The organism is Burkholderia pseudomultivorans, from assembly GCF_001718415.1.
In the GTDB taxonomy this organism is placed as follows: Bacteria; Pseudomonadota; Gammaproteobacteria; order Burkholderiales; family Burkholderiaceae; genus Burkholderia; species Burkholderia pseudomultivorans_A.
In genome coordinates this window covers 2,971,552-3,201,224 of record NZ_CP013378.1, presented here as the reverse complement: position 1 = coordinate 3,201,224, position 229,673 = coordinate 2,971,552, and the positions used below count along the sequence as shown (strand labels likewise).

Here is a 229,673-nt window from a genome sequence, read left to right as displayed (position 1 = left end):
TGTTCGAGGAAGTCGGCCGCTATCTCGGGATGCGGTTCCTGGCGCGCCGCTACGGGCCGTCGGCCGGCGACGGACGCGGAATCGGCTACGGGATCGGCCACGGCGGCGCCGAGGCGTGGTTCGTCGGCGTGCTGGTGTGGGGCCAATGGTCGTACCTCGCCTGGCTCGCGAGCCGCGGCCAGCTCGAGACGCAGTTGTCGGATTTGCCGGCCGACACCGTCGTGCGGCTGCACATGATGCTGGCGACGCTGTCGGTGCCGTCGATCGCCTTGCTGCTGCTCGAGCGCTGCGCGTCCTTCGTGCTGCAACTCGCGCTGTCGGTGCTGGTGTGGCGCGGCGTGCGCGCCGGTCGTGCGGGCGTGCTGCCGCTGGCGATCGTGCTGCATGCGCTCGCGGCCGCGCCGGCGTTGCTTTACCAGGTGCGCGTGCTGCCGGCCGCATGGGTCGAGGCCGTGTATTTCATGCTGGCTGCGCTGCTGATCGTCGCGCTGGTGAAGACGTGCCGGCCGTCGCGCACGGCCGTTTGATGCCGGGCGACCGCGAAGCAGGGGACGAAATGGACGATTATCTGATCGAATGCGACAGCACTGAATTCGACGCGCTCGCGCGCGTGATTTGCGATCTCTTTCCGGAGCAGACGCGCTTTGTCGAGAGCAGCGATGCGCGCGGGCGCTTTCTGTCCGTGCAGTGGCTCGCGATGCGTTTCGGTGCGACGCCGAAACGCATGACGCTCGACGTGCGGATTGCGCCGGCCGCGTTCGCGCGCTATCTGGCGCTGAAGCCGATGCAGCGCGCGCGCAGCCATGCGGTGCTGCATGCGTATGCGGAAGCGATGCTCGGCTCGCTCGAGGAGCGGCATGCGGCCGGCGAGGCCGTCGAGCGCGAAGCGGAACTCGAACTCGACGAAGACTTCGCGTGATGCGCGGCCCCGGCGTGTTGCCGGCGCGGCCGCTCACGCGTCGCGGTAGACCTGCGCGAAGCGCTGCGCCTGCACGACGCCGTAGTCGCCGGGCGCGTACTGCATCACCCAGTCGCCGGCGACGCCGCGCAGCGTGTCGCCGTTTTCCGAGCGGGCGATCGTGAACGGCTCGTCCATCCGGCGCGCCAGCACGACGGCCGGCCGGTTGCGGTAAGCGCCCGGTGCGCCGTGCGCGAGCGCCGGATCGGCGGGCAGGTACTTCGCGTCGAAGCGCGCACGCGACACGACCCAGCGGTCGCCGGTCGAGCCCGTGATCAAGGCGTCGCCCGCGACGTAGCGGTTCGGGCCTTCGAGGCTCATCAGTTCGCCGTCGGCGTCCGCGAAAGCGACCGTGACGGTTTCGTCCTTGACGACGCGACGCGCCTGCGGGTCGGTACGCAGATCGATGTGCTTGAGTTCGAGCATGGCGGGGAAGTGCGGGAAAAGCCGGGAGCTTATCCCGAAATCGGCGCGCCGTGTGACGCGCGCCGTTCGCCGGACAGGAAACGCGGCGCCGGCCGGCCCGGCTGGGCCTCGTGACGCCGCGTGTGGGGGCAGGGGATCAGGGTTGCGCGGGCGCGCTGGCGGCCGGCGCGGCGGCTGCCTTGCCTTCCTTGCCCTTCGCGTGGCCCTTGCCCTTGCCGCGATGCTCGCCGCCGTGGTGCAGCCAGTTGCGGAACGTCGTATCGGCGAGCGCCTTCTGGTCGGCCGGGAAGCTCGCGTACAGCGGCGCGAAGGCGTCAGCCAGCTTCTTCGCGCCGTCGGCGTTGGCCTGCGCGAGTTCCGCGTACTGCTTCATGTCGTCGACCGCGGACACGTCGTGGTTCGCCATCCGTTCGCGATAGAGGCGGCCCATCGTGTCGCCGTTCTCGCGCATCGTGTCGGCGAACGTCTTCCACTGCGGTTCCTGCGCCGACGTGATCTTCAGCTGATCGTGCAGGTACTTGATGCGCTCCTCGATGCGCGCTTCGTGACGCGCGGCACGCTGTTCGGCGCTCGGCGCCGATGCGGCGGCCGTGGTGGCCGGAGCGGACGCCGGGGTCTGCGCGAACGCGCTGGCTGCAACGACGAGCGTAGCGAGGGTGAGCGAGATTTTCTTCATGGTTGGCTCTCCGGGGTGGTGTCGTGCGAGCGGGCGCGGCGGCAACGGCCGCGAGCGCGCATCTCGCGTCGCCCGCTATTAGTAGCACGTTGCGTGGAAGGCGGCAGCGAATGCGACACTTGCTTACATCCGAAACGAATCGAAATTGAAAGGAATGCAGGGCGGCGATGCCGCGCCGGCCGTGCGTCGGCGACGAGTCGGACGGCCGTTGCGTCGCGCCGGCGCTGCGACGACACGACGCAACGCACGCATCTTTTGCGAACCGCGTGACGCCTTTGTGCGGCGGCGTGAAGGCGGTTGGGCGTACCGCCGTTCGGCGCTATCATCGCGTCACGTTCCACTCGCCGGCGCGCCGCTCGCGCCGACCCAGCCTCATGCGTCCACCCCGTCTCGACCAACTCGACGATCTCGACCGGCAACTCGTTGCGCTGCTGCAAGCCGATGCACGCGCAAGCGTCGCCGATCTCGCGCGCCAGCTCGACGTCGCGCGCACGACGGTCGTCGCGCGCATCGCGCGGCTCGAGCGCACCAACGTGATCGCGGGGTACAGCGTGCGACTCGGGCAGGACGTGCTCGACGCGAGCATCTACGCGTATGTCGGCATCATCCTCGCGCCGAAGTTCGGCAAGGACGTGTTGCGCAAGCTCGACCGCGTGCCCGAAGTGCAGCTGCTGTGCGCGGTGAGCGGCGAATACGACTACGTCGCGTGGCTGCGTGCCGATTCGCCGGAACGGCTCAACGATCTGCTCGACCAGATCGGCACGCTCGAAGGCGTCGAACGCACGACGACGTCGATCATCCTGTCGCGCAAGATCGATCGCGGAACCATCGGCGGGTGATGCGGCACGTGCGACGTTGCGGGTGAGGTCGTCGCGCGATTCTTGTTCGGCGTGTTCCGGTTTTTCTCCTTTTCTCGACTCGATTCGCCGGTCGCGGAGCGCGGCCGCACGTCCATTTCACGCATGGACGATGACACGATTTTTATACGATTTCGCCGTTTCGACGAAATGTATCGTCATTACGTCGAAAATATCGGTCGTTTCGCATCATTCTTCGTCTTGGAACTGATTTTGCGCGTCCCTAAACTGTGTTCATGGCTCGACGCCGTACACAACAGCAACCCATTATCAGGAGATAAGCGCATGAAAATCGCCATCGTCGGCGCAGGTCTGATCGGTCACACCATTGCTCACATGCTGCGTGAAACGGGCGACTACGAAGTCGTCGCGTTCGATCGCGACGCGGATGCGCTTGCGAAGCTGTCGCGCGAAGGCATCGCGACGCAGCGTGTCGATTCGGCCGACGCCACCGCGATCCGCGAAGCCGTGAAGGGCTTCGATGCGCTCGTCAACGCGCTGCCTTACTACCTCGCGGTCAACGTCGCCGCCGCCGCGAAGGCTGCCGGCGTGCACTACTTCGACTTGACCGAAGACGTGCGTGCGACCCACGCGATCCGTGAACTGGCCGAAGGCTCCGACCGCGCGTTCATGCCGCAGTGCGGCCTCGCACCGGGCTTCATCGGTCTCGCCGCGCACGAGCTCGTGAACGGCTTCAGCGAAGTGCGCGACGTGAAGATGCGCGTCGGCGCGCTGCCCGAGTATCCGACCAACGCGCTGAAGTACAACCTGACGTGGAGCGTCGACGGCCTGATCAACGAATACTGCCAGCCGTGCGAAGCGATCCGCGATGGCCGCAAGCAGTGGGTGCAGCCGCTCGAAGGCCTCGAGCACTTCTCGCTCGACGGCACCGAATACGAAGCGTTCAATACCTCGGGCGGCCTCGGCACGCTGTGCGAGACGCTGTCGGGCAAGGTCGAGACGCTCGACTACAAGTCGGTGCGTTATCCGGGCCACCGCGATCTCGTGCAGTTCCTGCTCGAGGACCTGCGCCTGTCGAGCGACCGCGACACGCTGAAGTCGATCATGCGCCGTGCGGTGCCGTCGACGAAGCAGGACGTCGTGCTCGTGTTCATCACGGTGACGGGCGTGAAGGACGGTCAGCTGGTGCAGGACGTGTTCACGCGCAAGATCTTCGCGAAGGACGTGTTCGGGATGCCGATGAGCGCGATCCAGATCACGACGGCCGGCGCGATGTGCGCGGTGCTCGACCTGTTCCGCGAGAAGAAGCTGCCGCAGAGCGGTTTCATCCCGCAGGAGAAGGTGTCGCTGAAGGCGTTCCTCGCGAACCGCTTCGGCAAGCTGTACGAAGGCGGCACGATGGAGCGCGTGCACGCAGTCGCCTGACGACGCATTCGGTCTGACGAGGGCCGTGCGACGCCGGAAGCGCAAGCAGCGCTTCCGGCGTTTTTCATGCGCGCGAGGAGGGTGATGGGAAGGGCGTTGCGCCGTTCAGGCCGGCAGCGGCGGGACGATCGTCGCGCGCGGGGCGGGCGGCACGATGCTGTACAGCAGCGCGTCGACGTCCGCATCGGACGGCGCGGTGTTGTCGAACATCACGATGCCGTCGCATTCATGGCCGGTCGGCACGAAGCGGCGTTGCCGGTATTCGTCCCAGTGCGAGAGCTTGTACGCATCGTTCGGGTTGCCGCGCGCGACGATGCGTGCGTGCGCGACGTCTTCCGACGTATGCACCCAGACGACCGTCAGCGTGACGTCGGGGCCGATGCCGAGCCATGCGCGGTCGAGGATGCGCCGGTCGCGCACTTCGCGCGACAGCGGGCCGACGACGATCGCGCTGATGCCGAGCGTGAGGTTTTCACGGGCCGTGTCGAGCAGGCCCTGGTATTCGGGATCGCGCAGATGCTGCAGATAGAGCGGGCTGTCGCGATCGTTCGGATCCGAGGTGAGTGCGCCCATCGCGGCCGAACTGTAGCGGCCGTACAGCGTATCCTTGTCGAGCAGGCAGAAGGCCTCGCCGGTCGCGCGCATCAGCGGCCCGATGAGCCGCTTTGCGAGCGTGGTCTTGCCGGTGCCGGCGTGACCGCAGAAAAACACCAGATGCGTCACGAATAGCGGCTCCCCGGCCCCTGACGTGGCGTGTCGACGCGCTTGCCGTCGCGAGAGAACACTTCGGCTTCGAGCCACATTGCGTTGATGATGCCGAAGCCGAGCGCCACGCCGATGCCGAGTATCCACGCGAAATACCACATAGGTCTGTCTCCTTGGCGGTTGGGCCGCGCGGCCGGGCCGCGGGCCTGCGAAGTGCGCGGTGCGCGTGCTGCGGCGCACGCAGTCCGATCATGACCAATATCGGCGCGGCGCGCAAGCCGGGCCGGCCGTTACCAACGGGAACAGATTGACGCGCGGCAAACCGGTAAACTGGCGCGAAAACGGCAACATCACGGACAACATGCTGATCAACTGTGCTGCATACCAGGACGGCCGCAAGCTGGCCGACATCGATATCGACGCCATCAGCGACTATGTGTCGAAGCCCGAGTGTTTCGTCTGGGTGGCGCTGAAGGACCCGACGCCCGAGGAAATCGAGCTGATGGGCGAGGAGTTCGGACTGCACGAACTCGCGCTCGAGGATGCCCGCAAGGGCCACCAGCGCCCGAAGATCGAGGAGTACGGCGATTCGCTGTTCGCGGTGCTGCATACGGTCGAGCTCGACGAGGACGACGAATTCAAGGTCGGCGAACTGAACATGTTCGTCGGTCCGAACTACGTCCTGTCGATCCGAAACCGCACCGAGCAGGACTTCCGCGAAGTGCGCAAGCGTTGCGAGCGCGAACCGCACCTGCTGCAGGAAGGCTCCGCGTTCGTGTTCTACGCGCTGATGGACCAGGTCGTCGATCGCTATTTCCCGATCCTCGAAACGCTCGGCAACGAACTCGAGGAACTCGAGGATCGCATCTTCGCGAAGGCGACGCCGGCGTCGTCGCGCGCGATCATCGAGGATCTCTATTCACTCAAGCGCCGGCTCGTGATGCTGTACCAGCACACCGCGCCGCTGATCGAGCCGCTCGCGAAGCTTACCGGCGGGCGTATCCCGCAGGTCTGCAGCGGCATGGAGAATTATTTCCGCGACGTGTACGACCATCTGCAGCGGATCGTGAGGACCATCGAAGGGCGGCGTGAAATGGTCGTGACGGCGATCCAGGTCAACCTCGGGATGATCTCGCTCGCCGAGAACGAGGTGACCAAGCGGCTCGGCTCGTTCGCCGCACTGTTCGCGATCCCGACGATGATTGCGGGCATCTACGGGATGAACTTCGCGAACATGCCCGAACTGCATCTGAAATACGGCTTCTACGGCTGCATCGCAGTGATGCTCGTCGCCGATCTCGCGTTGTGGTGGCGCTTCAAACGGGCAGGGTGGCTGTAGCCTGCGCGCGCGTGCCCCTAGTGCGGCGCGTGCTTGCCGACGACCACGCGCCACGGACGCACGCGCCACGATTTCACGAGGCCGTTCTGCACATAAGGATCGGCGCGCGCGAACGATTCGGCTGCTGCCGGCGAGTCGCCTTCGAACACCAGCACGGCCTGGTCGGCCGGATCGGCCAGCGCACCGGCAAGCACGAGTTCGCCGCGCTCGGTCGCGGCTTGCGCGAGCGCGAGGTGCTGCGCGCGGAACGGCTCGCGACGCGCCAGGTAATCGTCGACGAGTTCGTAGATCAACTGGTAATGCATGGTTTCTCCTGGTGTCCGTATGCCGGTGCGGCAGGCCGCGGGATGGCGTCGTGGCGAGCGTCGCGCTCAGTATAGGACACTGCGAACCGGTCGCAATGCGTGGTCGGATCGCACGTTTGCCGGTCTTCTTGCCGAATGCCTGCATTCCCGTAAATGCGACTAACGGTCTATTGCCAATTCGACCGCACATTTATTTTCCCGCTTATGGAAAAGTTGAGTGCGGGCTCTTTTTGTCTACAGGAAAGGCGGGGCGCCAAACGGCTTTTTTGCCGACGATTCACGGGGTTGCGTGGCCTCGCGAGCTGGCCTGAAACGGGATCGGAACCGTGGGACGTCGCCGCGTTTTCCATTGGCCCGAATGCGAGCTATGCTGGACGAATCCGGTGCGAACTTCGTTCGCCCGATTCATCCAGACGAGGTGTGCCATGGTGTCAGCCACCCTGCAGGATTGCCTGCGTCAGAAGTCATCGCGGTACGAAGTCGTGTACCACCCGTATAGCCATACGAGCATGGAGACGGCCGCAGCCGCGCACATTCCCGGCGATCGGCTCGCCAAAACCGTGCTGCTCGAGGACGACGAAGGCTATGTCGCCGCCGTCTTGCCGACGACGCACGCGGTGCGCTTGTCGGACCTCTGGGTGAAGACGGGACGTCATCTCGTGCTCGCCAGGGAAATCGAGCTGCGCGAGTTGTTCAAGGATTGCGACATGGGCGCGTTGCCGCCGGTCTGCATGGCGTACGGGATGAAGACGTTCCTCGAGGAGCGTCTCGCTCAGCAGCCGGAAGTCTATTTCGAGGCCGGCGACCATGAAGCGCTGATCCACATGATGCAGGACGAGTTCCTGGCGCTGATGGAAACGGCCGAGCGCGCGCATTTTTCGCACAAGATGCAAGGCATGTTGTCGTGAGCGTCGGCCAGGCGCGTGTGGGGTCGTGGGTCGTCGGTTGAACGCGGGCCAGCCGGCGACGGTTTGATTTCCGGGCAAAGCGGCTCGGGGTGACTGATTGTGCCGGCGGATGGGGGTTTTGGTGTTGGTGGGCCGTGGATGGATTGGGGGTGGCGGATGTTTTAGTAATTTTACATAATGCGGATTATCGTCGGATCGGGTGTTAGAGCTTTTTAGATGGAATGGTCGCCTCCCGCCTTAACGGGCCGTCCGGCGCCGCAATCTCGCGTCCAGAGCATGCGACATTGCTGGTTCGGCAGCCCAGCCGCCAAGGAGAACCAAATGGAACCCACGACCATTGCCATCGATCTGGCCAAGCGCGTTTTCCAGATTCATTATGTCGAGCCTGAAACCGGCGCGATTCACAGCAAGGTACTCAAACGTGCCCAGCTCGCGCCGTTCTTCGCCAACCGGCCGGCGAGCCGCGTCGTTATGGAGGCCTGTGGCAGCGCTCATCATTGGGCCCGGGTACTGGCACGGCTTGGCCACGACGTGCGGCTCATCGCAGCTCAGTTCGTGCGGCCGTTCGTGAAGTCTAACAAGAATGATGCGGCTGACGCCGCGGCGATCTGGGAAGCTGCCCAGCGTCCCGGCATGCGGTTCGTGGCCGTTAAGACCGAAGACCAGCAGGCCATGCTGGCGATGCACCGGATACGCCAGCAATTGGTCCGGATTCGCGTCATGCAGGTCAACCAACTTCGCGGATTGCTCTACGAGTTCGGCGTCGTGTTGCCTCAAGGCCGTCGTGCATCGATCGAAGCCGCCAAAGCCGCGCTGGCGTCACTGGCCGACGAGTTGCCGGCCATGCTGCTAGACAGCCTGCAGGATCAGCTTTCGCGACTCTGTGCGCTCGATGAGCAGATTGCTCGGATCGAGCAACGCATTCTCAGTTGGCGGCGCAACGATGATGCATGCCTGCGCATCTCGGAGATTCCGGGCGTGGGCGTACTCACGGCAACTGCCGCGGTTTCGGTCATTGGACAGGCAAGAACGTTTCGCTCGGGGCGGGAGTTTGCCGCCTATCTCGGTCTCGTGCCGCGGCAGAACGGTTCGGGAGGCAAGATCAAGCTCGGTGGGATCAGCAAACGCGGTGACGTTTATCTGCGGACGCTGCTGATCCACGGCGCGCGATCGGTCATCTCGAGCTCAAAGCACTTGCCGGAGCGTTTGCGCCAGATGCTGTCCCGACGACCAACGAACGTCGTTGCTGTTGCACTCGCAAACAAGATGGCGCGAACAATCTGGGCGCTGCTGGCGCATGGCCGAACGTATGAGGCAGCACCGTCGCAGTAGTCAAGCTTCAATCCCTTTATCCCATCCACGGTTGCACAGGTGATGCTGAAAGATGGCAAGACAGGTTGGACCGCGCAAGGGCAAGCCTGAGACATTTCTCGGACCTCGAGTCCGCTATTTAGATTAGGAACCTTGCGGCGAAATCCATCGGGGCCGGCAGGCACGTCCTGCGATCGAGTCCGGATATACTCGGCCGACGACGAGGCGTTCGCGCGCGACTGCGGAATCCGCGTGATCGCAATGGAGGAATTCGCCGCACTCGGCGTCGCGGCCACGCTCGCCGAAGCGCGCCGCGTGGTCGGCAGCGGGCCGACCTATGTCAGTTTCGACGTCGACGTGCTGGATCCGGCGTTCGCGCCCGGCACGGGCACGCCGGAAATCGGCGGGATGACGACGCTCGAAGCGCAGCATCTGGTGCGCGGGCTGCAGGGGCTGAACCTCGTCGGCGCCGACGTGGTCGAGGTGTCGCCGCCGTTCGATGCGGGCGGCGCCACCGCGCTGGTGGGCGCGACGATGATGTTCGAGCTGCTGTGCATCCTCGCCGATGCGATTTCCCGGCGGCCTTGAACGGCACGGCACGGGATCTCGCGCGACGGCGCCGGCCGGGCTATAAACGAGGTTCGCCCCACTGTCGCGGGAGCTCCCGATGCTTGGCAATCTTTCCGATGTCGACCTGCGCCTGCTGCGCACCTTCTGCGCGATCGTCGAGGCCGGCGGCTTCACCGCCGCGCAGGTGCGCCTGAACACGAGCCTGTCGCGCCTGAGCGTGCTGGTGCGCGACCTCGAGGTGCGTCTCGGCTACTCGCTGTGCCGGCGCGGCAGCAGCGGCTTCCAGCTCACCGACGAAGGGCAGGAGCTGTACGAAGCCGCGCAGGGCCTGTTCGGCGATATCGAGCGGTTTCGCGAACAGGTCAGCGGCCTCGGCGGCCGCGACCGCGAGACGCTGAACCTCGGCTGCGTCGACGGCGTGGTCGGCCAGCCCTGCGCACCGCTGCCGCTCGCGATCCGGCTGTTTCGCCGACGCGCGCCCGCGGTGCGCGTCAACCTTCATACGCAGCGCCCGGACGAACTCGAGAACGCGGTGCTCGAAGCGCGCCTGCAACTCGCGGTCGGCGCATTTCATCACCGGCTGTCGGGGCTGCGATACCGGTTCCTGTTTCGCGAGGAGCAGAACCTCTACTGCGCGCGCGAGCACCCGTTCTTCGAACGCGGCGCCGCCGAGCCCGAACTCGACGAGATCTGCGCGGCCGACTACGTCGGGCGCGGCTACATGGCCGAGAGCCGGCGGCCGCACGGGCTCGTGTTCGATCGCTGCACCAACGCCTATACGATGGAGGCGATCGCGACGCTCGTGTTCAGCGGCACCTTCATCGGCTACCTGCCGACCCACTATGCGGCCGCGTGGGTGGCCGAAGGCCGCCTGCGCGCGATTCGTCCGGCACAACTCGCATATTTCTCGTCGTTCCATTGCGTGACGCGCCAGGGTGCGGAACCGGGTGCGACGCTCGAAGGCTTTCTCGCCGCGCTGGACGACGCGCAGGCGCAGCTCGGCGGCGCATAGTCGCGCGCGGCCAGCGTGCGCCGCGCGCGTCGCGGGCGCAGGAGCGGGCCGCGGCGATCAGCGGCCGGCATCGGGACGTCGAGCGGAGGTCGAGCACGGCTGCGCTTGTGTAGCTGCGATATCGGCGGCCGGCGCTTGCCGGTCGTCGACTGCGCGCGTCGGGTTCAGCTCGCTCAGCACGCTCGCGCGGCCACCGTTGTCGTCCGGCAGTTGCGGTTGCCCGCGCGCGAAGGCCGGCGCGACCACCGCGGCGAGCAGCGCGGCGATCGCGAGTCGGGACAGGCGCTTCATCGTCCGGCTCCCGGCTCATTGGGAGCTGGCGGCCGGTACGGCCGCCGACGCGTTTGCGGTCGTGGTGCGCTGCTCGCCGTGCGCGAGCGCATAGAGCTCGCGATTGCGTGCGATCGTCTGCGCGCTCGGCGGATAGTCCCAGTTCGGCGCGGGCACGGTGCCGTCGCGTTGCGCCTGGATCAGGTCGGCGATCACGTCGGCGCGCGTCAGGCCGGACGTCGAAGTCTGTGCGAAGGCGGCGACCGGCATGCCGATTACCACGGTGAGCAGCGCAGCGGCTGCGATCAGTCTGCGATTCATGATGAAACTCCCGGAACGGTTCGATGAGGACGCATCGTCGATGCGCCGCCGGCGGAGTCGCGGATGCGATTGCCGCCCGACACATTCATTCTGGTGATCGCAACAGGCAAGGACGCTGACCGCCGGATGACAGTTTTGAAATCCGCCGGCCGGCATGCAGATAACGGCTTCGTAATCTTCGGGTCAGGGTCGGGTCAACGCCGCGCGGGCAGACTGCCTGCTCGTCGCATCGAGTGCGGCGCCCCTGCTCTGCTTCGAGGAACAACATCATGTGGATCGTCCGGCTGGCGTTGCGCAGGCCCTATACATTCGTCGTGCTCGCGCTGCTGATCTTCATCGCGGGCGCGCTCGCGATCCTGCGCACACCGACCGACATCTTTCCGAACATCGACATACCGGTGGTCAGCATCGTCTGGTCGTACAACGGCTTTTCCGCCGAGGACATGGCCAAGCGCATCACGACCAATTACGAACGCGCGCTCACGTCCGACGTCGACGACATCGAGCACATCGAATCGCAGTCGCTCAACGGCGTGTCGGTCGTGAAGATCTTCTTCCACCCCGGTGCGGACATCAATCGCGCGATCGCGGAAGCCGCGAGCAATTCCGCGTCGATCCTGCGCATCCTGCCGCCCGGCACGCTGCCGCCGAACATCATCACGTACAACGCGTCGACGGTGCCGATCCTGCAACTCGGCCTGTCGAGCAAGACGCTGCCGGAACAAAGCCTCTACGATCTCGGCAACAGCTTCATCCGCACGCAGCTCGCGACCGTCCAGGGCGCGGCCGTGCCGCTGCCGTTCGGCGGCAAGGTGCCCGAGATCGTCGTCAACCTGAACACGCGCGCGCTGCAGGCCAAGGGGCTCGCGCCGATCGACGTGGTCAACGCGATCAACGCGCAGAACCTGATCCTGCCGGGCGGCACCGCGAAGATCGGCACGCGCGAGTACGACGTGCAGATGAACGGCAGCACGCAGACGGTCGCCGCGCTGAACAACCTGCCGGTGAAGACGGTCGGCGGCAACGTCGTCTACGTGCGCGACGTTGCGCAGGTAGTCGACGGCTTCGCGCCGCAGACCAACATCGTGCGCAGCGACGGCAAGCGTGCGGCGCTGCTGACGGTCGAGAAAAGCGGCAGCGCATCGACGCTGACGATCATCGGCCAGGTGAAGGCCATGCTGCCGAAGATCGCGGCCGGCTTGCCGAAGGCGCTGCAGATCACGCCGCTCGGCGATCAGTCGGTGTTCGTGAAGTCGGCGATCCAGGGTGTCGCGCGCGAGGCGCTGATCGCCGCGTGCCTCACCGCGATGATGATCCTGCTGTTCCTCGGCAGCTGGCGCGCGACGCTGATCATCGCCGTGACGATCCCGCTGGCGGTATTGACGTCGCTGTGCGCGCTGTCCGCGCTCGGCGAGACGATCAACATCATGACGCTCGGCGGGCTCGCGCTGGCGGTCGGCATCCTGGTCGACGACGCGACCGTCGCGATCGAGAACATCACGCATCATCTCGAACGCGGTGCGCCGCTCGAGGAAGCGATCCTGACCGGCGCCGGCGAGATCGCGGTGCCGACCTTCGTGTCGACGCTGTCGATCTGCATCGTGTTCGCGCCGATGTTCCTGCTGACCGGCGTCGCGCGCTACCTGTTCGTGCCGATGGCCGAAGCGGTGATCTTCGCGATGCTGGCGTCGTATTTCTTTTCGCGCACGCTGATTCCGACGCTGGCGATGGTGCTGATGCGCGCAGGCCGCCACGGCCGACCGCCGCGCGGCATCCTGGCTCGTTTCGCGCGGTTCCAGGCCGGTTTCGAACACGGCTTCGAGTCGGTCCGCACCCGCTATCGCGCGCTGCTGTCGGCCGCGATCGCGCATCGCCGCCGTTTCGCGGCCGCGTTCCTGCTCGCGTGCGTGGCATCGACCGGCCTGTTCGCCGTCGCGGGGCAGGATTTCTTCCCGTCGGTCGATACCGGCGAGATCCGGCTGCACCTGCGCGCGCCGACCGGCACGCGGATCGAGCAGACCGCGCGCCTGACCGACGAGGTCGAGGCGCGGGTGCGCTCGGTGATCCCGGCGAATCAAATGGCCGGCATGCTCGACAACATCGGCGTGCCGGTCAGCGGGATCAACCTGACCTACGACTCGTCCGACCCGATCGGCGCGGGCGACGCCGACGTGATGATCACGCTGAAGCCGGATCACCGTCCGACCGCGACGTATGTGACGCAGCTGCGCAACGTGCTGAACCGGGACTTTCCGGGCGTGAGCTTCGCGTTCCTGCCGGCCGACATCGTCAGCCAGATCCTCAACTTCGGCCTGCCGGCGCCGATCGACATCCAGATCGTCGGCAACAAGCTCGACGCGAACCGGGCGGTCGCGAACCGGTTGCTAGCGCAGCTGCGCAGCGTGCGCGGCCTGGTGGACGCACGTATCCAGCAGCCCGGCGACGCGCCCGCGATCAACGTCGACGTCGATCGCACTAAGGCGATCCAGGCCGGACTCCAGCAGCGCGACGTGTCGCAGAACCTGCTGATCGCGCTGTCCGGCAGTTCGCAGACCTCGCCGAACTTCTGGCTGAACCCGAGCAACGGCGTCAGCTATCCGGTGCTGGTGCAGACCCCGCAATACGAAGTCGATTCGCTGCAGTCGCTCGCCAACATCCCGATGCCGGCCGCCGCGCCGTCGCCGCAGACGCCCGCAGGCGGGCCGGCGGCCGGCACGCCCGCGCAGAACCTGCTCGGCACGCTCGGCACCTTCTCGCGCGCGCAGGAGCAGGCAGTCGTGTCGCATTACAACGTGCAGCCGGTGCTCGATATCTTCGCGTCGGTGCAGGACCGCGATCTGGGCGGCGTGACCGCCGACGTGACGAAGCTCGTCGACGCGGCGCGCGCAGACTTGCCGCCCGGCTCGTCGATCGTGCTGCGCGGCCAGGTGCAGGCGATGCACCAGTCGTTCGCGGGGCTGCTGAGCGGCCTCGTGCTCGCGATCGCGCTCGTGTACCTGCTGATGGTCGTCAACTTCCAGTCGTGGACGGACCCGCTCGTGATCGTCAGCGGTCTGCCCGCTTCGCTCGCGGGCATCGCGTGGATGCTGTTCGTCACGAATACGACGCTGTCGGTGCCCGCGCTGACCGGGACGATCCTCTGCATCGGCATCGCGACCGCGAACAGCATTCTCGTGGTCAATACCGCGCGCGAACTGATCGCCGCCGGCGCGCCGCCGTGGCAGGCCGCACTCGACGCGGGCTTCAGCCGCTTTCGCCCGGTGCTGATGACTGCGCTGGCGATGCTGATCGGCATGCTGCCGATGGCGCTCGGGCTCGGCGACGGCGGCGAGCAGAACGCGCCGCTCGGCCGTGCGGTGATCGGCGGGCTCGCGTTCGGCACGCTGTCGACGCTGCTGTTCGTGCCCGTCGTGTTCGGCTTCGCCCATGCGTGGCTCGACCGGCGCCGCGACGCGGCCGCCGCGCGCCGCGCGCAGGACACGCCCGTGCTGCCGTGATCGCCGCCCCGTGCCGATTCCCTTCGACTCGCCCGACTCCGACCTCGAACCCATCATGAACGACTCGAACGAACCCCTCGCCCCGCCGCCGGTCGACGCGGCGGCTCCGTCCGCGCCTCCCACGCACGCCGCCGCGGCCGAGACCCCGTCGCCTGGCCGTCGCAGGCTGGCCGCACCGCTCGCGGCGATCGCGGTCGCGGTCGCGCTGCTGGCGCTCGCCATCGTGCCGCGCATCGACGCACGCGCCGCGCAACGCGCGCAGGTCGCCGCGCAGCAGGCGCTGCCGGTGTCGGTGATCCTGCCCGGTGCGGCGCCGACCGACCAGACGTTGACGCTGCCGGGCTCGGTGATGCCGTATGCGGAAGCGTCGATCTACGCGCGCACGAGCGGCTACATCGCACACTGGAGCGTCGACATCGGCACGCACGTGAAGGCCGGCGCAACGCTCGCGCAGATCGCGGCGCCCGATCTCGACGCGCAGCTGCGGCAGGCGCGCGCCGATGCGGCCACGGCGCAGGCGAACTACGACTACGCGAAGTCGACGGCGCAGCGCTGGCAGGACATGCTGAAGACGCAATCGGTATCGCAGCAGGACACCGACACCAAGGTCGCGGACATGAACGCGAAGCGCGCGATGCTCGCGTCCGCGCAGGCGAATGTCGCGCACCTGACCGAACTGGTGTCGTACGAGTCGATCACGGCGCCGTTCGACGGCGTGATCACCGCGCGCAATGTCGACGTCGGCACGCTCGTCACGGCGGGCGGCACGCCGGGCAGCCCTGGCCTGTCCGGCGAACTGTTCCATCTCGAACGGACCGGCACGCTGCGCGTGTTCGTCGATGTGCCGCAGGACAGCGCGGCAGGCGTGTCGGCGGGCACGCCGGTTTACCTGACCACGCAGCAGTATCCGGGGCGACGCTTCGCCGCGCGCGTCGCGCGCAGCGCCGGCGCGATCGATCCCGCCACGCGCACGATGCGGGTCGAGATCGACGTCGACAATCGCGACGGCACGCTGATGCCGCGCGCCTATGCGCAGGCGCATCTGCAGGTGGCAAGCACCACGCCCGCGTACGAACTGCCGGCCAGCGCGCTGCTGTTCCGGCCCGACGGCGTGACCGTCGCGGTCGTCGACGCGAACGGGCGCAGCGCACTGCGGACCGTGCAGATCGGCCGCGACTTCGGCACGCAAGTCGAGATCGTGTCGGGGCTGGCCGCGACCGATCGCGTGATCGACAACCCCGGCGATTCGATCACGGCCGGCGAGATCGTGAAGATCGTGTCGGTCGAGCACGACGCGACACCGGCTGCCGCCGCGGCGCCGGTTTCCGGCTCCGCTGCGGCTACGACGGCGACCGCGACGAAAGCCCGCGGCTGACCCATGAGAATCCACGAGATGCCCGCCATGCGCTTCCTTCGCCCGCTTCCATTCACCCGCCGCGTCGTCGTGCTCGGCGTCGCCGCCGCACTGGCCGCGTGCTCGACGCTGCCGCCCTATTCCCCGCCCGCGGTCGCGGTGCCTGCGCATTATGCGGGCATACCGGCGTCGGGCGTACCGGCTGCGGGCATGCCGGCTGCGGGTGCATCGGCCGCGCAATCCGGCTGGGACGTCGCCGCACCGGCCGATGCCGCACCGCGCGGCCCATGGTGGACCGCCTTCGGCGATCCCGATCTGAACGCGCTCGAAGCGCGCGTCGACGTGTCGAACCAGACCGTGAAGAAAGCCGTTGCCGATCTTCAGCAGGCGCGCGCGATGGTCGACTACCAGCACGCGGGTTTCCTGCCGACCGTCACGGCTGGCGTTGCGCAGACCCGCACGCGTGTATCGCAGAACAAGCTCGGCTCCTCGCTCGCGGGCCAGAGCACGTCCGATTACCAGACCGGCGTGGCCGCAAGCTGGGAGCCCGACCTGTTCGGCCGCGTGCGCGACGCGGTGAGCGGCGCGCAGGCGAACGCCGACGCGAGCGCGGCCGATCTGCAATCGGTGAAGCTGTCGGTCACGGCCGATCTCGCGACCGACTACTTCGCGCTGCGCTCGCTCGATACGCAGAAGCGGCTGCTCGACGACTCGGTCCGCGCGTATGCGGACGCGCTGCAACTGCTGCAGCGGCAGCGCGCGGCGGGCGCGATCGATGCGTCCGCGGTGGCGCAGGCCGCGACGCAGCTCGAAGCGACCCGGACCCAGGACACCGATATCGACGTGTCGCGCGCGCAGCTCCAGCATGCGATCGCGACGCTGGTCGGCGAGAATGCGTCGACGTTTGCGTTGCCGCCGCGCGTGCAGCCGCTGGTGCCGCCGACGATTCCGGCCGGCCTGCCGTCGCAGCTGCTCGAGCGGCGCCCCGACATCGCGGCGGCCGAGCGGCGCGTCGCGGCCGCGAATGCGCAGATCGGCGCGGCGCGCGCGGCGTTTTTCCCCGACCTGATCCTGTCGGCGAGCGCGGGGCTCGAGAGCGGCTTCTTCGCGCCCTGGCTGACCGCGCCGAGCCTGTTCTGGTCGCTCGGCCCGCAACTCGTCGGCACGCTGTTCGACGGCGGCCGTCGCAGCGCATCGCTGCGCGGCGCGCATGCGCAATACGACGGCGCGGTCGCCGACTACCGGCAGACCGTGCTGGTCGCGTTCCAGCAGGTGGAGGATCAGCTGTCCGCGCTCGACGCGCTCGCGTCGGAGGCGCTCAGCCAGCAGCGTGCGACCGATGCGGCCGACCTGTCGCTGCGACTGACGACGAACCGCTTCAACGCGGGCGCCGTGAGCTATCTCGATGTGGTGACCGCGCAGACGATCGCGCTGACGAACCAGCGCCAGGCCGATCAGATCGCCGCGCGCCGGATGGAGGCCGCGGTCGGGCTGCTGAAGGCGCTGGGCGGCGGCTGGCAGGCGGGCGCCGCGCCCCGCGCGCGGCAGCCAGGGCCGGTTCGCGCTAAGTCGGGTTCCTGACGAACGTGAGGATGAAGCGGGTGCCGGTCGCGTCGCTTTCGGCGCGTGCGGTGCCGCCGTGCAGCTCCATCACCGAGCGCACGATCGCGAGGCCGAGCCCGGCCGTGCCGCCCGGCGCGCCGCCGCTGCGCGCCGGATCGCCGCGCACGAAGCGGTCGAAGATGCGCGGCAGGAGCGCGGGGTCGATCGGCTCGCCCGGGTTCTCGACGGCGACGCGAACCGCGTCCGCCGTTTCGTCGACGCGCATCGTGATCACGCCGCCAGCGGGCGTGTAGCGCAACGCGTTCGCGAGCAGGTTGCTGACCGCGCGACGGAACAGTTCGAGATCGGCGGTCAGCTCGCCGCGGCCGACCACGCTCAGCGTCGAGCCCGCTTCGTCGGCCAGGCCCTCGAAGTAACCGGCGATGCGTTCCAGTTCCCGATGGACGTCGAATGCGCGCTGGCGCGTGACGAAACCGGGATGCTCGGCACGCGCGAGAAACAGCACGTTGTCGATCATGCGCGCGAGACGGTCGTATTCCTCCAGGTTCGACTCGAGCAGCAGCTGGTACTCGTCGGGCGAACGCGGCCGGGCAAGCGCGACCTCGGTCGCGCCGCGCATGTTGTTGAGCGGCGTGCGCAGGTCGTGCGCGAGGTCGGCGCTGAATTGCTTCAGGTGTCCGAACGCCTGCTGGAGGCGGCCGAGCATCGCGTTCTGCGCATCGACGAGCGCCCGCAGCTCGCGCGGCGCGCGCGAGGCGTCGAGCCGCAGGTCGAGCCGGTCGACGGTGATGCGGCCGGTGTTCGCGACGATCTCGCGCAGCGGCGCGAGCGTCGAACGGATCAGCCAGTAGCCGAGCAGCATCGCGAGCAGCGCGCCGAGCCCGCCCGCGAACTTCAGCTTGTCGCGATAGCCGTCGAGCAGCCGGACGCGATCGTCCATGTTGCGCGCGATCGCGATGCGGATCGGCGTGTGGTCGCGCAGCACGGCGTCGGTCACGACGCCGCGCACCGGCGTGCCGCGCTCGGCGGTCCATGCCGCGATCCGCTCGGCGGTGATCCGCTCGCTGGCGGGCACGGGCGTCACTTGCGGCGGGAATACGTCGGCATCGGCGTCGGCGTCGGCCAGCGCGGCAGACGCCGCGCCCGACTCAGCGGCGCCCGACGCATCGGCGCCCGACGCATCCTCCAGTTCCGTGCGCTCGACGTTATGGCGCACCAGCACATGACCTTGCGCATCGACGACGGTCAGCGACAGCGCCTGATTGCCGAGCACCTGGCTGGTGAGGCGATCCGCATGCGTGCGCACCGCGTCGAGCGAATCGAGTTCGCCCGCGAGCCGCCGCGTGTGTCGCGCCGCGAGCACGATGTCGAGATCGTCCTGCGCGCCGACCTGCCGTTCGAGCCCGGCGTACACATAAGCGCCGACGAGCGCGAACACCGCAAGCGTGGTCGCGCCGAACGCGAGCGTGAGCGTCGCGGTGAGCGAGCGGCCGCGCGTCATGCGCCGTCCTTCGGCTCGAGCACGTAGCCGACGCCGCGCACCGTATGGATCAGCTTGACGGGGAAAGCGTCGTCGACCTTCGCGCGCAATCGCCGGATCGCGACTTCGACGACGTTGGTGTCGCTGTCGAAATTCATGTCCCACACATACGATGCGATCTGCGTACGGCTCAGCACCTCGCCGTGCCGGCGCGCGAGCAGCTGCAGCAGCGAGAATTCGCGCGGCGTCAGGTCGATGCGCACCGTGCCGCGCTTCACGCGGCGGCGCACGACGTCGATCTCCAGATCGCCGACGACGAGGCGTTCGGTCTCGCGCGGCGGCCCGCGGCGCGCGAGCGTGCGGATCCGGGCGAGCAGTTCGACGAACGCGAACGGCTTCACGAGGTAGTCGTCGGCGCCGAGTTCGAGGCCGTGCACGCGGTCCTGCACGTCGTCGCGTGCGGTCAGGAACAGCACGGGCGTCGTGTGCGTATCGCGCAGCCGCTTGAGCACGCCCCAGCCGTCGAGCACGGGCAGCATCACGTCGAGCACGATCACGTCGTAGTTTTCTTCCTGCGCGAGCATCAGTCCTTCCGCGCCGTCCTTCGCGAGATCGACGCTGAAGCCGGATTCCTCGAGTCCCTTCTTCAGGTACGCGCCCGTCTTCGGTTCGTCTTCGACTATCAGGATGCGCATGATCGACTCCGTCGCATTCGGTTGGAACATGCGCCGATGTTACCGGGAAACGACGACGGCAAGCCGTATCGCGCAGGCGTCGGGGCCCTTGATTACCGAACTGTAATCGGCAGGTCAGCGGCGCGACGGACGCGGCGACCAGAATGACAGGCGTGGGCCCTTCCCCGCTCACGCGTTCGCTCATTCATCAAGGAGTCGCCATGAAAATCATTGCCGCTTTCGTCCTCGCCACGCTGAGTTTGCCGTTCGGCGCATCGGCGTTCGCCCAGTCCGCGCAGGCGCCGCTCACGCGCGCCGAAGTGCGTCAGCAGTTGATCGAAGCGCAGGCCGACGGCCTGCTGCCGTCGAACCGGAACGACTATCCGCCGTCGCCGGACGAGATCGCGCACAACCGCGCGCGCTACGCGGCCGAGCACGCCGGCGCGATGCCGACTGCGACCGCGTCGTCCGACGCGGCCCCCGACCGTACGACGTCGTCGCAATGACGCGGGCTACCGGGCGCGTCGACGCGCCGTCGTGCCCGGCAGCGACGTTCGACCGGGCCCGATGTTTCGGGCTGGACAGGGAATGCGGACCGGCCGCGCCGGCCACGCCCGACGACATGCACGAAGTCGCCACATCGCAAGACGCGGGCTCGGTCGGAACAAGCAGGAATGAAAACGGAGCGGCGGGTGTGCGCCGACGAGCGCAGGACCCGCGCAGGACGCGTCATCGGCGCGGCGCGCGATGCGGTTCTCGGAGGGGCGTCCGGGACCGGCGCTCGAGCGCGCCGGCGCCGGTCAGACAGGATCGGGATTCGTTCAGTACGCGGACATCTCGACGCAAGGATCGACCTTGGACGGCGAGCAGATGACCGAATACCTGGCGCTCTCGCGCATCAGCGCTTCGCCCTGTTGCAACGCGATCTTGATTTCGGGATGGCGTTCGTAGGCGAGGAACGCCGAGCACACGACCGCGGACATCACGATCAGCGAAAACACAAATTTTTCAAGGGTTTGGAAACGTTCAGGCATGGTTCGACCTTTCTTCTAGGCCGATATTGTATCTCAAAATAAGGGTTTTCCCTATACATCAGACGACATACCGAGGATCGGTTCGAATGATCGAGCGGCACCAGGGACTCAGCTTGAGTCGCGATGCTCCCGCCCTTTTTCCGCGTTAACTCGCGCTTAAGCGGCGGTCGCCGAAGATGGCTGTACCGGTGACGGCGGCTGTGCCGCACCGGACGTCCCGCATTTTTCGGAGAACCCGAGATGAAAACCGCCCTTTCCCTGCTCGTCCTCGCCGCCGCGGTCGCGGCGCCCGTCGTATCGTTCGCGCAGACGGCGAACGCGCCCGTTACGCGCGCCGAAGTCGTCGGCCAGCTGCGCCAGCTCGAACAGGCCGGCTACAAACCGCTGAAAGGCCAGTATCCGAACGACCTTCAGGCCGCCGAAGCGCGCATCGCGCAATCGTCGGGCATCGGCGCCGACGCCGGTGCGTCGATGGACGCCGGCCATCGGACCATGCCCGCGACCGCGCCGGCCGATCGCGGTCGCTGATCGCGGTCAGCGGCAGGATTCGCGCGTGTCGGCAAGGTCGTGCAGCGTGAAGCGATCAAAGAAAGCGCCGCACTGGAGGATCACTGTGCGGCCGACGCGCCGCTGGCCGCATTGCCGGGCCACGCCTTGCCGATCTTGTCGATCAGCGATTTCGCGGCGCCGGTCGCGATCGCCGCGTCGACGCCCGAGGTCTGCCACGAACCGTCGGCGGCCTGCACGAAGGTCAGGTTTGCACGCGACGGCGAGTAATCGGCATTGCGCCACGTGATCACGACGTCGCACGTATAGGTGCGCTCGCCCGCCTTCCGGCAGTCGCCGTCGGGCTTCGCCGACACGACGTCGGCCGACATCGGCAGCGGCTGGCCGAACAGCGCGTTGAGGCCGCCGTGGTTTTCCGCTTCGAGCGCGCGGCGCACCGCGGCATCGACGTCGCTCGCTCCGGGACCGTCGTGAAGCAGGTTGCAGGCGGCAAGCAGCGTCGAGGCACAGCCGAGCGTCAGTAGCGTTGGGAACTTCATGGATATCCGTGATCGGGTAAACGTCGGGCGGTGGGCGACGATGCCGCGCAGGCATCGTCGGACCGGTACGCCGCGTAGTCTGCAACGGCCGCGTGCCGTGCGCGGTATCCATTTGTAACCAATTGCACGCACCGGAGCGCGCCTATTGCCGCTCCTGCTTGACGCGGCTCACGAGCTGCGTCGGGCTCACGAACTGCAGCGCGATCACGACCCAGACGAGCGTGATCGCCATATAGATCATCGCCATCGCGTCGATCGACTGCGGCGCGCGCACGCCGGTCGAGAACACCGCGTAATACAGCGCGACGACGAGCGTCTGCGTGCTCGGGCCCGCGGTGAAGAAGGTCAGCTCGAACATCCCGATCGTGCGCACCAGTACCAGCAGCCCCGCCGCGAGCATGCCGGGCACCAGCAGCGGCAGCAGCACATAGCGGAAATAGCGCCACGTGTTCGCGCCGAAGATGCGCGCGGCGGCTTCGAGGTTCGGGTCGATCTGCTCGATGAACGGCGTCATCACGAGAATCACGAACGGCAGCGCCGGCACGAGGTTCGCGAGGATCACGCCGGACAGCGTGCCCGCCAGCCCGATCTTGTACATCACGGTCGCCATCGGGATCCCGTACGTGACGGGCGGCACCATCAGCGGCAGCAGGAACACCAGCAGCGCGAAGCGCTTGCCGCGAAACGATACGCGCGCGAGCGCATAGGCGGCCGGCACGCCGAGCGCGATCGACAGCAGCACGACCGCGCCGACGACCTCGACCGTCACCCACAGCACGCTCGCGAGCTGGAAGTCCTCCCACGCCTTCGCGTACCAGCGCAGCGTGAAGCCTTGCGGCAGCGGCGTGCCGAACCAGCGCGTCGCGACCGAATTCACCGCGACGGTCGCGATCAGCAGCATCACGTTCAGCAGGAAAAACGCCATCAGCCCCCAGACGAGCGCCTTCCACGCGCGCCCGGCGAGCGCGCCGCGGATCTTCTGCGGCTTCATCGCGTTGACGGGCCGCGCCTCGCCAGGCTCCTGTTTCGGCGGCCAGGCCGGCGCGGCATGATTGTCGGTCGCCATCAGCCCTTGCCTCCCGTCACCGGCCCCGAATAGAAGAAACGGCGCGCGCCGAGCATCGACGCGACCACCAGCAGCTGCACGAAGCCCATCACGATCGCGATCGCCGACGCCAGCGAATAGTCGTAGTTCTCGAACGCGGCTTCCGCGGCGGCGATCGAGATCACGCGCGTCGGGCCGGCCGGCGCGCCGAGCAGCACGGCCGACGGGAACACCGAGAACGCCTGCACGAACGACAGGCAGGCGGCCATCGTCAGCCCCGGCACGAGCAGCGGCAGGTAGATCCGCCGGAACTGCTGCCACGGATTCGCGCCGAGCGTCGCGGCCGCGCGCGCGAGCGTCGGGTCGATGCCGCTGATGTACGACAGCATCAGCAGGAACGCGAACGGAAAGCCCGACACGATCAGCGACAGCAGCACGCCCCAGTAGTTGTGCGTGAGGCGCACTTCGTCGGTGTACAGGTGCAGGCCGTGCAGCGCCTGCGGAAACCAGCCGTTCGGCCCGAAGTACGTGAGCATCCCGTCCGCGACCAGCACGGTGCCGAGCGTGACGGGGATCACCAGCAGCGTCGTCGCGAACTTCTGGTAAGGCGAGTGGCGGCGCAGCGCGAACGCGACCGGCACCGCCACGCCGACGTTGATCAGCGTGGCCGGCACCGCGAGCTTCAGCGTGACGAGCACGGTCGGCCACATCGCGGCGTCGGTAAAGAACTGCGTGTAGTTCGCGAGCGCGCCGCCGCCGTTCATCGGCTCGAACGACAGCAGCAGGCCGTACGCGAACGGATAGACGAACAGCGCGACGATGAACGCGAGCGCGGGCGTGACGAGCCACGCTTTCGCGTCACGAGGCGTGCCGCCGGATGCGAGCGTGCTCATGCGGCCTCCCGGCCGGCGGCCCGTGCGGTGCGCGGCGTGCGGACGAGCAAGCCGCACGCGCTCATTGCGCTTCTCCCGGATAGACGAGCGTGCGCGATGGCGGAACGCGCAGCCGCAGCTGCTCGCCTGCCGCGAATTCACCGGCCACGCGCGCCCAGATCGCGCCGAACGGCGCGATCGCGCGGATCAGCGAATCGCGGCCGCCGTATTCGACCGTTTCGACCGTCGCGTCGAACGTGTTGTCGCCCGCGTCGTCCGCGCGCTCGACGTCGTCCGGACGCAGCGCGACCGCGACCTGCGTGCCGTCGAAGCCGGCCATCGGCACGCCCGCGAGGCGCACGCCGGCGGCGGCGACCGTCACGTAGTCGCCGGCGGTGCCTTCGAGCGTGAACGGCAGCACGTTGCGATAGCCCATGAAGCGCGCGACGTGCAGGTTGTGCGGGCGCGAATAGACGGTCTTCGGCGTCGCGACCTGCTGCACGACGCCCTCCTTCATCACGACGATGCGGTCGGCCATCGACAGCGCCTCGTCCTGGTCGTGCGTCACGTAGATGGTCGCGCGCTCGAGCTGCGTGTGGATGCGGCGGATCTCCGCGCGCATCTCGATGCGCAGCTTCGTGTCGAGATTCGACAGCGGCTCGTCCATCAGCACGAGCGGCGGCTCGATCACGATCGCGCGCGCGATCGCGACGCGCTGCTGCTGGCCGCCCGACAGCTGGCCGGGCAGCTTGCCTTCATGGCCGACCAGCTGCACGAGTTCGAGCGCCTGCTGCGCGCGGCGGCGCGCTTCGTGCTTCGGCACGCCGCGCATCTTCAGGCCGAAGCCGACGTTGTCGAGCACCGTCATGTGCGGAAACAGCGCGTAGTTCTGGAACACCATGCCGAAGCCGCGCCGTTCGGGCGGCAGCACGTCGATGCGCGTGTCGTCGAGCCAGATGCCGCCGCGCGTGAGCGGCTGCAGCCCGGCGATGCAGTTCAGCGCGGTCGACTTGCCGCAGCCGGACGGGCCGAGCAGCGCGATGAATTCGCCGCGGCGGATGTCGAGGTCGAGCCCGTCGAGCGCCGCGACCTGCGCGCCTTCCGCGTTGGTGAAGCTGCGACAGACGCCGTCTAGCCGCAGCCGTTCGAAACTGTGCTTCATTGCACACTCCGCTGACGCAGGCGCCGTCGCGCCCGCGGGTTCGTCCGTCACTTCGACTTCTGCGCGCCGATTTCACGATCCCATTTCTGGAACGCGGCGACCATCGCCTGCGCGCTGAGCGGCTGCACGTGCGGACGATCGGCGAGCAGCTTCGCGTATTCGGGGCGGCCGAACTTGCGGATCACGTCCTGGCTGTGCGCGGGCGCCATCTCGAGCGTCACGCCCTTCACGGCCGGGCCTGGATAGAAATAGCCGTCGTCGTAGGTCATCGCCTGCTGCGCCGGCTCGAGCAGGAAATTCATCAGCTTGAACAGCACGTCGAGCTTTTCTTTCGGCACGCCCTTCGGGATCACCATGTAATGCGCGTCGTTGACCCACGTCATGTTGTCGAACGCCTGGATCCGGAACTCGGCCGGCACGATGCCGAGCGCGCGCGGGTTGATGTCCCAGCCGGTGACGGTCACCGTCATGTCGCGCGTGCCCTCGCCCAGCTCCTTCATCACGGCCGAGGTGCCGCCCGGGTAGTACGGCACGCAGTCGTTCAGCTGCTTCAGGAACGCCCAGGTCTTGTCCCAGCCGTTGATCGGGTCCTGCGGATTCTTGTCGCCGAGCACGTACGGCAGCCCCATCAGGAACGTGCGGCCCGGGCCGGAATTCGCAGGCCGCGCATAGATCAGCTTGTTCGGATGCGCCTTGCACCACGCGAGCAGCTGGTCGGGCGTCTTCGGCGGGTCGGCGACTTTCGCGGGGTTGTATTCGAGCAGCGGGCCCGCCGGCATGTAGGTGACTTCGAGGCCGAAGCCCTGCGCGAGATCCTGCATCTTGCGCGGGCCGGGCGCGTACTTGTCGAGCACGCCGGCGAGCGCGCTCGCGTGGTCCGGCAGCAGCTTGAGCCACAGGTTCTGCTCGATGCCGGCCGCGAGCGCGTCGGTGCCGGTCAGCACGAGATCGATGTCGGCACGACCGGCCGCCTGCATCGCCTTGATCTTGCCCGGCAGCTGCGGCGCGGGCGCGTTCGTGAACGTGACGGTCGACACGAGGTTCGGGTTCTTGTCCCGGAACGCTTCGATGGCCTTCTGCGTGAGCTGCAGGTTGCCTGCGACATCGACGACGTTCAGCGACACGGGCGCGGCGACGGCCGCCGCCGACAGCGTGAAGCCCAGCGCCAGCGCGATCCGGCGGACACGGCGCGCGATCGTGGTTGTGTTCATGTCTCCTCTCTGCGGTCGGTGGATGGGACCTTTCTTTCGAGAAATCATGACGTTGTTATACGATGTCGGTCAACAAAAAACCGTGACGCGCGGGGCGGGAATTTCCCTAACAAAAACCCTTCGGCGATATCGTGATTCGAAAGGCCCTGTGTGCGCCGGAGCACGCCGGCGAGCCGCACGCCGGTGTGTTAAGACATCGTATGTCAAGGCAATAACAGAATCGCTTCGGTGGGTCGGGAATGTCCGCCTTTCGACTGTCGCGGCATCTTGCTGCGCCCGCCCTTGCACTCACCTTCGCCGTCGCCTGCACCGATTTTGCGGATCGGCTACAGTGGGCGTTTTTCGGCGCGCCCGGCCGCGCCAGCCGGCGCGCCTGCTCCGCTGCCACGCGTGCGCAGCGGGTGCGATGCGCGGCGGCACGGCGGGGCGCGGATCATTCCTCTCGACGAGCGAACCTTCCATGTCCGATCTGTCCGCCTTCCCGATCACGCAAAAGTGGCCGGCCCAGCATCCCGACCGCCTCCAGCTCTACTCGCTGCCGACTCCGAACGGCGTCAAGGTGTCGATCATGCTCGAGGAAACCGGCCTGCCGTACGAGCCGCACCTCGTGCGTTTCGACACGAACGACCAGCTGTCGCCGGCGTTCCTGTCGCTGAACCCGAACAACAAGATTCCGGCGATCATCGATCCGAACGGCCCGGACGGCAAGCCGCTGCCGCTGTTCGAGTCGGGCGCGATCCTGATCTATCTCGCGGACAAGACCGGCCAGTTGATCCCGAAGGATCTCGCCGGCCGCTACGAAACGATCCAGTGGGTGATGTTCCAGATGGGCGGCATCGGCCCGATGTTCGGCCAGGTCGGCTTCTTCCACAAGTTCGCGGGCCGCGACTACGAGGACAAGCGTCCGCGCGACCGCTACGTCGCCGAATCGAAACGCCTGCTCGGCGTGCTCGATGCGCACCTCGCCGAACGCGAGTGGGTGATGGGCGATGCGTACACGATCGCCGATATCGCGATCTTCCCGTGGGTGCGCAACCTCGTCGGTTTCTATGAAGCGGGCGACCTCGTCGGCTTCCGCGAATTCCGTCACGTTGCGCGCGCGCTCGATGCGTTCGTCGCGCGGCCGGCCGTCGCGCGCGGCCTGAACATTCCGGCACGCGACTGAGTCGCGCCCGCACCCGGTGCGGGCCGCCTGCTTCGATCGACGCCCGCTGCCTCGCGCAGCGGGCGTCGTTTTTTGTGTCGACGCTTGCGCATCGCGCGGGCGGCGTCGCTAGCCGCCGTCGTTGCCGTCGGCCGTGCGCGCCAGCCCCGCCAGCACCTTGTCGAGCAGCCGCGCGAGCTGCGCCTGCTCCGCGGCCGACAGCGCGGCCAGCATCGCGCGCTGGTTGTCGACGTGCGCGACCACCGCTTCGTCGATCAGCGCGCGGCCCGTTTCGGTCAGCGCGACCAGCGTGCCGCGCCCGTCGGCCGGATTCGGCCGGCGCTCGACCCAGCCGGCCTTCTGCAGCCGGTCGATGCGCGCGGTCATGCCGCCCGACGACATCATCAACGCGTCGTACAGCGCCGTCGGCGTCAGCGCGAACGGCGCGCCGCTGCGGCGCAGCGTCGCCAGCACGTCGAATTCGCCCGGCTGCATCCCGTAGCGCGCGAACAGCGGATTGAGACGATCGCGCGCGATCACGAGCGCCGCTTCCTGCAGCCGCCCCATCACCAGCATCGACGACGCGTCGAGATCCGGACGCTCGGCGCGCCATTGCGCGACCGCCTGCGCGGCTCGATCCATTAACCCTCCTCGGCTCACCAGTTATCTTGACGTCGAGATAAATCGGCATTTATCTTGATGGCGAGATACTTTACATGAAAACGCGCGGCGGCCACCTGCATGTCGCGCACCGAATTCGAGGGCCTTGCGATGAATCGTTTCAACACGTCCGGATGGCGGCTGGCCGCCATCGTGCTCGTCGGGCTGAACCTGCGGCCGGCGCTCGCCGCGGTCGGCCCGCTGCTCGACATGATCCAGCGCGCGACCGGCATCGGCGACGGCGCGGCGAGCCTGCTGACGACGATCCCGATCCTGCTGATGGGGCTCGGCGCGCTGGGCGCGCGGCCGCTGCAGCGCGTCACGGGCATCGCCGGCGGCGTCTGGTTCGGCGTCGTGCTGATCGGGCTGGCATGCGCGTCGCGCGTCGGCGCGCAGCATCCGTGGCTGTTGCTGGCGAGCGCCTGTTGCGCGGGCATCGGCATTGCGATGGTGCAGGCGTTGCTGCCGGGCTTCGTGAAAGCGCATTTCGCGGCGCGCATCGGCGGCGCGATGGGCGTCTATTCGACGTCGATCATGGGCGGCGCGGTGCTCGCGAGCGTCGCGGCGCCGCTGGTCGCCGCCCGCTGGGGCTGGCTCGCGGCGCTCGCTGGCTGGGCGCTGCCGGCCGCGCTCGCCGCGCTGGCATGGCCGCTGGCGAGCCGCGGCGACCGGACGGTGTCGGTCAGGCCGGCCGCCGCGACGGCGGTCGATGCGCGCGCGTCGCGTTCGCCGCGCGCGTGGCGGCTCGCGCTGTTCTTCGGGATCGCGACGGGCGCGTACACGCTCGTGCTCGCGTGGCTGCCGCCGTACTACATGCGGCTCGGCTGGTCGCCGACCGCGGCCGGCAGCCTGCTCGGCGGCGTGACGCTCGCGGAAGTCGTCGCGGGGCTGGCGGTCTCGGCGACGATCGACCGCGTGCCCGATCGCCGGCCGGCGCTGCACGCGGCGATCGCGTCGCTGCTGCTCGGGCTGCTGCTGATGCTGGCCGCGCCGGAGAGGCTGGCGCTGCCGGCCGCGCTGCTGCTCGGCGCGGGCATCGGCGCGCTGTTTCCGCTGTCGCTGATCGTCACGGTCGACCACGCGGCGACGCCGGCCGACGCGGCATCGCTGACGGGGTTCGTGCAGGGCGTCGGCTACCTGATCGCGGGACTGTTTCCGTTCGCGGCGGGCATCGTGCGCCAGCATCTCGCGGATCTGACGCCCGCGTGGGTCGCGATGGCCTGTCTGTGCGTCGTGCTGTTCGTGCTCGCGGCCGGCTTTGCGCCGGGCATGACGCGACGCGTTGCGCGGGCGTAGGGGCCGCGATCAGGTGCCCCGCGCCTGATCACTCCGCACTCGCATACAAGGTCGAATCCGCAAACCCCTGCGCGTCGAGCACGCGACCGACCAGGATCAGCGCGGTGCGTTCGATCGACGTGTGCCGGACCTTGCCGACGATATCGGCAAGCGTGCCGACGACGCGTTCCTCGTCGGGCCAGCTCGCGCGATACACGACCGCGACCGGGCAGTCGGGCCCGTAATGCGGCAGCACTTCGTCGACGATTTTCGCGAGATGCCGCACGCCGAGATGGATTGCGAGCGTCGCCTGATGCGCGGCGAGCGAGCCGAGCGTTTCGCCTTCGGGCATCGTCGTCTTGCCCGCGAAGCGCGTGAGGATCACCGTCTGCGCGACGCCGGGCAGCGTCAGCTCGCAGCCGAGCGTCGCCGCGCACGCGGCCGCTGCCGTCACGCCCGGCACGATTTCATACGGAATCCCGAGCGCCTTCAGCCGGCGGATCTGTTCGCCGATCGCGCCGTACAGCGACGGGTCGCCCGAATGCACGCGCGCGACGTCCTGCCCTTTCGCATGCGCGGCCGCGAGCAGCGCGACGATCGCGTCGAGATCGAGCGCCGCGGTATTGACGACCTGCTCCGCGCGATGGCCGTCGAGCACGGCCGCCGGCACCAGCGAGCCCGCATACAGAATCACCGGGCAGGTGCGTACGAGGCGCTGGCCCTTCACCGTGATCAGCTCCGGGTCGCCGGGACCCGCGCCGATGAAATACACCGTCATCGAAAAAACTCCGTCAATGCGTTGGACGGCCGCGTCATGCGCGCGCGGCCGGATCGAGTGCGTCGAGCAGCGCGGCGGCCGAATCGAACGTGCGATCGGCGTCGGGCAGCAACGGCCGGCGCAGCATCACGACCGGCAGCCGGCGCTCGCGCGCGACCTCGAGCTTCGCCTCGGTCGCCGCACCGCCGCTGTTCTTGCTGACGACGACGTCGATGCCGGCGAGCGCGAACAGTGCACGTTCGCTGTCGAGCGTAAACGGCCCGCGCGCAGCGACGATCTGCGCGCGCGCGTTGCCGGGATGCGGATCGAGGCAGCGCACGAGCCAGAACTGGTGCGGCGGGATCGCGTCGAGATGCGCGAGCGGTTCGCGGCCGAGCGTCCACAGCGGCCGGCGGAACGGCGCGAGCGCGGCCTCGATGCCGGTCCAGTCGTCGACCATGCGCCAGTCGTCGCCGGGTTGCGGCGTCCACGGCGCGCGACGCAGCGCCCACAGCGGCACGCCGGCGTCGCGGGCCGCGGCCGCCGCGTTCGCGCTGATGCGCGCCGCGTACGGATGCGTCGCGTCGATCACGAGGCCGATGCCGGCGTCGCGCAGATACGCGGCGAGCCCCGCGGCGCCGCCGAAGCCGCCGACGCGCACCTCGCAGCGCAGGTCGTCGGGCACCTTGCCGAGGCCGGCGAGACTGTATACATGGCCGGGGCCGAGCGCGCGTGCGATCTTCAGCGCGTCGCCGGTGCCGCCGAGCAGCAGGATCCGTACGCTCATCGCGCCTCCCCGACGAAACGGCCGTGGCGGTCGATCGCGAACATCTCGACGGCGACCGACGCCGGCACGATGTCGCGCGCGACGCGCAGCGCATGCGTGCAGACGATGTCGCCGAGCGGCACGCCGTCGGCCCGGGCGAACTTCAGCGCTTCCTGGCTCGTGTTCGCGCAGCGCATCGCGGCCTGCAGCGCATCGCTCGCGCCGGCTTCGGCGGCCCATTGCGCGAGCAGCGGCAGGTCGATGCTCGAATGGCGGCTGTGCAGGTCGAGGTGGCCGGCCGCGAGCTTGCTGAGCTTGCCGAAGCCGCCGCACATCGACAACCGCGCGATCGGCGCGCGGCGCAGATGCTTCAGCACCGCGCCCGCGAAATCGCCCATCTCGATCAGCGCCATGTCGGGCAGCCCGTAGTGCGCGCGCATCGCATCCTCGCTCGCGTTGCCGGTGCAGGCGGCGACGTGCGTGATGCCGTTGGCGCGCGCGACGTCGATGCCCTGGTGGATCGACGCGATATACGCCGAGCACGAGAACGGCCGCACGATGCCGGTCGTGCCGAGGATCGACAGTCCGCCGACGATGCCCAGGCGCGGGTTCATCGTCTTCAGCGCGAGCGCCTCGCCGCCCTCGACGCCGATCGTTACGTCGAAGCCGCCCGCGTAGCCATGCTCGGCCGCGAGCGCGTCGAGGTGCGTCGCGATCATCTGGCGCGGCACCGGATTGATCGCCGGCTCGCCGACCGGCAGCGTGAGCCCCGCGCGCGTGACCGTGCCGACGCCCGGCCCCGCGCGGAAGCGCACGCCCGGCGCCGCCGCGCGCGCGACGCGCGCGAAGATCAGCGCGCCGTGCGTGACGTCGGGGTCGTCGCCGGCGTCCTTCAGTGTGCCGGCTTCCGCGCCGTCGGCCGTGGCGCGGCAGAATTCGAGGCGCATCATCACGCGCTGCCCTTTCGGCAGCACGATCTCGACCGCGTCGTCCGCGCGGCCCGCGAGCAGCAGGCGCGCGGCGGCGAGCGACGTCGCGGTCGCGCAGCTGCCGGTCGTGTAGCCGAAGCGCAGCGGCGCAGGCTGTTCGGGGGTTTCGTCGCGCATCATGTCGGAGCCGGCGCGTCCGGCTTGCGTACGTCGTACAGCGTGACGGGCAGCGCCTGCCGCCACGTGTCGAAGCGGCCCAGCGGTTCCGCGTGCGAAAGCGCCACGCGCGTGAGCGTGCCGCCCTGCGCGTCGCGCCACGCGGCGAGCGCGACTTCGCCCTGCAGCGTGACCGCGTTCGCGACGAGCCGGCCGCCGGGCTTCAGCGCCGCCCAGCACGCAGCGAGCACGCCGGGCGCCGTTGCGCCGCCGCCGACGAAGATCGCGTCGGGCGCCGCCAGCCCCGCGAGCGCATCGGGCGCGCGGCCGGCGACGAGCTGCAGGCCCGGCACGCCGAGCGCATCGCGGTTGTGTTCGATGAAGCGCTGCCGCTCCGCATGCGCCTCGATCGCGATCGCATGGCACGACGGATGCGCACGCATCCATTCGATGCCGATCGATCCGCTGCCGGCGCCGACGTCCCACAGCAGTTCGCCGGGCACCGGCGCGAGACGCGCGAGCGTCAGCGCGCGCATGTCGCGCTTGGTCAGCTGGCCGTCGTGGCGATAGGCGTCGTCGGGCAGGCCGGGCGTAAGCGCGCGGCGCGGCGCGTCGGGGCCGGCCATGCAGTCGAGCGCGACGAGGTTCAGCGCGGCCGTCTCGTCGACGGCCCAGTCCTGCGCGAGCCCGTCGAGACGCCGCTCGAGCGGGCCGCCGAGATGCTCGAACACGGTGATGCGCGTGGGCCCGAAGCCGCGTGCGGCGAGTTCCGCCGCGACCTCGGCCGGCGTGCGGCCGTCGGCGCTCAGCACGAACAGGCGCCGCCCCGGCAGCAGGTGGCGCGCCAGCGTCGCGAGCGGACGGCCGACCAGCGACACCGCGCCGACCTCCTGCAACGCCCAGCCGAGGCGCGCGGCCGCGAGCGACAGCGACGACGGCGCGGGCAGCACGCGCCATTCGTCGGCGCCAAGCTGGCGCGCCAGCGTCGCGCCGACGCCGAACAGCATCGGGTCGCCGCTTGCAAGCACGCAAACGGGCGTGCCGCGGCGCGCGAGCACGCCCGACAGCTCGAACGGCGACGGCCACGCTTCACGCGCGGCCGGGAGCCGCGACGGCAGCATGTCGAGATGCCGCTTCGCGCCGACGACGAGCGTCGCGTCGAGCAGCGCGCGGCGTGCGGCGCGGCCGAGCCCCGCGAAGCCGTCGTCGCCGATGCCCACCACCGTCAGCCATGCCGTCATGCACCCTTCCCCATCGTTCGTCCTGTTGCCGACCGCGTACCGGTCCGCATCGCGAAAAACGGGATAGTACCGTGTTCCACTCCGCGTTTCACTTGCCGGGCGGGCGTCGCCTGCGCATGCGGACGAGTCGGTGCGCGGCCGATTCGGCTGACGAAATATCGGCGACGCGCGCGCGGCCGGCATCGCCGTCCAACCGACGACGGCTTCGCCACGATGCCGCCGCCGTCCACGTCCGCCGCACGGTTTTCCGGTCGCGAGCCGCCCGCGAAATCGGGTATGCTACGCGCGTTCGTTCGCCGGTGCCCTTCGGGGCCGAAGAGGGAACACAGGGCGCATCGCGCTGCTGTGGCTGCCCCCGCAACTGTAGACAGCGAGCCGTTCCCCCCTCACGCCACTGGTTTCACCGGGAAGGCCGGGAGCCGGCGCCGACCTGTCAGCCAGGAGACCTGCCGGCCTGAAAGTGCGTGCGTGCCAGCCGGCATCGGGCGGGGTGTACCGATGCGTTGGCCGCGGCGCGACACTGTCCCGGTGCCTCTTGAGTTCCGCCCCCGTTTCCGTTTCCGCATCGTCCGTCGTGCGCCCGTCGGCCTGTCCGGGGCTCGTGCGCGTGGTCGCGGCCGCCGACGGCGGACTGTGCCGGATCAAGCTGCCCGGCGGCCGGCTTCACGCACGACAGGCGCGCGCGATCGCCGACGCCGCGCGCGCGTACGGCTCCGGCGCGATCGACGCGACCAATCGCGCGAATCTGCAGCTGCGCGGCATTCGCGACGGCGCGGCCGCCGCGCTGACGCGTGCGCTGCTCGACGCCGGGCTCGGCCCGCAGGTCGATGCCGACGATGCGGCCGCGCTCGCCGCCAGCGACGACGCGCGCAACCTGATGCTCAGCCCGCTCGCCGGACACGATCCGGCCGCATGGCTCGACAGCCGCGCACTCGCGGCACCGCTGTTGCGGATGCTCGCAAACGAGCCGCGTCGCGGCGAACTGTCGCCGAAGTTCTCGATCCAGCTCGACGGCGGCGAATCGGTCGCGGCGCTCGATCATCCTCACGATATCTGGCTCGCCGCGTGGCGTCGCGCGGACGGCGACGTGCGCATCGCGGCCGGGCTCGCCGGATGCCCGCCCGTCGCGCAGCGCGACGCGCCCGCGTCGATCGACGTGTCGCCCGGGCAGACCGTCGCGCTCGTGCGCGCGCTGCTGCTCGCCTTCCTCGATCTCGCGCCGGCCGACGTGACGCGCATGCGCGCGCTGCTGGCGACCAGCAACGAAGCCGCGCTGCTCGAACACGCGCGGCGCTACCTGCCGTTCCCGCTGGTCACCGATCCGGCGCTGGCCGGCTGGCGTCGCCCGCCCTCCGACGCCGCGCTGCGCTTCGGCGCGCGCGCGTCGCTCGACGCAGGCCGCTGCAGCGTCGGCGCGCAGTTCGCGCTCGGACGGCTCGACGCGGCGCAACTCGAACGGCTCGCCGCCTGCGCCGAAGCCGACGGCGACGGCACGCTGTCGATGACGCCATGGCAAGGCGTGTTCATCCACGGCGTCGCAGCGGCCCGTGCGCCGGCCGTGCTCGACGAATTCGCCGCGCTCGGCCTCGTGTGCGCGCCGTCCGATCCGCTGGCGACGCTGGTCGCCTGCACCGGCAGCACGGGCTGCGCGAAGGCGCGCGCCGATACCAAACGCGACGCGCTCGCGCTGGCCGCCCGCGTCGGCCGGCCGATCGATGCGCACCTGAGCGGCTGCGAGCGCCATTGCGCGCTGCCGCGTCCGGCGACGCACACGCTCGTCGCGGTTGCTCCGGCGCATTACGACTTGTACCGGCGCGATGCCACCGCGGGGCGCGGCGCCCCGCTGGCGCGCCATCTGACGATTGACCAGGCCGCGGCGGCGCTCTCGCGCGCGCGGCACAGCCAGGACACCACCGATGCTTGACTATATTCGCGACGGGCAGGAAATCTACCGCCAGTCGTTCGCGACGATCCGCGCCGAGGCCGACCTGTCGCGGATTCCGCCCGATCTCGAGAAACTCGCGGTGCGCGTGATTCACGCGTGCGGCATGGTCGACGTCGTCTACGACCTGCGCTTCTCGGCCGGCGCCGGCAAGGCGGGCCGCGACGCGCTCGCCGCCGGCGCGCCGATCCTCTGCGACGCGAAGATGGTCGCGGAAGGCATCACGCGCGCACGCCTGCCGGCCCGCAACCGCGTGCTCTGCACGCTCAACGAGCCCGAGGTGCCCGATTTCGCGCGCCGCCTCGGCAACACGCGGTCGGCCGCGGCGCTCGAACTGTGGCGCCCGCACCTCGCGGGCAGCGTCGTCGCGATCGGCAACGCGCCGACCGCGCTGTTCCATCTGCTCGACATGATCGATGCCGGCGCGCCGCGCCCCGCGCTGATCCTCGGTTTCCCGGTCGGCTTCATCGGCGCGGCCGAATCGAAGGCGCTGCTCGACGCAGACAGCCGCGGCGTGCCGTATGTCGCGCTGCTCGGCCGGCGCGGCGGCAGCGCGATGGCCGCCGCCGCGGTCAACGCGCTCGCGACGGAGGCCGAATGACGGCCGCGCGCGGACGCCTGTTCGGGATCGGCGTCGGCCCCGGCGACCCCGAGCTGATGACGCTGAAGGCGGTGCGCATGCTGCAGGCCGCGCCGGTGGTCGCGTATTTCGTCGCGAAGGGCAAGAAAGGCAATGCGTACGGCATCGTCGAGGCGCATCTGCACGACGCGCAGCTGCAACTGCCGCTCGTCTATCCGGTGACGACCGAGGCGCTGCCGCCGCCGCTCTGCTACGAGAACGTGATCGCCGATTTCTACGACACGGCGGCCGAGATCGTCGCGTCGCACCTCGACGCCGGGCGCGACGTCGCGGTGATCTGCGAAGGCGATCCGTTCTTCTACGGGTCGTACATGTATCTGCACGACCGCCTCGCGCCGCGCTACGACACCGAGGTCGTGCCGGGCGTGTGCGCGATGCTGGGCGGCACGGCCGTGCTCGGCCAGCCGCTCGTCTATCGCAACCAGAGCCTGTCGGTGCTGTCCGGCGTGCTGCCGGAGCACGAACTGCGCACGCGTCTCGCGCAGGCCGACGCGGCCGTCGTGATGAAGCTCGGCCGCAACTTCGACAAGGTGCGGCGCGTGCTCGACGAGCTGGGCCTCGCCGCCCGCGCGCGGTACGTCGAGCGCGCGACGATGGCGAACCAGCGCATCGTGCCGCTCGATCAAGTCGATCCGATGGCGTCGCCGTATTTCTCGCTGCTGGTCGTGCCGGGGGAAAAATGGCAAGGATGACCACGCCGCCCGCGATCGTGATCCTCGGCGCAGGCGCACTCGACACCGCGCGCCGCATCCAGGCCGGCTATCCGGGCGCGCAGGTGCACGGGCTCGCGTCGCGCGTGGCCGCCGACGTGTCGTTCGACGAGCTCGGCGCGCATCTGCGCGAACTCTATGCGCGCGGACTGCCGATCGTCGCGCTGTGCGCGGCCGGCATCGTGATTCGCTGCATCGCGCCCGCGCTGGCCGACAAGGGTGTCGAGCCGCCGGTGCTCGCGGTCGCCGAGGACGGCTCGGCCGTCGTGCCGCTGCTCGGCGGGTTGACGGGCGTCAACGCGATCGCGCGCGAGATCGCCGCGCAGCTCGGCATCGCACCGGCGATCACGACGAGCGGCGAACTGCGTTTCGGCGCCTGCGTGCTCAATCCGCCGGACGGCTATGCGCTCGCCGATCTCGCGCAGGGCAAGCGCTTCGTGTCCGACCTGCTGGCGGGCGCGTCGACGCGCATCGACGGCGCGGCGCCCTGGCTCGACGAGGTCGCGCTGCCGCGCGACGCGGCGGCCACGCACGCGATTCGCGTGAGCCCCGAAGCGTGGCGTGGCGCGCGCGATGAATTGGTGATTCATCCGCGCAGCGTGGTGGTCGGCGTCGATGGGCGGGCCGCGCAGGCTGCCGAGCCGCTGGCCGCGCGGATCGAAGCGCTGCTCGATGCGCACGGGCTCGCACGGCCCGCGCTTGCGGCGATCGTCGCGCCGGCGTGGGCGATCGGCGACGCGGCGCTCGAAGAGGCCGCGCAAGCGCTGCACGTTGCGCTGCGCTTCGTCGATCCCGGCACGCCGGACGAAGCCGATACAGCCGATACAGCCGATACAGCCGACATGCCGGCCGGCTCCGGCGCCGCCACCCTGCTCGCCCGCGCCCTTCGCTTGCCGCATGCGATGCGCGGTGCATCGAACGGCCTCGCCTGCGCGGTCGCGCCGCATCCGGTCGATCCCGCCACGCTCGGTCGTGCGCGCGGCCGCCTGACCGTGCTTGGCCTCGGCCCCGGCGGCAGCGCATGGCTGACGCCCGCCGCACGCGCGGCGCTCGCCGATGCGACCGACATCCTCGGCTACACGACCTACGTGGACATGGCCGGGCCGTTCCGCGCGGACCAGCGCGTGCACGGCACCGACAATCGCGAGGAAATGCAGCGGGCGCGCCATGCGTTCGAGCTCGCGGCCGAAGGTCGGCGGGTCGCGGTCGTGTCGTCGGGCGATCCGGGCGTGTTCGCGATGGCCGCGGCCGTGCTCGAAGCGCTCGACGACACGCGCGACCCGCAATGGGCGAAGGTCGACCTGCGCATCGAGCCCGGCATCTCGGCGTCGCTCGCAACCGCCGCGCAGGCCGGCGCGCCGCTCGGCCACGACTTCTGCGCGATCTCGCTGTCGGACAACCTGAAGCCGTGGGGGGTGATCGAGACGCGCCTGCGGCATGCCGCCGAAGCCGATCTCGTGATGGCGTTCTACAACCCGATCTCGCGTGCGCGGCCATGGCAGCTCGACCGCGCGCTCGAGATCGTGCGCGCGCATCGCGCGGCCGGCACGGTCGTCGTGCTCGGCCGCGACATCGGCCGGCCCGGCGCGACGCTCGCGACGACGACGCTCGGCGCGCTGCGCAGCGACCAGGTCGACATGCGCACGATGGTGATCGTCGGCTCGTCGACGACGCGGCGTTTCGCGATCGGCGACGGGCGCGAATGGGTCTACACGCCGCGCTGGTATCGCTGAGCGCGGCCTTCGCCGGCACCGGCCGCGCTACGCGCGCGCCTGTTCGGCCAGCAGCCGCGCCTTGGCGTCGACGAGCAGCGCCGCATGCGCATCGCGATGCTGGCGAATCCGCTCGGTCGGCCCGACGACCGACAGCCCGTACCAGTCGCCGTCGAGCGGCAGCGCGACTGCGATCGCCGACAGCTCGGGCGCGCTTTCGCCGAAATTCTCGGCCCAGCCCTGTGCGCGAAACGGCGCGGTCTGCGCGACGAGCGCCGGCAGGTCCGGCACGGTCGCGTCGGTGAAGCGCTCGAACGACAGTTGCGCGCCGAGCGTCTGCTGCGCGTCGGCCGGCAGCTCCGCGAAGATCGCCTTGCCGATCGAGTTCGCATGCAGCGGGCGCAGTTCGCCCGGCTGGCGCGTATAGCGGATCGCCTGCTCCGACTCGACGACGTCGAGATACGTGACCGAGGCGCCCTGGATCTTGCCGAGCACGGCCGTCTCGCGGCTCGCGTCGCGCAGCGCGACGAGATGCGGATGCACCATGTCGACGACCGGATCGGTCGCGTCGATCGCGGCGGCGATGGTCTGCAGGCGCCGCGTCGGATAGTAGCCGCCGCGCTTGCGCACTTCGTACAGATAGCCGCGGCTGACGAGCGTGCGCGCCATCGCGAGACAGCTCGACGCCGGCACGTTCAGCAGGCGCGCGAGTTCGGTGAGCGGCAGCGGCCGCCGTTCGGCGGCGAACAGCTCGAACAGGTCGAGCGTGCGGGCAACGAGTTTGACGTCCATGACGAGCGCTTGAAACGGAACGGGAAATCGCGCGCCGCAACGGCCGCCGCGTCGGTACGGTCAGTACGACTTCGGCAGCCCCAGCACCTTCTCCGCGATGTAGCAGAGGATCAGTTGCGGGCTGACGGGCGCGAGCCTCGGAATCATACACTCGCGCAGGTAGCGCTCGACGTGGTATTCCTTCGCGTAGCCCATCCCGCCGAGCGTCGCGACGGCCGTCTGGCAGGCCTGGAACGCGGCTTCCGCGCCGAGGTATTTCGCGGCGTTCGCCTCCGCGCCGCACGACTGCCCGGCGTCGTAGCGCGTCGCCGCCTTCATCACCATCAGCCACGCGGCCTCGAGCTGCATCCACGCCTGCGCGAGCGGATGCTGGATCGCCTGGTTCTGCCCGATCGGCCGGCCGAACACGACGCGCTCCTGCGCATACTGCGTCGCGCGGCGCAGCGCGGCCTGCCCGAGACCGATCGCTTCGGCCGCGATCAGGATCCGCTCGGGGTTGAGCCCGTGCAGCAGATAGCGGAAGCCCTCGCCTTCGTTGCCGATCAGGTCGTCGCGCGGCACGCGCAGGTTGTCGATGAACAGCATGTTCGAATCGACCGCCTTGCGGCCCATTTTCTCGATCTCGCGCACCTCGACGTGCGCGCGGTCGAGTTCGGTATAGAACAGGCTCAGCCCGTCGGTCGGCCGGGCGACCGCGTCGAGCGGCGTCGTGCGCGCAATGATCAGCATCCGGTTCGCGACCTGCGCGGTCGAGATCCAGATCTTGCGGCCGCTCAGCACGTAGTGGTCGCCGTCGCGGCGCGCCTGCGTGCTCAGGTGCGTGGTATCGAGGCCGGCGTCGGGCTCGGTCACCGCGAAGCATGCCTTGTCGCGCCCGGCGATCAGCGGCGGCAGGAAGCGCGCCTTCTGCGCGTCGCTGCCGAACACCTGCACGGGATTGAGCCCGAAGATGTTCATGTGCACGGCCGACGCGCCCGACAGGCCCGCGCCCGATGCGCTGATGGTGCGCATCATCAGCGCGGCCTCGGTCATCCCGAGCCCGGCGCCGCCGTACGCCGGGTCCATCGCGATGCCGAGCCAGCCGGCCTCGGCGAGCGCCGCGTGGAAGTCGTCGGGAAACCCGCCCGCGCGATCGCGCTCGAGCCAGTATTCATCGCCGAAGCGCGCGCAGATTTTGTCGATCGCGCCTTCGATCGCGCGCTGGTCGTCGGTCAGGTCGAACTGCATGGACTGCTCTCCCGGAAAACGCGAGCGGCCGCGCCGCTCATAACGGAAACACGCCCGTCGCGACCGCGGCGAACACCATCAGCACGGTGGCGGCGAACAGGAACGGAATCGTGAATTTCTGGTGCTCGGCAAGCTCGACGCCGGTCAGGCCGACGATCAGGAACGTCGCGGGCGTGAGCGGACTCACCGGAAAGCCGGTCGTCATCTGGCCGAGCAACGCGGCCTGCGCCATCTGGATCGGCGGCACGCCGAGCAGCTTCGCGCTCTCCGCGAGCACCGGCAGCACGCCGAAATAGAACGAATCGGGATCGAACAGCAGGCTGAGCGGCATCGACAGCAGGCCAAGCACGAACGGCATGTGGCGCGCATGCTCGACCGGCACATGCGCGACGACGACCTCGGCCATCGCCTTCAGCATCCCGGTGCCGGACATGATGCCGGTGAATGCGCCCGCCGCGAGCAGCACGCTGGCCATCATCAGCGCGGCCTTTGCATGCGCGTCGATGCGCTCGCGCTGCGCCTGCACGTCCGGATAATTGATCACGAGCGCCGCGACCGTGCCGAGCATGAACATCACCATCGGATCGACGATGCCCGACACCAGCGTGACGAGCACGACCAGCGTCAGCACGAGGTTGACCGCGAACCGATCGGGCCGGCGCAGCGCGCGTTCGGCGTCGCTCAGCTCGCGCGGCGCGATCGCCATCGAGGCCGCGCCCGCGCGATCGAGCCCGAGCCGCTTCGCCTCGCGCACGCCGAGCACCCATGCGGTGCCGAACACGAACGCGAGCCCGACCAGTTGCACCGGAATCATCGGCATGAAGATCGCGGAGCCCGGGATGTGCAGCGCCGCCGAGGCACGCAGCATCGGCCCGACCCACGGCAGGAAGTTGACGCCGGCCGCCATCGACGCGACGCACGCGAGGATGCGGCGATCCATGCCGAGCCGCGTATAAAGCGGCATCATCGCGGGCAGCGTGACGAGGAACGTCACCGCGCCCGAGCCGTCCAGGTGGATCAGCAGCGCGAGCAGCGCCGAGCCGACCACGATGCGCGGCGGATGGCAGCCGATCACGCGCAGTACGCCGGCGATGATCGGATCGAGCATCCCCGCATCGGTGAGGATCCCGAAAAATAGAATCGCAAAAACGAACATGCCGGCGATCGGCCCGATGTTCTGCACGCCGTGCACGATGAACTTGCCGGTCGTCAACCCGAAGCCGGCCGCGAGCGACGCGGCCACCGGCACGACGATCAGCGCGACGAGCGGCGACAGCCGCTTCGTGATGATCAGGCCGAACAGCGCGACGATGGCGATCGCGCCGATCCAAGCGAGCATGATGCGTCTCCTGTTGCGCCGGCCGCGCAGCGCGCGCGGGCCGGCAAGGTCCTGGTATGCGGCGCGGCATGCGCGCCGGTGCGGCGCCGCCGGGCGCCGGGATGCGCGATGGCGGTCAGTCCGGGCGCGTGTCGTGGTCGGCGAACACCTGCGCCGCGTGTTCGTTCAGCGCGGGCGGCGGCCGCCGGTACGTGGCCGGCGTGCGGCCGAGCTTGATCGGCGACGCGATGCCGCGGTGCGCGCCCAGCTCGACCTTCATCGCGCGATGCGCGACGTGCGGCTGGTCGAGTGCGGCGTCGAGCCCGAGCACCGGCGCGCACGGCACGCCGCTGCGCATCAGCCGCTCGGCGAGCGCCGCACCGTCGTGTCCGGCCAGCGCCGCTTCGAGCAGCGCGCGCAGCGCGGCGCGGTTCGCGCTGCGCGCGCGATTGTCGGCGAAGCGCGGATCGTCGAGCCAGTCGCGCGTGCCGAGCACGTCGCACAGCGCCGCGAACTGGCCGTTGTTGCCGACCGCCAGGAACACGTCGACGCTCGCCGTCGGAAAGCTGTCGTACGGCGTGATGTTCGGGTGCGCGTTGCCGGTGCGCACGGGCGTGCGGCCCGAGTGGAAGTAGTTCGGCGTATGCGGATGCAGGATCGACAGCGCGCAGTCGAACAGCGTCGCTTCGACGAACTGGCCGCGGCCGCTGCGGTCGCGTTCGCGCAGCGCCATCAGCACGCCGAGCGCCGCGTTCAGCCCCGTGACCAGATCGACGATCGGCACGCCGACCCGCAACGGCGCGCCGCCCGCCTCGCCGTTCACGCTCATCAGCCCGGCCAGCGCCTGCACGGCCGCATCGTAGCCGGGCAGCCCGCCGAGCGGGCCGTCGGCGCCGAAGCCCGACACGCGGCAATGGACGAGCCGCGGGAAGCGCGCGTGCAGCGTGTCGAAGCCGAGACCCCAGCGCTCCATCGTGCCGATCCGGAAGTTCTCGACGATCGCGTCGGCATGCTCGAGCAGCGCGAGCAGCCGCTCGCGGTCGGCGGGCTGCGTCAGGTCGAGCGCGATGCCGAGCTTGTTGCGGTTCACGCCGAGGAAGTATGACGCCGTATCGCCGTCGAACGGCGGCCCCCAGCCGCGCGTCTCGTCGCCGGACGGCGGCTCGACCTTGATCACTTCCGCGCCGTGATCGGCGAGGATCTGCGTCGCATACGGGCCGCCCAGCACCCGCGACAGGTCGATGATGCGCAGTCCCGCCAGCGCGCCCTGCTGCTCGTGTTCCATCATGCGTCTCGCTCCTGCTTCCGGTGGATCGAATCGCCGCGGATGCCGGGCGGCGGCGCTGCCGCATGCCGCTCCGGTCTCGACGAATAATTCGTGTGTGTGAATTTATATTCATGCACGGGAATTTTGTTGTCAAGTCCGGATGTGCCCGCCCCGGCATCGTGCGCGGACACCGGAATGCCGGTTGCTCCGTATCGGCGACGTGCCGGTTGCGGCGACGTCCCGCCGTTCGTTAAGCTGGCGAAAAAACGTTCCCCTCGAGACAAGCGGAGATTTCATGAAACGCATGCTGCTGGCTGCCGTCGTGCTGGCGTCGACACTGGGCGTCGGACACGCCCAGACCCAGACTTTCCACTTCGGCGAAGGACAGGCCGCGCCGCAGGCCGGCGCGACCACGGCTCGCCCTGCGCCGGCACGCCGGCATGTGGCGCCGCCTGCGCGCCAGCACCGGCACGCGGTTCACAAGCGCCGCCATGCGCGCCATGTGAAACCGACGCGTGGTGGGCTCTATACGCGTTCGTGACGACGCGCGCGGTACGCCGCCACGCACGGAATTGTCATGAACGATGGGTATGATCGGCGCGGCGGCCTGCATGCCGCGCCGGCGCTTATGCCGATCGGCTTTCGGTCATCGGGCCGGCGAGGTCCGGTCGATGCGCACTTTTTTCACGCTTGAGCACCTGTTTTACCGAACATGAGCACCGGGCCGGACACCTTCAAGGAAAGAGCCACGATCGTTTGCCGCCAGCGCAGCAGCGTGCTGTTGGTCGCGCGCACCGCGTCGCGCTGGGCGCTGCCGGGCGGCACGATCCGGCGCGGAGAAACCCCGCTGGAGGCCGCGCAGCGCGAACTGGCGGAGGAAACGCGGCTGGAAGGACTCGCGCTGAACTATGCGGTGCAGTTCGGCGGGCTGACGAAGCTGCACCATGTGTTCGTCGCCGACGTGCCGGCCTGGCTGACGCCGCGCGCAAGCAATGAAATCGTCCGCTGCAAGTGGTTTCCGATCGAACGGCTCGAGACGCTGCGCGCGAGCGTGCCGACGCGCAAGATCATCGAACTGCTGCATCTCGAACGTTTTTCGGCGCAGGCGGACGGCGCGATCCCCTGACGGCGCGGATGCGCCGGATCGCGGACGCGCGCAATGCCGTCCGCGTGGCGCGCGGCGCGAATCAGCGACGCTTTCTGCGCCGCAGTTCGTGGCTGCCGTAGACGGCGGCAAACGCGCCGATCATCGCGAGGCCGACCGCGACAGAATCGCCGGGCCCCGCGTCGGCGTGCAGGACGGCCGGATGCAGCCCCAGCCAGATGCCAGCCGCGATCATCGCGATACCCGCGACGACGCCGCCGACCGGGCCGGTTGGAAAGGATCGGATGGAAGCGCTCATGATTCGAAACCCCGCAGTCGTTGTCGTCAGGACCGACCGTCGCGCGTCGCAGCTGGGCGTACGCGTCGCGGCCGTCTCGTGATGCGACTCTAACCAGCCAAAAATCGGCCAGGGCCGCCGGCAGGGAAAATCCGGGCGGCTCACTGCTGCGGCAGCGTGCCGGGGCGAATGTACGCCATCATGTGGGGCACATAGTCGGCCTTGCCGAGTTCGACGCCGTGGTGACGCAGGATCATGTACGCGGCGATCGCGTGAAAGTGGAACTGCGGCAGCGCCCAGTCGCGCGCATACTGCTCGCCCGTCATGTCGAACACGATCCCGTTCGGCAGCGCGAGCGAGACCGGCAGCGCGGCGCCGCCGTCGAGTGCGTCCGGCGCCAGCCCGTCGAGCAAGGCCAGTGCGCCGGCGAGGTTCTGCTGCGCCTCGCGCAGCGTGCCCGGTCGTTCATCCGCATGCCATCCGGCCTCGCGCAACGCGAGCAGCGCGTCCGGCAGCGCCTCGCCGCGCAGGCGATGAACGGGCTCCAGCGCCTGGAAGCAGGTGAACCGCACCTGCGCGGCGAGCGGATACATGTCGGGCGCGAGCCGTAGCGTCAGCAGCGCATCGGGCTCGCCGCCCGCGGCCTGCCGATGCGCGGCCGCCTTGTCGAGCCACGCGGACTGGGCGCGCAGCAGTTGCGTGAAGGTGGGGACGAGAAGTCGGGTCGGCGACACGCGTGCACTCCGTGATAGTCGTTGTTGTACGCGCCACGATATCAGCGTCGGCGCCGGCCTGCATCGTCGTGCGGCGACGTTTGCCTGCGCGACGCGCGATCGCAACCGCAGCCAGGCCGGCAATCGACGCGATCGACGCACGCAGCCGAAGCGCCCGAACCGCCGGCCGGGCCCGGCGTCACCGCGCGCCGTGGCGCGCGAGGAAGCGGTCGAGCTGCGCGGCAAACGTCTTGCCGTCGCGCGCGCTGAACGGCGCCGGTCCGCCCGTCTCGACGCCCGCGCTGCGCAACTGGTCCATCATCGCGCGCATCGACAGGCGCTCCTCGATCGTGTCGCGGCTGAACCAGTTGCCGCGCGGATCGAGCGCATGCGCGTCCTTGTCCAGGACCGCAGCGGCCAGCGGAATATCGGCGGTGATCACGAGGTCGCCGGCCGTCGTCAGCTCGACGATGCGCGCGTCGGCCGCGTCGAAGCCCGCCGGCACCTGCAGCGCCTTGATGAACGGCGACGGCGGCGTGCGCAGATACTGGTTGGCGACCAGCGTCACGCAGACTTCGGCGCGACGCGCGGCGCGGAACAGCATGTCCTTGATGACGGCGGGACACGCGTCGGCATCGACCAGCACTTGCATGGCGGCATTTCCATCGGAGAGAAACGCCGATCATAGCGCAGCGTCGGCCGCCGCCTCGCGTCGGGTCACCGCGCGGCCGGTGCGGGAGGCGCTATCGGTGGCCGGCCTCGCGGCCGAGCATGCCGGCCGTCACCCATTGCGCGCCCCACGCGGCGGCCAGGCGCGCGCCCTGCCCGATCCGCACGGCCGCGTCGTCGAAGTCGACGAACACGACGTGATCGGCCGCCGCCGGCTGCGCCGGCGTGTCGCGCGTACGGCCGTCGGACAGCACCCACAGCCAGCGCTGCTTGTCCGGATCGCGCCGCGCGTCGCGCGCGAGCAATTGCGCGGCGGCCGCGAGGCCGTCCGCGAGCGGCGTGCCGCCACCGCCCGCCACCGGATCGAGCCAGCGCGCGTTCCACCAGCGCGGCACGGCCGGGCCGAAGCGCCGCGTTGCGCCATTGCCGCCGAAACAGATCAGCGCCGTCTCGGCCCGTGTGCGCGCGGCCTCGTCGAAGTAAGCGACGAGCAGTCCCTTCGCGAGCGCGAGCCGGTCGTGCGACAGCATCGACGCCGAACAGTCGAGCACGAAGCAATGCAGCGTGCGCGGCGCGCCGGCCCGTTTCCGGAAACGCAGATGTGCGGCCTGCAGCTGCCCGGCGCGCTTCACGGCGAGCGTCGCGGGCCACGCGACGGCCGTGCCCGCGCGCACGATGCCCGGCACACGCGCGGCGGCGCCTGCATGCCATCGAGGACCGCGAACCGGGTTCGCGGCGGCGCCGGCTCGATGGCTCAGCGTTTTTTTAGCGGCAGCGGGACCACGCCCTTCACGTCGCGCAGGCCGGCCGGCTGGGGCGGCAGATAGCCCCAGTCGGCCTCCGATTCCGTTGCGTCGCCTCGCGCCGGCCCCGACGTATGGGCCGCCGCTTCGTGCGCGTGCGCCGCTGCGCGTTCGTCGCGCTCGCCGTCGGGCTGCGATGTTCCGGACGCCGGCGGCTCGCCCGCATGGCGCCGATGCCGCAGCACGGCTTCGGCGACGCGCTCGACATGGCCGACCGTCACGGCGTCGGCCTGTTCGAGCGCGGCGAGCGCGCGCGCGGCGCGCAGCATCACGAGGTCGGCGCGCAGCCCGTCGACGGCCGCGTCGATGCACAGCGCACTGACGCGCGCATGCACGGCATCGTCGAAACCGAGCGCGGGCAGCCGTGCGCGCGCCGCGCGAATCTGCTCGCCGAGCGCGGCCTGCGCATCCGCGTGGCGCGCGCGAAACGCGTGCGGATCGAGATCGAACGCCAGCCGTGCCTTCACGATGCGCTCGCGCTGCGCGGCGTCGAAGCAGTTGTCGAGCTCGACCATCAGCCCGAAGCGGTCGAGCAGTTGCGGGCGCAGTTCGCCTTCTTCCGGATTCATCGTGCCGACCAGCACGAAGCGCGCATCGTGCGCATGCGACACGCCATCGCGCTCGACCACGTTCACGCCGCTCGCGGCGACGTCGAGCAGCGTATCGACGAGGCCGTCGGCAAGCAGGTTCACCTCGTCGACGTACAGCACGCCGCGATGCGCGCGCGCAAGCAGGCCCGGGCGGAAGCGCACGCCGTTCTCCGCGAGCGCATGCGCGAGATCGAGCGTGCCCGTCACCTGCTCGTCGGTGGCCGACAGCGGCAGCGTGACGAACGCGCCTTCCGGCAGCAGTTCGGCGAGCGCCCGCGCGGCGGTCGATTTCGCGGTGCCGCGCGGCCCGCTGACGAGCACGCCGCCGAGCGACGGATCGATCGCGGCGAGCAACAGCGCCTGCTGCAACGGCTGCTGCGCAACCAGCGCGGCAAACGGAAAGACCGCGGGCAGGCCCGCGCGGGCGTGTTGCATCGTCGGCTCGGTCATCGCCGCTCTCCTTCCTGAAGTTGTTCGCTCGCGAGCCACACCGCTTCGATGCGCGCGCGATAGTCGCCCGGCTGCTGCCACAGTCCGCGCTGCATCGCTTCGACGAAGCGTTCGCAGATGCCGTGCAGCGCCTTCGGGTTGTGCCGCTCGAGAAACGCGCGCGTGTCGTCGTCGAACAGGTACGCGTCGGCGACCAGCGCGTACTGGTGATCGGACAGCACGCGCGCGGTCGCGTCATAGCCGTACAGGTAGTCGACGGTCGCGGCCATTTCGGCCGCGCCCTTGTAGCCGTGGCGCTTCACGCCGTCGAGCCATTTCGGGTTGACGACGCGCGAGCGGATCACGCGCGCAATCTCCTCGCGCAGCGTACGCATCTTCGGTGCGGCCGGGTTCGCGTGATCGCCGTGGTAGATGCTCGGCTGCCGCCCCGACAGATGCCGCACGGCCGCCGTCATGCCGCCCTGGAACTGGTAGTAGTCGTTCGAGTCGAGGATGTCGTGCTCGCGGCTGTCCTGGTTCTGCACGACGACGTCGATCGTCGCGAGCCGCGCACCGAACACGTCGGGCGCGGCGTCGCCCGCGCTGTTCTGCGCATACGCGTAGCCGCCCCACTGCCGATACGTGTCGGCCAGATCCGCGTCGGTCTGCCAGCGGCGCTGGTCGATCAGGTCCTGCAGGCCGGCGCCGTAGCTGCCCGGCCGCGCGCCGAACACGCGCCAGCCCGCGCGGCGCCGCGCGTCGTCGGCCGGCACGCCCTGCGCGATCCACTGATTCCGTTCGCGCTCGATGCGCGCGCGCACCGGGTTCAGGTGCTCGGGCTCGTCGAGCGCCGCGATGGCCTGCACGGCCGCATCGAACAGATGCATCAGGTTCGGGAACGCGTCGCGGAAGAAGCCCGACACGCGCAGCGTCACGTCGATGCGCGGCCGGTCGAAGATCTCGATCGGCAGGATCTCGAAGTCGGTCACGCGATGGCTGCCGTGCGCCCATTTCGGCCGCACGCCGAGCAGCGCGAACGCCTGCGCGATATCGTCGCCGCCGGTGCGCATCGTCGCGGTGCCCCAGACGGACAGGCCGATCGCGCGCGGATAGTCGCCGTGGTCCTGCAGATGGCGTTCGATCAGCTGCTGCGCGGATTTCAGGCCGAGCGACCATGCGGCCTGGGTCGGCACCGCGCGCGTGTCGACCGAGTAGAAATTGCGGCCGGTCGGCAGCACGTCCGGGCGGCCGCGCGACGGCGAACCGCTCGGCCCCGGCGGCACGAAGCGGCCGCCGAGCCCGCGCAGCAGCTGGCGCATTTCCTCGCGGCCGCACGCGTCGAGCGCCGGCATCAGCGTCGCGCGGATGCGTTCGATCACCGGCAGCGTATGCGGCCATGCGCCTGGCGGTGCGGCGAACGCGTCGCCGGACGCATCCGCGCAGAGGCGATCGAGCCACTGTTGCGCAAGACGTTCGAGCCGCTCGCGCGTATCGCCCGCATGTCGCCACGGCGACGCGTCGAGCGCCTGCAGCACGTCGGGGCGCGGGCCGTTCCACGGCGCGGCCCAGTCGGCCGCGAGCGGATCGAAATCGTCGCCGAGCGCGAGATCGCGCGCGAGCGCGCCGATCAGCCCCGCGCGCGGCCCCTTGCCGTCGCCGACCGGAAAGCGCGCCAGCGCGAGCAGCGTATCGCGGCGCTGGCGACCGGCCGGCGACGCGCCGAACACGTGCAGCCCGTCGCGGATCTGCGCTTCCTTCAGCTCGCAGAGCCAGGCATCGACGCGCGTGAGCAGCGCGTCCTCGTCGCCCGCGTCGCGCGGCGGCGATACGCTCAACTCGTCGTGCAGCCGATGTTCGGCGATCGTCGCGAGGATCGTCCTGCGCAGCAGCTTCGCGCGCCGCGCGTCGACCATCAGCGCCTCGTAGTATTCGTCGACCTGCCGTTCGAGATCCTGCAGCGGCCCGTAGTTCTCCGCGCGCGTGAGCGGCGGCATCAGGTGATCGACGATCACGGCCTGCGCACGCCGCTTCGCCTGGCTGCCCTCGCCCGGATCGTTGACGATGAACGGGTAAAGGTGCGGCAGCGGCCCGAGCGTCAGGTCCGGCCAGCATGCGTCGGACAGCGCGACGCTCTTGCCCGGCAGCCATTCGAGGTTGCCGTGCTTGCCGAGGTGGATCACCGCGTCGATGCGGAACACGTCGCGCAACCAGAAATAGAACGCGAGATACGCATGCGGCGGCACCAGTTCCGCGTCGTGGTAGCTCGCGTAATCGTTCTCGTCGCGCGAACGCGACGGCTGGATGCCGACGAACACGTGGCCCGCGCGCCAGCCGGCGATCGTGAAGCGCCCGCGGCGCAGCGTCGGGTCGGCCTCGGGCAGGCCCCAGCGCTGGTTCAGCGCGTCTCGCACGGATGCCGGCAGCTGCGCGAAGCGCGCGCGGTAGTCGGCCAGCGCGTAGCTCTGGAAGGCCGGGCGCAGCGCGTGCACGGCCGGATCGTTGGTCACGCCCTCGGTCAGTTGCGCGATCAGCGCGTCGCCGTCGGGCGGCAGGTCGGGCAGCGTGTAGCCCGCCTCGCGCAGCGCCGCGAGCACGCGCAGCGCGGACGCCGGCGTATCGAGCCCGACGCCGTTGCCGATGCGCCCTTCGCTTTGCGGATAGTTCGCGAGGATCAGCGCGATGCGCTTGTCCGCATGATCGAGCGTGCGCAGCCGGCACCAGCCGCGCGCGAGCGCCGCGACGAATGCGATCCGCTCGGCGTCGGGCTGGTAGCGCACGACGTCCACCTCGGTGTGCGGGCAGCGATACGCGAGCCCCTTGAAGCTCACCGCGCGCGTGACGATGCGCCCGTCGACCTCGGGCAGCGCGACGTGCATCGCGATGTCGCGCGCATGCAGCCCCTGGTTGTCGGCCAGCCACGCGTCGCGGTTGCCGCCGGACAGGATCACCTGCAGCACGGGCGCGTCGCCGGCCAGCACGTTCGGCTCCGGGTCGTCGATCGCCCCCGCCGCGAACGCGGTGGTGTTCAGCACGAGCGCGACTTCGTGGGTTGCGCAGAGTTGCGCGATCACGTCGCGGCTTACCGCATCCTTCAGCGACGTCACCGCGATCGGCAGCGGATTCAGGCCCTGTTCGACGAGCGCGTCGGCCAGCGCGTCGAACACGGCCGTGTTCGCGGCCTGCCAGTGCGCGCGATAGAACAGGATCGCGACGACGGGCGCGCCGGGCGTCCAGCGCGGCAGCCAGTCGTCGATGCCGGCCGGATCGCGCGCCGGGTGATACAGCGCGGCGGCCGGCAGCGGCCGCGGCGGCGCGGGTTCGTCGCCGAATCCGCGCGTATGGAATGCGATGCTGCGCAGCAGCGCCTCGGCGTTGTGCACGCCGCCTTCACGCAGGTAGCGCCACCACAGCCGGCACAGCTCGGGCGCGACCGTGCTTTTCGCGACGAGGTTCGGATCTTCCTGCAGGTCGCCAGAGAACATCGCGAGCTGCTGTCGCTGCTTCGACGCGAGCGACACGGCCTGCTCGATTCCGTACGGCCAGTACGCCTCGCCGCCGAGATGGTCGATCACGACCGTCTTCGCGTGGCGCAGCACGTCGTCGACGTAGAAGTCGACCGACGCCGGCTGCCGCAGGAACGTGACGTTCGCGAGCCGCACGCTCGGGAAGCCGGCCGGCAGCCGCGGCACGACGCTTGCGAGCAGCGACAGCGTCGTGTCGGCCGAGCTGAGGATCACGATGTCGGCCGGCTGCTGGTCGATCCGCACGACGCCCTGCGTATCGTCGACGAAGCCGCCCGGCGTGGTGCGCAGCAGATGCATCGCGCGTTACGCCTGCTGCAGCGCGGCCGCGCACGCGGCCTCGAACGCGCGCTGCAGTTCGGCCGCGTCGAGGTCCTCGCCGATCAGCACGAAGCGGCTCGCGCGCGTTTCGCCGTCCTGCCAGCGACGGTCGAAATAGCTGTCGAAACGACGGCCGACACCCTGGATCACGAGTCGCATCGGCGCATCGGGCAGCGCGGCGAACCCCTTTGCGCGATAGATCGTATGCGTTTCGACGAGCTGCTGCAGCGCGGCGATCGTCGCGTCGCGCGAGCCGGCGTCGCCGCTCACGACGACCGAGTCGAAGTCGTCGTGATGGTGGTCATGGTCCCCGTCGTCGGCCGAGCCGTGATGATCGTGGCGCAGATGAATCGTGTCCTCCGACGCCGATTCGAGCCCGAGCAGCATCGCCAGATCGAGTTCGCCGCGCGTCGCGCGCACGATCTTCACCTGCGGCGGGATTTCGTCGCGAATTGCGGTTTCGATCTGCTCGAACTGCGCGGCATCGACCAGATCGGCCTTGTTCACGATCACGAGATCCGCGGACGACAACTGATCGGCGAACAGTTCGTGCAGCGGCGATTCGTGGTCGAGGTTCGGGTCGGCGCGGCGCTGCGCGTCGACGGCCTGCGGGTTTTCCGCGAACTGGCCGCTCGCGGCGGCCGGCCCGTCGACGACGGTAACCACCGCGTCGACCGTGAAGCTGTTGCGGATCGTCGGCCAGTTGAACGCCTGCACGAGCGGCTTCGGCAGCGCGAGGCCCGACGTCTCGATCAGTACGTGATCGATGTCCGCGCGCCGCTCGACGAGCGCTTCCATCACCGGATAGAACTCCTCCTGCACGGTGCAGCACAGGCAGCCGTTCGCGAGCTCGTAGAGCTGGCCCGACGCTTCGTCCTGCGCATCGTCGCAGCCGATTCCGCAGCCCCGCAGGATTTCGCCGTCGATGCCGAGCTCGCCGAATTCGTTGACGATCACCGCGATGCGGCGGCCTTCGGCGTGTTGCAGGATGTGGCGCATCAGCGTGGTCTTGCCGCTGCCGAGAAAGCCCGTGACGATCGTGACGGGCAGCTTGCGCATGGTCATGGTAGGTCCAGTGTCGAGTGAATCGGTGGAGTCAGGCCGGCGTCGTCGCGCCGGCTGCGGCGCGGCGCGCGACGGGACGAGGTGCGGCCGGCCGGGGCGGGCTCGCGGGGAACGGGCGCTTCACGTGCGGGGGCTCGGTGCGCGGCGCCGGCCGCCCGCGCGCAGGCGCCGGCGCGCTGCGACGGGCGCGCCGATGCGGGCGAAAACATGAGTCGGGCATGACGCTTCCTTGCGAACGGTCGACACGTGAATGCCAACACGGCCGCCGGCAGCGCCGCCCGCAACGCCTGCCGTTCGCCGCGGGGCCAGGCGCGGTCGCGCGGATGGCAGCCTGGCGGCGGAATCGGGAAACGCTCGGGCGTCGGGCATGCTGCGGCCGTGGACGATGCGCCGCCTCCCCGCGGCGCTGAACCCCTTCGTTTAGGCCGGTATCCGGGCTGACGAACACGCCGCTTCGCCTTCCCGGATGCGCGCGGCATCCAGTGGCGGTCGTCCGCATGCACGCGGCATGCGGCGAAGCGGCGCTGCATCGCGCTGACGCGCGACGCGTTCGCTTACCGTTGCGGGGGCAGCACAGGTTGGCTCGACTGCGGCGCAGGCAGGCTCCCTGTTTCCCGTTTAACTGCGCGCGCCGGAGCGGCACGCGCGAGCACCAAAACGCGTGCGAGTGTAGGCGTCGCGGCGGGGAGCGTCAAGGCGGGCCAACGGCGCGCGGGCAGGATCGCGATGGAGCGCGGATGGCGCACCTTCCTTGTCGCCGATCGAAACGCACGGCGTGCGGCCTGCACGCTCGCCGCCCGCCTGTGGTCGACGCTCCGGCGAATCCGCCGGCCGCAGCGCCTGTGCTATCGTATGCGCCGCGTTCGGTGCTCGCATGCGCATTCCGCGCATGCAGTTAAACGGGAAACAGGAGGCGGACATCCGCCCGGCCTGTGCTGTCCCCGCAACGGTACGCCGCCCGCGCGACGCGTCCTGCAACGCCCGCGCCCATGCCGCCCACGATGCCACTGTCCGCCAGCCGGACGGGAAGGCTGCGGCCTGGCAAGCGGCCAGCCCGGATACCGGCCGACGCAAGGGGTGAGCCCGACGCTCGCCGAACGCCCTATCCGCGGGGGACGGATGGTGTGCGCGTTTCACCGGCCCGATACGGGTCTCTTCATTCCGCCATGTCACGCCATTTCACAGGCCGCCGCGCCGCCGGTTCGTCGCCCTTCCCCGTCGCTTCGTCACGGTTCGCGCCGTGTTGCGCGCGATGAGCCGCGCCTGGCTCGTCGGCGCCGGTCCCGGCGACGCCGAACTGCTGACCCTCAAGGCCGCCCGCGTGATCGGCGAGGCCGACGTGCTGCTGGTCGACGATCTCGTCAATCCGGACGTGCTGCGCCACGCGCGCGCCGAGGCGCGCATCGAGCACGTCGGCAAACGCGGCGGCCATGCGTCGACGCCGCAGGAGACGATCGTCGCCGCGATGCTCGCGCATTTGCGCGCGGGCCGCAGCGTCGCGCGGCTCAAAGGCGGCGATCCGTTCGTGTTCGGCCGCGGCGGCGAAGAACTGCTCGCGCTCGGCGCGGCCGGCTTTCCGGTGGAAATCGTCAACGGCATCACGGCCGGCATCGCCGCGCCGGCCGCGCTCGGCATTCCGGTCACGCATCGCGGCGACGCGCAGGGCGTGATCTTCGTCACGGGTCACGGCGCGGCCGCCGACGAGCCCGACTGGCACGCGCTCGCCGCCACCCGCATGACACTCGTGATCTATATGGGCATTCGCCGCGTCGACGCGATCGTCGCGGCATTGCGCGCGGGCGGCCTGCCGGACGACACGCCGTGCGCGGCGATCGAATCGGCCACGCGCGCCGGACAGCGGCACGTGCTGGCCACGCTCGCGATGCTGGTCGAGCGAATCCGCGCGGCGGGCATCGGCTCGCCGGCGATCGTCGTGATCGGTCGCGTGGCGGCGCTGGCCGCCGATCCCGCCGTGCAGGCCGCGCTGGCCGGCGCTGCGCGGCCGCAGCGCACGTGATGCGGGTCGCGCTCGGCATCGGCTTTCGCGCGGGCGCCAGCGCCGCGCAACTCGACGCCGCGATTCGCGCCGCCCTCGCCCGTCATCCCGGCGCGCAGCCGGTGGTCGTCGCGACGCTCGCGGAGAAGTCCCGGGCCTGCGGGTTGCGCCGGCTCTGCAGCCGACGCGGCTGGCCGCTGGTCGCATTCGACGCCGCGCTGCTCGCGGGGCGACCGGAACTGGCCGCCAGCGGTGCGTCGGCCGCCGCGTTCGCGCGCTTCGGCGTCGCGGGGGTCGCCGAGCCTTGCGCGCAGCTTGCGGCGCCGCATGGTCGGCTGCTCGGCCCCAAAACCATCCGGGACGGCGTGACGGTCGCGCTCGCCGGCCCGCTCTGAACCCTTTGTTTCGCTTTCGACAGGACCATTCCCGATGAAGACCGATGCCGAATCCCACCAGCGGATGGCCGAACGCCGCCGCGCCGGCCACGAGAAGAAACAGGCTGCCGCCGTCAACGAAAAGGGCTTGCTGATCGTCCATACGGGCAACGGCAAGGGCAAGAGCACGGCCGCGTTCGGCATGGCCGTGCGTGTGCTCGGCCACGGCATGCGGCTCGGCGTCGTGCAGTTCATCAAGGGCGCGCTGCACACGTCGGAGCGCGATTTCCTTGGCCGCGTCGCCGAATGCGACTTCGTGACGATGGGCGACGGCTATACGTGGAACACGCAGAACCGCGACGCCGATATCGCGACCGCGCGCAAGGGCTGGGACGAGGCGCGCCGGATGATCGAAAGCGGCGAGTACGCGATGGTGATCCTCGACGAACTGAACACCGTGCTGAAGTACGAATACCTGCCGCTCGACGAAGTGCTCGCGACGCTCGCCGCACGGCCGGCGTCGCTGCATGTGGTCGTCACCGGGCGGCATGCGTCGGATGCGCTGATCGACGCGGCCGATCTCGTCACCGAGATGCGGCTCGTCAAGCATCCGTACAAGGAGCAAGGCGTGAAGGCGCAGCGCGGCGTGGAGTTCTGAGCGATGCCGGCCTGTCCCGCGCTGTTCGTCAGCGCGCCTGCGTCCGGCCAGGGCAAGACCTCGGTGACGGCCGGCCTTGCGCGGCTGCACCGCCGGCTCGGCCGGCGCGTGCGCGTGTTCAAGACCGGTCCCGACTTTCTCGATCCGATGCTGCTCGAGCGCGCGAGCGGCGCACCCGTGCATGCGCTCGACCTCGGCATGGTCGGCGCGGCCGGCTGCCGCGCGCTGCTCGCCGATGCCGCGCGCGACGCGGACCTGATCCTGATCGAAGGCGTGATGGGCCTGTTCGACGGCACGCCGAGCAGCGCCGATCTGGCAGCCGCATTCGGCGTGCCGGTGGTCGCGGTGATTTCGGCGAAAGCGATGGCGCAGACGTTCGCGGCGATCGCGTTCGGGCTCGCGCGGTTCCGGCCCGACGTGCCGTTTCACGGCGTGCTGGCCAATCGCGTCGGCTCCGAGCGGCACGCGGCCCTGCTGCGGCAGGCGCTGCCCGACGACCTGCGCTGGCTCGGGCACGTGCCGGCCGATGCGGGTATCGCGTTGCCGGAACGGCATCTCGGCCTGCACCAGCCGCACGACATCGACGATCTCGACGCGCGGCTCGAGCGTGCGGCCGATGTGCTCGCGAACACGGCGCTCGCCGAATTGCCGCCGGCCGTCGCGTTCGCGGAGCCTGACGCGCCGCCGCCGCTGCCGCGCCGGCTCGCCGGCAGGCGCATCGCAATCGCGCGCGATGCGGCGTTCTCGTTCCTCTATCCGGCGAATCTCGCGCTGCTGGACGCGCTCGGCGTGCAGGTACGGTTTTTCTCGCCGCTCGCCGACGAACCCGTGCCCGACGATTGCGATGCCTTGTTCCTGCCGGGCGGTTATCCGGAACTGCATGCGGCGACGCTCGCCGGGAATGCCGCGACCGCGCGGACGATCCGCGCGCATGCGGCGGCGGGCAAGGCGATCGTCGCGGAATGCGGCGGGATGGTTTACCTGGGTGAATCGCTGACCGACGTCGACGGCGTCACGACGCCGATGCTCGGCCTGCTGCCGGGCCATGCGACGATGCAGCGTCGATTCGCGGCGCTCGGGATGCAGCAGCTCGACACGCGCGCCGGTGCGATCCGCGGTCATACGTTCCACTACTCGCGGTTTGCGACGCCGCTCGAGCCGGTCGCGTACGCGGCGCGGCCCGACGGCGCAGCGGGGAGCGGCGAAGCCGTCTATCGCCACGGCGCGATCGTCGCGACCTACATGCACCTGTACTGGCCGTCGAATCCGCAAGCGCTGGTCGCGCTGTTCGACGGCGAGACGATCTGGGGCGATTCAGCGGACGGTGCGGCGGGCGGGCAGCGGTGAATGCGCCGGCGGCCTCGTTTCGTATTCCGATGGAATAGCGTCGTATTGCGATCGTCGCCGCCGTTGCGGATGACGGATGCGTTTTCGGCACATCCGTTTCCGCAGCGCCTCTGTGCCCTATCTCCCGTCAGACCAGGAACGTCTCGGCCAGCCTGACCCAGTACGACGCGCCGGTCGGCAGCGCTGCGTCGTTGAAGTCGTAGCCCGGGTTGTGCACCATGCAGCCGCCCTCGCCGTCGCCGTTGCCGATGATCAGGTAGCAGCCGGGGCGCTTCTCGAGCAGGAACGCGAAATCCTCGCTGCCGGTGAGCGGCACCATGTCGTCGATCAGGTTCGCCTCGCCGACCCATTCGCGCGCGACGTTGCGCGCGAACGCAGTCATCTCCGCGTCGTTGACGAGCACGGGATAGCGGCGCTGGTAGTCGATCGTCGCGGTCGCGCCGAACACGGCCGCCTGCGCGTGGACGACCTCCTTGATGCGCGTCTCGAGCAGGTCGCGCACCTCGGGCTTGAGCGCGCGCACCGACAGGCGCATCTGCGCGCGATCGGGAATCACGTTCGGCGCCTCGCCCGCGTGGATCGCGCCGACCGTGACGATCGCCATGTCGAGCGGCGACACGTTGCGCGACACGATGGTCTGCAGCGCGATCACGATCTGCGCGCAGACGACGACCGGGTCGATCGCCTTGTGCGGCACCGCGCCGTGACCGCCGCGGCCCTGCACGTCGATCACGACCGTATCGGACGACGCCATGAACGGCCCCGCCAGGAAGCCGAGTCGGCCGGTCGGGAAGCCCGGCATGTTGTGCATCGCGAAGATCGCGTCGCACGGGAACAAGTCGAACAGCCCGTCGTCGAGCATGCGCTTCGCGCCGCCGAGCCCTTCCTCGGCCGGCTGGAAGATCAGGTTCAGCGTGCCCGAGAAGCGCCGCTCGCGCGCGAGGTGCTTCGCGGCCGCGAGCAGCATCGCCGTATGACCGTCATGACCGCACGCGTGCATCTTGCCGGGTATCGTGCTCTGGTACGGCAGGCCGGTCGCTTCGTGGATCGGCAGCGCGTCCATGTCGGCGCGCAGGCCGAGGCGTCGCTCGCCATCGCCGTTCTTCAGCTGGGCGACGACGCCCGTGCCGCCGAGCCCGCGATGCACGGTATAGCCCCACGCCTGCAGTTGCTCCGCAACGAGGTCGCTGGTCGCGAATTCCTCGAAACCCAGCTCGGGATGGGCATGGATGCGGTGCCGGATGTCGATCATTTCGTCGGCAAGGCCTGCGGGAATCACGCTGTGCGTCACGGTGTCGTCTCCTGGGGAATGGGGAATCGTGTCGGCTAGGATAGTCACTTCGACAGCAACCGAACAGACCAGAACTCGTGGTCGTGGCAACCGTTGGTTGCCTTGTGGGCCACTCCCCTGCGGCGAGACGGGAGTACCGGCCGTCTGCGCCCGAGGCGGCGCTCGCGCATCATGGAAGTCGATAGTTTCAGAACGCTGCACGCGCGCTTACACTTCACCGACGTGCGCCCTTCATTTGGCGTCATGCCCGCTCGAGGCGTGACGCGCACGCTGTTTTACCTGAAGAATCGACGGTCCGGCGAGCCGCACGCCGGCCGGAAATCGCTGCCTCGATGGCAGTCCAGCGGCAATCGCTCGAACGGCTCCGTCGCGGAATGTGACGCTGCGCGCGACTGCGTTGATCCGGGGATTCGAAACGCAGACATCGGAGGGTCGCGCGATGACGATTCCTGACAACGCAACCGTCGTGGACCGCTTCCTGAAGTGGGAAGCCGAGCGACACGACGCCATCTATCTGACGCAGCCCTACGCTGACGGCTCGGTCGTCGACTACACGTGGGGCGAGATCGGCGCGCAGGCGCGCAGCATCGCGGCTTACCTCGCGACGCTCGGCCTGCCCGAAGGCAGCCGCATCGCGCTGCTCGGCAGGAACAGCGCACACTGGATCATGGCGGACCTCGCGATCATGCTGGCCGGCATGGTCAGCGTTCCACTGCTTCCGGCCATCAGCGCGGAGTCGGCCCGCTTCGCGCTGGCGCACAGCGACGCGAGGCTGCTGATGCTCGGCAAGCTCGACGGGTCGACCGACAACTGGCCGAAGATCGGCGAGCGGCTGCCGCCCGGCTTGCCGCTGCTCGGGCTGCCACAGTCGCCGCGACGCGACGTGCCGCAGTGGGACGACCTCGTCGCCCGTCATGCGCCGCTCGCGCAGGTGCGCCGCCCGTCCCCCGACACCTTGTGCACGATCGTCTATACGTCTGGCTCGACGGGCGAGCCGAAAGGCGTGATGCACTCGTACCGCAGCATCGCCGCGCCGATCCGCGCGATGGAGCGCACGCCGTGGTGGCCCACCACACCCGACGAGCGCGGCTTCTCTTATCTGCCGCTCGCGCACATGGCGGAGCGCATCGCGGTCGAGACGGCGTCGCTGGCGTTCGGCTATCGCGTCTTTTTTGCCGAATCGCCGACGACGTTCGCCGACGACCTGAAGCGCGCGCGGCCGACCATCTTCTTCTCGGTGCCGCAGCTATGGAACAGGTTCTATCTGCGCGTCTGCGACAGGCTTCCGCGGTCGAAGCAGCGCGCATTGTTCGCGTTGCCGTGGGTCGGGCCGCAGATCAAGCGCAGGATCCTGCGCGAACTGGGTTTCGACTGCGTGAGAATCGCGATCACCGCGACTGCGCCCGTGCCGATACACCTGACGCAGTGGTATCGCGAACTCGGCCTCGAACTGCTCGACATCTACGGGATGAGCGAAAACGCCGCGTTCTCGCACGTCACGCGCGCAGGCCACGCGCGTCACGGCACGGTCGGTCAGCCGCAGGACGGTGTCGTCGCGCGCATTGCCGCGAACGGCGAAATCGAGATCAGAAGCCCGGGGCAGATGCTCGGCTACCACAAGCAGCCGGAACTCACCGCCGCGCAGACGACGCCCGATGGTTTCTTTCGCACTGGTGACTGCGGAATCATCGACGCGGACGGTTTCCTGACGATCACCGGCCGCATCAAGGACATCTTCAAGACGGCGAAAGGCAAGTATGTCGTGCCGCTGCCGATCGAGCAGAAACTGCTGCATCATCCGCGCGTCGAGGCTGCTTGCGTGGCGGGCGCCGGCTGCGCGATGCCGTTCGCGCTGCTGCTGCCGACGCCCGAGACGCGCGACGCGCTCGCCGCCGGCACGCTCGCGCGTGCGTCACTGAGCCGCGAATTCGACGCGCTGCGCGAGCGGGTCAATGCGACGATCGAGCGCCACGAGCAGTTGCAGTACTGCGTGATCGCCGGCACGTCGTGGACCGTCGACAATGCGATGCTGACGCCGACGCTGAAGATCCGCCGGGCCGCGATCGAGGCGCACTATCTGCCTCGCGCGGCGCAGTGGGCGCAATCGGGGCAGACGGTCGTATGGGAAACGTGAGCGGCGCGACGAACTCCTTTGAAGCGCCGGATCGACCTGGAGGGCGCCTGTACGTTTTTCGCCGTATGTACACTTTTCATGTACGCCCCAAAAAAATGGACAGGCAGCCGCGCTGAGCCTGCGATCGCCGACTGCCGGATGAAACCCGGGCAGCGCCTGCGCCCTCAAGCCGCCCAGTCCTCGAACGACAAGCGCTCGACCCGGCGGAATTCGCGACTGTTGTTCGTCACGAGTACCGCGCCGGCCGCGATCGCATGCCCGGCAATCGACGCGTCGTTCGCGCCGATCGGCGTGCCGCGCGCGGCAAGCGCCGTGCGAACGGTGACGGTCGCATCGATCGCCGCCGTGTCCCACGGCAGCACGCCGTCCAGCCGCGCGACGAAGGCCGTGACGAGATCCGCATGCTTCGGCGACGCTTTCCTGCCGATCGCGCCGAACCGCATTTCCGCATAGGTAATCGCCGACACGACGATCCGGTGCTGCGCATCGACGCACGCCTGCAGCCGCGACAGGACCGCCGCCGGCCGCTCGCGCATGATGAACGAGCAGATGTTCGTATCGAGCATGTAGAGCGCGGTCACCGGCCGGACTCCGTCGGCGCGGCATCGTCGCCGGGCAGGTCGAAGCGGCCGGATTCGACGACGGCCGGACGTTCGGCGAGGAAGTCGGCGTCGGCCAGCGGCTCGCTCGCGAGCGACATCCAGGTCGGACGCACCGGACGCAACAGCAGCGTGTCGCCCTCCCGGCGGATCTCGAGTTCCGTCACCCCCTCGAATTCCATGTCCTTCGGGATGCGGATCGCCTGGTTACGGGCGTTCTTGAAAATGGAAACGGTACGCATGAGCCACTCCACGGGACTACGATGCGCTCATTCTAAACATATGCCGACATATGTCAATGCTGGGGCACGCGATCCGGACATCGTGCCCCATCCTGCGTCGTGCGTTTCGGCCATGTCGCCATCCATCCTGTCGTCGAGAGAGAGCGATCCATTCTTCACGATGCCGGCGACGCGCACCATTCCCCGGCCGGCCGATGCTGCGCGCCGGCCGGTCAAGGCAGCCGGAACGTGTCGAAGAACGTGTCGCGCTCGATCATCGTCAGCGCCGCGCGCTTGTGCGGGAAGTCGAACTCCTTCAGCGTGTGGAAGCCGAGCCGGTGCATGTACGCGATGTGCCGCACGTGATCGACGCGCGGTTCGCCGACGAGCCGCTGCGTGCGCGGGTCGTCGACGAACATGTAGTGCAGCACCCCGCTCCACCACGCGTGCAGCTTGCCCGCGCTCTGGAAGCGCGAGTCGCCGATCAGCAGATGCAGCCCGCGGTCGTAGTCGTGCGCGTCGTAGAACGGCGCGAGCCGGTCCTCCTTCGCCCAGTAGAACTCGAAATACCCGAACGGCGTGTCGTCGAAATAGCCGATCATCGGATGCATGTGCGGATCGGCCAGGCGTTCGGCGAGATACGCGGCATGCTCGTCGCGCGTGCCGCGCTGATCCCAGAAATGGGCGACGCGATCGAGGTTCATCCAGCCGCTGAACAGGTCCGCATGCGCATCGACGTCGACGGTGCGCAGGCTGAACGTCATCCCGACCGGCGGCATGTAGCGCGCGTAGATCTCGCCGGCCGGCGTCGGCGGCCGCACCGGATGCCGGTGGCCGTTCGTGATCGTGTAGCGCAGCGGCATCCCGCCCGAGGCCGGCGCCTTCAGCCACGGCTGCGGGTTCTGCCAGAACGTCGCGCGCGATGCGCTCGCGTGCAGCCGGTCGCCGACGCTCTGCGCGCCGTCGACCACCCCCTCTCGCACCGCGCGGGCGACGTACGACGCGACCGCCGCCGGATCGGCGCCGGCCAGCGGCAGCGAGACCGTCGCCGCGTCGCGCCGCACGTCGGTATTGAACAGCGCGACGAACGCCGCGAGCAGCGCGGCCGGCGGGTCGTCGGGCCGCCACGCGTCGAGCCGGTGCACGGCCTCGGGCGCGACCTGCCCGTGCGCCGCGCCGTCGAGCGCGGCAGCCACTTCGCCTTCGACGGCGTGCGCCGCGTCGGCCGGTTTCGTCAGCGTGTCTTCCATCACAGTGCTCCCGCGTCGTGGCGGTCGGCGAGCACATGAAGCCCGCGCTCGAGCGCCGGAAACAGGCTGCGCTGGAAGTTGTTCCAGCGCAGTTCGAGGATCGTGTCGTCCGGCGCGATCGGCGTGTCGAGCACGTCGCAGATCACTTCGCCGGAATCGATGCCGTTGTCGACGTAGTGGAACGAGGCCCCCGTCATCGTCACGGGTTCGACGGGCGTCGTCGCGCCGGTCGCCCAGTCGACCCGCTCGCCGCGCGCGCCGTGCAGCGCGTCGAGCGTCGCCCAGGCGCCGCGCCGCTGGTACGGCGATGCGTCGGCCGTGATGCCGGGATGGATGTTCGCGATGCGCCGGTGAAAGCGCGCGCCGGGCCGCACGAGTTCGTCGAGGATCACGAGCAGCCCGTCGAGCACGACGAGGTCGGCGTTCAGCTCCAGCAGGCGTTCGAGCAGCCGCCGCTCGAACGCCTGCTTGCCCGCCACGCGCTCGCGCGCGTCGCGCGGCAGCCGCCGATAGATCGACGGGATCGAGCAGAACAGTGCGTCGACCGGCCGGCCCTGCACCGTCAGCCCGTCCGGCAGGATCCACGGGCGGCCCGGCGTGCGCGCGAACCCGTAGTCGGCGAGCTTCGCGCGGTCGGCGGCCGAGCCTTCGTCGTCGTCGACGATCACGCCCGCAAGCGTGTAGCGCTCGCCGAGCGGCGAGTCGTTCAGCCGCTCGACGAGGAATTCGAGCGGCGCTTTCATGTAGCGCGTACCGCCCCGGTAGGCGACCGGCTGGCCGGCGCGATCGGCTGCGCCGTTGCGCAGCGACTGGATGTAGACGAGATTTTTCTTCGGCATGAATGCGTCGTGGAAAACGGACGAAGGCGCCGCGGCGGGCGAGCCGCGGCGCGCATCGTCACCAGTTGTATTTCGCGGTGGCGATCACCGTGCGATCGTTGCCGAACATGCAGACCGAACTCGACTGGCAGCCGCTGATGTAGTGGCGGTTGAACAGGTTGGTCGCGTTCACCGCGAAGCGCCAGTTGCGCACGTCGTAGTGGATCGCCGCATCGAACAGCGTGTAGCTCGACACCGTCAGCGAGTTGTCGGTGTCGCCGGCCGACGCGCTCTGGTAGCGAATCCCGCCGCCGAGGCCGAAGCCCGACAGCGGGCCCGTGTGCCACGTCCAGTCGGCCCACAGCGACGCGATCTGGCGCGGGCGCGGCACGTCGACCGGCCAGTTGTTCAGCGACGCGTCGTTGGCTTTCACGACCTTCACGTCCTGGTACACGTAGGACGCGATCAGCGACAGGTTCGGCGTGACCTTGCCGGTCGCGCTCAGCTCGATCCCGCGCGAGCGTACTTCGCCCGCCTGCACGGATGTCGTGCCGGCTGGATCGAGACTCGTCGGCGTCGCCGTCAGCACGTTGGTCTGGTTGATCTGGTAGATCGCCGCGTTCAGCATCAGGTTCTTGCCGGGCGGCTGCCAGCGCAGGCCGGCCTCGACCTGCCTGCCGCGGGTCGGCTTCGGCAGGCCGCCGCCGTACAGGCTCACGCCGATCAGCGGATTGAACGACGTCGCGTAGCTGATGTACGGCGACAGCCCGTAGTCGCCCTGGTACGTGAGGCCGACGCGGCCCGTAAACGCGCTCACGTCCGCCTTCGACTGCGTGCCGGCCGCACGATCGTCCATCCGCATGTTGACCCAGTCCTCGCGGCCGCCGAGCGTCAGCGTCCAGCGGTTCCACTTGATCTGGTCCTGCGCGTACAGGCCGAACGTGTTCATCGCCGTGTACGTGTTGGTGCGGTACGTGGTGTCCGGATTGGAGAACACGGCCGTCGTGACCGGCGTGTACACCGGGTTGTAGAGATTCAGCGTCGGCGCGGCGGCGAGCCATTCGCTGTCGGTCGCCGTCTGGCGGTTGTACTGGAAGCCGAGCAGCAGCGTGTGCTGGAGCGGCCCCGTCGCGAAGCGGCCCTCGACGTTGTTGTCGATGTCGAAGCGGCTGTAGTTCATCTGGAACACGCCGGCCCAGCGGTTGACGTCGGTCAGCGAGTCGTCCGCGAAGCCGGCGCCCCACACCGAGCCGTTGTCGAGCGACAGGTGCATCAGGCGCGTGTTCTGGCGGAACGTCCAGCTCGGCGTCAGGTTCCGCTCGAACTGATAGCCGACCGACCACTGCTTCTTGCGGTAGTAGTTGAAGTTCGGATCGCCTTCGTACACGTCCTTGCCGAGCTGCCCGTTCGGGTTCGGCAGCACCGTGCCCTGCGCGGGCAGGAAGTTCGACGAGATGTCGCCCCAGTCCTGCAGATAGGTCGCCGACAGCGTCAGCGACGTATCCGCGTTCGGGCGCCAGCGGAACGACGGCGCGAGCGCGACGCGCTGGTCGTTGTTCGGGCCGGTCACCGCGTTGCCGTCGCGCGCGACGCCGACGAACCGGTACGCATACTTGCCGTCCGGATCGAGCTTGTCGCCGACGTCGATCATGAACTGCTTGCGCGCGTAGTTGCCGATCTCGACGCCCGCTTCACGCACGCGCTCGCCGTCGGCCAGCTTGGTGTGCACGTCGACGATCGCGCCCGGGTCGCCCGCGCCGTACAGCACGGAGGTCGGCCCGCGCAGCACGGTGATGCTGTCGATCATGTACGGGTCGACGCGCCAGCTCGACAGGTTCAGCGTGTTCGGCACCTGCAGCCCGTTCACGTACGCGGTCGGCGTGAAGCCGCGCAGCGCCGCGTACCAGTCGGAACGGTTGTCCGAACCGTACGACGAGAAGCCCGGCACGTAGCGCAGCGCCGTGTTCACGTCGGTCGCGCCCGTCATTTCGATCTGCTGCGCGGTGACGACGTTGATCGTCTGCGGAATCTCGTTGATCGGCGTGTCGGTCTTCGTGCCGGTCCGGCTGCGCTTCGCGACGAGCCCGACCGTGCCGTCTCCTTCCGAGGCCGCGTTGACGCTGATCGTCGGCAGCGTGCCGTCGCTCGCGCCGTTCGATGCGGCACTGCCCGTCGATGCCGCTGCGCCCGCATTCGCGGCCGGCGCCGTCTGTGCGAATGCCTGCCCGGCCGCCGCCGCCCCGAACGCGATGCTCGCCGCGGCTGCGATCGCACGCACGCGCGTGCCTGTTGCCCACTCCATCTTGTGTTGCTCCACTTGTCATGCGGTCTCCGACCGCGCTTTTGTCAAAGAGCGAAAGCCATGCGGCCCGCGCTCACCCCGTTTTCGTGTCGTGCGTGCGCCGCGCCGTCGTCCTGCACGGGCGCGATCCCGCCTTCGAGCGACGCGCAGATCTCGTCCGCGCGGCGCGCCAGTACCGACAGCAGCGTGTCGGACAGGCCGTGGCTGTCCTCGCAGCAGCCCTGCAGGTAGATGCGCGGTGCGAAATGCTCGGGCGTCGCGAGCAGGTAGTCGCGCGTGACGTCGCCGCGCAGCAGCGCATCGCCGAGATGCGGCGCGAGCCCTTCGAGCAGCGCGGCATGCGTGTCGCGCCGGTAGCCGGTCGCGAGCACCAGCGCGTCGAAGCGTTCGGTGCGCACGTCGCCGCTCATCCGGTCGCGCAGCGTCAGCTCGATGCGGCCGTCGGCGCTGCGCGCCGCGGCCTCGATCGCGCTGTTCGCGAGCAGCGCATGGCGCGGCGTGCCGTCGATGCGCTGCAGGTACAGCATTTCGTAGATCTGCTCGATCAGCGGCCGGTCGACCACCGCGTAGTTGGTGTCGCGGTAGCGTTCGAGCAGCGCGCGCCGCGCGTCGTGCGGCTGCGCATAGACGACGTCGGTGAAGGCCGGGCTGAAGATCTCGTTGACGAACGGGCTGTCGTCGGCCGGTTTCAGCGCGCCGGCGCGCATCACGAGGCTGGCGTCGACATGCGGGAAGCGGCGCGCCAGATCGACGAACACCTCGGCCGCGCTCTGCCCCGCGCCGATTACCGCGACGCGGCGGCGTTCGCCGTCCGGGGCGGCGACGAGCCGGCCGATGTCGTTCAGGTACGACGACGAGTGGATCACGCGATCGCGGCCGAGCGCGGCGAACGCGTCGGGAATCGCGGGCGTGCCGCCGACGCCGACCGACAGCGCGCGCGTGACGCGCTGGCGCTCGTGCCCGGCGGCGTCGCGCGACAGCACGCGCAGCGCGTCGATGCGTGCGCCGCTGCCGCGCACCGGCTCGATCGCGGTGACGGTCTCGCCGTAATGGACCTGGTCGTCGAACGCATTGGCGACCCAGCTCAGGTAGTCGTGGAACTCGACGCGGGTCGGATAGAAGTTCTTCAGGTTGACGAATTCGTTCAGCCGGCCGCGCTCGAACAGGTAGTTGATGAACGTGTAGCGGCTGGTCGGATCGCGCATCGTGACGAGATCCTTCAGAAACGAAATCTGCATCCGGCAGTCGTCGAGCAGCATGCCGCGATGCCAGCCGAATTCCGGCTGCTGCTCGACGAAGCAATGCGCGAGCGCGCGCGTGCCGCTGCGCTCCGCGAGGCGCACGGCCAGCGCCAGATTCGACGGCCCGAAGCCGACGCCGATCAGGTCGAATACGGTTTCTCTCTGCATGTCTCAGCTCCCTTGTCGGTGAAACCGGCCCGTCAGACGTGACGGCCGGTGAAGAACGTCTCGCGCAGCGTGCGCATCCACAGCGGCTGCGCGTCGGCCAGTACGAGCCGGCGCTGCCGCGCGAAGCCGTGCCGCGCGAGATAGTCGGCGAGCCGCGCGTGGCCGGCCGGCACGGCGCAGCCGACCGCTTCGGTGCGCGGATCGTCGAGAAACAGGTAATGGACGACGCACGGCAGCCAGCCGGCGACGCAATGCGGGCCGCGCCAGCGCGGCTCGCCGACCAGCATCCGCAGCCCGCGGTCGTAGTCGCGCGCCGCGACGTGCGGCGCGAGCGGATCCTCCTTCAGCCAGAACGCGTCGAAATACGCGAACGGCTCGCCGTCGAAGCAGCCGACGAGCGGCGTCAGGTGCGGATCGGCGTCGGGCGTGCCGGGCTGCGCGGCGGTCCAGCCGTCGCGCACGCGCGGCTCGTCGAACCAGCGCGCGACGCGCGCGGCGTCCTCGTCTGGCTGCCAGCCGCGCAGCGTGAAGCGCACGCCGAGCGCCGGCAGGTCGCGCGCGTAGACGTCGCCGCGCGGCGCGGGCGGACGGCGCGGATGGCGGCGCCCGTCGGTCAGCGTCTGCAGCGTCGCGCACGGCGGCCGCGCGTCGACGAGCCACAGATCGGCCTGCTGCGCCCAGCCCTCGCGCATGCAGCGGCCGCCGTCGCCGAGCACGCCGCTCGCGCGCAGCGCATCGAGCGCGACCGCCGGCCACGCGGCCAGGTCGAGGCGGATCGCCGCGCGTTTCGCGTCGTCCGAGAACGCCGCGGACAGCGCGGCCAGCAGCGCGCGCCGCTGGTCGGCCGGCGCCGCGCGATGGTTGTAGGCGACGACGCGCAGCGTGCCGTCGTCGGCGAGTTGCGCGCGCAGCAACTGCGCACCGATGCCGTCGCCTTGCGCCACGCGGATCTCCGCGCCGTCGCGCGCCGCGAGCAAACCATCCGCGAACGCGAGGCGGCAGGTATCGGGCATCGTGAATCCGTCCGGGCGCACTTCAGCCAGCATGACGCACCTCCGCTTCTGTGTGCACGCCCTCGTCGAGCCGAGCGCCGAGCGCCGCGAGCGTCGGCGACGCGAACACGTCGGCGATCGTCAGCATGTGACCAGCGCGGCAGGCCGCATCGACGAAGCGCACGACGTCGAACGAGGTCGCGCCGGCTTCGAACAGGTTCGTGTCGGGCGGCGGCGCAGCCGCCGCGAACGTGTCCGACCACAGCGCGGCGAGCGCGGCCGCCGCACGCGGCGACCGTGCCGGCGTCGGCGCAGCGGCGGGCGCGACCTGGGCCGACCGCGCGACAAGCCGCGCATCGGGCGCGCCGAGCGCTGCTTCCGACGCGCCGGCGAAGCGCGCGACCTCGTCGTGGTAAAGCTCGACGAGCGTATCGACGAAGCCGCCGTCGAGCAGTTCGTCCGCATAGGAAAACGCCGCGCCGACGCGGCCGTCCGGATGCTCGACGACGTCCAGCTCCAGCGTGAACACGACGCGATGACGCACGTCGTCGAAGCCGGCGAGCGACAGGCCGGCCCAGTCGCGCGCGGCCGCCCCGCTCGGCCGCAGGTAGTTGAACATCACCTGGAACAGCGGATTGGCCTGCGCGGCACGCGGCGCGCGCAACGCCGCGACCACGTCGGCGAACGGCACGTCGGCATGCGCATAGGCGGCCAGCGCCGTGTCGCGCACCTGCGCGAGCACGTCCGCGCGGCGCGCCGCGGCGTCGAGCCGCGTGCGCACGACCACCGCGTTGATGAACAGGCCGAGCGCGTCGCGCGCCGCGTCGCCGGTCAGTTCGCGCGTCGACGCGAGCACGCCGACCGGCTGGTCGGTTTCGCCCGTCATGCGGAACAGCGCGGTGTTCAGCGCCGCGTGCAGCAGCATCGGCAGCGTCGCATGCGCGGCCGACGCGGCGTCGCGTGCGCCGCGGATCAGCGTCGCGTCGAACTCGAATGCGATGCGCGATGCGCGCCATTGCGGCACGGCCGGCGCGTCGGCGCGCTGCGGCAGCAGGCGCGCCGGCAGATCGGCAAGCGCGTCGCGCCAGTAGGCGATGCGCGCCGGATCGCACGGCGCGGGCAAGACGAGCGGCACATCTTCGGATGCCGGCGCCAGGCGGCCGCCTACCTGCGCGACATAGTGCGCACGGATCGCGTCGAGCCACAGCTCGATCGATTCGCCATCCGACACGATGTGATGAATCGTCACCGACAGCACGTGATCGTCCGCGCCGAGCCGCAGCACGCGCGCGCGCCACAGCGGCGCATCGGCGGCGAGATCGAACGGCGCGAGCGCATCCTCGTCGGTCAGGGAGCGCGCACGTGCGAGCGCGTCGGGTTGCGTGGAAAGATCGACGACCGGCAGCGCAACCGGCGCCGGAGCGGCGATCCGCTGGCCCGGCCCCGCATCGTGGCCCGCGACGATCCGCGCACGCAGCGCCGGATGCGCGGCCGCCGCGGCGGAAAACGCGGCGCGCAGCGCGTCGATGTCGAGTGCGCCCCGCACGCGCAGCGCGACCGGGATGTTGTAGGCGGCGCTGTCCGGCTGCGCGCGCCACAGGAACCAGAGTCCGAGCTGCGCGGGCGACAGCGGCCACACGCCATGCGCGTCGGGTGTCGCGCGCGCGACGCCCGGCGCGGCCGCCCGCGACTGCGCGGCGCGCGGCGCATCGGCGACCCGCCGCGTGTACTGCGCGAGCACCGGCGCCTCGAACAGCGCCCGCACCGGCACGTCGCGGGCGAGCCGCTCGGCCACGCGCGTCGCGACGCGCACCGCGGCCAGCGAATGGCCGCCGAGATCGAAGAAGTGATCGCCGCGACCGACGCGCTCGACGTTCAGCACGTCGCGCCAGATCGCCGCGAGCGCGGCTTCGTCGCCTGCGAGCGGCACTTCGTACGCGCGTTCGATGCGCGCCGGCGCCGGCAGCCGCGCGCGGTCGACCTTGCTGTTCGCGTTGCGCGGCAGCGCATCGAGCACGATCAGTTGCGCGGGCACCATGTAGTCGGGCAGCGTGCGGCGCAGGTGCGCGTCGAGCGTCGCCGCGTCGACCGACTGTGCGGCCGCGCGCGCGTCGTCGGTCAATTCGACATAGGCGACCAGCTGCGCGTGTGCGCCCTGCCCGTGCACGACTGCACACGCCTCGCGCACCGCATCGCGTGCGGCGAGCTGCGCCTCGATCTCGCCGAGCTCGATGCGCAGGCCGCGCAGCTTGACCTGGTGATCGACGCGGCCGATGAAGTCGAACACGCCGTCCGCGCGACGCCGCACGAGGTCGCCGGTGCGATACAGGCGTGCGCCGGGCGCGCCGTACGGATCGGGCACGAAACGCTCGGCGGTCAGCGCGGGACGGTCGAGATAGCCGCGCGCGACGCCGATCCCCTCGCCGCCGAGATACAGCTCGCCGATCACGCCGACCGGCAGCGGATGCAGCCGCGCGTCGAGCACGTGCGCGGTGCGCGCGCCGACCAGCGTGCCGATCGGCAGATACGCGGCGTCGCCGAGCTTCGCGAGATCGTCGCCGGGACGGAACATCCAGAGCGTCGGCGTGATGACCGTCTCGGTCGGGCCGTAGCCGTTCACCACGCGCACGTTCGGCAGCGCGCGGCGCAGCATCGCGAACGCTTCGCGCGAGGTCGCCTCGCCGCCGACCGTCAGCGAGCGCAGCGTCGGCGGCGCACCGTGCGTGAGCGCCCATTCGGCGAGCTGCGCGGCGCAGCCCGGCGGCACGTAGGTCATCGTCACGCCGTCGCGGACCATCATCGCGCAGGTCTGCGCGGGCGGCCACAGCACGTCGGCCGTCACCGACACGGCGGCGCCCGACATGTATTGCGAAAACCAGCCTTCGTGCGCGCCGTCGAAATTGACCGACTGGAACAGCAGGAACACGTCGTGTTCGCCCGCGCCGTAGCGTTGCGCGATCGCCGCGCAGTGCCGCGCGAACGCGGCGTGCTCGACGATCACGCCCTTCGGCTTGCCGGTCGAGCCCGACGTGTAGATCGCATAGGCCGCGTGGCCGGGCAGCACGTCCGGCAATGCGACATGCGCCGCTTCGTCGAGCGCGTCGAGATCGTCCGCGCGCCACACGCGCAGGCCGGGCAGCTCGGGCAGCGACGCGGCGCTCGCGCGATCGGTCAGCACATGCGCGATGCGCGCATCGTCGACGATCTGCGCGAGCCGTTCGCGCGGATGCGCCGGGTCGAGCGGCACGAACGCGGCGCCCGACTTCAGCACCGCGATCAGCGCGACCAGCAGGTCGACCGAGCGCTGCAGCGCGACGCCGACGCGCATTTCCGGCCGCACGCCGGCCGCGACCAGATGGCGCGCAAGCCGCGCCGCACGCGCATCGACTTCGCCGCGCGTCAGCGCGCGGTCGATGTCGGCGACGCCGCGCGCGTCGGGGCGCGCCCGCGCATGCGCGGCGATGCGCGCATGCACCGGCACGAACGGTTCGGCGTCGGCCGCACCGTCCGGCGCATTCCAGGCAAACAATTGCGTGCGCTCGGCGTCCGGCAGCCAGTCGAGGTCGCCGACCGGCGTGCCGGGCCGTGCCAGCGCATCGCCCAGCAGCGTGACGAAACGCGCGGCCAGCCGCGCGATCGCGTCGGCGTCGAACAGGTCCAGCGCGTAGATGAATGCGGCGTCGAACGCGCCGTCCGGCGTCGCTTCGATCGATAGCGTCAGGTCGAATTTCGCGGACGGCGTGCCCGACGGCAGCAGCGCAGCCGCGGCGGCCCCGAATGCCGGTAGCGCGCGGCGCACGCCATAGGCGGCCATCACCTGGAACAGCGGATGGTGGCTCGCGCTGCGCGGCACGCCGAGCGCGTCGACGACCTGCTCGAACGGCACGTCCTGATGCATCTGCGCGTCGACGAGCGCGCGCTGCGTGCGCTCGACCAGCGATGTGAAATCGCCGCTCGCCGGCACGTCGACGTCGATCGCGAGCGTGTTGACGAAGAAGCCGATCAGATCGACCGTCTCCGCACGCTCGCGGTTCGCGGCCGGTACGCCGACGCAGATCCGCGCGTCGCCGGTCGCGCGCGCGAGCAGCGCATCGAGCGCCGCGAGCAGCACCGCGAACGGCGTCGCACCCGACGCGGCCGCGAACGCGCGCAACTGCGCACCGAGCCGCGCATCGAGCGCAAACCCGTGACGCGCACCGCGCGCGCTGCGGCGTGCCGGCCGCGCGGACGCGCCCGGCAGGGTCAGCACGCCGCGCTGCGGGTCGAGCCGTTCGCGCCAGAACGCGAGCTGGCGCTCGCGCTCGCCGGCATCGAGCCAGCGGCGCTGCCACAGCGCGTAATCCGCGTACTGGATCGGCAGCGGCGCGAGCGGCACCGGCCGGTCGGTCGTGTATGCACGATAGAACGCCGCGAGTTCGTCGAGCATCACGCCCGACGACCAGCCGTCCGACACGATGTGATGCACCGTCAGCGCGAGCCAGTGATGCGTCGCGTCGAAGCGGATCAGGTGCGCGCGCAGCAGCGGCGCGGCACCGAGATCGAACGCTTCGGCTTCGTCGGCGGCCGCGACGTGCTCCGCGCGCGCGATGCGCTGCGCATCGGGCAGCGCTTCGAGATCGGTCTCGCGCCATGGGCAGCGCAGCGGCGGATGGATGGTCTGCGCGACACCGTCGTCGGCTTCGTCGAAGGTCGTGCGCAACGCTTCATGGCGCGCGATCAGCGCGTCGCACGCGAGGCGCAGCGCATGCGCGTCGAGCGCGCCCGTCAGTGCGAGCCGCTCGGTGATGTGGTAGGCGTGCGGCGCGTCGATCAGCCGCGCATGCAGCCACAGCCGCGTCTGCGCGAACGACGCCGGCACGCGTTCGCTGCGCGGCGCGCGCGGCGGAATCGGCAGCACGCGAAAATCGATGCCGGCCGCGCCGAGCTTGTCGATGAAGACGGCGCGCTGCGCGTCGGGCAGCTGCGCGAAGCGCGTCGCGAGCGCGAGCCAGTCGGGTTGAGCCTTCGTCATCCGGGGGTCCTTATTGGGTTTCCAGTTCGCCGAGCAGCGCGTCGATCGCGCTTGCCGCGTCGGTCGCGCCGCGTGCCGCGCAGGCCGCATCGATCGCGGCCGCGCAGCGCGCCAGCGTGCGCGTATCGAACAGCGTGCGCAGCGGCAGCGCGAGCCCCCAGTGCAGGTTCGCCTGCGCATGCGCGTGCGTCGCGAGCAGCGAGTGGCCGCCGAGCAGGAAGAAATCGTCGTCGCGGCCGATCGCGTCCACGTGCAGCACGCGCTGCCAGATCGCTGCGAGCGCACGTTCCGTGTCGGTCGCGAGCTCGGCGGCCGCGGTGGTATTGCGCACCGGCGCGGGCAGCGCATGGCGATCGCACTTGCCGTTCGGCGTGACGGGCAGCGCGTCGAGTTCGATCAGTTGCGACGGCACCATGTAGGCCGGCAGATGCGCGCGCAGGGCGTCGAGCAGCGCGGCGCGGTCGAGCGGGCCGGCGTCGCCGCGCGCGACATAGCCGATCAGCTGTTCGTCGCGCACGATCACGACCGCGTCGTGCACGCCGGGCGCCGCGCGCAGCAGCGCCTCGATCTCGCCCGGCTCGATCCGCTGGCCGCGCAGCTTCACCTGCGTGTCGACGCGGCCTAGATAATCGAGCGCGCCGTCGGCGCGGCGTCGCGCGAGATCGCCGGTGCGGTACATGCGCGCGCCCGGCACGAACGGATCGGGCACGAAGCGCTCGGCGGTCAGCGCGGGCCGGCCGAGATAACCGCGCGCGAGCCCCGCGCCGGCGAGATACAGTTCGCCGGTCGCGCCCGCCGGCACCGGCTGCCATGCGGCATCGAGCACGTGCAGTTGCAGGTTGGCGATCGGATGACCGATCGGCACCGCAGCCGCGTGCACATCGTGCGGGCCGCAGGTCCAGTGCGACACGTCGATCGCGGCTTCGGTCGGCCCGTACAGGTTCACGAGCGTCGCGTTCGGCAGCAGCCGCGCGAGTTTCGCGACGAGCTCGGGCGCCAGCGCCTCGCCGCTCGCGACGATCAGCCGGACGCTGTCGCATTGCGCGGCCGCGTTGAAAGCGTCGAGATGCGCGGCGAACGCGGCAAGCATCGACGGCACGAAATGCAGCACCGTCACGCCGTGCGCGTGGATCGCGGCCGCGAGGCGCGCCGGATCCCGATGGTCGCCCGGCGCGGCGATCGCCAGCTTCGCGCCGACGGCCAGCGGCCACACGAATTCCCAGACCGACACGTCGAAGCCGAAAGGCGTCTTGTGCAGCACGACGTCGTCGCGCGTGAGCCGGTACGCGTGCTGCATCCACGCGATCCGGTTTGCGAGCGCACCATGCGTGTTGCCCGCGCCCTTCGGCTTGCCGGTCGAGCCGGACGTGTAGATCAGGTAGGCGAGCTGGGCTGCGTCGACAGGTGCGACGGCGCAAGCCTCGTCGGCCGCGATGACGTCGCCGCCGTCGGCGAGCAGGTCCGCCACCGTCAGCAGCTGCGTTGATGCGCCGTCGCCCAGCGCGTCCTCGACCTGCTCGCGCAGATGGGCCTGCGTGATCGCGACGGCCGGCCGCGCGTCGCGCAGCAGGTACGCGATGCGCTCGGCCGGATAGTCGGGATCGACCGGCAGGTAGGCGGCGCCCGCCTTCAGCACGCCGACGAGCGCGATCACCATGTCGAACGAGCGCTCGACGCACAGCGCGACCGGCGTATCGGGCCGCACGCCGCGACGGCGCAGCGCGGCCGCGACGCACGACGTGTGCAGGTCGAGTTCGCGATAGGTCGCGCGATGCACGCCGCCGTGCGCGTCCGCGTATTCGAGCGCGATCGCGTCGGGCGTCGCGCGCGCGGCGTCGACGAACTGCAGATGCAGCGGCTGCCGCTGGGCTTCGGGCCAGTCGCAGGCGGTGTCCTGCACGCGCGCCAGCGCGTCGAGCGCGGCCGCATCGGCGATCGACAGCCTCCCGAGCGGCGCGTCCGGCGTGCGCGTCAGCGCGTCGAGCGCGCAGGCGAACGCGCGGTGCCAGGTCTCGACCTGCCGCGCATCGAGGCGGGCGGTGTCGTAGCCGTAGTCGATCGTCAGTTCGGCGCCGCTTTCGATCACGAGCGTCAGCGCGAAATCGGTCGCCTCGATGCTGCGCACGTCGCTCAGCGCGAGCGCGCGCGGATCGCCGTTGCCTGCCGTGTCGTCGACCGGATAGTTCTCGAACACGACCAGCGTGTCGAACAGCGCGCCACCGGCGCCGCGCGCCCAGCGCTGGATATCGGCGAGCGGCGTGTGTGCATGCTCGGCGGCGGCCGCGTTGTCGCGCTGCAGCGCCTGCAGCCAGTCGGCCGCGCGCTGCTGCGGCGCCGGCGCGGTAATCACCGGCACGGTGTTGATGAACAGGCCGAGCACCGCGTCGATGTCCGGCAGCGCATCGGGGCGCCCCGCGACGGTCGCGCCGAACGCGACGGCCGGCTGGTGCGTCATCCGCTGCAGCGCGAGCGCCCAGGCGCCCTGCACCAGCGTGTTGACGGTCAGTTTCAGTGCACGCGCGGCTTGTGCAACGCGTGCCGTCGCGGCCGCGTCGATCGTCGCGCGCCAGCTGACGACGGCGGTATCGGCGCGATCGGCCGCACGTTCGGCGATCAGCGTCGGCGCGTCCAGCCGCGCGAGCCGTTGGGTCCAGAAGCGTTCGTCCGCATCGCGATCGCGCGTGCCGAGCCACGCGATGAAATCGCGGTAGCGCAGCGGCGGACGGCTCGCGAACGGCGACACGGCGTCGGGGTCGCGATAGTCGCGCAGCACGTCGGCGAGCAGGCGCGCGGTGCTCCAGCCGTCGAGCAGCACGTGGTGACGCGTCCACACGATCCGCCATGCGTCGTCCGTCACACGGATCAGCGTGAGCCGCATCAGCGGCGGCTCGCGCCAGTCGAAGCCGCGCGCGCGATCGGCCGCGAGCCACGCGTCGAAGTCGGCGTCGAGCGTCGCGCCGCGCGTGCGCCAGTCGAGCTGCTCGACCGGCATCCGCGCATGGCGATGCACGCATTGCAGCGGCGCGGCCTCGTCGGGCATCACGCTGGTGCGCAGAATGTCGTGACGCGCGACCGACGCCGCGAACGCGGCGGTGAGCCGGTCGGCATCGAGCGCGGTCGCGGTCGCGACGAGCTGGTTCACGTAGCTCGCCTGGCCCGGTGCGAACAGCGCATGGAACAGGATGCCCTGCTGCATCGGCGACAGCGGATACACGTCGTCGATCGTGCGCCAGTCGAGCGGCGTGCGTTCGATCGCGGCCTGCGTGAGGCCGGCGGCTCGCGCGAGCGGGAAGTCGCCCGGCGTCGCCCCGCCGCCACGGTGTGCGATACGCGATGCGCAGGCGTCGACGAGTTCGCGCAGCGCGGCCGCGAAGCGTGCGGCGAGCGCGTCGATCGTCGTGCGTTCGAACTGCGGCGCGCCGTATACCCAGTGCATTTTCAGCGTGCGTGCGCCGTCGCGATCCGTGTCCAGATACGCGTGAATCGCGAGCGTGTTGCCGAGCGGCCCCTGCGGATCGCGTTCGACGCCGGCGCCGCCGAAACGCGGGACGAGCATCGCGTCGCGCGGCGCGTCGAACTGGCCGAGATAGTTGAACGTCACGCGCGGGCGCGGCACCGCGGCCAGCGCCGCGCGCGTCGCCGCATCGCCGTAATGCGCGAGCACGCCGAAGCCGAGCCCTTTGTGCGGGACCGCGCGCAGCGTGTCCTTGATCGCGCACAGCGTGTCGCGCGCGTTCGTCGCGACCGGCAGCGTCACCGGGTAATGGCTGGTCAGCCAGCCGATCGTGCGGCTCGCGTCGGCGTCGTCGAACAGCGCCTCGCGGCCGTGCCCTTCCAGCTCGAGGCGGCACGATGCGGCGCCGCTTGCGCCAGCCAGCGCCTGCGCGAGCGCCGCGCTCAACAGTTCGATCGTCTGCGTGCGATACGCGGCATGCGCATCGGTCAGCGCGGCGCGGGTCAGCGCCGCGTCGATCGTCTGCACGACGACGGCCGCGTCGGCGTTCGTCGCCGGCGCGTCGGGATGATCGGCCACGAGCTCGTCGCCCGACGCCATGCCGGCCCAGTACGCGAGTTCCGCCGCGAATGGCGATGCGGGCTCCGTCGCGGCGCGCGCGAGACGTGCGGCCCACGCGTCGGCGCGCAGGCCCGGCGACGACAGGCGAATCGGCATGCGCTCGACGGCGGCGCGATAGGCCGCGTCGAGATCGTCGAGCAGGATGCGCCACGACACGCCATCGACGATCGCATGGTGGATCGCGAGGTAGAGCCGCGTCGAGCCGTCCGGCAGCCGTGCGGCGCACGCGCAGGCGAGCGGGCCGCGACCGAGATCGAGGCGGCGCTGCAACGCGTCGAAGCGCGCGAGCGCATCGGCTTCGTCGCTCGCGGCGACTTCGACGAACGGCAGCGCATCGTGCGGCCGCGCGGCATCGCTTGCCTGCCAGGCGCCGTTCGCGTCGCGCGTGAAGCGCTGGCGGAATGCGTCGTGATGAGCGAGCAGCGCGTCGAACGCGCGTGCGAACGCATCGGCGTCGAACGGTCCGCGCACGTCGAAGGCGACCGACTGGTTCCAGTGGCCCGGACGGGGCACGTCGAGCGCGAAGAAACGCTGCTGGGCAGGCGTCAGGATCCGGGCGACGTCAGCGGGTGCAGCCTGGGCCGCCGCCGGTTGCGGCGCGGCGGCCTCGTCCGTCTTCGCGACGCGTGCGAGTTCGGCCACCGTCGGGCCGTCGAACAGCTGCTTCGGCGTGAAGCGCACGCCGCGCTTGCGCGCACGGGCGATCACCTGCAGCACGAGGATCGAATCGCCGCCGAGCTCGAAGAAGTTGTCGTCGCGACCAACCTGCGGCGCCTTCAGCACGGCCTGCCACACGTCGGCGAGCACCGTTTCGACCGGACCCTGCGGCGCGTCGCCTGCCGCACTCGCGACCGGCGCGGCGGCCAGCGCGCGCAGCGCGGCGCGATCGATCTTGCCGTTGGCGGTCACCGGCAGCCGCGCGAGCGCGACGAACTGCGCGGGAACCATGTAGTCGGGCAGCGTCGCGGCCAGCGCGGCGCGCATGCCGGCTTCGTCGAACGACGCGCCGTCGCGCATCACGATGAAGGTCGCGAGCCGCAGGCGGCCGTCATGTTCGATCGCCAGCGTCTCGGCTTGGGCGATCGGGCCGGCCGCGCGCACGGCCGCGCTCACTTCGCCCGGCTCGACGCGATAGCCGCGAATCTTCACCTGGTCGTCGATGCGGCCGAGGAAGGCGATGTGGCCGTCCGCGCCCAGCCGCACGCGATCGCCGGTGCGGTACAGCCGTGCGCCGCGCGCGAACGGATCGGGCACGAAGCGTTCGGCCGTCTGTCCTGGCCGGTTCAGGTAGCCGCGCGCGACGCCGGGGCCGCCGAGATACAGTTCGCCCGTCGCGCCCGGTGGCACGCATGCGCCGAACGCATCGAGCACGAGCGCGCGCGCATTCGGCAGCGGCATGCCGAGCGGCACGCCGCTTGCGGGATCGCGTCGGCCGGCGGCGATCGACGCCGTGTCGCAGGCGAGCGCGCCGACCGTCGCTTCGGTCGGTCCGTAATGATTGATCACGCGGCATGCGGGCGCGAGCGCGGCCAGCCGCGCGACGAGCGCCCAGGTCAGCGTCTCGCCGCCCGTCACGAGCGCGTGGCGCGGCAGCACGTCGGCCGGCGCGCGCGCGTCGAGCAGCGCCTGCAGGTGGCTCGGCACGATCTTCAGCACGCCGACCTCGCGGCGGCGCATTTCATCGGCGAACGCATCGGGATCGAACGCGCACGACGCCGGCAGCAGATGCAGCGTGCGGCCCGCGCACAGCGCGCCGAACAGCGTCGTGTGACCGAGGTCGGCCGCGACCGTCGACACCATCGCGAACGATGCGTCGGGCGCGAACGCGAGTTCGTCGAGCATGCCCTGCACGTAGTCGGCCAGCGCGCCGTGCGACACGACGACGCCCTTCGGCGTGCCGGTCGAGCCCGACGTGTAGATCAGGTACGCGGCTTGCTCCGGATGCGGCGCGACGCGCACGCCGGCGGCCGGCGCGAGCGCGGCGTCCTGCATCAGCGCGTCGAGCTCGAGCGGCTGCGTGTCGGCGCCGGCCGGCCATCCGGCCGGGTCGGTCACCAGCGCATGGCGTGCGCCGCAGTCCGACGCGGCGGCGGCCAGCCGCGCGGCCGGCTGGGCCGGATCGAGCAGCACGGCCAGCGCACCGGCCTTCAGCGCGCCGAGCAGGCCGACGACGAAGCGCGCGGACCGCTCGACGCAGACGATCACGGGTGTTTCCGCCTTTGCACCGCGCAATTGCAGCGCGTGCGCGACGCGGTTCGATGCATCGTCGAGTTCGGCGAAGCTCAGCGACGTCGATGCATCGGCAAGCGCGACGCGATGCGGATACGCGGCCGCCTGTCGCGCGAACGCGGCAACGACGTCCGCATGCTCGATGCGCAGCGTGCGGCCGTCGCGCGGCTGCCGCGATGCGGGCGCGGCGTCGCACGGCAGCGCAGCGGTCGCGCACTGCGGATCGCACGCGGCCGATGCGAGCAGCGCCGCGTAGCTGTCGAGCCAGGCGCGCGCGGTCTCGGCGTCGAGGCAGTCGGTCGCATGGGCCGCGACCAGTTCGATGCCGTTCGCATCGTCGGTGAAATCGAGCGCGAAATCGAAGCGCGCGGCGAGATCCGGCCCCGGCGTCGCGACCGCGGTCGCGCCCGGCAGCACGCTGTCGTGGCGCGCGTCGAACTGCTGTGCGAATTTCACGCGCAGCCATTCGTCGCCGCGCTTCACAGGCGGTTTCACCGCATCGACGACACGCTCGAACGGCACGTCCTGATGCGTCATCGCGTCGAGCACGGCCGTGCGCGTCGCATCGACCAGCGCGCGGAACGGCAGCGTCGAAGCGACGCGCACGCGCAGTGCGACCGTGTTGAGGAACAGCCCGAGCAGCGCGCGCGTTTCCGGACGCTGGCGATGCGCGACGGGCACCGCGACGACGAGGTCCGTCTCGCCGGTCAGCCGTGACAGCCACGCGTCGAGCGCGGCCAGTAGCACGGTGAAGACGGAGGCCCGCGCGTCGCGCGCCAGCCGGCGCACGTCGGTCGCGACCGCATCGGGCAGGCGCATCGAGGTGCGCGCGCCATGCAGCGTGCGCGTCGCGGGCGGCTGTCGGTCGACCGGCAGCGCGAGCGGACCCGGCACGTCGCGCAACGCGGCGCGCCAGTAGTCGAGCTGGCGCTCGCCCTCGCCGCCCGCGAGCAGGTCGCGCTGCCAGTCCGCGTAGTCTGCATACTGGATCGGCAGGCCGGGCAGCGACGGCGCACGCCCCTCCGCAAACGCGCCATAGGCCGCCGACAGTTCGTCGAACGCGCAGCGCGAGCTCCAGCCGTCGGTGATCGCATGATGCGCGGTCAGCAGCAGGCGATGGCGATCGTCGGCGAGCGCAACGAGCGTCGCGCGCACCAGCGGCCCGCGCGCCAGATCGAACGGTGCGCCCGCGTCGCGTTCGGCGACGCGCGTCGCCTCCGCGTCGCGCGCGGCCGGCGGCCGGTCGCGCAGGTCGATGTCGGCAATCGTCACCGGCAGATGTGCGTGGATCCGCTGCATCACGATGCCGTCGTCATGGTCGACGAGCGTCGTGCGCCAGGCTTCATGCCGCTCGATCACGTGATCGAGCGCGCGCTGCAACGCGGCGCGGTCGAGCGCGCCGTCGATCGTCCAGTGCGCGGCGATGTGGTACGCGGCGCCAGCGTCGCGCGTCTGCGCGAGCACCCAGAAACGCTGCTGCGCGAGCGACGCCGTGCGATCGACATGCGGCGCAGCCGCTGCGGACGCATCGGCCGCAGGGCCACGCGCGGCGATCACGTGCGGCGTTTCGCCGGTCTCGCGCTCGGCACGGTCGACCGTATCGGCCAGTTCCGCCAGCGACGGATCGGCGAACAGCGTATCGAGTCGCAGATTCACGCGTGCGGTTGCGCGGATCGCGGCCTGCAACTGCATCACGGCAAGCGAGTCGGCGCCCAGCGCAACGAAACGATCGTCGCGCGACGGCGCGGCGTCGAGACCGAGCAGCGTCTGCCAGACGCCGGCGAGCTGCTGCTCGGTCGGCGTGCGCGCCGCGTCGCCCGCGCGTTGCGCCGCGTCGTTCGCCGCGGCGGCTCGCCGAGTTGCGATCAGTTCGCGCAGCGCGGCGCGGTCGAGCTTGCCGTTCAGCGTATACGGCAGTGCATCGCAGCGTTCGAACCGGTGCGGTTGCCATGCGGCCGGCAACTGCGCGGCCACGTGCGCCTTCAGCGCCGCATCGTCGGCGGCGTCATGCAGCACGACGCAGGCGACCAGCCGCGTCGGGCCATTGCCCGTTTCGGCGACCACGGCCGCATCGGCGACAGCCGGATGGGCGCGCAGGCATGCGGCGATTTCCGCAGGCTCGACGCGCACGCCGCGCACCTGCACCTGGTCGTCGAGCCGGCCGAGATAGTCGAATGCACCGTCGTCGCGCAGGCGCGCGAGATCGCCGGTGCGGTATACGCGCGCGCCGGGCGTGCCGTGCGGGTCCGGCACGAAGCGTTCGGCCGTCAGCGCCGGGCGGCCGTGATAGCCGCGCGCGAGACAGACGCCGCCGAGCAGCAGTTCGCCTGCCGCGCCGCGTTTACCGTCGATGCGCGCGACGCGCGGGCCGATCGCGCGGCCGATCGGCAGCGACGCATACGCATCGTCGGCAGCCAGCGCGGGCGTCTCGCCCGGTTCGACCGGCCACAGCATCGGCGAGATGACGGCCTCGGTCGGCCCGTAACCGTTGATCAGGCGTACCGAAGGAAACGTTCGACGCACGAATTCGAATGCCTGCTGCGGCAGCGCCTCGCCGCCGAACGCCAGCACGCGCAGCGCGCGCGGCACGCCGTCGCGCGCGGCGACGGCCGCGAATTCGCGCAGGTAGGCCGGCGGAAACGCGGCGACGCTGACCGCTTCTCGCACCATCAGCGCATGCGCGCCCTCGGGCGCGAACGGCTGCGGCGGCGCAATCGTCACGCTGGCGCCGACCGCGAGCGGCGCCAGCCAGCATTCGTGCGCCGCGTCGAAGTTGACCGACGCGAAATGCAGCAGCCGATCGTCCGCCTCGATCGGCAGTGCGGCGGCGAGCGCATCGCAATGCGCGGCGAGCGGCCCGTGCTCGACGACCACCGCCTTCGGCGTGCCGGTCGAGCCCGACGTATAGATCATGTAGGCGGCCGCGCGCGGATGCACGGCGGCGTCTTCTTCATCGTCGACGAAGTCCGGCGCGGCTGACGTCTGTTCGGTAACGTCGAACGCGTGTTCGAACGGCGCGCCGAGCGCGGCGCGGCCCGCCGCATCGACGATGCCGTGGCGCAGCTGCGCATCCGCGACGATCCAGTCGAGCCGGGCCGCCGGGTGGCGCGGATCGAGCGGCACGAACACGCCGCCCGCCTTCAGCACGGCCAGCAGCGCGACGAACAGCTCGCACGAGCGCTCGACGCATACACCGACCCGCACTTCCGCACCGACGCCGGCCGCGCGCAGTTGCCGCGCCAGCCGCGATGCGCGTGCGTCGAGCGCGCCGCGCGACAGGCGCAGGTCGTTCTGGAAAGGCGCCGCGAGCGCGGGCGCATCGGGCGCACGGCGCGCCTGTTCGCGGATTCGGTGGTGCAGCGCAGTCGGGAAACTCGTCATGGCGTGAAGTCCTTCGGTCTGGCCGCTTCGGCCAAGTCTCGGGGCCGCTTGGGCGGCTTCACTGGTGTGACGAACGACGCGCGCGATTTTTTACCTTTTTTGCATTCGACGCCGAGGCGACGGCCCGCGCGGCGGGTTTTCCGGCGCACCGCTAAATATTTGCGCGGCCCGTTCGTCTATCAGGGAGGAAAGCCGCCGCGGCGCAGGCCCGTTCGCCGCTTTCACGACCGTTTCGACGTTTCTGCGTACCTTCTTATTGACCGACGTTGCCGATGACAGCTGCCCACGAGTCTCCTTCCCCGCCGTCCCTCGACGCCTCGCCCGCCCGCCCCGCGGCGCGCCTGATCCTCGCGCTGCTGCGCGAAAGCCGCGCGCCGTTCACGCTCGCGCTCGTCGCGTGCGTGCTGAACGGCATCGCGAGCGTGCTGCTGGTCGCGACGCTGAACCGCGCGCTCGCGCAGCCGGGCGCGGCCGACGCCGCGCTCGCGTGGCGCTTCGCGCTGTGCGCGGTGATCGCGCTCGTCACGCGGATCGTGTCCGGCACGCTGTTCGCGCGGCTGTCGCAGGACACGATGGCGCGGCTGCGCGTGCATCTCGCGCGGCGCGTCGGCGCGGCAGAGCTGCGCGATATCGAGCGGATCGGCGCGGCGCCCGTGCAGTCGGTGCTGACCGACGACGCGACCAACGTGTCGATGCTGTTCTTCGCGCTGCCGAACCTCGTGATGCACGGCTCGATCGTGTTCGGCTGTCTCGGCTATCTCGCCTGGCTGTCGTGGCCCGTGTGCGCGCTCGCGCTGGCCGCGATCATCGCGGGCTCGCTCGGCTACCACACCGGCGACCGCCGCGCGATCGCATCGCTCGAAGCGGCCGGCCAGGCGCAGGACCGGCTGTTCGGCTATCTCGGCGCGCTGTTTTCCGGTGCAAAGGAACTGAAGCTGCACGACGCGCGCGCGCGCCAGTTCGTCGACGGCCAGCTCGGCGCGGCGATCGGCGAAGTGCGCGACCATCGCCGCCGCGCATTCAGCGCGTACGCGGTCGGCGTGGGCTGGATCATCTTCCTGTTCTACGTGTTCCTCGGCGTCGCGTCGTTCTGGCCGCAGCTCGGCGTGCATGCCGATCCGGGCGCGGCCGCCGGCTACGTCGTCGTGTTCCTGTTCATGCTGGTACCGCTCGACGGGCTGCTGAACAACCTGCCGACCGTCAATGCGGCGCGCGTGTCGCTCGCGCGCATCGAAGGCGTGATGACCGAATTCGGCGCGCTGCGCACGGTGTCGCCGGCCAGCGACGCGCCCGACGTGCCGCCGGCCGGCGCCGTCACGCTGCGCGGCGTCACGCATGCGTATTTCCACGAGCGCGACGAGCGGATGTTCCGCATCGGGCCGGTCGACCTGACGATCAGGCCGGGCGAGCTGGTGTTCATCGTCGGCGGCAACGGCAGCGGCAAGACCACGCTCGCCAAGGTGCTCACCGGCCTCTACGAACCCGAGGAAGGCACGATCGAGGTCGAGGGCCGCGCGATCGGCTGGCGCGAGCGCGCCGCATACCGGCAGCGCTTCAGCGCCGTGTTCAACGACTTCCATCTGTTCGATGCGCTGATCGGCATCGTCGACCCAGACGATCCGGATCGCGCGCAAGCCGATGCGCGCGCGAATACGCTCGTCGCGAAGCTCGCGCTCGACCACAAGGTGAAGGTCGTCGACGGCGCGTTCTCGACGCGCGCGCTGTCGACCGGACAGCGCAAGCGGCTCGCGCTCGTCGTCGCGTATCTGGAGGATCGGCCGTTCTACCTGTTCGACGAATGGGCGGCCGACCAGGACCCGTCGTTCAAGGCCGTGTTCTACGAGCAGCTGCTGCCCGAGCTGCGCGCGCGCGGCAAGGCGGTGATCGTGATCACGCACGACGATCGCTATTTCGGGCTGGCCGACCGGCTGCTGAAGCTCGAGAACGGACGGATCGTCAGCGATACGACGCCCGCGCATGCGCGACACGGCGTCGGCGCGCTGAGCGCGTAAACGGAAACGGCCGGCGCGTCGCGGTTGCGGCGGGCCGGCCGTGTCGTTGCCGTGTGATGACGGGAAACCGGTGCGCGACGGCCGAAGCCGCATCGCCGGGCCCGCGGGCTCTTGCGGCGATCGTTGTCGGCAAGCCCGATTCAACCTCCTCCTCGTTTCACGCTTCGCCGCCGCTCACCGTGCGACCGGCAGCTTCAGCATCGTATCGGTCATCACGTCGGCCAGTTTCAGCGCCGACATCGGGCCGCCGAACCCCCAGATATTGCGCTCGACGAGCGCGATCCGGTGCCGCTGCCATGCCGGCACGAAACGCCATACCGGCGAATCGAGCTTGGCGGCAAGCGGCACGTCGAGCCCGGTCGAGGTCACGAACAGGATCGCGAGATCGCGCTGCGTGAGCAGGTCGGCCGAGGTCACGTAGAGCGTGCCTTCGCGCGTCGGCTTTTTCGGCCAGGGCTCGAGACCGAGCGCACGCGCGAGACCCGCGGCCGTGCTGTTGCCGGTATACGCCCAGTAGCGGTCGGGCAGGCCGAGTTCCTGCAGCAGCGCGATGCGCTCGCCCGCGCGGCCGGCCGCCGACAGGCGCGCGGCATTGCGCGCGAGCCCCGCGTCGAGCTGCGCTTCGACGGTCCGCGCGCGCGCGTCGCGCCCGGTCACCGCGCCGATCGTGCGGAAGATCTGCCGCATCCAGTCGAGCTGCGTGACGGGCACGCCGTCTTCGGACACGTTCGGGCTGAACTGGAACAGGATGGTCGGCGCGATCCGGTCGAGCGCCGCGAAGATCGGCGCGTGCCGGAAGCCGACGCCGATGATCAGGTCGGGCTGGACCGCGGCGATCGCTTCGAGCCCCGGCTCCTGCCGCGAACCGATGTCGGTCACGTGCGCGAGGCGCTCGCTCCGATAGCCGAGCCAGCCCGGATAGAACGCGGTGTCGGCCATCCCGACCGGAATCAGGTCGAGTGCGACCACGCTTTCCGCGAACATGAAGTCGAGCGCGACCACGCGCTGCGGCCGCAGCGGCATCGTCGCGCTGGCCTGCGACACGACCGGATTGCCGGCCAGCGACAAGCCGTGCGTTGCCGCCCCCTGCCCGCCGCGCACATCGCCGCTCACGTCGCCGGCGATGGCGGCCGCGGGCGCCGCGAATACGCCGCAACACGCGGCGCCCAGCGCCGCGAGCCGTGCGAGCGCTTGACGGCGACCCGCGTCCGTCACCGGATCGCGTCCTGCCCGGCCAGCGCCGCGTCGTCCATCGTCAGTAGCAGAGGACAGCTTCCACACAGTTGCGTTTCTCCAGGAATTTCATAGCGCAGGCAGCAGACGCGGCGCGCGCGAAACGGCGTCGGCAGCAGCGACGAACGCGGCACCGCGTCGCGCACCGGCATGCGCAGCGGATTCGGCTCGCCGGCGACGCACGACGTACCGAACAGCCAGTCCGCATCGCGCACGGGATCGGCCGCGCACGGCAGCGCGCGACAGCTGTCGAGCAGGAAATCGAGCAGGTTGCCCGCGTTGCTCCACAGCACGCGCGGCGTCACGCGGCCCATCGCCGCCAGCAGGTCGATTACCGCGCCGAGGTGCGCGACGAGGCCCGCATAGCGGCGCGCGGGCTCGTCGCATGGCGCGCCGAGCGCGTCCGGCGCGAAATACAGCGCGGCGGGCATCCCGTCGTCGAGCGCGACGAAGGTGCGCTCGGGCGCCATGTCGAGCGGCCGGCCGAGCGTCAGCGCGGCGACGACGCCGGCCGGCGCCGCGCGGCCGAAATAGTATTTGCTCCATTGCGACACCAGCGCGCGCGCGTGCCGCGCCGGATCGCCGCCGTAATGGCGCACCATCGCGTCGAGCAACGCGTCGCGGTGATCCGGCAGCGCGCCGACGGGCACGACGACGCGGCCCGGCGCGCGCGCATCGTCGGGCATGCCGAGCCAGACGACGTCGAGATGCGCGGCGAACGGCTCGGGCGCGAAGCGCGAGAAACGGGTGGCGCGCGCGCCGTCGAACGGTGGCGTCATCGCCCCACGCGCCGCGCGCGGCGCGCCTCGACGATCAGCAGGCCGAGCAGGTACGGCGCGCCGATCAGCGCGGTCAGCACGCCGGCCGGCACTTCGCGCGGCGCGACCAGCATGCGCGCCGCGAGATCCGCGCAGCCGAGGATCAGCGCGCCGCACGCGGCCGCGAGCCACAGCCGCGTACGGTGCCGGCGTGCGCCGAGCATCGTCGCGACATGCGGCGCCATCAGCCCGATGAAGCCGATCGGCCCGACCGCCGCGACGGCCGCACAGGCGGCGAGCGTCGCGATCGTCAGCGCGAGCGGTCGCAGCACCGCGACCGGCAGGCCGAGCGCGGCTGCCTGGTCGTCGCCGAGCGCGAGCATGTCGAGCGGCTGCGCGAGCCAGGCGAAGACGGGCACCGCGAGCGCGCACCACGGCAGCAGCATCGAGACCTCGCCCCAGCTGCGCCCGTAGGTGCCGCCGACCAGCCATACGACGAAGCGCGCGGGCTGCACGCTTTCCTGCGTGATCAGCCACTGCGCGAGCGTGGTCCATAGCGCGCCGATCACGATGCCGGTCAGCGCGACCGCGAGCGGCGCGTAGCGATGCCGGTGATTCAGCGCGAGTGTGATCGCGAGCGACACTCCGCCGCCGATCAATGCGGCCGCCGCGAGCGTCAGGTGGCCCATCAGGGGCCAGCTCGACAACGCGAACAGCGTGACGAGCCCCGCCCCCTGCGTGACGCCGAGCACTTCGGGGCCGGCCAGCGGATTGCGCACCACGCTTTGCATCGCGACGCCGCTGACGGCCAGCAGCGCGCCGGCGAGCAGCGCGCAGAGCAGGCGCGGCATGCGCAGGTCGATCAGCATCCGCGCGACGGCATCGTGGCCCGACAGCGCGGCGAACCAGCGCGCGGGCGCGAGCCATTCGGGGCCGGCCGACACGCCGGCGAGCACGATCAGCGCACCCGCCGCGACGAACAGCGCAGTGCGCTGCGGCCAGCCGAGCCGTTCGAGCCAGCCGACGAGGCGCGTCGAGCCGCCGGCGGCCGACCGGTCGGCTTCGGCATGCAGCACGCCCGACCACGCGGCGCCGCGCCGGATCATCGCGAGCATCAGCGGCGTGCCGACCAGCGCGATCGCGACGCCGGTCGACAGCGTCGCGTCGAGCCCCGACGCCAGCACCGCGCTGTCGGTGACCAGCACGAGCGCACCGCCTGCGAGCGCCGACAGCGGCACCAGCGCGCCGAGCCGGGCCGCGCGCGCGCCGCGCACCTGCCGCAGCAGGTTCGGCGCGACCAGCCCGACATACGACAGCGGGCCCGCGATGCTGACGGCCACGCTCGTGAACGCAACCGCGACCACCGTCGCGGCAAGCCGCGTCGCATCGACGCGCACGCCGGCCGCGGCGGCCGCATCGTCGCCGAGCGCGAGCGGGTCGAGCGGCCGGATCACGAACGGCAGCGCGGCCAGCGGCAGCACGAGCCAGCGCGCGGCGAGCATCAGGCCCGTCGCGCCCGGCTGATAAAGGCTGCCGTTCGTCCACAACGCGGCGCCCGCGATGTTCTGCTCGAAGAACGCGAGCACGAGCGTCGACAGCGCCGCGAACAGCAGCATGCAGACACTGCCCGCGAGCACGAGCCGCAGCGGCGTCGCGCGCCAGCCGCCGGCCGCGGCGAGCGCGCAGGCGGCGCCCGCGAGCCCGCAGACGAACAGCAGCGGCACCGACGCGACGCCCGCCAGCGCGGGCACGAGCATCGCCGCGAGCAGGCCGAGCTGGGCGCCGCCCGTCACGCCGAGCAGATCCGGCGACGCGAGCGGATTGCGCGTAAGCGACTGGAACAGCGCGCCCGCAATGCCGAGACAACCGCCCGCGACGAGCGCGGCCGCGACGCGCGGCAGGCTCAGGTCGAACAGGAACACATGCGCGAGCGCGGCGGCGTCGCTGCCGGGTGCGGCGGCCGACCATGCACGCAGCTCGGGCGCGACCCGCACGGCCGCGACGAGCGCGATCAGCACGAGCAGGCCGATCGCAATCCGTCCCGCGCGACCGGCCGTTTCGCGCTGCCCCGCCGCCGCGAGGCGCTTGCGCATCGCAAACGTCGTCATGTGGCGAGATCCCGGTCGAACGCGCCGGCCGCCTGCGGCGTGCCGGCAGCCGACGGCCCGTAGGCCGGCACGCACATTGGCGCGCCCGTCTGCGGGTGCGCGAGCTTCAGCATCTCGACGCCGAACGCCGCGCGCAACCGCGCGGGATCGAGCATCGCATCGGGCGCGCCTTGCGCGACGAGACGGCCCGCACGCATCAGCACGATCTCGTCGCTGTAGGCGGCCGCCTGGTTCAGGTCGTGCAGCACCCAGACGATCGTCAGCCCGCGCGTGCGGTTCAGCGTGCGCAGCGCGTCGAGAATGTCGAGCTGGTGGTGGATGTCGAGATAGGTCGTCGGCTCGTCGAGCAGCACGATCGACGCCTGCTGCGCAAGCGCCATCGCGATCCACGCGCGCTGCCGCTCGCCGCCCGACAGCGCACCGACGTCGCGGCCCGCATCGTCGGCAAGGCCGCTCGTGGCGAGCGCCTCGTCGATCGCCGCATGATCGGCGCGCGACAGCCCGCGCAGGAAGCCGCCGTACGCGTAGCGCCCGTACGCGACGAGCTCGCGCACCGTGAGGCCCGACGGAATCTGGTTGAACTGCGCGAGCATCGTCAGCTCGCGCGCGAGCGCGCGACGGCGAAACGACGCGAGCGGCCGGCCGTCGACTTCGACGTGCCCCGCGCGCGCGGGCTGCAGGCCTGCGAGCGTGCGCAGCAGCGTGCTCTTGCCGCAGCCGTTCGGGCCGCACAGCGCGGTCACGCGGCCGGCCGCGATCGACAGGTCGAGCCCGTCGATCACGACATGGTCGCGATACCCTACCGTCAGCCCGCGCGCAGCCAGCGCGGCGGTGCTACGCGTCATCGGTCCTCCGCTCGCTCGCGCGCGGGACCGTGTAGCTTTGCGCCATCGCGACCACGACCTTGCGCGGCCCCTCGAACGGATCGCGCGCATGCGCGGTGAGCATGTTGTCGAGCATCAGCACGTCGCCCGTCTGCCACGGGAACATGATGCGCTGACGGTCGAGCACGCCGCGGATCTCTGCAAGCGCATCGGCCTCGAGCGGTGCGCCGTCGCCGTAATAGACGTTGCGCGGCACGTTGTCGAGGCCGACCGCGTCGACGAGCGCTTCCTGCATGTCTTCGTCGAGCGCGGACAGATGGAACAGGTTCGCCTGGTTGAACCACACGCGATCGCCGGTGCGCGGGTGACGCGCGACGGCCTGGCAGCGCTCGCGCGTGCGCAGCAGCAACTCGCCGTCGTCGTCGGTGCGCCATGCGCATTCAATGCCGCGCGCCGCGCACATCCGCTCGACCTCGGCCGGATCGTCGGTGCCGAACGACTGCTGCCACGGCAGGTCGAGCCCTTGCCCGAAGTTGCGCACGTACAGCAGTTCGCGCTGCTCGAAGCGCGCGACCAGCGCCGGATCGAGCGCGCGGTAGACCGCACGGCTGTCCGCGATCGGCGTCGCACCGCCCTTCGGCGCGGCGAGCGCGCAGTGGAACCAGATCCGCAGCGGCCATTCGCGCGTATACGACTGCTCGTTGTGCAGCGGAATCGCGCGATGCGGCGGGTATTCGGTCGACGTATACACCGCGCCTTCGACCTGGCTGCGCGGCGTCGACGCATATTCATAGCCGATCAGCGGATCGCCGAACGCGGCCGCGAACTGCTGGAACGCGTCGATCGACGGCACGTGGAAGCCGGTAAACAGCACGCCGCCCGCGCGCTCGAGCGTGTCGGCGGCGATCGCGCGCGCGAGCGGCGCGAGCTCGTCGAGCGACATGCCGTCGCTGCGCGGCGACACGACGGTGGGCAGCCCCGGCTCGATACGCAGGTCGTCGAGCGTCGGCAACGAAAGCAGGGTCATGCAACGTCCTCTTCAGATGGCGCGCCGGCTCGCGGCGCAGCGGATCACGATGCGCTCGACGCGCGCTCGCCGTCCATCGCGCGGCGCAGGCTCGCGGGGCGCATGTCGGTCCACGCGGTTTCGATGTGCGCGAGACAGTCGGCCTTCGGCCCGCGCACGCCGACCTCGCGCCAGCCGGCCGGCACGGGCCGGAAGGTCGGCCAGATCGAATACTGTTCTTCGTCGTTGATGACGACCGTGTAGACGAGATCGTCGGTGTCGGCGGAAGGCGTCGTGGCTTGCGTCATGGTCGAAAAAGCGGGAAACGGTTGAAGGAGGCGAAGCGGCGATGCGACCGCTCCTGCCTGAAAGACGATTGGCCGGCGCGAATTTTTACCGCCGCCGTGCGCGGCCGCCCAGGAACACCGGGCAGGCGACGCCGCGATGGCAGGCGTCGAGACATTCCGCGCAGTGACGCTCCGCGTCGCGCACCATGAAATGCACGAGCGTCTGCGACACGTTCAGCGCGCGCGCCGCGGTCTGCAGCGTCTCCTCGCGCAGCCGCACCATCTCGAACGCCGCGCGGCTGCGCGCCGGCAGGTCGTCGAGCGCGGCCCACACGCGCCGCAGCGTGTCGCGCGTCAGCAGCGCGGCCTCCGGCGTCGGCTCGGGCGACGGCACGTCGAAGCCGTCGTCCTCTTCCGTGTGATAGACGTTTTCGAGATTCTGTCGGCGGCACGCATCGATCGACGCGTTGCGCACCATCCGCGTCACGTACGCGACCGGCTGGCGCACCGCGTCCTGGTCCGGAAACTCGACGAGCTTGATGAAGACGTCGTGCACGACATCCTCGGCCCGGCTCGCACAGCCGACGAAGCCGCGCGCGACATTGACGAGCATCGCGCGATGCGCGATCAGCACGTCGAGCAGCGCGCCCTGTGCGCGCGGCTCGGCGGCCCTGCGCGCCCGCGGCGCGGGGCGTGGCGGCCGCTCCGGATAGCTGCCGGGGAACGGGTTGGCCGTCGTCGCGACCGGTCGTTCGAGCACGTCCGCCATTGCCATCGATCTGCTCCGTCAAATTCCGAGATAGCGAAATTTAACGTAAACGCAAATCATTCTCAATCCGATTACGGGATACCCCTGCCGACAGGCGGGATTTGTCTGAATAATGATCGGGATCGTTGCTGGAACAGACGGACCCGACGCAAGAATTTGGCTCCACGACAGGCTTTCGACATGAAAGCAGCGGTCGGCGCGCGAGCCTTGGGCGAAACGACCGGCCCGTGCGGCAAAGCGCCGGGTCGCCGCGCAAGCGACGCGCGTGCGGCGCGGCGGTGGGCTTTCATCGACCTGACGAAACGGGCTCCCTTGTCATTTGCCGTAGCAACTTATTACCACGTGAAATTTATGGGGCTCGTACGATCGAATTGCCGTTTCCAAGGGAGAACAACATGAAGACCATCGTGTTATCGGCTGTCATGGCGGGTGCATTGTCGAGTGTGATGCTGACGGGCTGCGTCGCCTACCCCGCTCCGGCGGAAGTCACGATCGGCTGGCATGGCGATCGTTACTGGGACGGACATCGCTACTGGGAGCGCCGCGACTGGGAAGCGCAGCATCCCGGCGGACATGACGACCGCCGAGACGATCGTCGCGACGATCAGCGCCCGCAGTGGTAGCGCCCTTCCCCTTCCCGTGTGACTCGATCCTCAACAACAGGACCTCAACATGAAAACGCTACTGAAAACCCTGACCGCCGCTGCCGTCGCCGCCGCCGTGCTGGTGCCGGCCATCGCCGAAGCGCATCCGCACCGCGTTTGCCACTTCGAACACCATCATCACAAGGTGTGCCGCTGGGTGCGATAAGCGTCCCGCAGTACACGCGAAGCGCCGGCATGCCGGCGCTTTTTTTGTTGTGCGCCCAGCATGGGCGCACTCCTGCGGGTGAAAGTCCCGCCATAAGCTGGTCATGGCGAATGAAGTGAAGCGCAACTGCATGAGGGCGACCGAGTGTGGGGAGGAAGCGTGGAGCGTAAATCGCGAGCCGATGGACAAGAACCGTATAGAAGGCGCTGCCGAGCAGGGCGAGCGGGCAACAAACCGCAAAGCTCTCGTGACCAAAGCGAAGCGGCGTAAATACGGCGGTTGTGCGATGAAGGAGTGCGTTCTTACCTGGGGAGATCTCGCCTTGTGCCTGAAAGGGCGACGGTGCAGACCGGAGCGAGAAGTCAGCAGAGGCCGTAGTAGTGAGGTGGTGTGGCCGGGAAGGCTAAAGCTGCCAGCGAAGGGCCGAAGGAATGGGAGGGCAAGCCCTCTGGTTCTCGGAAGTGAATAGCCTCAGATGTTCGCGTAAGTGAAGCTCGCCGAACGGTGGATAGGGTGAAGCCCGACAGGCCCAGGCAGCGAGGAATCAGTTTCGGTGAAGCAGACAACAGCGAACCTGGGTGTCGGGTCGGGAGCAACACAAGCCCGGCAACCTCAACCATTCCAACCGCCCGGTGCGGACCCGCATGCCGGGTGGTGTGGGAGGGGATCGGTCAGGTTAACTGACCGCCCCTATCCCGATTCCACGCGCGGCGCGAAGCCGCATGCGAATCAGTAGATGAACAGCCGGATCGTCGCCGTGCCGTTGAACGGACCGATCTTCGGTGGTCCGAACGACTTCAGCACCGCATCGAGCGTCACGCTCTGATAGTTGACGTTGCCCGGCATCTGCGCGAGCACGAACTGCTCGTTGAACGGAATCGCCTTGCCGCTGCGGTCTTCGATGCCGATCCCGAAATTGCTGTTCGCTTCCGGCACCAGCAGCCCGTTGCGCACCGTCTGCGCGGTTTCGAAGTAGCCGTCCACGCGCACCGCCACGTTGCACTGCTTGGTCAGCGCGACGCTGAACGGCTTGCGCGGCACCGTCGGCGAAAAGCCGTTGCCGGTCGCCTGGATCTGGCCGAACTTCACGACGCCCGGTTCGGGCGTGACCTTCACGTCGACGATGCACGGCGTCGGCTTGAGATTCTGCAGGCCGCTCAGCTTGTAGCGAAAACTCGGGTTGATGTAGTTCAGGCCGCCCTTGCCGTCGAACTGGAACACCGCATAGATGTCCGACGGCGGCCGCACCCAGTTGCCGCGCTTGCGCACCACCACCTGGTAGGTGATGCTCAACGGAAACTTCTCGCAGCGCCCGGCCTTCACGGCGGCATCGCTCAGCGTGCACGGCTCGACGTACGTCTTCGTCTGCACGCCGTCGCCCGGCTGGCTGCTGCGGCCGAAGTAGTCCTGTCCGAGGTAGCGGATGCCGATCTCGAGCCCCCATGCGGCCGGATTCTGCTGCTCGGGGTTCGCATAGAAGTAGATCCATTCGCCGAACGTCTTCATGTCGCCGCCGAGATCCTTGTAGCAGTATCCCGTCGTCGTGCGCGGCGGCGACACCCAGATCACGTAGCCGTCCGGCGCATCGGTCGGATACGACGCGACGTTGCCGATCGACTCGGTCAGCAGCGTGCCGCCGCCGTTCGCGACACAGCGCACGGCCCAAGCCGGCTGCGCCAGCATCAGGCAGAACACGAATGCGCACCACCCGAGCCATGCCGGCAGGCGGATCGCCCCCGGGTTGAAGCGGACGCCGCTCATTTCTTCACGCTCCTGCAGGCGCCCGCATCGCACGCATACTCGACCGCCACCTGGCCGCCGTAATCGTCGATATGCGTGACGAACAGCGTCGACGGCGTCGCGGCCTTGAACGGCACCTCGGCCCTGGCCATCGGGCTCACCATCACCGGCTCCATCGGCACCGGCGTCTTCTGCGCGCCCGCGCTGACGTCGACGACGGTCACGTGATACGGCGTCGGGTTGTCGAACACGAGCCGGTGCGCGGCCGCGTCGACGCGCAGCGTCATCGGCAGCGTCCAGTCCTCGTCGCGCGCCGGCTGCACGGCCTTCGGCCGGTAGAACAGCTTCATCTGCGTATGCAGCGCGATCTGCAGTGCGTTCGGCGTGTCGGTCTTCGGCGGCACTTCGCGGATGTTCAGGTAGAACACCGATTCGCGATCGGCCGGCAGCGCGGTGCCGGGCAGCTTCGCGATCCGCAGCACGTTGCGCTCGTTGGCCTCGACGCGCTGCAGCGGCGGCACCACCATCAGCGGCGACGTGATCTTGTTGCCGTTCGCATCCTCAAGCCACGACTGCACCAGATACGGATAGGTCGTGCTCTTGTTGGTGATGGTGACGATCGCGGCCTGCTCGCCTTCGTTGAAGATCACGCGCGTGCGGTCCGGCACGATCGCCGCTTGCGCGGCGCCGGCCAGCAGTGCGCCGGCGGTGGCGAGCACGCACGATGCGCGCCGCAGGAAAGAAACGGAGTAGGAAGGGTTCATCGCAAGATCTGTGGAAATCATCGTTCGTCCCGTGCGGCCGCTGCATGCGGCTCGCCGGGCGTCTGGCACGTCACCGGGATCGGCGTGCCTTCGAGCTGGAGCTGGTTCGGCAGCGTGCCGATCGTGCAGAGCGTGCGCTCGCCCGCGCGCACCGCGAGCGACGACTTCGGCTGCACCTGCGTGAGGTAGGCGGCGCCGCCCTCGCCGACGATGCCGAGCTCCTTGCCGTTCGCCGCGTCCTGCACCGATGCGCCGAACGGCAGCGGCTTGCCGGCCGGGTCGGTCAGCGTCAGGTACAGGTTGCTGCCGCGCGCGGCGGAGAACTTGACGAAGCCGATCGCGCCGTCGGTCAGCACCATGCGCTGGATCGGGTTCGTCACCTGCACTTCGAGCGGCAGTTTCTCGACGTTGACGGCCGCGTCGTACACGTTGTACGGCGAGATGCCGTCGAGGACCGCATAGCCGCGAGAGTCGGTATGCGCGAGCGTGCCGGACAGCGGCACGTCGGGCACGCCGTCGGTCGACACCAGCAGGCGCGTATCGCCCGCGTTGCCGTTCGCATGCGCGGCGACGCCGTACTGCGTCGCGACGAACGAGCCGTCGACTTCGAGCGACGCGGCCGCATACGCGTTCGCGACCGTCGACGCCTGCGCGGTGAGCTGGTACGCGGAGGTGCGCTGGCGGAAGCTCGCGTTCGCCGACGCGCGCCCGTCGGTCGCACCCGCGTTGACCTGGTAGCTGCGGCCGTCCGCGGCGTCGTACAGGTAGCCCGCGTTGACGCTGGTGCTGCCGTTGCCCGTCGTCAGGTTCGACGAGACGATGTGGCGGCCGCCGATCGGCAGCGTCGCGGTAACGGAAAACTGGTTGCCGCTCGCGCCCGCGCTCTGCGTGCGAAACGCCGACACGCTGACGTTCAGGTTGCGCAGCGCGCCGATCGAGAACGCGCGCGTCAGCGTCAGGCCCACGCGCTGCTCGGAGGTGCGCGACCAGTAGGTCGTCTGGTCGTACGAGAAATAGGTCGAGGTGTCGCCGAAGCGCTTGGACAGCGTCGCCGAATAGCGCTGCTTGCTGTTCGCGAGGCCATACGCGGTCGGGTCGCCCGAGAACTGCGCGAAGTTCGTGTATTCGCGCTCGGAGAAGCGATAGCCGAAGAAGCGCACGTCGGCGTCGAGCCCGTCGAAGTGCTTCGAATAGTTGATGCGGTACGAGTTGCCGTTGCGCGTCGCGCCGCTCCACCACAGGCGGGCACGCGCATGCGTGACGTCGGCCGACAGCGCGCCGAACGTGCCGAAGTCGCGGCCGACGCCGAGCGCGATCGACGTATAGCCCGACGCGGCAATGAAGCCGCCGTACACGGTGACGTCGAACGGCAGCCCGTAGGCGGCCTCGCCGAAGCCGAAGAACGGCGTGATGCCCGCGCCGCCGAACAGGCGCGGCTTGCCGATCGCGGCCTTGTAGCGGAGCTGCCCGGTGCGCGCGAGGAACGGCACGGCCGCGGTCGTCACCTGGAAGCGCTGTACGCTGCCGTCCTCTTCCTCGACCGCGACGTCGAGCGTGCCCTGCACGCTCGTGTTGATGTTCTGCAGCGCGAACGCGCCCGGCGAGACGCGCGTCACGTACAGCACGCGGCCCGCCTGCGACACGGTCACGGTCGCGTTGGTGCGCGCGACGCCCGAGATCAGCGGCGCATAGCCGCGCAGCGAAGGCGGCAGCATGCGGTCGTCGCTGCGCAGCGACACGCCCGTCAGCGCGAACGTGTCGAAGATGTCGGAGCTGAGATAGTCGTCGCCAAACGTCACCGTCGACTGGATCGACGGCAGCGCGCGGAACGCGTAAAGCCGGCTGAAGCGGAACGTGCGGTCCGCGTACACCGTGTTGCCCACGTTCGACTGCGCCTGGTAGTCGCCGCGAAACCGCCATGCGTCCCAGTTCGCGCCGACCGTCCCGTAGGCCTGGACCGAATTCGTCTGCCCGCCGGCCGCGCCGAAGTTGCGGTTGGTGTTCGCGATCACGCGATAGTCGAGCATCGCGCCCGGGATCCCTTCGGACCAGCGATCCGGCGGCAGGTAGGTCGAGTCGGTGAACTCGAGCGCGGCCTGCGGAATCGTGATCTTGAGTCGCCCGTCGCCTTTCAGGTAGCGCACGGTCGCGCCCTCGATCGCGCCGAGATCGACGCAGCGTCCGCCCTGCAAGCGCGGCAGGTCCTTCAGCAGCGACGGCTTCAGGCCGAACTGCGCGACCAGTTCCGGTCGCAGGCACGGCTTGCCGGCGCCCGATGCGTCGAGTGCGACGAACTCGATCGACTGCAGCCCGTAGAACAGGTCGTTGACCTGCACGTCGAGCATGTACTCGCCCGGCAGCGTGAAATCGGCCTGCGAGAACTGCGACAGGTCGACGTTGCTCGCCCCGTCGATGCTCAGAAACGACGAATTGAATTCCGTCGCATGGCTCTGGCTGCCGACGACCAGCACGGAGACGCAAAGGAAGGAATGTCTGATTCGCACGCGGTGCTACCGAAAGTCCGGGGAGAAGGAAAACAGGAGGGAAAGAAAGCGGGAGGGAGGGTGCGCGCACCCCTCCTCCCGTCGAGACGCTTACTGGTAGCGAACCGTGAAGTTCGCGACGCCGTCGGCCGTACCCGGCGTCACGCTGGCTGCGGTCGCTTCGTACATCGCGGCGAAGCGGGCGACGTTCGTGCCGTTCTGCAGCACGGTCGGCGCCTTCTGCTCGACGCCGTTGTCGAGGTATTCGCCCGATGCGGCCTGCAGTCGGATGCCGACGTTGGTGGCCGAGCCGATCGTGGCCAGCAGCTTCGGCTCACCTGCGCTCGACGTGCCCGTGAACGTGAAGTACGCGTTCTGCGCGATGCTGGTGTCGCAGTCGGTCAGCTTGATGTCGAATTTGGTCGGCGTCGACTTGTCGCCGGCCTGCTTGAACACGTGGGTCGGCACCTTGCCGAGGTTCACGGTCTGGTTGTCCGAGCCCGAGTCGATGCCGCATGCGCCTGCAACGATCTCGCCCGTGAAGTTGATCGTGCCGGTGCCTTCCGCGAAGGCCGAGGTGGACAGGGCGGCGAGTGCGACGGCGGTCAGGAGGGTTTTTTTCATGGCGTTTCCGTAAGGATTGCAGATTGGATGGACGACGTGACGGACATAAACGGCAGCGTGTGGTTGGCTCCCGTCCGACACGAGGCCGCATTATCGAGATAAGGTTGAAAGAATTCTGTAAATCATTGTTAAATTGCAAATGACAATGTCGGTTTGCCGATCTTTCAAACCGACCATTTCTCGACGGTTTGCAATGGCTTTATTTTGATCCGCAGTCCTTTTTTAATTTACGGAACCGATTGAAGATCAAGAAGATTTCTGAACGACGCTCCGAGTAAGGTCGCGAAGCCTTGCCAGTATTGACTGACGAGGAATCCGGCCGCGACACGACAAAATACTGTCAAACTCCGCCAATGTTGTCCTGCCGCAACCAAACCGCCCGGCGATATTCAACTGATAAGAAATGAACCGGTATTTTTCTTTTAAGCCGGCGTAATGCGCAAACGATTGCGACACCTATACAAACGTTTTACTGCGACACTTTGCCGCCCTTATTCGGTTCAATACATGGATTAATCGATTCGTCAAATGGCGCGTTAAAAACCGCGCATGATGAAATCGACTGGGGAAAGGAAAGCGGGCGCAACGCGGTGCGTGCCGGACGGCGACGCAGCCGGTCGCCTGGATGAGAGGTGGATGGAGAGCGGCGCTGCCGCGCCGCCCCGGTCCGTCAGATGGAGAATGTGCGCCGACGCTGTCGCCGGCGCGATCGCACGGTCATGCCGGCGCTCGAAGCAGCGACGGCGCATCGCCCCGCCCCATCGCCGCTTCGACGCGCGACAGCATCACGCGTCGGCCGCGCCCTGCGCCGCTGCAGGCGTCCAGCCGCCGCCGAGCGCGCGGTACAGCGCGATCGCGTTCGCGAGCCTGAGCTGCTTGAGCCGGATCAGTTCCTGGCCCGATTCGTACGTGCTGCGCTGCGCATCGAGCAGTTCGAGATAGGTCGCGACGCCGCCCGCGTAGCGACGCTCGGCCAGCTTCAGCCGCGCGCCGTCGGCCGCGTAAACGTCCTGCTGCGCGACGAGCTGCCGATCGATCCAGTCGCGTGCGGCGAACGCGTCGGCCACTTCCCGGAACGCGGTCTGCACGGTCTTCTCGTATTCGGCGACCGCGATATGCGTGCGTGCGGTCGCGACGTCGAGGTTCGCGCGATTGCGACCGCCCGCGAACAGCGGCAGCGTGATGCGCGGTGCAAACGTCCATACGCTCGTGCCGCCCGCGAACAGGCCCGAGAACGCATCGCTGACCGAACCGACGTCGGTCGTCAGCGCGATGCGCGGGAAGAATGCCGCGCGCGCGGCGCCGATCTGCGCATTCGCGGCCTTGAGCCGTGCCTCGGCCTGCCGGATGTCGGGCCGCCGCTCGAGCAGTTCGCTCGGTGCACCGGGCGCCACGGGCGCGATCGCGAGCGCGTCGAGCGTCGTCGCGTCGCCGGGCACGTTGCGCGCGAAATCGCCCGCGAGCAGTTGCAGCGCCCGCACCGCCTGCGCATGCTCGCGCTGCAAGGCGGCCTGCGATGCGCGCGCGGATGCGACCAGCATCTCGGCCGAACGCAGCTCGATCGCGTCGCTCGTGCCGGCCGCATAGCGGCGCTGCGTGAGCGCCGCGATCCGTTCGCGCGCGTCGAGCGTGCGCTGCGCGAGCGCGAGCTGTTCGTGAAGCGCGCGTTCCGACACATACGCGCCCGCGACTTCGGCGATCACGCCGATCCGCACCGTGCGCTGCGCTTCGGCCGTCGCGAAATACTCGGCCAGCGCCGCGTCGGACAGGCTCCGCACGCGGCCGAACAGGTCGAGCTCGTACGCACTGATGCCGACCCCCGCGCGATAGAGCCCGCTGACCGCGCTTTCGCGCACGACCGGGTCGTACTGCCGCGTGCGCTCGTAGCCGAGATTCGCGTCGACCGACGGCATCCGCTCGGCGCGCTGCACGCCGTACAGCGCGCGCGCCTCGTCGAGGCGGCCCGCCGCGATCCGCAGGTCGCGGTTGTTCGCAAGCGCCGCGTCGATCCACGCGCGCAGCGCCGGATCGGTGAAGTACGCGCGCCAGTCGTCGAGCAGCGCGGCATCGGCGGACGGGCCGGACGGCCCGGATGCGACGGCCGCGCCGCCGTCGACGGGCGCATACGCGGACGGCACCGGCGCGACCGGGCGCTCGTAGCGCGGCGCGAGCGAGCAGCCCGCGAGCACGAGCACGGCCGCCAGCGCGACCGGGGTGCGCTGCGCCGCGCGTGCATTCAGGCGAAACATCATCACGATCCCTCCATCGTCGTCGGTTGCGCAGCGCCGCGCCGGCGCGGGCCGACGTCGAACAGGCGGCCGACGATCACGAAAAACAGCGGAACCAGGAACACCGCGAATACGGTCGCGGTGATCACGCCGCCGAGCACGCCGGTGCCGATCGCCCGCTGCGCGCCGGACGCCGCGCCCGACGCGAACGCGAGCGGCAGCACGCCGACGCCGAACGCGAGCGACGTCATCACGATCGGCCGCAGCCGCAGGCGCGCGGCCTCGAGCGCGGCGTCGACGAGCGACAGTCGCTGCGCGACCAAGTCCTTCGCGACTTCGACGATCAGGATCGCGTTCTTCGCGGACAGCCCGATCGTCGCGATCAGCCCCACCTTGAAATAGATATCGTTCGGCATCCCGCGCAACGTGACGCCGAGCACCGCGCCGATCACGCCGAGCGGCACGACCAGCATCACCGCGAACGGAATCGACCAGCTCTCGTAGAGCGCCGCGAGCGCGAGAAACACGACCAGCACCGACAGCGCGAACAGCATCGGCGCCTGCGAGCCCGACAGCCGCTCCTCGAACGACTGCCCCGACCACGCATGGCCGATGCCGGCCGGCAGCTGCGCGGCGATGCGCTCGATCGCGGCCATCGCCTCGCCGCTGCTGTGGCCGGGCGCGGCCGAGCCGTTGATCGTGAACGACGGATAGCCGTTGTAGCGCGTGAGCTGCGGCGGCCCGAGCGTCCAGTGCAGCGTCGCGAACGCCGCGAGCGGCACCATCTCGCCGCGCGCGTTGCGCACGCGCAGCTTCTTCACGTCGTCGGGATCGAGCCGGTGCAGCCCGTCGGCCTGCACGACCACGCGCCGCACCTGCGTGCCGTGCATGAAGTCGCCGATATAGTCGGAACCGAACATCACCGCGAGCGTCGTGTTGATCTCGTCCATCGACACGCCGAGCGCGGACGCCTTCGCGCGATCGATGTCGAGCTTCAGCTGCGGCGCGTCCTGCGTGCCCGCGAACATCAGGTCGGTGAGCGCGGGATCCTTGCCGCCCGCCGCGAGCAGCTGCTCGCGCGCGGCGGCGAACGCCGCATGCTCGAGGCCGCCGCGGTTCTGCAGCCGGAAGTCGAACCCGCTCGTCGAGCCGAGATCGGGCAGCGCCGGCGAGTTCATCGCGAACACCGTCGTGTTCGGCGTGCCCGCGAAGCGCGCATTCACGCGCTCGACGATCGCCTGCACGTGATCGCGCACGGCCTTGCGCTCCTTCCAGTTCTTCAGCGTGACGAAGATCATCCCGCCGTTCGGCCCCTCGCCGTACAGGTTGAAGCCGCCGAGCGCATACGTATAGGCGGCCGGCTCGTCGCGGCGGATCGCCGACTCGACCGCGCGCACGCTCTGCATCGTTTCCGCGAGCGGCGTGCCCTGCGGGCGGATCACCATCACCATGAAGTTGCCCTGGTCCTCGTCGGGCAGGAACGCGCTCGGCAGTTGCGTGAGCATCAGCGCGGCGGCGGCGCTCAGTGCGCCGTACACGACGAGCCAGCGCAGCGGCTTCTTCAGCATCGCGCCGACGCGCGTCGCGTAGCGCTGTGTCGAACGCGCGACGAAGCGGTTGAACCAGCCGAAGAAGCCGCGCTTCTCGTGGTGCGCGTCCGACACCGGCTTGAGCAGCGTCGCGCACAGCGCGGGCGTCAGCGACAGCGCGAGGAACGCGGAGAAGCCGATCGACACCGCGAGCGACAGCGCGAACTGCCGGTAGATGTTGCCGACCGCGCCGCCGAAGAACGCCATCGGCACGAACACCGAGGTCAGCACGACGGTGATCCCGACGATCGCGCCGCTGATCTGCCGCATCGCCTTGACGGTCGCGTCGTACGGCCCGAGCCCTTCCTCGACCATCAGCCGCTCGACGTTCTCGACGACGACGATCGCATCGTCGACGAGGATGCCGATCGCGAGCACCATGCCGAACATCGTCAGCACGTTGATCGAGAAGCCGGCCGCATACATCACGCCGAACGTGCCCGCGAGCGCGACCGGCACGACCAGCGTGGGGATCAGCGTCGCGCGCAGGTTCTGCATGAACAGGAACATCACGAGGAACACCAGCACGCCGGCCTCGACCAGCGTCGTGACGACCTTGTTCATCGACACGCGCACGAACGACGACGTCTCGTACGGAATCTGGTATTTGACGCCCGGCGGGAAATACGCGGACAACTCGTCCATCGTCTCGCGCACGCGCTTCTCGGTGGCCACCGCGTTCGAGCCCGGCGCGAGCTTGATGCCCATGCCGGTCGCGACCTTGCCGTTCACGTAGGACGGATAGTTGTAGTCGTTGCCGCCGAACTCGATGCGCGCGACGTCGCGCAGCAGCAGCGCGGAGCCGTCGGCCTGCGTGCGCAGCGCGATCGCGCCGAAATCGGCCGGCGTCTTCAGCGGCGCGTCGGCGAACACGGTCGCCGCGATCGGCGCGCTGTCCGGCACCGCGCTGCGGCCGATGTCGCCGACCGTCACGCGCGCGTTGTGCGCGCGCACGGCCGACGCGATGTCCGACGCGGTCAGTCCGTGACCGGCCAGCTTCACCGGGTCCGGCCAGATCCGCATCGCATATTCGGCGCCCCAGAACTGCACCTTGCCGACGCCGTCCACGCGCCGCAGCGCCTGCACGACGTTCGCCGATGCGTATTCGCCGAGCTGCACGTCGGTCATCCGGCCGTCCTCGGAGGTCAGCGACACGACGAGCTGGATGTTGTCGGCCGCCTTCTCGACCTGGATGCCGTCGCGCCGCACGGGCTCGGGCAACCGCGCCTCGACCGTCTTCAGGCGGTTCTGCACCTCGACGGCCGCCAGGTCGGCGTTGACGCCCTGCCGGAAGGTCAGGTACAGCGAGGCCATCCCGGCGCTGCTCGTCGCGGACGTATACAGCAGCCCCGGCGCGCCGTTCATCTCGCGCTCGATCAGCGCCGTCACCGATTCCTCGACGACCTGCGCGGACGCGCCCGGATAGGTCGCATAGATGCTGACGACGGGCGGCGCGATGTCCGGATACTGCGCGACGGGCAGCGCGCGAATCGCGAAGGCGCCGCCCAGCATGATGAAGAGTGCGATCACCCACGCGAATACGGGGCGATCGATGAAGAAACGTGCCATGTTGGTATGAACCGGTCAGGTTTGACGGGCGGCCGGATTCGACGCGGCCGCGGGCGGCGCCGCCTTCGCCGGCAGCGCCTGCTCGACGGGCTTCACCGCGGTATCGGGCGCGAACTGCGCGGGGTCGTCGACGATCACGCGTTCGCCGCCCGACAGGCCGCGCGTGATGCGCCAGTCGCGGCCGCTCATCCGGTCCGCGACGACTTCGACGTCCTTGACCTTGTCGTTCGCGCCGACCACCCGCACCGACGTGCGGTCCGTCGTGCGCAGCAGCGCGTCGCGCGGCACCAGGATCGCCTGCCGGTCGATCGCCGTGTCGAGCGCGATGCGTACGTACGCGCCCGGCAGCAGTTCGCGATCGGGGTTCGGAAACAGCGCGCGCATCGCGACGGTGTCGGTGGTCGGATCGACCGCGAGGTCGCTGAACAGCAGCCTGCCCTTCAGCGGATAGGCGGTGCCGTCCGCGCGCAGCAGCGTCACCGCGACGTCCTGCTGCGCGATGCCGGTCGCGCGGCCGCTCTTCACCGCGCGGCGCAGCGCGTCGACGTCGGCGGCCGGCTGCGAGAAGTTCACGTAGATCGGGTCGAGCTGCTCGACCGTCGTCAGCGGCGTCGCCTGGTCCTGGCCGACCAGCGCGCCTTCGGTGACGAGCGCGCGCCGCGCGCGGCCCGAGATCGGCGCGGTGACGGTCGCGTAGTCGAGCTGCAGTTGCGCGCGCGCAAGCTCGGCCTTCGCGGAGGCGACCTCGGCTTTCGCCTGCGCGTCGTCCGCGACGGCTTCGGTATGATCGCGTTCGCTGACCGCGCGATCGCGCACGAGATCCGCATAGCGCCGGCGCTTGTCGCTCGCCGCGAGCGCCGCGGCCTGCGCTTTCGCGAGCGCGCCCTGCGCGGCGTCGCGCGCGGCCTTCAGCGGCGCCGGATCGATGCGGAACAGCACCGCGCCCTGCTTCACTTCCTGGCCTTCCTCGTAGGTGCGCGCGGTGACGATGCCCGCGACGCGCGCGCGCACCTCGGCCTGCCGGTATGCGTCGAGCCGGCCCGGCAGCTCGACGCTCATCGCGACGGCGCTCGGGCGCACCGTCACGACCGTCGCCTTGCGCGCGGCCTCCGGCGCCGCGTCCTTCTCGCCCTTTCCGCATCCGGCCACGGCGAGCACGGCCGCCAGCGCGAATGGCGCCAGCCGGAGGCGGCGCGACAGGGAGCGATTGTTATTCATGGTGACCTCGGATCGTTCGCCGCCGATAAAATGCGGCTCAGGGTGGCCGATTATAATCAGTCACGACTGATTAAATAAATCGCCGTCTCCATCCCGCTGTCATACTGTCTCAATAAAACGACAGCGAAACGTAAGGAATTTCAGAACATGGCTCGCAAGACCCGGGAAGAATCGCTCGCCATCAAGCACCGGATCCTCGACGCCGCCGAACTCGTGCTGCTCGAGAAAGGCGTCGCACAAACCGCGATGGCGGACCTCGCCGAGGCCGCAGGCATGTCGCGCGGCGCCGTGTACGGCCACTACCGCAACAAGATGGAAGTGTGTCTGGCGATGTGCGACCGTGCGTTCGCGCGCACCTCGGAGGGCTTCGACGCGAGCGACGGCCTGCCCGCGCTCGACACGCTGCGGCACGCCGCGTCGCATTATCTGCAGCAGTGCGGCGAGCCGGGCTCGATGCAGCGCGTGCTGGTGATCCTCTATACGAAGTGCGAGCAGAGCGAGGAAAACGGCGCGCTGCAGCGGCGCCGCATGCTGCTCGAGCTGCAGATGCTGCGTATTACCAAGGCGCTGCTGCGCCGCGCGATCGCGGCCGGCGAGCTCGCGGCCGATCTCGACGTGCATCTGGCCGCCGTCTATCTCGTGTCGTTGCTCGAAGGCGTGTTCGCGTCGATGATCTGGACCAACCGGCTGCGCGGCAATCTGTGGAACGACGCCGAAGCGATGCTCGACGCCGGCTTCGATGCGGTGCGCACGTCCGCCGCGCTGCGCGTCGGCCGATCGCAAAAATTGCCGGATTGACGAAAAGCCTCGCAATAAATGCTGATTTAACCCGATTTACCGCACTGCGAAACGAACAAGCTGACCCCTTTTAAAATTTTTAACGTTCGACGGAACATCGGTAGACTGACGCTGTCATCTTTCTTTAGCGTCTTCGTGATAACCGGGTTCGACCCGCCATGCACGCTGCCGTTCGAAGCGGGTCCGCCCGCGCGTTGGGTCGAACGGAAACGACACAGGCCCCTTGCGGGGCCTGTTTTGTTGCACGCCCGCCGCCCGCCCCGTCGCCGTCCGACGAATGTGCCGCCGGTGGTCCCCGCCCACACCCCCGATGAACCGCTTTCCTGGATGTGGACACCTTGGTCAAGTCTGCTGCAATCCCTGATGCTTCCGCGCGCGGCCGCGCGCAGCGCTTCGTGCGCGCGCTCGTGCCGGCCGCCGTGCTCGGCGCGCTGGCCGCACTCGGTCTGGCCGCCGCGCTGCCGGCCGTGTCGCAACTGCCCGGCGCCGTCGATGCCGGCACAGCCGTGCTGCCGCAGCGCGTGCTGTCCGACACGCCCTTTCCCACCGCGCAGCATTTCGTGACGAGCGAGCTTGCCCGCACGATCGGCGCGCGCAGCCCGCAGCCGGGCCTGTTCGCGCCGCTCAGCGCGCACCGCAACGACATGCTCGGCTACGCAAGCCTGTTTACGCTGGCGCCGCCCGAAGCCGAGCACGGCATGCGCGCGGGCAATATCGAACTCACGCTGTCCGATACGCTGAACCGCCTCGACGTGCCGCCCGAAGTGCGCATCCAGCTCGGCGATCTCGTCAGCGGCAAGGTCGAGATGCGCGCGAGCGCGAAGCGCGGCGACTATTACCGCCTCGCGTTCGACGAGAACGACGGCGTGCCGCGCCTGACCGCGCTCGAGCTGCGCGTGGCAGGCCGCACGTTCGGCGCGATCTGGTTCCGCGCGCCGGGTGCCGAGCATGGCGCGTACTACACGCTCGACGGCGCGCCGCTCGAAGCGGCCGCGTTCACGATGCCCGTCAAGTGGACGCGCATCAGCTCGTTCTTCGGCGAGCGCATCCATCCGCTGTCGCAGGCGATGGCGTTCCATACCGGCGTCGATCTCGCCGCGCCGACCGGCACGCCCGTCGACGCGGCCGCCGACGGCGTCGTGTCGTTCGTCGGCACCGATCCGGGCGGTTACGGCCATTACGTGATCGTCGATCACGCCGACGGCTACTCGACCTATTACGCGCACCTGTCCGCGTTCGCGCGCGGGCTCAGGACCGGCGAACCCGTGAAGCAGGGGCAGCGTCTCGGCTCGGTCGGCATGACCGGCGCGGCGACCGGGCCGCACCTGCACTTCGAGGTGCGCATCGCGAACCAGCCGGTCGATCCGCTCGTCACGCTCGCGAACGCGCAGACCGCGCTGTCGGACATGCAGCTCACCGCGTTCCGCCAGCAAGCCGCGGAATGGCGCTTCCGCCTCGCGTCGATCGATACCGCGCCGTTCGCGTTCGTGCAGAACGACGGGCCGCTGTGGGGCGATTTCGCGACCGACAAGTCGACGCTGCGCGCCGTATTCAACACGCACTACGCGGCGTCCTGACCGCGACGGCAGCCGTGCGCGGCGCGACGTTCCGTCAGCGCGCGGGCTCCGTGCGCTCGGCCGCCGCCTGCGCGACGCGTTCCGCGCGCGGCCGGCGCGACAGCAGCCAGCGCGCCGCGCCGTCGAGCGACGTGCACAGCACCAGATAGATCGCCGCGACGAACAGGAAGATCGGCGCCGGATACACCATCAGCCGGTTGTTCACCTGCGTCGCGACGAACGACAGCTCCGGCACGCCGACCACATACGCGAGCGAGGTGTCCTTCACCAGCGCGACCCACTGGTTCACGAACGACGGCGTCATGATCCGGATCGCCTGCGGCAGCAGCACGTAGCGCACCGTCTGCCAGCGCGTGAGCCCGAGCGACAGGCCGGCTTGCCACTGCCCGTCGCCCGCCGCGACGATGCCCGCATGCACCGCGTGCGCGAGATACGCGCCGCCGATCAGCGCGAGCGCGCAGACGACCGTGGCGAGCCCGGGCACGTCCCTGTGCAGCAGCACGGGCACCAGGAAGTAAGTCCAGAAAATCAGCATCAGCACCGGAATCGCGCGGAAGAAGCCGATGACCGCCAGCAGCAGCACGCGCGCCGGGCCGCGCGCCAGCGCCATCGCGACGCCGAGCGCCACGCCGAGCACGGCGGACGCCAGCGCCGACGCGACGGCCAGCACGAGGGACAGCGCGGCGCCGCCGAGCGGGCCGTCCGGGAAGGCGCCGACGAGCAGGTACGGCAGGTTGGCGAGCAGCAGCGAATAGTCCATCGTCAACGCCCTGCCCGCAGCCGGTCGCGCCACTGCGTGGCCGCATACGCGCCGGCCTCGATCGCCGCGACTGCCGCGACATACAGCACGGTCGCGACGCCGAACGCGGCGAAGGTCTTGAACGTCTCGGTCTCGACCTGGCGCGACGCGTACGACAGCTCGGCGACGCCGATCGCCATCGCCAGCGACGAGTTCTTCACGAGATTCATGTACTGGCCGAACAATGGCGGCAGCGCGATGCGCACGGCCTGCGGCAGCACCACGTAGCGCAGCGCCTGCCACGGCGTCAGGCCGAGCGCGGCCGCCGCATCGTGCTGCGCGCGTCGCACGCCGCGCAGGCCCGCTGCGCATTCCTCGGCGACGAACGCGGCCGTATAGGCGCTCAGCCCGACCCAGCCCGCGACGAATTCGAACGACGGCCACGCGAGCGCGAGCGGGCCCGCGCGCCACGCATGGCGTGCGTTCAGCCAGGCGATCCACGTGTCGGGCAGCAGCGACGCGACGCCGAAATACCAGAACAGCAACTGCACGAGCAGCGGCGTGTTGCGGAACGCGACGATGTGCGCGGCGGCCGCCGCGCGCGGCACGGCGCCGCGTGCATGCCGCATGACCGCGAGCAACAGGCCGCCGACGGTCGCGGCGAACGCCGATGCGGTCGCAAGACCGAGCGTCAGCAGGAAGCCCTGCCAGAGCCACGACAGGTATTTGGGCGCCAACCCGAGCATGCCGGGGTCTGCGAGCATAGGAAACGTAGGTGCGGTGTTGCGGGAACGGCGCGCGCGATGCGCGCGACCGGAAGAAAACGAAGCGATGCGGAACACGCCGCGATCCGCCTGCGCCGGTCGCGCCGGCGCGCGGATCGCGGCAGACCGGTCAGGTCTTGTCGCCGATGCGGAAGATGCGCGTGAGCGGCGTCTTCGTGGTCGGGCCGAACCACGCATCGTAGATCTTCGCCGCGCGGCCGCTCGCCTCGAGCCCCTTCAGCGTGTCGTTGACGAAGCCGAGCAGGCGCGTCTCGCCCTTCGGCACGCCGACGCCCATGTAGTCGTTCGAGATCGTGAACGCCGGAATCTCGTAGTTCTGCTTGTCGGGCACGTTCGCGAGCAGGCCGATCAGCTTCGGCCCGTCCTGCGTGATCGCCTGCACGTTGCCGGCGCGCAGTGCGGCGAATGCGAACGGCGTGTCGTCGTACGCGACGATCGTCGCGCTCGGATACTTCTCGCGCAGCGTGATCTCGTTGGTGGTGCCCTTGTCCGCGCCGACGCGCAGGCCGTTCAGCTGATCGGCGGACTTCAGCACGCCCTTCTTCGCGAGAAACTGCTGGCCCGACGAAAAATACGGAATGCTGAAGTCGACCTGTTTCGCGCGCTCGTCGGTGATCGTGAAGTTCGCGAGCACCAGGTCGACCTTGCCGGAAGTCAGGAACGGAATGCGGTTCGCCGGGTTGGTCGGCTGAAGCTGCAGCTTCACGCCGAGCTTGTCGGCGATCGCCTTCGCGTAGTCGACGTCGAGACCGACGATGTGATTGCTTTTCGCGTCGACATAGCCGAACGGCGGATTGCTGTCGAACGTCGCGACGCGCAGCACGCCGGCCTTCCTGATGTCGTCGAGACGGTCCGCATGCGCGGCGGTGCCTGCGGTGACGAGCGCGACCCCGACGAGCCACGCGGCGAGAGTGTGGATTTTCATGAGCACGACCTGATTTGTTATGAAGGCCGCCGCGGATCGCGCGGCGGCCGGTTCGAGGAACATCGCGGCGTGGTGTGTCGTCGCGAAGCCGCTAACGTATCAGCGCGCGCGGCGAATCCGAACCAACAAATGGTGCTTTGCTCTGCGGGTTTCGTGATGAGCGCGGGGCGCGCCGTCCGGGATAAAAAAACGCCCGCTGCAAGCAGCGGGCGAGAATCCCAGTCAAGGAGGTGTCACACGAACTACGTGCCCAGATTAAGGAAATCGCCCGCAGCCGGCAACGAAGCGATTTCGATATCGTTATCGCATGTGCCGCGATGAGCTTGCACGCGTTCACGCGAAGCGGCGCGCACGCGCAAAAAAAAACGTCCCGCCGAAGTGGCGGGACGTTGTCCTTTACAGCGATCGATCGCGGCGAGCCGATCCGTCGCCGCGCCGCCGATCACGGCTCGTGACGCAGGTAGCCTTCCTTGCTCGGGTCGCGCATCCGCCACGACACGATCAGCGAGATCGCGCACAGCACGGTCACGTACCAGTAGAAGGTTTCCTCGCTGCCGATCGACTTGAACCACAGCGCGACATATTCGGCCGAGCCGCCGAAGATCGCGTTCGCGACCGCGTACGACAGGCCGACGCCCATCGCGCGCACTTCGGGCGGGAACATCTCGGCCTTGATCAGGCCGCTGATCGACGTGTAGAAGCTGACGATCGCGAGCGCGACCGTGATCAGCACGAACGCGGCCACCGGGCTCGTCACGTCCTTCAGCGCATGCATCAGCGGCACCGTGCCGATCACCGCGAACGCGCCGAACAGGATCATCGACGTGCGGCGGCCGATCTTGTCGGACAGCGCGCCGAACACCGGCTGCATCAGCATGTAGACGAGCAGCGCGACGGTCATCACGTTGCTGGCCGTCTTCGCATGCATGCCGGCCGTGTTCACGAGGTACTTCTGCATGTAGGTCGTGAACGTATAGAAGATCAGCGAGCCGCCCGCGGTGAAGCCCACCACCGTGAAGAACGCGCCCTTGTGCTGCCAGACGCCGCGGATCGTGCCCGCGTCCTTCTTGTCGCGCGACGCGCTGGTCGACGTTTCGTCGAGCGACTTGCGCAGATACAGCGAGATCAGCGCGGCGGCCGCGCCGACCACGAACGGAATGCGCCAGCCCCACGCCTTCAGGTCGTCCGGCGACAGCGTTTGCTGCAGGATCACGAGCACGAGCAGCGCGCACAGCTGGCCGCCGATCAGCGTCACGTACTGGAACGAGGCGAAGAAGCCGCGCCGCCCCTTCAGCGCGACTTCGCTCATGTAGGTCGCGCTGGTGCCGTATTCGCCGCCCACCGACAGGCCCTGGAACAGGCGTGCGACCAGCAGCAGCGCCGGCGCGAGCGCGCCGATCTGCGCGTAGGTCGGCAGCACCGCGATCACCAGCGAGCCGCCGCACATCATCAGCACCGAGATCATCATCGCGGTGCGGCGGCCGTGCCGGTCGGCGATGCGGCCGAACAGCCAGCCGCCGATCGGGCGCATCAGGAAGCCGGCCGCGAACACGCCGGCCGTGTTCAGCAGCTGCGTGGTGGTGTTGCCGCTCGGGAAGAACGCCGGCGCGAAGTACAGCGCGCAGAACGAGTAGATGTAGAAGTCGAACCACTCGACGAGGTTGCCCGACGAGGCGCCGACGATCGCGAACACGCGCCGCCGGGTATCGTGCGCGGACAGCGCGGCTTGGTCGGTCTGGACGTCCATGGGTTGGTCTGTTCCTTATAGTGCTTGCTGGGCGTGACGGCTGACGCGCCGCCGCATGGAGTCGCACGTGGCACCGGTTCCGGCGCACGGCGCTACGGGATTTTAGCGAAATGTAAAGTAACAGGCTCTCCGGGTTCGTCCCGATGTAGAAAATTTTTCTCCCGTAATTCGTTCGTCACATGAAAACGCCAGCCCGAAGGCTGGCGTCCGATGCAAACCCTGCACGCGCGGCCGCGCGATCACACGCGCACCTCGGGCGGCGTGTAGCGGCACTCGTAGCGCTTGCGCACGGTGCCGGCCTCGTCGACGCTCTCCAGATACACGTCGAACTGCCAGAGCCGCGCCATGTGCTTGAGCACCTCGTCGCTGTCGTTCGACAGATGGCGGTTGTCGGTCATGAAGTGGCGCAGCGTGAGGCTGCGGTCGCCGCGCGTGTTCACCGCCCACACCTGGATGTTCGGTTCGCGGTGATGGATGTCGTACTGCCGCGACAGCGCCTGCCGCACGTACTGGTAGCCGGACTCGTCGTGGATCGCCGACACTTCGAGCGCGTCGCGCATGTCGTCGTCGAGCACCGAGAACAGCCGCATCTCACGGATCAGGTGCGGCGACAGGTACTGCGCGATGAAGCTCTCGTCCTTGAAGTTGCGCATCGCGTAGTGCATCGCCGGCAGCCACGGGGTGCCCGCGATTTCCGGGAACCACTTGTAGTCCTCCTCCGTCGGCGACTCGCAGATCCGCCGGATGTCGCTCATCATCGAGAAGCCGAGCGCATACGGATTGATCCCGCTGTAATACGGCTTCGTGACGGGCGGCTGATAGACCACGTTGCTGTGCGAATGCAGGAACTCCATCATGAAGCCGTCTTCCAGCTTGCCCTGGTTGTAGAGCGTGTTCAGCAGCGTGTAGTGCCAGAACGTCGCCCAGCCTTCGTTCATCACCTGGGTCTGCCGCTGCGGATAGAAGTACTGGCCGATCTTGCGCACGATGCGGATCACCTCGCGCTCCCACGGCTCGAGCAGCGGCGCGTTCTTCTCCGCGAAGTACAACAGGTTCTCCTGCGGCTCGGGCGGATAGCGCTCCTCCTGCTCTTCCATCTGCTCGGGCTTCTTGCCCGGCAGCGTGCGCCACAGCTCGTTGACCTGCGACTGCAGGTACGCTTCGCGCTCGCGCCGCAGCGCGGCTTCCTTCGACAGCGACGGCTTCTGCGGCCGCTTGTAGCGGTCGACGCCGTAGTTCATCAGCGCATGACACGAGTCGAGCAGTTCCTCGACGCGATCGAGGCCGTAGCGCTCCTCGCACTCCGCGACGTAGTTCTTCGCATACACGAGATAGTCGATGATCGCGTGCGCGTCGGTCCACAGCCGGAACAGGTAGTTGCCCTTGAAGAACGAGTTGTGGCCATACGCCGCGTGCGCGATCACGAGCGCCTGCATCGTCATCGTGTTCTCTTCCATCAGATACGCGATGCACGGATTCGAGTTGATGACGATTTCGTACGCGAGGCCCATCTGGCCGCGCCGATAGCTCTTCTCGGTCGCGAGGAAGTGCTTGCCGAACGACCAGTGGCGATAGTTGACGGGCATCCCGACCGACGCGTACGCGTCCATCATCTGCTCGGCGCTGATCAGCTCGAGCTGGATCGGGTAGATGTCGAGTTCGTACTGCTCGGCGACCTGCGAAATATGCGTGTCGTATTCCTCGAGCAGTTCGAACGTCCAGTCGGACGGGCACGGCAGCGGCTTGCGTTCGGCAACGTTCATACGCGCTTCCTTTTGCCCGGCACCGGGCAAATCGGCGGCCGGCGTCGACGGTCCGGCCGGGCCGCGCTGCTGCGGTGCGGCATGACCGGTATCGTCGCCGGAGGGGCGCGGCTGGTAGCCGCGCGACTCGTTGTGCAGGTGGCGGGTCGTCATGACATTTCCACCTGCTTTTCGAACAATTCGCGAAAGACCGGGTAGATGTCGGCAGCCGATTCGACTTTTTTCATCGCGAGATGCGGTTGCGACAGCGCCAGCTGCGCGTACTCCAGCCACAGATTCTGCTCCTCCGGCGCAACCTGGATATACGCGAAGTAACGCGTCTTCGTGAGGATATCCTCTTCCAGGATTTTGCGACACTTCGGCGAATCGTCAGTCCAGTTGTCGCCGTCGGACGCCTGCGCGCCGTAGATGTTCCATTCCGTCGGCGAGTAGCGCTCGTTCATCACCTTGCGCATCAGCTCGAGCGCGCTCGACACGACCGTGCCGCCGCTTTCGGTCGAATGGAAGAAGGTGTCCTCGTCGACCTCCTCCGCCCGCGTATGGTGACGGATGAACACGACCTCGATGCGCTCGTAGTTGCGCTTCAGGAACAGGTACAGCAGGATGAAGAAGCGCTTCGCGAGGTCCTTGCGCTGCTCGTCCATCGAGCCCGACACGTCCATCAGGCAGAACATCACGGCCTGGCTCGACGGCTGCGGCTGCTTCACGCGATTGATGTAGCGCAGGTCGAACGGATCGATGAACGGGATTCGCCAGATGCGCCCCTTCAGATGATGGATCTCCGCCTCGAGCACCGCGATTTCCGCGCGGCGGTCTTCGGTGTCGCTCTTGAGCGCCTCGAGCTGCGCTTCGAGTTCGCGCAGCTCGTTGACGAGCGGCGAGCCGAGCGCGATGCGCCGGCCGAGCGCGCTGCGCAGCGAGCGCACGACGTCGATGTTGTTCGGCGTGCCTTCCGCCGACCAGCCCGCGCGCACGTTCTTCCAGCTCGGCACCGTCAGCAGGTGCGTCTTCACGAGCCGCGGCAGTTCGAGATCGTCGAAGAAATACTGCATGAATTCGTCGCGCGACAGCTCGAACACGAAGTCGTCCTGCCCTTCGCCCTCGTTGCTGGCCTGGCTGCCGCCGCCGCCCGCGCCGCCCTGCGGGCGCGGAATCTTGTCGCCGCGCACGTAGTCTTCGTTGCCGGGATGCACGTATTCGCGACGCCCGCCCGGCCCGTGGCGGAACGTCGGTTCCGCGATGTCCTTGCGCGGAATGGTGATGCTCTGCGTGCTCTGGATATCCTTGATGCTACGATCGCGCACCGCGTCCGACACGGCGCGACGAATGTAGTTCTTGACGCGACGCAGGAAGCGTTCGCGATTGGCAATGCTCTTGTTCTTGCCGGCCAGCCTGCGGTCGATGATTTGATGAAGCACTCCCGGTCTCCCGCTCGAATGTCGATTTGCCGGGACGCTCGCCGCACATGCCGTCTCCCGTCATGCGGGCGGCGTCTCTGGGGTTGCCCGTGCGGAGGGCCCGCACGGGCGCGGTACCGCGCGCGTCATGACGACTTGCGCACGCGCAGGTACCAGTCGCAAAGCAGCCTCACCTGCTTCGGCGTATAGCCCTTCGCGACCATCCGGTTCACAAAGTCTTCATGCTTGCGTTGCTCCTCGGCCGAGCCCTTCGCATTGAACGAAATGACCGGCAACAGTTCCTCGGTATTCGAGAACATCTTCTTCTCGATCACGACGCGCAGCTTCTCGTAGCTCGTCCACACGGGGTTCTTGCCGGCGTTCGCCGCCCGTGCGCGCAGCACGAAGTTCACGATCTCGTTGCGGAAATCCTTCGGATTGCTGATCCCGGCCGGCTTCTCGATCTTCTCCAGCTCCGCGTTCAGCGCGGCGCGGTCGAAGCTCTCGCCCGTATCGTGGTCGCGGAATTCCTGGTCCTGGATCCAGAAGTCCGCGTACGTGACGTAGCGATCGAAGATGTTCTGCCCGTACTCCGAATACGATTCGAGGTACGCCGTCTGGATCTCCTTGCCGATGAACTCCGCGTAGCGCGACGCGAGCACGTCCTTCACGAACGACAGGTACTTCTGCTCGGTTTCCGGCGGGAACTGCTCGCGTTCGATCTGCTGTTCGAGCACGTACATCAGGTGCACGGGGTTCGCCGCGACCTCGCTCGAATCGAAGTTGAACACGCGCGACAGGATCTTGAACGCGAAGCGCGTCGACACGCCCGTCATCCCTTCGTCCACGCCCGCGTAGTCGCGATACTCCTGGTACGACTTCGCCTTCGGATCGGTGTCCTTCAGGTTCTCGCCGTCGTACACCTGCATCTTCGAGAACAGGCTCGAATTCTCCGGCTCGTGCAGCCGCGACAGCACCGAGAATTGCGACATCATCTTCAGCGTGCCCGGCGCGCACACGGCTTCGGCGAGCGACGAGTTGCGGATCAGCTTCTCGTAGATCTTCACCTCTTCCGACACGCGCAGGCAGTACGGCACCTTCACGACGAAGATCCGGTCGAGCAGCGCCTCGTTGTTGCGGTTGTTGCGGAACGCCTTCCATTCCGACTCGTTCGAGTGCGCGAGAATCACGCCGTCGAACGGAATCGCGCCGAAACCTTCGGTGCCCTTGAAGTTGCCTTCCTGCGTGGCGGTCAGCAGCGGGTGCAGCACCTTGATCGGCGCCTTGAACATTTCGACGAATTCGAGCAGGCCCTGGTTCGCGAGGCACAGGCCGCCCGAGTAGCTGTACGCGTCGGCATCGTCCTGCGCGTACTGTTCGAGCTTGCGGATGTCGACCTTGCCGACCAGCGACGAGATGTCCTGATTGTTCTCGTCGCCCGGCTCCGTCTTCGCGATGCCGATCTGCCGCAGGATCGACGGATAGCGGCGCACGACGCGGAACTGGCGGATGTCGCCGTTGTACTCGTGCAGGCGCTTGACGGCCCACGGGCTCAGGATGCTCTTCAGATAGCGGCGCGGGATGCCGTATTGCTCTTCGAGGATCGGGCCGTCTTCGTCGTAGTCGAACAGCCCGAGCGGCGATTCGTTGACGGGCGAGCCCTTCAGCGCATAGAACGGCACGCGTTCCATCAGCTGCTTGAGACGCTCGGCGATCGACGACTTGCCGCCGCCCACCGGACCAAGCAGATAGAGGATCTGCTTCTTCTCTTCGAGCCCTTGCGCAGCGTGGCGGAAGTACGCGACCACCTGCTCGATCACCTCCTCCATTCCGTAGAACTCGCGGAACGCCGGATACACCTTGATGACCTTGTTCGCAAAGATCCGCGACAGCCGCGGATCGTTGCGGGTATCGATTTGTTCTGGTTCCCCGATTGCAGCCAGCATGCGTTCGCCGGCCGTAGCATACGCGGACGGATCGTTCTTGCAGAGCGCGAGATACTCCTCAAGCGAGAGCTCTTCCTCTCGCGTTTTTTCGAAGCGGTTCGCGAAGCTGCTGTAAATATCCATGCTACCTCCCTCGCCTATGTCTGAAGACGTGCCTGCCTTCTATGACTGCGCAGAAGCAAGCGCGTTCGAATTCATCCTAAACCCTTTCTTATTTTTTTTCACGAACTCCTTGTATGAAGTTCGTCATTCTCGTCACACGGCTTGGACAACGCATTTCGTCGCTCTACAATCGACTTCCCGAGCCGCACAAACTGCATCCGCCGCGTCTCGTCGAACGACGGAACCTCTCCTGCGTTGGACAGTCCGTCACCGCCTGCGCCTCCCCTTCATCCCTATACGTTCGAAGCGACGTTTCGGACGACACGCGACGCGCGCCGTTACAAATTTTTTTCACAGCGCCCTTACGGAAATACCCGCACCGCCGACGCGGATGCGCGGCCCGACGTACCCATCGTGCATCCCGCGACATGCAACGATCCGCGCGTGACCGGATCGTGTCGGCCGCCGAAACGACGACGCCCGCGAGCGGCGGGCGTCGTGCGTCATCAAATGGGGATAGATGCGTCGCGCGCGGCTCAGAACGTCTCCCAGTCGTCGGCGCCGGCGGCGACCGGCGTCGCTGCGGCGGACGGCTCGCGCGCCGGTTGCGCGGACGCAGCGGGCGTGGGCGTGCGCCGCGACGGTGCAGCGCGGCCGTCGCGTGCGGCAGCCGGAACGGGCGCCCGGGCCGGACGCGATGCCGGCGCCGGCGTCGCATGCAGCGCGCCCGCCCCGGGCGCCGCAGACGGCGTCGCCTCGTCATCGACGCGAAACACCGAAACCGTCTCGCGCAGGCGCGCGGCCTGCTCGTCGAGCGACTGCGCGGCGGCCGCGGCCTCCTCGACCAGCGCCGCATTCTGCTGCGTGACCTCGTCCATCTGCGCGACCGCGCGCGCGACCTGGTCGATGCCGCCGCTCTGCTCTTCGGACGCCGCCGCGATCTCGCCCATGATATCGGTCACGCGCTGCACCGCGCCGATCACGTCGGTCATCGTGCGCCCCGCTTCGTCGACGAGCGTCGAACCGGTGCGGATGCGCTCGACCGACGCGTCGATCAGCGCCTTGATTTCCTTCGCCGCGGTCGACGAGCGCTGCGCGAGGCTGCGCACCTCGCCCGCGACGACCGCGAAGCCGCGCCCTTCCTCGCCGGCACGCGCAGCCTCGACGGCCGCGTTCAGCGCGAGGATGTTGGTCTGGAACGCGATGCCTTCGATGATCGCGATGATGTCCGCGATCTTCGCCGAACTCTGGTTGATCTCGCCCATCGTGCCGACGACCTGGCCGACCACCGTATTGCCGCGGTTCGCAATCTCCGACGCGTTGGCGGCCAGCGCGCTCGCCTGGCGTGCATTGTCCGCGTTCTGTTTCACGGTGCCGGTCAGCTGCTCCATGCTCGACGCGGTTTCCTGCAATGCAGCAGCCTGCTCTTCAGTGCGCGAGGACAGGTCGATATTGCCCGCCGCGATCTGCCGCGCCGCGGTCGCGATCGACTCGCTGCCGCCGCGCACGCTGCGCACCGTATCGACGAGCCCGCGCTGCATCTTCGCGACGCCGTCGAGCAACTGGCCCATCTCGTCGCGGCGCTGCACGACGATCGCGCGGCGCAGGTCGCCGGCGGCGATCGCGTCGAAATGCGCGAGCGCATCGGCCAGCGGGCGGCCGATCGCGCGGCTCAGCGTCAGCCACGACAGCAGCGCGGCGCCGAAGCCGGCCACCAGCGCGACGATCGACAGCACCTGCATCGTCGCATGCACCGATTCGGCGTGGTCGAACCCGGTTTGCGCATAGGCGAACTGAAAGTTGCGCAGCGCCTCGCTCGCGACCGCGAGGTCGTTGTAGCGCGCCTGAAGCTCCTTCGCGCCGTCGCCGATCCGGTCGCGCTGGTCGGACGTCACGACGCTGGCGAACGCGTCGCAGCCGCGCTGCAGCGCCTGCCGTTTCGCGGCGACGTCCTGCGCGAGCCGGTCTTCCTCCGGGCCGCGCGGCAACGCGAGATATTTCTGCCACCATGCGTCGGACTGCGCACGCATCTCGCGGCTGCGCGCGATCGCCGCCGCCGAATCGGCCGTACCGGCCAGCAGCGCCGCGCGGTCGAGCGCCAGGCGCTCGCGCGCCGCGAACAGTTCCGCGCTCGCGACATCGACCGCGCTCGGCATCTGGTTGGTAAAAATGTCGCGCGTCGAATCGTTCGCGCGCGTCATTCCGTATAGCCCCAGCACGCCGATCGCGGCCAGCAGCGCGGCAAGAAACGCCATCGTGATACCGATGCGCGCACGAATCGTCAGGTTTCTGAACACCATCATCCTTCCTGTGTTGCGTCGTATGAACGGGCCGGGCCCGTCGCTTCAGGGCGGTGCTTCGCCCCGTGCATTTACGACCGCGCAGCGCGCAACTTGATGGTTTTCACATCAAATAAGTGAACGATTCGTCTGTCTATTACAAATTCCAGAACAATCGACGCATTCTTCTTCGACACGCGCTGGGTGGGCGAGCGAGGAAAAACGACCGGAGATTGGCCGCTGTATCGGGTGGATGAGGAAAAAGCGCGGGCAGGCAGCACGCGTGGGCCGGTCGCGCGTGCGATCCGGCCCTTTGCGGTGCTAGGCGGCGAGTTCGGCGAGCGTCGGGATCGACGGCTGCGCGCCCGCGCGCGTGACCGACAGCGCCGCCGCGCGCTGCGCAAAGCGGATCGCCGCGTCGAGGTCCGCGCCGGCCGCAATCTGCGCGGCGAAGCCGCCGATGAACGTGTCGCCGGCCGCCGTCGTGTCGACCGCCTGCACGGCCGGCGCCGGATAGTGGCGCGCGCTGCCGTCGGCCGTCAGCGCGAGCACGCCGCGCGCACCGAGCGTGATCAGCACGTTGCGCGCGCCGCCGGCCTGCAGCGCACGCGCGGCGGCCTCGGCGTCCGCCGGGTCGCGGACCGGCAGCCCCGTCAGCGCGGCCGCTTCGAGTTCGTTCGGGATCAGGTAGTCGACCAGCGGCAGCCAGCCGGACGGCAGCGGCGCAACGGCCGGGGCCGGGTTGAGCACGACCGTGCGGCCGAGCCGCCGGCCGGCCGACAGTGCCGCGAACACGGCGTCCGGCGGCGTCTCGAGCTGGCAGATCAGCACGTCCGCGGCCGCCAGCGCGGCTTCGTGGCGCGCGACCGTGTCGGCGCTGACCTCGCCGTTGCCGCCCGCGACGATCACGATCGCGTTCTGGCTCCCGTCGTCGACGACGATCAGCGCGACGCCGGTCGACGCCGATGCGCTGGTCGCGAGCCCCGCGCAGTCGATGCCCTCCGCTTCGAGGCCGGCGCGCAGCGCCGCGCCGTGCGCGTCCGCGCCGACGCAGCCGATCATCGCGACCCGCGCGCCGAGGCGCGCCGCCGCGACGGCCTGGTTGCCGCCCTTGCCGCCCGCTGCCTGGGCAAACGCATGGCCGGCCAGCGTCTCGCCCGGCAGCGGCAGCCGCGGCGCCCGCACGACGAGATCCATGTTGAGGCTGCCGACCACCGTCACGCGGCCGGCGCCTGCCACCGGCGCGGTCATGCGCGCGGGCCGGCCGCGGCCGGTTCGCGGTACACCGCGGTCGATTCGCGCAGCACGAGGCGCGGCGATACGACGCGACGCCGGCTCGGCGCGACCGAGGCGCCGCCGCCGATCCGCTCGATCAGCGTCTGCGCGGCCATCTCGCCGAGCGCGCGCACCGACTGGCCGACCGTCGACAGCGCCGGATACGTGTAACGCGAAAATTCGATGTCGTCGAAGCCGATGATCGAGCAGTCGTCGGGCACGCGTATCCCGCGCTCGGCCGCCGCGCGCAGCGCGCCGACGCCCATCAGGTCGTTGCCCGCGAAGATCGCGCTCGGCTGCACCGTCTCGAACAGCCGTGCCGCCGCGTGATAGCCGCCGAGGCACGAAAAGTCGCTTTCGGCGATCGCGCCCGGCACGATGTCGACGCTGCGTTCGGCCATCGCGCGGATGAAGCCGTGCACGCGCATCGCGCTGACGGCCGTGTCGGTCGGCCCGGTGATGCAGCCGATCTTCGCGTGGCCCAGCTCGAGCAGATGGCGCGTCGCGAGGTACGCGCCGCGCTCGTGGTCGATCTGCACGAGATCGGCCGCGAGCCCCTCGATGTTGCGGTCGACGACGACGAGCGGCGCATGCGCATCCGCGAGCGTCTGCGCGAGCACGGCATCCTCGCCGGCCGACGCGACGATCAGCCCGTCGATGCGCTTTTCCTGCAGCACGCGCAGGTAGTTGCGCTGCTTGACCGGATCGTCGTCCGAATTGCAGAAGAACACGCAATAGCCGTTCGCCGCGCACTGGTCCTCGATGCCGCGCGCCAGCTCCGCGAAGTACGGATTCGTGCTGTTCGGCACGACGAGGCCGATGGTTGCGGTCGCGCGCGCCTTCAGCGAGCGGGCGACGGCCGACGGCACGTAGTTCAGCTCGCGGATCGCGACCTCGACCTTCGCACGCACGTCCGCGGACACCGGCCGCGAATTGTTCACCACGTGCGAGACGGTCGTAAACGACACGCCCGCCATGGCCGCTACATCCTTGATCGTCGCCATTTCCCGTTTCTCTCTGGTCCGTTCTGTTTATCGATGTTACCGGGCACGTGCACGCCGGCTGCGATACGTGTCGAGCACGACCGCCACCACGATCACCGCGCCGGTGATGATCCGCTTGGTCGGCTCGTTCGCGCCGATCTGCGCGAGCCCTGCGGCCAGCACGGAGATGATCAACACGCCGAAAAACGTGCTGATCACCGAGCCGCGTCCGCCCATCAGGCTCGTGCCGCCGATCACGACGGCCGCGATCACCTGCAGCTCCAGACCCACGCCCGCATTCGGGTCGGCCGCCTCGAGCCGCGAAATCTGGAACAGCGATGCGAGCCCGGCGAGCGCACCCATCAATGCGAATACGAGAATTTTATACGGCCGCGGGTTAACCCCGGCAAGTCGCACGGCTTCCTCGTTCGTGCCGATGCCGACCAGATAGCGGCCGAACACGGTGCGCGTCAGCACGAACTGGGCCGCGACCATCACCGCGACCGCGATCAGGAACGCCGGCGAGATGCCGAGCGCGATCGGGTTCGACAGGAAATCGAATGCGTCGCCGATATACGCGGTGCGCGAATTCGTCAGCTGGTAAGCGAGGCCGCGTGCAGCCTCCAGCACGCCGAGCGACACGATGAACGACGGAATCCGCCAGCCGACCGTGACCGCGCCCGTCAGCGCGCCCGTTGCGGTCGCGACCGCGATGCCGATCAGCGCGGCCGGCAACGGCCCCCACTGCCACTTGAGCGCGGCGACGCTGACCATCGACGCGGCGAGTGCGAGCACCGAGCCGACCGACAGGTCGATCCCGGCAATGATCAGCACGAAGGTCATGCCGACCGACATCACGACGAGATCGGGAATCTGGTTCGCGATCGTGCTGAACGTATCGTAGGTCAGGAAATGCGAGCTCAGCACCGAGAACAGCGCGATCATCGCGGCCAGCGCGCCGGCGAGCCCGAGATAGTTCGACACGCCGAGCCGCGTGCCGGACAGCGTGCGCGCGCGGCGCCCCGTCACGTCCTGCGCGGTGCCGGCGTCGGTCGGGGATACGGGAGGCTGGGTCATTGCGGTCGTCCTGTCGTCGAAGTGCCGGGCGCGGCGGCGCCCGTTGCCGGATGCGGCGGCTCGCCCTGCGGCAGCGCATCGCGGCCGAAGCCGGCGAACGCTGCGGCCAGCAGCGCATCCTGGGTCCAGTTGCCGCGTTCGAACACGGCGGTCATGCGCCCGGCCGACATCACGCCGATCCGGTCGCAGATCAGCATCAGCTCGCGCAAGTCGCTCGACACGACGACGAGCGCGCGGCCCTCGCGCGCGAGCGCGCCCATCAGCGTGTAGATCTCGAATTTGGCGCCGACGTCGATGCCGCGCGTCGGCTCGTCGAACAGCAGCACGCCCATGTCGCGCGCGAGCCAGCGGCCGATCACGACCTTCTGCTGGTTGCCGCCCGACAGTTCGCCGACCGGCTGCGCCGCGCCGTGCGTGCGGATCCGCAGCGCGTCGATCTGCTGCTCGGCAAGCGCGGTCTCGCGCGCCGTATCGACGACGCCGCCGCGCGCGAGCCGGTCGAGCTGGCCGAGCGACACGTTCGCGGTGACCGATTGCGTGAGCAGCAGCCCTTCGCCCTTGCGGTCCTCGGTAATCAGCGCGATGCCGTGCTTCACCGCGTCGACCGGCGAGCGGATCGCGGCCGGCTTCGGCGGCTGGCCGACCGCGATCATGCCGGCGTCCGGCGTGTCGGCGCCGTAGATCAGCCGCAGCAGCTCGGTGCGGCCCGCGCCGATCAGGCCCGAGATGCCGAAGATCTCGCCCGCGCGCACCTCGAGCGACACGTCCCGCACCGCGGGCGCGCGCGTGATGCCGGACACGACGAGCCGCGGCGCGCCGATCTTGCGCGCGCCGAGGTCGATCTGCTCGCCGATCTCGCGCCCGACCATCAGCGTGACGAGCCCGTCCGACGTGATCGCCCCCATCTCGCCGACATGCACCAGCCGGCCGTCGCGCAGCACCGCGACGCGCTCGGCGACACGCGCCAGTTCCTCGAGCCGGTGCGAGATATAGACGATCGCGACGCCGCGCGCCTTCAGCCGGTCGATCTGCTCGAACAGCAGCTCGACCTCGCGCGCGGTCAGCATCGCGGTCGGCTCGTCGAGGATCAGCACGCGACAGTCGCCGATCAGGTTGCGCGCGATCTCGACCATCTGCTGATGGCCGATGCCGAGCGCGCCGACCGGCGTGTCGGGATCGACCGCGTCGAGCCCGACCTGCGCCATCGCGGCGCGCGCGTCGTCGCGCAGGCGCGCGCGGTCGATGATGCCGAAGCGGCGCGGCAGATGGTTCAGGAACAGGTTCTCGGCGACCGTCAGCGTCGGCAGCAGGTTCAGCTCCTGCATCACCATGCGCACGCCGAGCGCCTCGGCCTGCGTGCGGCTCGCGGGCGCGTAGGCCTGGCCGCCCAGCCGCATCGTGCCGGCGGTCGGCTCGACGAGTCCGCCGACGATCTTCGACAGCGTGCTCTTGCCGGCGCCGTTTTCGCCCGTCAGCGCCAGCGCCTCGCCCGGCGCGAGCGTCAGCGTGACGTCGGCGAGCACCGGCTCCGCATAGGTCTTGCCGATGCCGGAGACGGACAGCACGGGCTCGGCTGAACGGGAAGAAGGTGGGAAGGTCGGTTCCATCGCGATCCTGATTGCGGCCGCGCGCGCGGCGCGCGGGTATGACGCTCACTCGTGCATGGGCATGCGGTGGCCGTGATCGCGCTCACCCCGGATAACGGCCGCCGCGCGCGATTCTTGAGGGCGGCGGCCGCGCCGGGGCAGCGTCACTTCGTGACGAGATCCACCGGCGTCTCGACCACGCCGGACATGTCGGCCTGCTTGCGGTGCTCGGCGATCGCCTTCAGCGCGGTATCGATGCCGAACACGGCCTGCTTCGCCGCGTATTGATCGGCGGTCGCGAGCACGCGGCCGTCCTTCAGCATCGGCTTGATCGCGTTGATGTTGTCGTAGCCGACCACGTACACCTTGCCCTGCTTGCCGGCCGCGCGCACGGCCGACACGGCGCCGATCGCCATGTTGTCGTTGCCGCACAGCAGCGCCTTCAGGTTCGGGTATTCGTTGAGCATCGCGGCCGCGACCGCATTGCCCTTGTCGATTTCCCACTCGCCCGACTGCACCGACACGACCTTCATCCCGCCCGCCTTCATCGCGTCCTGGAAGCCGGCCGTGCGCTGCTGCGCGTTGGTCGTCGTCGACACGCCCTCGACGATGCCGACCTCGTCACCCGCCTTCAGCCGCTTCGCGAGGTAGTCGCCGACCTTGCGCGCGCCCTTGCGGTTGTCGGGGCCGACGAACGGCACGTTCAGGTTCTTCGACTTCAGCACCTCGGGGTCGAGCCGGTTGTCGATGTTGACGACGGTGATGCCCGCGTCGATCGCCTTCTTCACCACCGGCACGAGCGCCTTCGAATCGGCCGGCGCGAGCACGATCGCGTCGACCTTCGACACGATCATCTGCTCGACGATGCGGATCTGGTTCGCGGTGTCGGTCTCGTCCTTGATGCCGTTGGTGATGAGATCGAACTGGCTCGCGTTGTGTTTCTGGTATTCCTTCGCGCCGTTTTCCATCGTCAGGAAGAACTCGTTGGCGAGCGACTTCATCACGAGCGCGACCTTCGGCTTGCCGGCCGTCTCGGCATGGACGGCCGGTGCGGCGGCGACCGCGACGGCGGCAAGCGCGGCGGTCAGGAAGCGACGGCGAAAGCGGACATTCATAGACATCTCCTGGCGACGGGCCCATGCGGGCCGGCTGTTGTTTTAATGCGAGCAAACGTTTGCGCCACACTACCCGGACAATGGCCATCGATGCTGCTGTCGGTACCAAGGAAGGAAAGCAAGGCAGACGGCCGACTGCCTGGCGCGCGCTGTCGTTGACGCGCCACCGCCGGCGGGAAGCCGGCGGCGTGAAGGTATGCTGGACCGATTCGCGCCGGCGCGCAACCCGTCTGATCAATATTTAGGGTTTATTCGGAGCGGCGGGCGGCCGCTGCGATGCGCGCCGGTAACATGCGCACGGTGCGCATCACGCTGCGCGGCGCGCGGCCGGCTGCGCTCAGACGGCTTCGCGCAGCTGCGCGGCGATCTCGGTCTCGCTCAGATGCGGCGCGAACATCTCGATCAGCCGGTAGGCATAGGCGCGCAGGAACGCGCCCTTGCGCAGCCCGACGCGCGTCGTGCTCGCCTCGAACAGGTGCTGCGTGTCGAGTGCGACGAGGCCCGTGTCGCGCTGCGGATCGTAGGCCATCGCGGCGACCACGCCGATCCCCATGCCGAGTTCGACGTAGGTCTTGATCACGTCCGCGTCGATCGCGGTCAGCACGACGTCGGGCACCGCGCCGGCCTGCGCGAACGCCTGGTCGATGTGCGAGCGGCCGGTGAAGTCCTGGTCGTACGTGATGATCGGATACTCGGCGATCTCGTCGAGCGTCAGGTTCTCGCGGCCGACCAGCGGATGCCCCTTCGGCACGACCACCGTGTGATGCCACGAGTAGCACGGGAACGTGACGATGTCCGGATAGCGGTCGAGCGCCTCGGTCGAGATGCCGAGATCGGCCTCGCCGTTCAGGATCATCTGCGCGATCTGCTGCGGGCTGCCCTGCCGCAGCGCGAGGTGCACCTTCGGGAACACGTCGGTGAACTGCCGGATCACCTTCGGCAGCGCATAGCGCGCCTGCGTGTGCGTCGTCGCGACGACGAGGTGGCCGCTGTCCTGGTCGGCGAACTGGCGCGCGACGCGGCGCAGGTTCTCGGCGTCGAGCAGCATCCGCTCGATCAGCTGGTGCACCGCCTTGCCCGGCTCCGTGAGGCCGGTGAGCCGCTTGCCGCGCCGGATGAAGATGTCGACGCCGAGTTCGTCCTCGAGATCCTTGATCTGCTTCGATACGCCCGACTGCGACGTGTAGAGCACGTTCGCGACCTCCGTCAGGTTCATGTTCTGGCGTACGGCCTCGCGCACGAAGCGCAGTTGCTGAAAATTCATGGGTATGCCTCTTGGGCTGTCGTTGTTTGATGTGGGATGATCGAAACCCGGGCGACGTCAGCGCGCCGGAAACACGCGCACCGCGCGCGGCACGGCGGTTGCGCCGTCGCCGACCTGCAGCGCGAGCGCGCGCCACGCGTCGCGATCGAGCTCCGCCTCGAGCGCGCCGCCGGCGCGCGCCTCGAGCTCGACGCGCACCGAGCCGCCGAGCGGAATCACGCGGCGCACGTCGACCGCGATGCCGTCCCGATGCCCGGCCTCGCTCACCGGCCACAGCTGCAGATCGTGCGGCCGCACGTAGGCGTTCGCAGGGCCCGCGAAATCGGCGTCGACGGCGATCGGCGCGGCCGCGCCCTCGGCGACGAAGCCCTGTCCGGCGACCGTGCCCGGCAGCCGGTTCGCGGCGCCGAGGAATTCGTAGACGAACGCGCTCTGCGGATGATCGTAGACGTCCTGCGGGCTGCCGACCTGCTCGACGCGGCCGCGATTCAGCACGACGATGCGGTCCGCGACTTCCAGCGCCTCTTCCTGGTCGTGCGTGACGAAGATCGTCGAGATGTGCAGGTCGTCGTGCAGGCGCCGCAGCCAGCCGCGCAGCTCCTTGCGGACCTTCGCGTCGAGTGCGCCGAACGGCTCGTCGAGCAGCAGCACCTTCGGCTCGACCGCGAGCGCGCGGGCCAGCGCAATCCGCTGACGCTGGCCGCCCGACAGCTCGGACGGATAGCGCTGCGCGAGCCAGTCGAGCTGCACGAGCTTCAGCAACTCGTGCACCTTGTCGCGAATCGCGGCTTCCGACGGCCGCTCGCGCCGCGGCTTCACGCGCAGCCCGAACGCGACGTTCTCGAACACGGTCATGTGGCGGAACAGCGCGTAATGCTGGAACACGAAGCCGACCTGGCGATCGCGCGCGCCGACCGACGCGACGTCGAGCCCCTGCAGCACGACCTGCCCCGAGTCCGCGTGCTCGAGGCCCGCGATCACGCGCAGCAGCGTGGTCTTGCCACAGCCGGACGGCCCCAGCAGCGCGACCAGTTCCCCGGGCGCGAAGTCGAGCGACACGTTGTCGAGCGCGGTGAAATCGCCGAAGCGCTTCTGAAGGTGACGGACGGTGATACCCATTCTGGTTGCCTCTTTACGATTTCGACGAAATGGCGGCAGGGCCGGCATGTGCGGGAACGGCGTCGCGCGCGCCGGACAGCTCGGCGGCGAGATGGCGCTCGGCGAGCAGCTTCAGCGCGAGCGTGACGAGCGCGAGCAGCGCGAGCACCGACGCCACCGCGAACGCCGCCGCGAAGTTGTATTCGTTGTACAGGATCTCGACGTGCAGCGGCATCGTGTCGGTGACGCCGCGGATATGGCCGGACACGACCGACACCGCGCCGAACTCGCCCATCGCGCGCGCATTGCAGAGGATCACGCCGTACAGCAGCCCCCACTTCACGTTCGGCAGCGTCACGCGGCGGAAGATCTGCCAGCCCGACGCGCCGAGCACGCGCGCGGCCTCTTCCTCGTCGCTGCCCTGCGCCTGCATCAGCGGAATCAGCTCGCGCGCGACGAACGGGAAGGTGACGAAGATCGTCGCGAGCACGATGCCCGGCACCGCGAAGATGATCTGCACGTCGTGATCCTGCAGCCACGGGCCGAGCCAGCCCTGCGCGCCGAACAGCAGCACGTAGACGAGGCCCGAGATCACCGGCGACACCGAGAACGGCAGGTCGATCAGCGTCGTCAGCAGCGCCTTGCCGCGAAACTCGAATTTCGCGATCGCCCACGACGCGCACACGCCGAACACGAGGTTCAGCGGCACCGCGATCGCGGCGACGGTCAGCGTCAGCTTGATCGCCGCCCACGCGTCCGGGTCGGCGAGCGATTCGAGATAGAAGCCGACGCCCTTGCGCAGCGCCTCGACGAACACCGCGGCGAGCGGCACGACGAGAAAGAACGCGAGGAACGCCAGCGCGATGCCGGTGAGCAGCCAGCGCACCGTGCGCGACTCGCTGACCGGATCGAGCTGCTTCGCGGCGCGCGCACGCGCGGCGGACGACGGGGTGTTCAACACGGCGGTGGACTCCCGGTTCATCGCTGGCCTCCTGCGGTCGCGGCGGCGGCGGCGATCGCGGGTGCGGGCCCGCTTGCGCCCTTGCTGGTCCTGCGCTGCAGGTACCACTGCAGCGAGTTGATCAGCAGCAGCATCAGGAACGACACGACCAGCATCACGACCGCGAGCGCGGTCGCGCCCGCGTAGTCGTACTGCTCGAGCTTCGTGATGATCAGCAGCGAGGTGATTTCCGACTTCATCGGCACGTTGCCCGCGATGAAGATCACCGAGCCGTACTCGCCGAGCGCCCGCGCGAACGCGAGCGCGAAGCCGGTGAGCAGCGCCGGCAGCACGGCCGGCAGCACGACGCGGCGGAACGTCAGCCAGCGCGACGCGCCAAGGCACGCGGCGGCCTCCTCCTGCTCGCGCTCGAAATCCTCGAGCACCGGCTGCACGGTGCGCACGACGAACGGCAGCCCGATGAAGGTCAGCGCGACCAGCACGCCGGCCGGCGTGAACGCGATCTTGATGCCGAGCGGCGCCAGGTACTGGCCGACCCAGCCGTTGGTCGCATAGACGGCCGCGAGCGAGATGCCGGCGACCGAGGTTGGCAGCGCGAACGGCAGGTCGACGATCGCGTCGACGATGCGCTTGAACGGGAACGTGTAGCGCACCAGCACCCACGCGACCAGAAAGCCGAATACCGCGTTGATCAGCGCGCCGCCGAGCGCCGCGGAAAACGTCAGCCGGTACGACGCGAGCACGCGCGGCGACGTGACGGCGGTGACGAACTGGTCCCACGACAGCGTCGCGGTCTTCAGGAACGTGGCGGCAAGCGGAATCAGCACCACGAGGCTCAGATAGGCCACCGTGATGCCGAGCGTCACGCCGAAACCGGGCAGCGCGCTCGGCTTGCGAAAGGTGTACGTACTCATCGGATGCTCTTGCTGGGTGATTCACACGGGTCCGACGCGAACGCCGGCGCGACAGGTCGCGCCGGCGGCGGCGGCAATGCGGCGCGCTGTCGTGGCGCGCCGCTGTCGTTATGGTGTTACTGCGGCTTGTAGATCGAGTCGAACACGCCGCCATCCGCGAAATGCGTCTTCTGCGCATTCGTCCAGCCGCCGAACGTATCGTCGACCGTGTACAGCTTCAGCTTCGGGAACTGCCTGGTCAGCTCCGCCGGTACGTTCTTCGAGCGCGGCCGGTAGTAGTTGCGCGCCGCGATCTCTTGGCCCTGCGGGCTGTACAGGAAGTTCAGGTAGGCCTCGGCCAGCTTGCGCGTGCCCTTCTTGTCGACCACCTTGTCGACCACCGCGACGGGCGGCTCGGCCAGGATGCTGACCGACGGCACGACGATCTCGAACTTGTCGGGGCCGAATTCCTTGATCGACAGGAACGCCTCGTTCTCCCACGCGATCAGCACGTCGCCGATCCCGCGCTGCACGAAGCTCGTCGTCGCGCCGCGTGCGCCCGAATCGAGCACGCCCGCGTTCTTGTACAGCTTCGTGACGAATTCCTTTGCGGTCTGCTCGTTGCCGCCCGGCTTGTGCACCGCGTACGCCCATGCGGCCAGGTAGTTCCAGCGCGCGCCGCCCGAGGTCTTCGGGTTCGGCGTGACGATCGACACGCCGGGCTTGGTCAGGTCGTCCCAGTCCTTGATCCCCTTGGGGTTGCCCTTGCGCACGAGGAACACGATCGTCGACGTGTACGGCGACGCGTTGTCGGGCAGGCGCTTCTGCCAGTCCTTGTTCACGAGCCCCTTGTTCGCGAGCGCGTCGATGTCGTAGGCGAGCGCGAGCGTCACGACGTCGGCCTGCAGCCCGTCGAGCACCGAGCGCGCCTGCGCGCCCGAGCCGCCGTGCGACTGCTTGAAGTTGACCGTCTCGCCGGTCTTCGCCTTCCACTCCTTGCCGAACGCCTGGTTGAAATCCTGGTACAGCTCGCGCGTCGGGTCGTACGACACGTTCAGGAACGTCGTGTCGGCCTGCGCGTGCGTCGCGACGCCCAGCACCGCCGCCGTACCCAGCGCGAGTGTTGCAATCAAGCGGCCCGCCCCGCTCACCAGCCCCGTCGTGCGCTTCACCATCCTTGGTTCTCCAGTGTTGTCGTGTAGTCGGTATTGCGATGTCGGGCCAGTCTATCGAACGGGTTACATGATTAAAAATAATCGTTCCTCATTTTTTAATACTCAAAAGTGCTAACGCAGCACGGATGGACGGTTGCGGCGGACGAACCGTCGTCCGGGCGTCGCGAAATCGCATCGGAACCGGCGCGATCGCGTCGAACTTCACGTAACACTTGAAATTCGCGAAGTACTGTATAAAAATACAGCTCACTGTCTATCCATACAGTTGAACCATGACCAAACTCACCGCCCGCCAGCAGCAAGTGTTCGACTTGATCCGCCGCGCGATCGAGCGCTCCGGATTCCCCCCCACCCGCGCCGAGATCGCGGCCGAGCTGGGCTTCAGTTCGCCGAACGCGGCCGAGGAGCACCTCCGCGCGCTCGCGCGCAAGGGCGTGATCGAGTTGGCCGCCGGTGCGTCGCGCGGCATCCGCCTGCTCGGCATCGACGATGCGCCGCACCAGTTCACGCTGCCGCACGCAGGCCTGATGCAGCTGTCGCTGCCGCTCGTGGGCCGCGTCGCGGCCGGCAGCCCGATCCTCGCGCAGGAGCACATCTCGCAGCATTACGCGTGCGATCCCGCGCTGTTCTCGAGCAAGCCCGACTACCTGCTGAAAGTGCGCGGCCTGTCGATGCGCGACGCCGGCATTCTCGACGGCGACCTCCTCGCGGTGCAGAAGCGCACGGAAGCGAAGGACGGGCAGATCATCGTCGCGCGTCTGGGCGACGACGTCACGGTCAAGCGCCTGATGCGCCGGCCGGGCGGCCTCGAGCTGATCGCGGAGAACCCCGATTACGAAAACATCTTCGTCAAGGCCGGCAGTGCGGAATTCGCGCTGGAAGGCATCGCCGTCGGGCTGATCCGCTCGGGCGAACTCTGACCCATCCGTCTCGCTCAGGAGAACATCATGGAACGCCTTGCCCGCCTGCTGCCTTTCCGTCAATTCGGTCGCCTGCGCCATCTGCGCGGCCGCACGCCCTGCGCGCCGCTCACCGCTGCGGCGCCCGCCGGCCAAGAAGTCGCAGTCGAACGGCAGGCGTCGCTGCTGCCGTCGGCGCTGCCCGCCTTCGCGCGGGTGTCGCTGAACGCCGGCCTGAATCATGCAGAACCGGCGCGCCGCGCGCCGGTGCGCGTCTATCACGGCCGCTCGCGGCTGATCATGGTCGGGACGATCGACGCCGTGTGCCGGATGATCGATCGCTGCATCGCCGAGGAACGTTCTGCCGCGCAAGGCGGTCTCTGATTGCGGAACCGTCCCGCACCGGAGGTATCGTGACGCAATCCCCGGGCCGCACGTCGCGGCTCAAACCCCTGCTGATCGTCGTGATGGCCGTCGTCGTCGTTGCGGCGATCGGCTATGCGTACGCGTCGCCGTATATCGCGCTCGATCGCCTGAAATCGGCGGTCGATGCGCGTGATGCGCAGGCCGTCAGCGAATATGTCGATTTTCCGTCGCTGCGCATCAGCCTGAAGCAGCAGGTCACGGAAGAGTTGATGCGCCGGATCGACGCGGTGAAGAAAGACAATCCGTTCGCGGTGATCGGGGCGTTGATCGGGTCCGCATTGATCGGCCCGCTGGTCGACGCGTATGCGACGCCGGAAGGCGTGGCCGCATTGATGAGCGGATTGCCGCCGCGCGGCAATCCGGGCGAGCGCCCGCCCGAATGGTCGGCGCCGCCGGGCGGCGCACCGGGCGCGGAATCGACCGCGCCGCCTGCGAGTACAGCCGGTCCGGCGAGCGCTGCCACACCGGCCAGCAATGCGGCGACGACCGCGTCATCGCCCGCACCGGCGCCCGCGCCTGCAAGCCCGGGCGCGGCGCCGCGCCAGCAGCAGACGAGCGCCGGCTACCGGAATATCGACGAGTTCGTCGTGACCTACCAGCGCACGGCGGACGGCACGCGCTATGCGGCGATCTTCCACCGCTTCGGCCTGTTCTCGTGGAAGCTGTCCGCGATCGACCTGCACGCGTAAGCGGGCTGCGCCGCGCACCGCCACTCAACCCTGCATCGCGGATTATTTGCCGCTCGCGGTCGCCGCTTCGCGTTCGCGTGCGATCTCGGCCTTTTGCTCTTCCGCCGACGAGCACGCCACCAGGATGCTGCAGTTCACCCGATCGAGCAGCTGCGTATTGCCCGAGCCCATCCACCATCTCGACAGCCCGCTGCGGCACCGGTGGCCGACGACGACCAGGTCGACCTTCAGCTCGGTCGCGAGATTCGCGATTTCGTCGATCGGATAGCCGAACGCAAAATGGCCTTCGGCCTGCACACCGCGCTCGCGCAGCCAGTTGACGCCTTCCTGCAGGATTTCCCGGGCGGTTTCCTCGAAGCGGCCGCACGCGACATCGGTCAGCAGCCCTGCGCTTTGCGCGATGCTCGAACGCATGTCGACCACCGACAGCAGGTGCGTTTCGGCCTTCAGGTCCAGTGCGAGATTGGCGCCGCAGCGCAGGGCCTTGCGCCCTTCGAGCGTGCCGTCGTAGCACAGCAAAATCTTGTTGTAGCTAGCCATGAAACCTCCCTATCGCGACAACGAGCCCTACGCCTTCATCATGGTGCGCCGCAATTCAGGACGCAAGGGATGGAAAACGCTGATGCGCCGCGCACGGCGCGCCCGCGATGATGCAGTGCACGATCCGGCACGCACCGTTTCGCACGCAGATGCGCTGAACGGATGCGGGCGATGCACTAGAATGGCCCGTTCGTGCCGCCGTGCCGCAGCCTGCCACCGGCATCGCGATCGTTCGCTTCGGTCATGCCCGTCTGACACGCGTTCGTCCGCTCCGTTCGCGCCGGCACGTGTCCGGCAGCAGCATCCCGCCCGCATCCAACGCCAATCTTCCATGTCCGTCGCACCCATCGATTTCCGCAATGTCGAAAAGCGCTATGGCGACAAGCTCGTCGTCAACGGCCTGTCCTTCCATGTGCAGGCCGGCGAATGCTATGGCCTGCTCGGGCCGAACGGCGCCGGCAAGACCACGACGCTGAAGATGCTGCTCGGCCTCGCGCATCCCGACGCGGGCGCCATTTCGCTGTGCGGCGAGCCGGTACCGTCGCGCGCGCGGCATGCGCGCCAGCGCGTCGGCGTCGTCCCGCAGTTCGACAATCTCGATCCCGATTTCACGGTTCGCGAGAATCTGCTCGTGTTCAGCCGCTATTTCGGGATGTCGGCGCAGGCCGCGCGTGCGCTGGTGCAGCCGCTGCTCGAATTCGCGAAGCTCGAGAACAAGGCCGATGCGAAGGTGGGCGAACTGTCCGGCGGCATGAAACGCCGCCTCACGCTCGCGCGCGCGCTCGTCAACGATCCCGACGTGCTGGTGCTCGACGAGCCGACGACGGGTCTCGACCCGCAGGCGCGGCACCTGATGTGGGAACGGCTGCGCTCGCTGCTCGCGCGCGGCAAGACGATCCTGATCACCACGCATTTCATGGAGGAAGCCGAACGCCTGTGCGACCGGCTGTGCGTGATCGAGGAAGGCCGCAAGATCGCCGAGGGCGCGCCGCACGCGCTGATCGAATCGGAAATCGGCTGCGACGTGATCGAGATCTACGGGCCGGACCCGGCCGCGCTGCGCGACGAACTCGCGCCGCTCGCGCAGCGCACCGAAATCAGCGGCGAGACGCTGTTCTGCTACGTGACCGACCCCGAGCCGCTCAGCGCGCGGATCAAGGGTCGCGCGGGATTGCGCTATCTGCATCGTCCGGCCAATCTGGAGGACGTGTTCCTGCGGCTCACCGGCCGCGACATGCAGGACTGATCGACCATGGACGTACGCAACTATTCCGCCGCCGCGCCCAGCGCCCCGCCGCGCGAGTCGCGCTTCGCGCTGGCGCTGCCCGCGAACGCGAGCAACTGGATCGCCGTGTGGCGCCGCAACTATCTCGTCTGGCGCAAGCTCGCGCTCGCGTCGATGTTCGGCAATCTCGCGGATCCGATGATCTATCTGTTCGGGCTGGGTTTCGGGCTCGGGCTGATGCTCGGCCATGTCGACGGCGTGTCGTACATCGCATTTCTCGCGGCCGGCACGGTGGGCTCGAGCGTGATGATGTCCGCGAGCTTCGAGTCGATGTATTCGGGCTTTTCGCGAATGCACGTGCAGCGCACCTGGGAAGCGATCATGCACACGCCGCTCGCGCTCGGCGACGTCGTGCTCGGCGAGATCGCGTGGGCCGCCAGCAAGGCGATGCTGTCGGGCGCCGCGATCATGCTCGTCGCGGGCGCGCTCGGCTATGCGCGGTTTCCGTCGATGCTCGCGGTGCTGCCCGTGATCGCGCTCGCGGGCCTCGCGTTCGCGAGCGTCGCGATGATCGTCACGGCGCTCGCGCCGTCCTACGACTTCTTCATGTTCTATCAGACGCTCGTGCTGACGCCGATGCTGCTGCTGTCGGGCGTGTTCTTCCCGATCACGCAGCTGCCGCCGCTCGCGCAGCACGCGGCGCATGCGCTGCCGCTCGCGCACGCAGTCGAATTGATCCGGCCCGCGATGCTCGGCCGGCCGGCGAGCGACGTCGGCCTGCACGTCGCCGTGCTCGCCGGCTATGCGATCGGCGGGTTCCTGCTGTGCGCGTGGCTGTTCCGGCGCCGGCTGATGCGCTGACCGCCGGCGCGCGCGGCGCCAGCTTCATTCGTACTGCGCGACGACGTTATTCGTCGTCGTCGCTCCACGGAATCTCGACGTCGGTCAGGAACGCGACGGTCGCGAGCGGGCCGCCTTCGTGGCGGCCGAGCTTGCCGTCCGCGCGATGCCATTCGACGCGGAACTGCGTGCCCGGATCATCGGCAACGAGATAGACGGTGCGCAGCTCTTCCGCGTCGGCATCCTCGACCGGACCGTCGAACGACACCAGCATTTTCTGCGGCCACAGGCCGTTGACCGGATCGTAGATGCGATCGCCCTGCGGGATGTCGATGCTGGCCTCGACGCCGATCGTCGCGGACGCCTCGACGATCATCGTGCCGAGCGCGCTCAGCACGGCGGTCGCGCGCGCGGAATTGGCCTGACGAATCGCGAGATCGCCGCGCGTCAGCGCCTTTTCAAGTCGAGGATGAATCTTCGGTTGGGACATGCGTTTTCCTGTTTGCTTCTTGTAAAGGGCGCCGCACGCGCAAAACGGCGGCGCCGGATAAATATAACGGCCCGGCGGGCCGGCCGGACGACACGAGCGGCATCGAGCGGCCGCCCGCCCGGGCGCGCGGCGGCATCGACAGCCGGGCACCCCGCCCCGCCAGCCGGCCGCGCGCACCAGCCGGATCGACCGGCCGGCGCCCGGCGCACACCGCGCCGCGCCGGTCGGTCAGAACCCGAACGCGACCGCGAGCAGCCCGCTCGCAATCCCGAACGCGACGACCAGGATCGCGACGATCGCCAGCATGTAGGGCTTGAACGAACGCGCGAGCATCGCGATCGACGGCACGCTGATCGGCGGCAGCGTCATCAGCAGCGCGGCGGCAGGGCCGACGCCCATGCCGAGCGACAGCATCGCCTGGATGATCGGCACCTCGCCCGCCGTCGGGATCACGAACAACATGCCCGCAACCGCGAACGCGACGATCCAGCCGAGATGATTGCCGATGTCCGGACCGATATGCGGAAACAGCCACGCGCGCGCGGCGCCGAGCAGCAGCACCAGCACGATGTACTCCGGCACGAGCCGCACGGCCATCCGCGCGAGCAGCTTGATCCAGCGCACGAACGGATTGCCGGCCGCGGCCTGCTCGGCGGCCAGCGCCGCGAGCTGCGCGTCGTCGATGCTGCGATCTTCCGGACGTGCGATGCGGTTCAGCAGATAGCCGATCCCGAACACCATCGCGACGCCGAGCACGAGCCGCAGCGCGCTCCAGTGCCAGCCGAGCACGAAGCCCATGAACACCAGCGCGGCCGGGTTCAGCACCGTATTGCCGAGCCAGAACGCGACCGCGCCGCCCGGCGACGCGTGCCGCGCCCGCAGTCCCGCGACGACGGGCGCCGCGCAGCAGGTGCACATCATGCCGGGCAGCGACAGCAGGCCGCCCGCGGCGACGCTGCCGAAACCGGTGCGGCCCAGCACGCGTGCGACCCAGTGCGCCGGCAGCAGCGCCTGCACGGCCGAGCCGAGCAGCAGGCCGAGCACCATCGCCTGCCAGATCGCCTTGCCGTACGCCCATGCGTAATCGAGCGCGGCCTTCAGCGACGGCTCGGGCGCCGTCGCCGACGTGCCCATCAGGATCGACTGGCCGATCGAATGGTGCTCGGCCGCGACGAACGCCTTGTTGTAGTACGGAAACCATTTCACGTAGAACAGTCCTGCGACCGCGATCAGCAGGAAGGTCATCCAGCCGAGCGCCGGGCTGGGTTGGGTGCGGGTGGTCGTCATCGTAGGGTGGTCGGTTGGTCGTTATCGGTAGCGGATGATGTGCCGGACGCCGCCGCCAGCGCCGGCGACGCCGGCAATCCGGCCTGCGCCAGTTGCGCGAGCAGCGCACGCGCCTGGTCGGGCACGTCGGCCGCGTTGGGCCGGAACACGAAGGTCAGCGCGCGGTTCGGCTTGCCGTACGACGCGCGGTAAGTCCGCGCATAGGCCGGATCGTAATGCCGGTCGATCAGTTCGCCGAACAGCTCGGCGCGGGCGTCCGCTTCGATCAGCGTGCGCCAGCGCGCGACCGCTTCGCGGCTGTGCAACCCGATCAGCCGTTCCAGCTGCGCATTGAACGTTGCCGGATCGTCGAACAGGTGTGCGTAATCGTCGAGCAGGAAGGCGATGCGCTCGTCGCGCGCGGCTTCGACCTGCACCCACGGTCCCGCGTGGAACGCGTCGAGCAGCGCGATCGGCAGCTGCACCACGCCGATCTTGCGGCTTTCCGATTCGACGAACACCGGCCACGCGGGGTCGAAACGGCCGAGCGTTTCGACGAGCCCCGAATCGAATGCCTTCTGCGACGGCTGCGGCACGCCCGGCAGCGCGCCGAGCAGCGAACCGCGATGGCGCGCGAGCGCCTCGAGATCGAGCGTCTGCGCGCCCGCGTCGCGCAGCGCGTTCAGCAGCCGCGTCTTGCCGCAGCCCGTATGGCCGACGAGCGCGATATAGCGAAAGCGCGTCGGCAGCGTGTCGAGCGTGTCGCATACCGAACGGCGGTACGCCTTGTAGCCGCCTTCGAGCTGACGCGCCTGCCAGCCGATCAGGTTGAACCAGGTCGTCATCGAGCCGGAGCGCTTGCCGCCGCGCCAGCAGTAGATCAGCGGCCGCCAGTTGCGCGGACGGTCGGCGAAGGTCGTATCGAGATGACGCGCGATGTTGCGCGCGACGATCGCCGCGCCGACGCGCGTCGCGTCGTACGGCGACACCTGCCGGTACATCGTGCCGACGAGCACGCGCTCTTCGTTGCTGAGCACGGGCGCGTTCAGCGCGCCGGGGATATGGTCCTCGGCGAACTCGAGCGGCGTGCGCACGTCGATGATCTCGTCGAACTCGCCGGCGCGATCGAGGGTGACAATCAGGTTCTTCAATTTGGCGTCGAAACGGAGCGATGCGGCCCGGCGAGCCGCACGGGCGCGGAAGGCGGATTGGCGATTATCTCATGCGCGGGCGTCGCGAGCCGCGCACCGCCGCCGGCGGCGCCGAAGCCGCCTGCATCGCGTCGATCAGATGGTCGCGAAACGCCCGCACCGACGCGGGCAGGTCGCGCCCCGCCATCGTCTGCACCTGGATGCTGCGCTCGCGCAGCTGCGGGTTCGTCAGCGGCACGACGACGAAGCCGTCCGCGTCGCAGCGGTCGCGCACCGACAGCAGCCCGGTGAACATCACGGCGCCCGTGCGCTGCGCGTAGCGGTACATCGCCGCCGTATTGTTGCTCGTCAGCTCGGGCTCGAGCAGCAGCCCGTCGAGCGCGCAGGCGATGTCGATCAGCTGGCGCACGGTCGTGCCGGCTTCCGGCAGCACGTGCGGGTGATGCGCGACGTCGGCGAGCGACACCGCGTCGCGCGCCGCCAGCGGATGATCGCGGCGCACCAGCGCGAAGATCGGCGCGCGCTCGGTGTGCTCGACGCATACGCCCTTTTCCGGTGCGAGGCTGAAGGTCAGCGCGATGTCGGCGTCGCCCTCGCGCACACGCCGCGTCGCGTCGGCCGGCGACACGACCCACATCGAGAAATCGACGCCCGGATGGCGCGCCTTGAAGCTCGCGAGCGCGCCCGGCAGGAAATCGCTCGCGAACCCTTCCGAGCATGCGATCTTCAACAAGCTGCCGTGCAGCGCGTCGAGCCCGCCGATCTCCTTCATCACGTGCTCGGCCTCGAGCAGGCTGCGCTGCGCAAAGCCCAGCAGCCGCTCGCCGGCTTCCGACAGCGCCATCCCGCGCGGCCGGCGCTCGAACAGCGGCGCGCCGAGTTCGCTTTCGAGCTTCGCGATCTGTCGGCTGATCGCCGACACCGCCACGTGCAGGCGCGCGGACGCGTCGCTGATCGAGCCGGTGCGCGCCACCTCGACGAAATACCGCAGCGCGAGGCCATGCAGGAAAGCCGCCATGGTCGTGTCTCCCGGCCGGTGCGGGCCGTTCCGCTTTGCCTTTTCGGCAAAGAAAGGTTCGAAATTCGATCATTGTGACAAAAAAAACGGCTTCCTAGAATCGATCGCACTTCACGCTGCCCGCACGCCCCTGGCGCGGCCGCCCCCGACGAGGAGACCTGTCTTGAGCCGTACCGCCGCCCTCCAGCACGCGCTGGACCAGTTCGAATCCGGTGCCTTCTTCGCCACGCTGAGCCGCCGCGTCGGCCTGCGCACCGAAAGCCAGGAAAGCGGCAGCGCCGCCGCGCTGCGCGCGTACCTGAGCGACGAGATCGCGCCCGAAGCCGCGCGCCTCGGCTTCGTATCGCGCATCGTCGACAACCCGGTCGACGGCGGCGGCCCGTTCCTGCTTGCGTCGCGCCACGAGGACGACGCGCTGCCGACCGTGCTGATCTACGGCCACGGCGACGTCGTGCGCGGCTACGACGCGCAGTGGCGCGCGCCGCTGTCGCCGTGGACGCTGACCGCCGACGGCGACCGCTGGTATGGACGCGGCAGCGCCGACAACAAGGGCCAGCACACGATCAACCTCGCCGCGCTGGCAAGCGTGCTCGATGCGCGCGGCGGCCGGCTCGGCTTCAACGCGAAACTGCTGATCGAGATGGGCGAGGAAACCGGCTCGCCCGGGCTCGATGCGCTGTGCCGTCAGCAACGCGACGCGCTCGCGGCCGACGTGCTGATCGCGTCCGACGGGCCGCGCATCGCCGCCGAACGCCCGACCGTGTTTCTCGGCTCGCGCGGCGCGGTCAATTTCAGACTGAGCCTGCACGCCCGCGACGGCGCGCACCATTCCGGCAACTGGGGCGGGCTGCTGCGCAATCCGGCGATCGTGCTCGCGCACGCGCTGGCAAGCCTCGTCGATGCGCGCGGGTCGATCCGCGTCGCCGGGCTGCGCCCGCCGCCGATCCCGGCCGCCGTGCGCGAAGCGCTCGCCGATCTGTCGGTCGGCGGCGGCCCCGGCGATCCGGCGCTCGACGCCGACTGGGGCGAGCCGGGCCTCACCGCGGCCGAGCGCGTGTTCGGCTGGAACACGCTCGAGATCCTCGCGTTCAAGGCCGGCAACCCCGAACACCCCGTCAACGCGATTCCGCCCGCCGCGTACGCGCACTGCCAGCTCCGCTTCGTCGTCGGCACCGACTGGCAGGCGCTGCACGCGCACCTGCGCGCGCATCTCGATGCCCACGGTTTCGGCGACGTCGAGATCGACGTCGAGCGCGGCGCGCCGGCCACGCGCGTGCCGCCCGACGATCCGTGGGTGCGCTGGGCCGTCGCGTCGCTCGCACGCACGACGGGCAAGAAGCCAGCCATCCTGCCGAACCTCGGCGGCACGCTGCCCAACGAGGTGTTCGCCGATACGCTCGGGCTGCCGACGCTGTGGGTGCCGCATTCGTATCCGGCCTGCTCGCAGCACGCGCCGAACGAGCACTTGCTCGCGAGCGTCGTGCGCGAGGGGCTGCAGATGATGGCCGGCCTTTTCTGGGACCTCGGCGACGACGCACCGCCGCTGCGCCGCGCGGCGCCCGCCGCGGCCGGCGTCGCGCTGTGATGCGCGCACCGCTCCTTCCACGGGACATGCATACACGATGAACACGACCACCCTGACCTCGCAGGAAGCCGCCCGCCCGAACGCCGCGCAGATCCGGCGCATCATCTTCGCGGCGTCGATCGGCAACGCGCTCGAATGGTTCGACCTGATCGTCTACGGCTTCTTCGCGGTGACGATCGCCAAGCTGTTCTTCCCCGCGACCAGCGAAGCGACGTCGCTGCTGCTCACGCTCGGCACGTTCGGGCTGTCGTACCTGATCCGGCCGATCGGCGGCTTCGTGCTCGGCGCGTATGCGGATCGCGCGGGCCGCAAGGCGTCGCTGCTGCTGTCGATCGCGATGATGATGGGCGGCACGCTGCTGATCGCGCTGATGCCGACCTACGCGTCGATCGGCATCCTCGCGCCGCTCGGGATCATGCTGTCGCGGCTGATGCAGGGCTTCTCCGCCGGCGGCGAATTCGCGAGCTCCACTGCGTTCCTCGTCGAGCATGCACCGCAGCGGCGCGGCTTCATGTCGAGCTGGCAGTTCGCGAGCCAGGGTCTCGCGACGCTGCTGGCGTCCGGCTTCGGCGCGCTGCTGACCGCCACGCTGACGACCGCGCAACTCGAAAGCTGGGGCTGGCGCGTGCCCTTCCTGTTCGGACTCGCGATCGGTCCGGTCGGGCTGTATATCCGCCGCTATGTCGACGAAGGGGTCGAGTTCAAGACGCAGGCGCGCTCCGACGCACCCGTGCGCGAGCTGTTCACGGACCAGAAGACGCGACTGCTGCTGTCGATCGGCGCGCTCGTGATCTCGACCGCGATCAACTACATGGTGCTGTACATGCCGACCTACGCGATCAAGCAGCTCGGGCTGCCCGCGTCGACGGGCTTTGCCGCGACGCTCGCGACCGGCTTCGTGCTGACGCTGGTCACGCCGCTCGTCGGCCATCTGTCCGACCGGACCGGGCGCATCCGCGTGATGGCGACGGCGGCCGTGCTGATGCTGGTCACCGTATGGCCGACCTTCTCGTGGCTCACGCAGCATGCGTCGTTCGCGACGATGCTGGCCGCGCTGATCTGGATCGGGCTCCTGAAGGCGATGTACTGCGGCGCACTGCCCGCGCTGATGGCCGAGCTGTTCCCCGCGCAGACGCGCGCGACCGGCCTCGCGGTCAGCTACAACACGGGCGTCACGCTGTTCGGCGGCTTTGCGCCGTTCGTCATCACCTGGCTGATCAGCGCGACCGGCAACCGGCTGTCGCCGGCGCTGTATCTGATGGGCTGCGCGGTGCTAAGCCTCGTCGCGCTGCTCGTCGCGCGCACGCGGTTGAGGATGCAATAGGAAGGACGGCGGCGATGCGCGGGTGCGTCGCCGCCGAGGCGGCCCGCGCCGGCATGACGCCGCGCGGGTCGCACGCCGTTTACGGCGCCGGGTTCGGCTGCCGTTCGTGCAGCGCGTCGATCTCCGCGAGAATCTCGTCGGACAGCTTCATGTCGATGCTGCCGATGTTCTCCTTCAACTGATCGAGCGAGGTCGCGCCGATCAGGTTGCTGCGCACGAACGGCCGGCTGTTGACGAACGCCAGCGCGAGCTGCGCGGGCGACAGGCCGTGGCGTTTCGCGAGCGCGACGTAGCGCGACGTCGCTTCGACCGCCTGCGGCTTGCTGTAGCGCTGGAAGCGCTCGAACAGCGTGATGCGCGCGCCGGGCGGCCGCGCGCCGTTCTCGTACTTGCCCGACAGCCAGCCGAACGCGAGCGGCGAATACGCGAGCAGGCCAACGCCGTCGCGATGCGTGAATTCCGACAGCCCGTTCTCGAACGTGCGGTTCAGCAGGCTGTACGGGTTCTGGATGCTCGCGATGCGCGGCAGCCCGAGCTTCTCGGCCGCGCGCAGGAACTGCGCGACGCCCCACGGCGTTTCGTTCGACACGCCGATCGCGCGCACCTTGCCCGCCTTCACGAATTCCGCGAGCACGCCGAGCGTTTCCTCGATCGGCACCGTATACGCATCGTCGACCCACGGATAGGCGGGCCGGCCGAACGTCGTCGTACTGCGGTCGGGCCAGTGCAGCTGATAGAGATCGACGTAATCGGTCTGCAGGCGCTTGAGGCTGCCGTCGAGCGCTTCGGTCAGGTTCTTGCGATCGAACTGGTTGCCCTCGCCGCGAATATGGCGCGGATTGTGCGGCTGACGCGCCGGGCCCGCGATCTTGGTCGCGAGCACGATCCGGTCGCGCTGTGCGCGGTGCTGGGCGAGCCACGTACCGATGTACTGCTCGGTGCGCCCCTGCGTGTCCGGCTTCGGCGGCACCGGATACATCTCCGCGGCGTCGATCAGCGTGACGCCCTGCCCGATCGCGTAATCGATCTGCTCGTGCGCATCGCGCTCCGAATTCTGCTCGCCCCACGTCATCGTGCCGAGACCGATCAGGCTGACCTCGATGCCTGAATCGCCGAGTGTGCGGTATTCCATGCTGTTCCTGTCGCGTCGGTGGAAAGCAGAAACGCTATCACATTGAAGCGACCGCTTCAGAGCAGCGCCGCCCACGCTTACAGGCGGCCTTCGGCGTCCGCATGCGCGTCACTGCGGCCGCTGGATGAAGCAGGTCGCCGACGCATGCGCGACGATCCTGTCGTCCGGCGTCTTCAACGTGCCCTCCGCGACGCCGAGCGAGCGCGACAGGTGGATCACGCGCCCTTCGGCGACCAGCTCGACGTCGCGCGGCACCGGCCGCAGCATCTTCACATGCAGGTCGACCGTGCCATAGCCGACGCCCGCATCGAGCATCGAATGCACCGCGCAGCCGGTGACCGAGTCGAGCACTGTCGCGGCAAAGCCGCCGTGCACGCCGCCCAGCGGATTCAGGTGGCGCCCGTCCGCGCGCGCCGAAAACTTCACGTAGCCGAGCTCGACGTCGAGCGGGCGCATCGGGATCGTTTCGGAGATCGATGCGAGCGGCACATCGCCCGACACCGCCGCGCGCAGCAGTTCGAGACCGGACAGGGAAAGCGGGTTCATCGGGGCGTCTCCTGATTGAAAGCGCGTCGTCGCGCGAGTAAGTTCCAAATTGGAACTCATTATTGTCAAGCGCGCCGGGGTTGTCAACGCAGCCCGCGCCGTTGGCAACCGAAGGCGGGTTCTATAATCGAACCCGCTATTTCGCTGAACCGCCGCACGAGACTCGACGATGAAATGGGATGACATCGGTACGCTGAACTGCTCGGTCGCGCGCACGCTCGCCGTGCTCGGCGACCGCTGGACCATGCTGATCCTGCGCAACGCGTTCCTCGGCTGTCGCCGCTTCGACGCATTCCAGGCGCAGCTCGGCCTCACGCGCCACGTGCTCGCCGAACGGCTCGCACGCCTCGTCGACGAAGGCGTGCTGGCCAAGCTCGCGTATCAGGAGCGGCCGCCGCGCTTCGAATACCGGCTGACCGAAAAAGGCCTCGACCTTTACCCGGCGCTGCTCGCGCTGCTGGCGTGGGGCGACCGCTGGAAGGACGACGGCCACGGGCCGCCGCTGCACCTGCGTCATCGCAGCTGCGGCCAGCTGATGCATGCGGTGACCGTGTGTTCGGCCTGCGGCGAGCCGCTCGAACCGCGCGACGTGCTGGTGGAGCCGGGGCCGGGCTGGGTCGCACCGGAAGCAGCCGGGTCGCGCGACGGCTGACGCGGCGCGTTCGGTGCGTTCGGTGCGTTCGGTGCGTTCGGTGCGTTCGGTGCGTTCGGTGCGCTCGGTGCGTGCCGAGGTTTGTGCCCTGCTCTTCCGGACCTGTCGCGCAAGCCGGCTTTTCGCGTGCGGGCATTTGTCTCGCGTCTGCTTCTGCCAGCGCCTTTGTCATCCGCCTCGTCGGGCGTCACATCGCATCGGCCAAGCTCGGTCACACGCACGCAAACGCGAAGAGAGCCGAACCGCTCTCCCATCAACGCGCGCAAATACATGAACAGCGGCCGCCGTCGTAAAAACCGGGCCGGCAATGCGCCCAACCCGCGCATCTCCACGTACGCGCGATGCAGCGCGAATGACGTTGCGGCAACCGTCCCGATCGAGCGCGACATGCGCGACACGCATCACCATCGTGCACGGCACGATCATCGAACATGGTCGCGGCCGCGCGTCTGCGTTACACTCACGGCCCGCTGTCTCGAAATCATTCGCTGTCCAAGATGTTGTCGCGCAATCGCCTCGCCGCTGCCTGCCTCGCCGCTTCCCTGCTCGCTACACCGTTCGCCGCCTTCGGCAAGACGCACAACGAATCGCTGTTGCAGCAGGCGATCGACTTCGTGTCGCGACTGCTGCCGGCGCCGACCCACGAAGCACCCGCGACGCAGGTCGTCGAATCCGCGTTCTCGCCCGACGGCGGCGCCGAAGCGCTGGTGCTGAAGGCGATCGGCGCCGCGCGCAGCTCGATCCGCGTCGCCGCGTATTCGTTCACGTCGCCCGCCGTCACGCGCGCGCTGCTCGCCGCGAAGCGGCGCGGCGTGAACATCGCGGTGGTCGTCGACGACAAGGGCAATCGCGCAAAGAGCAGCAAGCAGGCGCTGAACCTGCTCGTCAACGCCGGCATTCCGACGCGGACCATCGACGCCTATGCGATCCATCACGACAAGTACCTCGTGATCGACGCCGAGCATGTAGAGACGGGCTCGTTCAACTACAGCGCATCGGCCGCGAGCCGCAATTCCGAGAACGTCGTCGTGGTCTGGAACAATCCGCAACTCGCGTCGCGCTACCTCACGCACTGGCAAAGCCGCTTCGACCAGGGCACGCCGTATCGCTCCACGTATTGATGCACGCGCGCATGCCGATGCGCCGGGCGCCCGGCGCGCGTCCTGCAACGATCACGTCATCGATGATCGGCGAAGGCGATGTCGCGATCAACCTGGCCGAACGGCCGGCACCGACCGTGTCCGTGCATCGCGCCGCCGCTCAATGAACCGCGGTCGTCCGCCCCGCCACGACCTCGGGGCGTGCGCAGTCGGCCGCGTGCACGTCGCTCGCCGACGGACTGCGCGCAATCGGGCCGTTGCCCGGCAATGCGTCGCGCAGACAGGCCGCGCTGGCCGTCACCGTACTCTGAACCATCGGATAAACCAGGCACAGTGCAAACGCGAGATACCCCGCGTAAAGAATGCGAATCATGGTGCAGTGAATGAGCAAGTAGTCTCGCCCTGTTTACGGCACCGCACCGCGCGGCTTGAGCCGTTGCGCATGTCGCGGGCATAGCGCGACGGGGGACCGCCCTCGTCGGCACCCGCCCGCTGTCGAAATGCGCACAGCGCGCATCCGGTTCAGCCGCCCGGATGCAGGCTGCTCGTCGTGCACCGGGTTCGACCTTCTGCGGCTCCCGCGCCGATCGACGAAGACGAGGCACGCGGCCGCATCACCGCATGTCGCTCAGCCACGCGCGCCGGATTCCATCAGCTTCCGCACGGCGGCGCGTTCTTCATCGCTTCCTCGATCTGCTCGGGCGTCAGGTCGCGCTGGTGCGTCGCGATCGACCAGCGATGCCCGAACGGATCCTCGACCTGCCCATAGCGATCGCCCCAGAACATGTCGGTCGCCGGCATCGTGACGGTCGCGCCGGCCGCGACGGCCTGCGCAATCGACGCGTCGACGTCGGGCACGTACAGATGCAGGCAGACCGCCGTGCCTTTCAGCGCCTTCGGCCCGAGCGCACCGTGCTCGGGCATTTCATCCATCAGCATCAGTGCGCAATCGCCGATCGCGAGACAGGCATGCGCGAGCCTGCCGTTCGGCGCCGACAGGCGGCTCCGTTCGCTCGCGCCGAACGCGCGCTTGTAGAAATCGATCGCATCGGCGGCGCCGGCACAGATCAGGTGCGGCGTCAGCGTGCGCATCCCTTCCGGGATCGGTTTGACGGATGTGGACATGGGGTCGCTCCTTCAATCGGTTGTCATATCGGGAAACGAGACGTGCGCGATGCGCATGCCTCCGATGCCACGACGGACGAGCCGGTCGCGAATCGACATGAAGGTCGAAATTTTTTTCGGTGCGCGTCCGTCGTCAGCCGGATCGCTCGCACCCGGGCCTCCGAGTCAATCGGCGCGGCCGTCCTGACCGCCGTCCGCCGTGCCGAACTGTTCGCGACACAGTTCCAGCAGCCCGGCCACCGCCTCGAGCGGCAGGCCCACGAACCGGCTGACGGGCAGCATCACGCCGCCCGGCACCGGGGTGCGCGACGCGTGCTCGGAGAACTGGTAGCCGATATAGCGATTCCCGGCGACACTGATCATCCCGAAGCCGGTGACGTCGCGCCACCGTATCGCCGGCTTTTCGCGCATCGAGCCGACCAGCCGGAAACCCGTTTCGTCGATGACGAGCGCCATTTTCCTGCGCGAGCCGAGAAAAAACGCACCGCCGGCGAGCGCGAGCAACGCGGCCAGCACGGCGGCCGGCCACAGCGTCGTGTCGGCGGCGTAGCCGCATGCCGCCGCGACGGCCAGTACGATGCACACGATCGCCTTTGGTTTCATGCTCCGGCTGTCGACCGCGAGCGTGACCGGCAGCTCGCCGCTCATCGTGCCGGCGACGGGATCGATCTGCCAGCCGGGAAGCTTCGTTTCGTTTGCGTCGTTCATGTTTTTTTCGCCCCGAAGAATGCCGTCATGCATGGACACGCAGAATCCGCTCGAATGCCGACGCCGGACATGTTACCCCCGTCGTGCTCGCTGCGGCGCGCACGCGCCGGCCGCTCCGTCGGAGGCATCAGTCGGCACGGCTGTGCAGATAGCGCTGCAGCTGGGCAGCCCGTTCGGGCGTCAGCCCCGCCACGCACTGTGCACGATTGACCGGCCGCGCTTCCGCACGCATCGGCGATACCGCATCACGCGACCGCAATGGCGACCGCACGCCGTCGTGCCGGGCGGCTCGCGCACCGTGCCAGGATCGGCCGAACGGCCATTGCGTTGCCGGCTCGCGCAGCTCGGCGCTATATTGCCGACAGACCTTGCCGGCGCGGAAACCGCTTCGTTCCGTCGCGCCGCCGATCCGTCCGGCAACGACGCATGTTGCCGGCGCTACCCAACCCGATACGAACCGCACTGACGATCGCACATGATGCCGCTGTCCTTTTCGCGAACCGCCGCCGCGCTGAGCCTCGTCGCGCTCGGCTGCCTGCCCGTCGCCGCCCGCGCGGCCAGCTTCGACTGCCATGCCGCCCGCACGAGCATCGAGCAGGCGATCTGCACCGACGCGGAATTGTCCCGGCTCGACGAACAGCTCGACGACACCTATCGCGTCGCGCTCGGCGTGGCCGATGGCGACGCCGCGACAGATCTGCGCACGACGCAGCGTGCGTGGCTGAAAGCGAGACTGCCTGCCGATGGACGCATCGACGTGCGCGCGCTGCAACAGGCTTACCGGCAACGCATCGCCGAACTGCAGGCGCGGCCCGGTTTCCCGGATGCCGTGAAGCACGGCGGCGGCAGCACGTTCCGGCTCACCGACGTGTCGAAGGCGTTCGATTTCACGGTGCGGATGTACCAGGACTGCCCGATGCCGAAGGGCCAGGACAGTGCGTACTGCGAGGGTCCGGGACGCATTGCCGTCTATCGAAAAGGCGCGGGCACGCCGCTTCAGACGATCGATTTCCCGACGATCGTCGCGACGCTGCTGCCATCCGGCAAACCGCTGACCCAATCCGCGCGGCTATATGACGACCAGGGCGTCCTCAATGTCGGCGACTTCAATTTCGACGGCCACGACGACTTCGGCGTGCAGACCGGCCACGAAGGCGGTTATGGCGGCCCCAGCTACGACGTCTATCTGTTCGATCCGAAGACCGGCCGTTTCGACCGCAATAACGCGATGAGCGATCTCACGCATGAATCGCTCGGCTTCTTCGACGTCGACCCGAAGCGCAGGCGGCTGCGCGCGTTCAGCAAGAGCGGTTGCTGCTATCACGAGACGACCACCTATCGCGTCGACGACGACCGGCTCGTCGAGGTCGAGCGGCATATCGAAGCGGCCAGGATGGACGGAAAGATGGAGATCACCGACGAGGCGTTCGTCGGCGGGAAGTGGCGCAGGAAGGTGCGCGTGGAAGCCGAGTAGCGTCGCGGTAATCCCGGCCGGCACGGTCGCGATGCGGCCGGAATCGCGTCAGTTGCAGACCTTGACGGTGCCGTCCGACGTGCAGTGACGGACGCTCCAGTAGCTCTGTCCGGCCAGGCTCGGTGCCGTGCCGATGCCGCGAATCCGCGCGGGCGTCGACGAAGCCGGCATCGCCGCCGATGCGGTCTCGGGCGAAGGCGGAGGAGATGACCGCTCGGGCGTGCTTTGACAGGCGACGAGCACCACGCAGCATACCGCTGCCAACGGGGCAATGAGGAATCTGGGCATGGTCTCGTGCGGTCCGGTGAGTTGTGTGTTTGCGTGTCGTCGGGGAAGCCGATCGAGGCGCACCGCGCCGGTCCGCTCGACGACGCCGGTCGCGCGGCATGGCAATGTCGATACTACTCCTCGCGTCCGCCGATGCGCGAGCGGCATGTTCTGCCTGCGCGGCCGGGCCGGTCACGCGCACGCGACGCGTCGCAGCACTCGCCTTCGCAACGCACACCGCCGCTCAGATCTGCGGCAAATCCCGCAGCGTGCGCGCCTCGCTCGTCGCATCCACGTCGAGTTCGATGCCTTCCGACGCATCGCGATAGCGCACGCGTTTCAGCCTCGGCCCCACCGCGAGATTGTCGGGGCTGGAGAAGATCGCGTGAACATCGTCGCCGGCCGCGATCGCGCGCGCGACGTCGGCGACCGGCGCCTCGCTCGGCGTCGCCGCCCACGAACGGTCGGCCGGATTCACGGCCGCCCAGCGCACATGCGTGACGCGCGCGCTGAGCGGATCGATTCGAACACCATTCACCGCAAACATCGACATCGGAATCTCCTTCGATATTTCCCCGGCTCGCAGTGCGATCCGCGGCATCAGGGGCGCCCCCAGACCTCGCACACGTTCCCGGCCGGATCCGCAACCGAAATCGCGATGGTGCCGTCGCCGTAGTCCCAGTCGTTCAGGATGCCGACGCCGTGCGATTCGAGACGCCCGATCGCTTCCGCCACATGCGCGACCTCGATCGCCAGCGCGATGCCGTGGCCGGTCGGGTGAAACTCGGGATACGGAAAATCGCCGTCCCTGCCCGTATGGACGGTCAGCGTCACGCCGTGCACGGCGAAGCGGTGCCACGGATTTCCCGCGACCGACACGCCGCTCGCTTCGACCGGCAGCGCGAGCGCCAGGCGGTAGAAGTCCACGACGGCCGCATAGCGGTCGTATTCGACGGGCACCAGCACATTCAGGCTCGCGATCATCTGCGCTTCTCCGGCCGACGCGATTTTCGATGATACATTGGGACGCTTTGCACCGTGCACGGGAGACACGCATGACCGACACCTGGGGAACCTTCCCTGCCCGGATGGGCGACCATCAGGCCTTCGTCGACTTCAACCACAGCTTCGCGGAGATCGCGGAAGGCGATCCGCGCACGTCGCTGCTCAGCGTGCGCGTCGCCCTCGCGCATCCGACGCCCGACGGCTTGCCGGCCGGCGACGAGCTGGCCGAGCTCGCGCGCGTCGACGAGCTGCTCGACGCGGCGGTGCTCGCGAGAGGCGGCGTGCAGGTCGGCCGCATCACCGTCGACGGCAATCGCGACGTGCTGTTCTACGTGCCGTTCGACGAGGAAACCGCGGCGGACATCGTCGACGACGCGGCCGAACGGACGACGTACGCGCTCGAATACGCTTATCAGGACGATCCGGACAAGGCCATCTACTGGCAGACCCTTTACCCGACCGACGACGACTGGCAGATCATGCGCGACATGCGCGTGCTCGATGCGCTGCACCGGCAGGGCGACGTGAGCGACGCGCGCCGGCGCGTGCTGCACTGGGCGAGTTTCGCGGAACCGGACGATGCGCACCATTTCGCCGACTGGGCCGAATCGAAAGGCTATCTGGTCGACTCGGTCGCGCCGAACGAAGACGGCAAGACCGCCGTCCGCTTCGCGCACGACGGCACGATGGCGCTGGCCGACATCACGGGCCATACGCTTGCGATCAGCCGCGAGGCGCGCTCGCTCGGCGGCGAATACGAGGGCTGGGAAACCAGCGTCGAGCAGGCCGGCTAAGGTCTGTTCGTCGATGACGGGTTCGCGCTGCGCGACCACAGACGACGCGTTCGGCGCAAAAAAGTATCCCGGCAGCGCAATCGCACGCCGCCGGGACCAAGACATTGCCAGCCGAAGCCGGCAATGGGCCTGGGCGATCGCTCAGGCACGAGGAAAGCGATTCATGCGGATCAGGCGAACGGATGCGCGACGACGCAGCCGGCCGGACGCCCGTCCGGGTCCGCCGGCGCAGCCTCAGTGCGCCGGGCGGGTAAAAAGCCCCGCTCCTGCGCGAGCGAGCGGGGAAAGGTTGACCGGGCCGGGGTAGATCGGTCAACCGTTCAGATTGTCGTGCGGAGCGCGCGCCACGGTCTGTGCGTCATCTCACCCATGCACGACGACGACCCGGCCGCCGCGCAACGCCCTCACGGTCCGATCGCGAGAGCCGCGGTCGGCAGCAAGACCACGATAATCACCGGAGACAGCGCGACCGCGCCGATCATCAGCACGCCGTCGGCTGCGAGCGTCACCGGCGTCGCGAGCACGCGAACCGCCTTGTCGGCGGTCGTGAGGCGATCGACGACATCGATCGTGTACGGACGCGCAAACGACGACCACGTCTTGCCTTGGTCGAAGCCGTCGGCGCGATAGCGCGTCCCGTGCAGCGTGCCCTTCATTTCGAGTTCGACGCTGCCGCGCGGCGTGAAACCGTCAGCCAGCGCTTGCGCTCTTTCGTCGGCCGTCAGCGGCTTGGCGGGGCGCAGCCGCAGCCAGTAGTCGCCGGTGATCGCGTCGCCCCGCGCGACGAAGTTCACGAGAGAAACTTCGAGCGACTGACGATACGGCGAGGCCAGCATCGCGCCGAAATGCTCGGGCATGTCGAAGATGTAGTGGTATTGCTGGCCGAGCACGACGAATTTCTTGCCGTCCTCGCTGACGAGAAAACGGTCGACGGTCTCGTCGTATCTGCCGTCTTCGAACAGCATCGACGTGCACCCCGCCAGACCGGCGGTTACTGCGATCGCGCTGGCCCTCAGCAGCGTTCTTCTTTTCATTTTCTTGTCCGGATTTTAATTGTTTGAATGAGCGCTTCCAATCCGCGCGGTAAAGCGGCGATCAAGATACGCGAATTCGGATTCCAATGCACGACTTTATTCGATCGAATCGAATTTCTTCTATTTTCGGATGCTTCATACTCGACCTGCAGGCCGTTCGCGAGTCGGTTTGATACCGCCTGTCCGATATCGGTCCACGCTGCTAAACTCGTTTCACCAGGCTTGATAAAGGCCGTTCGCGCTACCAGAGGAAACGATGACCCTCGCTCGGGCACAACATCAGGGTGTAGACGTCTGGATCATCCAGCTTCCCGGGCACGTCCCTTATACCTACACGCATCTCAAGCGCGTCTTTGCATCCGACGATTCGCGACATCGGGTCGTGATCGTCGACGTGACGAGACTGCTGGCATGCGCCGACCGCGACACGACCGACTATGTGCTGCCGTCGGTGCAATACTGGGCGCGCGGAAAGGCGGTTGGCATCCGCGGCTTTCTCGATCCCGAGCAGGCAAGGATCCCCGACATGCCCTTCATCACGTTTCGCGAGGCAAGGACGCGCATGCTGCTCGGCATTCCCGGGCTGGCGAAAGTCGGCATCGCGTCGTTCCGCAACGGTCAGCATCGCGCACGCTATCTGGCGTACGCGGGGGCGACCACCCTGCCCGTCGAGATACACGAAACCGAGGCGGATTTGCTGGCGCGCTACCGCGGGGTGAAGTAGCGGTCAGGTCGGTCCGTGACGCGCGTGTCGTGACCGCGACGGGAGTCGACGGATGATGCGGCAGCTTATTGCAGCGGCGGCAGTCGGTCGGCTTCCTGCTCGGCGATGCGCCTGGCCTCGCCGAGCATCGAGTCGTAGCTCTTCAGCGGCCGATCGCGACCTACCGTATAGCACTCACCGTCGATTCGGTACGACCAATGCCATCGGCCGTTGCGGTCTTCGTCCACGTCGATGTCGATGTTGTGCCCACTGTACTCATAGCTGACATGAGGCATTTCAGACCCCCGTACGTTGAGCTGGCCTCTTGCATACTACTCCCGCGGCGCGCGACCGTAGCCAAGGATCTCGATCCAGCCGGGGACCAAGGACCGACCATGAACCGGCTGACGACGAGCCGGATCGCCGCATGAGCTTTTCGGGTTAAGGCTGCGCAAATTTTGTTGCTGTTTCGCGGACGACACGCAAATAAAAAAAGTCCCGGCGACTCGTTGAAGTCGCCGGGACCGAACGGCCCTTTAAAAACAGGCGCGAGGAAATGATTTACATCTTACACCAATGAAAGACTGTTACGCACTGTCGGAATTGGCCAACTCCATGACATAATCCGCCAATTGATCGATATCAAATTTCTCGAAAACAGGCACATCGTCTTATTGCATAAAAACACGCAGGTCCGATCGAGCAAAAAAGAATTCGACGCGAAGCAAGATCCGCGACGCAGCGCATTGCGGGCCGCATTAACCGGCCGACATGTCGAAATATGGAATTAACGCAGCGACTGCTTCCCGATGCGGAACATTGATCTGGATAGAGTCAATTGTCGCGATACTAAGTCCGTCACGAACCGGCATACATTTCGAGCACCGTTCGAATGCCGTCGGTCTCTGCGTCGCAGATGGATTTCGCGCGGCGATACAGAATGGCCGCCTGCCCGATCGCATCGGTTGCGCGCGCCGTCTCCCGGACGATGCCGGTGTTCGATATGCCGCTGGAAGACAGCAACCGGAGCGCGGCCGCAGCGCTATGCAGCCGATCCTGGGCGGCGGCGATCAATATTGCGCAATCGCCCGGCATCGCAGACATGCATCTGAGTTCGTCGAACTCGCATCTCGGTATCGCCTGGATCGACTTGAGCAAGTTGAGCGCGTGATGGGCGGAAACCGCACCGTTCGCCCGCATGACGTCGAGTTCCTCACTGAGGTTCGACGTGACGCCGGCCGCAGTCTCCAGTCGCTGCGCGACGCCGGCTGCCGTCAACCGGCCGACGACGAGTCGGTCCTGTCTTCTGTTTCGACGTTCGGAGCGTGCCGCCCACACAGCAGTGGCGGCCGCCGCAAGCGTGCCGGCGGCAACCGCCCCATTCACCCAAAAAGCTGTCGCGCCGAAATTCGTCCACGCAGGCATGAGCGGCACGCTCGGCAGCGTGTGGATGAACTGCATGGAAAAACATCCGACGCCGAAAAACGTCAGTGCGACGATCGCGTAGGCCGCGGCCGGTCGCTGCGCCAGTTTTTGTTCCATGCTGTTCCCGTGTCTGGTTTCGGGGGGAATCGTAGCGCCACAACCTGACGCGACCAGCGTCGCTGGACGCCCGCTCTGCATCCGCAGGCAACGAGATCGGATGACCATCGGCATGCCGATATCCGAAGCAATCCGGGCGACGATCTCGAGATCAAAAAAATGCCCGATTCAATCGAGCGATCGGGCAAATAGTCGCCGAGAGGAGGCGCCTAGTGGTTAAACGCAGCTCCTGAGGGAAGAACCGCGTCGGAAGGATTCTATGGTCCCGGGATTGTGGGCAGCCGCCAAAGGTCTGGACGGAACCGCCAATGCAATGCGGCAACGCGCATCACGGACACGATAACCATCGGCGTCGGCTCGCTCGATCGTGTATCGCAGAACATTCGAGATGCCGAAGACGCGCGAAGCGCCGCAACACGCTGCCTGACCGGCAACGCAGTTCGGTTCAACGATCGACGAAGGATAAATGCCGCGAACGCGACGGGATGAATCGGAATCGCGATTGCCATTCCGAATGGAGACGCAGAAAGCAAAACAGGCGCCTAAGCGCCTGTTTTGTTGAAGCATTCGGTGGGGTGGCTGATGGGACTCGAACCCACGACAACAGGAATCACAATCCTGGACTCTACCAACTGAGCTACAGCCACCACTGATACTGCTTGTTTCTCCGCTGTTTCGTTTGCTGTTCAACAGCAGAGAAGCAAGATTATACGAAGTCTTTTGAATCTTGCAAAGCTTTTTTTTCAAAAATTTCTTCGGCGTCGTTCAGATGCGCGCGCGCCTCGTCGAACACGGCCAGATCGCCGCGCGCGAGCTTCTTGTTGTCCGACAGCACGCGACGCCAGCCGCGCGCGCCGGGCATGCCGCGATACAGCCCGAGCGCATGCCGCACGATCGCACCGAGGTACGTGCCGCGCTTCAGTTCGGCCGCACAGTATTCGATCAGCTTCGCTTCGGCTTCCTCGCGCGTCGGCGCCGCGTCGGTCGAGCCGTAGAAGCGCGCATCGACTCCGGCGAGCACGTACGGGTTGTGATACGCCTCGCGGCCGAGCATCACGCCGTCGACATGCTCGAGATGCTGCGCAACCTCGTCGAGCGTCGTGATGCCGCCGTTGATCACGATCTCCAGTTCGGGAAAGTCGCGCTTCAGCCGATACGCATAGTCGTACTTGAGCGGCGGAATCTCGCGATTCTCCTTCGGTGACAAACCCTTCAGGATCGCGTTGCGCGCATGCACGACGAAAGTCGCGCAGCCCGCTTCGGCAACCGTGCCGACGAAGTCCCGCACGAACGCGTAGTCCTCGACCGCGTCGACGCCGATCCGGTGCTTGACCGTGACTGGCACCGACACCGCATCGTTCATCGCCTTCACACAGTCGGCGACGAGCTGCGGCTCGTTCATCAGGCACGCGCCGAACGCACCGCGCTGCACGCGCTCGGACGGGCATCCGCAATTCAGGTTGATTTCGTCGTAGCCCCACTGCTCGCCGAGCTTCGCGGCCCGCGCGAGATCGTCGCGCTCGCTGCCGCCGAGCTGCAGCGCGACCGGCGATTCGTTCGGCGAGAACGCGAGATGCCGCTGCGCATCGCCGAACAGCAGCGCGCCCGTCGTGATCATCTCCGTATACAGCCAGGTATCGCGCGTCAGCGTGCGATGGAACGACCGGCAATGACGGTCGGTCCAGTCGAGCATGGGCGCCACGGATACGCGGCGGGGAGGAAGCGAGGACGAAGCGGACATGGAATTCGGGCAGCAGGCGGCACGGAAACAACCGGCTATTTTACTGCATCCCGGCCCCTGCCCGCCCGGCGGCTCGCCTAAGCGCGGCCGGCGTCGCCCAGTTCGGCGTCGACCGCCCGCCGCGCCTCGTCGAGCACGCGCTCGATCACGCGCCGCTCGGTCAGCAGCAGCCCGTCGACCTTCACGAGCCGCCAGTCGATCCTGACGGCATCGCCCTGCAGCACGCGGTAGTGCACGTGCTCGCCGTCCCAGACCTGTTCGGTCTTCACCTCGATCTCGTAGCCGCGGTACGGCTCGCTGAAATCGCCGAGATCGCTGCCTCTCGGTTCCATCGCACGCTCCGTGGCGACACGGCGCCCGGCCGACCGTGCGGCCGGCGCCGTGCGCTCAATCGTATTCTTCGGACAAAACGAATTTGCCGTCGGCGGTCAGGTCGACCCGATCGGCAGCCGCCTGGTAGATCAGCCCCTCGTTCAGCAACGCATAAACGACATCGTCGAACGCGGGCGGGACCGGCCGGCTGTCGCCGAACTGGTCGATCCACTTCAGCGCCTCGATCGCTTCGGGGGAAAGGATGGGGGTCATGCGCGGCCTCCGGCATCGGTGTCGCTCCATCCTAGCACTACATCGGAGCGCCGAACACCGACACGCGCGCACAGCGAAAACGCCGGGCAGCGCCATCGGGCACGCCACCCGACGACGCCGTCCCGGCGCGGCCAACCGGCGCTCAGAGGCGCGCGATCGAGACTTCCGTCGATTTCACGAGCGCGACGACTTCCGCGCCCACCTTCAGTTCGAGTTCGTCGACCGAACGGGTCGTGATCACCGACGTGACGATGCCGAACGGCGTCTCGACGTCGACCTCGGACACCACGGGCCCGCGAATGATCTCCTTTACCTTGCCCTTGAACTGGTTACGCACGTTGATTGCAGTGATGCTCATCGGGTTGATCGCTCCGAAGAAAAAGTCTTAGAACGGGCGGCCGGCGCCGCCCGGATTTAAACGGCCCAGCGGATCTGCCCGACCGGTCGTACCTTGCCCTCCTCGCGCGCAGGCGGCTCGGCCGCGCCCGGCCCGCCCGCGAGCACGCGCTGCAGCACGCGGTCTTCCAGCGCCGCGAACGCCGCCGACGCGCGTGCGCGCGGCCGGTCGAGCGGCACGGGCTGGTCGAGCGCGACGCGGCCCTGCTCGATCAGCAGGATCCGGTCGCCCAGCGCGACCGCTTCCTGCACGTCGTGCGTGACGAGCAGCGCGGTAAACCGGTGCTCGCGCCACAACCGCTCGATCAGCGCGTGCATCTCGATGCGGGTCAGCGCGTCGAGCGCGCCGAGCGGCTCGTCGAGCAGCAGCAACTGCGGCCGGTGCACGAGCGCGCGGGCCAGCGCGACGCGCTGCCGCTGGCCGCCCGACAGCTGCGCGGGCCAGTCGTTCGCGCGCTCGAGCAGGCCGACCTCGTCGAGCACCGCGCGCGCCTCGTCGCGTGCGCCGCGTCCGAGGCCGAGCATCACGTTCTGCAGCACGGTCTTCCACGGCAGCAGCCGCGCGTCCTGGTACATGATTCGCGTATCGAGCGCGCCGCCGCCTTCGCCGCGCGTCGCGAGCGTGCCGTCGCTCGGCTGCTCGAGCCCCGCGACGAGCCGCAGCAGCGTCGACTTGCCGCAGCCGCTGCGGCCGACGATCGCGACGAAACTGCCGCGCGCGATGCCGAGATCGACGTTGTCGAGCACGGTGCGCGCGCCGAAGCGCTTGCTGACGCCCGACAGCGTCACCGCATCGTCGGGCGCCGGGCTGCCCGCGCGGCGCCGCGCGAGCGGCACGACCGATGCACCGCTGTCGCGATCGAGCGTGACCGCGTCTTGCGCGTCATGGTCCGCAACGCGCGCCTGCGCCAGTTCGACCTCGAGGTCTGCGCCGGCGAGCGGGCCGTAGGCGGCCGCCGAAGTCGTCGCATTCATGCCTTTGCTCCTGATTGATAAGCGGGGTGCCAGCGCAGGGTCACGCGCTCGATCCATTTCGCCAGCACGTCGGCCAGCTTGCCGAGCACCGCGTACAGCAGGATGCCGACCACCACCACGTCGGTTTGCAGGAATTCGCGCGCGTTCATCGTCATGTAGCCGATGCCCGACTGCGCGGAGATCGTTTCCGCGACGATCAGCATCACCCACATCAGCCCGAGCGCGAAGCGCACGCCGACCAGGATCGACGGCAGCGCGCCGGGCAGGATCACGTCGCGGTACAGCGCGAAGCCGCGCACGCCGTAGCTCTTCGCCATCTCGATCAGGTTCGCGTCGACCGAGCGGATCCCGTGATACGTATTGATGTAGACGGGAAAGAACACGCCGAGCGCGACGAGGAACAGCTTCGCCTTCTCGTCGATGCCGAACCACAGGATCACGAGCGGGATCATCGCGAGCGCGGGGATGTTGCGGATCATCTGGATCGTCGAATCGAGCGCGACCTCGGCGGCCTTCGACAGCCCGGTCGCGAGCCCCAGCGCGAGGCCGACGCCGCCGCCGATCGCGAAGCCGAACAGCGCGCGCCACGTGCTGACCTTCACGTTCGCCCACATCTCGCCCGACGTCACGAGCGACCACGCAGCGCGCACGACCGCAACGGGTTCGGGCAGCACGCGGGTCGACAGCCAGCCGACGCGCGCGCCGACCTCCCAGACGACCAGCAGCGCGAGCGGCACGAGCCACGGCGCGATGCTGCGCCATGCGCGGGCGGCCACGCCGCCCGTCGTCGACGTTTTCGTTGTCATTGCAGGCCTCCCGTCGTTCAGCTCTGGCTCGCCTTCGGCAGGTAGCTGTTGCCGACGATCTCGCCGAACGGGCCCGACAGCGGGCCGGCAGTCTTCGCCGCGCCCTTGCCCTTGATCAGCGGGAACACGAGTTCGGCGAACCGGTACGACTCCTCGAGGTGCGGATAGCCGGACAGGATGAAGGTCTCGATGCCGAGCTCCGCGTATTCGCGCATGCGCTCGGCGACCTGCTCCGGATTGCCGACCAGCGCGGTGCCCGCGCCGCCGCGCACGAGGCCGACGCCCGCCCACAGGTTCGGGTACACCTCGAGCGTGTCGCGACCGCCGCGCTTGCCGCCGTGCAGCGCGGCCATCCGGCGCTGGCCCTCCGAATCCATGTTCGCGAACGCCTGCTGCGCGCGCGCGATCGTGTCGTCGTCGAGACGGCTGATCAGGCGCTCGGCGTCGCGCCACGCTTCGCCCTCGGTCTCGCGCACGATCACGTGCAGGCGAATGCCGAACTTGATCTTGCGGCCGCGCGCCTCGGCGCGGGCGCGAATGTCCGCGATCTTCTTCGCGACGGCGTCGGGCGGTTCGCCCCAGGTCAGGTAGGTGTCGATGTGATCGGCCGCGATCGCGTGCGCGGCCGGCGACGAGCCGCCGAACCACAGCGGCGGATGCGGACGCTGCACCGGCGGATAGAGCGCCTTGCCGCCCTTCGACTGCAAATGCTTGCCGCTGTAGTCGAAGCCGCCGTTGTCGTGCGACGCGGACAGCAGCCCGCGCCAGATCTTCAGGAAGTCGTCGGTAATTTCGTAACGCGTATCGTGGTCGGCAAACAGGCCGTCGCCTTCGAGTTCGGCCGCGTCGCCGCCCGTCACGACGTTGATCAGCAGGCGGCCGCCCGACAGGCGGTCGAACGTCGCGGCCATCCGCGCCGACAGCCCCGGCGACGCGATGCCGGGACGGATCGCGACCAGGAACTTCAGGCGCTGCGTCGCCGGAATGAGGCTCGACGCGACGACCCACGCATCCTCGCAGGAACGGCCGGTCGGCAGCAACACGCCCTCGTAGCCGAGCGTGTCGGCCGCGACGGCGACCTGCTTGAAATAATCGTAATCCGCGGCGCGCGCCCCTTCGGCCGTGCCGAGGTAGCGGCTGTCGCCATGCGTGGGGATAAACCAGAACACATTCATCTGCTGCTCCTGCGTGACTGCCTTGCCAGATTTGAGATAAAACGTCGCCCTGCTCGCGGCGCGCGTCGGCGCCGCATGCATGGTGTGCGTTCGAATCGGGATGGTTCGCCGGTCAGGCCGTGCGGCGGGCGAATGCGCGATTGCACGGCTGTTTCTGGGAAATCAGTCTAGGGATCGGTGCAGGGCTTTGGAACGATTTTTTTGAGCTTAGGTTTTCCGCTTTCGTGATTAGCGCGACGCTGGAGCGAATATCGCGTCGGCCAGCCCCTTATAATGGCGCACCTATCCGAATAACTCTGCGCGCACGGCCCCGCCGCGCGCGCCTGCGGTGCACTCATCGATGCAGAAAGTCATCCTGCCGTTCCTGTCCGGCTTCCTCGCCGCCCTGTTCTTCCGCGAAGCGACGCTCGCGCTTCTCCATACCGCCGACCTGATCGCCGCAGCCGGTTTCTCCACCGAGCCTTTCGCGCCGCTCGGCATTCCTGAATTTGTCGCAAACGCGCTGATCAGCGCATGTTGTGCGATTCCGATGGCGTGGCTGCTGCGCGTGTCGCCCGAGCGCGAGGCGCCGTGGATCGGCGCGCTGGTGTTCGGCGGGATCGTGCTGACTGCCGCCCGCGTCTTCGCGATCGATCCGCTGCGCGGGATCTGGCCGTCGGGCAACATGATGCCGGTGCTGGCGGCCGGCTTCGCGGCCAATGCGGTCTGGGGTTTCGGTGCGCTCGTGTTCATGCGCGCCTTCATGTCGGACGACGCGGGCGACGACTGACGCGCCCGCGTATCGGCACGGGCCGGCCGCGCCCGTTCGCCGCGCCGGTTCACGCGGACGAACGTCGGTCCCGCACCCGACCGCGGTCCCTCAACGACAAGGCCGCTTGCTTGTACAGGCGGCCTTGTCGTTTCCTTGTCGTTTCGTACGCAGCGCCCGGCCGCCGCGCACCGCGTGCATCAGTCCCGCAGGTTCCGCAGCGGATGCGTATCGGGCGTCCACGGGCTGTCGAACATCGCGAGCACGTCCGCGCGCCCGACCTCCGCGCTCGTCTTGAAGCGCCACACCGGCTGGTGATCCTTGTCGACGATCAGCGCGCGCACGCCCTCGATCACGTCGCCGCGCGCGAAGGTCGAGCGCGTGAGGTCGAGATCGCGCCGCAGGCACTCGGCCATCGTCGCGCCGCGTGCGCGCTCCACGACTTCGAGCGACACGGCCATCGACAGCGGCGACAACTGGTTGCGCATCGCATGGGTCGCCTTCTCGACCCATCCGTCGACAGCCGCGCAATCCGGCTCGGCGTCGAGCGACGCGAGGATCGCGCCGATGTCGGGCTGCGCGAAATGCCGGTCGATGCCGCTGCGCGCATCGGCCAGCGCCGACGTGTCGGGCGTCGGCACGACCTTGTGCGCGGCCGCGGCATCGGCCACGCAGGCGACGGCCTGCGCGCCGCTGTCGAAGCGCGCGGTCTTCAGCGTATCGATCAGCGCCGGCAACGCGGCATCGGGCAGGTAGACGTCCGCGAGCTGCGCGTACAAGGCGCCGGCCGCGTCGAGCGTCGCGCCCGTCACGGCGAGATAGCGGCCGATCGCGCCGGGCGTGCGCGCGAGGAACCAGCTCATCCCGACGTCGGGGAACAGCCCGATGCGCGTTTCGGGCATCGCCATCTTCGTCGAGTCGGTCACGACGCGCAGCCCGCCCGTATGCCGGGCCGCCTGCGAAATGCCCATGCCGCCGCCCATCACGACGCCGTGCATCAGCGCGACGTACGGCTTCGGGTACGTGAAGATCGTGTGGTTGAGCGTGTATTCCTCGATGAAGAACGCGTCGACCGCATCGCGATCGCCGCGCTGCCACGCCTCGTGGAAGAAGCGCACGTCGCCGCCCGCGCAGAACGCGCGCGGATGCGGGCTGTGCACGACGACCGCGACGACGTCCGGATCGTCGCGCCACGCATCGAGCGCCTGCTGCATCAGGCGGATCATCCCGACCGACAGCGCGTTCAGCGCCTTCGGCCGGTTCAGTTCGAGAAAGCCGATGCGGTTCGCGATATACGCGCGCACGTCGGGCTGGGTGGTTTCGGTGGAAGTGGAATCGGTCATGGGGGCCATCCGGCAGGTCACAGGGGCACGCTCAGTGCGCCTGCATCTTCGAGAACAGGTTCAGCACCACGACGCCCGCGATGATCAGCCCGAGGCCGATCACCGCCGGCACGTCCGGCACCTGACGGTACAGCAGCATCGCGACGAGCGTGATCAACACGATGCCGGCGCCCGACCAGACCGCATAGATGATGCCGACCGGCATCGTCCGCAGCGTCAGCGACAGGCAGTAGAACGCGATGCCGTAGCCGGCCACCACCAGCACCGACGGCCAGAAGCGCGTGAAACCGTCCGCCGCGCGCAGCGCGGACGTGCCGATCACCTCCGCGACGATCGCGATCGCGAGCCAGGCGTATCCAGGAATCTGCATCGCTCAGTTCCTCGCGAGGGCCAGCACCGCATAGTCCTGGCCGAGTTCCGCGCACAGCGCCTCGACGACGAATTCGTGGTCCGCGCGCTGCGGCAGCCCGGACGCGGTGACCGACCCGATCACGCCGGCGCCCGCGACGGTCAGCGGAAACGCGCCGCCGTGCGGCGCGTATTCGGCGATCGGCAACCCGTGCTTCTCGGCGAGCGTGGCGCCGGCCTGCTGCATGCGCAGCCCGATTGCGTACGAACTGCGGCGGAAATGCGCGACGACGTTGCGCTTGCGGCGTATCCAGTCGACGTTGTCGGGCGTCGCGCCGGCCAGCGCCGCGAAGAACAGCGGCTGGCCGAACGTGACGATGTCGATCGCGATCGCATGGCCGCGCGAGGTCGCGAGCGCATGCATCCGGTTGCCGAGCGCCCACGCGCGCGCCGGGTCGAAATGGGGAAACACGAGCGCCTGTTCCTGCGCGCCGATCGATTGCAGATCGTGAGCGATGTCCATGAATCCGTCGATACAGTATTGAGAGTCGCAACGGCGCCGACGCGATCGCGCACCGCCCCGTTGCCGGAGTGAAAACACAAACCGCTCGATTCTAGCGCACGCGTCGGCCGTACCGGCCCCGCGCGGGTCGCAACGCAATTGTCAGAAAGTGCTTGCGCGCATTCGGGTTGTTACTTATAATTCAATTCTTCGACGGACGCGGGGTGGAGCAGTCTGGCAGCTCGTCGGGCTCATAACCCGAAGGTCACAGGTTCAAATCCTGTCCCCGCAACCAACGTCCCGATACACGCAGAAAGCCCGGCCCAGCGCCGGGCTTTTTGTTTTCCGGGATGCGATCGGCGCGCGGCCTTGCCGCGTACGCGCGCGTTCGAGAATGCCGCTGCCCGGTGATACACTCGCATCACCTCGTCCCTTCCACTCGACATGAAATTCTGCTCCGTCTGCGGTCACGAAGTTATCGCGCGCATTCCCCAGGGCGACAACCGCGAGCGCTTCGTCTGCGATCACTGCGGCACGATCCATTACCAGAACCCGCGCAACGTCGTCGGCACGGTCCCGGTCTGGGGCGACCAGGTGCTGCTGTGCCGCCGCGCGATCGAACCGCGCTACGGATTCTGGACGCTGCCGGCGGGTTTCATGGAGATGGGCGAAACGACAGCCGAGGCCGCCGCGCGCGAAACGCTGGAGGAAGCCGGCGCACGCGTGGAGGTGCAGAACCTGTTCACGCTGCTCAACGTGCCGCACGTGCACCAGGTCCATCTGTTCTACCTCGCGCGGCTCACCGATCCGGCTTTCGAGGCCGGCGAGGAAAGCCTCGAAGTGAAGCTGTTCGACGAGGCCGACATTCCGTGGGACGAGATCGCGTTCCCGACCGTCAGCCAGACCCTGCGCTTCTTCTTCGCCGATCGCGCCGCCGGCGACTACGGCGTGCATACCGGCGATATCTTCCGCTCGCTGCGCAACGGCTGAGCGCCACCCATGGTCCCCTGGCTCGGCCCGGACGATCCGTTTCCGCCCGTCGAACGCGCGCTCGGCCCCGCGACCGGCGCGCCGGGCCTGCTCGCCGCGAGCGCCGACCTGCTGCCCTCGCGCCTCTTCGACGCGTACCTGCGCGGCATCTTCCCGTGGTATTCGGACGGCCAGCCGGTGCTGTGGTGGAGTCCCGACCCGCGCATGATCCTCGTGCCGGCCGAATTCAAGGTGTCGCCGTCGCTGAAGAAGACGCTCAAGCGCGTGTTGCGCGAACCCGCGTGGGAGGTGCGCGTCGATCACGACTTCGCCGGCGTGATGCGCGCGTGCGCGCAGGCGCCGCGCCGCGGGCAGCGCGGCACGTGGATCACGGCCGAGATCATCGACGCGTATACGTCGCTGTACCGCAGCGGCAACGCGCACAGCATCGAGACCTGGCACGACGGACGACGCGTCGGCGGCCTGTACGGCGTCTCGTTCGGGCGGATGTTCTTCGGCGAATCGATGTACGCGGAGGTCACCGACGCGTCGAAGATCGCGCTGGCCGCGCTCGTCGCCCACCTTCGCGAGCAGGGGCTGGAGATGATAGACTGCCAGCAGAATACGTCGCATCTAGCGTCGCTCGGCGGCCGCGAAATCGCACGCAAGGCCTTTGTCGCTCACGTGCGCCGCGCGGTCGCCGAACCGCCGATTCCGTGGCAGTTCGACAAGCGCGTGCTCGCCGCGCTGACGGCCGCCCGCACCGAACCGGCGGCCCCCTCCGGGATCGAGCGCTAGCGCGGCACTCCTTCCCTGCATCGAGAGCTGCCCATGACTCACCCGACTGAGCTGCCGCTTTCACCGCTTTCGGCGCTGCAATTCTATGCAACGGCGCCCTATCCGTGCAGCTATCTGGACGGCCGCATCGCGCGCTCGCAAGTCGCGACGCCGAGCCATCTGATCAACTCCGACATCTATACCGAGCTCGTGAAGGCCGGCTTCCGGCGCTCGGGCGTGTTCACCTATCGTCCGTATTGCGACGGCTGCCGCGCCTGCGTGCCGGTGCGCGTGCCGATCGCGTCGTTCACGCCGTCGCGCACGCAGCGCCGGATGTGGAAGCGGCACCGTGCGCTGATCGCGACCGTCTCGCCGCTGCACTACGACGAGGAGCATTACGCGCTGTACATGCGCTACCAGTCCGCGCGCCACGCGGGCGGCGGCATGGACCGCGACAGCCGCGACCAGTACGAGCAGTTCCTGCTGCAGAGCCGGATCAACTCGCGCCTCGTCGAATTCCGCGACCTCGACGCGCCGGGCGGCGAGCCCGGCAAGCTGCGCATGGTCAGCATGATCGACATCCTCGGCGACGGGCTGTCGTCGGTCTACACGTTCTTCGAACCCGACGATCCGCACACGAGCTACGGCACCTACAACATCCTGTGGCAGATCGAACAGGCGAAAAGCCTCGGCCTGCCGTACGTGTACCTCGGCTACTGGATCCGCGAGAGCCCGAAGATGGCCTACAAGGCAAACTTCCATCCGCTCGAAGGGCTGATCGACGGCCGCTGGAAGCTGCTCGATCCGGCAAGCGTCGACCTGCCGCCGGTCGACGCGGCGCTCGCCCGCGCGCCGCTGCCCGGCGGGCATTCCGGCGCGTCCTGAGCGGCCGGCGCGGCGTCGTTGCCTGCGCGCCGCGCGCCCGCCCTGCCCGACACAGACGCGTTGCGATCCCCGCCGCGACCGACGTCGACGAACCGATGCGCGCCCCTGCCGCGCAACTCCCGGTAAAATAGCGGGTTGTCATTCATTCGGCTGTCCGCCCAATTCCCGTGTTCAGTTCCCTCTATCCGCTGGCCCGCGCATCCCTGTTCAAGATGGATGCGGAAGACGCTCACCACCTCACGCTGCGCGCGCTCGGCGCGGCCGGCCGCACGGGCCTTGCCTGCGCGCTGTCGGCCCGCGTGCCCGACGCGCCGCGCACCGTGATGGGGCTCACGTTCCGCAACCCGGTCGGCCTCGCGGCCGGCCTCGACAAGGACGGCGCGGCGATCGACGGCCTCGCGGCGCTCGGCTTCGGCTTCATCGAGGTCGGCACCGTCACGCCGCGCCCGCAGCCCGGCAACCCGCGCCCGCGGATGTTCCGGCTGCCGCAGGCGGAAGCGCTGATCAACCGGATGGGCTTCAACAACCAGGGCGTCGACCAGTTCGTGAAGAACGTCCAGGCGGCCCGCTATCGCGGCGTCCTCGGCCTGAACATCGGCAAGAACGCCGACACGCCGATCGAGCGCGCGGCGGAAGACTATCTCTACTGCCTCGAACGCGTCTATCCGTTCGCCAGCTACGTGACGATCAACATCTCGTCGCCGAATACGAAGAACCTGCGCCAGCTGCAAGGCGCGGGCGAGCTCGATGCGCTGCTCGCCGCGCTGAAGGACAAGCAGCAGCGCCTTGCCGACCTGCACGGCAAGCTGGTGCCGCTCGCGCTGAAGATCGCGCCCGATCTCGACGACGAGCAGGTCAAGGAAATCGGCGATACGCTGCTGCGCCACAAGATCGAGGCGGTGATCGCGACCAACACGACGCTGTCGCGCGCCGCCGTGCAGGGCCTGCCGCACGCGGACGAAGGCGGCGGCCTGTCGGGCCGCCCGGTGTTCGACGCGTCGAACGAAGTGATTCGCAAGCTGCACGCGGAAGTCGGCAGCGCGGTACCGATCATCGGCGTCGGCGGCATCTTCTCGGGCGAGGACGCGCGCGCGAAACTCGCGGCCGGCGCGTCGCTGGTCCAGCTCTACACCGGCTTCATCTATAAAGGCCCGGCGCTGGTCGCCGAATGCGTGAAGGCGATTGCCCGCGACCGCGCCGCGTAATATAGACATAGACAAACGATATTTAGAGATCGATTGCATTTTTGCTATGATCGGTCCCACGTCAGAATCATGAGCCCCGACGGGGCAAGGAAGCTCACACGATGAAATTTTCGCTGCTCAAGAAGCTGCTGGTTGCCGGCCTGATCGGTACCTCGTTCGCCGCCGCCACCGCGCACGCGGCCGACCTCCTCGACCAGGTGAAGCAACGCGGTACGCTGCGCATCGGCCTCGAAGGCACGTTCCCGCCGTTCAACTCGAAGAACCCGCAGGGCGAACTCGTCGGCTTCGACGTCGACATCGCGAAGGCCATCGCCGCGAAGCTCGGCGTGAAGCCGGAGTTCGTGACGACCGAATGGAGCGGCATCATCGCCGGCCTGCAGGCGGGCAAGTTCGACGTGATCGTCAACCAGGTCGGCATCACCGACGCGCGCAAGCATACGCTCGACTTCTCGCCGGCGTACACCTATTCGACCGCGCAGCTGATCCAGCGCAAGGACGACACGCGCCAGTTCAAGTCGCTCGAGGACCTGAAGGGCAAGAAGCTCGGCGTCGCGCTCGGCACCAACTACATGGACATGGCGAAGTCGGTTCCCGGCATCGACGTGAAGACCTATCCGGGCGCACCCGAGTATCTGCGCGACCTCGCGGCCGGCCGGCTCGACGCGGCGCTCAACGACCGCCTGATGCTCGCGTACCTGACGAAGAATTCGCAACTGCCGCTGCGCCCGGGCGCGAACGTCGGCTCCGCGAATCCGTCGGGCATCCCGTTCAAGAAGGGCAACCCGCAGTTCCAGAAGGCGATCGACGACGCGATGACGCAGCTCGAGGCCGACGGCACGTTCACGAAGATCTCGGACAAGTGGTTCGGCATCGACGTGACGAAGCCGATCAAGTAAGCACGCCTCTATTTCCCGCCTGACGGCGGGCCGGAATGGGCGGCATCCGCAACGATGCCGCCCTTTGTTTTATTCGTCCGGTTTATGATTGCGCTTTCGCGCACGCATTCGATTCGTATTCCAATGTCGACAACGTCCCTGCTCGTCCAATCGCTGCCGGTGCTCGCCCAGGGTGCCGTGCTGACCGTCAAGTTCGCCGTGCTGTCGATGGTGTTCGGCCTGCTCGGCGCCGTCGTGCTCGCGATGATGGGCATCCGGCAAAGCGAGGCGCTCGAAGGCTTCGAGCGTATCTGGGTCAATGCCCTCGCATGGCTCGCGCGCGCGTACGTGAGCCTGATGCGCGGCACGCCGCTGCTCGTGCAGATCTTCGTCATCTACTATGGCTTGCCGAGTCTCGGCATCTCGCTCGACCCGACGCCGGCCGGCGTGATCGCGCTGTCCGCGAACGTCGCGGCTTACATGTCCGAAAGCATGCGCGGCGCGATCAACGGCATCGCGCGCGGCCAGTGGCTCGCCGCGTACAGCCTCGGGCTGTCGTGGGGGCAGACGCTGCGCTACGTGATCGGCCCGCAGGCGCTGCGCATCGCGGTGCCGAGCCTGTCGAACAGCCTGATCAGCCTGATCAAGGACACTTCGCTCGTCTCCGTGATCACCGTGACCGAGCTGCTGCGCAGCGCGCAGGAAATGATCGCGGCGACCTACCAGCCGCTGCCGCTCTATCTCGCCGCCGCGGCCGTGTACTGGGTGCTTTGCCAGATCCTCGAATGGGTGCAGCGCTGGTACGAAAAGCGCCTGTCGCTGCCGGCGCGGCACTGAACGAACCGCCGCAAGCGCCGGCCCGCGCGCACGCGTCCGGCGCTTCCCTGTCCCGTCACTCGCCCGAATAGCGCACGCCGAGCGCGGCGCGCGCCGCGTCGGTCATCGCGATCATCTGCCGCGAATGGTCGTGCGTGACGATCGGGCTTTCGATCTCGCCGGCGCGCAGCAGCTCGCAGAAATGCGCGGTTTCGTAGTTGAGGCCGCCGCCCTCGAACGGCGCGTCGAGCTCGATCGTGCGCCCGTCCGCATAACGGATCGTCGCGCGCGCCGGATTCCACCATTTCTCGTGGATCGTCACGTGGCCGCCCGCCGCCGCAATCAGCGCATCGCCGCGCCCCATCACGTCGAGCCCGCAAAAGAGCTGCGCGATCCCGCCGTTCGCATGGTGGCTGTTCAGGCTCGCGAACACGTCGACGCCGGTCGCGCCGAGCCGGCCGAGCGTCTGCACGTCGAGCGCCGCGCCGAGCCAGTCGACCGCGAGGAACGCCTCGTAGATGCCGATATCGAGCAGCGCGCCGCCCGCGCGATCGAGCCGGTAGACGGAATGGTCGTCGGGCACCGACGACGATGCGCAGCCCGCACGCACGAGCCGGATCTCGCCGATCGGATCCTCGCGCAGCCGCGCGCGCAGCTGGCGGTACAACGGAAAGAACGGCGGCTTCATCGCTTCCATGAACAGCTGCCCGGCATCGCGCGCGGCGCGCAGCACCGTATCGAGCTGCGCGGCGTTCAGCGTCGCGGGCTTTTCGCACAGCACGGCCTTGCCGGCGGCGAGCGCGGCCAGCGCGTACTGTGCGTGGCTGTCATGAAGCGTCGCGATGTAGACGGCGTCGAGGTCGGCCGCGAGAAGCGCGTCGAGGCTGGCGGCCGGCGTGCCGCCGCAGGTGGCGCAGAATGCCGCCGCTGCGTCGGCGCGGCGCGCCCAGACGCCGGCGAGCGTCGCGCCCGGGACGTGGGCAAGGCTTTGCGCGAAGCGGCGCGCAATGCTGCCTGCGCCGATGATGCCGAAGCGCACCGGGCGCGTGTCGAGGTCGTTCATCCGGATCTTCCGTATCGGTCATGGAGCGATGGCCGGCGCATTGCCGGCCGGCCGTCATGATAAACGGCTTGCCGAATGGCTGGCCGGATCGGCTCGCTTGCCGCCGAACAAACGACGCGTGCTGCTCAGGCCCGCGCGGGCACGTCGACGGAGAAATCGCGCGAGATCTCGTCGGCGCTGAAATCGATCAGCGCAAGCGACGCGGCCTCCGCTTCACGCGGATCGCGGCGCTCGATCGCGTCGACGACCCGTGCATGCGCGGTGACCGCGATGTCGTGCGCCCCTTCCTTCTGCACGACGCGCGGATTCACGAGACGCACCGCGCCGCGCACGATCGCCGCCATCTGCTGGAAGAACTGGTTGCCGCTCGCCTGGACGATCCGCGTATGCAGCAGCTCGTCCGCGGTGTCGTAGCCTTGATCGCCCGGCTGCAGCACCTTGAATGCATCGAACGCCTCGCGAATGCCGGCGATGTCGGCAGCCGTCGCACGCACGGCTGCCTGCGCGGTCGCGCGCGGTTCGATCAGCATCCGGAATTCGATCACGTCGCGCATGAACTGCGGATCGGGCTTGGCCCGGAACCGCCAGCTCACGACGTCTTCGTCGATCATGCGCCAGTCGCGCATCGGCCGCACGCGCGTGCCGACCTTCGGACGCACGTCGAGCATGTCGCGCGCAAGCAACATCGACAATGCTTCGCGCATTACCGTGCGGCTCACGTCGAACTCTTTCGATAGCACGTCCTGCGGCGGCAAGATGCCTCCGTACTTGTCCTCGACGATACCCGTGACAAGCCCATCCATCACTTTGGCGACCAGTGACCGGTCTTTGCCCTGCTCCATGACACCTCCCCGTGCGTCGATTTGCGAAAACCTGCTCGCAGTTCCGCCGGCCCTGGTTACGACTGTTCTTATGATCTATAAATTGATGATTTCGAGGCCGTTGCGCTATCTGGTAAACACCTGACAGGGTTATCCCTCTTTGAGACGGGCTAATTTATAAGGCTTCAAAAAAAGCCCGGAAAGCGCGCTGCGCTTGCCGGGCCTCGATTTCCACAAGATTTAAACATGCAATCCATTAGGCTGTGCTACGCACCGCTACGGACTGCTTTACTTTCTTTCAGCCAGCCGAATAAACGATCGTCTCGACGCCGTTTTCCGTGCCGAGCAGGCACAGATTCGCGCCGCGCTCGGCAAACAGGCCGACCGTCACGACGCCGGGCCATCCGTTCACCTGCGCTTCCAGGCCGCGCGGATCGGTGATCTGCAGGCCCTTCACGTCGAGGATCTCGTTGCCGTTGTCGGTGATGTACGGTGCGCCGTCCTTCGTCACGCGCAGCACCGGCACGCCGCCGAGCGCGGTCACGCGCCGCCCGATCGCCGTGCGCGCCATCGGCACGACCTCGATCGGCAGCGGGAACGCGCCGAGCACCGGCACGCGCTTGCTGGCGTCGGCGATGCACACGAACGTGTCGGCCACCGACGCGACGATCTTCTCGCGCGTCAGCGCGCCGCCGCCGCCCTTGATCATCGCACCGCTCGCATCGATCTCGTCGGCGCCGTCGACGTACACCTGCAGCGATTCGATCTCGTTCAGGTCGAACACCTTGATGCCGTGCGACTTCAGGCGCTCAGTCGTCGCGACGGAACTCGACACGGCGCCGCGATAGCGCGACTTGACGGCCGCGAGCGCGTCGATGAAGCAGTTGGCGGTCGAGCCGGTGCCGACGCCGACGATCGCGCCTTCCGGCACGTTCTGGATCACATAATCGGCGGCCGCCTGGCCGACCAGGCGTTTGAGTTCGTCTTGAGTCATGGAATCGTAATGCTGCGGGATTGCGGAAAGCCGCCAGTTTACCGGACTCGGATGACGGCCCGTGCTTTTTCGGCGGCCGCGCGTTCAGGGCGCGCCTTCGGATGGGCCGTCGATCGGTTGCGCACCCGGGAAATACTTGTCGAGCAGCGCCTGCGCGATCGCATCGGTTTCGGCATCCGGATTGCCCGCGTAGTCGGACGGCCGGAAATGCATCTGGAACGCGGCGAACACGCGCCGCGTGCGCGTGTCGAGCACGCCGTCGGTCGGCACGTCGTAGCCGTAGCGCGCGAGCTTCAGCTGCAACTCGCGCACGTCGACGCTCGCATGCGGATCGCGACCGCCGAGCCGCGCGGCGACCGTCGCGTCGTCCGGCCACGCGCCGACGCCGGCCTGCGCCAGCGCATGCCACGGGAACAGCGGGCCCGGATCGATCTTGCGTTGCGGTGCGATGTCGCTGTGCCCGACCACGCGCGTCGGCGGGATGCGGTAGCGCGCGACAATGTCCTTCGACAGGCGGATCAGCGCATCGACCTGTTCCGGCGGATACGGCTGCCAGGTGCGGTTCTGCGGATCGAGCGGGCCGCGATTGACGTTCTCGATGCCGATCGACACCGCATTCAGTTCGGTCGTGCCCTGCCATTCGCTGACGCCGGCATGCCAGGCGCGCTGCGCCTCCGGAACGAGCTGGTAGACCACCGGCTGCCCGCGCTCGATGCGCGGCTGCGGCGGCACGACATAGTGCACGCTGACCGCGTCGCCCGTCAGCGTCCGCAGCGATTTCGCCTCGTCGCTTTCGGTGTAGTGCATCACGAGAAAGCGGATCCGCGAATCGGCGCCCTGCGCGTGCAGGCCCGTATCGGCATAGTAGCTGCCGCGCTCGACCAGCGACGGCGACGTGCAGGCGGCCAGCAGGCACAGGGCGGCGCACGACGCGCCGACGCGAAACAGAGTCATGGATGCGATACCCGAAGAGAACCGCGCGCGGCGACGAAGCGCGACGCACGCCGTGCGGGTCATTCTAGCCGCTCGCCACGCCGGGCAACATGGCGCGCGGGCCGGCTTCGAAACGATGATTGCGGGCCGGCCGGCCGCCGCGCGTCGCGTCAGCCCTTCGCGCGTCGCTGGCGCACGGCTTCGTACAGGCACACGCCGCTCGCGACCGATACGTTCAGGCTTTCCACGCTGCCGGCCATCGGGATGCTCATCACCTCGTCGCAGGTATCGCGCGTGAGCCGGCGCATCCCCTCGCCTTCGGCGCCCATCACGATCGCGACGGGGCCGTCGAGCCTCGTGTCGTGCAGCGTCGCCGATGCCTCGTCCGAGGTGCCGATGATCCACACGCCGGCGTCCTTCAGCTCGCGCAGCGCGCGGGCGAGGTTCGTCACGGTGATGTACGGCACGGTGTCGGCCGCGCCGCTCGCGACCTTCGCCGCGGTTGCGTTGAGACCGACCGCACGATCGCGCGGCGCGATCACCGCGTGCGCGCCGGCCGCATCGGCCACGCGCAGGCACGCGCCGAGGTTGTGCGGATCGGTGACGCCGTCGAGCACGAGCAGCAGCGCCGGACCGTTGATGCCGTCGAGCAGCTCGGACAGGTTCTGCGCGAGCGGAATGTCCTCGACGCGCGCGACCACACCCTGGTGGCGCTCGGTATGCGCGAGTCCCCACAGGCGCGTCTCGTCGGCCGCGATCAGCCGCACGCCCGCTTCTTTCGCGGCATGCAGGAACTCCTGCATGCGGCGGTCGCGGCGCGTCTGGTCGTACAGCACCTCCGCAACCGTCGATGCGTCGTGCCGCAAGCGTGCGGTCACCGCATGAAAACCGTAAAGAACCTTCAGACGTGACATGACTGGAACAACCTTCGATCAAACGTGCGGCCGCGCAATGCGCGCAACCGCGGTCCATGGAAAAGGAAAGCGCCGCGCGGCCGGCTCGTGACCGGCCACGCGGCGTCTCTCGATACTGCGGGGCGTGCCGCCCCGAACGCTCAATACTTCTTGCGCGCGTGCGTTTTCTTCGCGGTCGGCTTCGCCGGCGCGCCGCCCTTCTTCTTCGCGGCGGCGCGTGCGGCGCGCGCTTCCTTCACGGCGACGCTCGGCGCGCTGGCGGCCTTCTTGCGGCGCGGCGCGGCCTCTTCGGCTGCCGGCAGCGCACGCACACGCGGGCCGTTGCCGCGCTCGGCGCCGGCTGCGGCGGGCGCGGCCGGCGGACGCGGCGCCTTCACCGGCGTGTCGCGCACGAGACGGAAGTCGATCTTGCGCGCATCGAGATCGACGCGGCTCACCTGCACGCGGACCCGGTCCGACAGCCGATAGCGGATGCCCGTGCGCTCGCCGCGCAGTTCGTTCTTGATCTCGTCGTACTGGAAGTAATCCGAGCCGAGCTCCGTGACGTGCACGAGCCCTTCGATGAACAGCGTGTCGAGCTGCACGAAGATGCCGAACGACGTGACGCCGTTCACCATCCCGCCGTATTCCTCGCCGAGCTTGTCGCGCATGAAGTAGCACTTGAGCCAGGCCTCGACGTCGCGCGACGCCTCGTCCGCGCGCCGCTCGTTCGCCGAGCAGTGCAGGCCGAGTTCTTCCCAGATCGCGGTGTTGGTACGCGTGCGGCTGCGCGCCTCGTCGTCGGCCTGCTGCATCGCGCGTGCGCGCGGCGACAGCGCGGTGTTCAGCTCGAAGCCGTCCGGCGCCTTCGGCACGTACTTCTTGCCCGACAGGATCGCGTAGATCGCGCGGTGCGTGAGCAGGTCCGGATAGCGGCGAATCGGGCTCGTGAAGTGCGCATAGGCTTCGTAGGCGAGACCGAAGTGGCCGATGTTGTCCGGGCTGTACACGGCCTGCTGCATCGAGCGCAGCAGCATCGGCTGCAGCATCTGCGCGTCGGGCCGGTCGCGGATCTGCGCCATCAGCGCGGCGTAGTCGCTCGCATGCGGCTTGTCGCCGCCGCCGAGCGTCAGCCCCATGCCGCGCAGGAACGCGCGCAGGTTCTCGAGCTTCTCGGGCGTCGGCCCCGCATGCACGCGGTACAGGCCCGGATGCTTGTTGCGCTTCAGGAAGTCGGCGGCGCAGACGTTCGCCGCCAGCATGCACTCCTCGATCAGCTTGTGCGCGTCGTTGCGCTGGCGCGGCACGATCTGCTCGATCTTGCCCTGCGCGTTGCAGACGATATACGTCTCGGTCGTGTCGAAGTCGATCGCGCCGCGCTTCTGGCGCGCGGCGAACAGCGCCTTGTAGACGCCGTACAGGTTCTGCAGGTGCGGCAGCAGCTCCGCCCGGCGCGCGGCCTCCGGCCCTTTCGTGTTCGCCAGCACCGCCGCGACTTCCGTATAGGTCAGGCGCGCGGCCGAATGGATGACGGCCGGATAGAACTGGTACGCCTTGATCTCGCCGCGCGAGGTGATCACGATGTCGCACGCGAGCACGCAGCGGTCGACCTGCGGATTCAGCGAGCACAGGCCGTTCGACAGCTTCTCCGGCAGCATCGGGATCACGCGGCGCGGGAAGTAGACCGACGTGCTGCGTTCGAGCGCGTCGGCGTCGAGCCCGCTGCCCGGCTGCACGTAGTGCGACACGTCGGCGATCGCGACGATCAGGCGGAAGCCGTCGCCGCGGCCGACCTTGACCGGCTCGCAGTAGACCGCATCGTCGAAGTCGCGCGCGTCCTCGCCGTCGATCGTCACGAGCGGCACGTCGCGCAGGTCGACCCGGAAGCGCAGGTCGGTCGGCCGCACCTTGTCCGGCAGCGCGGCGGCATCGTCGAGCGCCGGCTGGCTGAACTCGTGCGGCACGCCGTACTTGCGCACCGCGATCTCGATCTCCATGCCCGGATCGTCGATGTCGCCGAGCACCTCGACGACGCGCCCGAGCGGCTGCGAATGGCGGCTCGGGAAATCGGTCAGCTCGACCACGACGACCTGCCCGACCTTCGCCTTCTTCACGTTCTGCGTGATCAGGATGTCATGGCCGATGCGCTTGTCTTCGGGCGCGACGATCAGCGCGCCGTTCTCGTTGAGCAGGCGGCCGATCACGCGCTTGTTGGCGCGCTCGGTCACCTCGACGACATGCCCTTCGGGCCGGCCGCGTCGGTCGTAACCGACGATCCGCGCCAGCACGCGGTCGTTGTGCATGACCTTCTGCATTTCGCCGTTCGGCAGGAACAGGTCGTCCTGGCCGTCGTCGCGGATCACGAAGCCGTAGCCGTCGCGATGGCCCTGCACGCGACCGGCGACGAAGTTCGACGGATGGGTGAGCTGGTAATGCCCGCGCTTGTCGAGCCGGATCTGGCCGTCGCGCTCCATCGCGGCGACGCGCCGGAAGAACCCTTCGCGCTCCTGACGCTTGATCGACAGTGCTTCGGCGATGTCGTTGGCGGCCAGCGGCGCATCGCTCGTACGCAGCACGCCGAGAATCTCTTCACGGCTCGGAATGGGGTACGGATATTTGCTCAAGGGTTTGTCGATGATTGTTCTCGTTGCGTTGTCTGATGGTGCACGGCATCAACATAGAAGTGTCCGTCAGACAGTTCTATAGTGACGGCGGCGGATCATTCTATCACCCGCGCTGTGTCGTCCGATGACGCGAATGCCGCGCCCCTGCGCCGCGACGGCCGGTTCGCGGTGCATTGAAAAAAAGTGTTGACACGGGAAATTGGGGCGCTATAATTTCGCTTCTTTGCAGCAAGCAGCTACTGCGAAACGTGCCCAGGTGGCGGAATTGGTAGACGCACTAGGTTCAGGTCCTAGCGGTGGCAACACCGTGGAGGTTCGAGTCCTCTCCTGGGCACCATCTGTTTTATAAAAGGCCGGCTTTATGCCGGCCTTTTTCATTTTGGGCCCAGGAAGCAAAGCGCCTGCGCGCTTTGCGCTCGTGTGACCGAGTCGCCTCCCGGACACTGTCGGTCTGATGAAAAAAGGTCGGCTTCCCGCCGACCTTTTTTCATTTCAGATAGGGCAAACCCCGCGCTTCACGCGCCTCCCGCCGACTGCCCGCGCCCCTGGAGCAAATCGGCCATATCGTCGGCATGCTCTTCCTCGACCGCGAGAATTTCCTCGAACAGCCGGCGTGTGGTCACGTCCTTATCGCCGAGATACCGGATGATCTCCCGGTACGTATCGATGGCGATCCGCTCGGCCACCAGGTTCTCGCCGATCATGCTGGTCAGGTCGGTGCCCTCCTTGTACTCCGAATGCGCACGCGTTTTCAGGCCGTCCGGCGCAAAATCGGGCTCGCCGCCGAGTTGCACGATGCGCTCGGCGATCCGGTCGGCGTGCTCCTGCTCCTCGGTCGCGTGCTGCGCGAATTCCTGCGCGACGGCTTCCGAATTGATGCCCCTCGCCATGAAGTAGTGCCGCTTGTAACGCAGCGTGCAGACGATCTCGGTCGCCAGCGCGTCATTGAGCAGCTTCAGCACCTTGGTGCGGTCCGCGCCGTAGGTTTGCGTGACCGGGCCGTCCGACATGTGCTTGCGCGCGTCTTCGCGAATTTTTTTCAGATCCAGCACGAACGGATCGCTCGATTCAGGTACGGCCTCGTTGGTTGCAGCTGACTTCGTCATCGATCTGCTCCTTTATCCGGTGGGAAATCTGTGGCTCCATTTCCGCTCAATGTTTGCGGTCGGTCGATAACCCGATAGCAAAAGCAGTGCCCGCACGCCGCGAACACAGTCGCCCCCAGCGTGTTGCGGCCGAACGCGGCCCCCTCTGCGGCCCGCGCAATTTTTGCGCCTCCTCGCAAAAGCGGCCCGACGCCGCCGCTGCTTCGCCCTGTCTTCACGACCCCGCTCGACCATCCCGAGGCGCCGGACCGGTTCGCGGTACGGCGATTGCTGCCTTGCTGCCAACCCGGCCCGCGAGGGGCCGGACCGTGAATCCAACACTTCCGCCATGGCCCTATCGAACGCGTCCAGCATGACGATCGCCAAAGTGACAGGCAAAGTCGTTGCGTGGCTCGTCGCGGTGCTGATCATTCTGATCGCGGCGATCGCGCTGTTCATTTTCACGTTCGACTGGAATCGCGCGCGGCCGATGGTCGACGACAAGGTCAGCGCCGCGATCGGTCGTCCGTTCGCAATCAACGGCGATCTGACCGTGCGCTGGCATCGCGCCACCGGTGAGACCGGCTGGCGCGCTTGGGTGCCGTGGCCGACCTTTGCCGCGCGCAATATCACGATCGCCAACCCGGACTGGGCGAAACAGCGGTACTTCGCGACGCTGGACCAAATCGACTTCCAGGTGAAACTGCTGCCGCTGCTCACGCACGACATCGTGATTCCGACCATCAATCTGGTCAGCCCTTCCGTCGACCTCGAGCGGCTCGCCGACGGACGAAACAACTGGACCTTCAAGTTCAAGTCGTCCGCGCATCCGCTGGCGTGGAAGCTCGACCTGCACGACATCCGGCTCGACAAGGGCGACATCGCGCTGTCCGACCAGCAGAAAGGACTCGTGATGCAGACGACGGTCAACACGCTCGGCCACGCGATCCCGATCGGCGAAGTCCTCAAGCAGCAGGAAAGCAAATCGCGCAGCGCATCGGCCGAGACGGTCGGCAAGCAAGGCGCGCAACAACTGAGCAGGCAGGCGCGAGCGGCAGCATCGGCGGCGTCTGCGGCGTCTGCGGCATCCGCCGCGCCCGCAAGCACGGCTTCGAGCGGCCAGCCGGCGGCAAGCGGCACGACCGCCCCCGCCGCGCAGCAGAAGAGCGAGCCGCAATACGGGATCGGCTGGACCGTAACCGGCAACTACCGCCATTCGGCGCTGTCCGGCAGCGGCAAGCTCGGCGGCGTGCTCGCGCTGCAGGACGCGTCGCGGCCGGTGCCGGTACAGGCCGACGTCCGGGCGGGCGACCTGCACGTTGCACTGGTCGGCACCGTCACCGATCCCGCGCATCTGGCAGCCGTCGATTTGCGTCTGTGGCTGCAAGGATCGAGCCTCGATCGCCTGTATCAACTGACGGGCATCACGCTGCCCCAGACACCGCCCTATGCCACGGAGGGCCACCTGACCGGCAACATCCAGCCGGGCAACAGCGTGTTCCGTTATGAAAAATTTTCAAGCCGCGTGGGCGGCAGCGATCTGGGCGGCATGCTGGTCTATACGCAGCGCCAGCCGCGGCCGCTGCTCAAGGGCGAAGTGGTCTCGAAGCTGCTGCAGTTCAAGGATCTGGCGCCGGTGGTGGGCGCGGACAGCAATGCGAGCAAGGCAAGACGCGGCGAGACCGCGCGTCAGCCGTCGAACAAGGCGCTGCCGGTCGAAGGCTTTCGCACGGAGCGCTGGAGCGCAATCGATGCCGACGTGAAATTCACGGGCCGGCGCATCATCAAGGATCCGGCACTGCCCGTCACGGATCTGTACACGCACATCGTGATGACCGACGGCGTACTGTCGCTGCAGCCGCTGAAGTTCGGCGTCGCGGGCGGCTCGATCGCATCGGATCTCCATCTCGACGGTCGCGCGCGGCCGCTCAAGGCGCGCGCTTCGACGCGCGTGCGCGGTCTGAAGCTGAAGCAATTGCTGCCGACCGCGAAGACGATGCAGAGCGCGCTCGGTGAAGTCAATGGCGACGCGCAACTGTCCGCGACCGGCAACACGCCGGCGGCGCTCGCGGCCAGTTCCAACGGCGAGGTGAAGCTGCTCGTCACCGACGGCACGCTCAGCCGTCTGCTGCTGGAAGCCGCAGGCCTCAACGTCGCGAACGTCGTCTACGAAAAGCTGTATGGCAATCGCGTCGTGCATATCAACTGCGCGGCCGCCGATTTCATCGTCACGGACGGCGTGCTCGATTCGCATGCGTTCGCGCTCGACACGGACGACGCCGTCATCAACGTCGACGGCAAGGTCGACATGAAGAACGAAACGATGGATCTCGGCATACACCCGCACACGAAGGGCTTCCGCATCTTTACGCTGCGCTCGCCGCTCTACGTCAAGGGCACCTTCAAGAAGCCGCACGTCGGCGTGAATCCGACGGCGCTCGCCCTGCGCGGCGGCGCGATGGTCGGCCTCGGCCTGATCAACCCGTTCGCGGCGCTGATTCCGTTGATCGCGCCGAGCAACCACAAACCGCTGCCCTGCCAGCAGCTGATAGCGGCCATGCAGTCGCAGCAACCGACCGCGCCGCCGCCGGGCCAGCGCAAGAAGTCGAACGGGCTGCGCCTGCCGCCCGGCACGCCGGTTTCGAACGCGCCCCATTCGTCCGCTCTTGGGCTGCCGTTGCCCAAGGCGACTCACTGATTCTGCGGGCCGCGGTTCGTGCGCGTGCGTGCAGGGAACCCCAGGCGACGCAAGCCTGCGGTCAGGCACGATCGTTGCGTCTCCCGGACACCAATGCGCCGCCGGCCGATGCACGGCGGCTGCCAGCGTGGCCGTCGTTCGACCTGCCGGCCGCGCCGTGCAGCCCGTCATCCTGACGTCACGCTTCGCTGCGGGCGCCGGCCTCGACTGCCGCCGCTCGCGCCGGGCTCCCTGTGCGTCACCGCCGGATCGTCCCGGCCAGCCTGTCATGAGGAAACTGGAAAAGCAACGCAGGAACGGCCGACGAGCGCCATTCATCGTGGCGCGCAGCGAGGCCGGCACCCACAGCCGCAAAGCCGCGCCCGCCGCCGTGCCGGGCCTGAAGACCCTGACCTCGCTGGTCACGGGCGTCGTCATGGTCTGCGCGATGTATTTCGGGCGCACCGTGCTGATTCCGATCACGCTGGCCGTGCTGCTGAGTTTCCTGCTGGCGCCGCTGGTCGATCTGCTGCGGCGGCTGCGCCTGGGCGAACTGGTGTCGGTGCTGGTCGCGGTCTGGGTGGCGCTGTCCGTGCTGACCGCACTCGGGGTCCTGATCGGTGCGCAGTTGGCGGAACTGGCGTCCGACCTGCCCCGCTATCAGGTTGCGATCGAGCGTCGAATCGACAATATTCAGCAAACGGTGGTGGTTCACGCCGACGCGGTCCTCACGCGGACCATCGACGCGCTGAAGCGCGTGACGCCCGTGCGCGAGGAACTCACGTCCGCGGGCAGCAAGCCCGCAGGGCCGGCCGACAAGGCCCCGTTGCCCGTCGAAGTTCACGAGCCGTCCCCTTCGCCGCTGAAGCTCGCGCAAGGATTCCTGTCGCCGGTCGTCAGCCCGCTCGCGACGATCGGTATCGTGATGGTGACTGCGATTTTCATCCTGCTGCAGCGCGCCGACCTGCGCGAGCGCCTGATCCGTCTTGCCGGGTCGCGCGACATGCACCGCACCACGACGGCCATGAGCGATGCCGCGCGGCGCCTCAGCCGCTACTTTCTCGCGCAGCTGTGCGTCAACGTGTGTGTCGGCGCGGTGATCAGCTTCGGGCTCGCCGTGATCGGCCTGCCCGGCGCGCTGCTGTTCGGCGTGATCGCGGGATTGATGCGTTTCGTGCCGTATGTCGGCGCGTGGATCGCGGCGCTGCCGGCCGCGATTCTCGCAGCCGCCGTCAGCCCCGACTGGTCGACGATCGTGCTGACCCTCGTGCTCTTTTGCGTGACCGAAGTGGCCGCCGGCCAGTTTCTCGAACCGCTCGTGTACGGTCACAGCACCGGCCTTTCGCCGATCGCGGTGATCGTCGCCGCGATCTTCTGGAGCTGGCTGTGGGGCGCCGTGGGTCTGGTGCTCTCCACGCCGCTTACGCTGTGCCTGGTGATTCTGGGCCGCTATATCAGCGGACTCGAATTCCTCGATGTGCTGTTCGGCGACAGACCGGCCCTGACGCCGGGCGAGCGCTTCTATCAACGCCTGCTGACGGGCGATCGCGAACGGGCGTTGGCGCAGGCCGACGCGCTGCTGAAGAAGCGCTCGCTTTGCGAGTACTACGACGCCGTTGCGCTCGAGGGGCTGCGCCAGGCGCGAATCGACCTGCTGCGCGGGGTCGTCTCGCCGAAGCAATTACGGCGCATCCGCGAAACGGTGCTGGAACTCGTACACGGCCTGGAACCCGACAGCGACGCGACGCCGTCGTCTTCCACGCCGCCATCGCCGGAGCCGGAAAGCGCGGCCGATCGCGTGCCGTCGGTGCTTTGCATCTCGGGCAGCGGCAAGCTGGACGATCTCGTCGCCGCCATCGCGGTACGCCTGCTGCGCCAGCGCGGTCTGCGGGCGGACAGCGCAAGCCACGAGCGCTTTCCGCGAAACGGCTTGCGCGACGTGCGCCTGTCCGGTCCAGCCGTGATCAGCGTGATCTCGCTCGACGCCGTCGATGCGCCACCGTACCTGCGCAACCTGATACGCCGTCTGAGCCAGCGCGCGACATCGGCGGGCGTCGTCGTCGGCCTGTGTGCGCGGGACACCGAGTGCCCGGCGCTATGGCAGAAGATGGGGGTGTCGGCGACCACCTCGTTCGGCGAGCTCGTCGACCGCTGCGTGCTGCTCGCGCAACCTCGCACGGACGGCGGCGAGCCCGTGCGCGGCAATCCCGTCGCGCCAGCCGCCGGCGCGGTCGCCGACTATCGACGCGACGACTGACGCCGCCCGCAACGGCTCGCCGCCGTCCGCCTGCGATGCGTCAACCTTCACCTTCCCAATCGTGCCAATCGACCGGATGGGATTTCAGATACGCCGACACGGCTTCGCCGATCGTCGGCATGAAGTGCTCCTCGCCGATCCGCTCGTACAGTCCATAGCGTTTCAGGCTGTCCTTGACCGGCCCCTTCAATTCGGCGAAGCATAGCTGCACGTCCGACTCGTCGAGTTCGTCGTCGAGCCTCGCCAGCATGTCGGCTGCGGTGACGTCGATATCCGTCACGGGCTCGGCCGCGATGGCGACCCAGCGGGTCCGCGTGGGGGCCTCGCGCGCTGCGGTCAACACGCGCTCGTGGAAGATTTCCGCGTTCGCGAAGAACAACGGCGCATCCCAGCGCAGCAGAACCAGCCCGGGGATGCGCCGCGCATCCGGATGGCGCGCGATGTCGTGATAGCCCTTCACGCCGTCGCGTCGCCCAAGCACCGCTGAATAGGGGCGCCACGCCCGCCACAGGAAGGCCAGCACGGCCAGCCCGAGCGCGATACCCACACCGGCCACCACGCCCGACAGCACGACCCCGGCAAAGCAGGCGAGCGACTGCACGAATTCCGGACGACGCAACTGGTAAAGCCGCCGCAGGCCGGTGATTTCGAGCAACGACAGCGACGCGGCGACCACCACCGCGCCGAGGGTGGCTTGCGGCGTATGCCGCAGCGCCTGCGGCACAAAAAGCAGCAGCGCCGCGACGATCAGCGCGGCAATCAGGCCGCACGCCTGGCTCTTCGCTCCGGCGCCTTCGGCGACCGGCGTGCGCGATCCGCTGGCCGCGACCGAAAAGCCCTGGAACAGGCCCGCCGCGATATTCGCGATGCCGAGCGCGACGAATTCGCGGTTGCGGTCGACGCCCTCCCCGCTGCGCAGACCGTATATCTGCGACAGCATGCTCAGGTCCGTAAACGACACCAGCGCGATGGCCGCGGCACTGGCCGACAATGCCAGCCACTCGTTCGATGCAAGCGCCGGAAAGTCCGGTGCCGGCAGCCCTCGCGGCAAGGTGCCGACCACGCCGATGCCGGTCCGTGCGGCCAGATCGAAACAGGCGGCGCCGACCGTGGCGACCACCACGGCGACCAGCACGCCCGGCACTTTCGGCGCCCAGCGTTTGGACGCGAGGATCACGGCCAGCGACAGCAGACCGATCGACAAGGCCGCGAGGTTCGTCTTTCCGGAAGCAACGGCAGTGGCCAGCTCGCGCAGCTGCCGCGGAATCGCCGCTTCGTGCACCGTCAGGCCGAGCAGCTTCGGCAACTGACTGACGATGATCGTGACGATGATGCCGTTCAGATAGCCGTAGCGGATCGGCGTGGAGAGCAGATCGGTGATAAAGCCGAGCCTGAACAGCCCGACTGCCAGACAGAGGCTGCCGGACAGCAAGGCAAGCGCGCTCGCGAGCGCGGCCGCATGCGCGGCGTTGCCGTGCGAGAGCGGCACGACGCTCGCCGCGATCAGCGCAATCAGCGCGGAATCGGGCCCGAGCACGAGGATGCGGCTCGGCCCGAATACCGCGTAAGTGACCAGCGCGGCAATCGACGCATAGAGTCCCGACGCGGCGGAAAGGCCGGACGCAATCGCGTAGGCCATGCCGGCGGGCACCAGCACGGCGCTGAGGGTCGCGCCCGCGACCGCATCGCCCGGCAGCCATGCAATCCGGTACGTGCTGATCCACGCGATACCGGGCACGTGGCGAGCGAGTTCGATGCCTCGCCGTACGACCTTAGCCACACGTGTCGCTCCCGCAGGTCGCGGCTTGGTCGCGAGCTTTCGGATCTCGTGGTTCCATGGCGGCTACCGCTGATTCCGGACGCTCCTTCGCAGCAAGTCCCGTACCCGACAGCAACGCGCCGCGCCCGTCGCCCGATTACGGCGGTTCCGGTTTGTACGTTTTACGCGGCCGACGCAAATGTATCCATCCGCGCTGCGGCGCTTTGCCTGGCGGCGGAGACGGACGCGAACGCGTCGGGCACGTCGGTCGCGACGCCCGGCTGCCGGGGGTGCGAAAAATGCTCGCCCGTTTGACCGGATGGCGTGCTGCTGCGCGGCCGCGACCGATCAAGCAGATGCGTCGGACCGACGACGCGCGAGGGAGTGCAATGGAACGAGAGCTGAAGCTGCTGGTGGACCGCGAGCACGTCGGCAGAATCCGCGAGTCGCCGCTGTTTGCGGACAGCCCGCACACCGACGTGCCGGACACCCTGCTCACCAGCACCTACTACGACACATCGGAATTCGCCTTTCATCGGTGCAATGCATCGCTGCGCGTGCGCACGCACGGCGACAAGACCGTCCAGACCATCAAGCTCGACGGCCCGGCGCAGGCGGGCCTGTATCAGCGCGACGAATTCGAAACGCCGGTCGAAGGTCCCGCGCCGGATCTGAGCTTGTTCAACGACTCGATACCTGCCGACAGCGATCTGGGAAAGCTGATTCGCGACAAACGCACGGCACCGGATCTCGAACCGCGCTTCGTCACGAGAATTCGCCGCACGGTGCTGCCGTTACGCGCGCAACCGGGCGAGGAAATCGAGTTTGCGATCGACGAAGGCACCATCGAAACCGAAACGGATTCGGCCTCCCTCGTCGCGGTCGAAATGGAGCTGAAGCGGGGCCGGCCCGAGCGTCTCTATCAGATAGCGCTCGAACTGCTCGCAACGGTCCCGCTGCGCCTGGACCCGATGAGCAAGGCCGAGCGCGGCTATGAAATGCTGCTGCAGCAACATCAGGCGCCCGTCAAGGCGCGGCCCGTGACGCTTAACAAGCGGGACAGCATCGAAGCGGCATTCCGCACGATCGCATACAACTGCCTCGAGCAGGTTCACGCGAACGAACGCGGCGTCGTGTCCGGTCACGACCCGTCGAGCGTGCACCAGATGCGCGTCGGCCTGCGGCGTCTGCGCTCGGCGCTCGATCTGTTCGACAAGGTGATTCCCGCCTATCCCGGGCTTCAGGACGAACTGCGCTGGATCGCCTCGGAGCTGGGCGAGGCGCGCGACTGGGAGGTCCTTGCCCGCTCGACGCTCGGCCAGGCATTGGCGCAAACGAAGAAGAAGCAGGAGCGCCGGGCGGTCGAGCGCGCGTGCACGCGGGTCGCGACGGAAAAGCGTGCCAATGCGGCCGCTGCTGCGGAGTCCGTCCGCTACACGCGATTGGTTCTGCAACTGACGCTATGGCTCGACGGCGCACGCTGGCGTGACGGCATGTCGAAGAAGGCGTCCGAGGCCGCGCAGCAACCGGTGAAGCGGCTGGCATCCGACATCCTGCGCCGCCGGCACAAAAAATTGCTGAAACGTGGCCGAGGGCTCGCCGGTCTCGACGATCACCGTCGGCATCGCGCACGCATCGCGGCGAAGAAACTTCGGTATGCGACGGAATTCTTTGCTTCGCTGTTTTCGAAGTCGGCGGTGAAGCACTATGTGGCGACATTGAGTACGCTGCAGGACGATCTGGGCTGGCGCAACGATGCCGTGGTTGCCCCTCGCCTGCTGGATTCGCTGCCGCGCGCGGCCGCCGACACCGTCGCCGGGGCTGCTTTCGTGCGCGGGTTCTGGGCTTCGCGCGTCGCTGCCGACTACGTCCAGATGAAAAAACTGTGGAAGCGCTTCAGGCGCTTGTCTCCACCTCAATAGAGGCCAAGCGGCGGCAACACCGTACCGAGTCCGGCATTGCCGCCGCGGCCGCTGCGACGAAGGGCGTTCGCGCGGCCGTCCATGCCGCGTGAACACGCAAGACCACGATCGTGGCGCCGACGTTCTGTCGACGCCGCGATCGACGGCCCCGCCGTGCCGGCCGACGCCTTAGCGGTGATGCGAACGCGCCGCCCGCGTCTGGGCAGCCTTCTTCGCCGCTGCCGAGCGGCCTGCCGCCCCTTTGGTCTGTGCGGCCTTCTTCGCCGCGGCGGAACGGCTCGCGGCCGGCCGACGCGCAGCTGCGCTCTTCGCCTGCTTCGACATCGCGGCCGACGACGCGCCCTCCTTGCTCTCGCGCTTCAATACGGCGGTCGTGGTGCGGGAGCGTTTCGCTTTCGACTCAGTGCTGGCGCTCGTTTTTTTCTTGCCGTGGCCCGCGGCACTGTCCTGTGCCGCCTTCTTGCGCGTCGCTTCGCTCGTCTTGCCCTTCGCGGGCGGCTTGATATCGACGCCCGCGCGCCGCGCCTCGGACAAACCGATCGCGACGGCCTGCTTCGCCGAACGTACGCCGTGCTTGCCGCTGCGCACGCGGTCGATCTCCTCCTTGACGAACTCGCCTGCCTGCGTGCTCGGCGACTTGCCGGCGCGCTTGTCGGCACGTGCTCGCTGGATCGCTCTCTGTTCGGGCATGGTCGCTCTCCTTGATAAAGGTGTGGCCGTTCCTGCGAGCAACGCACGTGCCCGGCACCCTTCGAAATTCCGGCCGCGAGCGCGCGAGGCCGGCGTGCCAGCCGCTTATGCCCGCCAGTCCGATCGATAGCAGAATTTATCGGTTCGCGTCCGCGCTCCGCGTTGGTACGTTAGCCGGCTCGCTTTCCTGCAACGAACCGGACAAGGAGCACGCTCGATGACGTCGATGAACCGCCGCGCGTTCGCGCGCGCGATGCTGGCCGCCGGCCTGACGGCCGCGGGTGTCCGTGCCCGCGCCGACGATGCGCCCGCCACGCTGCGCATCGGATACCAGAAATCGTCGACGCTGATCACGCTGCTCAAGACGCGCGGCACGCTGGAACAGGCGCTCGCGCCGCTCGGCATGCGCGTGTCGTGGCATGAATTCGCGAGCGGGCTGCCGCTGACCGAGGCGCTCAATGTCGGCGCCGTCGATTTCAGCGCCGACGTGGCCGACACGGTGCCGGTCTTCGCCCAGGCCGCGCACGCGCGTTTCGTGTACGTCGCGCAGGAAGCGCCGTCGCCGAAAGCACAGGCGATCGTCGTCAAGCAGGACGGCGCGCTGCGCACGCTCGCCGATCTCAAGGGCAAGCGCATCGCGGTGACGAAGGCGGCCGGCAGCCACTACCTGCTGCTCGCCGCGCTCGCGCGCGCGAAACTCGCACCCGCCGATGCCGCGGTCCACTACCTCACGCCCGCGGACGGCCGCGCCGCATTCGAGCGCGGCAGCGTCGATGCGTGGATCACCTGGGATCCCTATGTCGCATCGGTGGACCGGAACCCCGACGTGCGGATACTCGCCGACGGCGACGGGCTGGCGTCCTACCAGCGCTACTACCTCGCGTCGAGCAGTTTCGCCGCGGCCCGCCCCGATGTCGTGCAGATCCTGTTCGACCGGTTGTCGCAGGCCGGCGCATGGCTGCGCGCGCATCAGCCGGAAGCGGCGCATACGCTCGCGCCGATCTGGGGGCTCGACGCCGCGACGATCGAGCGCGCGAATGCGCGACGCAGCTATGTCGTGCGCGAGGTGCTGCGGCAGAACTTCGGCGAGCAGCAGAAGATCGCCGACACTTTTCTGGCCGCAGGACTGCTGCCTGCGCGCGTCGATACAGCGCAGGCACTGCGCTGGAATTTCGCCGCGAAACGGGCGGAGCCGGTCGGCGCATGAGCGCTTGCGCGGGCAGGCCGAACAATTTCTTCCAGTTCGATGAAATTGTGTTGACAGGCGCTTCAGACACGCTAGAATAGCGGTCTTTCGCGATGCAGCACCAAGCGAAACGTGCCCAGGTGGCGGAATTGGTAGACGCACTAGGTTCAGGTCCTAGCGGTGGCAACACCGTGGAGGTTCGAGTCCTCTCCTGGGCACCATCTGTTTTATAAAAAGGTCGGCTTTATGCCGGCCTTTTTCATTTTGCGCCCAGGAAGCAAAGCGCCTGCGCGCTTTGCGTGAGGACTCGAAAGGCTGCGCTTGCAAGCGCAGCCGGGGTCGCGCTCGTGTGACCGAGTCCTCTCCTGGGCACCATCTGTTTCATAAAAAGGTCGGCTTTATGCCGGCCTTTTTTCATTCTGGGCCCAGGAAGCAAAGCGCCTGCGCGCTTTGCGTGAGGACTCGAAAGGCTGCGCTTGCAAGCGCAGCCGGGGTCGCGCTCGTGTGGCCGAGTCCTCTCCTGGGCACCATCTGTTTGATGAAAAGGTCGGCTTCGCGCCGACCTTTTTTCATTTCCGCCGCAGAAAAATCACACGCGGTGTCCGTTCCAGCGCTTTGCCGCAATCGCGACGCGCTCGCCGAGCACCTCGGCCGTTTTCCGATCGCTCTCGATGATCGCATCGCCGCCCTGATCCGCATTCGCCTGCGCCATCGCGCCGAGGAACGAGCCAAGCCGGTTCAGATCGTTGACCGAGCCCTTGCTGTTGTTGTTGCCGGGCATCAGGCCGAGGCTCACCCACAGCATCTGATGCTGGGCCGCGAAGACGGCGAGCTGCTGCAGCGTCGCCAGCTTGTCGCCGCTTTGCGAAGCAGAGACGGTGAAGCCGGCCGCGAGCTTGTCGCGCCACTTGCCCCAGTACTTCGACGACGCGTCCATGAAGCCCTTGAACTGCGCGGAAGCGCTGCCCATGTAGGTCGGCGAGCCGAAGATGATCGCGTTGGCATCGTGCTCCAGATACGCCCAGTGATCGTCGATCGACTCGACGGGGATCAGCTTGACCGACGCCCCGTCGACCTTCTCGACACCACGCGCAACGGCTTCCGCAATGACGGCCGCATGACCGTAACCACTATGAAAAACCACGGCGATCTCAGACATGAAAAACTCCTCATCGGGTTGAGTCAGACAAAAGGTTACCGCAATGGTAACAGATAAGCCCGGGACGTCATGCCTGCGCGATCATGCGTCGACGGCGAACCGGACCGGCATCGACGCCGAAGGGAAACCTGCGTGTTTGGCCGCCGCGCGCATCGAAGAGAAAGATCGTCCGAAAAACCTGTTGACAGCGTTTCCAGACGCGCTATAATCGCAGTCTTTCGCAATGCAGCACCAAGCGAAACGTGCCCAGGTGGCGGAATTGGTAGACGCACTAGGTTCAGGTCCTAGCGGTGGCAACACCGTGGAGGTTCGAGTCCTCTCCTGGGCACCATCTGTTTTATAAAAGGCCGGCTTTATGCCGGCCTTTTTCATTTTGAGCCCAGGAAGCAAAGCGCCTGCGCGCTTTGCGCGAGGACTCGAAAGGCTGCGCTTGCAAGCGCAGCCGGGGTCGCGCTCGTGTGACCGAGTCCTCTCCTGGGCACCATCTGTTTCATAAAAAGGTCGGCTTTATGCCGGCCTTTTTTCATTTCCGCCGCACGAAACCCCCCCTCCGCCTGTCCGGCAAGCTCACCGCGCCTCTCTACCCCGCTCCGCTCCCCAACCGGGATTTCCCTAGGCTGACACACGCACGCTCACGCGGTTAAATAAATCAACGTGATTTATTTAATTCGTCGGCGAACGACGAACCCATGGAAGGAGACGCCATGAGAAGCCCGCACATCGGCCAGGGAAGCAATTCGGCCAACGTGCGCCGTTACAACGAGCGCCTGCTGCTGAAGACGCTGCGCCGCGCGGGCAGCGCGTCGAAAGCCGACCTCGCCCGCCTCGCGAACCTGACCGGCACGGCGGTCGGCAGCATCATCGCCTCGCTCGCCGATGCGAAGCTGATCGAGTTCACCGGCCGCCGCACCGAGGGCCAGCGCGGCCAGCCCGCGTCGCTGATCCGGCTCGATCCGCGCGGCGCGTTCGGCATCGGCGTCCATCTCGACCGGATGCGCATCGAGACGGCGCTCGTCAACTTCGCGGGCGACGTGCTCGGGCGCCGCTCGCACGACACGCTGCTGCCGCCGCCCGCCGAAGCCCTCGACATCGTGCGCCGCGACATCGACGCGATGCAGGCGCTGCTACCGGCCCACGAACGAGCGCGCCTGGCAGGCATCGGCATCGCGCAGCCGTACAACCTCGGCGCGTGGATGCGCGAACTCGGCCTCGCACCCGACACGTTCCGCGCCTGGGAAGACGTCGATTTCGCAAGCGATCTCGGGCGCACGTCGTCGCTGCCGGTATTCGGCGAGAACGACGGCAACGCGGCCGCGATCGCCGAGCTGTTCTACGGCTACGGCCGGCAGTGCGACGACTTCGTCTACCTGTTCATCGGCCCCGCGATCGGCGGCGGCATCGCGATCGACGGCGACTGCCTGCGCGGCGTGACCGGCAACGCGGGCGACATCGCCGTGATTCCCGTGCCGCCGAGCCGGCTCGCGTCCGCGCCGCCGCCGCGCGGCCCGTGGGACATCCTGCTCGCCCGCGCGTCGCTGCATGCGCTCGTGCGCCATCTGCGCCATCACGGCGAAACCGTCGACAATCGCGCCGATCTCGAGGCGTGCATCGCGCGCGGGCTGCCGGCCGTCGACGAATGGATCGACGACTGCGTCGACGCGCTCGCGCCGGCGCTGCGCGCGGTGCTGTGCGTGGTCGATGCGCCAGTGGTCGTGCTCGACGCCGATACCGATGCCGGCCTGCTCGATGCAGTGACGAGCCGCCTGCGCGCCGCGCTCGCCGCCACGGCGCCCGAAGCACGCGGCACGCCGACGCTGGTGCGCGGCACGTTCGGCGCCGACGCCGGCGCGATCGGCGCCGCGACGCTGCCGATGTACTTCAACTTCTCTCCGCGCGCCGGCATTCTCCGGGGCGCCGGCACGGAATCACAGGAGGTCAGTCATGTCGCGATCTGAGTCGTCCCGGCCGCTGCTCGAAATGCGCCGGATCAGCAAGACGTTCCCGGCGGTACGCGCGCTCGACAACGTGAGCCTGACCGTCTACCCGGGCGAGATTCACTCGCTGATGGGCGAGAACGGCGCGGGCAAGTCGACGCTGATGAAAATCCTGTCGGGCGCGTACCGCGCCGACGCCGGCGGCGAAATCCTGATCGACGGCGCGCGCATCGACATCGACGGGCCGCTCGCCGCGCGCGATGCGGGCGTCGCGGTGATCTACCAGGAGCTGTGCCTCGCCCCCAACCTGACGGTCGCCGAGAACATCTACGTCGGCCGCGAACTGCGGCGCGGCAACCGGCGCTGGGGCACGATCGACCGCGCGGCGATGGCGCGCGGCTGCAAGGACGTGCTCGCGCGCCTCGGCGCGTCGTTCGGCCCGGACACGCTGGTCGGCACGTTGTCGATTGCGGAACAGCAGCTCGTCGAGATCGCGCGCGCCGTGCATACGCGGGCCCGCATCCTCGTGATGGACGAACCGACCACGCCGCTGTCGTCGCGCGAGACCGAGCATCTGTTCCGCCTGATCCGGCAGTTGCGCGAGGAAGGCCTCGCGATCATCTACATTAGCCACCGGATGGCGGAGATCTACGAGTTGTCCGACCGCGTGTCGGTGCTGCGCGACGGCACCTACGTCGGCACGCTCGAACGCGAGACGCTGTCGGCCGAGCGTCTCGTCGCGATGATGGTCGGCCGCGACATCTCCGGCTTCTACAAGAAGGCGCATGCGCCGTACGATCCGGGTCACCTGCTGCTGTCGGTCCGCGACGTGTCGGACGGCGGCCGCGTGCGCGGCTGCAGCTTCGACCTGCATGCGGGCGAAGTGCTCGGCGTCGCCGGCCTCGTCGGCGCGGGCCGCACCGAACTCGCACGGCTGATCTTCGGCGCGGAGTCGCGCACGCGCGGCGACATCAGGCTCGGCGAGCGCGCCTTCGGCGCACATTCGCCGCGCGACGCGATCGACGCGGGCCTCGTCTACCTGACCGAGGACCGCAAGCGCCAGGGCCTGTTCCTCGACATGAGCGTGCGCGACAACATCAACATCTCGGTCTGCAACCGCGATGCGCGGCTCGGCGCGCTCGATCTCGCGCGAGGCGCGGCACGGGCGCGCGATGCAATCGCGTCGCTGTCGATCCGCGTGCCGAACGCGAACGTCAACGTCGGCGCGCTGTCCGGCGGCAACCAGCAGAAGGTGCTGCTGTCGCGCCTGCTCGAGACCAAGCCGCGCGTGCTGATCCTCGACGAGCCGACGCGCGGCGTCGACATCGGCGCCAAGTCGGAGATCTACCGGATCATCAACGAACTGGCGCGCGCGGGTGTCGGCGTGATCGTGATCTCGAGCGAGCTGCCCGAAATCATCGGCGTGGCCGATCGCGTGCTCGTGATGCGCGAAGGCGAAATCGCCGGCGAACTCGGCGGCCATACCGGCACGCCGATCACGCAGGAAGCGATCATCGCGCTCGCGACCGGCTCGCAGGCCGAACTCGCCGACGCGCACTGAGCCCGGCCTCTTCATTTCACTCTTACATTCAGGTTACCGAAATGATCAATCCGACCAAGCAGCGGAACCTCGCTTCCGCGACCGCCCATCCGGCGGCCGACCGTGCGCCGCAGGCACGCGTCGCCGATCACCGCGCGCGCATGCAGTCGCTGATGCGCACCGCCGGCATGCTGCCGGTCCTTCTGGTCCTGTGCATCGGCTTCGGCTTTCTGACCGACGGCTTCTTCACGCTGCAGAACCTGTCGATCGTCACGCAGCAGGCATCGATCAACATCGTGCTCGCGGCCGGGATGACGTTCGTGATCCTGACGGGCGGCATCGACCTGTCGGTCGGCTCGGTGCTCGCCGCCGCGGCCGTCGCGTCGCTGCTGGCGTCGACCATTCCCGGCTGGGGCTGGCTCGGCATTCCCGCCGCACTCGCGGTCGGTCTCGTATTCGGCGCAATCAACGGCGGGCTGATCTCGCTGCTGCGCCTGCCTCCGTTCATCGTGACGCTCGGCGCGATGACCGCCGTGCGCGGCGTCGCGCGGCTGCTCGGCAACGACACGACAGTGTTCAATCCGCAGCTGCCGTTCGCGTTCATCGGCAACGGCACGATCCTCGGCGTGCCGTGGCTCGTCGTGATCGCCTGTGCCGTGATCGCGATCTCGTGGTTCATCCTGCGCCGCACGGTGCTCGGCATGCGCATCTATTCGGTCGGCGGCAATCCGGAAGCCGCGCGGCTGTCGGGCATCAACGTGCGCGCAATCCAGCTGTTCGTCTACGCGGCGTCGGGCCTGCTCGCCGGGCTCGGCGCGGTGATGTCGGCCGCACGCCTCTACGCCGCCAACGGGCTGCAGCTCGGCCAGTCGTACGAACTCGACGCGATCGCCGCGGTGATCCTCGGCGGCACGAGCTTCGTCGGCGGCGTCGGCTCGATCGTCGGCACGCTGATCGGCGCGCTGATCATCGCGGTGCTGACCAACGGCCTCGTGCTGCTCGGCGTATCCGACATCTGGCAGTACATCATCAAGGGCCTCGTGATCATCGGCGCCGTCGCGCTCGACCGCTACCGCCAGCGCGACTCGGCCCGCACCTGACGCCCGCCCGCCGCTTTCCCCTTTGCGCGCAGGCAGGTCGACCTGCGCGCGTTCGCCAACAGACCTCACGGAGACACAACGACATGTTCAAGCACAAAGCCGCCCTGACCGCCCTCGCGTGCGCGCTCGCCTTCGGCGCATCGGCCGCCCATGCGGCCGACAAGCCGCTGAAGTCGATCGGCGTCACGGTCGGCTCGCTCGGCAACCCGTATTTCGTCACGATCGTGAAGGGCGCCGAGGCGCGCGCAAAACAGATCAACCCGAACGCGAAGATCACCGCGGTGTCGGCCGACTACGACCTGAACAAGCAGTTCACGCAGATCGACAACTTCATCTCCGCCCACGTCGACATGATCCTGCTGAACGCGACCGATCCGAAGGCGATCGAGCCGGCGGTCAAGAAGGCGCAGGCGGCCGGCATCACGGTCGTCGCAGTGGACGTCGCCGCAGCGGGCGCGAACGCGACCGTGCAGACCAACAACGTGAAGGCCGGCGAGCTTGCGTGCGACTACCTCGCGAAGAAGATCAACGGCAAGGGCAACGTGATCATCGAGAACGGCCCGCAGGTGTCGGCCGTGATCGATCGCGTGAACGGCTGCAAGTCGGTGCTCGCGAAGAACCCGAACATCAAGCTGCTGTCGAGCGACCAGGACGGCAAGGGCTCGCGCGAAGGCGGGATGAACGCGATGCAGGGCTACCTGACGCGCTTTCCGAAGCTCGACGGCGTGTTCACGATCAACGATCCGCAGGCGATCGGCAGCGATCTCGCCGCGAAGCAGCTGAACCGCCCGGGCATCGTGATCACGTCGGTCGACGGGGCGCCCGACATCGAGGTCGCGCTGAAGACCAACACGCTCGTGCAGGCGTCCGCGAGCCAGGAACCGTGGGCGATGGCGCAGCAGGCCGTCAACGTCGGCTACGGCATCATGAACGGCCAGAAGCCGGCCAACCCGATGATCCTGATCGAGCCGACGCTGGTCACGCGCGACAACGTGAAGAGCTACAAGGGCTGGAGCTCGCCGCGCTGATCGCGCGGCCCGCGAACGGATGCGGACGAGGCCGGGCAACGCCGGCCGCAATGCGCGGCGGCGATGCCCGGCCGGCGGCGGGCGCCGTCAGCCTGCGAGCGCGCCCGCGCTGCCGCCGATCTCGCCGCCCGCCTGCAGCTTCTGCAGGCTTTCGTCGACGCTCAGCTCCGACATCGCGTCGTCGCGCAAGGTGTCGTCGGCCGCGCGGCGCAGCGCATGCAGCGCGTGCAGCTTGAGCCGCACGATCGCGAGCCGCTGGCCGTGCGCCGCGCATTCGGCCGCGAACGTGCGCAACGATTCGATCGTCGTGCCGTCGACATCCGGTGTTTCCTCCAGACTCAGCATCACCGTATGCGTATCCGGTGCCGCCTTCATCAGCGCACGCACGCGATTGAGCATCCGGTCGGCATTGGCGAAGAACAGTTGCGCCTCGGGCCGCACGATCAGCACGCCCGGTATCGGCTTCGCGTCCGCGTGGCTCGCGACGTCGACGAAATCGTGACTGTCGCGCAGCCGGCCCAGCACGCTGACGTTCGGCTCGGACAGCTTGCGCAGCGTCAGCAGCAGGCTCACGCCGATCGCCGCGAGCAGCCCGTGCAGCACGCCGAGCACGAGCACCGCGAGCAGCGCGGCGATCACCACGAGCCGGTCGCGATGCCACGCCCAGTACGGCCGGAACACGGACGGATGCAGCGAGTGGCTGACCGCGAAGATCACGATCGCCGCGAGCACGGGCTCGGGCGTGCGCGCGAGCTGCGGCAGCAGCAGCCACACGATCAGCGCGACCACGCCGGCCGCCCACAGGCCCGCGAAACGCGACTGCGCGCCGGCCGCCTCGTTCGCCGAGGTCGCCGAATAGCCGGCACCGACCGGCATCCCGTGCAGCAACCCCGACACGAGGTTCGCGCAGCCGAGCGCGACCAGGTCGCGGTTCGGCGACACGCTGTCGCCGTGCTTCAACGCGAAGTTGCGAATCGAGCCGTACGACTCCGCATACAGGATCAGCATCAGCGCGAATGCGAGCTCGACCGTCTGCATCCACGCATTGCGGTCGAGATGCGGCAGGCCGAACGACAGGTGCTGGAAATCGATGTGCCCGACCACGGCAATCCCGTAGCGCTGCCAGTCGAGCGCGTAGCCGGCCAGGATCGACAGCACGATCACGACGAGCGTCGCCGGCACGCGCGAACTGCGGCCGAGCACGAACAGCAGCACGAGCGCAGTCGCGCCCAGCGCGACGCTCGCGAGGTTCGCGTGCGGCGCATTCGAGACCAGGTCGAGTGCGACATGCGGTGCATCGCTGTGCTGCACCGACACCGCGAGAATCTTCGGCAGCTGCTTGATGACGATCGTCACCGCCAGCCCGAACGTGAAGCCGCGCAACACCGGCCGCGCGACGAAATCCGACATGCCGCCGAGCCGCGCGGCACCCGCGAGGATGAACAGCACGCCCGTCATCGCGACCAGCGCGGCCGCCAGCGCGAGCTGCGCGGCCAGCGCCATTCCCGACTCGGCCAGCACGGTCGCCGCGAGCACGGCCGCCGACGACGAGGTCGACGACACGATCGCGAAACGGCTGCTGCCCGTGAGCGCGTAGACTACGAGCCCCGACAGCAGTGCGATGAGGCCCGCCTGCGGCGGCAGGTTCGCGAGCCCCGCATAGGCGACGGCTTCCGGAATCAGCAGGCCGGCAATCGACAGGCCGGCCAGCGCATCGAGACCGATGCGCTGCGCACGCGGCGGCGGCGCCGCGCCGGGTGCGGCGAAATGCTCCGCATGCTGCGGGGCGGCGTCGGGCGGGATCGGGGCGGTCGTCATGGCGGTCGGCGTATGGCGTCGCTCAGGGCTTGACGGCAATCACGCCCGACCAGCCGGGCAGATAGCGCGCGTCCTGCTCGTGCGCGTGACGCAGTGCGATGTCGAGCGCCTTCGAGAAGTTCTTGCGGATCTGGTCGAGCGACACATGCTGGCGCAGGAAGTCGGCCCACAGGAATTCGCTGAACGGCGTCGCATCCTTTGCATAGCCGCCCGCGGTGCGCAGTTCACCCGCAAGGCTGCGGTACGGGTCGTCCTCGAGCCCCGTGAGCGCCTTCGGCAAATGCGCGTAGTCGCGGCGCGAACCGTCGGGGCCGAACGGATGCACCCACTGGTTGTGCTCCATCATGCGCCAGAAGATCGTGTCGTCGAGCCACGACAGATCCTTCAGCAGCATCGCGTTGACACGCGTCTCCCCTTCCTCGATCAGCGCGAGGCCGAGATGATGGTGATCGGTGATGTAGTGCAGTCCGCCCGGCCCGAGCACGGCCGGAAACCAGTGCGATTCGATCGCAGCCTTGCGTGCGCGCTTGCCGAGCGTCTTCCAGTGCTTGCGCTTCGCCTTGACTTCGCGATAGCCGACCGTCATCTGCGTCGGACGCAGCGAGTCGAGCGTGACGGGAATGAGATGAACGTCGTTGCCCAAGGCCATGGTCGTACCCCATGTCGAGAAATTCCGGCAACGATACTCCTGATCGCTCGCGCCGTTAATACGTCGCAGCCACCGTGCATGCGCGTTTGACGATCTCTGACAGCGCGTGCCGCGCTACGCGCGCAAATCGTCGCGCACGAGACGATGCCGCACGTACGGGATGCCGTCGTGCACCACGCCGACGCGATGCATCCCGAGCTTGCGCGCGACGCGCAGCGAACCCGTATTCGCTGCGGCGATATCGGCAATCACGCGCGGCAGCCGCACGGTGTCGAACGCATGGCGCACGACGGCCGCCGCGGCCTCGCTCGCGATGCCGCGTCCCCACGCCGCGCGCACGAGCCGCCAGCCGATCTCGACGTCGTGCGCGCCGTCGGCATAGTCGGGAATCAGCAGGATCCAGCCGACGAACGCAGCGGGCGCGGCCTTCTCGAAGATCGACCAGTAGCCGAGACCGGGCGGATAGTCGCGCGTGATCCGATGCGTGACGAAGCGGCGATGCTCGACGGGGTCGTGCCACGGGCCGGCGATGTGCCGCGTGACTTCGGGATCGCGATCCATCGCGATGCACGCGTCGAGATCGGCCAGCACGCGCGGGCGCAACCACAGCCTGCGCGTCTCGAGCACCGGCAGCGTGGCGGCGGAAGATTCGGTCATCTGGACTCCTGATTCGGCAGCGACGCGCCGCCTTTCATTACAGATCAAATACAAACGTCCGTCGCGCATCATACAGACGACTGTCAGTTGCGTTGTACGCGTGCATTTCCGTTTCCGAAACAATGCATTTCGTAGGGATTATTCCCGATTCGCCGCTATCGCGCCCCACATTCCGATGCGCGCCGCCTACACTCGATCAGTGCCCCGCGCCGCGCGCAGGCCGGGCCCGCATCCGTACGCCTGCCGTGCGCGCGCAAGCCAACGAGGAGACCTCGGCCATGAGCTGGACCCGCGAACAACGCAACGTCACGATTGCCGCCTACCTGGGCTGGACACTCGATGCGTTCGACTTTTTCCTGATGGTGTTCGTCCTCAAGGACATCGCCGCCGAATTCGCGTCGACCATCCCGGCCGTCGCGTTCGCGCTGACGCTGACGCTCGCGATGCGTCCGCTCGGCGCACTGATCTTCGGGCGGCTCGCCGACCGCTTCGGCCGCCGTCCGACGTTGATGGTCAACATCGCCTGCTATTCGGTGCTCGAACTGGCGTCGGGCTTCGCGCCGAGCCTGACTGCCCTGCTCGTGCTGCGCGCGCTGTTCGGCATCGCGATGGGCGGCGAATGGGGCGTCGGCTCCGCACTGACGATGGAAACCGTGCCGACCCATGCACGCGGCATCGTGTCGGGACTGCTGCAGGCCGGCTACCCGAGCGGCTATCTGCTCGCGTCGATCGTGTTCGGCGTGCTCTACCAGTACATCGGCTGGCGCGGGATGTTCATGGTCGGCGTGCTGCCCGCGCTGCTCGTGCTGTACGTGCGCGCACACGTGCCGGAATCACCGGCGTGGAAGCAGATGGAAAAGCGCGCGCGGCCGGGCCTCGCGGCGACGTTGCAGCAGAACTGGAAGCTCACGATCTACGCGATCGTGCTGATGACCGCCTTCAACTTCTTCTCGCACGGCACGCAGGATCTCTATCCGACCTTCCTGCGCGAACAGCATCATTTCGATCCGCACACCGTGTCGTGGATCACGATCGTGCTGAACGTCGGTGCGATCGTCGGCGGCCTGTCGTTCGGCGCGATCTCGGAACGGATCGGCCGCCGCCGCGCGATCTTCATCGCGGCGCTGATCGCGCTGCCGGTGCTGCCGCTGTGGGCGTTCTCGAGCGGCGCCCTCGCCCTCGCGGCCGGCGCGTTCCTGATGCAGATCTCGGTACAGGGCGCGTGGGGCGTGATTCCCGTCCACCTGAACGAGATCTCGCCCGACGAGATCCGCGCGACCTTCCCCGGCGTCGTCTACCAGCTCGGCAACCTGCTCGCGTCGGGCAACGCGACGATGCAGGCATCGCTCGCGGTGTCGCACGGCAACGACTACGGGTTCGCACTCGCACTGGTGGCCGGCATCGTCGCCGTGCTGATCGCCGTCTTGATCCTGTTCAGTCGCGAACGACGCGGCATCGACATGACGCAATCGGTCAATACGCGTAGCGCCGTCGGCTGAGCCGCTGCGTTGCCGCATCGCATCATCGCGCACGCCCCGCCCTGTCGGGGCCGCGCGCCGACGTTTCCGCATCCGCACATCGATCTAGAGGAATCCGACCAGATTCACCGCTTGCCCGCCCTGCCCGCGTTTTTTTATCTTAATAAAAACGGCTGTTTGAATCAGATAAACAAATCACCAGTTCGCGGCCGGGCGACCGGCATGGGAGGCGGAACATGGCAGTAAGTCAGGAGGGGCGGCCATCTGCGGGACGGTCGTCCGCGGCGCGGCCGTCGGGCGGCCGGCAGAACGGCGGCACGAAGGCGCGCATTCTCGATGCGGCGGAGGACCTGTTCATCGAGCACGGCTTCGAAGCGATGTCGATGCGGCAGATCACGTCGCGCGCGGCGGTCAATCTCGCCGCGGTCAACTATCACTTCGGCAGCAAGGAAGCGCTGATCCACGCGATGCTGTCGCGCCGGCTCGACCAGCTCAACCAGGAGCGCCTCGGCATCCTCGATCGCTTCGACGCGCAGCTCGGCGCGCACATCACCTGCGAACACGTGCTCGGCGCGATGTTCATTCCGGCGCTGAAGGCGTCGCGCGACCCCGAGCGCGGCGGCCCCGGTTTCCTGCGGCTGATCGGCCGCGCGTATACCGATCCGTCGCCGTTCGTGCGCAACTTCCTGACCGCGCACTACGCGAGCGTCGCCGGACGCTTCTTCGATTCGTTCCAGCGTGCGCTGCCGCATCTGCCGCGCAACGAACTCGGCTGGCGGCTGCACTTCGCGATCGGCGCGCTGTCCGGCGCGCTCGCCGGGGCGGAAACCGAGAGTCTGATCGACGAGTTCTCGCAGGGCCGCACGATGAACGACGTGCAGATGATCGCGCGCCTGTCGTCGCTGATCGTCGCCGCACTGAAGGCGCCGATGCCCGACAGCGCGCAGCTCGAGATCTTCGCAGCGGTCCTCGACGACGCGGGCGCCAGCGATGCGTTCGGCTTGCCGCCGAATGCGGCCGCAGCCCATGCGGCGACGCTGCATTCGCCGAATTGATCGCGCGGAAACACGATGCACACCTTCCGTTGACGGATGACCGCGTTTGCGCGCGAACGGGCCGCGACGCGCGCTGCCCCGTTCGGCCGCGCAGTGCGATTCCGGATGCGGATTCGGCGTGCGCCGGTGTTTGCCGAACGGCTTGATTGAAAGACAGGGAGCCGGTGCAAGCGCCCGAAGCGCAGCCCGGCATCGATCGTACAAGCATGGACCGGAGCAGGCGCGCAAGCGCCGACACCGACCGACCGCATAGCAAGGGACCGGCGCAGACGCCGAAGCGTCAACGCCGGTCGACACTGGAGACACATCATGCCCGCTCCCGCAGCGACCGCCGCCACGCAGGCGCCACCGAACACCGACGGTATCTGGTACGCGTCATACCCGCCCGGCGTGCCGCACGAAATCGACATCACGCAATATGCGTCGCTCGTGCAGTTCTTCGACGAATGCACGACGCGCTTCGCCGATCGCGTCGCGTACGTCAGCGCGGGCGCGTCGATGACCTATCGCACGCTCGCGCGCAAGGTCGAGGCGTTCGCGTCGTATCTGCAGTCGATCGGCGTGAAGCCCGGCGACCGCGTCGCGATCATGCTGCCCAATACGTTCCAGTATCCGGTCGCGCTGTTCGGCACGCTGAAGACCGGCGCAATCGTCGTCAACGTCAATCCGCTGTACACCGTGCGCGAACTCGCGCATCAGCTGAAGGACAGCGGCGCGCAGACGATCGTCGTGTTCGAGAACTTCGCGCGCACGCTGCAGGATGCGCTGCCCGAAACGCAGGTGAAGAACATCGTCGTCACCGCGCTCGGCGACCTGCTCGCCGACGGCTTCAATGCGAAAGGACGACTGATCAATTTCGTGCTCAAGCACGTGAAGAAGCTCGTGCCGGCCTACCATCTGCCGCAGGCCGTGCAGCTGCGCTCCGCGCTCGCGCTCGGCGCGCGCAACAAGCCGCAACCCGCGCCGCTGACGCGCGACGACCTCGCGTTCCTGCAGTACACGGGCGGCACGACCGGCGTCGCGAAAGGCGCGATGCTCACGCACGGCAACCTGATCGCGAACCTGCTGCAGGCGAAGGCGTGGATCGCCGACCAGCTCACCGGCGACATCGAGACCGTGCTGACGCCGCTGCCGCTCTATCACATCTATTCGCTGACCGTGAACGCGTTCATCTTCATGGGACTCGGCGGCCGCAACATCCTGATCGCGAATCCGCGCGACATGACGATGGTGATGAAGATCCTCCGCCACGAAACCTTCACGGGCATCACCGGCATCAACACGCTGTACAACGCGTTCCTCGACAACGAGGAATTCCGCAAGCGCGACTTCTCGAAACTCAAGCTCGCGATGGCGGGCGGCATGGCGATGCAGCGCGCCGTCGCGGAGCGCTTCCAGCAGGTGACGGGACGACCCGTCGTCGAAGGCTACGGGCTGACCGAATGCTCGCCGATCGTCACGATGAACCCCGTGGACCTGAACGCGATGGCGGCGTTCAGCGGCTCGATCGGGCTGCCGGCGCCGTCGACGCTCGTGCGCTTTCGCCGTGAGGACGGCAGCTGGGCCGGGATCGGCGAGCCGGGCGAGCTGTGCGTGCACGGGCCGCAGGTGATGCGCGGCTACTGGCAGCGCCCCGACGAAACCGCGAAGGTGATCGACGCCGACGGCTGGCTCGGCACCGGCGACATCGGCGTGATGGACGAACGCGGCTTCGTGCGCCTGATCGACCGCAAGAAGGACATGATCCTCGTGTCGGGCTTCAACGTGTATCCGAACGAAATCGAGGAAGTGCTCGTGATGCACCCGGGCATCAGCGAAGCGGCGGCGATCGGGATCCCGGACGACGTGCAGGGCGAACGGATCAAGGTGTTCGTCGTGCGGCGCGACCCGGCGCTCACGGTCGACGACGTACTCGCGCACTGCCGCAAGAACCTGACCGGCTACAAGATGCCGAAATTCGTCGAGTTCCGCGACGCGCTGCCGCAGACGAACGTCGGCAAGATCCTGCGCCGCGCGCTGCGCGACGAGGAACTGGCGAAAATCAACGCGGCGAAGCAAGGCTAAGGGCTGCGTCGCCTGCCGCGACTTCAATCGTCATCGTCGTCGTGATGCCGGTGCCAGTGCTTGTAGTAGTGCCGGCGCCACTTTCGATACCGATCGTCGTCGTCATCGCCGTCGTAGCCGTACCCGTAGCCCGGATACGCGACCACCGCCGGCTGCGGCGGCGCCACATAGACCGGCGCCGGTTCGACATAGACCGGCGCCGCCGGGACGCCGATGCCGACCGACAGATCGACGTGTCCCGCCATTGCACTACCGGAAGCCAGCAATGCCACGCCTCCGACCCACCCTGCCATGCGCCTTTGATTCATCTCCGAGTCCCTGTTCCGCCGGCCTGCCCGGCATCAGCGGCGAATGTAAGCGGGACGCGCGCGGCCAGGTGCTACCGCGCTGCGAGAGACGTAACGCAACGTAACGAAATACGCGCGGCACCCGTTGCTGCACACATTTGGGGCGGAAAATCCTGCCGACGACGAGACGACCGGCAGCGAACATTCGACCTTGGTTATGAGCGGCAGCAGACGCTAGCCATTCGGCCGGATCGCGAAAACGGACGGGAGCGTCTATAGTGGGTTACGGTTCGACACAATCGCGACTGGGCGCTTCCTGAACGAACAGGGTAAAATCCCGCCAAACACCTTGTGGACGAACACACGCCACACACACGCACAACATATTCTCTGACGCAGGCTCCTGCCGCACCTCAATGGCCAATCCCGCAGAATCCCATCCGCAAAACGACTTCATCAATTCCGCGCGCAAGGAACGTAAGCGCGTTGAAATCTATCTCGTCAACGGCATTCGCCTGACGGGGTGCATCGAGTCGTTCGACCAGTATCTGGTGATGCTGCGCACCCCCGTGGGTCTGCAAGGCATCTACAAGCGTGCGATTTCCACGATCCAGCTCGACACCGGCGGCTCGCGCCCCGGCGGCGGCCCGCGCGGCCCGCGCACCGGCGGGCGTCCCGGCGGCCGTGAAGGTGGCGGCCACAGCCCGTACGGCTCGCACGGCGGCCCCCGCGAATCGCGCGGCGACGGCGGCTACGGTTCCCGTGAACCGCGCGAGGGCTATGGCTCGCGCGAACCCCGCGAGGGTTACGGTTCCCGCGAACCGCGTGAGGGCTACGGCTCGCGCGAACCGCGCGAAGGCTACAGCACGCCGCGCGAATACGGTGCGCCGCGCGAGGCCGGCGGCGATGCATCGGGCAGCGCGCCGTCCGATGCACGCAGCGGCAACGGGCCGGTGATCGTCACGCGCCGCCGGCGAATCGTGCCGGACGGCCAGTAAATCGGGATAGGGGCGGTCAGTTAACGTGACCGATCCCCTCCCACACCACCCGGCATGCGGGTCCGCACCGGGCGGTTGGAATGGTTGAGGTTGCCGGGCTTGTGTTGCTCCCGACCCGACACCCAGGTTCGCTGTTGTCTGCTTCACCGAAACTGATTCCTCGCTGCCTGGGCCTGTCGGGCTTCACCCTATCCACCGTTCGGCGAGCTTCACTTACGCGAACATCTGAGGCTATTCACTTCCGAGAACCAGAGGGCTTGCCCTCCCATTCCTTCGGCCCTTCGCTGGCAGCTTTAGCCTTCCCGGCCACACCACCTCACTACTACGGCCTCTGCTGACTTCTCGCTCCGGTCTGCACCGTCGCCCTTTCAGGCACAAGGCGAGATCTCCCCAGGTAAGAAACGCACTCCTTCATCGCACAACCGCCGTATTTACGCCGCTTCGCTTTGGTCACGAGAGCTTTGCGGTTTGTTGCCCGCTCGCCCTGCTCGGCAGCGCCTTCTATACGGTTCTTGTCCATCGGCTCGCGATTTACGCTCCACGCTTCCTCCCCACACTCGGTCGCCCTCATGCAGTTGCGCTTCACTTCATTCGCCATGACCAGCTTATGGCGGGACTTTCACCCGCAGGAGTGCGCCCATGCTGGGCGCACAACAAAAAGGGCAAGCCAACCGGCTTGCCCTTTTTGCTTGAACGGCCGGCGCGGCATGTCGCCGCACCGCCGCTTCCCGCTCAGCGGGCCGTCGTCGGCAGTCCCGCGTCGGCCTCACGCTGCAGCGAACGCACCTGCTGCTGCAGCGAACGCAGCTGCGCCTGAAGTTCGGCCTGCTGCGCCTGCAGCGCCGCCGTTTCGTTGCGTACGTTCTTCTGGCGATCGGCGACCGCCGCCTGCTGCTCGCGCGCGATCGAGATATCGGCCTGCAGGCGTCGCGCCCGCTCCTGCGTGACCTCTATCTGCCGGTCCATCTGCGCCTTCTGCGATTCCAGCTTCGCCGCGCGCAGTTCATTGACGGCCAGACGCTCGGCCTGACGCGAGAAATCGCGATAGATCAGCTCCGCGCGCGATTCGTCGTAGGTCTTGACCACGCGCCAGAACGCCTTCTGCTGAAACAACGCGACGAAGTAGGAACCGTCCTTTACGTTGAACAGCAGACTCGCGCCATAGCTGCCGTTATAGCTCGTGCGCATTTCCGTCAGCGCATGCGACTGGATCTGCCGCTGCAGTTCGTCGACCGTGCTCTGCCCCGTCGTCTCGCCGGCCTGCGGCTGCACCGACGACTGAACCTGCGGATCGATCGCCGGAATCGCCGCTACGGGCGCCGACGCCTGCTGCACCGCCGGCGACGTGCTGCTTGCCAAGCCCTGCGCGTACGCGCCTTGCATGCCTCCTACCATGGCGAGCAACACGCATGCCCGCCCCAACCCCGTCATATGGCTCATGAAGTTCTATTCCCCGCCCGAGTCGTTGTAATTCAGCGCGATTTTATCTCATTAATTACTCGCTTTCGCGGGTTTCGGGTTCCTCGTCGAAGATCTGATACTTGCGCATTTTTTCCCACAACACCTTGCGGCTGATGCCGAGCTGCTGCGCCGTATCCTGGCGCCGCCAGCCGTTCGCATCGAGCGCGGCAATCACGCGATTGCGTTCGTTCATGTCCCACTTGCTGCGGTCGACGAAGACCTCCGCCGCGCTCTCCACCGGCACCGGCTGCGCCGAACTGCGCGCATGCGCGATCAGCCGCTGCAGCCGCGCGGCGTCCCAGCCGCCCGTCTGCCGCACCGTCACGCCGACGCGCTCGGCCAGATTGCGCAGCTCGCGCACGTTGCCGGGGAAATAGCTGTCCGCCACCGCGTCCGCGAGCCAGTACGGCAGGTCGGGCAGCTGCGCGAGCCGCTCCTCGCCGACGACCTCGGCGACGAACGACTTGAACAGCGCGATCTTGTCGACCGCGCCGCGCTCTTCCAGCGACGGGATGCTCAGTTCGATCACCGCGAGCCGATAGTAGAGATCCGCGCGGAACAGCCCGTCTTTCACGAGTTGCGGCAGCTTCTTGTTGCTCGCCGCGACGAGCCGGAAATCGACCTTGACCGGCGACGTCGCGCCGACGCGCAGCACCGCGCCGTCCTCGAGCACGCGCAGCAGCTTGACCTGCTGATAAAGCGGCAGATCGCCGACTTCATCGAGGAACAGCGTGCCGCCCGCGGCCTGTTCAAAATAGCCTTTATGCGCAACAACCGCACCGGTGAACGATCCTTTCGCGTGCCCGAAGAACAGCGACTCGAACAGGCCGTCGGGAATCGCGCCGCAGTTGACCGGCACGAATTCGCCATGCCGGTAGCGCGAGTGTTTCTCGTGCAACAGCTGCGCGATGCGCTCCTTGCCGACGCCGGTTTCGCCGTGCAGCAGCACGTTGGTGTCGCAGTCGGCGAAGGTGTCGACTTCATGCAGCAGCGCCTGCATCGATTCCGAGTGTGCGACGAGGACGGTCGGCTGCAGCGTTTCGGCCGCGTGCGCGCGCAATTGCGTGACGAGCTTGCCGACCATCCCGCGCAACTCCGCGCAGGTGAAGTCGAGCGGCAGGATATGCGAATACTCGGGCGGATACTGCGACGCGTCGTGATCGCGCGCCGCGCCGACCCAGACGACCGGCATGCCGATGTTGGCCTGCCAGTCGCGCAGGAACGCCGCGCCGGTTTCGATCATCGTCACGCTGATGATCGCCAGCGACGGCCGCAACGCGGCGCGCTCGGCCGAGATTTCCGCGTTGTCGGCGCGGATCACTTCGACGTCGAAGCTCGCCATGCACCGGGCGACGCGGTCTACGATGTCCGCCTTGCCTTCCCAGACGTAGAGGTCGAGTTCTTCGATTGCGTGGGTGGGTCTCATTCTTCGGGTACGGCTACGGTTGATGACGAGGTGCGTGGTGCTGCCGATCGGCAGCATGTCCGGGAGAAACAGATACATCCCGGTTCATCGCCGAAAATACTCAATATTCATTTAACGAGCATAGGATCACCACACTTGATTGCGTCCGGCGTATTCGTCACGTATGCATTGCCCAAACTCAAGCCAAGCAAACCTGTGACGCTGGTCAGAAGCGAGTCGATCGGTTGCATGACAAGCGGAAGCAAGATCGGCTTCAGCAGCGACAACAGCGGGCCCGTCAACTGATCAAGCAGCGGATTCAACAGAGCAGCGACAAGACCCGACAATCCTCCTTTCGAGGACAGCTTCAGTGTGAGGTTGCTACTCAGCAAGCTCTGCGTGGCAGGCGCGAGGAATTGGTCGGTGCCAACGCACAGCATGTTCGGATTATTGACACTCGAAGGACATGCATACACCGACGATGCGAGTGTCGGTGGATTCGTTGCCAGAGAATACTCGAACGTCAGCGGAGCCACGTTCTGATTAGCGACGGGCACCACCAACTTTCCCGTTTGCAGGCTCACCTGGACTGTAAGTGTGTCCAGACCAACAAGCGCCAGGATAGGAGTCAGTAAAGGCGCCAGTACCGGCGAACTCGTCAGGCCCGTGAGCGCCAGTAGGCCCTGCAGGCTTACCGATATGAGCTGAATTGAATTTCCATCCGGCGTGTATGTCGGAGAACCCGGGGGCACGGTGAGACTCGGTGGAGTAGATGACGGAGATCCGCCAATCATGACCACGAGCGCCCCGGTCTGCGTATTTACCGTTGCGGTTTTCTTATTCGCCGTGCAGGTCACGGACGCCAAACCTGCTAGTGCTGGCGCGACATAGGCGGTGACCGGCAGATTAAAGCCTAACAGTGGTACTGATTTACTTCCATTGGAACACGAGTTCCCGGAATAAACGAGCGACCCGTCCGGACAAGTCGACAACAGGGAAATATTGGTAGAAAGAAACACTCGCCCCTGAGCGCTCGACGTATTGGTCGTGCAATCAGTCGTTCCGCAACTCGCCGGTCCGGGTGGGCCGCTGGCGGTAGATGGCGGCGTTCCAGCGAGTGATACGGAGCCTGACACCGTTGCGTTAAGTAGCGGGGCGAGCCCGGTCGGCGTCTGGACACCCAAGCTCTTAATGATGATTGGGTTCGTGCCATTCGCGACTTGCAGAGCAGTCGAAAGCAATCCGAGCGCATTGACGCTAGCATCGACGGCGGAATTTCCGCCTGCAACAGTCGCGGAAACCAGTTGATTGAGAGCAATCTGCGGCCCCCCGCAGTTATTGTTGGTACAGAGTCCTGCGACGATTGCATTCAGAACATTCAGATTCAATCCGACCAGATTCTGCTGCGTCGCGGCTTGCACCATTGCATTGGCCAGTTGGCCGAGCGTCACTGTGCCGTTCAGCACAGATGTGCTCGTGCCGACCGGCAAATCGGCGAGAATGCTCCCGAGTTTCAGATTGACTTGCGCCAGTCCTTGATAGTCAACGGCGCTCAGGCTGAGCACATTAGGTGAACCGGTCAGCGACTGAAGCAACTGATTGGCCAGCCCACCATTTAACGTCAAAAGCGACGTAGTGAGCGTAAACGTATCGCTCGGAGTACTCTTGGCAATGGCCGACGCACCGATCGTTCCACTGCGGAAAATGCCGCTCACCGGCTCGGACACGGTAACGCATACGGCATTTGCTGAAGCGCCGTTTGCACCTCCGGTCGACAAGCCATCGCAGCGTCCGTTGACGTCGACCGGATCTCCACTGAGACGCGTAAACGTCGCACTACCGCCGGCCCCTTGAGGCGGAGCCCAGACACCACACGACACGGAAACGGTGGCGTTTGTCGGTACGGAATTCGCTGAAGGAGTTGCGACTTGCTGGACTGCTGCCTTCGCCGCCTGACAAGTCTTATCCGCAACCTGCGAAACCGCCGATAGCGCAGCCAAATCAGCCGCCGCCTGCATTTGGCGGCGTTCAGCGTAAAAACGACCGATATCGATCACGCCAAGTACGATGATCGCGATCGCCAACCAAATCGCAGCGGTTATTGCAAACGAGCCACGCTGGCGGCGCCGTCCCGGCCAGACAGCGCCGCGCCGGCAAGCCACGGATGATTGGTCTGCGCGCATCGTCATCTCGCCTACTGCACACCCTGCCCGCCGCCAGACGTTCCGTTGGCAGAACCAATCTGTGAACCCATCGACTCCGGAATCTTGTTCTTGAACGAGTCCAGGTAACGTTGATAGACGAGTGTTGCAACGTCCCCCAGCATCGGTTGCGTCGGGGCCGCCGCGCGGTTTTCGCGCTGCATAGACAGCCATTCTTTTGTCGAGCGACCGATATCCGACGCAATCGGCGTCGCGGACTGTTGTCCATATGCGGCGGCGGCGCCCATTGCCGTGCATACCATCGCGCCCAGCACCACGATTCGACCTGCACGCAGGTTTCGATGATGTTTGTTGTTCATGTCGCTTCCTGCCTGTCTATTCATTGTGCAAACCGTTGCAGCAGCGGCACGGTCTGGTCGTAGCCAAAATTGTTCGCCATCGGCGTAATCGCAGAATTCACGCCATGTCGCGATACCACCGGCGGTTCCGCAACCGCACGTTGTTGCACGCGTGCCGCGGTTGCAACCTTCACGGCATCGTTGCCGATGTCCTTTCGGATATCTGCCGGCAAATGCTGCTGATTCATCAATCGCTGCGCATCCTGTGAACGCCCCGCCGCGATAAGGTATAGCGCGAGATTGCTGACGATCTTTGGATTGCGTTGATCGAGCTCGGCCGCCTTCATCAGCGGTACGCGCGCGCCGACGATGTCGCCATTGCGCAGCCTCGCATAGGCGAGATCGGACAACAACGATGCATCGGTTGGCGCAAGCTCCGATGCCTGGGCCAGCGCCTGAGCGGCGCGGCCGAAATCGCCAGCGGCGCCAGCAATCAGCCCAAGCCCGCGGTAGCCACGTGAAGCGAGTGGTGTCTTCAGCAACTGCGAATACGCGGCCGCACTGGCAGCCGGCTGCTCGGTCATCCGCAGGGCGTCCGCACGCAGCAGAATCGTATCCGGCGACACGCCGTACGCCTTGTCGTACGCGTCGATATGTGCAAGCGACGCATAGTAAAGTCCCTGCGCCTGCATCCGCTGAATCAGGCTCAGGTACATCGCTGGCGTATCCGGCACCGACTGCTTCTGATCGGCCGCTTGAATCAGGGCCGCCCGCTCCGCCTGAGCGCTAACACCATATCCGTTGTCCTTGGTCGCGCATGCGCCGAGCAGGAGCACTGCCATCGTCACACTCGCGCGCCCCACCATTCCGCAGATCAGCTTCATCGCCTTTCCTTCCAACCATCAATGATGCGTCGCCAGCGCACGTGTCACTGCCAGAAATCCCGGTCCGGCCGTCACGATGAGCAACGCAGGCAACAACGTCAGCACCATCACCCCTGTCATCTTCACCGTCAGCCGGCCGATCCGCTCGCGAAGCATCGAACGACGCGTCTCGCGCAACCGGTCGCCGAACTGCTTGAGCGGCTCCTGCACCGCACCGCCGTGCTTGTCGACCTGGACCATCAGGCGCACGATCGCACGCAAATCCTCGTTCTCGAAACCTCCCGATAACCGCTGCATCGACTGCTCGCGCGTACGGCCCGCCACGAACTGACGCTGCGCGATTCCAACCTCAGACGACAGCACCGGCATCATTCCGCGAAAATCGTTCGTCACGACCTGCAGGCTTTGATCGAGCGACAGTCCGACACCCTGCAACAAGCGCAGCATGTCGACGAACAGCGGTAATTCATCTTCGACACTCTGCCGCCGAGACGAAGCACGGCGTTGCACGTACAACTTGGGCAGCATGAAGCCAAGCCCGAACGCGACAAACATGCCAATCAACCAATAACCGCCTTTCATCCGGCCACTGGCGAATATTGCAAACAGCAGCGGCAGCACGATTCCACACGCGATCCGCGCGCTCAGAAATAATCCTCGCGAACGCGCGTCAACATAACCACATTGTTCAAGCAGACGACGATCCTCGTCCGCTACGACGTGTTTGCCGAACCCGGTATCGAGCCAGCGCATCCCCGCCGCCGAAAGCCGTTCGAGCAGACGCTCAACACGCTGCCGACTACCGCTTACCTCGGGCTTCGCAGGCGCTTCTCCATTCGACACGGGCCGGGCCTTGGCCGCCTCAAGTGCGGCCATGCGCCGGTCGAGCGCATCAACTAGCGCACGCTCGGCACGCGACGCAGCGGTCGCGCGCAGCAACGCAACTATCCCGAACAACAGCACGCCGAGTGCACCCAGCGCCAAAGCGATCGATCCGATCTGAGTTGCTGTCATCGCATCACCTGAGTCGAGCCATTCGATACAGCCACACGCTACCTGCCAACTGCATCAGGAACGCAAACATAAGAAGCAATCGCCCAAGCGAATCGTTCCACATTCCTTGCAAATATGTCGGATTGGTCATGACGACAAAGCTGCCGATCGCGATCGGCAGCATCACGAGTACGAACGCCGACAACCGAGTCTCCGCCGACATCGCGGTCAACTCGCGTTCCGCCTGCTCAAGGTCCCGCATGAAAATGGCCATGCGTTCCAGCATCACGTCCGCACGGCCACCATACTTGACTGACAGCCGCAGCACCGACCCGAGCAGCTCGAACTCCTCGGTTCGGTAAATCGTCGCGATATGAAGCATCGCCCGGTCGATCTCGACACCTGTGCGCAGCATCCGGGATACGTGATCGAGGCAGCCTCGTAGCGGCTCCTCCGTCGTCAGTAGCGCGGCCTGGAATGCAGCCGGTACGCTGTTACCGAGCGTCACCAGTCGCACGATCCCGTCGAGAAACGACGGTATCTGCCGGACGATTTTCAGCCGCCGCCGCTGGATTCGAGACGCAAGCCAGACGCCGAACACTGCACTCCCGCATGCAATCGCCGCGAAACACGCGAGCACGCCGCCACGACTGCCTGCGATTGCCGCAATTGCAACGAGTACGACAAGCGCGGTAATCGCTTTTCCGCGCGCGCCTTCGATGCCCGCGCGGCTAACGAGGTTGCCGAGGTATTCCGCGGCCACGGCATACCAATGCGCCCAGAACGCACCCGACACCATACTGCGAGGCCCATCGCCGGACAGTTCTACTGTACGCGCGCCACGGGAGGCGGCCGATCGCGGGGCCGATACCGGCGCGCGTCCACCAGGTTCAACCCGGCTGTCGATAAATCGCTTCGCATCGGCTCGCACGCGTCGCGTCTCTGCGTGTCGCCATAACATGAGTGCCGACGCCACACATAGCATCGCGACCACCAGCACCCAGATCATCGGGCTATACATTGAAGCCTCCGCCGCGACCGAATCCGCTACCGCCAAAGCCGCCACCGCCACCGAATCCGGTATTCGCCAGCGCCTGCCGGAAGCGCACCAGCTTCGGCGAATGCGGATGGATGCCGAGCGACTCCCAGTGATCGATCTCCTCGCCTTCCGGCGTCACGCGTGCTTCGTAGCGATAGAGTTCCTGCGTCGCGATGATGTTGTCGGACAGGCCGGTCACTTCGGTAATCGACAAGATCCGACGCCGCCCATTCGACAAACGCCCGATCTGCACGATGAAGTCGATCGCATTCGCGATCTGCCGGCGCAGGCTCGACTCGGTGCCTTGAAAACCGGCAAAGCCCGCCAGCATCTCGAGGCGATACAGGCACTCGCGCGGCGAGCTTGCGTGCACGGTGCCCATCGAACCGTCGTGGCCCGTGTTCATCGCCTGAAGCATCTCGAGCACTTCACCGCCACGCACTTCGCCGACGATGATCCGGTCCGGCCGCATCCGCAGCGTGTTGCGCAGCAGATCGCGGATCGTCACGACGCCCGTTCCGTCGAAACCGCCCGGGCGGCTCTCCAGACGCACGACGTGCGGGTGGTTCAGCGACAGTTCGGCCGTGTCCTCGATCGTCACGACACGCTCGCCCTCGGGAATATGGAATGCGAGCGCGTTGAGCAGCGACGTCTTGCCGGAACTCGTGCCGCCCGACACGAGCACGTTGCAGCGCGCCTCGACCGCCGCTTCGAGCAACGCGCCGATTTCTTCGTTGTACGTGCCGTTGCCGAGCAGGTCGGACGGCTTCAACGGATCCTTGCGGAATTTCCGGATCGAAACGATCGGACCGGCGAGCGACAGCGGTTCGATCACGACGTTCACGCGGCCACCGTCGGGCAGCCGGGCATCGACCATCGGATTCGACTCGTCGAGACGACGTCCGATCGGCGCGAGGATCCGGCGCACGATCCGCAGCAGATGCGCGTTGTCGGTGAACCGCACCGGCAGCTTGGACAGAATGCCGTGACGCGACACATAGACGTCGTTGTAGCCGTTGATCAGGATGTCCTCGACCGCCGGGTCCGCGAGCAAGTCCTCGATCGGCCCGAAACCGGCAAGCTCCTTCGTCAACGCCTCGGCGATCGCGCGCACCTCGTTCTCGTTGAGCGGGATGCGACGCAGGCGCACGAAGCTGTCGACCTCCAGATCGACGAACTGGTTGATCGCCTGGCGGGACCATCGGCCAAACTCGGCGCCGAGTTCCTCGATGCGCGTCAGCAGATGCTCGTGCGCGGCATTCTTGATGTCGTGGAATTGCTGCGTCTGGGAGAACGGCGCTGCGCCGTCGGCGAATTGAATGTCGTGTGCCATCGCTTACGACCGCTTGGACGAAGGTTGAATGAAACGTTTCAGTGCGGACAGACCCGGGGCGACGCGCGACGTGCCCGCCATGCCCGACACACCGGGCAACCGCGTGGCGAGCGACTCGAGCGCCCGCACGTACGGATCGCGTTCCGCCACATCGATGATCAGCCGCCCCTGATTCGCGGCCTGGCCGATCGCAACGCGACGCGCCGGCAGCGTACCGACCAGCGACAGCCCGAGACGCTCGGCGATTTGCCCCGGCATCAGGTTGAGATCGGCGTCGTACTGGTTGACGACGAGCTTTACACGATCGGTGTCGATGCCGGCATCGCGCAGCCCGGTAACCAGGTCGGCCGCGGATACGATCGACGCGACACCCTGATCGCAGACGAGCCACGCTTCGTCGGCAGAAGCGGCAATCTGCGTCACGAACTCGCGGTTCGAAAACCCGCCGAGGTCGACGACCTGCTGGTCGAAGAACGCGCGAAACCGGTTCAGCAGACCGATACACGATGCATACGACACCTCGCGCAAGCCGCCGAGATCGGGTGGCAGCGTCGTCAACGCGACGCCGCTCTGGTGTCGGGTCAGTGCGGTATTCACGAACGTGCGATCGATGCGGCGCAGATTTTGAACTGCGTCGACGAAATGGAATTCGCAGCGCGTATTCAGGAACAGCGTGGCATCGCCGGCAGGCAGCCCCAGATCGACGAGCGCGGTCTGGCGCCCCGCCGGCACGCTGCCGCCGTCCGCAGCGGCCGCGCCCGGGCCGAGCGCACGCTTCTGCAGCCAGACCGCGAGATTCGCCGCGAGTGTGCTCACGCCCATCCCGGCGCGCGCACCGAGCAACGCAACGACCTTGCCATGTCGACTGGCCGGCTCGCCGACGTTCGCGAGCAAGCCGCGTGTCGTCCGTAGCGCTTCTTCGGCCGGCGCCGACACATCGATGAAATCGCGCACGCCGGCGCGCAGCGCGGCAAGCGTGCTCTCCGGCTGTGCGAGCGAGCCGAGCGCAACGATCGGCAGCCCCGGATGGGCGGCACGCACCATGGCGGCGGCCACGCTCGCCGCTTCGCTGCCTTCCGAGAAATCGATGAACACCAGCGCCGGATTGATGCCCGTGATGCGCTGGGCGAGCACGCCCGGTTCGAGCGAGGCAGCCTCGACCGCACCGGCCGACACGAGCGTATCGGCGAGCCAACGGACGTGCGCCTCCTTCGACGACGCGCAAACGAAATAGTCGGTCACGGCGGGTTCACACAATGATTGGGTTCGTGCATTCATGTCGAACACCCCCGATTACGCAAGGCGTAGCGGTGCGCCGCCATGCGCAATGCTTCGCATTCATTTCGAAAATCCCGGCGCGGCGTCGGGCGACGCCACACCACCCAGATACGATCGCCAGACCGGCCCGTCACGCTGCTCCGACAGTTCGCCAGGCGTTGCCGGCAATGCCGCGCCCTTCGCGATCGGTGCCACAAGATGCGGCGTCACGATGATCAGCAATTCCTTGTCGTTCTGCTGGTAGTTCAGATTCTTGAAGAACGTGCCGATGATCGGCAGGTCGCCGAGCAGCGGTACCTTGCTGACGTTCGACATCGTCTGGCGGTCGATCAGCCCACCAATCACGAAGCTCTCGCCGTCGCCGAGCTCGACCGTCGTATCGGCGCGGCGGGTCGTGATCCCGGGCACCGAAACGCCGCTGATCGTCACACTGTTCACGTAATCGAGCTGGCTCGATTCCGGCGCGACCTTCAGCGCAATCCGCTGCGGGCTCAGCACCGTCGGCGTCAGCGAGAGCCCGATACCGTATTGCTTCCACTGGATCGCGGTCGAGCCAAGCCCCTGGGGCGACGGAAACGGAATTTCGCCGCCTGCGAGGAAGCTTGCGCTTTGACCAGACAGTGCAACGAGCGTCGGCTCGGCCAGCACGCGCGCGAGATTGTTCGCTTCGAGCAACGACAGATCACCAAAGATGCCGTGCCCCGCCGCGTTCACGACGAGGTTGAACGCGGACGCAACAGGCGAGCCGAGCGTCGGAATGTACCCCGCTGTACCCGGACCGGATCCGCCGCCATACGACTGCACGCCGCCCGGCGAAAAAGAACCGAACGAGAATCCATTGCTTTGTTTAAAGAAATTGAAGCCGACCTGCTTGAGCACCGAACGGCTGAATTCGACGACGCGGACGTCGACTTGCACGACGTTCTTGCCAGCTAGTGTGGAGCGGTCGATCACTGCGCCTTTTCCTGCCATGTTCTTGCCAACTGCTACTGCACGCTCGTGGGCATCGAGCGATGCCGACGTTCCCCGCAGCACCGCCGTTCCTCCGTACGCATTCACGCGCGGCGTGGAATCGTCGAGCACCGCGTGCGCGGCCGCGTCCACGACCTCGACGCTCCAGACCGTCGGCTCGTCGCGGCCACGCTCCCACAACATCACGTTCGTCGCACCGGGCGCTTTGGCGGTCAGCAGCACCGAGCCGGAACGACTGCCCTTCATGATCAGTACATCGGCGATCGCCGGGTCGCCGACCGCAACCCGCTGCAGCGAACGGCCGGCCGAAATCTGCCGCTGCGCGCCGACCGCGAGTTCGATCGTGCCGCTCGCGCTCGCGAGCGATGCGAAGGTCATGGTGCAGATAGCTATCGCAAATGCAATCAGTGTGTTTTTCATTGTTTGGTAGACCGTCGCACGGCCTCTACTTGTCGTCGCTGATATCGATGGCCATCGATTTCTTTCAGTACGCAACCGTTTCCGACCGGCCGCCGCGGATCACTTCGATGCTGTTGCCGCTACCGCTCCCCCCTACGGTCCGCACCGCCGGCGGCAGACGCGCCGGCAACGGCGGCACATTCATGTTGGACACGGCGCTTTTCGGCGTGCCGGACAGTTGTTGCAGCGACACCCCGGCCGCGGCAAGCGCCGACGGCGACAGCTTGTTGTCCGTGCGTACCGCGACCGTCTGCACCGCAAGTTCGTCATCGCGCGGATTACGCAGCGCAAGCGTCAGGCGACCGCTCGACTCGCCGAGCGTCAGCGCATCGACCTGTGCAGTCGGCACCGCGAGCACCGCGATACGCACGCCGCTGGGCTGACCGTTACTGCCGTTCGTGTTGTTGCCGCTGTCGCGATCCGGCGTCGCATCGCCGAACGACAACACACGGACCCTCGACATCAGGAGCCGCGCTTGGGTCTGCGAGACTTCGCCGTCGAGCATCGAGTTACCTTCGCGCTTCAGGTTCAGAAACACGTCCACGAAGTTGCCGGGCCGCAATCGGTTGCCGACAGCGTTGGTTTCGTCGACGCGAACTGCGATCGCACGTTCGCCGGGTTGAACGTCCTCGGCAAGCCCAGACACCAACGCGTCGGAGACGACCGGCGCCGATGCTGGGATATCTCTCGCGGGAACCCGGCCAACCAGTGCGGCTGGGTCTGTATACGCGCCCGCCGGCGCCGGGGCGATCGGTTGGATCTTCAATGCGTCGGCGGCGATCGGTTGGCCCACTGGCAGCGTACGCGTGGCGATCACGACAGGCACCGGGTTTACGGCAACGGCCTGCGGTGCCGGCGCGGACTGTGGCGTGTTACGTCCCAGCATCCACGCATAGATTCCGAGCAGAATAGCGATCGCAATCAATAACCCCGCGACGATTTTTGTCAGATTGTTGGCCATGTTGATATTGGAATGCCGGAATCAGGTTCTGGAGCGTGGATACGACTCAAAGACTGCTGCTGTCATATAAAAGAGTTCGCGCCCGTCAAAGCATGTTCGGTGAAATCTGCACCGTCGCACTGCTTTGCAATTGAGGCGCCGAAAAGATGAATAGCCACGGGATCACCGGTTTGTCCGCGTACGAGTACGTCATCGTCACGACCACGTTGAACGGGGATGCGGAAGACGACGTGAACGCTGCGGTGCAGGAACTCGGTGATGACGGGGTGAACGACGAGCCACAATTCGCGGCCGGTGTCGATCCGCCGGCTACCTGGGTCGCAACTGTCGCGAACTTTCCCCACGGCGTGTTGCCACCGTTGATCGCCGTGCATGCGGTCGTAGCTGCGGCCTTCAACCGGTCGCACGGCGACGACGTGTAATTCAACGCGGCGCGCGCTCCTTCGGACGCGGCGAATGTCAGGTTCTGTTTGATTAGAAAAATCATCCCGAACGTGACAATCGCGTAAAAAATCAGGAAGAACAGCGGGAACACGAATGCGAACTCGATCGCCGCTACCCCTCGCTGCCGTCGCCATTTGCACGATTGGCCGGTTTTCTGCCATCGAGCCATTACACTCCCCTCGCAAACATAAGATGCAGAAGCCAGACGGCAGCAGGCAGCACGAGAAACGCGCCATATGGCGTAGCCCGACGACCACCGAGCGCCATCGCCGGCGTGCCGCGCCTGCAAAGCGCGACAATCGATGTACGCGACATAAACATCAGCCAAAGTGCGTGCAACCCCGCGGCAATGCTCGCAACAACCCAGAACCATAACAATGCTTGCCCGCCACACCATGCGCCGAGCACGGCAAATACCTTGACATCGGCCGCGCCCATTAGACGCAAGACGAAGAAAGGGGAAAAGCCGATCAAGCCTACGGATGCGCCGATCAACGCCTGAGTTATGGACGTTCCGAAAGGATTTTCATTCACGGCTCCGCATACGAACGCGCCAATCAATCCCGCGAACACAAGCGGATTCTGAATGCGCCGGAAACGAACGTCACAGATCCCGACGAACGAAGCCCACACCAGAAAAATTCCGGCGAAAAATAGACGCTGCACGGAGATAGCCCGTCTTCAGGCGGGCCGCAAGCAAACATCCACCAACCTGCCTGCCGCCCGCTCCGAAATTATTTATTTGTATTAGTGCAGCTAGTGCCGCTACACACTTGGGCAGCAACTTGATTGAACAGGCCGTTTAAACCACCACTGAGGTTACTCAACCCCGCAATCAGAGCGATTGCGACCAACCCCGCAATCAACCCATACTCGATCGCGGTTACCCCGTCTTCTTCCTTCAGGAAGCGCTTGATAATTGCTTTCATTTTGTTTCCTCGTGCCTTTATGTATGTACTCTGGCCTTTTATACGTTCTACTTCCCCGTACAACTGGCCGCTTGCCCCACGTCGTTCGCCATGACTGCTATAACGACGACCGGGTGCACTTCTTTATAGGTCGCCCCGAAGGGCACTTCACGGTACTTGATGCAAGTTAACATTCGCGATAGGAGTCCTCCTCGAACGTTGTGTACTGACCTGTACATTTGCTTACACCTGTCCCGAATCTTATATCCGATCCTCGATATTTTCCAACCCCTTTTTTACGGTCCGGATCGAAAAATTTTTCCAGGTGCGCAACGTATTTGTACGGCGTTTCGGTACGACTTACACATAGGACTTACGATAGGTTAGATGTGCACACCTATTCCACCAGTAAAACAATGCACCCCGCGACAGACCTCCTGGCGGCCCTCTCGTAGCCGCCCACGTTACGTTGCAAGCGTAACGCCAATGATGTGACGTTACGTTACGAAACGCCCGGAATCATTCTCATCCAGGGGGATTTGAAAAGATTCAACACTCTTTCAATTTCCCTAACTCCCTTTTCCCTCAAGGAATTACCTCGTTTAAAACGTCGTCCGTGCCGCCGGTCATCGAAATGGCACGACAGTTGCAGAGTAGTCCGCGCATCACTCAACACAACACAGCTTTTAATGCGAGGACGAAATGGACATTCTGGTTATCCCTCATGGCACGCTCCGGACGACTTTGATCGCGGCCACCGTGGCAGCCATGCTTTCCCTCTCCGCGTGCGGCGGTTCCGGTTCGGTCAGCAAGGGCCTCGGCGGCGGCTCGAGCTCGGGTGGCGGCGACATCTCCACGACGGGCGGCGGCACGTCCGGCGGCACGTCGGGTTCGACGTCCGGCAGCACCAGCGGCTCGACCAGCGGCAGCACGAGCGGTTCGACGAGCGGTAGCACCAGCGGCTCGACGAGCGGGAACACGAGCGGAACGACCAGCGGCACGAGCGGCACCTCCGGTGTGTCGTCGAACGCAGTGGGAACAGTCCTCGCAAGCAGCAGCAATATCGTCACCGGCGCCGGCTCGACCGTGTCCGGTCTCGGCTCCGTCATCGCCAACCAGTCGCTGCCCGGCGTCAGCCCCGCCACGGCGCAAGCCGCAGGCGGCGTCGTACAAAGCGTCGGCGGCGCGGTTACCGCGCTCGGCAACGGGCTCGGCAACGGCCTCGGCCAGCTCGGCGCCACCAAGGATCCGGTCGGCGTGACCGTCGCCAGCACGGGCGGCGTAGTCAATCAACTCGGCGGCGCGGTCACGCAGACCGGCGCGCTGGTATCGAGCCTCGGCAGCGGCCCGCTGTCGCCGCTCGCGCCTGTCACGGGCGCCGTCGGCGGCCTCGTGTCGACGGTCGGCAACGCCGTGTCGAACGGCGGCAACACGCTCAGCAACGTCCTGTCGACGGGCCCGATCCAGCAGGTCACGCAGACGGTCAGCTCGGCCATCACGCCGATCACGACGATGGTCGGCCAGACGACGCAGACGGTCGGCACGGTCACCGGCCTCGGCGCGCCGGTCAACACGCTGCTGGGTACGGTCGGCAATGGCCTGAACCAGGCCGGCGCGCTGCTCGCGTCGACCGGCGGCAACCCCGTCACGACCGGTCTTGGCAACACCGTCTCGGCAACGGGCAATACCGTGAAGGCGGTCGGCGGCCTGCTCACGGGCGGCACCGGCGGCGTCACCAACCCGCTCGCGCCGATTACCGGCCTGCTCGGCTCGATCGGTGGCGCAGCGGGCGGTACCAGCGGCGGCCCGCTGGCTCCCGTCACCGGCCTGCTCGGCACCGTCACCGGCTCGCTCGGCGGCGTCGCGGGCGGCACCGGCGGTGGCCCGCTGGCTCCGGTCACCGGCCTCGTTTCCACCGTCACCGGCGCACTCGGCGGCGCAGCGGGCGGCAGTGGCGGCCCGCTGGCGCCGGTCACCGGCCTGCTCGGCACTGTCACCGGCGCACTCGGCGGTGCAACGGGCGGCACCGGCAGCCCGCTCGCCCCTGTCACGGGCCTCGTTTCCACCGTCACCGGTGCACTGGGCGGCGCAGCGGGCGGCACCGGCGGCGGCCCGCTGGCGCCTGTCACCGGCCTGCTCGGCACTGTCACCGGCGCACTCGGCGGTGCAACGGGCGGCACCAGCAGCCCGCTCGCGCCTGTCACGAACGTCGTCTCGACGGTCACTGGCACGGTCGGCAGCGCGACGGCCGGCGCACCGGCGCTCACCGGCGGCACGGGCGCGGTCACCAACTCGGGCTCGTCGTCGAATCTGCTCTCGCCCGTCACGTCGCTGATCGGCGGCCTGCTCGGCGGCACGCACGGCAAGTAACCAGACATCCATTCATCGATAAAGACTGCGAGGAGCCATCATGTCCCAGCAACGTTCCCTCACGACGGTCGCCCTGCATCAGTGGCGCGTCCCCCTCACCGCGTTCGCCGCGGCCTGCCTGCTGGCTGCCTGCGGCGGCAACGGCGTGAGTTCGCCGCCGACCAGCAGCACCGGCGGCAACCCGAGCACGAACGGTACGCCGACCACGAGCGGCACCAGCGGCACGTCGACCGGCACCAAGGGTGTCGTCAGCACGGTCGGCCAGACCGCCACCGACCTTGGCAGCACGGTCGGCAACATCAGCCTGCCCGGTCTCGGCGACGGCGTGACCAAGGGTGTCGGCAGCACGCTGTCGAGCACCGGCACGATCGTCGGCGCCGCCGCCGATGCCGTGAGCAACGGCCTCGGACAGATCGGCTCCACGAAAGACCCGGTCGGCACGACGGTCGCCGGTCTCGGCAACGTCGTCGGCGCGACGAGCAACACGGTGTCGGGCCTCAGCTCGACGGTCAAGGCGCTCGGCACGGGTCCGCTCGCGCCGCTCGCACCGGTCACGACGCCGGTCGGCACCGTGCTCGACACGGTCGCCAACGGGCTCAGCGCCGCAGGCACGACGGTCGGCTCGACGCTGTCGTCGGGCGCCGTGCAGCAGGTCACGCAGCCGCTCAGCTCGGCGATCACGCCGCTGGTGATCACCGCCGGCCAGGTCACGCAGCAGGTCGGCACGACGACCGGCATCGGCCAGCCCGTCTCGGGCCTGCTCGGCCAGATCGGCGGCGCGATCAGCTCGGCCGGCAAGCAGGTCGGCAGCACGTCGAATCAACCGCTCGTCGGCGATGTCGGCCAGCTCGTCACCGCGGTCGGCAACACGGTCACCAACGCGGGCGGCCTCGTCAACCCGAACGGCCCGAACGGCGCAGCGCCGATCCCCGGGCTGATCACCAGCCTCGTCGGTGGCTCGTCGGCGACGGTCCAGAACGGCACGTCGTCGGGCTCCAGCTCGACCAATCCGCTCGGCGGCCTGCTGTCCGGCCTCGGCTCGACACCGCTCGGCTCGCTCACGGGTGCGCTCGGCGGCGCAGCAGGCAGCTCGGGCAGCGGCCCGCTCGCCCCGGTCACCGGCCTCGTGTCGACCGTCACCGGCGGGCTCGGCGGCGCAACGGGTGGCACAGCAGGCGGTGCAAATCCGCTCGCGCCCGTCACCGGTTTGCTGAATACTGTCACCGGAGCGGTCGGCAGCGCAGCAGGTTCCGGGGGTACGTCGAACCCGCTCGCGCCGGTCACGTCGCTGGTCGGCAGCGTATCGGGCTCGGCATCGTCCGGCAGCTCGACGGGCCTGCTGGCGCCGGTCACGGGGTTGCTGGGCACGCTGGGTAGCGTTGGCAAGTAAGGAGGACGGTCGCGGGTTCGCAGCCGGAGCGAACGACGCGGCCGTACCAACAAAACCGGCAATGCGGCACACGGCGCGCGACACCTGCGGGTGTCGCGCGTCGGCATGAGAAGACGAGAAAGCAAGGCCTACGAGGAAAAACAATGAAATCCAGACTCGACAGATGGATGCTGCTGCTCGCCGTCGCGGCAGCAGGCACCGCCCATGCGCAAACGCGCGTCGCGGGCAATCCGCTCGATTCCCTCCCCCAGATCAACGCCCCGAAAACCGGCCCGAACGTGACCGTGCAGGTCGCACCGCAGGCGCCGCAGTTGCAGGAGCTGCTGTCGCGTCACCTGACGCCGACGACGTTTCAGGTCGAAGGCGTGAAGTCGGTGCCGTTCGACGAGATCTCGCGCCGCTTCACGCCGCTCGTCGGCAAGGACATCACGATCGGCGAGCTGATCGAGACCGCCAACGGCGTGACGAAGCTGTACCAGGATCGCGGCTACGCGCTGTCGTTCGCGTTCATTCCCGCGCAGACCTTCGAGAACGGCGTCGTGCGCGTCACGGTCGTCGAAGGCTATGTGTCGGACGTGAAGGTCACCGGCAAGCCCGGCGCGATGGAATCGAAGATTCGCGCGATCGCCGCGCACATCACGGCCGATCGTCCGCTGCGTCGCGCGACGTTCGAACGCTACGTCAATACGTTCGGCCTGCTGCCCGGCGTCAGCGTGAAAGCCAACGTGCCGCCGCCGCAAACGACCGACGGCGCGACGACCCTCGAGCTCGCCGTCGACCGCAAGCCGTTCAACATCAGTACCGGTATCGATTTCAATCACCCGGGCGTCCAGGGCCTCATCACCGCGACCGAAAACGGCCTCACGTCGTTCGGCGAGCAACTGAGCATCTCCGCGCTCGCACCGCCGGGACGCGACAAGCAGACCTACGTCGCGTTCAGCGGCTCGGTGCCCGTCGGCAGCAGCGGCCTCGTCACGCGCGTCGACGCCAGCACGTACCGCGGCAAGCCGACCGACAACCCGGGGCTGCCGTCGTACATCCAGCGTACCGTCAAGAACGAGAAGCTGGGTCTTTCGGCCTCCTATCCGCTGTTGCTGAACAACCAGCGCAGCCTGCTCGGCACGGTGTCCGGCTATGCGTCGCACAACGAGGACAACTACCAGAACCAGATCACCGGCGCCACGCTCGACAACCGGTCGCAGGTGCGCGTGCTGCAACTGCAGCTCGACTACACGAGCGTCCAGCCGAAACAGGTGCGCAAGCTGAGCGTCAACGTCGCCAAGGCGTTCGATATCCTCGGTGCATCGAAATCGCAGATCGGCATGAGCAACGGCGTCGCGACGACGTATGCCGACCCGGTCTCGCTGACCTTCGTGCGCACCGGCGCGACCTTCACGCAGACCAACGAATGGCCGTTCCGGATCGGCACGTCGATCTCGCTCACCGGGCAATACAGCCCCGACTCGCTGCCGACCTCGGAACAGATCTCGTTCGGCTCGACGCGCTATGCGCTCGGCTACCAACCGGGCGAGACCTCGGGCGATTCGGGATGGGGGATGTCGCTGGAGGTCAATCGCGCATTCTCGCCGGGCTGGACTTACCTGAAATCGGTTACGCCGTATATCGCCTACGACATGGCGCGCGTGTACCTGCATGCCGGCACGCCGCTGCCGAACCGACTGTCGTCGGTCGGCCTCGGCGTGCGGCTCACGGACAGCCGTTACTACAGCCTCGACCTGTCCGTCGCGAAGCCGGTCGGCGATGCGCCCGTCGAAAGTGCTTCGCGCAGCCCGCGCGTGAACGCCGCCTTCTCGTATCAGTTGAACTGATCGTCTGCGGACAGCCCGCCTGACAGCGGGCTGTTTCGATTAGAGTCCCCTCTATCAAACGTCGCGCGCCATTTCACGTATTCTGGCGAAGCTCGCAACAAGCCACCGCCCCATGCAGACGGTCGTGCGGGCAATCGAACACGACACGAGAAACAAGGAGGATGACAATGATGAAACTGATCCGCCCGCTGCGCGCAATGGCCGTAGCCGGCACCCTGCTCGCCTGTGCCGCGCCCACCTTCGCGCAAGCCGACAGCCCGGTCGGCATGTGGCAGACCATCGACGACAACACCCATCAACCGAAGGCGCTCGTGCAGATCAGCGACGACGGCGACGGCTCGTTGTCCGGCAAGGTGGTCAAGGGCCTCGGCCCGAACGACACGCCCGATCGCCGCTGCACTGCCTGCACGGACGAGCGCAAGGACCAGCTCATCAAGGGCATGACGATCATCAAGGCGATGAAGAAGGACGGCGACCACTGGGACGGCGGCAACATCCTCGATCCCGAGAACGGCAAGGTCTACAAGTGCAAGATGACGCTGGAAGACGGCGGCCAGAAGCTGGTCGTGCGCGGCTACATCGGCGTCTCGCTGCTGGGCCGCTCGCAGACCTGGGTGCGCCAGCAGTAAAGCCGGGCGCATCGCCCCGCGACGCGCAATAAAAAATCGGCCTGCGACTCCGTCGTCAGGCCGATTTTCTTTTCGCGGGCAGTTGAATCGAGACGATCCGCATCAGGCCGCGTGCTTCAGTGCGTTCGTGCGATAAGCGGCCGAAGCACCCGAAGTGCGATAGCCGGGCGCCACCGTGCTGCGCGCCTCTGCCGCCTTCGACTGCGTGTGCTTGCGCATTCGCGCGGATACCGCGTTGCACAGACTCACGCCGGCATCGCCATACAGCTCGCGCATCACGCGCATCAACGCACCCGTGTCGTGCCACGCCTTGAAGCGGCGATGGCAGGTCTGGTACGAAGGGTAGCGACGCGGCATCGCCGACCACGTCGCGCCGCTGTAGATCACCCACAGCACGCCATTCAGCACGGCGCGCGTATTGGCCAGCGGCCGGCCGCGCAATTCGGTGCGCGGCTGCATCTCCGGCAGGAGCGGCGCAACGCTGCGCCACTCGTGGTCGGTCAGTTCGCGATACGGTGTCATGGACCTCTCCAGCCTTAATAACCATGACAAACGATATCGGCTCGCCCCCGCGGTGAATATAAGACAAATCTGAAAATGCGCCGAAATCGCGCCAATTTGACCGGATTTGATCTTTCAATGCCGCGATCGGGCGCGATCGGCGCTCAGGTCAGCGAGGTATCGACAATCCGCCGCGGCGTTTCGAGATATTCCTTCGACTGCATCTCGACGATCCGCGAAACCGTGCGTGCGAATTCGTTGGCCATCGGGCCTTCGACGTACAACTGCTCGGCCGGCACCGCCGCGGACATCAGCAGCTTGACCTTGTGGTCGTACAGCACGTCGATCAGCCAGGTGAAGCGGCGCGCCTCGGACGCCATGCGCGGCGACATCTGCGGCACCTCGGACAGCACGATCGCATGGAAGCGGCTCGCCAGCTCGAGATAGTCGTTCTGCGAGCGCGGGCCGCCGCACAGCGTCGCGAAATCGAACCAGACCACGCCGTCGGCCTTGCGCAGCGCCTTCAGCTCGCGCTTCTCGATATGCAGGATCGGGCTTTCGTCGGGCACCGCGGCGAGCTTCGCGAATGCATGACGCAGTTCGCGATCGGCTTCCGCGCCGAGCGGCGTGTGATACATCTGCACCTGCGAGAGCGTACGCTGCCGATAATCGACGCCCGCGTCGACGTTCAGGACATCGAGCTTTTCCTTGATCAGCGCGATCGCCGGCAGCATGCGGTCGCGATGCAGCCCGTCCGGGTACAGATCGTCGGGATCGTAGTTGGACGTCATCACGAACTGCACGCCATTCGTAAACAGGCGGTCGAGCAGCCGATACAGGATCATCGCGTCGGCGATGTCCGACACGTGGAACTCGTCGAAGCAGATCAGCCGATAGCGCTTCGCGATGCGCCGCGCGAGTTCGTCGAGCGGGTCGGCCTGCCCTTTCAGTTCCTCCAGCTCGCGGTGCACTTCGCGCATGAATTCGTGGAAATGCAGGCGCGTCTTGCGCTGCACGGGCACGACCGCATAGAAGCTGTCCATCAGGAAGCTCTTGCCACGCCCGACGCCGCCCCACATGTAGACGCCGCGCGGCAGGTCCGGATGATTGATGAGCTTCTTGAACGCGTTCGAGCGGCGCGCCTTGTACGCGACCCACTCGTCGAAGCATTGCTGCAGGCGATCGACGGCCGCGCGCTGCGCGGGATCGGACTGATAGCCGCGCGTAGTCAGTTCGCGCGTGTAGTATTCGGTGACGTTCATCGGCAAACCTAAAAAACGAAGGCGAGCGGGAAACCCCGCCCGCCCTCGTCATGAGACGGCTGCGCCGGCCGCCGGCCGGCCGGCGCTATCGCGCGCTCAGCTGTTCAGCGAGCGCTTGTCGACGGCGAGCGCCGCTTCGCGCATCACTTCCGACATCGACGGGTGCGGATGGCAGATGCGGGCGATGTCTTCCGACGCCGCCTTGAATTCCATCGCCACCACGGCTTCCGCGATCAGGTCCGACGCGTTCGCCGCGATCACGTGCACGCCGAGCAGTTCGTCGGTCTTCGCGTCCGCGATCATCTTCACGAAACCGTCCGGTGCGTTCATACCGAGCGCACGGCCGTTGATCGAGAACGGGAACTTGCCCGACTTGATCTCGCGGCCTTCCGCCTTCAACTGCTGCTCCGTCTTGCCGACCCACGCGATTTCCGGGTACGTGTAGATCACCCACGGAATGCAGTTGTAGTCGATGTGCGGCTTCTGGCCGTCGATCACTTCCGCGACCAGCACGCCTTCGTCTTCCGCCTTGTGCGCGAGCATCGGGCCGCGCACCACGTCGCCGATCGCGTAGACGTTCGGCACGGCCGTGCGGCAGTGGTCGTCGACGTCGATGAAGCCGCGCTCGTTCGCCTTCAGGCCGATCGCCTCGAGGCCGAGGTTGTCGGTGTTCGGCACGCGGCCGACCGACACGATCAGGCGGTCGGCGTCGAGCGTCTGCGCGTTGCCGTCCTTGTCGGTGTAGGCGATCGACACGCCGTCGGCGGTCGTCTTCACTTCGCCGATCTTCACGCCCAGATGGATGTCGAGGCCCTGCTTCTTGAACAGCTTCGCCGCTTCCTTCGCGAGCGCTTCGTCCGCTGCGCCGAGGAATGCCGGCAGCGCTTCGAGCACCGTCACGTCGGCGCCGAGGCGGCGCCACACCGAGCCGAGCTCGAGGCCGATCACGCCTGCGCCGATTACGGCGAGCTTCTTCGGCACCGAGTCGAACGTCAGCGCGCCTTCGTTGTCCGACACGATCTTGTTGTCGACCGGGATGCCCGGCAGGTGACGCGCCTTCGAGCCCGTCGCGATGATCACGTTCTTCGCGGTGACGACTTCGGTTTCACCCTCGCCGCTCACTTCGATCTGCACGCCGGCGTCGGTCTTGCCGGTGAACTTGCCGTGACCCTTCAGCCAGGTGATCTTGTTCTTCTTGAACAGGAACTCGATCCCGCTCGTCATCTTCTCGACGATCGCATCCTTGCGGCCCAGCATCTTCGCGACGTCGATCTTCACGCCGTCGACGGTGATGCCGTGGTCGGCGAGGTGATGCGATGCGTTCTCGAATTCTTCCGACGAAGCCAGCAGCGCCTTCGACGGGATGCAGCCGACGTTCAGGCAGGTGCCGCCGAGCTTCAGCGCGCCGGCCGGGTTCTTCCACTTCTCGATACAGGCAACGGTCTTGCCCAGTTGCGCGGCGCGGATCGCGGCGATGTAGCCGCCGGGGCCGGCGCCGATCACGACGACGTCAAATTCCTTGGACATGGCAATCCTTTCTTCTTGTGCGTCCGCACGGGCGCGCGGTGGCGCGCGCCCGTGCGGAGCGGTTCAATGCGGTGAGACTCGGCTTACAGGTCGAGCAGCAGGCGGGCCGGATCTTCCAGCGCATCCTTCATCGCGACGAGCGACAGCACGGCTTCGCGGCCGTCGATGATGCGGTGGTCGTACGACAGCGCGAGGTAGTTGATCGGACGGATCACGATCTGGCCGTTCTCGACCACCGCGCGGTCCTTCGTTGCGTGCACGCCGAGGATCGCCGACTGCGGCGGGTTGATGATCGGGGTCGACAGCATCGAGCCGAACACGCCGCCGTTCGAGATCGAGAACGTACCGCCCGTCATTTCCTCGATCGACAGCTTGCCGTCCTTGGCCTTCTGGCCGAATTCGGCGATCTTCTTCTCGATCTCGGCGAGGCTCAGCTGGTCCGCGTTGCGCAGGATCGGCACGACCAGGCCGCGCGGCGAGCCGACGGCGATACCGATGTCGAAGTAGCCGTGGTAGACGATGTCGTTACCGTCGATCGACGCGTTCACGAGCGGGAACTTCTTCAGCGCGTGCACGGCCGCCTTCACGAAGAACGACATGAAGCCGAGCTTCACGCCATGTTCCTTCTCGAACTTGTCCTTGTACTTCGCGCGCAGGTCCATGACCGGCTGCATGTTGACTTCGTTGAACGTCGTCAGGATCGCGTTGGTCTGCTGCGACTCGAGCAGACGCTCGGCGATACGCGCACGCAGGCGCGACATCGGCACGCGCTGTTCCGGACGGTCGTTGAGCCAGGTCGTCGCCGACGCCGGCACCTTCACTTCCGGCAGCGACGGCTTCGCGGCGGCCTTCGCCGGTGCGGCGGCCGGCGCAGCCTTCGGTGCGCTGCCGGCGGCCAGTGCGTCGCCCTTCGTCACGCGGCCGTCGCGGCCCGAGCCGGCGACGTCGCCTGCGGACAGGCCCTTCTCGGCCAGCAGCTTCGCTGCGGCCGGCGAGGCGGTGCCCGACGACGCGGTGGCCGCGACGGCCGGCTGAGCGGCCGGTGCCGGCGCTGCCGCGGGTGCGGCAGCCGGCTTGACTTCGGCTGCGCCTGCCGCTGCTTCGGCTGCGCCTGCCTTTGCTTCGGTGTCGATCGTCGCGATCACCTGATCGGCGACCACCGTGTCACCGTCGTTCTGCAGCACTTGCGCGAGCACGCCCGCGGCCGGCGCCGGCACTTCGAGCACGACCTTGTCGGTCTCGAGTTCGATCAGGATTTCGTCCTGCGCGACTGCTTCGCCCGGCTTCTTCTTCCACTGCAGCATGGTGGCTTCCGAAACCGACTCCGAAAGCTGGGGGACTTTGACTTCTACGATAGCCATGTGATTTTCCTGGATGCTTAATCTGGGTAATGACGAGGTTCGTGCGATTCCTTCGGCCGATGCGGCGCGCGACGCGCCCGGCAGGCCGAAAGAAACGGGAAAGCGCCGCGCGCGTTCCCGTTTCGCTTCCGTCGATTATTTCGCGATCGATGCGCTCTTCAGGCGGCCGAAAGCACCTTCGATCAGGGCCTTCTGCTGCTCGTAGTGCTTCGCGTAGTAGCCGACCGCCGGCGAGGCCGAAGCCGGACGACCGCTGTATGCCAGCTTCTGTCCTTCCTTCATGCCTTCCTTCAGGTGGTGCTCGACGTAGAACCAGGGGCCCTGGTTCTGCGGCTCGTCCTGCACCCAGACCACTTCCGTCGCGTTCTCGTACTTCTTCATTTCAGCTTCGAACTGCTTGTGCGCGAACGGATACAGCTGTTCGATACGGATGATCGCGACGTCGTTCGCCTTCGCTTCGCGGCGATGCGCGACGAGGTCGTAGTACACGCGGCCCGAGCAGACCAGCACGCGCTTGACCTTCTTCGCGTCGATGCCGCCGTCGGTTTCGCCCAGCACCGGCTGGAACGAACCCTTCGCGAGTTCCGACAGGTCCGACACCGCTTCCTTGTGACGCAGCAGCGACTTCGGCGTCGCGACGATCAGCGGCTTGCGGAACAGGCGGATCATCTGGCGACGCAGCAGGTGGAAGATCTGCGCCGGCGTCGTCGGCTGGACGACCTGCATGTTGTGATCCGCGCACAGCTGCAGGAAACGCTCGATGCGGGTCGACGAGTGCTCCGGACCCTGGCCTTCGTAGCCGTGCGGCAGCAGCATCGTCAGGCCCGACACGCGGCCCCACTTCACTTCGCCCGACGAGATGAACTGGTCGATCACGACCTGCGCGCCGTTGACGAAGTCGCCGAACTGCGCTTCCCACAGCACGAGCGTGTTCGGCTCGGCGGTCGAGTAGCCGTATTCGAAGCCCAGCACTGCCTCTTCCGACAGCACCGAGTCGATCACCGTGAACTTCGCCTGGCCTTCGGCGATGTTCTGCAGCGGCACGTACGTGCCGTCGTTCCAGCGCTCGCGGTTCTGGTCATGCAGCACCGCGTGACGGTGCGTGAACGTGCCGCGGCCCGAGTCCTGGCCCGTCAGGCGCACCGAGTAGCCCGATGCGACGAGCGACGCGAATGCCAGGTGTTCGCCCATGCCCCAGTCGAGCGGCTGGTCGCCGCGCGCCATGTTGCGGCGGTCGTTGATCACGCGCTCGACGAGCGGGTGAACCTTGAAGTTTTCCGGGATCGTCGTGATGCGTTCGCCGAGGCGCTTCAGTTCGGCGAGCGGCACGGCCGTATCGGCTGCGTCCGTCCACTTGCGGTTCAGGAACGGCACCCAGTCGACCGCGTACTTGCTCTTGTAGTTCGACAGGACCGGATCGACCGTGTGATGGCCGTCGTCCATCGCCTTGCGGTACGCCTTCACGTAGCCGTCGGCGTCTTCCGCGGTGATCACGCCCTGCTGCACGAGCTTCTCGGCGTACAGCGCACGGGTGCCCGGGTGCTGCGCGATCTTCTTGTACATCAGCGGCTGCGTGACCGCCGGCGTGTCCTGCTCGTTGTGGCCCAGCTTGCGGAAGCAGACGATGTCGATCACGACATCCTTGTGGAACTGCATCCGGTAGTCGATCGCGATCTGCGTCGCGAGGACCACGGCTTCCGGATCGTCGCCGTTCACGTGCAGCACCGGTGCCTCGATCATCTTGACGACGTCGGTACAGTACAGCGTCGAGCGCGCGTCGCGCGGGTCGGACGTCGTGAAGCCGATCTGGTTGTTGATGACGATGTGCAGCGTGCCGTGCGTGCCGTAACCGCGCGTCTGCGCGAGGTTCAGCGTCTCCATCACGACGCCCTGGCCCGCGAAGGCCGCATCGCCGTGGATCTGCACCGGCAGCACCTGCAGGCCGTCTTCGTCGCCGCGACGGTCCATCCGCGCCTTCGCCGAACCTTCGACCACCGGGTTGACGATTTCGAGGTGCGACGGGTTGAACGCGAGCGACAGGTGGACCGGGCCGCCTTCCGTCGACACGTCCGACGAGAAGCCCTTGTGGTACTTCACGTCGCCGGCCGGCAGGTCGTCGACGTGCTTGCCTTCGAATTCGGCGAACAGGTCAGCCGGCATCTTGCCGAGCGTGTTCACGAGCACGTTCAGGCGGCCGCGGTGGGCCATGC

Annotated in this window: 197 protein-coding genes, 5 tRNA genes, 1 pseudogene and 3 riboswitches (2 of these 206 only partly in view); of the genes and pseudogenes, 71 read left to right on the top strand and 132 right to left on the bottom strand. The window is 68.0% G+C overall.

Annotation, left to right across the window (positions count from 1 at the left end):
- A protein-coding gene (locus tag WS57_RS27075) for a YhfC family glutamic-type intramembrane protease (RefSeq protein ID WP_040127447.1) crosses the window boundary here: on the top strand, positions 1 to 527 show its 3' portion. 262 nt of this gene lie to the left of the window's left edge; only the last 527 of its 789 coding nucleotides appear in the window; the start codon falls outside the window, past its left edge; it ends in the stop codon at positions 525 to 527.
- A 29-nt stretch (positions 528 to 556) separates the two neighbouring features.
- Positions 557 to 919, top strand: coding sequence for a DUF3022 domain-containing protein (locus WS57_RS27070; RefSeq protein ID WP_069245494.1), 363 nt, complete (start codon positions 557 to 559; stop codon positions 917 to 919).
- Positions 920 to 952: 33 nt separating this feature from the next.
- Here WS57_RS27070 and WS57_RS27065 read toward each other — a convergent pair whose 3' ends face one another.
- Together WS57_RS27065 and WS57_RS27060 are read right to left on the bottom strand one after the other, a co-directional pair.
- Complete coding sequence (locus tag WS57_RS27065) at positions 953 to 1,384, bottom strand: PGDYG domain-containing protein (protein ID WP_009689594.1); 432 nt, start codon at positions 1,382 to 1,384, stop codon at positions 953 to 955.
- 136 nt (positions 1,385 to 1,520) lie between these two features.
- Entirely contained in the window at positions 1,521 to 2,060 is a 540-nt protein-coding gene (locus WS57_RS27060) for a Spy/CpxP family protein refolding chaperone (RefSeq protein ID WP_040127445.1), read from the bottom strand.
- A gap of 374 nt (positions 2,061 to 2,434) precedes the next feature.
- Between WS57_RS27060 and WS57_RS27055 the strand changes: the two genes are divergently transcribed.
- Complete coding sequence (locus WS57_RS27055; RefSeq protein ID WP_059478760.1) at positions 2,435 to 2,899, top strand: Lrp/AsnC family transcriptional regulator; 465 nt, start codon at positions 2,435 to 2,437, stop codon at positions 2,897 to 2,899.
- Between the two features lie 303 nt (positions 2,900 to 3,202).
- Positions 3,203 to 4,303 (top strand): saccharopine dehydrogenase family protein, encoded by a 1,101-nt coding sequence (locus WS57_RS27050; protein ID WP_009689597.1) that lies wholly within the window; start codon positions 3,203 to 3,205, stop codon positions 4,301 to 4,303.
- A 105-nt stretch (positions 4,304 to 4,408) separates the two neighbouring features.
- Here the strand turns inward: WS57_RS27050 and WS57_RS27045 are convergent, their stop codons facing one another.
- Together WS57_RS27045 and cydX are read right to left on the bottom strand one after the other, a co-directional pair.
- A complete protein-coding gene (locus WS57_RS27045; protein ID WP_069245100.1) occupies positions 4,409 to 5,026 on the bottom strand; it encodes an AAA family ATPase in 618 nt (205 codons plus the stop codon).
- Positions 5,023 to 5,169, bottom strand: coding sequence for a cytochrome bd-I oxidase subunit CydX (cydX, locus tag WS57_RS27040; RefSeq protein ID WP_009689599.1), 147 nt, complete (start codon positions 5,167 to 5,169; stop codon positions 5,023 to 5,025). Before cydX ends, WS57_RS27045 begins: the two co-directional genes overlap by 4 nt.
- Positions 5,170 to 5,369: 200 nt before the next feature.
- On the opposite strand from cydX, the gene corA reads away from it, so the two are divergent.
- Positions 5,370 to 6,347 (top strand): magnesium/cobalt transporter CorA, encoded by a 978-nt coding sequence (gene corA / locus WS57_RS27035; protein WP_009689600.1) that lies wholly within the window; start codon positions 5,370 to 5,372, stop codon positions 6,345 to 6,347.
- 17 nt (positions 6,348 to 6,364) lie between these two features.
- On the opposite strand, the gene WS57_RS27030 is transcribed toward corA, so the two are convergent.
- A complete protein-coding gene (locus WS57_RS27030; protein ID WP_009689601.1) occupies positions 6,365 to 6,652 on the bottom strand; it encodes a YciI-like protein in 288 nt (95 codons plus the stop codon).
- Between the two features lie 425 nt (positions 6,653 to 7,077).
- Here WS57_RS27030 and WS57_RS27025 point away from each other — a divergent pair, with 425 nt between their 5' ends.
- The 4 genes and pseudogenes from WS57_RS27025 to WS57_RS27010 all read left to right on the top strand — a co-directional run bounded on the left by WS57_RS27025 (position 7,078) and on the right by WS57_RS27010 (position 10,453).
- Entirely contained in the window at positions 7,078 to 7,560 is a 483-nt protein-coding gene (locus tag WS57_RS27025) for an aminoacyl-tRNA deacylase (RefSeq protein WP_040127444.1), read from the top strand.
- A gap of 321 nt (positions 7,561 to 7,881) precedes the next feature.
- Positions 7,882 to 8,892, top strand: a complete 1,011-nt coding sequence (locus WS57_RS27020) for an IS110 family transposase (RefSeq protein ID WP_069244554.1) — start codon at positions 7,882 to 7,884, stop codon at positions 8,890 to 8,892.
- A gap of 216 nt (positions 8,893 to 9,108) precedes the next feature.
- Positions 9,109 to 9,459: pseudogene (locus WS57_RS27015) on the top strand (arginase family protein); the annotation flags it as partial.
- Positions 9,460 to 9,538: 79 nt separating this feature from the next.
- On the top strand, positions 9,539 to 10,453 hold the full coding sequence (locus WS57_RS27010; protein ID WP_009689902.1) for a LysR family transcriptional regulator: 915 nt from the start codon (positions 9,539 to 9,541) through the stop codon (positions 10,451 to 10,453).
- A 57-nt stretch (positions 10,454 to 10,510) separates the two neighbouring features.
- Here WS57_RS27010 and WS57_RS27005 read toward each other — a convergent pair whose 3' ends face one another.
- A complete protein-coding gene (locus tag WS57_RS27005; RefSeq protein WP_059519422.1) occupies positions 10,511 to 10,744 on the bottom strand; it encodes a hypothetical protein in 234 nt (77 codons plus the stop codon).
- A gap of 15 nt (positions 10,745 to 10,759) precedes the next feature.
- Complete coding sequence (locus tag WS57_RS27000; RefSeq protein ID WP_069245099.1) at positions 10,760 to 11,044, bottom strand: DUF4148 domain-containing protein; 285 nt, start codon at positions 11,042 to 11,044, stop codon at positions 10,760 to 10,762.
- Positions 11,045 to 11,313: 269 nt separating this feature from the next.
- On the opposite strand from WS57_RS27000, the gene WS57_RS26995 reads away from it, so the two are divergent.
- From WS57_RS26995 to WS57_RS26985, 3 genes are read left to right on the top strand one after another with little or no spacing between them, the layout of a single operon-like run.
- Positions 11,314 to 14,541 (top strand): efflux RND transporter permease subunit, encoded by a 3,228-nt coding sequence (locus WS57_RS26995; RefSeq protein WP_059519425.1) that lies wholly within the window; start codon positions 11,314 to 11,316, stop codon positions 14,539 to 14,541.
- 55 nt (positions 14,542 to 14,596) lie between these two features.
- Positions 14,597 to 15,916, top strand: coding sequence for an efflux RND transporter periplasmic adaptor subunit (locus WS57_RS26990; RefSeq protein WP_069245493.1), 1,320 nt, complete (start codon positions 14,597 to 14,599; stop codon positions 15,914 to 15,916).
- Positions 15,917 to 15,943: 27 nt separating this feature from the next.
- Positions 15,944 to 17,476: an efflux transporter outer membrane subunit gene (locus tag WS57_RS26985; protein ID WP_059601375.1), complete on the top strand. Its 1,533-nt coding sequence runs from the start codon at positions 15,944 to 15,946 to the stop codon at positions 17,474 to 17,476.
- On the opposite strand, the gene WS57_RS26980 is transcribed toward WS57_RS26985, so the two are convergent.
- Positions 17,460 to 18,959, bottom strand: a complete 1,500-nt coding sequence (locus tag WS57_RS26980; RefSeq protein ID WP_069245098.1) for a heavy metal sensor histidine kinase — start codon at positions 18,957 to 18,959, stop codon at positions 17,460 to 17,462. The genes WS57_RS26985 and WS57_RS26980 overlap by 17 nt on opposite strands.
- A complete protein-coding gene (locus WS57_RS26975; protein ID WP_059479474.1) occupies positions 18,956 to 19,633 on the bottom strand; it encodes a heavy metal response regulator transcription factor in 678 nt (225 codons plus the stop codon). Before WS57_RS26975 ends, WS57_RS26980 begins: the two co-directional genes overlap by 4 nt.
- A 200-nt stretch (positions 19,634 to 19,833) precedes the next feature.
- On the opposite strand from WS57_RS26975, the gene WS57_RS26970 reads away from it, so the two are divergent.
- Positions 19,834 to 20,118 carry a DUF4148 domain-containing protein gene (locus WS57_RS26970; RefSeq protein ID WP_009695078.1) on the top strand — a complete coding sequence of 95 codons (285 nt, stop codon included), beginning with the start codon at positions 19,834 to 19,836 and terminating at the stop codon, positions 20,116 to 20,118.
- 315 nt (positions 20,119 to 20,433) lie between these two features.
- Here WS57_RS26970 and WS57_RS26965 read toward each other — a convergent pair whose 3' ends face one another.
- On the bottom strand, positions 20,434 to 20,646 hold the full coding sequence (locus WS57_RS26965; RefSeq protein ID WP_009695079.1) for a hypothetical protein: 213 nt from the start codon (positions 20,644 to 20,646) through the stop codon (positions 20,434 to 20,436).
- A gap of 240 nt (positions 20,647 to 20,886) precedes the next feature.
- On the opposite strand from WS57_RS26965, the gene WS57_RS26960 reads away from it, so the two are divergent.
- Positions 20,887 to 21,174 (top strand): DUF4148 domain-containing protein, encoded by a 288-nt coding sequence (locus WS57_RS26960; protein WP_009695080.1) that lies wholly within the window; start codon positions 20,887 to 20,889, stop codon positions 21,172 to 21,174.
- 80 nt (positions 21,175 to 21,254) lie between these two features.
- Here the strand turns inward: WS57_RS26960 and WS57_RS26955 are convergent, their stop codons facing one another.
- The 5 genes from WS57_RS26955 to WS57_RS26935 all read right to left on the bottom strand — a co-directional run bounded on the left by WS57_RS26955 (position 21,255) and on the right by WS57_RS26935 (position 25,982).
- Positions 21,255 to 21,692, bottom strand: a complete 438-nt coding sequence (locus tag WS57_RS26955) for a hypothetical protein (RefSeq protein WP_009695081.1) — start codon at positions 21,690 to 21,692, stop codon at positions 21,255 to 21,257.
- 142 nt (positions 21,693 to 21,834) lie between these two features.
- A complete protein-coding gene (locus WS57_RS26950) occupies positions 21,835 to 22,758 on the bottom strand; it encodes an ABC transporter permease (RefSeq protein ID WP_069245097.1) in 924 nt (307 codons plus the stop codon).
- On the bottom strand, positions 22,758 to 23,630 hold the full coding sequence (locus WS57_RS26945; RefSeq protein WP_009695083.1) for an ABC transporter permease: 873 nt from the start codon (positions 23,628 to 23,630) through the stop codon (positions 22,758 to 22,760). The genes WS57_RS26950 and WS57_RS26945 overlap by 1 nt, the downstream gene beginning before the upstream one ends.
- A 61-nt stretch (positions 23,631 to 23,691) precedes the next feature.
- Complete coding sequence (locus WS57_RS26940) at positions 23,692 to 24,771, bottom strand: ABC transporter ATP-binding protein (protein WP_040128879.1); 1,080 nt, start codon at positions 24,769 to 24,771, stop codon at positions 23,692 to 23,694.
- A gap of 47 nt (positions 24,772 to 24,818) precedes the next feature.
- Positions 24,819 to 25,982, bottom strand: a complete 1,164-nt coding sequence (locus WS57_RS26935) for an ABC transporter substrate-binding protein (RefSeq protein WP_059519431.1) — start codon at positions 25,980 to 25,982, stop codon at positions 24,819 to 24,821.
- A gap of 460 nt (positions 25,983 to 26,442) precedes the next feature.
- Between WS57_RS26935 and WS57_RS26930 the strand changes: the two genes are divergently transcribed.
- Positions 26,443 to 27,147 (top strand): glutathione S-transferase N-terminal domain-containing protein, encoded by a 705-nt coding sequence (locus WS57_RS26930; RefSeq protein ID WP_040127421.1) that lies wholly within the window; start codon positions 26,443 to 26,445, stop codon positions 27,145 to 27,147.
- Positions 27,148 to 27,255: 108 nt separating this feature from the next.
- Here the strand turns inward: WS57_RS26930 and WS57_RS26925 are convergent, their stop codons facing one another.
- The gene (locus WS57_RS26925) at positions 27,256 to 27,768 is read right to left on the bottom strand and encodes a MarR family winged helix-turn-helix transcriptional regulator (protein ID WP_069245096.1); all 513 of its coding nucleotides are present in this window, start codon (positions 27,766 to 27,768) and stop codon (positions 27,256 to 27,258) included.
- 129 nt (positions 27,769 to 27,897) lie between these two features.
- On the opposite strand from WS57_RS26925, the gene WS57_RS26920 reads away from it, so the two are divergent.
- The gene (locus tag WS57_RS26920; protein WP_069245492.1) at positions 27,898 to 29,082 is read left to right on the top strand and encodes an MFS transporter; all 1,185 of its coding nucleotides are present in this window, start codon (positions 27,898 to 27,900) and stop codon (positions 29,080 to 29,082) included.
- A gap of 28 nt (positions 29,083 to 29,110) precedes the next feature.
- Here WS57_RS26920 and cobM read toward each other — a convergent pair whose 3' ends face one another.
- From cobM to WS57_RS26900, 4 genes are read right to left on the bottom strand one after another with little or no spacing between them, the layout of a single operon-like run.
- On the bottom strand, positions 29,111 to 29,839 hold the full coding sequence (gene cobM / locus WS57_RS26915; RefSeq protein WP_069245095.1) for a precorrin-4 C(11)-methyltransferase: 729 nt from the start codon (positions 29,837 to 29,839) through the stop codon (positions 29,111 to 29,113).
- Between the two features lie 34 nt (positions 29,840 to 29,873).
- Entirely contained in the window at positions 29,874 to 30,605 is a 732-nt protein-coding gene (locus tag WS57_RS26910; RefSeq protein WP_069245094.1) for a cobalt-precorrin-6A reductase, read from the bottom strand.
- A complete protein-coding gene (locus WS57_RS26905) occupies positions 30,602 to 31,690 on the bottom strand; it encodes a cobalt-precorrin-5B (C(1))-methyltransferase (RefSeq protein WP_059601428.1) in 1,089 nt (362 codons plus the stop codon). The genes WS57_RS26910 and WS57_RS26905 overlap by 4 nt, the downstream gene beginning before the upstream one ends.
- A complete protein-coding gene (locus WS57_RS26900) occupies positions 31,690 to 32,910 on the bottom strand; it encodes a bifunctional cobalt-precorrin-7 (C(5))-methyltransferase/cobalt-precorrin-6B (C(15))-methyltransferase (RefSeq protein ID WP_069245093.1) in 1,221 nt (406 codons plus the stop codon). Before WS57_RS26900 ends, WS57_RS26905 begins: the two co-directional genes overlap by 1 nt.
- A gap of 280 nt (positions 32,911 to 33,190) precedes the next feature.
- Positions 33,191 to 33,379: riboswitch (cobalamin riboswitch) on the top strand.
- Positions 33,380 to 33,445: 66 nt separating this feature from the next.
- Here WS57_RS26900 and cobG point away from each other — a divergent pair.
- From cobG to cobJ, 4 genes are read left to right on the top strand one after another with little or no spacing between them, the layout of a single operon-like run.
- Positions 33,446 to 34,834: a precorrin-3B synthase gene (cobG, locus tag WS57_RS26895; RefSeq protein WP_230945486.1), complete on the top strand. Its 1,389-nt coding sequence runs from the start codon at positions 33,446 to 33,448 to the stop codon at positions 34,832 to 34,834.
- A complete protein-coding gene (locus WS57_RS26890) occupies positions 34,827 to 35,453 on the top strand; it encodes a precorrin-8X methylmutase (protein ID WP_069245092.1) in 627 nt (208 codons plus the stop codon). Before cobG ends, WS57_RS26890 begins: the two co-directional genes overlap by 8 nt.
- A complete protein-coding gene (locus tag WS57_RS26885) occupies positions 35,450 to 36,184 on the top strand; it encodes a precorrin-2 C(20)-methyltransferase (RefSeq protein ID WP_009688293.1) in 735 nt (244 codons plus the stop codon). The genes WS57_RS26890 and WS57_RS26885 overlap by 4 nt, the downstream gene beginning before the upstream one ends.
- Positions 36,181 to 37,935: a precorrin-3B C(17)-methyltransferase gene (gene cobJ, locus WS57_RS26880; RefSeq protein WP_069245091.1), complete on the top strand. Its 1,755-nt coding sequence runs from the start codon at positions 36,181 to 36,183 to the stop codon at positions 37,933 to 37,935. Before WS57_RS26885 ends, cobJ begins: the two co-directional genes overlap by 4 nt.
- 27 nt (positions 37,936 to 37,962) lie before the next feature.
- On the opposite strand, the gene WS57_RS26875 is transcribed toward cobJ, so the two are convergent.
- The 4 genes from WS57_RS26875 to WS57_RS26860 form a co-directional block, all read right to left on the bottom strand.
- Positions 37,963 to 38,706 (bottom strand): IclR family transcriptional regulator, encoded by a 744-nt coding sequence (locus WS57_RS26875; protein WP_069245090.1) that lies wholly within the window; start codon positions 38,704 to 38,706, stop codon positions 37,963 to 37,965.
- Between the two features lie 60 nt (positions 38,707 to 38,766).
- Complete coding sequence (locus tag WS57_RS26870) at positions 38,767 to 39,933, bottom strand: acyl-CoA dehydrogenase family protein (protein ID WP_059601384.1); 1,167 nt, start codon at positions 39,931 to 39,933, stop codon at positions 38,767 to 38,769.
- 37 nt (positions 39,934 to 39,970) lie between these two features.
- Positions 39,971 to 41,272 (bottom strand): CitMHS family transporter, encoded by a 1,302-nt coding sequence (locus WS57_RS26865; protein WP_040127413.1) that lies wholly within the window; start codon positions 41,270 to 41,272, stop codon positions 39,971 to 39,973.
- Between the two features lie 115 nt (positions 41,273 to 41,387).
- The gene (locus WS57_RS26860) at positions 41,388 to 42,539 is read right to left on the bottom strand and encodes a CaiB/BaiF CoA transferase family protein (protein WP_060300603.1); all 1,152 of its coding nucleotides are present in this window, start codon (positions 42,537 to 42,539) and stop codon (positions 41,388 to 41,390) included.
- Between the two features lie 274 nt (positions 42,540 to 42,813).
- Here WS57_RS26860 and WS57_RS36280 point away from each other — a divergent pair, with 274 nt between their 5' ends.
- Both WS57_RS36280 and WS57_RS26850 read left to right on the top strand, forming a co-directional pair.
- Entirely contained in the window at positions 42,814 to 43,059 is a 246-nt protein-coding gene (locus WS57_RS36280) for a hypothetical protein (protein ID WP_009694416.1), read from the top strand.
- 171 nt (positions 43,060 to 43,230) lie between these two features.
- Complete coding sequence (locus tag WS57_RS26850) at positions 43,231 to 43,644, top strand: NUDIX hydrolase (RefSeq protein ID WP_069245088.1); 414 nt, start codon at positions 43,231 to 43,233, stop codon at positions 43,642 to 43,644.
- Positions 43,645 to 43,705: 61 nt separating this feature from the next.
- Here the strand turns inward: WS57_RS26850 and WS57_RS26845 are convergent, their stop codons facing one another.
- From WS57_RS26845 to cobW, 7 genes are all read right to left on the bottom strand, one after another.
- Positions 43,706 to 43,921, bottom strand: coding sequence for a hypothetical protein (locus tag WS57_RS26845; RefSeq protein ID WP_059601390.1), 216 nt, complete (start codon positions 43,919 to 43,921; stop codon positions 43,706 to 43,708).
- Between the two features lie 140 nt (positions 43,922 to 44,061).
- A complete protein-coding gene (locus WS57_RS26840) occupies positions 44,062 to 44,634 on the bottom strand; it encodes a DUF1993 domain-containing protein (protein WP_059519449.1) in 573 nt (190 codons plus the stop codon).
- 178 nt (positions 44,635 to 44,812) lie between these two features.
- Positions 44,813 to 45,265, bottom strand: coding sequence for a YaiI/YqxD family protein (locus WS57_RS26835; RefSeq protein ID WP_040127408.1), 453 nt, complete (start codon positions 45,263 to 45,265; stop codon positions 44,813 to 44,815).
- A 91-nt stretch (positions 45,266 to 45,356) separates the two neighbouring features.
- Entirely contained in the window at positions 45,357 to 45,968 is a 612-nt protein-coding gene (locus WS57_RS26830; protein WP_059601394.1) for a vWA domain-containing protein, read from the bottom strand.
- Positions 45,969 to 46,036: 68 nt separating this feature from the next.
- Complete coding sequence (locus WS57_RS26825) at positions 46,037 to 47,125, bottom strand: ATP-binding protein (RefSeq protein ID WP_069245087.1); 1,089 nt, start codon at positions 47,123 to 47,125, stop codon at positions 46,037 to 46,039.
- Positions 47,122 to 50,925: a cobaltochelatase subunit CobN gene (gene cobN / locus WS57_RS26820; RefSeq protein WP_069245086.1), complete on the bottom strand. Its 3,804-nt coding sequence runs from the start codon at positions 50,923 to 50,925 to the stop codon at positions 47,122 to 47,124. Before cobN ends, WS57_RS26825 begins: the two co-directional genes overlap by 4 nt.
- A gap of 6 nt (positions 50,926 to 50,931) precedes the next feature.
- Positions 50,932 to 52,011 carry a cobalamin biosynthesis protein CobW gene (gene cobW / locus WS57_RS26815; RefSeq protein ID WP_069245085.1) on the bottom strand — a complete coding sequence of 360 codons (1,080 nt, stop codon included), beginning with the start codon at positions 52,009 to 52,011 and terminating at the stop codon, positions 50,932 to 50,934.
- Between the two features lie 405 nt (positions 52,012 to 52,416).
- A riboswitch (cobalamin riboswitch) is annotated at positions 52,417 to 52,683 on the bottom strand.
- A 175-nt stretch (positions 52,684 to 52,858) separates the two neighbouring features.
- Positions 52,859 to 53,096: riboswitch (cobalamin riboswitch) on the top strand.
- A gap of 167 nt (positions 53,097 to 53,263) precedes the next feature.
- On the opposite strand from cobW, the gene cobA reads away from it, so the two are divergent.
- The 4 genes from cobA to WS57_RS26795 are packed head-to-tail and all read left to right on the top strand — an operon-like array spanning position 53,264 to position 56,386.
- Entirely contained in the window at positions 53,264 to 54,028 is a 765-nt protein-coding gene (gene cobA, locus WS57_RS26810) for a uroporphyrinogen-III C-methyltransferase (protein ID WP_069245084.1), read from the top strand.
- A complete protein-coding gene (locus tag WS57_RS26805) occupies positions 54,028 to 54,402 on the top strand; it encodes a cobalamin biosynthesis protein (RefSeq protein ID WP_069245083.1) in 375 nt (124 codons plus the stop codon). Before cobA ends, WS57_RS26805 begins: the two co-directional genes overlap by 1 nt.
- 34 nt (positions 54,403 to 54,436) lie before the next feature.
- The gene (gene cobO / locus WS57_RS26800; RefSeq protein WP_009694214.1) at positions 54,437 to 55,039 is read left to right on the top strand and encodes a cob(I)yrinic acid a,c-diamide adenosyltransferase; all 603 of its coding nucleotides are present in this window, start codon (positions 54,437 to 54,439) and stop codon (positions 55,037 to 55,039) included.
- 3 nt (positions 55,040 to 55,042) lie between these two features.
- Positions 55,043 to 56,386, top strand: coding sequence for a cobyrinate a,c-diamide synthase (locus WS57_RS26795; RefSeq protein WP_069245082.1), 1,344 nt, complete (start codon positions 55,043 to 55,045; stop codon positions 56,384 to 56,386).
- A gap of 127 nt (positions 56,387 to 56,513) precedes the next feature.
- Here the strand turns inward: WS57_RS26795 and WS57_RS26790 are convergent, their stop codons facing one another.
- Positions 56,514 to 57,677: a M20 aminoacylase family protein gene (locus WS57_RS26790; protein ID WP_069245081.1), complete on the bottom strand. Its 1,164-nt coding sequence runs from the start codon at positions 57,675 to 57,677 to the stop codon at positions 56,514 to 56,516.
- Positions 57,678 to 58,116: 439 nt separating this feature from the next.
- Here WS57_RS26790 and WS57_RS26785 point away from each other — a divergent pair, with 439 nt between their 5' ends.
- A complete protein-coding gene (locus WS57_RS26785) occupies positions 58,117 to 59,811 on the top strand; it encodes an AMP-binding protein (RefSeq protein WP_059601404.1) in 1,695 nt (564 codons plus the stop codon).
- 164 nt (positions 59,812 to 59,975) lie between these two features.
- Here the strand turns inward: WS57_RS26785 and WS57_RS26780 are convergent, their stop codons facing one another.
- The 9 genes from WS57_RS26780 to WS57_RS26740 all read right to left on the bottom strand — a co-directional run bounded on the left by WS57_RS26780 (position 59,976) and on the right by WS57_RS26740 (position 82,098).
- Positions 59,976 to 60,392: a PIN domain-containing protein gene (locus tag WS57_RS26780; RefSeq protein ID WP_081056911.1), complete on the bottom strand. Its 417-nt coding sequence runs from the start codon at positions 60,390 to 60,392 to the stop codon at positions 59,976 to 59,978.
- Positions 60,389 to 60,652 (bottom strand): type II toxin-antitoxin system VapB family antitoxin, encoded by a 264-nt coding sequence (gene vapB / locus WS57_RS26775; RefSeq protein WP_009694207.1) that lies wholly within the window; start codon positions 60,650 to 60,652, stop codon positions 60,389 to 60,391. Before vapB ends, WS57_RS26780 begins: the two co-directional genes overlap by 4 nt.
- Positions 60,653 to 60,864: 212 nt before the next feature.
- A complete protein-coding gene (locus tag WS57_RS26770; protein ID WP_069245080.1) occupies positions 60,865 to 61,881 on the bottom strand; it encodes a GNAT family N-acetyltransferase in 1,017 nt (338 codons plus the stop codon).
- The gene (locus tag WS57_RS26765) at positions 61,881 to 62,720 is read right to left on the bottom strand and encodes a formyltransferase family protein (protein WP_069245079.1); all 840 of its coding nucleotides are present in this window, start codon (positions 62,718 to 62,720) and stop codon (positions 61,881 to 61,883) included. The genes WS57_RS26770 and WS57_RS26765 overlap by 1 nt, the downstream gene beginning before the upstream one ends.
- 58 nt (positions 62,721 to 62,778) lie before the next feature.
- The gene (locus tag WS57_RS26760) at positions 62,779 to 65,001 is read right to left on the bottom strand and encodes a TonB-dependent siderophore receptor (RefSeq protein WP_059479462.1); all 2,223 of its coding nucleotides are present in this window, start codon (positions 64,999 to 65,001) and stop codon (positions 62,779 to 62,781) included.
- A gap of 44 nt (positions 65,002 to 65,045) precedes the next feature.
- The gene (locus WS57_RS26755) at positions 65,046 to 66,410 is read right to left on the bottom strand and encodes a lysine N(6)-hydroxylase/L-ornithine N(5)-oxygenase family protein (RefSeq protein ID WP_069245078.1); all 1,365 of its coding nucleotides are present in this window, start codon (positions 66,408 to 66,410) and stop codon (positions 65,046 to 65,048) included.
- Positions 66,411 to 66,442: 32 nt separating this feature from the next.
- The gene (locus WS57_RS26750) at positions 66,443 to 67,456 is read right to left on the bottom strand and encodes a GNAT family N-acetyltransferase (protein WP_069245077.1); all 1,014 of its coding nucleotides are present in this window, start codon (positions 67,454 to 67,456) and stop codon (positions 66,443 to 66,445) included.
- A complete protein-coding gene (locus WS57_RS26745; protein WP_069245491.1) occupies positions 67,446 to 72,413 on the bottom strand; it encodes a non-ribosomal peptide synthetase in 4,968 nt (1,655 codons plus the stop codon). The genes WS57_RS26750 and WS57_RS26745 overlap by 11 nt, the downstream gene beginning before the upstream one ends.
- A gap of 10 nt (positions 72,414 to 72,423) precedes the next feature.
- Positions 72,424 to 82,098: a non-ribosomal peptide synthetase gene (locus tag WS57_RS26740; RefSeq protein WP_069245076.1), complete on the bottom strand. Its 9,675-nt coding sequence runs from the start codon at positions 82,096 to 82,098 to the stop codon at positions 72,424 to 72,426.
- 272 nt (positions 82,099 to 82,370) lie between these two features.
- Between WS57_RS26740 and WS57_RS26735 the strand changes: the two genes are divergently transcribed.
- Positions 82,371 to 84,110: a cyclic peptide export ABC transporter gene (locus WS57_RS26735; protein ID WP_059519476.1), complete on the top strand. Its 1,740-nt coding sequence runs from the start codon at positions 82,371 to 82,373 to the stop codon at positions 84,108 to 84,110.
- Positions 84,111 to 84,284: 174 nt separating this feature from the next.
- Here WS57_RS26735 and WS57_RS26730 read toward each other — a convergent pair whose 3' ends face one another.
- From WS57_RS26730 to WS57_RS26700, 7 genes are all read right to left on the bottom strand, one after another.
- Positions 84,285 to 85,325 carry an ABC transporter substrate-binding protein gene (locus WS57_RS26730; RefSeq protein ID WP_069245075.1) on the bottom strand — a complete coding sequence of 347 codons (1,041 nt, stop codon included), beginning with the start codon at positions 85,323 to 85,325 and terminating at the stop codon, positions 84,285 to 84,287.
- The gene (gene fhuF, locus WS57_RS26725; protein WP_069245074.1) at positions 85,322 to 86,122 is read right to left on the bottom strand and encodes a siderophore-iron reductase FhuF; all 801 of its coding nucleotides are present in this window, start codon (positions 86,120 to 86,122) and stop codon (positions 85,322 to 85,324) included. The genes WS57_RS26730 and fhuF overlap by 4 nt, the downstream gene beginning before the upstream one ends.
- Positions 86,119 to 88,209: a Fe(3+)-hydroxamate ABC transporter permease FhuB gene (gene fhuB, locus WS57_RS26720; RefSeq protein WP_069245073.1), complete on the bottom strand. Its 2,091-nt coding sequence runs from the start codon at positions 88,207 to 88,209 to the stop codon at positions 86,119 to 86,121. Before fhuB ends, fhuF begins: the two co-directional genes overlap by 4 nt.
- Positions 88,206 to 89,054: an ABC transporter ATP-binding protein gene (locus WS57_RS26715; protein WP_059519485.1), complete on the bottom strand. Its 849-nt coding sequence runs from the start codon at positions 89,052 to 89,054 to the stop codon at positions 88,206 to 88,208. Before WS57_RS26715 ends, fhuB begins: the two co-directional genes overlap by 4 nt.
- A complete protein-coding gene (locus WS57_RS26710; protein WP_069245072.1) occupies positions 89,044 to 90,060 on the bottom strand; it encodes a TauD/TfdA family dioxygenase in 1,017 nt (338 codons plus the stop codon). Before WS57_RS26710 ends, WS57_RS26715 begins: the two co-directional genes overlap by 11 nt.
- Positions 90,061 to 90,104: 44 nt before the next feature.
- Positions 90,105 to 90,347 (bottom strand): MbtH family protein, encoded by a 243-nt coding sequence (locus tag WS57_RS26705; RefSeq protein WP_009694729.1) that lies wholly within the window; start codon positions 90,345 to 90,347, stop codon positions 90,105 to 90,107.
- Between the two features lie 85 nt (positions 90,348 to 90,432).
- Positions 90,433 to 91,101: an RNA polymerase factor sigma-70 gene (locus WS57_RS26700; protein WP_059479359.1), complete on the bottom strand. Its 669-nt coding sequence runs from the start codon at positions 91,099 to 91,101 to the stop codon at positions 90,433 to 90,435.
- A gap of 389 nt (positions 91,102 to 91,490) precedes the next feature.
- Between WS57_RS26700 and WS57_RS26695 the strand changes: the two genes are divergently transcribed.
- Both WS57_RS26695 and WS57_RS37725 read left to right on the top strand, forming a co-directional pair.
- The gene (locus WS57_RS26695; protein WP_040127387.1) at positions 91,491 to 91,718 is read left to right on the top strand and encodes a hypothetical protein; all 228 of its coding nucleotides are present in this window, start codon (positions 91,491 to 91,493) and stop codon (positions 91,716 to 91,718) included.
- Positions 91,719 to 91,767: 49 nt separating this feature from the next.
- A complete protein-coding gene (locus tag WS57_RS37725; RefSeq protein WP_014897078.1) occupies positions 91,768 to 91,905 on the top strand; it encodes an HHHH-motif protein in 138 nt (45 codons plus the stop codon).
- Positions 91,906 to 92,634: 729 nt separating this feature from the next.
- Here WS57_RS37725 and WS57_RS26690 read toward each other — a convergent pair.
- The 7 genes from WS57_RS26690 to WS57_RS26660 form a co-directional block, all read right to left on the bottom strand.
- On the bottom strand, positions 92,635 to 93,666 hold the full coding sequence (locus WS57_RS26690) for a fimbrial protein (protein ID WP_069245071.1): 1,032 nt from the start codon (positions 93,664 to 93,666) through the stop codon (positions 92,635 to 92,637).
- Positions 93,663 to 94,409: a molecular chaperone gene (locus WS57_RS26685; protein WP_059514592.1), complete on the bottom strand. Its 747-nt coding sequence runs from the start codon at positions 94,407 to 94,409 to the stop codon at positions 93,663 to 93,665. The genes WS57_RS26690 and WS57_RS26685 overlap by 4 nt, the downstream gene beginning before the upstream one ends.
- A 17-nt stretch (positions 94,410 to 94,426) precedes the next feature.
- A complete protein-coding gene (locus WS57_RS26680) occupies positions 94,427 to 96,880 on the bottom strand; it encodes a fimbria/pilus outer membrane usher protein (RefSeq protein WP_069245070.1) in 2,454 nt (817 codons plus the stop codon).
- Between the two features lie 123 nt (positions 96,881 to 97,003).
- Positions 97,004 to 97,516, bottom strand: coding sequence for a fimbrial protein (locus WS57_RS26675; protein ID WP_009694785.1), 513 nt, complete (start codon positions 97,514 to 97,516; stop codon positions 97,004 to 97,006).
- 785 nt (positions 97,517 to 98,301) lie between these two features.
- On the bottom strand, positions 98,302 to 99,765 hold the full coding sequence (locus WS57_RS26670) for an efflux transporter outer membrane subunit (protein ID WP_069245490.1): 1,464 nt from the start codon (positions 99,763 to 99,765) through the stop codon (positions 98,302 to 98,304).
- 2 nt (positions 99,766 to 99,767) lie between these two features.
- A complete protein-coding gene (locus tag WS57_RS26665) occupies positions 99,768 to 102,902 on the bottom strand; it encodes a multidrug efflux RND transporter permease subunit (protein WP_069245069.1) in 3,135 nt (1,044 codons plus the stop codon).
- Positions 102,903 to 102,917: 15 nt separating this feature from the next.
- Positions 102,918 to 104,120 carry a MexX/AxyX family multidrug efflux RND transporter periplasmic adaptor subunit gene (locus WS57_RS26660; protein WP_069245068.1) on the bottom strand — a complete coding sequence of 401 codons (1,203 nt, stop codon included), beginning with the start codon at positions 104,118 to 104,120 and terminating at the stop codon, positions 102,918 to 102,920.
- 147 nt (positions 104,121 to 104,267) lie between these two features.
- Between WS57_RS26660 and WS57_RS26655 the strand changes: the two genes are divergently transcribed.
- Both WS57_RS26655 and WS57_RS26650 read left to right on the top strand, forming a co-directional pair.
- Positions 104,268 to 104,918, top strand: a complete 651-nt coding sequence (locus tag WS57_RS26655; RefSeq protein ID WP_009688732.1) for a TetR family transcriptional regulator — start codon at positions 104,268 to 104,270, stop codon at positions 104,916 to 104,918.
- Between the two features lie 338 nt (positions 104,919 to 105,256).
- Positions 105,257 to 106,495 carry a M23 family metallopeptidase gene (locus WS57_RS26650; RefSeq protein ID WP_040127381.1) on the top strand — a complete coding sequence of 413 codons (1,239 nt, stop codon included), beginning with the start codon at positions 105,257 to 105,259 and terminating at the stop codon, positions 106,493 to 106,495.
- Positions 106,496 to 106,529: 34 nt separating this feature from the next.
- On the opposite strand, the gene WS57_RS26645 is transcribed toward WS57_RS26650, so the two are convergent.
- From WS57_RS26645 to WS57_RS26560, 18 genes are all read right to left on the bottom strand, one after another.
- Positions 106,530 to 107,255: an amino acid ABC transporter permease gene (locus tag WS57_RS26645; RefSeq protein ID WP_059514601.1), complete on the bottom strand. Its 726-nt coding sequence runs from the start codon at positions 107,253 to 107,255 to the stop codon at positions 106,530 to 106,532.
- A gap of 2 nt (positions 107,256 to 107,257) precedes the next feature.
- Complete coding sequence (locus WS57_RS26640) at positions 107,258 to 107,980, bottom strand: amino acid ABC transporter permease (RefSeq protein WP_069245489.1); 723 nt, start codon at positions 107,978 to 107,980, stop codon at positions 107,258 to 107,260.
- Positions 107,981 to 108,128: 148 nt separating this feature from the next.
- Positions 108,129 to 108,944 carry an ABC transporter substrate-binding protein gene (locus tag WS57_RS26635; RefSeq protein ID WP_009695601.1) on the bottom strand — a complete coding sequence of 272 codons (816 nt, stop codon included), beginning with the start codon at positions 108,942 to 108,944 and terminating at the stop codon, positions 108,129 to 108,131.
- Positions 108,945 to 109,386: 442 nt separating this feature from the next.
- Positions 109,387 to 110,691 carry an MFS family transporter gene (locus tag WS57_RS26630; RefSeq protein ID WP_040127379.1) on the bottom strand — a complete coding sequence of 435 codons (1,305 nt, stop codon included), beginning with the start codon at positions 110,689 to 110,691 and terminating at the stop codon, positions 109,387 to 109,389.
- Positions 110,692 to 110,930: 239 nt separating this feature from the next.
- Complete coding sequence (locus tag WS57_RS26625; RefSeq protein WP_040127378.1) at positions 110,931 to 112,607, bottom strand: SpoVR family protein; 1,677 nt, start codon at positions 112,605 to 112,607, stop codon at positions 110,931 to 110,933.
- On the bottom strand, positions 112,604 to 113,872 hold the full coding sequence (locus tag WS57_RS26620; protein WP_009695596.1) for a YeaH/YhbH family protein: 1,269 nt from the start codon (positions 113,870 to 113,872) through the stop codon (positions 112,604 to 112,606). The genes WS57_RS26625 and WS57_RS26620 overlap by 4 nt, the downstream gene beginning before the upstream one ends.
- Before the next feature lie 125 nt (positions 113,873 to 113,997).
- Entirely contained in the window at positions 113,998 to 115,920 is a 1,923-nt protein-coding gene (locus WS57_RS26615; protein ID WP_009695595.1) for a PrkA family serine protein kinase, read from the bottom strand.
- A gap of 515 nt (positions 115,921 to 116,435) precedes the next feature.
- The gene (locus WS57_RS26610) at positions 116,436 to 118,199 is read right to left on the bottom strand and encodes a methyl-accepting chemotaxis protein (RefSeq protein ID WP_059514603.1); all 1,764 of its coding nucleotides are present in this window, start codon (positions 118,197 to 118,199) and stop codon (positions 116,436 to 116,438) included.
- Positions 118,200 to 118,499: 300 nt separating this feature from the next.
- Positions 118,500 to 119,429 carry a ribokinase gene (rbsK, locus tag WS57_RS26605; RefSeq protein ID WP_059514606.1) on the bottom strand — a complete coding sequence of 310 codons (930 nt, stop codon included), beginning with the start codon at positions 119,427 to 119,429 and terminating at the stop codon, positions 118,500 to 118,502.
- Entirely contained in the window at positions 119,426 to 120,457 is a 1,032-nt protein-coding gene (locus tag WS57_RS26600; RefSeq protein ID WP_059514608.1) for a LacI family DNA-binding transcriptional regulator, read from the bottom strand. Before WS57_RS26600 ends, rbsK begins: the two co-directional genes overlap by 4 nt.
- A gap of 36 nt (positions 120,458 to 120,493) precedes the next feature.
- Positions 120,494 to 121,513 (bottom strand): ABC transporter permease, encoded by a 1,020-nt coding sequence (locus tag WS57_RS26595; protein WP_059514610.1) that lies wholly within the window; start codon positions 121,511 to 121,513, stop codon positions 120,494 to 120,496.
- Complete coding sequence (locus WS57_RS26590; RefSeq protein WP_069245067.1) at positions 121,510 to 123,120, bottom strand: sugar ABC transporter ATP-binding protein; 1,611 nt, start codon at positions 123,118 to 123,120, stop codon at positions 121,510 to 121,512. Before WS57_RS26590 ends, WS57_RS26595 begins: the two co-directional genes overlap by 4 nt.
- Before the next feature lie 143 nt (positions 123,121 to 123,263).
- On the bottom strand, positions 123,264 to 124,214 hold the full coding sequence (locus WS57_RS26585; protein WP_009690193.1) for a sugar ABC transporter substrate-binding protein: 951 nt from the start codon (positions 124,212 to 124,214) through the stop codon (positions 123,264 to 123,266).
- Positions 124,215 to 124,551: 337 nt separating this feature from the next.
- Positions 124,552 to 125,478, bottom strand: a complete 927-nt coding sequence (locus tag WS57_RS26580) for a CysB family HTH-type transcriptional regulator (protein WP_009690192.1) — start codon at positions 125,476 to 125,478, stop codon at positions 124,552 to 124,554.
- A gap of 57 nt (positions 125,479 to 125,535) precedes the next feature.
- Positions 125,536 to 126,597 carry a sulfate/molybdate ABC transporter ATP-binding protein gene (locus tag WS57_RS26575; RefSeq protein ID WP_069245066.1) on the bottom strand — a complete coding sequence of 354 codons (1,062 nt, stop codon included), beginning with the start codon at positions 126,595 to 126,597 and terminating at the stop codon, positions 125,536 to 125,538.
- A 13-nt stretch (positions 126,598 to 126,610) separates the two neighbouring features.
- On the bottom strand, positions 126,611 to 127,558 hold the full coding sequence (gene cysW / locus WS57_RS26570) for a sulfate ABC transporter permease subunit CysW (protein WP_009689099.1): 948 nt from the start codon (positions 127,556 to 127,558) through the stop codon (positions 126,611 to 126,613).
- A complete protein-coding gene (cysT, locus tag WS57_RS26565; RefSeq protein ID WP_059514616.1) occupies positions 127,555 to 128,451 on the bottom strand; it encodes a sulfate ABC transporter permease subunit CysT in 897 nt (298 codons plus the stop codon). Before cysT ends, cysW begins: the two co-directional genes overlap by 4 nt.
- A gap of 116 nt (positions 128,452 to 128,567) precedes the next feature.
- Entirely contained in the window at positions 128,568 to 129,605 is a 1,038-nt protein-coding gene (locus tag WS57_RS26560) for a sulfate ABC transporter substrate-binding protein (protein WP_059514618.1), read from the bottom strand.
- 272 nt (positions 129,606 to 129,877) lie between these two features.
- On the opposite strand from WS57_RS26560, the gene lexA reads away from it, so the two are divergent.
- The 3 genes from lexA to WS57_RS26545 are packed head-to-tail and all read left to right on the top strand — an operon-like array spanning position 129,878 to position 131,619.
- Positions 129,878 to 130,525, top strand: coding sequence for a transcriptional repressor LexA (gene lexA, locus WS57_RS26555; RefSeq protein ID WP_009689103.1), 648 nt, complete (start codon positions 129,878 to 129,880; stop codon positions 130,523 to 130,525).
- A gap of 27 nt (positions 130,526 to 130,552) precedes the next feature.
- Positions 130,553 to 130,888: a hypothetical protein gene (locus WS57_RS26550; protein ID WP_009689104.1), complete on the top strand. Its 336-nt coding sequence runs from the start codon at positions 130,553 to 130,555 to the stop codon at positions 130,886 to 130,888.
- 29 nt (positions 130,889 to 130,917) lie between these two features.
- Positions 130,918 to 131,619 (top strand): DUF2939 domain-containing protein, encoded by a 702-nt coding sequence (locus WS57_RS26545; RefSeq protein WP_059514620.1) that lies wholly within the window; start codon positions 130,918 to 130,920, stop codon positions 131,617 to 131,619.
- A 42-nt stretch (positions 131,620 to 131,661) separates the two neighbouring features.
- On the opposite strand, the gene WS57_RS26540 is transcribed toward WS57_RS26545, so the two are convergent.
- On the bottom strand, positions 131,662 to 132,159 hold the full coding sequence (locus tag WS57_RS26540; protein WP_040127369.1) for a universal stress protein: 498 nt from the start codon (positions 132,157 to 132,159) through the stop codon (positions 131,662 to 131,664).
- A 331-nt stretch (positions 132,160 to 132,490) separates the two neighbouring features.
- Here WS57_RS26540 and nodI point away from each other — a divergent pair, with 331 nt between their 5' ends.
- Positions 132,491 to 133,405, top strand: coding sequence for a nodulation factor ABC transporter ATP-binding protein NodI (nodI, locus tag WS57_RS26535; protein ID WP_009688557.1), 915 nt, complete (start codon positions 132,491 to 132,493; stop codon positions 133,403 to 133,405).
- 6 nt (positions 133,406 to 133,411) lie between these two features.
- A complete protein-coding gene (locus tag WS57_RS26530) occupies positions 133,412 to 134,245 on the top strand; it encodes an ABC transporter permease (RefSeq protein ID WP_009688558.1) in 834 nt (277 codons plus the stop codon).
- 46 nt (positions 134,246 to 134,291) lie between these two features.
- Here WS57_RS26530 and WS57_RS26525 read toward each other — a convergent pair whose 3' ends face one another.
- The 4 genes from WS57_RS26525 to WS57_RS26510 all read right to left on the bottom strand — a co-directional run bounded on the left by WS57_RS26525 (position 134,292) and on the right by WS57_RS26510 (position 138,149).
- A complete protein-coding gene (locus WS57_RS26525; RefSeq protein WP_009688559.1) occupies positions 134,292 to 134,714 on the bottom strand; it encodes a hypothetical protein in 423 nt (140 codons plus the stop codon).
- A gap of 228 nt (positions 134,715 to 134,942) precedes the next feature.
- Complete coding sequence (locus WS57_RS26520; RefSeq protein ID WP_059479340.1) at positions 134,943 to 136,001, bottom strand: permease; 1,059 nt, start codon at positions 135,999 to 136,001, stop codon at positions 134,943 to 134,945.
- Positions 135,998 to 137,131: a tRNA 2-selenouridine(34) synthase MnmH gene (gene mnmH, locus WS57_RS26515; RefSeq protein ID WP_059514625.1), complete on the bottom strand. Its 1,134-nt coding sequence runs from the start codon at positions 137,129 to 137,131 to the stop codon at positions 135,998 to 136,000. Before mnmH ends, WS57_RS26520 begins: the two co-directional genes overlap by 4 nt.
- A gap of 64 nt (positions 137,132 to 137,195) precedes the next feature.
- Positions 137,196 to 138,149 carry a LysR family transcriptional regulator gene (locus WS57_RS26510; RefSeq protein ID WP_040127365.1) on the bottom strand — a complete coding sequence of 318 codons (954 nt, stop codon included), beginning with the start codon at positions 138,147 to 138,149 and terminating at the stop codon, positions 137,196 to 137,198.
- A 163-nt stretch (positions 138,150 to 138,312) separates the two neighbouring features.
- Here WS57_RS26510 and WS57_RS26505 point away from each other — a divergent pair, with 163 nt between their 5' ends.
- Both WS57_RS26505 and WS57_RS26500 read left to right on the top strand, forming a co-directional pair.
- Complete coding sequence (locus WS57_RS26505; protein ID WP_059514627.1) at positions 138,313 to 139,734, top strand: M20 family metallopeptidase; 1,422 nt, start codon at positions 138,313 to 138,315, stop codon at positions 139,732 to 139,734.
- 37 nt (positions 139,735 to 139,771) lie between these two features.
- Positions 139,772 to 141,058 (top strand): MFS transporter, encoded by a 1,287-nt coding sequence (locus tag WS57_RS26500; protein ID WP_059514629.1) that lies wholly within the window; start codon positions 139,772 to 139,774, stop codon positions 141,056 to 141,058.
- A gap of 79 nt (positions 141,059 to 141,137) precedes the next feature.
- Here WS57_RS26500 and WS57_RS26495 read toward each other — a convergent pair whose 3' ends face one another.
- The gene (locus tag WS57_RS26495; protein WP_059514631.1) at positions 141,138 to 142,190 is read right to left on the bottom strand and encodes an NADP(H)-dependent aldo-keto reductase; all 1,053 of its coding nucleotides are present in this window, start codon (positions 142,188 to 142,190) and stop codon (positions 141,138 to 141,140) included.
- 108 nt (positions 142,191 to 142,298) lie between these two features.
- Positions 142,299 to 142,736: a PaaI family thioesterase gene (locus WS57_RS26490; protein ID WP_059514633.1), complete on the bottom strand. Its 438-nt coding sequence runs from the start codon at positions 142,734 to 142,736 to the stop codon at positions 142,299 to 142,301.
- A gap of 169 nt (positions 142,737 to 142,905) precedes the next feature.
- Here WS57_RS26490 and WS57_RS26485 point away from each other — a divergent pair, with 169 nt between their 5' ends.
- Together WS57_RS26485 and WS57_RS26480 are read left to right on the top strand one after the other, a co-directional pair.
- The gene (locus tag WS57_RS26485) at positions 142,906 to 143,388 is read left to right on the top strand and encodes a winged helix-turn-helix transcriptional regulator (RefSeq protein ID WP_009690442.1); all 483 of its coding nucleotides are present in this window, start codon (positions 142,906 to 142,908) and stop codon (positions 143,386 to 143,388) included.
- A 497-nt stretch (positions 143,389 to 143,885) separates the two neighbouring features.
- On the top strand, positions 143,886 to 144,509 hold the full coding sequence (locus tag WS57_RS26480) for a phospholipase D family protein (RefSeq protein ID WP_009690443.1): 624 nt from the start codon (positions 143,886 to 143,888) through the stop codon (positions 144,507 to 144,509).
- Positions 144,510 to 145,139: 630 nt separating this feature from the next.
- Here WS57_RS26480 and WS57_RS26470 read toward each other — a convergent pair.
- Positions 145,140 to 145,613, bottom strand: a complete 474-nt coding sequence (locus tag WS57_RS26470; protein ID WP_009690446.1) for a VOC family protein — start codon at positions 145,611 to 145,613, stop codon at positions 145,140 to 145,142.
- A 165-nt stretch (positions 145,614 to 145,778) separates the two neighbouring features.
- Complete coding sequence (locus WS57_RS26465) at positions 145,779 to 146,321, bottom strand: hypothetical protein (RefSeq protein ID WP_059514635.1); 543 nt, start codon at positions 146,319 to 146,321, stop codon at positions 145,779 to 145,781.
- A gap of 475 nt (positions 146,322 to 146,796) precedes the next feature.
- Here WS57_RS26465 and WS57_RS26460 point away from each other — a divergent pair, with 475 nt between their 5' ends.
- Positions 146,797 to 147,795 carry a lysozyme inhibitor LprI family protein gene (locus tag WS57_RS26460; protein ID WP_009690449.1) on the top strand — a complete coding sequence of 333 codons (999 nt, stop codon included), beginning with the start codon at positions 146,797 to 146,799 and terminating at the stop codon, positions 147,793 to 147,795.
- 48 nt (positions 147,796 to 147,843) lie between these two features.
- Here WS57_RS26460 and WS57_RS38210 read toward each other — a convergent pair whose 3' ends face one another.
- From WS57_RS38210 to WS57_RS26445, 3 genes are all read right to left on the bottom strand, one after another.
- A complete protein-coding gene (locus tag WS57_RS38210; protein ID WP_257786276.1) occupies positions 147,844 to 147,966 on the bottom strand; it encodes a hypothetical protein in 123 nt (40 codons plus the stop codon).
- 340 nt (positions 147,967 to 148,306) lie between these two features.
- Positions 148,307 to 148,615, bottom strand: coding sequence for a hypothetical protein (locus WS57_RS26450; RefSeq protein ID WP_009690451.1), 309 nt, complete (start codon positions 148,613 to 148,615; stop codon positions 148,307 to 148,309).
- A gap of 47 nt (positions 148,616 to 148,662) precedes the next feature.
- Positions 148,663 to 149,046, bottom strand: a complete 384-nt coding sequence (locus tag WS57_RS26445) for a VOC family protein (RefSeq protein WP_059514639.1) — start codon at positions 149,044 to 149,046, stop codon at positions 148,663 to 148,665.
- Between the two features lie 71 nt (positions 149,047 to 149,117).
- On the opposite strand from WS57_RS26445, the gene WS57_RS26440 reads away from it, so the two are divergent.
- Entirely contained in the window at positions 149,118 to 149,861 is a 744-nt protein-coding gene (locus tag WS57_RS26440) for a DUF695 domain-containing protein (RefSeq protein WP_009690453.1), read from the top strand.
- A 404-nt stretch (positions 149,862 to 150,265) separates the two neighbouring features.
- On the opposite strand, the gene WS57_RS26435 is transcribed toward WS57_RS26440, so the two are convergent.
- On the bottom strand, positions 150,266 to 150,895 hold the full coding sequence (locus WS57_RS26435; protein WP_059514641.1) for a hypothetical protein: 630 nt from the start codon (positions 150,893 to 150,895) through the stop codon (positions 150,266 to 150,268).
- A 256-nt stretch (positions 150,896 to 151,151) separates the two neighbouring features.
- Between WS57_RS26435 and WS57_RS26430 the strand changes: the two genes are divergently transcribed.
- Positions 151,152 to 151,619, top strand: coding sequence for a plasmid fertility inhibition factor family protein (locus WS57_RS26430; RefSeq protein WP_059514642.1), 468 nt, complete (start codon positions 151,152 to 151,154; stop codon positions 151,617 to 151,619).
- Positions 151,620 to 151,684: 65 nt separating this feature from the next.
- On the opposite strand, the gene WS57_RS37300 is transcribed toward WS57_RS26430, so the two are convergent.
- The 10 genes from WS57_RS37300 to ssuD form a co-directional block, all read right to left on the bottom strand.
- Entirely contained in the window at positions 151,685 to 151,894 is a 210-nt protein-coding gene (locus tag WS57_RS37300; protein WP_040127354.1) for a hypothetical protein, read from the bottom strand.
- Positions 151,895 to 152,456: 562 nt separating this feature from the next.
- Positions 152,457 to 153,140: a hypothetical protein gene (locus WS57_RS26420; RefSeq protein WP_059514643.1), complete on the bottom strand. Its 684-nt coding sequence runs from the start codon at positions 153,138 to 153,140 to the stop codon at positions 152,457 to 152,459.
- A 571-nt stretch (positions 153,141 to 153,711) separates the two neighbouring features.
- Positions 153,712 to 153,787, bottom strand: a tRNA-His gene (locus tag WS57_RS26415).
- 59 nt (positions 153,788 to 153,846) lie between these two features.
- Complete coding sequence (gene dusA, locus WS57_RS26410) at positions 153,847 to 154,833, bottom strand: tRNA dihydrouridine(20/20a) synthase DusA (protein ID WP_009690460.1); 987 nt, start codon at positions 154,831 to 154,833, stop codon at positions 153,847 to 153,849.
- A gap of 125 nt (positions 154,834 to 154,958) precedes the next feature.
- The gene (locus WS57_RS26405) at positions 154,959 to 155,213 is read right to left on the bottom strand and encodes a hypothetical protein (protein ID WP_009690461.1); all 255 of its coding nucleotides are present in this window, start codon (positions 155,211 to 155,213) and stop codon (positions 154,959 to 154,961) included.
- Positions 155,214 to 155,268: 55 nt separating this feature from the next.
- Positions 155,269 to 155,466 (bottom strand): hypothetical protein, encoded by a 198-nt coding sequence (locus WS57_RS26400; protein WP_059514644.1) that lies wholly within the window; start codon positions 155,464 to 155,466, stop codon positions 155,269 to 155,271.
- Positions 155,467 to 155,608: 142 nt separating this feature from the next.
- On the bottom strand, positions 155,609 to 155,824 hold the full coding sequence (locus tag WS57_RS26395) for a TOBE domain-containing protein (protein ID WP_006400187.1): 216 nt from the start codon (positions 155,822 to 155,824) through the stop codon (positions 155,609 to 155,611).
- A gap of 56 nt (positions 155,825 to 155,880) precedes the next feature.
- A complete protein-coding gene (locus WS57_RS26390; RefSeq protein WP_069245065.1) occupies positions 155,881 to 156,837 on the bottom strand; it encodes an ATP-binding cassette domain-containing protein in 957 nt (318 codons plus the stop codon).
- A complete protein-coding gene (gene ssuC, locus WS57_RS26385) occupies positions 156,834 to 157,643 on the bottom strand; it encodes an aliphatic sulfonate ABC transporter permease SsuC (protein ID WP_009689761.1) in 810 nt (269 codons plus the stop codon). Before ssuC ends, WS57_RS26390 begins: the two co-directional genes overlap by 4 nt.
- Positions 157,644 to 157,660: 17 nt before the next feature.
- A complete protein-coding gene (gene ssuD, locus WS57_RS26380; RefSeq protein WP_069245488.1) occupies positions 157,661 to 158,818 on the bottom strand; it encodes an FMNH2-dependent alkanesulfonate monooxygenase in 1,158 nt (385 codons plus the stop codon).
- A gap of 340 nt (positions 158,819 to 159,158) precedes the next feature.
- On the opposite strand from ssuD, the gene WS57_RS26375 reads away from it, so the two are divergent.
- Entirely contained in the window at positions 159,159 to 159,587 is a 429-nt protein-coding gene (locus WS57_RS26375) for a hypothetical protein (protein WP_009689763.1), read from the top strand.
- 179 nt (positions 159,588 to 159,766) lie between these two features.
- On the opposite strand, the gene WS57_RS26370 is transcribed toward WS57_RS26375, so the two are convergent.
- From WS57_RS26370 to WS57_RS26360, 3 genes are read right to left on the bottom strand one after another with little or no spacing between them, the layout of a single operon-like run.
- Positions 159,767 to 160,909, bottom strand: coding sequence for an enoyl-CoA hydratase/isomerase family protein (locus WS57_RS26370; protein ID WP_059514646.1), 1,143 nt, complete (start codon positions 160,907 to 160,909; stop codon positions 159,767 to 159,769).
- Between the two features lie 31 nt (positions 160,910 to 160,940).
- Positions 160,941 to 161,279 carry a DMT family transporter gene (locus WS57_RS26365; RefSeq protein WP_009689766.1) on the bottom strand — a complete coding sequence of 113 codons (339 nt, stop codon included), beginning with the start codon at positions 161,277 to 161,279 and terminating at the stop codon, positions 160,941 to 160,943.
- A gap of 3 nt (positions 161,280 to 161,282) precedes the next feature.
- Complete coding sequence (locus WS57_RS26360; RefSeq protein WP_009689767.1) at positions 161,283 to 161,780, bottom strand: heme-degrading domain-containing protein; 498 nt, start codon at positions 161,778 to 161,780, stop codon at positions 161,283 to 161,285.
- A gap of 197 nt (positions 161,781 to 161,977) precedes the next feature.
- Here WS57_RS26360 and WS57_RS26355 point away from each other — a divergent pair.
- The 7 genes from WS57_RS26355 to WS57_RS26325 all read left to right on the top strand — a co-directional run bounded on the left by WS57_RS26355 (position 161,978) and on the right by WS57_RS26325 (position 167,307).
- Positions 161,978 to 162,054, top strand: a tRNA-Met gene (locus WS57_RS26355).
- A gap of 149 nt (positions 162,055 to 162,203) precedes the next feature.
- On the top strand, positions 162,204 to 162,749 hold the full coding sequence (locus tag WS57_RS26350) for an NUDIX hydrolase (RefSeq protein ID WP_009689768.1): 546 nt from the start codon (positions 162,204 to 162,206) through the stop codon (positions 162,747 to 162,749).
- 9 nt (positions 162,750 to 162,758) lie between these two features.
- The gene (aat, locus tag WS57_RS26345) at positions 162,759 to 163,526 is read left to right on the top strand and encodes a leucyl/phenylalanyl-tRNA--protein transferase (RefSeq protein ID WP_040127298.1); all 768 of its coding nucleotides are present in this window, start codon (positions 162,759 to 162,761) and stop codon (positions 163,524 to 163,526) included.
- 33 nt (positions 163,527 to 163,559) lie between these two features.
- A complete protein-coding gene (locus tag WS57_RS26340) occupies positions 163,560 to 164,390 on the top strand; it encodes an arginyltransferase (RefSeq protein WP_059479313.1) in 831 nt (276 codons plus the stop codon).
- A 167-nt stretch (positions 164,391 to 164,557) separates the two neighbouring features.
- Entirely contained in the window at positions 164,558 to 165,595 is a 1,038-nt protein-coding gene (locus tag WS57_RS26335) for a quinone-dependent dihydroorotate dehydrogenase (RefSeq protein ID WP_059601574.1), read from the top strand.
- A 101-nt stretch (positions 165,596 to 165,696) separates the two neighbouring features.
- Entirely contained in the window at positions 165,697 to 166,491 is a 795-nt protein-coding gene (locus WS57_RS26330; protein WP_069245064.1) for a cystine ABC transporter substrate-binding protein, read from the top strand.
- Positions 166,492 to 166,614: 123 nt separating this feature from the next.
- Complete coding sequence (locus WS57_RS26325; protein ID WP_009695834.1) at positions 166,615 to 167,307, top strand: amino acid ABC transporter permease; 693 nt, start codon at positions 166,615 to 166,617, stop codon at positions 167,305 to 167,307.
- 55 nt (positions 167,308 to 167,362) lie between these two features.
- Here the strand turns inward: WS57_RS26325 and WS57_RS26320 are convergent, their stop codons facing one another.
- The 6 genes from WS57_RS26320 to rnr all read right to left on the bottom strand — a co-directional run bounded on the left by WS57_RS26320 (position 167,363) and on the right by rnr (position 174,614).
- Positions 167,363 to 168,349: a Gfo/Idh/MocA family protein gene (locus tag WS57_RS26320; protein ID WP_069245063.1), complete on the bottom strand. Its 987-nt coding sequence runs from the start codon at positions 168,347 to 168,349 to the stop codon at positions 167,363 to 167,365.
- A 125-nt stretch (positions 168,350 to 168,474) separates the two neighbouring features.
- Positions 168,475 to 169,191, bottom strand: a complete 717-nt coding sequence (locus tag WS57_RS26315; protein ID WP_040127291.1) for a FadR/GntR family transcriptional regulator — start codon at positions 169,189 to 169,191, stop codon at positions 168,475 to 168,477.
- Between the two features lie 277 nt (positions 169,192 to 169,468).
- Positions 169,469 to 170,164 carry a ribose-5-phosphate isomerase RpiA gene (gene rpiA / locus WS57_RS26310; RefSeq protein WP_009695829.1) on the bottom strand — a complete coding sequence of 232 codons (696 nt, stop codon included), beginning with the start codon at positions 170,162 to 170,164 and terminating at the stop codon, positions 169,469 to 169,471.
- Positions 170,165 to 170,248: 84 nt separating this feature from the next.
- Positions 170,249 to 171,118: an N-acetylmuramoyl-L-alanine amidase gene (locus WS57_RS26305; RefSeq protein ID WP_059514651.1), complete on the bottom strand. Its 870-nt coding sequence runs from the start codon at positions 171,116 to 171,118 to the stop codon at positions 170,249 to 170,251.
- A gap of 149 nt (positions 171,119 to 171,267) precedes the next feature.
- Positions 171,268 to 172,011, bottom strand: coding sequence for a 23S rRNA (guanosine(2251)-2'-O)-methyltransferase RlmB (gene rlmB, locus WS57_RS26300; RefSeq protein WP_009695827.1), 744 nt, complete (start codon positions 172,009 to 172,011; stop codon positions 171,268 to 171,270).
- 140 nt (positions 172,012 to 172,151) lie between these two features.
- On the bottom strand, positions 172,152 to 174,614 hold the full coding sequence (gene rnr / locus WS57_RS26295) for a ribonuclease R (RefSeq protein WP_059479307.1): 2,463 nt from the start codon (positions 174,612 to 174,614) through the stop codon (positions 172,152 to 172,154).
- Between the two features lie 250 nt (positions 174,615 to 174,864).
- On the opposite strand from rnr, the gene WS57_RS26290 reads away from it, so the two are divergent.
- Positions 174,865 to 174,951: transfer RNA gene (locus tag WS57_RS26290), tRNA-Leu, on the top strand.
- A gap of 178 nt (positions 174,952 to 175,129) precedes the next feature.
- Here the strand turns inward: WS57_RS26290 and WS57_RS26285 are convergent.
- Complete coding sequence (locus tag WS57_RS26285; protein WP_009691601.1) at positions 175,130 to 175,720, bottom strand: ferritin-like domain-containing protein; 591 nt, start codon at positions 175,718 to 175,720, stop codon at positions 175,130 to 175,132.
- A gap of 328 nt (positions 175,721 to 176,048) precedes the next feature.
- On the opposite strand from WS57_RS26285, the gene WS57_RS26280 reads away from it, so the two are divergent.
- Together WS57_RS26280 and WS57_RS26275 are read left to right on the top strand one after the other, a co-directional pair.
- A complete protein-coding gene (locus WS57_RS26280; RefSeq protein ID WP_069245062.1) occupies positions 176,049 to 178,397 on the top strand; it encodes an AsmA family protein in 2,349 nt (782 codons plus the stop codon).
- Positions 178,398 to 178,554: 157 nt separating this feature from the next.
- Positions 178,555 to 180,633, top strand: a complete 2,079-nt coding sequence (locus WS57_RS26275) for an AI-2E family transporter (protein ID WP_236871926.1) — start codon at positions 178,555 to 178,557, stop codon at positions 180,631 to 180,633.
- Between the two features lie 40 nt (positions 180,634 to 180,673).
- Here WS57_RS26275 and WS57_RS26270 read toward each other — a convergent pair whose 3' ends face one another.
- Complete coding sequence (locus tag WS57_RS26270) at positions 180,674 to 182,413, bottom strand: SulP family inorganic anion transporter (RefSeq protein WP_069245060.1); 1,740 nt, start codon at positions 182,411 to 182,413, stop codon at positions 180,674 to 180,676.
- A gap of 368 nt (positions 182,414 to 182,781) precedes the next feature.
- On the opposite strand from WS57_RS26270, the gene WS57_RS26265 reads away from it, so the two are divergent.
- The gene (locus tag WS57_RS26265; RefSeq protein WP_069245059.1) at positions 182,782 to 184,314 is read left to right on the top strand and encodes a CYTH and CHAD domain-containing protein; all 1,533 of its coding nucleotides are present in this window, start codon (positions 182,782 to 182,784) and stop codon (positions 184,312 to 184,314) included.
- A gap of 168 nt (positions 184,315 to 184,482) precedes the next feature.
- Here the strand turns inward: WS57_RS26265 and WS57_RS26260 are convergent, their stop codons facing one another.
- Positions 184,483 to 185,004 (bottom strand): DUF6496 domain-containing protein, encoded by a 522-nt coding sequence (locus WS57_RS26260; protein WP_009691605.1) that lies wholly within the window; start codon positions 185,002 to 185,004, stop codon positions 184,483 to 184,485.
- 217 nt (positions 185,005 to 185,221) lie between these two features.
- Between WS57_RS26260 and WS57_RS26255 the strand changes: the two genes are divergently transcribed.
- Positions 185,222 to 186,211, top strand: coding sequence for an aliphatic sulfonate ABC transporter substrate-binding protein (locus WS57_RS26255; protein WP_009691606.1), 990 nt, complete (start codon positions 185,222 to 185,224; stop codon positions 186,209 to 186,211).
- Positions 186,212 to 186,324: 113 nt separating this feature from the next.
- A tRNA-Leu gene (locus WS57_RS26250) sits at positions 186,325 to 186,411 on the top strand.
- Between the two features lie 368 nt (positions 186,412 to 186,779).
- On the opposite strand, the gene WS57_RS26245 is transcribed toward WS57_RS26250, so the two are convergent.
- Complete coding sequence (locus WS57_RS26245; RefSeq protein WP_040127283.1) at positions 186,780 to 187,349, bottom strand: flavodoxin family protein; 570 nt, start codon at positions 187,347 to 187,349, stop codon at positions 186,780 to 186,782.
- A 244-nt stretch (positions 187,350 to 187,593) separates the two neighbouring features.
- On the opposite strand from WS57_RS26245, the gene WS57_RS26240 reads away from it, so the two are divergent.
- The 5 genes from WS57_RS26240 to WS57_RS26220 all read left to right on the top strand — a co-directional run bounded on the left by WS57_RS26240 (position 187,594) and on the right by WS57_RS26220 (position 192,951).
- A tRNA-Leu gene (locus tag WS57_RS26240) sits at positions 187,594 to 187,680 on the top strand.
- A gap of 373 nt (positions 187,681 to 188,053) precedes the next feature.
- Positions 188,054 to 189,304, top strand: a complete 1,251-nt coding sequence (locus WS57_RS26235; RefSeq protein ID WP_040127280.1) for an ROK family transcriptional regulator — start codon at positions 188,054 to 188,056, stop codon at positions 189,302 to 189,304.
- Positions 189,291 to 190,844 carry a sugar ABC transporter ATP-binding protein gene (locus WS57_RS26230; protein ID WP_069245058.1) on the top strand — a complete coding sequence of 518 codons (1,554 nt, stop codon included), beginning with the start codon at positions 189,291 to 189,293 and terminating at the stop codon, positions 190,842 to 190,844. Before WS57_RS26235 ends, WS57_RS26230 begins: the two co-directional genes overlap by 14 nt.
- Before the next feature lie 41 nt (positions 190,845 to 190,885).
- Positions 190,886 to 191,923: an ABC transporter permease subunit gene (locus WS57_RS26225; protein WP_059601557.1), complete on the top strand. Its 1,038-nt coding sequence runs from the start codon at positions 190,886 to 190,888 to the stop codon at positions 191,921 to 191,923.
- Positions 191,924 to 192,006: 83 nt separating this feature from the next.
- The gene (locus WS57_RS26220; protein WP_069245057.1) at positions 192,007 to 192,951 is read left to right on the top strand and encodes an ABC transporter substrate-binding protein; all 945 of its coding nucleotides are present in this window, start codon (positions 192,007 to 192,009) and stop codon (positions 192,949 to 192,951) included.
- An 87-nt stretch (positions 192,952 to 193,038) separates the two neighbouring features.
- Here the strand turns inward: WS57_RS26220 and WS57_RS26215 are convergent, their stop codons facing one another.
- The 3 genes from WS57_RS26215 to WS57_RS26205 form a co-directional block, all read right to left on the bottom strand.
- Entirely contained in the window at positions 193,039 to 194,769 is a 1,731-nt protein-coding gene (locus tag WS57_RS26215; protein ID WP_069245056.1) for a SulP family inorganic anion transporter, read from the bottom strand.
- Positions 194,770 to 194,791: 22 nt separating this feature from the next.
- Positions 194,792 to 195,418 (bottom strand): ParB-like protein, encoded by a 627-nt coding sequence (locus WS57_RS26210; protein WP_009693269.1) that lies wholly within the window; start codon positions 195,416 to 195,418, stop codon positions 194,792 to 194,794.
- 114 nt (positions 195,419 to 195,532) lie between these two features.
- Positions 195,533 to 196,075 carry a GNAT family N-acetyltransferase gene (locus tag WS57_RS26205; RefSeq protein ID WP_059601553.1) on the bottom strand — a complete coding sequence of 181 codons (543 nt, stop codon included), beginning with the start codon at positions 196,073 to 196,075 and terminating at the stop codon, positions 195,533 to 195,535.
- Between the two features lie 278 nt (positions 196,076 to 196,353).
- Here WS57_RS26205 and WS57_RS26200 point away from each other — a divergent pair, with 278 nt between their 5' ends.
- From WS57_RS26200 to WS57_RS26190, 3 genes are all read left to right on the top strand, one after another.
- Entirely contained in the window at positions 196,354 to 197,574 is a 1,221-nt protein-coding gene (locus tag WS57_RS26200) for an MFS transporter (RefSeq protein WP_059479287.1), read from the top strand.
- A 215-nt stretch (positions 197,575 to 197,789) separates the two neighbouring features.
- Positions 197,790 to 198,608 carry a TetR/AcrR family transcriptional regulator gene (locus WS57_RS26195; protein WP_040127274.1) on the top strand — a complete coding sequence of 273 codons (819 nt, stop codon included), beginning with the start codon at positions 197,790 to 197,792 and terminating at the stop codon, positions 198,606 to 198,608.
- Between the two features lie 309 nt (positions 198,609 to 198,917).
- Positions 198,918 to 200,672 carry an AMP-binding protein gene (locus tag WS57_RS26190; protein WP_040127273.1) on the top strand — a complete coding sequence of 585 codons (1,755 nt, stop codon included), beginning with the start codon at positions 198,918 to 198,920 and terminating at the stop codon, positions 200,670 to 200,672.
- A 23-nt stretch (positions 200,673 to 200,695) separates the two neighbouring features.
- Here WS57_RS26190 and WS57_RS26185 read toward each other — a convergent pair whose 3' ends face one another.
- The gene (locus WS57_RS26185; RefSeq protein ID WP_040127272.1) at positions 200,696 to 200,980 is read right to left on the bottom strand and encodes a hypothetical protein; all 285 of its coding nucleotides are present in this window, start codon (positions 200,978 to 200,980) and stop codon (positions 200,696 to 200,698) included.
- A gap of 395 nt (positions 200,981 to 201,375) precedes the next feature.
- Here WS57_RS26185 and hfq point away from each other — a divergent pair, with 395 nt between their 5' ends.
- Positions 201,376 to 201,957: an RNA chaperone Hfq gene (hfq, locus tag WS57_RS26180; RefSeq protein WP_040127271.1), complete on the top strand. Its 582-nt coding sequence runs from the start codon at positions 201,376 to 201,378 to the stop codon at positions 201,955 to 201,957.
- A gap of 732 nt (positions 201,958 to 202,689) precedes the next feature.
- On the opposite strand, the gene WS57_RS26175 is transcribed toward hfq, so the two are convergent.
- From WS57_RS26175 to WS57_RS36250, 14 genes are all read right to left on the bottom strand, one after another.
- Positions 202,690 to 203,397 (bottom strand): DUF2968 domain-containing protein, encoded by a 708-nt coding sequence (locus tag WS57_RS26175; protein ID WP_040127270.1) that lies wholly within the window; start codon positions 203,395 to 203,397, stop codon positions 202,690 to 202,692.
- Between the two features lie 55 nt (positions 203,398 to 203,452).
- Positions 203,453 to 204,844 (bottom strand): sigma 54-interacting transcriptional regulator, encoded by a 1,392-nt coding sequence (locus WS57_RS26170; RefSeq protein WP_040127269.1) that lies wholly within the window; start codon positions 204,842 to 204,844, stop codon positions 203,453 to 203,455.
- Positions 204,845 to 204,951: 107 nt separating this feature from the next.
- Complete coding sequence (locus WS57_RS36260) at positions 204,952 to 207,006, bottom strand: pilus assembly protein TadG-related protein (RefSeq protein ID WP_081056729.1); 2,055 nt, start codon at positions 207,004 to 207,006, stop codon at positions 204,952 to 204,954.
- Positions 207,007 to 207,017: 11 nt separating this feature from the next.
- A complete protein-coding gene (locus WS57_RS26155) occupies positions 207,018 to 207,344 on the bottom strand; it encodes a DUF3613 domain-containing protein (protein WP_059514999.1) in 327 nt (108 codons plus the stop codon).
- 20 nt (positions 207,345 to 207,364) lie between these two features.
- The gene (locus tag WS57_RS26150) at positions 207,365 to 208,207 is read right to left on the bottom strand and encodes a Flp pilus assembly protein (RefSeq protein WP_009695462.1); all 843 of its coding nucleotides are present in this window, start codon (positions 208,205 to 208,207) and stop codon (positions 207,365 to 207,367) included.
- Between the two features lie 18 nt (positions 208,208 to 208,225).
- Positions 208,226 to 209,221: a type II secretion system F family protein gene (locus tag WS57_RS26145; protein ID WP_059601549.1), complete on the bottom strand. Its 996-nt coding sequence runs from the start codon at positions 209,219 to 209,221 to the stop codon at positions 208,226 to 208,228.
- A gap of 4 nt (positions 209,222 to 209,225) precedes the next feature.
- Positions 209,226 to 210,221, bottom strand: a complete 996-nt coding sequence (locus tag WS57_RS26140; RefSeq protein WP_069245054.1) for a type II secretion system F family protein — start codon at positions 210,219 to 210,221, stop codon at positions 209,226 to 209,228.
- A complete protein-coding gene (locus WS57_RS26135; protein WP_009695458.1) occupies positions 210,214 to 211,572 on the bottom strand; it encodes a CpaF family protein in 1,359 nt (452 codons plus the stop codon). Before WS57_RS26135 ends, WS57_RS26140 begins: the two co-directional genes overlap by 8 nt.
- Before the next feature lie 3 nt (positions 211,573 to 211,575).
- Complete coding sequence (locus tag WS57_RS26130; RefSeq protein WP_009695457.1) at positions 211,576 to 212,850, bottom strand: pilus assembly protein; 1,275 nt, start codon at positions 212,848 to 212,850, stop codon at positions 211,576 to 211,578.
- Positions 212,851 to 212,910: 60 nt separating this feature from the next.
- The gene (locus WS57_RS26125) at positions 212,911 to 214,242 is read right to left on the bottom strand and encodes a type II and III secretion system protein family protein (RefSeq protein WP_059515005.1); all 1,332 of its coding nucleotides are present in this window, start codon (positions 214,240 to 214,242) and stop codon (positions 212,911 to 212,913) included.
- A 64-nt stretch (positions 214,243 to 214,306) separates the two neighbouring features.
- On the bottom strand, positions 214,307 to 215,242 hold the full coding sequence (gene cpaB, locus WS57_RS26120; RefSeq protein WP_059601545.1) for a Flp pilus assembly protein CpaB: 936 nt from the start codon (positions 215,240 to 215,242) through the stop codon (positions 214,307 to 214,309).
- Between the two features lie 85 nt (positions 215,243 to 215,327).
- The gene (locus WS57_RS36255) at positions 215,328 to 215,855 is read right to left on the bottom strand and encodes a TadE/TadG family type IV pilus assembly protein (RefSeq protein ID WP_081055830.1); all 528 of its coding nucleotides are present in this window, start codon (positions 215,853 to 215,855) and stop codon (positions 215,328 to 215,330) included.
- Positions 215,855 to 216,352 carry an A24 family peptidase gene (locus tag WS57_RS26110; RefSeq protein WP_069245053.1) on the bottom strand — a complete coding sequence of 166 codons (498 nt, stop codon included), beginning with the start codon at positions 216,350 to 216,352 and terminating at the stop codon, positions 215,855 to 215,857. Before WS57_RS26110 ends, WS57_RS36255 begins: the two co-directional genes overlap by 1 nt.
- A 68-nt stretch (positions 216,353 to 216,420) precedes the next feature.
- Positions 216,421 to 216,615 (bottom strand): Flp family type IVb pilin, encoded by a 195-nt coding sequence (locus WS57_RS36250; protein ID WP_081056728.1) that lies wholly within the window; start codon positions 216,613 to 216,615, stop codon positions 216,421 to 216,423.
- A 681-nt stretch (positions 216,616 to 217,296) separates the two neighbouring features.
- Here WS57_RS36250 and WS57_RS26105 point away from each other — a divergent pair.
- From WS57_RS26105 to WS57_RS26090, 4 genes are all read left to right on the top strand, one after another.
- Positions 217,297 to 218,964 (top strand): collagen-like triple helix repeat-containing protein, encoded by a 1,668-nt coding sequence (locus WS57_RS26105; protein ID WP_059515008.1) that lies wholly within the window; start codon positions 217,297 to 217,299, stop codon positions 218,962 to 218,964.
- Positions 218,965 to 219,004: 40 nt separating this feature from the next.
- Positions 219,005 to 220,354: a collagen-like triple helix repeat-containing protein gene (locus WS57_RS26100; protein ID WP_069245052.1), complete on the top strand. Its 1,350-nt coding sequence runs from the start codon at positions 219,005 to 219,007 to the stop codon at positions 220,352 to 220,354.
- A gap of 143 nt (positions 220,355 to 220,497) precedes the next feature.
- Entirely contained in the window at positions 220,498 to 222,183 is a 1,686-nt protein-coding gene (locus WS57_RS26095) for a ShlB/FhaC/HecB family hemolysin secretion/activation protein (RefSeq protein ID WP_009689663.1), read from the top strand.
- A gap of 167 nt (positions 222,184 to 222,350) precedes the next feature.
- Entirely contained in the window at positions 222,351 to 222,812 is a 462-nt protein-coding gene (locus WS57_RS26090; RefSeq protein WP_040127257.1) for a DUF2147 domain-containing protein, read from the top strand.
- 102 nt (positions 222,813 to 222,914) lie between these two features.
- On the opposite strand, the gene WS57_RS26085 is transcribed toward WS57_RS26090, so the two are convergent.
- From WS57_RS26085 to WS57_RS26065, 5 genes are all read right to left on the bottom strand, one after another.
- On the bottom strand, positions 222,915 to 223,334 hold the full coding sequence (locus WS57_RS26085; RefSeq protein WP_009689665.1) for a transposase: 420 nt from the start codon (positions 223,332 to 223,334) through the stop codon (positions 222,915 to 222,917).
- A 143-nt stretch (positions 223,335 to 223,477) separates the two neighbouring features.
- Positions 223,478 to 224,575: a cell division protein ZapE gene (gene zapE / locus WS57_RS26080; RefSeq protein WP_059601535.1), complete on the bottom strand. Its 1,098-nt coding sequence runs from the start codon at positions 224,573 to 224,575 to the stop codon at positions 223,478 to 223,480.
- Positions 224,576 to 224,671: 96 nt separating this feature from the next.
- A complete protein-coding gene (gene lpdA, locus WS57_RS26075) occupies positions 224,672 to 226,102 on the bottom strand; it encodes a dihydrolipoyl dehydrogenase (RefSeq protein WP_040127254.1) in 1,431 nt (476 codons plus the stop codon).
- Positions 226,103 to 226,185: 83 nt separating this feature from the next.
- On the bottom strand, positions 226,186 to 227,463 hold the full coding sequence (gene odhB / locus WS57_RS26070) for a 2-oxoglutarate dehydrogenase complex dihydrolipoyllysine-residue succinyltransferase (protein WP_059479264.1): 1,278 nt from the start codon (positions 227,461 to 227,463) through the stop codon (positions 226,186 to 226,188).
- Between the two features lie 135 nt (positions 227,464 to 227,598).
- Positions 227,599 to 229,673: the 3' portion of a 2-oxoglutarate dehydrogenase E1 component gene (locus WS57_RS26065; RefSeq protein ID WP_009694681.1), read on the bottom strand. Its footprint extends 790 nt past the window's final position; only the last 2,075 of its 2,865 coding nucleotides appear in the window; its start codon lies off the right edge, out of view; it ends in the stop codon at positions 227,599 to 227,601.

Coding starts and splice junctions, on each gene's coding strand:
- WS57_RS27070 (WP_069245494.1), top strand. CDS start 557: ATGGACGATTATCTGATCGAATGCGACAGCACTGAATTCGACGCGCTC.
- WS57_RS27065 (WP_009689594.1), bottom strand. CDS start 1,384: ATGCTCGAACTCAAGCACATCGATCTGCGTACCGACCCGCAGGCGCGT.
- WS57_RS27060 (WP_040127445.1), bottom strand. CDS start 2,060: ATGAAGAAAATCTCGCTCACCCTCGCTACGCTCGTCGTTGCAGCCAGC.
- WS57_RS27055 (WP_059478760.1), top strand. CDS start 2,435: ATGCGTCCACCCCGTCTCGACCAACTCGACGATCTCGACCGGCAACTC.
- WS57_RS27050 (WP_009689597.1), top strand. CDS start 3,203: ATGAAAATCGCCATCGTCGGCGCAGGTCTGATCGGTCACACCATTGCT.
- cydX (WP_009689599.1), bottom strand. CDS start 5,169: ATGTGGTATTTCGCGTGGATACTCGGCATCGGCGTGGCGCTCGGCTTC.
- corA (WP_009689600.1), top strand. CDS start 5,370: ATGCTGATCAACTGTGCTGCATACCAGGACGGCCGCAAGCTGGCCGAC.
- WS57_RS27030 (WP_009689601.1), bottom strand. CDS start 6,652: ATGCATTACCAGTTGATCTACGAACTCGTCGACGATTACCTGGCGCGT.
- WS57_RS27025 (WP_040127444.1), top strand. CDS start 7,078: ATGGTGTCAGCCACCCTGCAGGATTGCCTGCGTCAGAAGTCATCGCGG.
- WS57_RS27020 (WP_069244554.1), top strand. CDS start 7,882: ATGGAACCCACGACCATTGCCATCGATCTGGCCAAGCGCGTTTTCCAG.
- WS57_RS27010 (WP_009689902.1), top strand. CDS start 9,539: ATGCTTGGCAATCTTTCCGATGTCGACCTGCGCCTGCTGCGCACCTTC.
- WS57_RS27005 (WP_059519422.1), bottom strand. CDS start 10,744: ATGAAGCGCCTGTCCCGACTCGCGATCGCCGCGCTGCTCGCCGCGGTG.
- WS57_RS27000 (WP_069245099.1), bottom strand. CDS start 11,044: ATGAATCGCAGACTGATCGCAGCCGCTGCGCTGCTCACCGTGGTAATC.
- WS57_RS26995 (WP_059519425.1), top strand. CDS start 11,314: ATGTGGATCGTCCGGCTGGCGTTGCGCAGGCCCTATACATTCGTCGTG.
- WS57_RS26990 (WP_069245493.1), top strand. CDS start 14,597: ATGAACGACTCGAACGAACCCCTCGCCCCGCCGCCGGTCGACGCGGCG.
- WS57_RS26985 (WP_059601375.1), top strand. CDS start 15,944: ATGCGCTTCCTTCGCCCGCTTCCATTCACCCGCCGCGTCGTCGTGCTC.
- WS57_RS26980 (WP_069245098.1), bottom strand. CDS start 18,959: ATGACGCGCGGCCGCTCGCTCACCGCGACGCTCACGCTCGCGTTCGGC.
- WS57_RS26975 (WP_059479474.1), bottom strand. CDS start 19,633: ATGCGCATCCTGATAGTCGAAGACGAACCGAAGACGGGCGCGTACCTG.
- WS57_RS26970 (WP_009695078.1), top strand. CDS start 19,834: ATGAAAATCATTGCCGCTTTCGTCCTCGCCACGCTGAGTTTGCCGTTC.
- WS57_RS26965 (WP_009695079.1), bottom strand. CDS start 20,646: ATGCCTGAACGTTTCCAAACCCTTGAAAAATTTGTGTTTTCGCTGATC.
- WS57_RS26960 (WP_009695080.1), top strand. CDS start 20,887: ATGAAAACCGCCCTTTCCCTGCTCGTCCTCGCCGCCGCGGTCGCGGCG.
- WS57_RS26955 (WP_009695081.1), bottom strand. CDS start 21,692: ATGAAGTTCCCAACGCTACTGACGCTCGGCTGTGCCTCGACGCTGCTT.
- WS57_RS26950 (WP_069245097.1), bottom strand. CDS start 22,758: ATGGCGACCGACAATCATGCCGCGCCGGCCTGGCCGCCGAAACAGGAG.
- WS57_RS26945 (WP_009695083.1), bottom strand. CDS start 23,630: ATGAGCACGCTCGCATCCGGCGGCACGCCTCGTGACGCGAAAGCGTGG.
- WS57_RS26940 (WP_040128879.1), bottom strand. CDS start 24,771: ATGAAGCACAGTTTCGAACGGCTGCGGCTAGACGGCGTCTGTCGCAGC.
- WS57_RS26935 (WP_059519431.1), bottom strand. CDS start 25,982: ATGAACACAACCACGATCGCGCGCCGTGTCCGCCGGATCGCGCTGGCG.
- WS57_RS26930 (WP_040127421.1), top strand. CDS start 26,443: ATGTCCGATCTGTCCGCCTTCCCGATCACGCAAAAGTGGCCGGCCCAG.
- WS57_RS26925 (WP_069245096.1), bottom strand. CDS start 27,768: ATGGATCGAGCCGCGCAGGCGGTCGCGCAATGGCGCGCCGAGCGTCCG.
- WS57_RS26920 (WP_069245492.1), top strand. CDS start 27,898: ATGAATCGTTTCAACACGTCCGGATGGCGGCTGGCCGCCATCGTGCTC.
- cobM (WP_069245095.1), bottom strand. CDS start 29,839: ATGACGGTGTATTTCATCGGCGCGGGTCCCGGCGACCCGGAGCTGATC.
- WS57_RS26910 (WP_069245094.1), bottom strand. CDS start 30,605: ATGAGCGTACGGATCCTGCTGCTCGGCGGCACCGGCGACGCGCTGAAG.
- WS57_RS26905 (WP_059601428.1), bottom strand. CDS start 31,690: ATGCGCGACGAAACCCCCGAACAGCCTGCGCCGCTGCGCTTCGGCTAC.
- WS57_RS26900 (WP_069245093.1), bottom strand. CDS start 32,910: ATGACGGCATGGCTGACGGTGGTGGGCATCGGCGACGACGGCTTCGCG.
- WS57_RS26890 (WP_069245092.1), top strand. CDS start 34,827: ATGCTTGACTATATTCGCGACGGGCAGGAAATCTACCGCCAGTCGTTC.
- WS57_RS26885 (WP_009688293.1), top strand. CDS start 35,450: ATGACGGCCGCGCGCGGACGCCTGTTCGGGATCGGCGTCGGCCCCGGC.
- cobJ (WP_069245091.1), top strand. CDS start 36,181: ATGACCACGCCGCCCGCGATCGTGATCCTCGGCGCAGGCGCACTCGAC.
- WS57_RS26875 (WP_069245090.1), bottom strand. CDS start 38,706: ATGGACGTCAAACTCGTTGCCCGCACGCTCGACCTGTTCGAGCTGTTC.
- WS57_RS26870 (WP_059601384.1), bottom strand. CDS start 39,933: ATGCAGTTCGACCTGACCGACGACCAGCGCGCGATCGAAGGCGCGATC.
- WS57_RS26865 (WP_040127413.1), bottom strand. CDS start 41,272: ATGCTCGCTTGGATCGGCGCGATCGCCATCGTCGCGCTGTTCGGCCTG.
- WS57_RS26860 (WP_060300603.1), bottom strand. CDS start 42,539: ATGATGGAACACGAGCAGCAGGGCGCGCTGGCGGGACTGCGCATCATC.
- WS57_RS36280 (WP_009694416.1), top strand. CDS start 42,814: ATGAAACGCATGCTGCTGGCTGCCGTCGTGCTGGCGTCGACACTGGGC.
- WS57_RS26850 (WP_069245088.1), top strand. CDS start 43,231: ATGAGCACCGGGCCGGACACCTTCAAGGAAAGAGCCACGATCGTTTGC.
- WS57_RS26845 (WP_059601390.1), bottom strand. CDS start 43,921: ATGAGCGCTTCCATCCGATCCTTTCCAACCGGCCCGGTCGGCGGCGTC.
- WS57_RS26835 (WP_040127408.1), bottom strand. CDS start 45,265: ATGCAAGTGCTGGTCGATGCCGACGCGTGTCCCGCCGTCATCAAGGAC.
- WS57_RS26825 (WP_069245087.1), bottom strand. CDS start 47,125: ATGACCGAGCCGACGATGCAACACGCCCGCGCGGGCCTGCCCGCGGTC.
- cobN (WP_069245086.1), bottom strand. CDS start 50,925: ATGCATCTGCTGCGCACCACGCCGGGCGGCTTCGTCGACGATACGCAG.
- cobW (WP_069245085.1), bottom strand. CDS start 52,011: ATGACCATGCGCAAGCTGCCCGTCACGATCGTCACGGGCTTTCTCGGC.
- cobA (WP_069245084.1), top strand. CDS start 53,264: ATGAGCCGCGCCTGGCTCGTCGGCGCCGGTCCCGGCGACGCCGAACTG.
- WS57_RS26805 (WP_069245083.1), top strand. CDS start 54,028: ATGCGGGTCGCGCTCGGCATCGGCTTTCGCGCGGGCGCCAGCGCCGCG.
- cobO (WP_009694214.1), top strand. CDS start 54,437: ATGAAGACCGATGCCGAATCCCACCAGCGGATGGCCGAACGCCGCCGC.
- WS57_RS26795 (WP_069245082.1), top strand. CDS start 55,043: ATGCCGGCCTGTCCCGCGCTGTTCGTCAGCGCGCCTGCGTCCGGCCAG.
- WS57_RS26785 (WP_059601404.1), top strand. CDS start 58,117: ATGACGATTCCTGACAACGCAACCGTCGTGGACCGCTTCCTGAAGTGG.
- vapB (WP_009694207.1), bottom strand. CDS start 60,652: ATGCGTACCGTTTCCATTTTCAAGAACGCCCGTAACCAGGCGATCCGC.
- WS57_RS26770 (WP_069245080.1), bottom strand. CDS start 61,881: ATGGAAGACACGCTGACGAAACCGGCCGACGCGGCGCACGCCGTCGAA.
- WS57_RS26765 (WP_069245079.1), bottom strand. CDS start 62,720: ATGCCGAAGAAAAATCTCGTCTACATCCAGTCGCTGCGCAACGGCGCA.
- WS57_RS26760 (WP_059479462.1), bottom strand. CDS start 65,001: ATGGAGTGGGCAACAGGCACGCGCGTGCGTGCGATCGCAGCCGCGGCG.
- WS57_RS26755 (WP_069245078.1), bottom strand. CDS start 66,410: ATGCAGAGAGAAACCGTATTCGACCTGATCGGCGTCGGCTTCGGGCCG.
- WS57_RS26750 (WP_069245077.1), bottom strand. CDS start 67,456: ATGCTGGCTGAAGTGCGCCCGGACGGATTCACGATGCCCGATACCTGC.
- WS57_RS26745 (WP_069245491.1), bottom strand. CDS start 72,413: ATGACGAAGGCTCAACCCGACTGGCTCGCGCTCGCGACGCGCTTCGCG.
- WS57_RS26740 (WP_069245076.1), bottom strand. CDS start 82,098: ATGACGAGTTTCCCGACTGCGCTGCACCACCGAATCCGCGAACAGGCG.
- WS57_RS26735 (WP_059519476.1), top strand. CDS start 82,371: ATGACAGCTGCCCACGAGTCTCCTTCCCCGCCGTCCCTCGACGCCTCG.
- fhuF (WP_069245074.1), bottom strand. CDS start 86,122: ATGACGCCACCGTTCGACGGCGCGCGCGCCACCCGTTTCTCGCGCTTC.
- fhuB (WP_069245073.1), bottom strand. CDS start 88,209: ATGACGACGTTTGCGATGCGCAAGCGCCTCGCGGCGGCGGGGCAGCGC.
- WS57_RS26715 (WP_059519485.1), bottom strand. CDS start 89,054: ATGACGCGTAGCACCGCCGCGCTGGCTGCGCGCGGGCTGACGGTAGGG.
- WS57_RS26710 (WP_069245072.1), bottom strand. CDS start 90,060: ATGACCCTGCTTTCGTTGCCGACGCTCGACGACCTGCGTATCGAGCCG.
- WS57_RS26705 (WP_009694729.1), bottom strand. CDS start 90,347: ATGACGCAAGCCACGACGCCTTCCGCCGACACCGACGATCTCGTCTAC.
- WS57_RS26700 (WP_059479359.1), bottom strand. CDS start 91,101: ATGGCAATGGCGGACGTGCTCGAACGACCGGTCGCGACGACGGCCAAC.
- WS57_RS26695 (WP_040127387.1), top strand. CDS start 91,491: ATGAAGACCATCGTGTTATCGGCTGTCATGGCGGGTGCATTGTCGAGT.
- WS57_RS37725 (WP_014897078.1), top strand. CDS start 91,768: ATGAAAACGCTACTGAAAACCCTGACCGCCGCTGCCGTCGCCGCCGCC.
- WS57_RS26690 (WP_069245071.1), bottom strand. CDS start 93,666: ATGAGCGGCGTCCGCTTCAACCCGGGGGCGATCCGCCTGCCGGCATGG.
- WS57_RS26685 (WP_059514592.1), bottom strand. CDS start 94,409: ATGAACCCTTCCTACTCCGTTTCTTTCCTGCGGCGCGCATCGTGCGTG.
- WS57_RS26675 (WP_009694785.1), bottom strand. CDS start 97,516: ATGAAAAAAACCCTCCTGACCGCCGTCGCACTCGCCGCCCTGTCCACC.
- WS57_RS26670 (WP_069245490.1), bottom strand. CDS start 99,765: ATGTTTCGCCTGAATGCACGCGCGGCGCAGCGCACCCCGGTCGCGCTG.
- WS57_RS26665 (WP_069245069.1), bottom strand. CDS start 102,902: ATGGCACGTTTCTTCATCGATCGCCCCGTATTCGCGTGGGTGATCGCA.
- WS57_RS26660 (WP_069245068.1), bottom strand. CDS start 104,120: ATGAATAACAATCGCTCCCTGTCGCGCCGCCTCCGGCTGGCGCCATTC.
- WS57_RS26655 (WP_009688732.1), top strand. CDS start 104,268: ATGGCTCGCAAGACCCGGGAAGAATCGCTCGCCATCAAGCACCGGATC.
- WS57_RS26645 (WP_059514601.1), bottom strand. CDS start 107,255: ATGGACTATTCGCTGCTGCTCGCCAACCTGCCGTACCTGCTCGTCGGC.
- WS57_RS26640 (WP_069245489.1), bottom strand. CDS start 107,980: ATGCTCGGGTTGGCGCCCAAATACCTGTCGTGGCTCTGGCAGGGCTTC.
- WS57_RS26635 (WP_009695601.1), bottom strand. CDS start 108,944: ATGAAAATCCACACTCTCGCCGCGTGGCTCGTCGGGGTCGCGCTCGTC.
- WS57_RS26630 (WP_040127379.1), bottom strand. CDS start 110,691: ATGGACGTCCAGACCGACCAAGCCGCGCTGTCCGCGCACGATACCCGG.
- WS57_RS26625 (WP_040127378.1), bottom strand. CDS start 112,607: ATGACGACCCGCCACCTGCACAACGAGTCGCGCGGCTACCAGCCGCGC.
- WS57_RS26615 (WP_009695595.1), bottom strand. CDS start 115,920: ATGGATATTTACAGCAGCTTCGCGAACCGCTTCGAAAAAACGCGAGAG.
- WS57_RS26610 (WP_059514603.1), bottom strand. CDS start 118,199: ATGGTGTTCAGAAACCTGACGATTCGTGCGCGCATCGGTATCACGATG.
- rbsK (WP_059514606.1), bottom strand. CDS start 119,429: ATGACCGCGCCGGTGGCAGGCGCCGGCCGCGTGACGGTGGTCGGCAGC.
- WS57_RS26600 (WP_059514608.1), bottom strand. CDS start 120,457: ATGGCGACGATCAAGGATGTAGCGGCCATGGCGGGCGTGTCGTTTACG.
- WS57_RS26595 (WP_059514610.1), bottom strand. CDS start 121,513: ATGACCCAGCCTCCCGTATCCCCGACCGACGCCGGCACCGCGCAGGAC.
- WS57_RS26590 (WP_069245067.1), bottom strand. CDS start 123,120: ATGGAACCGACCTTCCCACCTTCTTCCCGTTCAGCCGAGCCCGTGCTG.
- WS57_RS26585 (WP_009690193.1), bottom strand. CDS start 124,214: ATGAATGTCCGCTTTCGCCGTCGCTTCCTGACCGCCGCGCTTGCCGCC.
- WS57_RS26580 (WP_009690192.1), bottom strand. CDS start 125,478: ATGAATTTTCAGCAACTGCGCTTCGTGCGCGAGGCCGTACGCCAGAAC.
- WS57_RS26575 (WP_069245066.1), bottom strand. CDS start 126,597: ATGGGTATCACCGTCCGTCACCTTCAGAAGCGCTTCGGCGATTTCACC.
- cysW (WP_009689099.1), bottom strand. CDS start 127,558: ATGAACCGGGAGTCCACCGCCGTGTTGAACACCCCGTCGTCCGCCGCG.
- cysT (WP_059514616.1), bottom strand. CDS start 128,451: ATGAGTACGTACACCTTTCGCAAGCCGAGCGCGCTGCCCGGTTTCGGC.
- WS57_RS26560 (WP_059514618.1), bottom strand. CDS start 129,605: ATGGTGAAGCGCACGACGGGGCTGGTGAGCGGGGCGGGCCGCTTGATT.
- lexA (WP_009689103.1), top strand. CDS start 129,878: ATGACCAAACTCACCGCCCGCCAGCAGCAAGTGTTCGACTTGATCCGC.
- WS57_RS26550 (WP_009689104.1), top strand. CDS start 130,553: ATGGAACGCCTTGCCCGCCTGCTGCCTTTCCGTCAATTCGGTCGCCTG.
- WS57_RS26540 (WP_040127369.1), bottom strand. CDS start 132,159: ATGGCTAGCTACAACAAGATTTTGCTGTGCTACGACGGCACGCTCGAA.
- nodI (WP_009688557.1), top strand. CDS start 132,491: ATGTCCGTCGCACCCATCGATTTCCGCAATGTCGAAAAGCGCTATGGC.
- WS57_RS26530 (WP_009688558.1), top strand. CDS start 133,412: ATGGACGTACGCAACTATTCCGCCGCCGCGCCCAGCGCCCCGCCGCGC.
- WS57_RS26525 (WP_009688559.1), bottom strand. CDS start 134,714: ATGTCCCAACCGAAGATTCATCCTCGACTTGAAAAGGCGCTGACGCGC.
- WS57_RS26520 (WP_059479340.1), bottom strand. CDS start 136,001: ATGACGACCACCCGCACCCAACCCAGCCCGGCGCTCGGCTGGATGACC.
- WS57_RS26510 (WP_040127365.1), bottom strand. CDS start 138,149: ATGGCGGCTTTCCTGCATGGCCTCGCGCTGCGGTATTTCGTCGAGGTG.
- WS57_RS26500 (WP_059514629.1), top strand. CDS start 139,772: ATGAACACGACCACCCTGACCTCGCAGGAAGCCGCCCGCCCGAACGCC.
- WS57_RS26495 (WP_059514631.1), bottom strand. CDS start 142,190: ATGGAATACCGCACACTCGGCGATTCAGGCATCGAGGTCAGCCTGATC.
- WS57_RS26490 (WP_059514633.1), bottom strand. CDS start 142,736: ATGAACCCGCTTTCCCTGTCCGGTCTCGAACTGCTGCGCGCGGCGGTG.
- WS57_RS26485 (WP_009690442.1), top strand. CDS start 142,906: ATGAAATGGGATGACATCGGTACGCTGAACTGCTCGGTCGCGCGCACG.
- WS57_RS26480 (WP_009690443.1), top strand. CDS start 143,886: ATGTTGTCGCGCAATCGCCTCGCCGCTGCCTGCCTCGCCGCTTCCCTG.
- WS57_RS26470 (WP_009690446.1), bottom strand. CDS start 145,613: ATGTCCACATCCGTCAAACCGATCCCGGAAGGGATGCGCACGCTGACG.
- WS57_RS26465 (WP_059514635.1), bottom strand. CDS start 146,321: ATGAACGACGCAAACGAAACGAAGCTTCCCGGCTGGCAGATCGATCCC.
- WS57_RS26460 (WP_009690449.1), top strand. CDS start 146,797: ATGATGCCGCTGTCCTTTTCGCGAACCGCCGCCGCGCTGAGCCTCGTC.
- WS57_RS38210 (WP_257786276.1), bottom strand. CDS start 147,966: ATGCCGGCTTCGTCGACGCCCGCGCGGATTCGCGGCATCGGCACGGCA.
- WS57_RS26450 (WP_009690451.1), bottom strand. CDS start 148,615: ATGTCGATGTTTGCGGTGAATGGTGTTCGAATCGATCCGCTCAGCGCG.
- WS57_RS26445 (WP_059514639.1), bottom strand. CDS start 149,046: ATGATCGCGAGCCTGAATGTGCTGGTGCCCGTCGAATACGACCGCTAT.
- WS57_RS26440 (WP_009690453.1), top strand. CDS start 149,118: ATGACCGACACCTGGGGAACCTTCCCTGCCCGGATGGGCGACCATCAG.
- WS57_RS26435 (WP_059514641.1), bottom strand. CDS start 150,895: ATGAAAAGAAGAACGCTGCTGAGGGCCAGCGCGATCGCAGTAACCGCC.
- WS57_RS26430 (WP_059514642.1), top strand. CDS start 151,152: ATGACCCTCGCTCGGGCACAACATCAGGGTGTAGACGTCTGGATCATC.
- WS57_RS37300 (WP_040127354.1), bottom strand. CDS start 151,894: ATGCCTCATGTCAGCTATGAGTACAGTGGGCACAACATCGACATCGAC.
- WS57_RS26420 (WP_059514643.1), bottom strand. CDS start 153,140: ATGGAACAAAAACTGGCGCAGCGACCGGCCGCGGCCTACGCGATCGTC.
- dusA (WP_009690460.1), bottom strand. CDS start 154,833: ATGCTCGACTGGACCGACCGTCATTGCCGGTCGTTCCATCGCACGCTG.
- WS57_RS26405 (WP_009690461.1), bottom strand. CDS start 155,213: ATGGAACCGAGAGGCAGCGATCTCGGCGATTTCAGCGAGCCGTACCGC.
- WS57_RS26400 (WP_059514644.1), bottom strand. CDS start 155,466: ATGACCCCCATCCTTTCCCCCGAAGCGATCGAGGCGCTGAAGTGGATC.
- WS57_RS26395 (WP_006400187.1), bottom strand. CDS start 155,824: ATGAGCATCACTGCAATCAACGTGCGTAACCAGTTCAAGGGCAAGGTA.
- WS57_RS26390 (WP_069245065.1), bottom strand. CDS start 156,837: ATGAATGCGACGACTTCGGCGGCCGCCTACGGCCCGCTCGCCGGCGCA.
- ssuC (WP_009689761.1), bottom strand. CDS start 157,643: ATGACAACGAAAACGTCGACGACGGGCGGCGTGGCCGCCCGCGCATGG.
- ssuD (WP_069245488.1), bottom strand. CDS start 158,818: ATGAATGTGTTCTGGTTTATCCCCACGCATGGCGACAGCCGCTACCTC.
- WS57_RS26375 (WP_009689763.1), top strand. CDS start 159,159: ATGCAGAAAGTCATCCTGCCGTTCCTGTCCGGCTTCCTCGCCGCCCTG.
- WS57_RS26370 (WP_059514646.1), bottom strand. CDS start 160,909: ATGACCGATTCCACTTCCACCGAAACCACCCAGCCCGACGTGCGCGCG.
- WS57_RS26365 (WP_009689766.1), bottom strand. CDS start 161,279: ATGCAGATTCCTGGATACGCCTGGCTCGCGATCGCGATCGTCGCGGAG.
- WS57_RS26360 (WP_009689767.1), bottom strand. CDS start 161,780: ATGGACATCGCTCACGATCTGCAATCGATCGGCGCGCAGGAACAGGCG.
- WS57_RS26350 (WP_009689768.1), top strand. CDS start 162,204: ATGAAATTCTGCTCCGTCTGCGGTCACGAAGTTATCGCGCGCATTCCC.
- aat (WP_040127298.1), top strand. CDS start 162,759: ATGGTCCCCTGGCTCGGCCCGGACGATCCGTTTCCGCCCGTCGAACGC.
- WS57_RS26340 (WP_059479313.1), top strand. CDS start 163,560: ATGACTCACCCGACTGAGCTGCCGCTTTCACCGCTTTCGGCGCTGCAA.
- WS57_RS26330 (WP_069245064.1), top strand. CDS start 165,697: ATGAAATTTTCGCTGCTCAAGAAGCTGCTGGTTGCCGGCCTGATCGGT.
- WS57_RS26325 (WP_009695834.1), top strand. CDS start 166,615: ATGTCGACAACGTCCCTGCTCGTCCAATCGCTGCCGGTGCTCGCCCAG.
- WS57_RS26320 (WP_069245063.1), bottom strand. CDS start 168,349: ATGAACGACCTCGACACGCGCCCGGTGCGCTTCGGCATCATCGGCGCA.
- WS57_RS26315 (WP_040127291.1), bottom strand. CDS start 169,191: ATGGAGCAGGGCAAAGACCGGTCACTGGTCGCCAAAGTGATGGATGGG.
- rpiA (WP_009695829.1), bottom strand. CDS start 170,164: ATGACTCAAGACGAACTCAAACGCCTGGTCGGCCAGGCGGCCGCCGAT.
- WS57_RS26305 (WP_059514651.1), bottom strand. CDS start 171,118: ATGACTCTGTTTCGCGTCGGCGCGTCGTGCGCCGCCCTGTGCCTGCTG.
- rlmB (WP_009695827.1), bottom strand. CDS start 172,011: ATGTCACGTCTGAAGGTTCTTTACGGTTTTCATGCGGTGACCGCACGC.
- WS57_RS26285 (WP_009691601.1), bottom strand. CDS start 175,720: ATGACGAAGTCAGCTGCAACCAACGAGGCCGTACCTGAATCGAGCGAT.
- WS57_RS26280 (WP_069245062.1), top strand. CDS start 176,049: ATGGCCCTATCGAACGCGTCCAGCATGACGATCGCCAAAGTGACAGGC.
- WS57_RS26265 (WP_069245059.1), top strand. CDS start 182,782: ATGGAACGAGAGCTGAAGCTGCTGGTGGACCGCGAGCACGTCGGCAGA.
- WS57_RS26260 (WP_009691605.1), bottom strand. CDS start 185,004: ATGCCCGAACAGAGAGCGATCCAGCGAGCACGTGCCGACAAGCGCGCC.
- WS57_RS26255 (WP_009691606.1), top strand. CDS start 185,222: ATGACGTCGATGAACCGCCGCGCGTTCGCGCGCGCGATGCTGGCCGCC.
- WS57_RS26245 (WP_040127283.1), bottom strand. CDS start 187,349: ATGTCTGAGATCGCCGTGGTTTTTCATAGTGGTTACGGTCATGCGGCC.
- WS57_RS26235 (WP_040127280.1), top strand. CDS start 188,054: ATGAGAAGCCCGCACATCGGCCAGGGAAGCAATTCGGCCAACGTGCGC.
- WS57_RS26230 (WP_069245058.1), top strand. CDS start 189,291: ATGTCGCGATCTGAGTCGTCCCGGCCGCTGCTCGAAATGCGCCGGATC.
- WS57_RS26225 (WP_059601557.1), top strand. CDS start 190,886: ATGATCAATCCGACCAAGCAGCGGAACCTCGCTTCCGCGACCGCCCAT.
- WS57_RS26220 (WP_069245057.1), top strand. CDS start 192,007: ATGTTCAAGCACAAAGCCGCCCTGACCGCCCTCGCGTGCGCGCTCGCC.
- WS57_RS26215 (WP_069245056.1), bottom strand. CDS start 194,769: ATGACGACCGCCCCGATCCCGCCCGACGCCGCCCCGCAGCATGCGGAG.
- WS57_RS26210 (WP_009693269.1), bottom strand. CDS start 195,418: ATGGCCTTGGGCAACGACGTTCATCTCATTCCCGTCACGCTCGACTCG.
- WS57_RS26205 (WP_059601553.1), bottom strand. CDS start 196,075: ATGACCGAATCTTCCGCCGCCACGCTGCCGGTGCTCGAGACGCGCAGG.
- WS57_RS26200 (WP_059479287.1), top strand. CDS start 196,354: ATGAGCTGGACCCGCGAACAACGCAACGTCACGATTGCCGCCTACCTG.
- WS57_RS26195 (WP_040127274.1), top strand. CDS start 197,790: ATGGCAGTAAGTCAGGAGGGGCGGCCATCTGCGGGACGGTCGTCCGCG.
- WS57_RS26190 (WP_040127273.1), top strand. CDS start 198,918: ATGCCCGCTCCCGCAGCGACCGCCGCCACGCAGGCGCCACCGAACACC.
- WS57_RS26185 (WP_040127272.1), bottom strand. CDS start 200,980: ATGAATCAAAGGCGCATGGCAGGGTGGGTCGGAGGCGTGGCATTGCTG.
- hfq (WP_040127271.1), top strand. CDS start 201,376: ATGGCCAATCCCGCAGAATCCCATCCGCAAAACGACTTCATCAATTCC.
- WS57_RS26175 (WP_040127270.1), bottom strand. CDS start 203,397: ATGAGCCATATGACGGGGTTGGGGCGGGCATGCGTGTTGCTCGCCATG.
- WS57_RS26170 (WP_040127269.1), bottom strand. CDS start 204,844: ATGAGACCCACCCACGCAATCGAAGAACTCGACCTCTACGTCTGGGAA.
- WS57_RS36260 (WP_081056729.1), bottom strand. CDS start 207,006: ATGCGCGCAGACCAATCATCCGTGGCTTGCCGGCGCGGCGCTGTCTGG.
- WS57_RS26155 (WP_059514999.1), bottom strand. CDS start 207,344: ATGAACAACAAACATCATCGAAACCTGCGTGCAGGTCGAATCGTGGTG.
- WS57_RS26150 (WP_009695462.1), bottom strand. CDS start 208,207: ATGAAGCTGATCTGCGGAATGGTGGGGCGCGCGAGTGTGACGATGGCA.
- WS57_RS26145 (WP_059601549.1), bottom strand. CDS start 209,221: ATGACAGCAACTCAGATCGGATCGATCGCTTTGGCGCTGGGTGCACTC.
- WS57_RS26140 (WP_069245054.1), bottom strand. CDS start 210,221: ATGTATAGCCCGATGATCTGGGTGCTGGTGGTCGCGATGCTATGTGTG.
- WS57_RS26135 (WP_009695458.1), bottom strand. CDS start 211,572: ATGGCACACGACATTCAATTCGCCGACGGCGCAGCGCCGTTCTCCCAG.
- WS57_RS26130 (WP_009695457.1), bottom strand. CDS start 212,850: ATGAATGCACGAACCCAATCATTGTGTGAACCCGCCGTGACCGACTAT.
- WS57_RS26125 (WP_059515005.1), bottom strand. CDS start 214,242: ATGAAAAACACACTGATTGCATTTGCGATAGCTATCTGCACCATGACC.
- cpaB (WP_059601545.1), bottom strand. CDS start 215,242: ATGGCCAACAATCTGACAAAAATCGTCGCGGGGTTATTGATTGCGATC.
- WS57_RS36255 (WP_081055830.1), bottom strand. CDS start 215,855: ATGGCTCGATGGCAGAAAACCGGCCAATCGTGCAAATGGCGACGGCAG.
- WS57_RS36250 (WP_081056728.1), bottom strand. CDS start 216,615: ATGAAAGCAATTATCAAGCGCTTCCTGAAGGAAGAAGACGGGGTAACC.
- WS57_RS26105 (WP_059515008.1), top strand. CDS start 217,297: ATGGACATTCTGGTTATCCCTCATGGCACGCTCCGGACGACTTTGATC.
- WS57_RS26100 (WP_069245052.1), top strand. CDS start 219,005: ATGTCCCAGCAACGTTCCCTCACGACGGTCGCCCTGCATCAGTGGCGC.
- WS57_RS26095 (WP_009689663.1), top strand. CDS start 220,498: ATGAAATCCAGACTCGACAGATGGATGCTGCTGCTCGCCGTCGCGGCA.
- WS57_RS26090 (WP_040127257.1), top strand. CDS start 222,351: ATGATGAAACTGATCCGCCCGCTGCGCGCAATGGCCGTAGCCGGCACC.
- WS57_RS26085 (WP_009689665.1), bottom strand. CDS start 223,334: ATGACACCGTATCGCGAACTGACCGACCACGAGTGGCGCAGCGTTGCG.
- zapE (WP_059601535.1), bottom strand. CDS start 224,575: ATGAACGTCACCGAATACTACACGCGCGAACTGACTACGCGCGGCTAT.
- lpdA (WP_040127254.1), bottom strand. CDS start 226,102: ATGTCCAAGGAATTTGACGTCGTCGTGATCGGCGCCGGCCCCGGCGGC.
- odhB (WP_059479264.1), bottom strand. CDS start 227,463: ATGGCTATCGTAGAAGTCAAAGTCCCCCAGCTTTCGGAGTCGGTTTCG.